Origin of the sequence: Enterobacter sp. JMULE2 (assembly GCF_013337145.1) — a bacterium.
In the GTDB taxonomy this organism is placed as follows: Bacteria; Pseudomonadota; Gammaproteobacteria; order Enterobacterales; family Enterobacteriaceae; genus Enterobacter; species Enterobacter mori.
In genome coordinates this window covers 286952-508461 of the sequence record NZ_SGWD01000017.1, presented here as the reverse complement: position 1 = coordinate 508461, position 221510 = coordinate 286952, and the positions used below count along the sequence as shown (strand labels likewise).

Below are 221510 nucleotides of genomic sequence, written 5' to 3'. Positions count from 1 at the left end.
GGGAGGATGATGGAAAACCACTGCTCAGGGCAACCACGGTAAAACAGTCTTACGAGGATATACGAAAGCATGCCAGGGATTATCTCGTTCCCCTGGTTTTATCCCAGGTGGAAGAACGCCAGCATCTGTACACTGCTTTGCTCCCTGTACTGAATAATCGCATAACTGAAGAATGTGAAAATTTTGTGACTGAACTGAAAAAGATGTTGCCTGAGAAGATCTCCCTGCCGGAGCGTGGCTTTCGCTGGTATCTGGCGACCGGCGAAAAAATACGACAAAAGTTGCTTGCTGATGAAAAAGATGGCGTGGATTTTAGAGATTACCGTTTAGTCAATTTGCTGAATTGCTTCGGACTGGATGAGGCTACCATCCAGAATCTCGTGGAGGAGAGTCGTCAGGATAGTAACGATTGCTTCCTGTTAAAGGAGCACTGGATCAACAAGCGGTTGCCAGGCATTTGGGGGGAGTGTCTTAAAAGCCCCCTGTATCTTAACGAAGCACTCGATCTGCAGTGATGACTGAAACTGAAGGCGTCGGTAAATCCACCAGAGAGCGATACGAAATGTTTATCGCATAACGGTAAATGCAGCCTGGAGCGGATTGAAGCGAGCGAACCAGGCTGCAGAGCAAGAAGATAACGGTCTGTTGCACATCAGACGGGTTTAACATGCGTCAAATCGGGTGCCTTATTCAGTACTCGTGCGGTAATTTCAGAAAAACACTCTTTCATCTTTTATCGCTCCGTTTATACTCCGGCACCATGAAACAGAACAACACATTTACTGCAGAAGAAACCCTGGCCGCGCTGGGGCATCTGGCCTGGTGTGCGCTTGTCGCCCTCAGGCTTGCACAGCGCGACGGTCAGGCGCTGTCCCCGCTGATGGCGCACGCGCTGGCTTGGACGGCTCAGCGGCAGAAACGCTTTTCCCGCGCCATCGCCGATGATATTGAGGACCTGCTGCGGTGCGGCGACAGAAGGGGGCGGGCGCGCAGCTTCAGCAGCGCCTGGAGGGCGTGCTTGCCGCCAGCGATGGGCCGGTGCAGGCGCAGTCTGAACTGCACCGCCTGACGTTTGCCATTGACCGGCTTAAATCGCAGGGCTGGATAAATGCGGTGGTGACGGATAAGGAATGGCGGCGGGAGAGTCTTCGTGATGAGTATGCCGGGAGCGGGCACTGCTGGTCCGCAAATCAGAGCTGGTGCGCCAGTTCTCGGACGCAGGCAGGCTGCTGGGACCGGTCACGTTCATGACCACCGGTGAGCCCGATGCGGTGCGCGATACCCTGTCGGCATTTGCCCTGCTGTCTGAGGTCGCAGAGCCGGACCTCATTACTCTTAAGCCCTCATCAGACGGTGCCTGAAGCGCTTCGTTGACCGTACCCGTGAGCGCCCGGTAAACCGCAGGGCGTGCCTGCCCGCAGCTGAGTGAATGCTGTGAAGAAGCGCGCAACAGTCTGAACTCTGGTAAGCGTCAAGCTACTGCCGCCTGTGATTCTGGTTCCGGGATCGTTAGGTTAGAGCTCCTTCTAAACCAGATGGAGCTCTATTCATGGAAAACACTGCCGACTGGCGAACTGAATCACGCACAGTCTATTCCAACGACTTTAAACTTCGTATCGTTGAACTGGCTTCTCACCCCGGAGCCAATGTCGCAAAAATCGCGAGAGAAAACGGGGTTGCTCACAACCTCATTTTTAAGTGGCTGCGCATGTGGCAAAACGAAGGCCGGATAATGTCGCTTACGGCTCAGTCTGCGTCGTTATCAGCAACGCGGACGGAGCCGACTTTCTGATAAAACTCCCTGCGCTCCTGGCATTCCACGCAGGTACTGACGCCGGGAAGCAGCTGGCGACGGCGTTCAGGTATGCTGACGCCACAAATCCGGCACTCTTCAGTGCCAGAAGATGCAAGCTGCGCGCGAATGGAGGTTAAACCCTGCGCGATGAGCTGTTCTTCCGCGCCCTGTGCCTCATCTGCAATATCAGCCATGACGGTATTCTCCTCAGATTTTTTCTGGTGCTGAGCCACGAACACAGCGCTGTTCGCAGTATGCCTTACGTGCCTGCGCCCACTCCAGATTAACCCTGAACCGCGCTGCCGTTGATGCATCCTGCCAGAACAGCGCGGCATCGTCGTAATTCCCTTCTCGTTCCGCATTGACCGCCTGTTCTGCCAGGCGGCTGAATTCACTGTATGGCTTCATTGCTGGTTCCTTGTCCTGTGCCTGTGATCCTTTGCCGATACTCTGCCGGTATATTCCCGCGACAGCGAAAATGACGTTGAGTTAATCCATCCCTGCATGCAGTACATTGCCTGCTGAAAAACCAATATCAGATTAAATAAAAATAACAATATTTATTTTTGGTTCTTCTTTATATCAAAATAAATATGTTTTCTGTTTTAAATAGTCTGGGTGGTTATTTTTTTGTGTGATTTTACACATCGAAGGGGCGGGTTATTTTTGGCTGGTGTCCATTTACATCGCATTATAAATTATGCAAACTTATACAGATGGCGTTACGGCGAGAGCGAGTGAAAATCCAAATCAAAAGCATCTTTGTGTCGGGCTGTGAAAGCTGTAACGCCATCCCTTTTTCAGCTTATGCAATGCCTCTTTCATTCAGGGGCAATCAGCGCAACTGATTATTGCTGGCAGTAAAGATATGCTTTTATATCTGTTGATATAGTTTAACTGAAAGGGACGTCATGTCTGAGATTTGTATTGTAACCGGTGGCTCCAGCGGTACAGGCAAAGCAACCGCGCTCCTTGCCCTGTCACGTGGCTATCGTGTTTACAATTTTGATTTATTCGCGCCAGAGACTGAACCGCCAGGGTCTTGCGGAATATTTGTCAAATGTGATGTAACAATTCGTAATGACGTGGACGAGGCTGTCAGTTCCGTCTTTGCCCGTGTCTGGTAATCGCTTTAATGCGGCATGCCACGGGACAATATCCCCACCCTCAAAAAAACATGAGTCACAGGTTTGCGCGAATGGCGTATTTCTGGCTGATGTATTTTCAGTTCAGCCCTTTTCCGGTGTCTGGACTGAAACAAGGTAAATAAAAAACAAACAGGAGGACAGACAATGAGCTATCAGTCAGAAATACCGAAGTCCCGGGTCAACATAAAGCTCGATCTGCATACGGGAACAGCTAAAAAGAAGGTTGAACTTCCCCTGAAGCTGCTGGTTGCCGGTGATTTCAGCAACGGTGCCGAACAGCGTCCCTTTCTGAACGCCAGAAGGTCAACATTAATAAAAATAACATGAACAGCGTGCTGGCGGAATTCGCGCCCTCAGTCAGCATGGCGGTGGAAAATACCCTGGCCGGCGACGGCAGCGAAGATGCGATTACGCTCGCCTTTCGCGACATGAAGGATTTTGAACCGGAACAGGTCGCCCGTCAAATTCCACAGCTGAAGGCCATGCTTGCCATGCGCAGCCTGCTCCGCGACCTGAAGGCCAACCTGATGGACAACACGCCTTTCGCCGGGAGCTGGAAAAAATCCTCCTCGACCCGTCACTGAGCGCTGAACTGCGCGGTGAACTCTCCGCCCTTGCCCCGAAACAGCCATAACGCCCGCAGCACGTAACGGATTAACAAAGAGAAGATGCTCATGTCTGTACAGAATGAATTGAACACCGGTGGCGAAACCGTTGTCCTGGACCGTCCTTCCGCCGGCGGGGTGTACGCCTCCCTGTTTGAAAAAATCAGCCTGACCCCGGTTTCTGAGCTCAGCGCGCTGGACATCTGGCAGGACGCGCAGGCGATGTCGGAGGCGACCGCGGATGAACGCTGACCGCCGGCATGCAGGTGTTTCTGGAGTGCCTGACGAAAGCGGGCTCAAAAGTGGAGAAGCTCGACCGCAACCTAATCGACCACCATATCGCGGAGCTGGACTACCAGATTAGCCGCCAGCTGGATGCGGTGATGCACCACCCGGACTTCCAGGCCGTTGAAAGCCTGTGGCGCGGGGTACAGTCCCTGGTGGATAAAACCGATTTTCGCCAGAACGTGAAGGTTGAGCTGTGGATATGTCCAAAGACGACCTGCGCCAGGATTTTGAGGACGCGCCGGAGATTATCCAGAGCGGACTCTACCAGCACACGTACGTTTCAGAATACGATTCTCCGGGCGGTGAGCCGGTTGCGGCCCTGATTTCCGCGTACGAGTTTGATGCCTCCGCGCAGGACGTTGCCCTGCTGCGCAACATCTCGAAGGTCGCTGCTGCCGCGCACATGCCGTTTATCGGCTCGGCCGGCCCGACATTCTTCCTCAAGGATTCGATGGAAGAAGTGGCGGCCATCAAGGATATCGGTAACTACTTTGACCGCGCTGAATATATCAAGTGGAAATCCTTCCGTGAAACCGACGATGCCCGCTATATCGGCCTGGTGATGCCGCGCGTGCTGGGCGTTTACCGTACGGCCCTGATACCGTGCCGGTGCGCAGCTTCAACTACGTTGAGGACGTCAAAGGGCCTGACCACGAGAAGTATCTTTGGACCAACGCCTCGTTTGCCTTTGCCGCCAACATGGTGAAGAGCTTCATTAACAACGGCTGGTGCGTACAAATCCGCGGCCCTCAGGCCGGTGGTGCCGTTCAGGACCTGCCCATCCACCTGTATGACCTCGGCACCGGCAGCCAGGTGAAAATCCCGTCAGAGGTGATGATACCGGAAACCCGCGAGTTTGAGTTTGCGAACCTGGGCTTCATCCCGCTGAGCTACTACAGGAACCGCGATTACGCCTGTTTCTTCAGCGCTAACTCCACCCAGAAGCCGGCCCTGTACGACACGGCTGATGCGACCGCCAACAGCCGCATCAACGCCCGTCTGCCGTATATCTTCCTGCTGTCGCGTATCGCTCACTACCTGAAGCTGATTCAGCGCGAAAATATCGGCACCACCAAGGACCGCCGTCTGCTGGAGCTTGAGCTCAACACCTGGGTGAAAGGCCTGGTGACCGAGATGACTGACCCGGGCGATGACCTGCAGGCCTCGCACCCGCTGCGCGATGCGAAGGTGATGGTGGAAGACATCGAGGACAACCCGGGCTTCTTCCGCGTGAAGCTCTACGCCGTACCGCACTTCCAGGTGGAAGGCATGGACGTCAGCCTGTCGCTGGTATCCCAGATGCCGAAAGCAAAAGCATAGGCAGGAAACCCATGAAAACGGAACAGCCGCTTTGGGGAAGAGGCGTGATGGTCTCTCCCCAGCACTTTCAGCAACAGGTCGCGTATGCGGCCTGGTCTGCCGAATGTATCGCCCGTATGGGGTTATCAAAGCCCTGGGGCGTGATAAGTGTCGCTTTCGAACCGGATGCACTGAAACTGGGCCGCCTGCAGGCCCGTCATCTGCACATCCGTTTTTCCGATGGCACGCTTATCGACACGGATAATGCCGACGAGCTACCACCGGTGCTGGCTCTTGAAAGTGAATTACAGGACGTGGTGGTGGTTCTGGCACTTCCTCTGCTTCGGGCCAATGGCAGTAACTGTCTTAAACCTGATGAAGTGGCCGAGCGGCCTGTTCGTTATCGCCAGCGCTGGCGCGATGTCCGAAATACTTTTGGCGAAGACACTCGTCAGATTGCGGTGATCCAGCCGGAGCTGGCCCTGCGCTTTGCGCATCAGAACAACAGCGATTATCTGACCTGTCCGGTCGCCCGACTGCAGCAGGACTCTCAGGGCGCATGGGGGCTGGATGAAACGTTTCTCCCCCCGCTTCTGACCATCCAGGGCAGTCGCTGGCTGGTGACCCAGCTGGAACAGCTGATGACGCAACTGCGTGCCCGACTGAGTCGCCTGATGGCCATGCGTCGTGAAAGTAACGAGCGAATGGCAGATTTTGCCGTGGCTGACGTGTCCCTGTTCTGGTTGCTCAATGCCCTGAACAGCGCTGAGCCCGTGCTGGGACAGTTTCAGCGTAATCCACAAAGTCCGCCTGAGCGTCTCTATCCGGAACTTGCCCGTATGGCCGGTAGCCTGCTGACTTTTTCACTGGAACATCAGGTGAGCGCCATTCCGGTCTGGCAGCATGAGCAACTGAACAACGTCTTCCCGCCGCTGTTTGACCTGCTGGGCGACCTGCTGGAAGCCAGCCTGCCGTCGCGGGTGGTGGCGATTGAGCTGGAGCATGATGCCCGTCTGCACTTCTGGCAGGCCCGTCTGCACGACCCACGCCTGCGCGAGGGGGCGGACTACTACCTCTCCGTGCGTTCACCGATGCCGGTGGCACAGCTGCAGGAACAGTTCCCGCGTCAGTGCAAGGCGGGCAGTCCCGATCATGTCAGGAGTATCGTCAATTCATCACGGGTGGGCGTACCGCTGACGCCGATGCGTCATGTGCCGGCGGCCATACCGCTTCGTCTGGAAAACCAGTATTTCAGTCTCGATCTGACCCATCCTCTGGCGACTGAGATGCTCCAGAGTGGGACATGTATGTTTTACGTCCCGGGCATGCTCGGCGAGCCTGAACTCGAACTCTTTGCAGTACTGAGAACATGAGTGAGCGCAAACGCGGCCCGGCCGCGTCCATTGATATTGATGCCCTGCTGCAGGACACCTGGCTGCAGGTGATAAGCCTCCGTCACGGTCCGAAGTTTCAGGATGGAGAAGGGCGCACGTTGTGGGAGCGCTGCATAGCTGATGTCGAACGTGTACAGCGTGAGCTGAAAGCGTGCGAACTCGATGAAGCCAGCTGTCAGCATATTCTCACAGCACAGTGTGCGCTGCTTGATGAGGCTGTCAAAGGCCGCGGTGTGGAGGATGATGCCTGTGTGCAGTGGTATGGCATTCCCCTGCAGGGACACTTCCTCGGCACCATGGACGCCGGTGACACCCTGTGTGACAGGATGCGCGATGTGCTGCGTGAACCTGCTCCAGACAATGCCGTGCTGACCTGTTTTCAGCGCGTGATGATGCTGGGGTTCCTCGGGAGCTACCGCTCCCTGAACGATCCGGAACGCCAGAAACTCGTCAGCGCACTCAGTGAACATGTCGCCCCCTTCAGCTATCCACAGACCCATCCGGTGCTGGCAGAAAGCCCTGCCGGACGGGGGGCGGGGGGCTGGCTGGCCTCCTGGTCGGTGCGTATCGGCCTGAGCCTTCTCGTGGTGGCGGGTCTGTGGTGGGGGCTGGATCAGTGGCTTGACCACACCCTGAAAGCCCTGTTGCCGGGGGCGGTGAAATGAGTCCTGCACAACAGCGCGTGCTTGCGCTGTGGGCCGCCCTGCTGAGTGCTGTGGTCTGCCTGGCTTTTCTGCCGTTATCCCGGCTGGCTTCAGTGCTTGTTCTTTTGGCGATGATCGGGTTTATCGTCGCGTTCTGGTATATCGGCAGACCTCGTGCGGAGCATGACGCCACCCTGCGTCTGGATGACCTTCCTGAAACCACTTACCGCCAGCCTGTGGTACTGGTCTGTGGCGATCTGCCGCTGGCCTGGCCACAGCAGTCACCGGTGCTTACGGTCACGCAGGGTTGCTGGATCCGTGTGGAGGATCATCAGGATCTGGAACAGGCCGCCCGCCAGGTACTGTGGTTGCGGCCTGACTGGGGTCGCCAGCTGTCGGTGATGGTCAGCGTCTGCCCGCAGAAACACGCCGACAGCGAAGCGCTTACCAGCCGTCTGCTGGCCCTGCGATGGCAAATCAGCCAGCTGCGTAAAGAAACCGGGCATTCCGTGCCGCTGGTTCTGAATGGCCTGGTTGGCAGCGCGATGACGAATGATCTGCTCTGGCAGGCAGCTATCCCGGGGGAAGGGGTGAGGGTCTGGCGTGAATCTTCAGCGCCGGGTTCAATCGCTGCATGGGTTACCACCGGTGGGTCGCCTGCGATGCAGCAACAGGTGCTGATGAACAGCCTGATGAGCTGGTTCCACCAGCACGTCCAGGCAGTCTTTATGGATGAGAACCCCGACGTTCCTGTCATTGCACCTGTCGCGGTGCTGTGGGGAATGGGGCCGATCCTTGCCGGAAGTCTGGCCACATCAGCCTGGACTGCATGGCTTTCCCGTCACACTGCGATGCAGCAGGTGGCGGGCTGGCAGCCGTCAGGAACGGACAGTACGGTTATCTCCCCCTTCCCGGATTTTATCCTGCCGCTGCTGCCCGAAGGGCGAGGCCTGACGCCGCGTGGGCGAACCTTCCGTTGTGCGCTCGGGATTTTCACGCTGGCGGTCATCGCCGCGCTGCTCAGCAGTGGCTGGAACAATCATCAGTTGCTGCAGCGTGTGAGCTTCGATATTGCCCGCTATGACCGTATCCCGATGCATGATTTCGGACCCAAAGCCGATGCCGTTGCTGTCCTGCGTGACGATGCGGCAGAGCTGGATAAATGGGCGCGCAATGGCGTACCGGCGCGTATGGGCCTTGGTCTGTATCAGGGGGAACGTCTGCGAATGCCTGTGCTGGATGCGATCCGTTCGTATGTGCCTCCACCGCCACCACCTGAACCACAGCCGAAACCTGAACCGGTACCTAAAATTGTCCGCCTCGACAGCATGTCGCTGTTCGATTCCGGCAAATCCGTGCTGAAGGCTGGCTCCACCAGAATGCTGGTCAACTCCCTGGTCGGTATCAAAGCGAAGCCGGGCTGGCTGATTGTGGTCGCCGGGCATACCGACAACACCGGCAATCCAAAACTCAATCAGACGCTTTCACTCAATCGTGCCGAAGCGGTGCGCAACTGGATGCGTGATACCGGTGATGTACCGGAAAGCTGTTTTGCGGTGCAGGGCTATGGAGAGAGTCGCCCGGCCGCAACCAATGACACCCCGCAAGGCCGTGCGCTGAACCGTCGTGTCGAAATCAGTCTGGTACCGCAGGCCGATGCCTGCCAGATACCGGGCAAACCCTCTGCGTCATCGCAGGATGATGACGTTTCTCAACATTAATGGAGTAAATCCAATGGCAATTCCTGTTTATCTCTGGCTGAAAGACGACGGCGGCGCGGACATTAAAGGGTCTGTGGACGTTCAGGACCGTGAAGGCAGCATCGAAGTTGTCGCTCAGGAGCATAACCTGTACATCCCGACCGACAACAACACCGGCAAGCTGACCGGCACCCGTATCCACACGCCGTTCCTTTTCACCAAGGAAATCGACTCGTCCAGCCCGTACCTGTACAAGGCGGTGACCACCGGTCAGACCCTCAAGTCTGCGGAATTCAGGTGGTACAAAATCAACGACGCGGGCCAGGAAGTGGAGTACTTCAACACCAGACTGGAAAACGTCAAGGTGGTGAAAGTGAATCCTGAAATGTATGACATCAAGGATCCTTCTAAAGAGAAGCACAACCACCTTGAGCGCATTGAGCTGCGTTACGAAAAAATCACCTGGACCTACAAGGACGGCAACATCATTCATTCCGACTCCTGGAACGAACGCGCCACCGCGTAAGTCGCAAGCGGGCAGAGTTTGTCTGTCCGCTTTTCTTTTTGCTGAGCGTCTGCCGCTGTGGGTGTTCAGCAAAAACATCATATCCCGGAAACAGACCTTATGGGCCTCGGTAACGGCCAGGGGCGGTAGCGTGCCTGAATGGTCCTCAACAGTGAGCAAGCAAACATGGAAAAAACGGCAATCCTCCTTCGACGTCTTAATCCTTTCTGTGCCCGCGCAATGGAAGGGGCGGCTTCGCTCTGTCAGACCCGGGCGCACGCCGAAATCTTGCCGGAGCACTGGTTGCTGAAGCTGCTGGAGCAGGGTGAGGGTGACCTTAGCGTTCTTGCGCACCGTTACGAGTGGGATATGGATACGTTGTGGCAGGATTTGCTCGGCTGGCTGGATAAACAGCCCCGTTCAGTTCGCGCACGCCCCCGTTTATCCGAAAGGGTCCTGCAACTGATGCAGGAGGCCTGGCTGCGGGCATCCCTGGCCGGGGAGCACAGTATCCGCAGCGTTCACCTGCTGATGGCCCTGACGGACACCCCGAAACTGGCACAGAATGGCGTCCTGTGGCCATTACTCACCCTGGGTCAGAGCCAGCTTGAGCGCCTTCGCACGCTGCTGGATACCCGGTCAGAGGAGCGCCCGGAGGTTCAGCAGGAGGCCGGGCTCGCACAACATCACGGTGGTGAAGTGGAATTTGTCGGTCGTCCGGCTGGCGCGTACGTAAAGGAAGGTGAGCTTAATCCTTCGCTGCAGAACGCGCTGGACAAATTTACCCTCGACGTCACCGCCAGAGCGAAAGAGGGCAAAATCGACCCGGTGTTTGGACGCGATAACGAAATCCGTCAGATGGTCGATATTCTCTCCCGTCGCCGCAAAAACAACCCGATTCTGGTTGGCGAGCCGGGCGTGGGCAAAACCGCACTGGTTGAAGGCCTGGCGCTGCGTATTGCCGAAGGCAACGTGCCGGAATCCCTCAGGCCGGTCAGTCTGCGCACCCTTGACCTTGGTTTGCTGCAGGCGGGCGCTGGCGTAAAAGGTGAATTCGAACAGCGTCTCAAAAACGTCATCGATGCCGTGCAGCAGTCACCGACCCCGATTTTGCTGTTTATTGATGAAGCTCACACCATCATTGGCGCGGGCAACCAGGCAGGTGGCGCAGATGCGGCCAATCTGCTGAAGCCTGCGCTGGCGCGCGGCGAACTGCGCACCATCGCGGCCACCACATGGTCTGAATACAAACAGTATTTTGAGCGCGATGCTGCCCTGGAGCGTCGCTTCCAGATGGTGAAAGTCGACGAGCCGGATGACGACACAGCCTGCCTGATGCTTCGCGGTCTCAAATCCCGCTATGCTGAACACCACGGCGTACATATTACCGACGATGCGGTGCGTGCTGCGGTGACACTGTCCCGTCGCTACCTGACGGGACGCCAGCTGCCGGATAAGGCGGTTGACCTGCTGGATACCGCTTGCGCCCGCGTGCGAATGAGTCTTGATACCGTACCGGACACCATTGTGCGTCTGAAAGCCCGTCTGACAGCGCTCGGTATGGAAACACAGGATCTGCTGGAGGACATTGCCGCAGGCGCATCGTCACACGGAGACCGGCTGGCAGTCATTGAAATATTGCGCACAGAGCTGGAGGCGGAACTTGACGAACAGGAAGCCCGTCTTCACGTCGAGCGCCAGATGGTCGGCGAGCTGATAGCCTGCCGTCAGGACATCAGTCGTTATTCGGACATCGCAGACCTCCGTCAGCAGCTCTCGCTGCAGCAGGAGAACGACGTGCTGATACAGGTGGAGGTTTATAACCGTACGGTCGCAGAGGTCATCGCCGACTGGACAGGCGTGCCGATCGCTTCACTGATGAAAGACGAGCAGACCGAACTGCTGAGTCTGGAAAATGAAATCGGCAAGCGCGTGGTCGGGCAGGACGTGGCGCTGACTGCGATTGCTCAGCGCCTGCGCGCGGCAAAGACCGGCCTGACGCCTGAAAACGGGCCCCAGGGTGTATTTCTGCTGGTCGGCCCGAGCGGCACCGGTAAAACCGAGACCGCGCTGGCGCTGGCAGACGAGCTGTACGGCGGGGAAAAATCGCTGATTACCATCAACCTGTCCGAGTACCAGGAGCCGCACACGGTCTCGCAGCTGAAAGGCTCCCCTCCGGGCTATGTGGGATACGGTCAGGGCGGCATTCTCACCGAAGCCGTGCGCAGGCGTCCGTACAGCGTGGTGCTGCTCGATGAAGTGGAAAAGGCGCACCGCGACGTGATGAACCTGTTCTACCAGGTCTTTGACCGGGGCTTTATGCGCGACGGCGAAGGCCGCGAAATCGACTTCCGTAACACGGTTATCCTGATGACCTCGAATCTTGGCAGCGACCACCTGATGCAGCTGCTCGACGAACAGCCGGAGGTGACCGAAGCAGACCTGCACGAACTGTTGCGCCCGATTTTACGCGACCACTTCCAGCCGGCGCTGCTGGCCCGCTTCCAGACTGTAATTTACCGCCCTCTGAGTGAGCCCGCCATGCGCACTATCGTGGAGATGAAGCTCGCACATGTCAGCAGGTGCCTGCACCGTCACTACGGCCTGGCCACGCAGATTGATGAGAGCCTGTATGACGCGCTGACTTCCGCCTGCCTGCTGCCGGACACCGGCGCGCGCAACGTCGACAGTCTGCTCAATCAGCAAATTCTGCCGGTGCTGAGCCAGCGGCTGCTGACCCACATGGCGGCGAAACAGAAACCACAGTCGCTATGCCTTAGCTGGAGTGAGGAAGAGGGTATCGGGCTGGAGTTTGACCGTACACAAGGAGTGCACGCATGAGCAGTCATCCCCCAATCAGATTCAGCCACAACCATCACCAGCTGTCGGTGAAGGGATGTGAAGCAGAACTCGATGTACTGGCGTTTGAAGGCGATGAAGCACTGAGCCGGCCTTTCAGCTACCGTATCGAATTCACCAGCGCTGACCATGCCATCAGCAAAGAAATGATGCTGATGAAACCCGGCTCGCTGACGCTGCAGGCTCCGGTGGACCAGGGTTACGGCATCAAAATGCAGCAGGCCGTGCGCACTATTCAGGGGATTGTGACCGGCTTTGAACGCCTCAGCACGTCAAAAGATGAAACGCATTATGCCCTGACGCTCCGGCCACGCCTGGCGCTGCTTGACCGTTCGCATCAGAACGCCATTTATCAGGACATGTCGGTCCCGCAAATCGTGGAAAAAATCCTGCGCGAGCGGCACAACATGCGCGGTCAGGATTTTCTGTTCTCGCTGTCAAAAGAGTACCCGCGCCGTGAACAGGTGATGCAGTACGGTGAGGACGACCTGCACTTTATTACCCGCCTGCTGGGTGAAGTGGGCATCTGGTTCCGTTTCACCACCGACACGCGCCTGAACATTGACGTGGTGGAGTTTTATGACGGTCAGCAGGGGTATGAAAAAGGCCTGACCCTGCCCTCGGTGCCGCCGTCCGGGCAGCACTCGCAGGGGGGGGACTCGGTGTGGGGGATGGAGAGCCACCACAATGTGGTGCAGAAGCAGGTCAGCACCCGGGACTACAACTACCGTCAGGCCACGCAGGACATGAACACTCAGGTCGATGCGACCCGCGGGGATGCCACCACCTGTGGGGAGGCTTACCACTGGGGAGATAACTACCTGACGGCGGGGAATCCCCATGACCGTAATCCGGCCCCGGAGTCCGGCGCCTTTTATGCCCGCATTCGTCATGAGCGCTACCTGAATGGCCAGACGCAGACCCATGCCATCACCAGCTGTCCGACCCTCTCTCCGGGCCAGGTACTGAAAGTCACCGGCGGGTACGAAGTGGCAGACGTGTTTGCTCAGGGCGTGGTCGTCACGGCGATACACAGCCATGCGCGCCGTGATGAAGACTTTGGCGTCAACTTCGACGGCATCCCGGACAGCACTGATTTTTGTTTTCGTCCTGAACCTGGCTCACGTCCCGTGATGGCCGGCACATTGCCGGCACGCGTCACCAGTACCACCGAAAATGACATCTACGGCCACATTGATAAAGACGGACGCTATCGCGTCAACATGCTGTTTGACCGGGATAACTGGGAAACCGGGTTTGAGAGCCTGTGGGTGCGCCAGTCACGCCCGTATGCTGGTGACACCTACGGTCTGCACCTGCCGCTGCTGGCGGGCACCGAAGTGGCGATTGGCTTTGAGGACGGTAACCCGGACCGGCCGTACATTGCGGGCGTGCTGCACGATTCAGCCCACGGTGACCATGTCACTATCCGCAACTACAAACGTAACGTCCTGCGGACGCCTGCGAACAACAAAATCCGCCTCGACGACGAGCGCGGGAAGGAGCATATCAAGGTCAGTACCGAGTACGGCGGCAAGAGTCAGCTGAATCTCGGTCATCTGGTGGATGCTGAAAAGCAGCAGCGCGGCGAGGGCTTTGAGCTCAGAACCGACAGCTGGGGTGCGATACGGGCACAGAAAGGGATTTTCATCAGCGCTGATGGCCAGACGAAAGCACAGGGTCAGGTGCTGGAGATGCAGCCAGCGGTCAGCAATCTGGGTGATGCCCGGGAGCAGATGACGTCTATCTCCGATGATGCGCAGAAGGCGACCGCGAACCCGGCCGATCTCCAGGCGCAAATCACACTGCTGGAACAGCAACTGACGGACCTCAAAAAATCAGTACTGCTGCTCAGCGCGCCGGATGGAATGGCACTGACCAGCGGACAACATCTGCAGGTATCGGCCGGGCAGAACCTGATAGCTACGGCTGGTAAAAATGCCGACGTCAGCGTGGTGAAAAATCTGTTCATCGGGGTGGGTAATGCCCTGAGCGTGTTTGTTCGTAAGCTGGGGATCAAGCTCATCGCGAACCAGGGGCCGGTGAGGATCCAGGCACAGAATGACCTGATGGAGCTCATTGCTCGTGGAGAAATCAGCGTCGTCAGTACCGAAGATCGTATCGAGATTCTTGCCAGGAAGCAGGTCACGATCAACGGGGGTGGAAGCTATATCACCCTCGATGCCAATGGCATTGAATCAGCCACACAGGGGGAGTACCGGACTAAAGCCGGGCATTACGGGCGAAAAGAAAAGGCTAACAAGCCGGAAGACTTCCCGAATGTGGCTCCTGAAACCACAGAACCTTCCAGTAAATTCAGCTTTTCCTGACAAGGAGTCAGTTTATGATTATCAGCCCACCGCTTTTGAAAGCGAAAGATGCCCATGAAACTGATGCGGCCTGGATTGAAAGAGTCATGACCGTAGTTGACCGCCGTGGGTATCCGGTTAACGGTTATGGTTCGTGGCATGGCGGAATACATATACGTCAGACTGACGAAGGGAGACCTGCTGAGAGCGTGCGGGCGATAGCGGATGGTACCGTCGTTTCACTCCGCAAAAGCTCAGACAAGCGCGATCAGGCACCATTTAACATCAACGCCGATAAACCCAATACAAAGGGGAGTGATGATGGTTATGTGCTGATAAAGCATGAAACCGAGATCGGTAGCGGTGATGAAGCAAAAGTGGCTTTCTACTCCCTATACATGCACCTGAAGTCGCTGGCTGAAACTGTTAAAGCCGGTGAGAAAGTTTACCGTAAGGATCCGTTAGGCCTTCCGGGCATGGTGGATGGAGTCAATGCTTTCCATTTCCAGATTTTCTGCGATGACGACAACATCAGCAAGCTGACGGGCAGGAAATCAGGAGAGCTGGATATTTCGAAGAATGGCCGCACTGATGCAGTTTACGGTGATATTCACTTTTATCTGCCTCCGCAGACAAAGTTTTATGACAAGGCCCCCGCAGATAACAGCACGTCTATCACCGGACTTTCTGAGCTCTATACCAGCAATGCGCCTCTTTATGCCAGCATGACTCTGGCCCAAGGCAACTGCACGATGGTAACGCGGCAGAAAAATACGCAGGTTGACGGGAAATATGATCTACTGGGCGAGCCACTGGTTAATGCTGATGGTAATGACTACGAATACAATCTCTATAAAACCGCAATGCGGAATTATAAGGAAAGCCCGAGTGCCGGATTCGAATTACTTCGCTTTGGGCGGGTGATCAATACAGACCATGAAACACTGGTACCGGCAGATGCGCCATTATGGATGACGGTCAATTACCCGGGGGGAAAGGGGGTAGTCAATCTTGCCGATCCAAGTATTAAAAAGTTTAGTGACGCTGACTTTCCGCATTGGACAGGCTGGCAGTTGGTTGATGACGATAGTGATAGCGATAGCCAGTGTAATTCAGCCATTATCAAGAAGCTGCAGGAAGATGGTGAGTTCGATAACCAGTGCGGAAAGTTAATCTGTCATTTCCCGTTTGAATGGGAAAAAAGTACGATCGATACCCGCTTCTCGTGGCTGAAAACGGGAAGTGAAGAGCATGATCCGATGACGGAAGAAGATTATGCAAAATTCAAGGCTCATGCCGAAGCATTGTGTTTCGACATTGGGGAACTTAGCAGCGGAAGCTTGTGGCATTTTGAGCCAAAGGCAATAATTAGCCATTTTAGAAATTGTGGGTGGTTAAGCTTCTCTGAAATGAAACAAATAGTACCTAGCCATGCTCTACGCCAATCAGGCAGAAATCGGTTTGCCTGGGAAGCTATTAACACAAACTTAAGAACATCGGGCTCGATTTTGAGCAGCCAGATTTCAAATCTAAACTCCTCCATGAGAAAGTATTGTATTAATACTCCATTTAGAGTTTCTTGTTTTTTAGGTAATGCAGTACAAGAGACCGGGTGGTTGAGTACGCTTCATGAAGGGAACGGCAGTAACCTCTGGTACGCCCCATGGTACGGACGTGGCTTTTTGCAATTAACTAACCCAGAAAACTACCTTAACTATTTTAAATATATTGGTAGAACAGTTCAAGAGCAATTAAAACAGAGTTTGGTTGATGCATATGCATCAATTGCAGCACAACCTCCTGCGAATAGATCCAATGCTACATTGCAAGATCGCCATTTCCCTACGCTTACAACAGAAATTATAGAGCTAAGAAATTCTGTTAGTGATTCACATAGCACACTAGCTGCAGATAGTGCGGGGTTTTATTGGGTGAAAAATAAGATGGCAAAATATGCTGATGAGGAGCATGTTTTAGAGAGAGTTTCAGTTAATACAAATCTTGGAACAAAGTATTACTACCGAAGCCCTAGTTTTTGGGAAGCAAGTGCCGCAGTTAATTTGCCTGGTAGGATTGGTTCGCTTTATCATCACTCACTAAACGGATTCGACTCGAGATGTTGTGCCTACGGAGTTGCCCTTGCAATTTTAACGGAAAATAAATTCCCGAATGCTTCTGGAAGTTTGGTTTTGAACTTCCCGGAAGGATATAAACATAGGAAGTAAAAATTATGAAATTGCTATATATATCAGTTTTTCTTAGCGTTAGCTCCTTCGCTATGGCTTCAGCACCAGTTGCTAAAGTGGAAGGTGCCTCAGTAACTAGAGCGTTGACATCAGATTCTAACGCAGATATTTCTTCGTCATCCAGTTTTGATGCATGCAATATGCATTTTAGTGATTTTAAATACCCCGCACTGTCTGATGATGAGTACTTCAAAAAAAAATCACCAATATCGGAGTGGACTTGCCTGTATTCTGGTGAAGCATTTGAAGCAGGATATGATGTACAGCAAGTTAACAACAAAGGGGTCAGTGTTAGTGCCGCTGATAATAAAATTGTTTATGACTACAAAAATAAAGTGTGGAAATCAATTCCGGATGCCACATATGTGAAAAATGGGAAGGCAAATCATCTGTCTCTATTTCAAGTTAAAAGCAAAGATGCATCTGGTTTTATGGCTGTCAATGCCATGGCGAAACTTAAAGATGGAACGCTAGGCCAGAGTGTTTATTTTTGTTTGATACATAAAAATAATGCCCTATGTGGTTCTGGTGTTAATTCTTCGGATGATAAAGGTGAAGATCTATCTAAAGAAACATTGAAGTTGCTTGAGAGTATTTCATTTGATGGTGACTAAATAGCTGCGCCGAATAGTAGATCACTTAAAGGGAACTCAGCCCGAATTGTGCGATCTGATCAATCGCCAAATCAAAACAAATCACCAACCGGACTGAGCGATGCCGATCATAGCACCAATACCCCGCGACGAACGCCGCCTGATGCAAAAAGCTATCCATAAAACACGCGATAAAAATTATGCCCGCAGACTCACCGCTATGCTGATGCTGCACCGGGGTAACAGTGTTAGTTGCGTTGCCAGAACGCTCTGTTGCGCCCGTTCATCTGTTGGACGCTGGATTAACTGGTTCACGTTATCGGGTGTGGAAGGCCTCAAATCCTTACCGGCAGGACGCTCCCGACGCTGGCCTTTTGAGCATATTTGCACCTTGTTACGTGAACTGATAAAGCACTCTCCCGGCGATTTTGGTTATCAACGTTCACGCTGGAGCACCGAATTACTGACAATAAAAATCAATGAGATAACCGGGTGTCAGTTGCATGCAGGCACTGTGCGTCGCTGGTTGCCCTCTGCCGGACTGGTATGGCGCAGGGCTGCGCCAACGTTGCGTATCCGCGATCCGCATAAGGACGAAAAGATGGCGGCAATCCATAAAGCACTGGACGAATGCAGCGCAGAACACCCGGTCTTTTATGAGGATGAAGTGGATATCCACCTTAATCCCAAAATCGGTGCAGACTGGCAGTTGCGTGGACAACAGAAACGCGTGATAACGCCGGGGCAGAATGAAAAATACTATCTGGCCGGAGCGCTGCACAGCGGCACGGGCAAAGTCAGCTATGTGGGTGGAAACAGCAAGAGTTCGGCACTCTTCATCAGCCTGCTGAAGCACCTGAAAGGCACATATCGACGGGCAAAAACCATCACGCTCATCGTGGATAACTACATTATCCATAAAAGCCATGAAACACAGCGGTGGCTGAAAGGGAACCCGAAGTTCAGAGTGATTTATCAGCCAGTTTACTCACCGTGGGTAAACCATGTTGAGCGGTTATGGCAGGCGCTGCATGACACGATAACGCGTAATCATCAGTGCCGTTCAATGTGGCAGCTACTGAAAAAGGTTCGTCATTTTATGGAAACCGTCAGTCCCTTCCCGGGAGGACAGCATGGACTGGAAAAAGTGTAGCGGTATTAGGCGCAGCTATTTAGCCTTAGTTAAAATTTGGAAATTTTAAAGCATGAGCGTGTGAATGTCGTATTCCCTGAAAGATCTTCCGAAATGTTATCCCCGGCAAGCTCCACCTAAAATATCCCGTTGGCTTGCCGTATTGGTGGCGATGCTGGTCATCAGCGTGATCCTTATGCGGATATTCGGACGATACATCGATAACAGTCACTTTTGGATGTTGGCCATTGGCACACCATTAGTTGTGTGGATTGTGTGTTTAACAATTCGCATGTGGGCCTGGTCATTACAGGACAGTAAAGCGAATGGTTTTGACCGGCGTCGGGAGCAATGGATCTTAAGTGAGACCCGCAGGGCCCGTCGTGCGCTTCAGGTGTTGAATACGACATTTATTACAGCCCATCAGGAAGACGAACAGCGTTCTGTCGCTGATGATATGCTCAATAATCACAGCATTATCATTTCGCAGTCGGACTGGAAAGGCGAAAAAAGCAGGAGGCTGAGCCGTATTACGGCAGAACCAGAAGATACTCCTGGATTGGTTATCTCACGTTTGTTCTCAGAGCTTATTGCCGATCTTCCAGTTCACCAGTTTCCTGAGAACGCTTCGCTTGTTGTCATCCTCGATGTCTCGTCATCTCTGCCACTCCCTGCTGTCAGCAGTATCTGGCAGGAAGCCTGGCAGGAGAGTGGCATAACCTGTGCGCTTGAGTACACAGACAGCAATGGGCCAGGGGTAGTCAACCACTGGCTGGATCACCGCATTAAAGATGATGCGATGTTATTGATTGTTGGCCTCCAGGTTGATCCGGTTGTTTCAAACAATACTGCTGAAGCAGCCGTTGCTCTGCTTCTTGGCAACCGCCTGACTCAAGAGGCACTTCAACCTCTCGCGCTGCTGCACCGGCCAGATGCTGCTCCAACCGGTGAGCTGAGGGAGGGAATGAACATGGCTGCCTATAACGTCCCGCTCAAAGAAAATATCGTCAAAAATTTATGGCTTGCCGGGCTGACAGGTGAGCAGCGTGCAGAAGTTATTGAGTGCCAGAATGTGCACCCTGCGCAGTCTGTAGAGGACGAAGCCGTCATTTCGCTCGATACATCTATGGGACATGCCGGTGCCGCGGCCCCCTGGCTGGCTATCGCTGCCGCCACCGAAATCGTCCGACAAACTCAGTCACCACAGATGATTATCTGCGGTGATACCACACAGAATATGCTGTGGAGCACGCTCATTACCCCGATTGCTTCCCGACAGGAGATGGATCCGTGAAGCTACCTTTAGCACCTAAGACTACGGAAGGCCGCTATCTTGCTGTCGCATTGATTTTCTTTTTGCTGTTAGCCGTTATGACGTTCATGGTCTGGAAGCATCCGGATATAGCCGGGATTGAAGACGGAAGTCAGCAGCAAATTTACTGGCTTATCGCCGGCGGATGTATTTCAGGCTGCGCCCTTATCGTATCCGTAGTGCTTCTGGCGGCGGTACGCACTGCCGGCAAACAGGAGTTTAATGCGCTTGTCGACAACACCAGCGGTGATGATGAGAAAAAGAAACGGGAAAATGATAAAGCGCCTGTTCACCCTGCGGTGGCCATGTGTAACAAGATCCGGGGACATCTTCGCTCCCGTGTTGGTCTGTACTGGCGTCGTAAAACTCGTCTGTTGTTAATCACTGGCGATGAGGCGGTAATCGAACTGCTGGTACCTGGCCTGCAGGAAAACCAGTGGCTTGAAGGTAACCGTACCGTTCTGATTTACGGCGGCAGTCTGACTGCTGAGCCCGATAAGGAAAAATACACCGCGCTGCGTAAACTGCGTCGCGGGCGTCCACTGGACGGTATTGTCCGCGTCATGCCGCAATTGCTTAATCTGACCCCACAAATCAGCGACAACGATTTACGCGGACTGGAAAAAATCAGCGAACTGCTCCGTTATTCCGCCCCGGTCTGGCTTTGGCAGCTGTGCGACAGCACCTGGTCGCAGGCAAAACGTACTGAGCAGCCGGTCGGGGCCAGTTTCCCACTGCGTGCTAAGCCCGACGATATTACCCGCCAGCTTGAGCTGATGCTGCCGGCCCTGCGAACGCAGGGCGTGAGTCAGGTCGCTGAGAACGATGGCCACGACTTCCTGCTACGCCTGGGCCAGCACCTCCAGGACGGCGGTATCATCCGCTGGACTCAACAACTGGTACCATGGCTGGCTGTCTCCCAGCAGCGTGTTCCGCTGCGTGGTCTGATGTTCAGCCAGCCGGACCGTCATTCTCTTCATATGTCTGAGGGAACAGCCGATCCTGAGAAATATATCCCCGAATCACAACGCCATGCGCTGACCCTGCCGGTCACCTGGCAGGGCATTGTGGATGACTGTACCCGCGTGCGTGGCCGCCGTGTTGGTATGGCGTGGGAACAGACGCTGGCCTGGACGCTGATGGCCATTATCGGTATCTGGGGCGCGGGGATGTTGCTGTCGTTTGCGATAAACCGCATGCAGATAGTCTCTGTTGCCGTGCAGGCTAATGCCCTGGTAGAGCATCCTTCCGTATCGGATTATCAGCTGACGGCGCTGCATACGCTGCGAAACGACGCTGGTCGCCTGCTGCATAATGTGCAGGAGGGCACGCCCTGGTATCAGCGCTTCGGACTGGACCATAACCAGCAGCTGCTCAACGCCATGCTGCCCTGGTACGGCGTGGCGAACAACCGCCTGATCCGCGACCCTGCAAATGAGGCGCTTAAGCAGAAGCTCAGCGCCCTGGCAAATTCAGCCCCCAACAGCGATCAGCGTGTTGCGCTTGCTAAACCCGGCTATGAGCAGCTTAAAGCCTGGCTGATGATGGCACGTCCGGATAAAGCTGACGGTGCGTTTTATGCTCAGGCTATGAAAGCCGTGCAGCCTACACGTACGGGAATGTCCACCGCTCTGTGGCAAAGTCTGTCGCCGGATTTGTGGGCCTTCTACATTTCCGAACTGCCAAAGCAGCCGCAGTGGAAAATCACGCCGGATGCGCAGCTGGTCAGCCAGAGTCGACAGGTGCTGTTGCAGCAGATTGGCCGACGCAACGCCGAAAGTACGCTCTATGAAAATATACTCAGGTCAGTGCGTCGTAACTTCGCCGATGTGTCCCTGGTGGATATGACCAGTGGAACCGATGCCCGCCGTCTGTTCTCCACCGACGAAGTGGTGCCGGGCATGTTTACCCGCCAGGCCTGGGAAGGGGGAATCCAGCAGGCTATTGAGAAGGCGGCAACGTCGCGCCGGGATGAAATTGACTGGGTGCTGAGTGACAGCCGGAAAGCCGTCTCCTCAGACCTGTCGGCGGAAGCCCTGAAAGCACGTCTGACGCAACGTTACTTCACCGACTTTGCCGGCAGCTGGCTGAGCTTCCTCAACAGCCTGCGACTTAATCCGGCGAACAACATTGCTGACGTGACCGACCAGCTCACGCTGATGAGTGATGTCCGCCAGTCGCCACTGATTGCCCTGATGAATACCCTCGCCTGGCAGGGACAGACAGGCCAGCAACGAGAAGGTCTTTCGGACTCCATCATCAAATCGGCCAAAGAGCTGGTTGGTGGAAAAGACAAACCCGCAATTGACCAGTCAGCGACAGGTCCCCAGGGACCACTGGATGAAACTTTCGGTCCGCTGCTTCAGCTTCTGGGTAAAAACCAGGGCAGCAACGTCATGTCGGCAGACAACTCCCTGAGTCTGCAGACGTACCTGACCCGTATCACCCGCGTGCGTCTGCGGCTGCAGCAGGTGGCAAGCGCTTCTGACCCACAGGCGATGATGCAGACCCTGGCGCAGACCGTGTTCCAGGGTAAAAGCGTGGACCTCACCGACACCCAGCAGTACGGCAGTCTGATTTCGGCAAGCTTTGGCGAAGAGTGGAGCGGTTTTGGCAGCACGATGTTTGTGCAGCCGTTGACCCAGGCCTGGGAGACCGTGCTTCAGCCGTCGGCAGCGAGCCTGAATGACAAGTGGAGCCGTTCGGTGGTGGCGAACTGGCACACCGCCTTTGACGGACGTTTCCCGTTTGCGGCGAGCAACAGTGATGCCTCCCTGCCAATGCTGGCTGAGTTTTTGCGCAAGGAGAGCGGACGTATCGAACGCTTCCTGACAACAGAGCTTAGCGGGGTACTGCACAAAGAGGGCAGCCAGTGGGTACCGGATAAGGTCAACAGCCAGGGGCTGAGTTTCAACCCGGCTTTCCTGCGGGCGATTAATCAGCTGAGCCAGCTGTCAGACATTATGTTCACCGATGGAAGCCAGGGCATCAGCTTTGATCTGCATGCGCGCCCTGTACCGCAGGTGGTGGAGACGCAGCTTACTGTTGATGGACAAAAGCTGCACTATTTCAATCAGATGGCTGACTGGCAGAGCTTCCGCTGGCCGGGAGACACTTACAAGCCGGGGACGATGCTGACCTGGACTACGGTCAACGCCGGCGCGCGTCTGTTCGGGGATTACAGCGGGACATGGGGCTTTATTCGCTGGCTGGACCGGAGTAAGCGGCAGCAGCTTGATCGCAGCCAGTGGATGATGAGCTTTACCGCTCCGGACGGTCACACCCTGCAGTGGGTGCTGCGCTCACAACTTGGAAAAGGTCCGCTGGCGCTGCTGGATCTGCGCGGATTCACGCTGCCGGATCAAATATTCAGCGTCGACAGCGCAGCCACGGCTCAGGCGCTGATGGCCAGTGCCGTAAACAGTGACATGGATGGAGTCGAATAATGAGCACACTGCAGAATCTGGTCGTGGCCTGTCAGGCTGACGACACGCAGCTGCGGCAACAGGCGCAGACGCGCACGAAAAACTGGCAGCCCTGGCTTGCTCCGGTAAGTGACACCAGTCCAACCGGAGAAGATCCTGGCTATGACGATGATTTTCAGCGTATCCGCGAAGAGGTCAATAAGCTCTCCGGGATTGATACCGGACTGATATGTACGCTTGCCGAAAAACTGCTGACCACCACGGCCAAAGATATCCGGATCGCCACCTGTTACTGCTGGGCGCGTCTGCACCAGGACGGGGAGGCTGGCTTTGCTGAAGGGCTTGAGCTGCTGGCGGGATTGCTACAGCGCTATGGAACGCAGCTTCATCCTCAGCGTGAGCGGAGCCGTAAACCGGCCCTGGAGTGGCTCGCAGGTTCCCGTGTTCTGGACAGCCTGTCACTCTGGCCGGAGGTGGTACGCGACGATGTACTGCGCACTGCCGGTGCGCTGCTGCTTATTTGCGACAGTCTGGAGTCAGAGCCGGAAGCGTCACGGCCAGAACTGAATGCCCTGTACAGTGCGCTGGAATCTCGCCTGATGAAGGCCGGGGGTGTGGATGCTGTGGTGCCACAGAACGCCGGTAACAAGGCACCGTCACAGACCTCCACGCACACGACGGAGCCTGACGCGCCAGTTCTGAGTCGCATCACCTCCGGTCAGGATTTGCTGGCTCAGGCCCGTACACTGACCGGATATTTGCGTGAGCAACCTGATGGCTGGCTTGCCGCCCACCGGCTGATGAAAAGCCTGCGTCATGACACGCTGCACAGTATTCCTGCTCCGGATGCACAAGGGAAAACCCGAATCGAACCGCCGCGTGCAGACCAGCGGGCCATGCTTAAGCGCCTGTATCTGCAGCAGAGCTGGTCCGAAATTATGGAGCAGGCAGACAGCGCCTTTTCACGCGGCGCCAACCACCTCTGGCTGGATTTGCAGTGGTATATCCATCAGGCCCTGGTGAAATCGGGGCAGGATGTGCTGGCTGATATCATCGCCGCCGATCTGAAAGGACTGCTGCGCCGCCTTACCAGTCTTGAAACCCTGGCCTTTAATGACGGTACGCCGTTTGCCGATGAGGTCACGCTGAACTGGATAAACCAGAGCGTGCTGGATGATATGCCCGGCTGGCGGGATGAGCCGGTCAGTGCCGCCGGTGAAACAGATAACGATATCCTGGCTCTCGAGCCGGAAGCGCTGGAGAAAGCGGACACTGACGGTCTGGACGCCACACTTCACTGGCTGCAGACGCGCCCGGGTGCGGATTCCACGAAAGACAAATGGCTGCTGCGTCTGCTGATGGCCCGTGTGGCAGAGCAGAAGGGCAAAAATGAACTTGCGCTGCATCTGCTGGGTGAGCTCGACAGTGCCGCACAGTCAATCACCCTCACGCAGTGGACACCGGCACTGCTGTTTGAAGTGAAATCGCGTCGACTCAGACTGCTTCGCATGAAAGCCACACGCAGTGAAACCGATAAATCACGACTTCAGCCCGAGATGGATTTGCTTCTGTCCGGTCTGATTGCGCTCGATCCGGCAAGCAGTGCAATGCTTTGCGGATAACCCTGACAGAATTCAGCCAGAGGGAAAAATATGGCAGCAGAAGGCTTTTACCTGGTGCAGGGCGACAGGACGACCTGCGGCGGGAAAATCACCACGGGCGCAGAGGATCACACTCTGTTTGATAAACCTGTTGCCCGGGAGCAGGACAGTGTGACCTGCGGGAAGCATGCCGGACTATTCAAGATAGCCGGTGGCATCGACAACGATACCATTCATGACCGGCGAATGGCTGGAACCCTCGACAGCTACAGTACCTGCCCCTGTAAGGCGAAGTTTATTCCGTCGATGATGGATGATACGTACGAGAAAAGTTCAGCAGGAGCAGCTGTTTCTGCTGAGGAGCCTGGAAAGACATCGATAGCGAATGCCCTTTCTCAGGCTTTTCTGGCAGGCGCGCAGGCTGATACGATATTAGCTCCGGGATATCCTACGTTGATTAACACCCACACCGTTCCGGATGATAATGTGCGAGGGATGCTAAGATGTAACAGACATGATTTCCTCTTGCTGACGATGGAGGAATGCCAGAGGATTATTGACGGCTGGGATTTCGTTAAAAAGAAATGGAAAGATGCCACAACAAATCCTCTCGGGAATACTGTTAAAACTTATGCAACGAATATAGATGATGTGGGCAATGCTTCAGCGATGGTATACAAATTGGGGAGTATTGGTATCACAGCAACAGTATTTGTTAACCACAAAGGAACGCGGCTGATAAAAATCAGTGGTTATGCAGCAGTCAGGAAAATACTCAATACCCCAGTTTTTGGTGAAATGAATCCAAAAATCATCGAAGCAGGAGTAGGAAAATTTGGTTTACAGAAATCTATTGTCGACGGTGCGATTCTCGGTTTTGTCTATGTATCGGTAATGGATACAATTGATTTCATATTAAATGATGAAACAACGCTTGCAAAATTCCTTGGAACACTTGCTACTGATCTCGCTAAAGTAGGTATATCATCTGCCGCGCTTTATGGTGTGGGTCTTTATACGATGACTTCGTTCGTTGTGCTGAATCTTGCAGTGGTTGTTATTGCCGGGATTGGTATTGCAGTCGTATTAAACTATCTGGACAGTAAATATCATATTACTGACAGATTAGTTAATTTCATTGCACCTTATATCGAATCGGCACAACAAGAATTTGTTGAAAAATCCAGGGAGGTCTCAGATGGCATCCTGGACTTAGGTGCGATGTATGTCGATGGCATGCTGAGAAAAGGACGGCAAGTTATCGAGGCGGAAGTAAAACAATACGTAAAAAAATACCTTGGTGACCTTACATCTCAGGCGATAGATTTATGAGTGCGAAACGAAGGTTTTTTGGTACAGTCATTATCTGGTGTATCTTTTCATTCGGATCACTGTGGTTTTCGAAGGAAATATTCGTTGAGTATTTTGATTTCAAAATAGTCATAATATTTTCCCCGTACGCGACTGCTTTGTTAATGATTCCAGTTATATTGCTTTTCCCATGTATATACTGGTTTATGTCTGTGAGGTATGGGGAGGAATTGGCAATCCAAAAATGCAAAAATGTTAATAAAGTCTTTATAGGACTTGTAGGCATATTTATCGTAAGTTCTGTGATTTTTGCTTTTGCATACACTTCTACCCTTCAAAGTAAAGGCTATGTAAAATGCTCCGGTCGTCCTGATGGATGGATGCCGGGGATGGCCACTGAGTATGTACTACCACCATCAGTATGTGGGCAGCGTGGTAATTAATAAGATGTTACTGTCCTAAGCAACATCATCGGCACAATTTTATTTAAATAATACTATTCATTCGGCAATTATTGAGCAGAAATAAATATGGATGATTTAACCCTGCGTTATTATGACGCAGAAATGCGCTATCTGCTGGAAGCCGGCGAAGAGTTTGCCCGTGCTCACCCCGAGCAGGCGGCAATGCTCAATCTCGATAAAGCGGGCGCGCGCGACCCGTATGTCGAACGCCTGTTCGAAGGTTTTGCCTTCCTGATAGGGCGGCTTCGCGAGAAGCTCGACGACGACCTGCCTGAACTGACCGAAGGGCTGGTCAGCCTGCTGTGGCCGCATTACATGCGTACCATTCCGTCAATGTCGGTGGTGGAGTTCACCCCCGACTGGCGTGAGATGAAAGAGCAGATGCGTATTGTCAAAGGTTTCGAGATTAACTCGCGGCCGATCGGTGAAAAGAGTACGCGCTGCCGGTACACCACAACCAAAGAAATCACCCTCCAGCCGCTGTCGCTGGATCACGCCCGCCTGTCGACTGACGCTGACGGACGTTCGGTTATCAGCCTGCGCTTTAACTGCAGCCCTCTGGCCGACTGGAGCCGTGTCGATCTCAGTCATCTCCCGTTCTATTTCAACGCCGACGCCCCACTGGCCTGTGCCATGCATGAAGCCTTCACCATGAATGTTGCTCGCCTGTGGCTGCGGATACCTGGCGACAAGGACAGAAGACCGCTCGACGGGTATTTCACCGCGCTGGGATTTGGCGAAGACGATAACCTGTGGCCGAAGGGCAGCAGCAGCTTTAGCGGCTATCAGCTGCTGCTGGAGTACTTTACCTTCCGCGAGAAATTCATGTTCACAGATCTGCGCGGGCTGGAGACTGTTGCCTTTCCGTCTGAGCTTTCCTGGTTTGAAATCGATGTGGTGCTGGCGGAGCGCTGGGAGCATGATTTCAGTTTTACCGAAAAGCATCTGCGCCTGAACTGTGTGCCGGTGATTAATCTGTTCCCGCTGGAGTCTGACCCGCTGACGCTCAACTCGCTGCAAACCGAGTACATGCTGCGCCCGATGCGCGTGCAGGATGGCCACACCGAGATATATGCCGTGGATTCGGTGACGTCATCGAGCCAGCATACCTACGTGCCGTTCTCCAGCTTCCGCCACAAAGGGGGAATGATGCGCCATGAAGCGCCGGAATATTACTACCACACCCGCGTGCGCCGGGGGCCATCCGGGCTGCATAACACCTGGCTTATCGTGGGCGGTGAAGCGTTTGATAACCATACGGTGCCGGAAGATGAAAGCCTGTCTCTGACGCTCACCGGTACCAACGGTCAGCTGCCGCGACGGGCGTTGCAAAGTACCGTGCTCGATACAGTGATGAAAAGCACCTCTGCCAGTATTACGGTGCGTAATCTCTGCGCCCGACACAGCCCTGTTATCCGCCCGCCCGGGATCGCTTTCACTGGCGCGTGCTCAGCCACCTCGGCAGCAGTTTTCTCTCCATGATGGATAACGCCGAAGTCCTGCGCGGCACGCTGGCACTGTATGAATGGACCGACAGCGAGATGAACCGCCGTCGTCTGGAGGCAATTATCGACGTGAAGCACGGCGAAACCGAACGTTTTGAGCAGGGTTACCTGGTGCGCGGCGTGCAGATTGAGGTGACGCTCGACAGCAACGGGTTCGCCGGGCATGGCGATATCTGCCTGTTCGGCGAGATGCTGAGCCGCTTCTTTGCGCTTTACACCGATATCTACCTGTTTAACCGTCTGATTATCATTCTGCAACCGACCGGAGAGCGTCTGGAAGGGAAGAGAAGCACAATCGCCGCATTCCCGGCTGACCCCGAGACTGGAAGCTGACCTTCACCGGATAAACTTTTACCGGTTATGTCAGCTGCTGGAGAAGCTGAATCCGGATAAAACACTGATGGGCTCAACCAGCCATCCGGCTGATGACCCGGTGCGCTTTGCCCCGCATCCGGGAATGGGCTTCCCGACCAGCGAGCTGAAGGCTGTCGAATACGATGAGGATGACGAACGTAACCGCCGGTTATTCGTACCACATTTCTGGGCATGTACGGCGTGGATTCGCCGCTGCCGACAGCGTATCTCGACGATATCACGCTGCGTACGGAAGGGCATGAAGCGCTGCAGAGTTTTCTCGATATCTTCAGCCACCGTATTCTGACTCAGTTTTATCGCATCTGGCGTAAATACTCTTACGAAATCTTCCCCGCGCCACCTTTGAGCCCGGCAGGACCTGGCGTAAATACTCTTACCCGGCCACCTTTGAGCCCGGCGGAACCGACAGCATTTCGCAGTCGCTGCTGGGTCTGGTGGGGCTTGGCATTCCCGGAACGGCCAGAAATATCGCCACGCCCGTCTCGCGATTTCTGGCGCTGCTCGGCGTGCTTCAGCAGCCCGGAAAAACCCGGCAGGGCATGCAGGCACTGGTCAGCCTTCTGGCACCGTATACCCGGGTTCAGGTCAGCCCGTACTGCCTGCGCCCGGTAGAAATCAGCCGGCCGCTGGGTTTTTACGGCGATGAGGATTTTCTGCTGGACGGCAACACGCCGCTCGGCGATGAAGTGATGGATGCCAGCAGTCAGCTGCTCATTGCTCTGGCCACTGACGACGAGATGGAATCGCAGGGCTGGAAGCCGGACGGGCTGCTGTATCAGGATTTTCTGGTGATGCTGCGGGTTTATCTGGGCTGGCGCTTTAAGGCAAAAATCACGCTGACCACCAGTACCCGCCTGCTGGCCGTTCCTCCGCTCGGTGAAGGTCCGTTTTGGTTAGGTATGAATGGCGTGCTGGGCGCGGAAGAAGGAGAGCTGGCGGAAGACATTCCGCAGACCTTTACCACAGAGTTAGGTTATTACACGGGGCCGGAGCCCGCCACGCAACAACAAGGAAACCGACGTGTTACGTACAAGTTTGATTAAATCTGCATGCTGCCTGCTGGCATTAGGTCTGACCGGTTGTGGCGTAACCCAGGATATTTCAGATGGTACAAAATCGACCTGGACCGCCATTTTCCACAAGAAGATAAAGGTGCTGCGCCTGGACTTCACTGCCCGTGAAGCGCTGAATACGGATGCACGTGAGAGCAACTCGCTATCCGAACCGGTTGTGGTCCGCGTCTGGCAGCTCAAAGACCGCAAGACCTTCGATAAAATCGTCTATCAGCAACTGATTAAAGAAGGTGACACCCTGCTGAAAACCGACCTGCTTGCCAGTCGTGACGTGGTATTGAAACCGGGTGGGGATGCTAACCTCGATATGCCTATGGAAGAAGAGACGCAATGTGTTGCCGTGGCAGGACTGTTCCGCGATCCGGATATGGTGAACAACACCTGGAAGCTGGTTATCAGACGGGACGACCTTGACCCGGATAAGCCGCGCGTTCTGGAAGCGGGCAGTAACCACCTGACGCTGCAACCCTTTAAGGATGAATGATGCCCGGGGAACATAATACACCTTCACTGTATGAAATACTCACCGGTCATTTTACCGGCGGCCTGAGCCTTAGCCTGGTTGATGAAAAAAATCAGGTCATTCTCTCGGTGCTCGATAACATGCAGCGCATCCTCAACTGCCGGGCGGGCACGCTGGCGCATCTGCCGGACTATGGCCTGCCTGATATGACGAAAATCCTGCAGGGAATGCCGGGTACCGCCCATGAGCTGATGGGCACATTGTCTGCCGTGCTGCTCAGATATGAGCCGCGTCTGAAAAAAATCGCCGTGGTCCTGCTGGAGCAGAACGTCCCCGGTGAACTGCGCTACGCGATTGATGCTGAACTTAAAGGTGTCGGTCTGGTGCGCTACGGCACTGAATTTATGCCCGAAGGTCGCGTGCTGCTGCGACACCTGAAGAGTCAGCAGTATCTGGAGGCCGGATCTTATCTGTGAATATCCCCCCTGGAGGTTAATAATGAAACGAGACTGGGATTTGCTGCGCAAGTTACTGATTGACGTTGAGGAGGAAAATGATCTGTTTGACGGTTTTCCTGATAAGCCTGAGTGGACGGAGCAGGCTGAAGACGCGTATTTCCGGCAATACAGTGAGTACGAAGAATATAAATCCCGCTTTTTCGGGCACCTGGAATTACTGACTGAGAATGGTTATATCGATGGTATTACGGTTTTACGGGGAGCGGACGGGCATATCTCTCACGGGATAACGACCCCACGGCTGACGATGAAAAGTCATGACCTGCTCGACACCATGCGATCTTCACCTGTCTGGGACTCGATCAAGAGTACGGCAAAAAGCAAAGGCATCGAACTCACCTTTGATGCCATCAAAGCCCTCGGGGCGGCTGCGCTCAGACACATTATCGGCTGAATCTTTCCCGTACATTTAATAACGTCACTATTTTCGCGCCTCTGCAAGAACGGTGCTGAGGCCGTCATGCTTGTTTCCTGGCGTAATATTTACTGGCTGACGAAACGGCCATTAAATCGCCCGGGAAATTTACCCAAAGAGCAAAAATAAACGAGGAATACTGAAATGAAAAAAATAGTCCTCCTTCTGATGTTCACTCTGGCTGGTGTTCAGCAGGCAGAGGCCGCACGTGGAAGGCAGCCCTGCTCCGGCTCAAAAGGCGGGATCGCACACTGTACGTCGGATGGTCGTTTTGCCTGTAATGACGGGACTCTGAGCCGGTCGACGCGATTCTGTTCGGGATACGGTTCCTCGGAAGCCAGCAGCCCGGTTAAACGTTCCACCTCCCCCCGCAAAACGCAGACGAAAAAGGTGACAATGGCGAAAAAGCATCAGCAGCAACGTGTTACAGAAAACGACGCGACGGTTGACAGCAAGCCGCGACAGCCCACCTGTGCGCCTCTCTATATGGCCAGCAAACCCGGGTTTACGCATTTACCCATTTGCTCCGGGAATCAGTACTGAGCCGGACCGGAGAAGTACTGTCGAATGTAAACATCATGAATACACAGGAAAGGAATAAAATAAAACATGGCACGAAGAAAAAAAGATGATAATACGGCGGGTATTATTCTTGTTATTATTGGCGTTATTGCCTGGGGTATATATATTGCTGTGCGGGCACTTATTAATCTCAATGAGCGATTTATCGATTTTGTCTCAAATCCCCCCGGTATTATCGGACTGTTCTTTGGATTGCTTGCGGCTTTTACGCTGATACTCCGGATATTTATCTCTCGTGGATACCGAAAGAAAGCAAAAGCCCTCGACGATGCGCTGGCCGCTCTGGCTTTACAGGAAAAAGCCATAGCAGAAACAATCAGGGCCGGTATTTCCCGCGGCGTAATACTTGAGCAGAAGCAGCTGGCAACTGAACGGGAAACATTCAGCAATAACAAACATAAAAGCCGTCGCGCGCTGCAGCGTATTGTTGACTCTGCCTGGACGTTTAAAGTCAGAACATTACTGGCCGGAACCACCATTAATAACTGGCAGAGCAAATATGACCAGCTCCGGAAGGAGAAAGAAGCCTACGCCGCCATCCGCGACAAAATACGTTTTCTTGAGCTTGAGGATAATGCCGACTGGGAGAGCGTAAACCAGCAGTTTCTTGACAGGGTCGCCCTGCTGGAAAAAGCGCAGGAAGAAAAGGAATACCAGGCTGAACTCAAACGGCAGATGCGGGAAGAAAAAGAACGTCAGGATGAGCTGGACAGGCAGCAGCGCGAGGCCGAAGAGGAAGAGCAGCGCCTTGCTGAGCAGCAGCGGTTACTGGAAAAGGCCCTTCTGGCGGCAGAAGGCGCCCACAGGGAAGCGCTGGAGAGACAGCGCCTGGAGCTGGAACAAAAAATTGAGGCGGTTCATCAGCAATATGAGCGCGCCAAATCGATGGCGCAGCTCACGAAGCAGGGCCATGTCTATGTGATTTCGAATATTGGCTCCTTTGGTGAAAACGTCTTCAAAATTGGCATGACCCGACGCCTTGAGCCTATGGAGCGCGTGAAAGAGCTCAGCGGAGCCTCCGTGCCGTTTGATTTCGATGTTCATGCCATGATTACCTGTGATGACGCCCCGGCGCTTGAAAAAACGCTTCATGACCACCTGGACAACTACCGGATTAACAGGGTCAACCTGCGCAAGGAATTTTTCCGCGTTGAGCTCGGGAGGATTATCGAAGAGGTGGAGCGCCATCACGGGACCGTTGAGTATATTGCCGATCCGGCGGCGCTGCAGTACCTGCAGAGCTGCGAATATGCTGAAAGCGAAGCCGCGTAAACAGGAAATACATCCCCTATTTTCACAGGGATATTCAGCCATGAATGACATGACTCCCCGTAAAATCAAAACCGGCGGCGACCCCAGGGCGCTGCCGGATTATGCCGCCCTGCGCGATGAGCTGGGCAAACTGACGCATCCGGCGCGTCCGGATGTTGACTGGCGCAGGGTGCAGACCCTGTGCCTGCGCCTGTTCGAACACAACGGCGTGGAGCTTCAGAGCGCATGCTGGTACACCCTGGCCCGCATTCACATTGCCGGGCTGCCCGGTATGAATGACGGTCTGTTTATCACCGGCACGCTGGTGCGGTATCAGTGGTCGGTGATGTGGCCTGCCGGTGGATACGCCCGGGCTGAAATCCTTGCCGGCCTCAGCCAGCGGCTGCAGAACGTTCTGCGAACGCTGACGCTTAAGGACAGTGATGACCTGCATGCCCTGTACCAGAGTGAAAAATGCCTCACTGAACTCGGCGACTGCCTTGCGCGCCATGAGCTGAGACAGGCATGTCGTCTGGATGGTCTGCAGCAGCAGGTCCGCTCAGCCATCGCGCGTCTGGAAAATATGCCTGATGGTGGCGGTGATGAACCCGGTCTGGTGCTGCCGCTGCAGGCGGTGGTGTCCGCGGAGTCTGATGACGGGCCGGTGCGGTTTGTCTGGTCTGCGGAGCCGGAGCGGGATTCCGTGCTGAGCGCCGGTATTTTCGGCCCCTGGCACCGCAGAATGCGTCTTCAGGGTTTTGCCCTGGGGGCCGTCAGCGCCCTGATTCTGGGCGGGCTGCTTTCATGGGGAATATATGTGCTGAACAGGCCGATGTCCGAAGAGCTTAAGCTTGAGGCCACCCTGACGCCGCTGCCTCAGCCCCTCTCTCAGAAGCAGCTGAACAGGCTCTGGTACGAATCCTCTCTCACGGAGACTGAGGGCGAAAGGCTTGTTGACGCGACCCGTCAGCAGCTGGCCTGGCTGCAGTCCCTTCCCCCGGACTGGGCCCGGCAGTACGGTCAGGAACTCATTCGTCAGGCCCGCACCCTGTGGCCGGATAATCCTGACGTCCTCAGCCTGCAGGCGAACCGGCAGAAAACGCTGGAGGCTGATGCGCTGCCGCTGAGTGAACTTCATGGCTGGCATCAGGGAATGACCCGCCTGCAGGCGCTCGCCGCCAGGCTCGGGGCGCTGGATGAAAAACGGGGGCGGTATCTGACGGTGAGCGAGCTTAAAACCGAGGTGTATGCCATCACGCGGGCTCTGGAGTCTGCCGTGCCGGCAGGGGAGCATCTCCGCAGGATGGCCGAAAGCAGCGACGGGGAAACCGCTTCCCTGCATGATGCGGAGCGGCATCTGCAGGCGCTTATCAACCGCGAGGCCCTGCTGAAAAATAAAGAGCAGCCCGAACCTCATTTTTAACAGGCATAAACTGCCGGACTCAGGGAGAACATCATGCTGGATGAAAAGGATAAGATGCTGCTGAGATTAATACAGGATGACTGCAGCATCTCCATGCGGGCGCTGGGTGAAAAAATCGGGCTGACCCAGACCCCGTGCCGGGAGCGACTTATCAGCCTGACCGAAAAGGGATATATCCTGGGTCAGGCTGTACTGCTGAACCGGATGAAGCTCGGTCTCGCCATGACGGGGTTTATGATGATAAAGATGTTTGAGCACGCACCAGGCAGGGAAGAGGCAATGACCGCGGCCTTCGCCTCAATGCCTGAGGTGATTCGCCTCTGCCGCACTGCCGGTGAATATGACTATATTCTGCAGGTGGTTGCCGCTGACATGGAGGACTTTTCGGCTGTTCTTACCCGGCTTAAATCGCATGCCGGCACCCTCTGCAGCTTCACCACCACCATGGCGCTTGAGGAAATAAAAAACACCACTCGTCTGCCGCTGAATTTTAAAGAAAGCACACCTGCGTAAACGGTCTGCTGAAAGGCATCATTAATTTACATGCCCGGGGAAGCAACTGCCATATTTCACTGAGCATATTCACTCCATTCTTCAATGCGCGGTGTAGCCCGTAATATCCGAAGTGTGGAAGTGAAAGGTTATATCAAAAAAAGTAAACAACAGAAAACCGCTCCGGATAAATTTATTTTTAAATGTGGAGAACATTATGAATCCATCAATCATCAGGCCATGCCGTCATTGTGGGGCACTTATTTCACATGATGCCACACGGTGTACGCACTGTAATGTCAGAACCCCCTTTTCCGGAAGGCATGCAGGACATTTACTTCCGTGGATACTGAGTGTCTTGTTACTTGCCGGCTTTGTCGTATTTACCTCTATTTACGGGTGATATATATGACCTGCATATACAGAATGACGGTGGCGTTATTGCCTGGGCTTATTTTCAATCAGCACCCGTTTGGGTGAAATTTTAAATGGAGTATTAAATGAAAGAACTGAACATTACAGATGAAGTCAATAAGGCCGGGGAGTGGTTTGCAAAAAATCAGGGATTATTAACCGAATACGCGGTCAATATTATTTCGGCCGCCGTCCTGTTAATTACCGGACTGATATTTGCCCGCCTTGTCGGTACGGCGCTGGAGCGGGTGCTCTCCTGTCGCGGGATTGACGTGACGGTATCGGGCTTCCTTGCGGCCATGGTCCGCTATGCCATCGTTGCCTTCACGGTCATTGCCGTACTCGGCCGCCTGGGTGTCCAGACCGCGTCGGTCATTGCCGTGATAGGGGCTGCTGGCCTGGCTGTGGGGCTTGCCCTGCAGGGTTCGCTGTCAAACTTCGCCGCCGGCGTGCTGCTGGTGACGCTGCGTCCCCTGCGCACCGGTGAGTTTGTGGATGTGGGCGGCGTGGCCGGCACGGTTGACCGGGTGAATATCTTTTCCACCACCCTGCGCACGCCTGACAACAAAATCATTATCGTACCGAACGGCAAAATCATCGCCGGGGACATCATCAACTTCTCGCGCGAGCCGCGTCGCAGGGTGGATATCACCGTGTCCGTGGCCTGGTCTGCCGATATTGAGCAGGTGAAGCGCGTGGTGAGTGATGTCGTTACGGCCGATAGCCGGATTATCCATGAAAACGGCATCACGGTACGACTGAACGAGATGGCGCCGCCGGCGCTGAACTTCGTGGTGCGTTGCTGGACAGATACCGCTCTTTACTGGGATGTCTGGTTTGACCTGACGGAAGCCATCAAGCGCGAGCTCGACGACAACGGTATTCCTGCACCGCGCCCGCAAATGGATGTCAGCATCAGAAATGACGACAGGCTGCATGGAAACTGAACCATGCTCATCCCGTGCAACCAGACGGTTGTCGTGTGATTCACAGTGTCATCAGATTCAATGAACTAAAGGAAATGAAGCAATGAACAAAAAAATAGCGTGCGCGTTTGTGTTACTGGGGGCGCTGCTACCTGCCGTATCCGCCGTGGCAATGGATAAAACAGCGACCGGTGCCGTTGTTGGCGCAACCGTCGGCGCTGCTGCCGGGAAGGATGTGAAATCAGCCGTCGGGGGCGCGGTTGTCGGTGCAGGCACCGGAGCAATGACCAAAAGCGGTGACACAGGCAAGGCAGCCCGACAGGGCGGTGCGGCAGGCGCAGCTACCGGTGCAGTCGTGGCGGCCGCAACGGGTAAAAGCGTGGTGAAAGGTGCTGTCACGGGGGCGGGCGCAAGTGGACTGGCCGGCGAGGCCCTGCACTGATAAATGACACAGGGCAGCGAACATACTGCCCTTTCTGCAGATCGCGTGGACTGGCGGCACGATTTCTGGCTGCTTAGTAAAAGGGCACGTTAAGGTCGTACAGAAAACGCTCCAGGCTTATGCGCCATCACATCAACCCGTACAGGTAAATTTATGCCCCCTTCACTCGCGGAGGTTATCCATCTGATCCGCAGTCGCGGCGACAGTGCCCCGGGTTTTATTACGACAGAAACCCGGCTTGTTTCAGGTCTGGGATTCTGCAGTGATGACATGGAGGAGCTGCTTCACGAAGCGGAATGGCGTTTTGGCGTCAAATTTCCATCTGATGAAAATGCCCTTCGGGAGCTCTTTTCCCTCCTGCCACATGAATACCTTTTGACTCTGCAGGATAGCCTGCCGCTCTCACCCGCATGGGTGTTGTGCCGGTTACGGGTCGCGCCTTTGCCGGTGCAGGCAGATATCAGCGTGGGGGATTTTTTCCGCGGACTCACCTCGCTGTGTCTGAAGGGCGGCGAAATGTAGTCTTGTCTGTGGCAAACCATGGCAACTGACACGGAGCCACAGCAACGAGTTACCGGCGGTGCAAATGTATCCTGAAGAGCGGTACCAAATCGCGAATACCGACGAGGGGAAGATCGTGCCCGACCAGAATGCCATTTTGCAGGTGCACTGATGCGCTGTCGGTTACACCAGTTTCAATCCTGTATTATTGAAACAACGCTATAAATGAAGTCGTGTTTAAGCACAGGCAGTTTGTCTGCGGCGAAAGATTTCCTGGAAAGGTTATATTTACGTTAAATTTTCAGCGACAGTCTTTGGCATATTACCCAGAATGATAAAAATTGGTTTGTGAGGCAATTTTTATTTCGACGGTTGCCTTCCTGTCTCATATTCCGCGACCGTGCTGTACTTTATGGTATTGCAATTTGGCGACTTCATCGGGTGATTTGTGCCTCTGTGTCGACAACCTTTTTCTCTAAACATTTTGTCATCAGAAGAATGTCTCTTAAGGAGAAGTCATGAGTATTAAAGCGCAGGTTAGCATCGCGCATAAACTGGGATTTACGTCTCACCAGAATGCGGTCCCTCTGTTACGTGAACTGACGTTGCATAATGAGTCAGAGCAAACCTTTGAAAATCTGACGTTGCATCTGCAGACAGTTCCAGCAGTGCTGGAAGCTAAGCAATGGAATATTGACTGTTTGCTTCCCGGCTTGTCCGTTGATATTCGTGAGCGGGATGTGAAGCTCAATGCGGGATGGCTGGCTGAGCTTACAGAGAGTGTGGCATGTGAAGTCACCCTCAGTTTACGACAGAGTGATGACGTACTTTTCTCCTTAAATTATCCCCTGGAAGCGCTGGCAAAAAATGAGTGGGGGGGAAACTCGATGGTGGAGCTCCTGCCATCTTTCATTATGCCAAATGATCCCTCAGTTGATCGAATTCTCAAGGCTACGTCGGAAGTGTTGCGTAGTGCAGGGAAAAATGATGCGCTGGATGGCTACGAAAGTAAGTCCAGAACCCGCGTCTGGGAAATGGCTTCAGCGTTATGGACGGCCGTCTGTAATCTGAGCCTCAGTTACGCATTGCCCCCTGCAAGCTTCGAGTGCAACGGTCAGAAAATTCGTACGCCGGGCGCAATTATGGAAGGCAAGATCGCGACTTGTCTGGATACAACCTTATTGTTTTCTTCTGCGCTCGAACAAATGGGACTCAACCCTCTGGTTTATTTGAGCGAAGGGCATGCTTTTGCGGGCCTCTGGCTCCAGCCGCAGGAGTTTGCCCAACTGGTCACTGAAGATGTCTCTTCGGTCCGTAAGCGTGTTGATCTGAAAGAGATGGTGGTGTTTGAAACGACTTTTGTTACAAAAGCGCACCCACCATCATTTACGCAGGCTTGTGAAGAAGCGTTAAAACACCTGACTGAAGAAGAGTTTCATGCTGCGATCGATACTCGCCGCGCTCGTATGCAAAAAATACGCCCGCTGGCTCTGGGCGGTTTACGGCAGGAAAACCAGACTGAATCGGAACCTGAAATTCGACATGGTTTTGAAGATGCCCCTTTACTTCCTTCTTTTGATCTTGATATTGAAGTTGAAAGTAAAAAAGAAGCATCGGGGCGGCTGGTTCAATGGCAGCGGAAATTGCTGGATTTAACGACCCGTAACCGCTTATTACATATGCCGGAGAGTGCAAAAGGGATCCGTTTGATTTGCGATAATCCTGGAAACCTGGAAGATAAACTGGCCGAGGGTAAGCGGATCCGAATTGTTCCGTTGCCTGATCTTGAAAGTGGGGGGCGAGATGCTGAACTCTATCGTCAGCAGACCAATAAAAACCTTCGTGAAGAATATGCCAGCCAGGCGCTGGAGCGCGGCGAAGTTGTGTCGCTACTGGAAAAGGATCGTCTGGAATCATTGCTTATAGATTTATATCGCAAGTCAAAAAGCGATCTTGAAGAAGGTGGGGCGAATACCCTTTTCCTTGCTGTCGGCTTCCTGAAATGGAAAAAGTCAGCCGATGATCCAAGGAGCTATTCGGCACCACTGATCCTACTGCCTATCCAGTTGGATCGGAAAAGTGCGCTGTCAGGCGTGACAATGCGACTTCTGGAGGAGGAGCCCCGTTTCAATCTGACTCTGCTCGAACTTCTTCATAATGATTTTGCTCTGACAATCAACGGACTGGACGGTGAATTACCGACGGATGAGAGTGGGATCGATGTGGATGGTATCTGGAATATGATACGCCATGCAGTGCGGGATATTCCCGGTTTTGAGGTCATGCGGGACGTTGTGATCGGCACTTTCTCTTTTGCTAAGTATCTGATGTGGAAAGATCTGATCGACAGAGCCCCACAACTGATGCAAAGCCCGCTTGTAAAATACCTCATCGAGCGCGGAAAAGAGGATGTGGTTCTTGAGAAAAGTGGCGAAATTATAGATGCAGATAAGCTTGATGATACGCTGAATACTGAAGAACTTTTCCTGCCATTACCAGCCGATTCCTCACAAATAGCCGCCGTGGTGGCCTCTGCAAAAGGTCGTGATTTTGTCCTCGACGGCCCGCCTGGAACCGGGAAGTCCCAGACCATTGCCAATATGATTGCGCATAATCTGGCACTGGGAAGGCGTGTCTTATTTGTTGCCGAGAAAAAAGCAGCGCTGGATGTGGTTTACCGACGGCTGGAAGCTCATGGGCTGGGCGAGTTTTGCCTGGAGTTGCATTCCAGCAAAACGTCAAAAATGGATTTCCTCAAACAACTGGAAAGGGCGTGGGATGCCCGGGATTTGTTGACGGCTCTGGAATGGGAAGAGGAAGCGGGTAAGGTACAACGCCTGCGGGACAGGCTGAATGGTATTGTTCGGTTGCTGCACCAACGCTGGCCAAATGGATTAACACTCCATCAGGCGATGGGGCGGGTAATTAAAGATGCCAGTACTGTAACGCCACACTTCACCTGGGCTGCGGGTATACTGCACACAGATGAGCAAATGACAGTATTCAGAGAGGTCGCAAAACGCCTCGAGCTCAATCGCGATGCTTTTAAAAAGCATGATTGCCACTTTGGTGTGATTAATCAGACAGACTGGACAAATGGCTGGCAAACGTCCCTGGTGGCTGAGGCGCAGGGGATCCCGGTAAAAATTGAGCATCTCGAAAAATCAGCCGAATCGTTATTGACTGCCACCGGGATGACTCTGGATTCAGGTGAACCGGAGAAACTTCTTCAGTTGGTTGAGCTTTGCGAATTATTATCAAAATCAGCTGGTATTGATTTCAATTTTATGTTTACGCCGGATGCCAGTACAAGAATTGATGCTGCGAAAACAGCAATAGCTCTTCTCAATGACATCAGTACCGCGAAGTCACAGCTGTCGGTCAACTATCCTGACAACAACTGGCATAACGTCAACGTTCAACAGATAAGAGTGGCGCTGGAAGAGGCGGATAAAAAATTCTGGTTCTTTGCGACGAATGCCCGTAAAAAAGTCACGGTGGAATTCGTGCGACAACATACACTGAGTGCGCCGCCTGACTTTGCTGTCGACCTTTCAGTTATCGAAAAACTTCAGCCGTTATGTAAACAGCTGTCAGAACTTGTGCCTTTAACCACGGGATTACCAGGGTGGAATGGCCTTGAAACTGATTATTCCGCTCTGCAAAACACGCTGGAAATAGCTGAAACGATTCGTGGGGCATTGCCGGTATTTGCTTCTTCTCCTCAGCGGCTTGCTGATATCAGAATGGCAGTCAAAACGCTGATGATTGATTCTAATGAGCTGCTTGGCCCTCATGGGACAATTGCAGTACTGGTCCGTAATTTGCGCGATTCGATCTCAGTGTTCAGCGACGCAAAAGTGCGATTTAGCAGGTTAATAAAAACATCAGAAGATGGCCTGACGATATCCGTATTGCGTGATTGTGCGCAGGGGATTGTACATCATCAGTCTGCACTGAAAGCATGGAATGACTGGAATCGTGTTCGGGAGGAAGCCGTTGCGCTGGGGTTACTACCGCTGGTGGATGTGTTTGTGCAACTTGAATCGGGCGATATCAGTGCCAGCGAGTTGTTTGAGACTGCATATTGCCGCTGGTTTGCCTCATGGGTGATTGATGCTGAACCGCTGCTGCATAATTTTGTTCCTGCTGAGCATTCGAGCGATATTGAAGCGTACAGGGTACAGACTGATCGTCTGGCTAAACTGACTGTTCGCTATATTCGTGCGAAGCTTTGCGGGGCGATCCCGGCAAAAAATGAGGTCACCAAGCAAGGCGGCTTTGCATTACTTAAGCATGAACTGCAGAAATCCCGACGTCATAAGCCTGTTCGACAGATGGCCGCCGAAATGGGTGATGCGATGTCTAAACTGGCACCCTGCATGTTGATGAGTCCGCTTTCCGTTGCTCAGTTTTTACCATCAGACCTGGCCTTGTTTGACCTCGTTATATTTGATGAGGCCCTCCCAGATTTCACCGTGGGATGCTATCGGGGCGATGGCGCGTGGTAAACAGGTTGTTGTTGCGGGTGACCCCCGTCAGATGCCTCCAACAAGCTTCTTTAACCGCGCGGCAAATGACACCGATGATACAGAAGAGGATATGGAAAGTATTCTTGACGAGTGTCTGGCCGCGGGCCTGTATAACCATAGCCTTAGCTGGCACTATCGTAGCCGTCATGAAAGCCTGATTACTTTCTCGAACAACCGGTACTATGACAGCAATTTGATCACCTTCCCGGCCTCCGAAACAAAGCAAAGTGCCGTCCAGTGGTGCAAAGTTGAAGGTGTATATTCCAAAGGGAAAGGGCGTCATAATCAGGCTGAGGCCGAAGCCATCGTTGCTGAGACAGTAAAACGCCTCACAGATAAGGCGTTTGTCGCGTCCGGAAAATCGATAGGTATTATTACCCTTAACACCGAGCAGCAAAAGCTAATCGACGATTTGCTGGATCGTGCCCGACAGCGGCATCCTGAAATTGAACTGTTTTTCCAGTCTGAGTGGGAGGAACCGGTTGTCGTTAAAAATCTGGAAACTGTCCAGGGGGATGAAAGAGATCTGATAATGCTCGGTATTGGCTATGGTCCGACCGAGCCGGGAGCTAACACGATGTCAATGAACTTCGGGCCGCTAAACCGTGAAGGTGGCTGGCGTCGTCTTAATGTTGCTGTTACTCGCGCACGTCAGGAAATGATGGTGTTTAGTTCGTTTGAGCCCTCTCTTATTGATCTTAATCGTACCAGCGCGCGTGCGGTTGCTGACCTTAAACACTTTATCGAGTTTGCTCAACGTGGCCCAATGGCGCTGGCACAGGCTGTTCGCGGTTCGGTGGGCGGATATGATTCGCCATTTGAAGAAGCCGTTGCAAATGGGCTAAGAAACAAAGGCTGGCAAGTTGTTTCCCAGATTGGTGTGTCACGTTTCCGAATTGATCTGGGAATTGTGCATCCGGATAAAACCGGTGATTATCTGGTTGGGATCGAATGCGATGGTGCTACTTACCACAGTGCAGCAACTGCAAGGGATCGTGATAAAGTTCGCAGTGCTATTTTACAGGGGCTGGGCTGGAAACTTCTTCGTTTGTGGTCAACAGAATGGTGGGTTGATAAAGCTGGCGCGCTGGAAAGGCTAGATAGCGCAATTAACCAGCTTCTGGAAGACTCCAGGGCGGCTGATGTTGTGGTTCCTGCAGAAGAGGTGCCGGAGTTAAATGAGCCGTCCGGCGGTAATGAGAGCGCTGCTGGTGAACAACATGTGATGGTTGTTGCTGCAAACGAAGAGCGCTCAACTTTATCGGAGAAAATAGAACCCGCAGTGATGTCCCCAATGACCGAAGATGAGGATGATAAAATTTTGCCTGATCTGAAGTATGCCTGCTTAACCACTGGCGCAGCACATTTATCAGGGGGCGCTGGTAAATATGTTGTCAATGAACTCAAAGACTGGCGTGGAAAAACAGATCCTGAGCAGTTCTATGTAGGGGGATATGATGAGACACTGAAAGCACTTATTGCTGATGTGCTTAATGTCGAATCTCCGTTACTTGAAGCCACTCTTGTCCAGAGAATCGCACGAGTGCATGGTTTTAGCCGTGCAGGAAGATTGATTCGTGAACGCGTCATGGAAATTGTGGATCAGCAGTATCATGTTGCGACAGATCTGTCCGGTGATGATTTTATCTGGCTATCAGAGGCGCATCGCGCCGACTGGTGTTCATTCCGACTGCCTGCTACAGATTCTGATATTCGTCAGGTGGATGCGATCCCAAGTGAGGAGTTACGCGCTTTGGCTTTGAATATTGGAGGAGACAATATTATCCAAGATATGGCCAGAACATTGGGAATTAAGCGATTAACCAGCCAGGCAAAACAAAGACTGGAATCAATTTTATAATCCTAAACGTTTTCCCTGGGGAGTTCTTTTCCCAGGGAAGACCAATTACAGTTTAATTTTTTTAGTTAAGTAGTAAGACATAATGACTTTCCGTGAGACAGGCGCTGGCCAACGTGGGATATTGAACGCGGGTTAACATCGTTGCCAGTGCCGCATGGCTGAGCTGTTGCTACACCCCGGTATTTCCATCACGGAGGCCTGCATGAACAACAATAGCACGTTGTACGTCGGATTAGATGTTCACAAAGAATCCATTTCTGTTGCCTATGCCATCAATTCAGAACAAGTTGAATTTATGGGTAAAATTAGCTCGACACCCACTGAGATTGAACGTCTTTGCAAGCGCCTGCAGTCAAAGTCATCTCAGGTAAGTATCGTTTATGAGGCCGGCCCCTGCGGCTACGGCCTTTATCGGCGACTGGTGAAGTTCGGCTTTGATTGCATGGTCTGTGCCCCTTCGCTTATGCCAAAAAAACCGGGCGAACGGATCAAAACTGACCGGCGTGATGCCATCAGACTGGTGCGCTCACTGCGTGCCGGAGATCTTTCTGCTGTCTACGTACCCGGTATTGAAGATGAGGCATTCAGAGATTTGGCCCGGGCATGGGCATCTGCCCGCGATGATTTACGGCATGCCCGACAACGACTGAAGCCGTTTCTTTTGGTCCATGGGATCCATTATGTCGGACGGGCTGACTGGGGGCCAGCGCACCGACGCTGGCTCAGCAAATACTCATTCGAGAGTCCCTGGCGGCAATTAGCTTTCGACGAGCACCGCCGCACAATAGAAGACCGGCTGGCACAATGCGAACGGCTGGAGTCAGCCCTGAGGGAGGCGGTTACCGAATGGAGACTTTACCCTGTGGTGGAAGCTCTGCAGGCGATGCGGGGAATTCAGTTTATTACGGCAATTGGATTGATTTCTGAACTGGGCGACCTGACCCGTTTCGAACATCCTCGACAGCTAGGCTGTGTCCCTTAATTGCATAATTTTTTGTAAAACAATCGGATGCAACCCAGTTTCACCATCGCCAGATAACTCCTCGCCGTTTTGTCGTAACGTGTGGCAATGCGGCGGTATTCTTTCAGGCGACCAAAGCACCGCTCAACAACGTTGCGATTGCGGTAGGCATCACGATCGAGTTGTGAACGTCCATCTGTTGCCATTTTTTCATTGGATTTTCTGGGTATTACTATTTTTATACCCTTTCTTTTCAGTTCGTTACGTAGCGCATGCCCGGAGTAGGCTTTATCTGCCAGTACTGCGTGACCACGGCGCTTCATGCTGCCATTCTGGCGTTGAACGCCAATACCATCCAGAAGACGTTGTGCAAACTGGCTTTCGTGAGCCTGGCCGGGGCTTAGCACGATATTTAACGGAAGACCGCTGCCGTCTGTAGCCAGATGGATTTTGGTGCCAAAACCACCGCGAGAGCGACCCAGGCTGTTATCTCCGGTGATATCGGGATGTTTTTTTGCGCGCCTGCGGCGCACCTGAGCGCCCGGATATTGCTGCCATCCAGCGCAGTAGCTGACCAGTCCACGAGACCACAGGCATCAAGAGATGAAAGTAACTTGTTAAAAATAATGTTAATCACTCCTGACTTTGACCACCGGTTAAAGCGGTTGTAAACGGTCTTCCATGGACCGTATCGCTCAGGCAAATCGCGCCATGGCGCACCTGAACACAGCACCCAGAACATGCCATTGATGATCATTCGATGTTCTGCCCATGGACGTCCGGCCCGTGGTGTTGCTGGTTCGCAGGTAATAAGGGCTGGATGATAGCCCATGCTTCATCGGGAAGATCGTAGCGAGCCATATTTCAATATGTAGTGGAAACAGGTAGTTACTATAGCTCAGGTGATTAAGGGACACAGCCTAATGTCATGGTTTGGTATCACTCCATCGGAATATTCGTCAGGTGGAAACAGACATCAGGGCAGCATTACTAAAGCCGGGAACAGCTTTGCAAGGAAACTGCTGGTTGAAGCTGCGTGGAGTTACCGGCATCCGGCACGTATCAGTCCGGCAATACAAAATCGTCAGGAACATTTACCCCGCCCCGTCATTGACAGGGCATGGGATGCTCAGGTCAGGCTTTGCAGAAGGTATCGAAAACTTCAGGCAAAGGGGAAGCATGTCAATATAACGATTGTTGCTGTTGCGCGAGAACTGGCGGGTTTTATCTGGGATAACAGTAGCATGTTGGCGATCGTAAAAGGGTCTCTACAGACAAAGCAGCACAATCGTGGTAAGCCAGTTCCCGGTAGACAAGTGGCACGGCCTGATGGAGAACCCGACAACGGCAGATGCGATCCTGGACAGGCTGGTGCATAACGCGCACAGGCTGGTACTCCAGGGTGAGTCAATGAGGAAAAATAAACCGGCAGTGGAAAGCGACGAAAAAACAGGTTAAAAAGCAGTAGGAAAAGTTAAGTTCCCGGTTGATCGAATGGAGGCGAATCGCTGATCCAACTTCAATGCCAATCCGTGATCGAATAGAGCGGAATACGCACTGGGCACCGCTGAGATTGAATCGGCGCTGGTGTCGCATCCGAAGATTGCCGAAGCGGCGGTTGTGGGGAGCCTGCACAACATCAAAGGCCAGGCAATTTACGCGTATGTCACACTGAACCACGGTGAAGAATCTTCGCCAGAGCTTTACACCGAAGTGCGTAACTGCGTGCGTAAAGAGATTGGCCCGCTGGCGACGCCGGACGTGCTGCACTGGACCGACTAGCTGCCGAAAACCCGCTCCGGCAAAATCCTGCGTCGAATTTTGCGCAAAATCGCGGCAGGAGAAACCAGCAATCTCGGAGACACTTCGGCACTCAGCGATCCGGAGGCGCTGAAGAAACTTCTTCGTACGACGAACAAATCTTTGCATATTTCTACATTATGACCAAAGAAGTGACGCTTTTGCGTGAAATAAAATAAACCCGGTGGTAATTATTTCTCCATTGTTTTTATAATATTTTGTAAGAGGGGTGAGTGATGTCTTAAGTCAATGACTAAGAGCCTATCCCAGAAGGCCAGAAGGGATTGTCAGAATGTCGTAACTTGTAATTTATGAATGCGAAAATATGACAGGCAGAAAATGGCAGCTCAGCGATGAGCTTTGGGAGAAAATGGCACCGCTTATCCCTGAACATAAAACCAATCATCCGCCAGGTACTCACCGTAAACGCGTTGATAACCGTGCTGCCATGGACGCCATATTCTTGGTCCTAAGGACCGGTTGCCAGTGGAACGCCCTGAAGGCCACCGGGATATGCTCATCAAGTTGTGCACACCGACGCTTCCAGGAATGGCGCAATACAGGAGTCTTCGAGCGCTTCTGCAGAACGGTTTGCATCTGGGCGGCATTGACTGGTCTTGATTGTCGATGGACGGCTGTATGACTAAATCGCCGCTGTCAGGAACAAAAAAACGGGCCGCCCCCCTACGGACAGAGGGAAACAAGGCGTAAAGCGCAGCCTGCTGACGGACGCCATCGGGCTTCCTCTGTCGCTGGTCGTTGCAGCTGCAAACACGCACGACACAAGCTGGTTGCGGATACGCCCGATGCCTTTCAGACGGGTCGTCCGGGGCAAAAACTCAGGCTCTGCCTGGACAAAGGTTACGATGCCGGCTGGCTGAAAACATATCTACATAGCCACTGCTACGAGCCGCATATTCAGTCTCGTAAAGAGGAGTCTGACGCGAGTAAAGACACGAACTTTAAAGCCCATCGCAGGGTCGTCAAGAGAACTCATAGCTGGATAATCGCTTTCGCCGTGTCCTGACCCGATGGGAAAAGAAGACAGAAATTACGAGGCCATGTTGTATTTTCCTGTGGTCTTATCGTCTGGAACAAAATAAAATTGAGACAGGCTCTAACTCTGATTTATTCAACAAAGCCCCTGAGAGTCGGTACGGATTGCAATAATTGTCAGGTATCATAAATTCAGGTTTTGACTTAACAATGCAGAAAAACATCTTCGTTATACAATTCTTTAAAAAAAAGGAAATTAATCCAGGAATGAATTCAATTATTGATAAATATGAATAGCATGTGAAAAGACTTAATAACGTTCAGAAAGCATCTGATGAAGATGTTCTTGTGTTACTTGAACTGGTCGAGAGGCTTCGTTCAGAAACTACATATTTAGATAATGCCGATTTCAGAAGCGATGTGAATGAATGGTTTAACATATTGAATCAGTATCATATTCACGAAAGTCATGAGCTTCGGGGAGCATTATTCTGGGGGATTTTACATCTCTTTCGTGAGCTTAAAAGAAAAGAGTATTTTAGTAACCTCATAATTGATTTACATCACAAAACTGAGTAGGCGGGAGAAAATAATATTTATTAAAGTTGTGTGAGGGAGGCTAAATAAAAGCCTCCTGATAATATCTAATGAAATTATCTAAACGGTATTTTTTCTCATGTAATCTTTACAGTGTAATGCATAATTGATAGTGTAAAGTTTAAGCATGGTTTTTTTATTGTTAGATTTAAGTGTAAATCACTATGTGTTTTTTAGCCTTGAACGGGAGTGGCGTATTTGTCTTTCATTTTTATCCAGAAGTTATCCCATGCATCAAGATAAGTCATGGCGAGCGTTTCAATGCGTTTATAATCATCCTCTGTAATTGCTGATGCTAAAATTGCCCAACAATCATCTTCATGATCGTCATCATGTGCATTTGTCTCTCCCAGAGCTTCGGTTCCATGCACCTGATAATATCCTTGCGATACATCTACACCTTTTTTAATCGTATTTACTTTGAGGGCATTTGAAAAAAGAATAACCTGAATCTCACCGACGGCGAGCAGTGTTATGATTTCTTCAAATTTTTCAAATGATGATAAAAGTAATTCTTTGGCTTTCTGAGCTTCCGGGCTGGGAATGAATTTATTGTATTCAGAAGGGTTAACTCCTATTTTTTTCATTACCTCTTCAAATAAAGGGTAATGAGCATACTTAGGATTGCCTGTATAATATTTTAAATCATTGCATGTTGGTGTAAAGCCAAACTCATCCAGACAATTCAGATTTAGCAGAAAACGTGGTACAAGCTTACCCCCAGGAGGACATAAACCTTTATCTTCCAGCTGATAAGACCTGAATTGTGCTGCGCATAGCGCATCCGTGAATGGCTGAACAATTGCATATCGATATTCCAGATGTATTTTTTTAATACCTTCCAGGTCAACCCCCCCTCTTAACATAAAACTTCTCGTGGGGTTTTTGGACAGACTATGAACGCTTATTTTCTTCCTTAGTTTTAAGATGAACTCAGTATTTTTAGAAAATCGCTCATGCCCTGTCATCTCTTGTAGCATTTTTCTTGCGGACTCTCTCGGCATAGCTGTTTGCTCTGTATCCCACATTGTTTACACTCTCCTTACATTTAAGTTAACTGAATATATAGTTATATGTGGCGTCGAAGTATCTTTTGGTTGACAAAACCAGTAATCAGCATGAGGGTTATTTAATCTATATTAGTATAACCCTTTATCCTGTTGATTTCGATACTAAAACAGTCGTGTTTGCTTAATAAGTTTGATAGATGTGATAAACTTCAGCCAGCCGCGTAAATCCCGTTATCAATACATCATTCACAATAGCATTTTTATACACTTGGGCGTAGCCATTAATAACCGCTCTTCCCCAGATTTTCGCATTGTCATAGAGCATTGCATGCCCACTTATCTGCGCATGATCATATATTCTGACATGACCGAAAACCTTAGCATGATCTTTTACCTTAACATTTCCTGATAATTGTGCATTGTCTCCTATGAAAGCATTGCCTGATACATTTACATGATCAGAAACCTGAAGGCATGGTCCGGTATATCTTCCGAAGATCAGCGCATTATCGGATATTATTGCGTTGCCGGATACTTCAGCACAGCCATGAACTCTTGCATTATCACAAACACGTGCATTTCCAAATACTTTCGCGTCATGCCAGATCCAACATGCCCCGTTCTGGCTTAGATTTTCTGACGTTTCAACAAAACCACCGTACGTACCTGCTGTTAATGACCCAATATTTTGTAGAGCCCGGATACGTCTCAGCAGCCTGCCGTCAGGCAGTTCGTGGGTTTGCTCTGACAGCTCAAACTTCTCCACTTCAGATTATGCCTCTAATAAGCCAATATTTAACTGAGTTACTATAAACCAATCAATCCTGTTGCTCATCTGATCCAATCCTGTGTTCTAAGTAGGCTTGCTTCAGTTGTTTCATCATATCGTGTGGAAGATTAATCGACTCAATCGCTTCATCAACAGACAATCCTAAATGATTAGTTAACATATCTATCGCAATATAGTAGTTATGCATAAGAGCCTCTTTATTATCAGGATGAAAAGTTAAATGCTTTTTGTTAAATAAACTATATTTTCAATATTTCGAAAAAATAAAGTTCTGCAAAAACAACTATGGAGAAGAAAAAAATCTTCCAGATTACATGTAGGCGGTGCGTATCTGTGCGGTTACACTTGATGCAGACATTTCTGATATGATGATAATGCGCGTTACAATGATAACAAAACTTTTTTTATTCATGATGTCGGTTTAATCCTGGAAGTTTTATTTTTCAGCGCTGTATTTTTCTGAGTATACTCTGGAAAGATAATTAAGCTCTCAGCATTTAATTTCGATAAATGTTTTATGAACCTTTCTCGCGGTACCCGGAGGAAGGCGTAATCGCTTAATGGCTTCGTCAGGTTTTAATTTCAAATCATTGACAAGGATGTTAATAGCTAGCAGGTAATAATGCATTTTTAAAACCTAAGGTAAATCGGCTGAGAACATTATATTTTATTTTTTGGGCGTATCAATTCTTAAGGGAATGAACTGCCTCTAAAGTGGAATGAAATGCACGCAAGAATAATTATTTTGTTATTTGTGTATTTTATTGTGCGATTAAATGACTTGACTTTTATCTTGGCTTTGAATTGTTGGTGATGGGAGGTGCAGTGGCTTAAGAGCCATGCACAAGGGGGAGTGCTTTCAGCAATCCGGCATTGCATGTAAAAATATTCCGGAAAACATCCCTTTCTACTCTTCCGTCTTGAATGAATCCAGCCAGCATCAGTAATCTTCATTTGTAGTTATGTACGTGCTAGCACATCCCTCTCCGAGGGAATACCGGTGCAGGAGACACTGTTAAATTAAGTTACAAGAACTTTCCGGAAATAGCGGCTCAGATTAATATATCAAAAAGTTACTTATTTTATATCACTGAATTCCTTTTAAATAAGCCTGTATGCATATACAGTTATCGGGCGTGAGAGTATTTGTTTTTTCTCAGCTTAATTTAAAAATAAGGAGATTGTTTTATGAAAAAAGTGACGCCTTTGCACGGATATGCATATGAACCTGCCAGCCGTGCTGTTCATGCAATGAATTTCTGGCCCCAGGATTTTATGGAGTGGGACGCGGCTGAGCTCGAAGGCGGTAAAAACTTTCCTGATACTTTAGCAGGACCTGCACACTACTGCACATCAGATGCACCCAGTAATACTCCTCCTGCGGATGGTTTGATTTTAAGTGGGGGAAAAGGAGATGATCGTATCAGACTCAATTATACTGATGCTCAGCTAATAGAGCAGGGGCTTGCTCCATGGCCAAGACTGGAGGTAACGCCATCACAGACAATTGAAGTTAACTGGAAATATTCTGCAACCCATAAAACGCGCGGATACATCGCGTTCATTACGAAGGATGGCTGGGATCCTTCAAAGCAAGTGACACGTGAACAACTTGAAACAAAACCCTTTTATGAAAATATTTCAGGTGATGAACCATACTGGAATTATCCGCTTGAGCCGGTTGAGGTTCATGCATTACCACTCCCAGCGAATAAAAGAGGGTATCATGTAGTTGTTTTAATGTGGGTTGTGGCTGACACAGGTAACGCATTCTATCAAACTTATGATCTCCTGTTCCCGCAGTAAGGGTCTGGACACTCTTTAATTATACTCCGGGAGTATAAAAAAATGGGCCCTTAGTTAGGGCCCATTTTTATTTAAAAATTTTAACGTCCGTAAAAGCTACAACATCCGTAAAAGAACTTTTCTTTTGTTAATTATATGATGTTTTATAACTGCAAGCACATGAAGTAAAAGCATAGTGCCCAGAGCCATACAACTGTAACGATGCACATTAAAGAAAAACACATTAACTATAGGGTTGTTGATGATTGCTGGAATATGGAAAATCCCAAAGAAATAGAAAGGTCCTTTCATCATCAAAAAACCGCTGATTAATACAACAAAAATCACTTGGTAGAAAATATCGTGGATCATTGTTACTAATCTTTGGTTTTTATGATGATTTATAATTTCGAAAGGCCTGAAAAAACGCCACACATAACGCACAATCATTAAAAAAGTAATACATGTAGCTATAGACGCGTTCAAATTTGAAATAAGTCTATGTGCCTGAACATCCTTTATCCAGTGCAATCCATATCCAGCCACCATGACCCATATTATTCCGGCTGCAACACCCCAGTGTAACGCCCGGCTAAGTCTGTCATAGCGATAACTATCAGAACTGTTTTCAGAGTAAGTCATTGAAACCTTCCTTGTCTAATTTTAGATTGCTGTATGATACCGTAAAAAAGCGATAAATGAATTATGAAGTGATGTTTTATTATTACCTTTTGGGAGTTGGATTGTTTGCATTTTATAATATTCTTCATTCAGAAGAGCCGTACGAGGTTCATACCTTAAAATAAAAGCCAGTTGTCCATCAATCAGACAGGAAAGTCACTCAGAATCTTCCCCGGAGTAATTATGGAATGTAATATGCTGCTATGGCATTCAGTTTAATACTTTTCAAAGTATCCTGAATTTTACTCTCCAAAGCAACGTTTGTCGCAAAATACACGATTTTTACTTGCCCGTAAACTGTGTAGAAAAGCGTATTTTTTATATCACCTCATGGCATTTTGCATAATTAAACCGATTGTTTATTTTCAGGATGGGTAAAGATGCTGCCCCAGGCCGGCCTGAATTCCGCTCGCTCTGTCAAGTCAGTCTGTGATATATTATATTTCATATGGCAGAGTGTCTTTTTTTTGGTTTTTTCACAAGCCCTGCTCTGGTATCACATTGAAAAATCATCCCCCAGAAGTTTGCTTATCAGTGCCGTGACAACGCTGATGCGATAGGGTAAATAAGCTTTTGGCCTGTAAACCATATATACAGAGCCGAAAGCTTCTGTATGTGAAGGCAGGCCTGGTTTGAGGTTCAGAGCGTTCATCTCATTTACGAGTATTTTTGGCGCCATGAAAAAATGATTGCTGGTTCTGGCAAGCTCCAGACCTGTCATATAGTTATCAACCACATAGTTTCCGTTTACGCTGAGTCTTATTTCCTTACTTTCATTTTTATCATACAGGCACCAGCAGTCGGGCTGTTCAGCCTTTTCGGTTAGCCTGATGCAGGGATAGCGTTCATAATCCCTTATATCCGAGACAGGATACCTCATGAGCGTCTCTGCCGTGCTGTAAACATCCAGAGCTGTTGCGGCAATTCGCTTTGCCACGAGAAGCTCATTCGTGGGGGCTGAATAAGTGAACGTGATGTCTGCATCCTCCCGGACGGTTATGCCGGTCGTTGCTGTAGTGTTATGCGTGGTCAAACGAAAACCGATTTCTGGCCTGGCCTCCCTGACCTTTGGTAAAATATGCCTCGCCAGATAGATGAGGATACCGGTGGGGGCGCAAATGTTCACACTGTCATTTAATGACTGCTTGTAGTTTTCTGCGAAAGACGACAGTTCTTCCATTACGTCGAGCGTTTTTTTAATGTGGTCAATAAATTCGCTGCCAAAATGAGTCGTTCTGATTGGCCTCGTGTCTCTTTCGAATATCTTCAGCCCGATTCGTTCCTCAACAGTAGTTATTGTTCTGCTCAGGTTGGCCTGGGCGATATTGAGGTTCTTTGCTGCCAGACCATAGCTTTTGTATTTATTAACTTCGGAGACAGCGACAAGCTCACTTCTTTTGAAGCTATTTTTCATTATGGCTTCCCTTTTTAAACCATATCAACATGCCGGCATTGAAATACGATGCACATCACATTCGTTTGCATACACAGCTCCTGAATACCTGAGAAGGTTTTACAGGTGCGTTGTTAATAAATTGTCTTCTGCACGCCAGTCAAAATACAAAGTATGATAAATTATCGGTACTCACCACCGCCCTGTGGTGCCTGTCCCGGAATAAAAGAATCATTACCGCCTCTCCTTGAGCGACTTTGCTCGCGCTGAAAATGTGCCTAACCGTCGCCCAGATATTCACCAGCGGGTTGTCCATTCACATTTTCATTAATTAAATAGCGGCCTGAAAAAAATAAAAATAGTGCCGGACTTCAGGGCGAAACTGAGCCGGTACTCCTGCCCGGGGTACAGGTCGTATGCATTTCCGGACAGAGAATAATGTTTAAGCGAATAATCCTGTTACCCTGGTGTCATACTGCCTGTTACCATGAATGGCATCAGCGACTTCCGGTATCGACCTGAAGAAATCTCATAAGTCCTTCCTGAGCGCTTTGCCGCGCATATTCATTCAGGGCAATAAGGTAGAAGCTTCTGGATACCCTGCCGGGAGCCATTTCTGCCGCAAGTACCTGGCATTCAAACTGCAGTCCTTTATCTCCGGTGGTGCAACGCATCTCCCATTTCCCTTCAGGTGTGCGGGAGGTCATGCACCGTGCCGGGCCGTAACTGCTCGTCAGGTATGATGCCGTCCGCGCTTCTGCATCTGATACATAAACAGGTTTATCTTCAGCCGTGAAGCCTGCGACGGTGGCTGTAACGACGGCCGTGAATATAAGCGCCAGAGTGGCTGTTGTTTTCTTATGCAAAGGAAAGTCTCTCCCTGTGACTCACATTAATATTTCAGCAAAACAGCGTGAAATCACCCTTCTGCTTTTACAGATTTTTCAAAAAGCATGCACGGCCCTGGTCACAGGCGAGGCTGTTCATGCGCTGACGCTTTCTGTGTTTTATTCAGTCTGGCGCATCAGCAAATCAGAATCATTACCCTGAACGGATAACATCTTGCTTTGTGTGGTTAATGCGCACAGGAAGTTAATATAGGTGAATTCTGATTTTATTTTGTATCAGCAGATGCTGAATGTTAAATTTGTGAAAGGTATCATAAAAATCATGCGCTAAGCGTACATTTGCATTCCTTTCATGCGCCATCTGTCACCCCTGAGGCTAAACACAGGAGTAGTCCGGTTAAAAAAAAGAAAAAATCACGTCCCCGCCGTTTCCGGGCAGGGACATGTGATGATATTGCTGATATGAGGGTTAACGTTCTGGCGCGGTAAGAACCTTACTTTGCTGCTTCAGGTTGTCGATGTAATCCGCGTACCACTGCATCATTTCCCGTCTGCCTTCCAGATACTGCGCATGGTTATAGGTTCCGCGAATACTGTTTTTGTCCACATGGGCAAGCTGCATCTCAATCCAGGCGGTATTAAAGCCCTTCTCATGAAGAATGGTGCTCATGGTGTGGCGAAAACCGTGGCCTGTTGCTCTGCCGTCGTAACCAATGCGTTTGAGCACCATATTGATGCTTGCTTCGCTCATGGGTTTGTTGATGTCGCAACGCCCCGGGAATACCAGACGATACTGGCCTGTAAGTGCGCGAAGTTCCTGCAGAATTTGCGTGACCTGTCTTGACAGAGGCACCAGATGGGGGCGTCCACACTTCATTCTCGATTCCGGTACCGCCCAGATGGCATTGTCTAAATCAAATTCAGACCACTCAGCAGCCCTTAACTCAATGGTTCTTACGCCTGTTAACATCAACAGGCTGGTTGCCATACGGGTAACAGGGCTGCCGTGGTAATCGGCCAGCTTTACGAGCAATTCTGGAAGTTCATGTGCCAGAAGGTGAGGGAAGTGCTTTGTTTTTGGCGCGGTCAGTGTACTGGTTAATTCAGAGGCGGGATTGATGGTGGCGCGGCCTGTTGCAATTGCATAACGGAAGATCTGATTGCAGAACTGTCGGACCTTACGAAGTTTTTCGAGCGAACCGCGTTTTTCAATCAGGCGAAGAACCTGCAGCATTTCCAGAGGAAGAATTTCAGCCACCGGGCGTTTACCCACGTGAGGGAAAATGTCTTTCTCGAGCGCCTCAAGCACGCTCTCTGCATAGCTTTCGGACCATGAAGCCTGCTTGTGTGTATGCCACTCCATAGCAAGCGCCCTGAACGTATTTACGACGGAGATTTTCCGTGAGAGCTTTTCGAGCTGTTTTTTCTCACTGGGATCTCCGCCTTCAGCGATAACCCTGCGTGCGTCGTCACGTTTGAGTCTGGCTTCAGCGAGAGTGATTTCAGGATAGACACCAATCGACAGTTTTTTCTCTTTGCCTGCGATACGGTATTTCATACGCCAGTAGCGTGCACCACTGGTTTTGACCAGCAAGAACAATCCTCGCTCATCACTGAGTTTATAGTCTTTCTCTTTCGGCTTGGCAGTCTCTACCTGCCTGGCTGTGAGTGCCATAAGGGGGCCCCTAAAACTGATTGAACACATTGAGCCCCCAGGTAAGCCCCCGGCTGATCCTTGATTAAGGGAGAGTCAGGTTGACTTTGGTGGAGTTCAAAGCGTTCTTTAAGGTTGTATATGTTTGATTGTACTTGAGTTTCGAGGAGTTTGGGAGAGTACTGCAGAAGTGAAAGTGGTGCCCGGACTCGGAATCGAACCAAGGACACGGGGATTTTCAATCCCCTGCTCTACCGACTGAGCTATCCGGGCAACGGAGCGCATTAAACCGCAAACCCGCCCGATCGTCAACACTATTTCGGGAAAAGCGATTCAACTGCTTAACTTTGCGGCAGTCTGTCGGTTTGTGCGTCGACGCAGAATGCTGGCTTAAGTCAGTGCCCCGCCCATACGGCACTGGGCAAAGCGCAGAATGTCCTCCGCCAGACGGTGAGCAGTATCCACATCCGCCTGACTACGGTTCACCAGCATGCGGCTCAGGCAACCTTCCAGCACCAGCTCCATCTGCTTCGCCACCATCGCCGGGTCATCCACTTCAAGCGTGGTCAGCAGTTCGTGGGTAAAATCATGCGCCGCACGTTTTTGCTGATCCGCCAGCTGATGGATGGGGTGGCCAGGATCGGGGAAGTACGTACAGGCGGCGATGAACAGACAGCCCGGATAGCGGTTGTTGCTGACGCATTCCGTCAGGGCGGTATAACGCGCCAGCAGCTTTTGCTCTGCCGTGAGCTCTTCATTCAGCATCAGCTGCCTGCGCCAGATATCCACCTGCTGGCTGAGGTAGCGCAGGGCGTCATAGAGCAGAGCCTCTTTATCGGGCCAGAAGCGGGTAAGCTCGTCCAGAGGGTAATCGATACGGTCGGCGACCATCTCAAGCGTGGTGCTGGCGATCCCTTGAATCTCAAGTAATTGCAGGGCTTGTCCCAGTACGTCTTCACGTTGCACGGTTTTCTCCTCCGTTATTCCCAACGGTTTGTCCCGTTTAAAGTGTTGTTTACGGTTGGCGATTGCGCAAATGCGCGCTGAACGCCGTCGCATCCATAAACCCGGTTACACGCTGCATCGGCTGCTCTTCGCCCTGCTCATTGAAGAACAGAATCGTTGGCAGCCCAAGAACGTTAAGTTGTTTTAGCAGCGCTTTATCCTGCGCATTATTGGCTGTCACATTCGCCTGGAGCAGAACCGTTTCTTTCAGAGCATGTTGTACCTGCGGATCGCTAAAGGTGTATTTTTCAAACTCTTTACAGGCGACACACCAGTCGGCATAGAGATCGAGCACCACCGGTTTGCCTTTGGCTTGCGTCAGGGCGGCGTTGAGTTCATCCACGCTATTAATTTGCGTGAAATTCAGGTGCGCCTGCGTCTCGCTAACGGATGAGCCGAACGCCCAATCCTGTAGCGGACGCACGCTCACCAGCGCAGCGGCGAGCAGAAGAATTTGCACCAGGCGCATCCACGTTTTTTTTGCGCCCAGGCTGACGATAAATGCCCAGGCGAAGAAGGCCACGCCGAGCATTGCCCACAGGCGAATGCCCCAGACATCACCGATGATGCGCTCCAGCAGGAACACAGGCAGCGCCAGAATCACAAATCCAAACGCGGTTTTTACCGTCTCCATCCACGGACCACTCTTTGGCAACAGACGGTTGCCGAATACCGTCACCAGAATCAGCGGCAGGCCCATGCCGAGTGCATAGAGGTACAACGTCCCGCCGCCGAGCCACATGTTGCCGCTCTGGGCGATGTACAGCAGGATGGCGCTCAGCGGCGCGGTGGTGCAAGGGGAGCAGATCAGCCCTGCTATCGCGCCCATCGCAAATACCCCGCCTGCCGATCCGCCCTGCTGACGGTTACTCATCAGCGTTAAGCGGGTTTGCAGCGAGGAGGGCAGCTGCAGCGTGAACAGGCCAAACATCGACAGCGCCAGCAGGATAAACACCGCTGACAGGCCGATAAGCACGTAAGGGTGCTGAAGCGCCGCCTGGAACTGTAATCCGGCAGCGGCGACGACGAGGCCGAGCGCGGTGTATGTCAGCGCCATACCCTGCACGTAGATGAAGGCCAGTAGCAGTGCACGTGCGGTGGAGAGGCGTTGTTTGCCGCCCAGTACGATGCCCGAAATAAGCGGGTACATTGGCAGGACGCACGGCGTAAAGGCAATGCCGATGCCAATCAGTAAGGCCCACAGCGCAGAGAATGGAAGGTCTGACGCGGCTTCGCCTTCGCCTTCACCCCTCACACTGGCCCTCTCTCCTGAGGGGAGAGGGGGAATAGCGGCGGCAGCATTAACTTCGCTAAGGGGCACGACCTTCGTTTCCGGCGGATAGCAGAATCCCGCATCGGCGCAGCCCTGATACGTCACCGTCAGCGTTGCACCTTTATCGGCCTGATTCACCGTAACGGGCACGCTTAAGCGCTGGCGGTAGATTTCACTCTTACCGTAGAACTCGTCCTCGTGCCACTCACCCGCGGGCATTTGCAAAGCGCCCACCTTAGCCTGGGCAGGCGTAATGCTCACCTGCTTGCGGTAGAGGTAGTAACCTTCTTTCACCTGCCAGGCAAGATTGAGATCGTGCTGGTTTTGCTGAAAGTCGAAAACGAACGCCTGGTCGGCAGGAATAAAGTTCGAACGGCCGGGTGCGTCAAACAACCCGGCAAAAGCTGACGTGCTGCACAGCAGCAGGATCAGCGTAAGGAAGCGTTGAGCCATGAGAGATAGTCGTTATCGCCGTGGACCACTGGCAGCACCAGCAGTTCCGGAGTTTGGTAAGGATGATGAGATTTGAGGCAGTCGAGAAGCGCCTGCTGATTCGCCGGATTGGTTTTGAGCAACATCTGGACTTCGTACTCCTGCTCCAGCTTGCCTTCCCAGTAATAAAGGGAGGTGGCACCGGGGAGGAGCGTCACGCAGGCAGCCAGTTTTTCGGCCAGCACTTTGGCGGCGAGATCCTGGGCAGTGGCTTCATCAGGGGCGGTGCACAGTACGACAACAGCATCAGGCGTGTTCACAAGTCGACCTCCTCATCACGAAAGTCTTCACTATATCACGCAAGGCAGTTGGTCATTAATGAAACGGGCCGCAGAGCGGCCCGATTTTAACTATTTTTACAACGGCAATCCGTTTACAGCACAATGCCGCCGATGATAAACCCGAGGATCACGCAAAGCGTAATGGCGACGACGCCCGGGATCAGGAACGCGTGGTTAAACACGTACTTACCGATACGCGTTGAGCCGGTGTCATCCATTTCAACCGCCGCCAGCAGGGTTGGGTAGGTTGGCAATACGAACAGCGCAGAAACCGCCGCGAAAGAGGCAATTGCCGTCAGCGGCGTCACACCCAGCATCAGTGCCGCAGGCATCAGCGCTTTGGTGGTGGCGGCCTGAGAGTAGAGCAGGGTCGCAGCAAAGAACAGCACGACCGCCAGCAGCCACGGGTAATTGTGCAGCAGGTCACCGGCTACGGTCTGGATGTCGCTGATGTGCGCTTTCACGAAGGTATCACCGAGCCAGGCTACGCCCAGTACGCACACGCAGGCGCTCATACCGGACTTGAAGGTGCTGGCGTTCAGCACTTCGCTGGTGTCAATTTTACAGGTGATGCTAATCAGCGTTGCGATGGTCAGCATGAACACCACAATCGCTTCGTTACGCGGCAGGACCGGGTTCTGGATCAGGCCCACGGTGTCGCTGATGGCGGTCGCATAGAACATCACGGCGACAATACCGATCAGGAACAGCAGCACGGAGCGTTTTGCGTGTGGCTTCAGCTCGAAGACCTGGCTGCCGCGCAGCTTCACTTCACCTTTCGCCAGGCGTTCCTGGTAAACCGGATCGTCTTTCAGCTCGGCACCAAGGAAGTTACACAGCACGGCGGTGATCATGACCGCAATCAGCGTCACCGGAATACAGATCGCCAGCAGCGTCAGGTAGCTCACGCCCATCGGCTCAAGGATACCGGCGAAGAAGACCACCGCAGCGGAAATCGGCGAGGCGGTAATCGCAATCTGGGACGCGACGACGGCAATAGAGAGCGGACGCGACGGGCGAATACCTTGTTCCTTCGCCACTTCAGTAATCACTGGCAGCGTAGAGAAGGCGGTGTGGCCCGTACCGGCGAGAATGGTCATAAACCAGGTCACCAGCGGGGCAAGGAAGGTAATATATTTTGGATGGCGGCGCAGCATACGCTCCGCCAGGCTCACCAGGTAGTCCATACCGCCTGCGACCTGCATGGCCGCGATAGCCGCAATAACTGCCATGATGATTTCGATAACGTCAAAAGGGATTGCGCCGGGTTTGATCTGAAAGATAAGGGTAAGAACGAGCACCCCGAGACCGCCGGCAAAACCGATGCCGATCCCCCCGAGTCGTGCACCCAAATAAATCGCCAACAAGACGATGACGAGTTCTGCTCCAAACATAAGTGCCTTCCTTGTTTATTAACAAGTTGATATTGAAATGTTGTGTAATTGGTAATGCTTAAAAAGAAAAAAGGCACGTCACAAGTGACGTGCCTTTCGGAAGCTTAGCCTGAACTGTTACTGTTCGCTTTCATCGGTATATCGTTTCGCTTTATACGCCGGGTGCATCAGGTTCTGGGCCGAGAAGATATCGTCCAGCTCCGCTTCGGTCAACAGTCCGCGCTCAAGCACGACTTCACGCACGCTCTTACCGGTCTCGGCACAAATCTTACCGACGATATCGCCGTTGTGGTGGCCGATGAACGGGTTGAGGTAGGTGACGATCCCGATGGAGTTATAGACGTAACCTTCACACACTTCTTTATTCGCGGTGATGCCGTTAATGCATTTTTCCAGCAGGTTGTAGCAGGCGTTGGTCAGGATGTGAATAGATTCAAACATCGCCTGGCCAATCACTGGCTCCATCACGTTCAGCTGCAGCTGACCGGCTTCAGAGGCCATGGTCACGGTGGTGTCGTTACCGATGACTTTAAAGCAAACCTGGTTCACCACTTCTGGCACAACCGGGTTAACTTTGGCTGGCATGATGGACGAACCCGCCTGCAGTTCTGGCAGGTTAATCTCGTTCAGACCCGCGCGCGGGCCCGAGGAGAGCAGGCGCAGGTCGTTACAGATTTTGGACAGTTTCACCGCCAGACGTTTCAGGGCGCTGTGAACCATGACGTATGCGCCGCAGTCGGACGTCGCTTCAATCAGATCTTCTGCTGGCACTACCGGCAGATTAGACACTTCCGCCAGCTTCTGTACCGCCAGCTGCTGATAGCCGTCTGGCGTGTTCAGGCGTGTACCGATGGCGGTTGCGCCCAGGTTCACTTCCAGCAGCAGCTCAGAGGTGCGCAGCAGGTTTTTGGTCTCTTCATTCAGCAGCACGTTAAACGCGTGGAATTCCTGACCGAGGGTCATGGGAACTGCGTCCTGCAACTGGGTACGACCCATCTTCAGGATATCCTGGAACTCAACCGCTTTACGCTGGAAGCCATCGCCCAGCTGGTTGATCGCGTCCACCAGTTTCACTACAGAGGCATAGACCGCGATGCGGAAGCCAGTTGGGTAAGCATCGTTGGTGGACTGGCATTTGTTAACGTGGTCGTTCGGGTTGAGGTACTGGTATTCACCTTTCTGGTGGCCCATCAGCTCCAGGCCAATGTTTGCCAGCACTTCGTTAGTATTCATGTTGACGGAGGTGCCCGCGCCGCCCTGGTAGACGTCAACCGGGAACTGATCCATGCATTTGCCGTTGTTCAGCACTTCATCGCACGCAGCGATAATCGCATTTGCAGCGCTCTTAGGAATGGTTTGCAGCTCTTTGTTTGCCAGTGCTGCGGCTTTCTTCACCATCACCATGCCACGGACAAACTCAGGGATGTCGCTGATTTTGCTGTTGCTGATGTAGAAGTTTTCAATCGCTCTCAGAGTGTGAACACCGTAGTAGGCATCCGCTGGAACTTCCCTGGTACCCAACAAGTCTTCTTCGATACGAATGTTGTTTAACATGTGAACCTTCTTTTCAAGCTGCCGATGGATTGTACTAAACACACAGTATATATGTGGTTTTGAATATTTTCTGACCGACGATTATTCCCTCAATCGGCCTGATGTTCGAGATCATATGCTGATGATAGCGAATTGCCGTAAGCTGGATCACTTATTATCGACCCGATTCCATGATAATTATTAATCTGTGAAATGTGTCACCGCTTTAATATTTCCAAAAAAAATATCCGTGCAAACCGATTGAATTTTGGCTAACCGTCGCCATCTCTAAAAAACGCGCTTTGCGAACACATTCAGACAGGGGCCAGATGGCGCCTGCCCTACAGGAGATGCCAGTGCGCTGGATACCGTTTATTGCTTTCTTTCTCTATGTTTACATTGAGATTTCGATTTTCATTCAGGTTGCCCACGTGCTGGGCGTGCTGCTGACGTTGATTCTGGTGATCTTCACCTCCGTCATCGGCATGTCGCTGGTGCGTAATCAGGGTTTCAAAAATTTCCTGTTAATGCAGCAGAAGATGGCCGCGGGCGAAAGTCCGGCAGCCGAGATGATCAAAAGCGTGTCGCTGATTATTGCGGGCCTGCTGCTGATCCTGCCTGGGTTCTTTACCGATTTCCTCGGCCTGTTGCTGCTGTTACCGCCGGTGCAGAAGCACCTGACCATGAAGCTGCTGCCGCATCTGCGTTTCAGCCGCATGCCGGGTGGCGGGTTCAGCACCGGGCCGGGCGATACGTTTGAAGGGGAGTACCAGCGTAAGGACGACCAGCGCGACCGGTTAGATCATAAAGACGATCGGTGAGGTTTTTGCCCGGTGGCGCTTCGCTTACCGGGCCTACGGATTCTGCTGTTTAGGTAAAAACAGCCACAGCCCTGCCAGCATGACAATGGCGTACACGCTCTTCCATCCCACCATCGCCAGCAGCAGGCAAAGCACACCCCCGACGACCGCCAGCGCTTTGTAGCGACCTTTCAGCAGACGGCAACCCGCGAGCATGCACAGCAGGTAGATCATGATGAAAATGCCGTTGGCGTAAACGATCAGCGCGTCCAGATTAATATCCAGCGCGTAAATACACAGCGAACTCAGGACGCAGCAGCCCAGCACGGCATTCAGGGCATTCAGCGGAAGCTGGCGTTTAGACAGGCGCGCGAGGCGATTCTCAGGTTTGTCGAGCGCTTGCGACCACACCAGCCGGGCAAAGCTCTGGATATAAATATTCAGGCTGGCAAAACAGGCCAGATAGCCGATGACGCAGGCGATCCACAGCGCTTTCACACCGAACAGTTCAACCACAATGCCCGGCAGCGATGCAGCGGCAGCGAGATCCGCACCGAACGCGTTGAAGTGTAATACCAGCACGGTACACGCCCAATAGACCGTACCCGCCAGCAGCAGGCCAATCATCAGCGCGCGGGGAAAATCACGTTCAGGCTGCTTAAATTCCGACGCCAGATGGGCAAAGGCTTCCAGGCCCACAAAACACCAGAACATGACGGAGAGGGCGGCGAAAAGCTGTGAATGGTCGACGTCTGTTACCGCGGGAAAGGGAATTTCTTTTATTGTGATATCGCCCGCCCACCAGATAGCGGCAACGAGCGCAACAATCAGCACCGCAACCAGCGTCTGCAGATTGGCGCTGGAGCTGGCGCCGCGCGAGCCCACCCACCAGACGATAGCCAACGTGCCCAGTTCGGCCAGCAACAACTGCGCGTTATGCCAGCCAAACAGCGCCTGACTAAAGCCGGTCGCAATATGCAACGCCGCAGGAAGACCAACCGGAATGACGGAGAGAAACAGCCAGCCGGTGACGCGCTCAAGGCGCGGACCAAAGGCTATGCCGACAAAATGCGCCACGCCGCCCGCGCTGGGAAAATGCCGCCCGAGGATGGCGAAGACAATTGCCACCGGGAAAACCAGCACAATCAACACAGGCCACGCCCACAGGCTGTTATTCCCCGCGACCAGCACGGCCAGGGCGGGTACGGCAAACACGCCCGTGCCTAACAAGGAGGTGGAGAGTAAGCCAACGCCCTGTGCCAGCCCCAACTCCTGCTTGAGTCCACTCATTTCCATCGTCCTGCCACCATCAAAAGAGAGGCGATGGTAACACTTTCGCAAATTTTTTTTCGATTCCCCCTTGAAGGGGGAAAAAGCTATCCCCATCTCTCAGGGCACTAGCCGGAAAACCGCGTGCGGCCCGGCGTCATCCATAACTGATAATGACTTTCTCAAAGGAGAGCTATCAATGAGTATTCGTCCGTTACATGATCGTGTGATCGTCAAACGTAAAGAAGTTGAAACCAAGTCTGCTGGCGGCATCGTTCTGACCGGTTCTGCGGCAGCCAAATCAACGCGTGGCGAAATCATCGCTGTCGGTAAGGGCCGCATCCTGGAAAACGGAACTGTGCAGCCGCTGGACGTTAAAGTTGGTGACATCGTCATTTTCAACGATGGCTACGGCGTGAAATCCGAGAAGATCGACAATGAAGAAGTGTTGATCATGTCCGAGAGCGACATTCTGGCAATTGTTGAAGCGTAATTTACGCACGAAACTGTACGAATTTGAGGAAATAAGAACATGGCAGCTAAAGACGTAAAATTCGGTAACGACGCTCGTGTAAAAATGCTCCGCGGCGTAAACGTACTGGCAGACGCAGTGAAAGTGACCTTGGGTCCGAAAGGTCGTAACGTAGTGCTGGACAAATCCTTCGGCGCGCCAACCATCACCAAAGATGGTGTTTCTGTTGCACGTGAAATCGAGCTGGAAGACAAGTTCGAAAACATGGGCGCGCAGATGGTGAAAGAAGTGGCCTCTAAAGCGAACGACGCTGCAGGTGACGGTACCACCACCGCGACCGTACTGGCGCAGGCTATCATCACTGAAGGTCTGAAAGCCGTTGCTGCGGGCATGAACCCAATGGATCTGAAACGTGGTATCGACAAAGCTGTCGCATCCGCTGTTGAAGAACTGAAAGCGCTGTCCGTACCGTGCTCTGACTCTAAAGCTATTGCTCAGGTTGGTACCATCTCCGCTAACTCCGACGAAACCGTAGGTAAACTGATCGCAGAAGCGATGGATAAAGTCGGTAAAGAAGGCGTGATCACCGTTGAAGACGGTACCGGTCTGGAAGACGAACTGGACGTGGTTGAAGGTATGCAGTTCGACCGCGGTTACCTGTCCCCATACTTCATCAACAAGCCAGAGACTGGCGCTGTTGAGCTGGAAAGCCCGTTCATCCTGCTGGCTGACAAGAAAATCTCCAACATCCGCGAAATGCTGCCAGTGCTGGAAGCCGTTGCGAAAGCAGGCAAGCCGCTGGTTATCATCGCTGAAGACGTTGAAGGCGAAGCGCTGGCGACCCTGGTGGTTAACACCATGCGCGGCATCGTGAAAGTGGCTGCGGTTAAAGCACCTGGCTTCGGCGATCGCCGTAAAGCAATGCTGCAGGATATCGCTACCCTGACTGGCGGTACCGTAATCTCTGAAGAGATCGGTATGGAGCTGGAAAAAGCGACCCTGGAAGACCTCGGCCAGGCGAAACGCGTTGTGATCAACAAAGACACCACCACCATCATCGATGGCGTGGGTGAAGAAGCCGCTATTCAGGGCCGCGTTGGTCAGATCCGTAAGCAGATCGAAGAAGCGACTTCTGACTACGACCGTGAAAAACTGCAGGAGCGCGTAGCGAAACTGGCTGGCGGCGTTGCGGTAATCAAAGTCGGTGCGGCGACCGAAGTTGAAATGAAAGAGAAAAAAGCACGCGTTGACGACGCCCTGCACGCGACCCGTGCTGCGGTAGAAGAAGGCGTGGTTGCTGGTGGTGGTGTTGCGCTGGTGCGTGTTGCCGCTAAACTGGCTGGCCTGACCGCGCAAAACGAAGATCAGAACGTGGGTATCAAAGTTGCGCTGCGCGCGATGGAAGCGCCACTGCGTCAGATCGTGTCCAATGCCGGTGAAGAGCCATCTGTTGTAACCAACAACGTGAAAGCGGGCGAAGGTAACTACGGTTACAACGCGGCAACGGAAGAATACGGCAACATGATCGACTTCGGTATCCTGGACCCAACAAAAGTAACCCGTTCTGCTCTGCAGTACGCGGCTTCTGTTGCTGGCCTGATGATCACCACCGAGTGCATGGTGACCGACCTGCCAAAAGGCGACGCGCCTGACTTAGGTGCTGCTGGCATGGGCGGCATGGGCGGTATGGGCGGCATGATGTAATCGTGCGCTTTACCTCTTAGAATGTGAAAAACCCCCGGGCAGAAATGCTCGGGGGTTTTTCTTTTGGTCATCTTTTAGGTATAAGGTTTACACACGGACAACTACTGTCCAGCTTATTGAAAACGAGGAATAACATGCGCGTAAAAGTCTGTGCAGGGATTGTAGGGGCAGCATTGCTGCTGGCGGGGTGTAGCTCCAGCAATGAGCTGTCGGCAGCGGGCCAGGGCGTTCGCTTTGTGGAAGATAAGCCGGGTAGTGAATGCCAGCTGTTAGGCACGGCAACCGGTGAGCAAAGTAACTGGATGTCAGGTCAGCATGGCGAAGAAGGTGGCTCTATGCGCGGTGCGGCGAATGCCCTGCGTAACCAGGCTGCGGCAATGGGCGGAAACGTGATTTACGGCGTGAGCAGCCCAACGCAGGGGATGCTGTCCAGCTTCGTGCCGACCGCCAGCCAGATGAATGGCCAGGTCTACAAGTGCCCGAACTGAGTTAACTTGCTGATGGCGCTGCGCCCGGAGCCCGTAGGGCAGGTAAGCGTAGCGCCACCTGCCTTTTTACTTCTGCCGCAGCTGCAAATCCAGCGGCGTCTTGCTCGGCTCACCGCCAATCTCACGCGCCAGCTTCGGCACCATATAGCCTGAAACCAGCGTTAACAGTTCGCGCATAATCTGCCGGGCTTCTTCATCCGTCACCATGAAATGTGCCGCGCCCTGAACGCGATCCAGCACATGCAGGTAATAGGGCATCACGCCCGCATCAAACAACGCATTGCTCAAATCTGCCAGCACGTGGGCGCTATCGTTTACGCCGCGCAGCAGCACGCTCTGGTTCAGCAGCGTCACGCCCGCTTTACGCAGACGCGCCATCCCCGCCCGAAATTCATCGTCAATTTCGTTCGCGTGGTTGATATGGTTTACCAGCAGCACCTGTAAACGGGACTGCTCAACGCGTGAGACCAGCCCATCGGTGATCCGCGCCGGAATAACAATCGGCAAACGGCTATGAATGCGCAGACGCTTGATGCGCGGAATGGCTTCCAGCTGCGTCAGCAGCCAGTCCAGCTCGTGATCTTTCGCCATCAGCGGGTCGCCGCCGGAAAAAATAATTTCATCAAGCTCGGGATGGGCGGCGATATAGTCCAGCGCAACCTGCCAGTTGCGTTTATTGCCTTGATTGTCGGCATACGGGAAGTGCCGACGGAAGCAATAACGACAATTTACCGCACAGCCGCCTTTTACCAGCAGCAGGGCGCGGTTGAGGTACTTGTGCAGTAAACCCGGCACCACGCTGTTCTGCTCTTCCAGCGGATCGGTGCTGTAACCCGGCGCGGTGACAAACTCATCCTGCGAAGTAAGTGTTTGTTTTAATAGCGGATCGTCGGGGTTGCCTTTCTCCATCCGTGCCACAAACGCACGGGGAACGCGCAGGGCAAAAAGGCGCTTTGCCTCGCGGCCTGCAAGCAACTCTTCGTGTTGATCGAGGTCTAAAAGACGCAGCAATTCATCAGGACTGGTGATTACATCGGCAAGTTGCGATAACCAATCTTCTCTGGACGGGGTGTTTAGGGTTACAATATGCGCCATTTTGTGGCTTAGCTACCAGTTAACAAATTTAGAGGGCCTTATGGCAACGTACTATAGCAACGATTTTCGTGCTGGTCTTAAAATCATGATGGACGGCGAACCGTACGCGGTTGAAGCCAGCGAATTCGTTAAACCAGGTAAAGGCCAGGCATTCGCACGCGTTAAGCTGCGCCGCCTGCTGACCGGCACCCGTGTTGAGAAAACCTTCAAGTCTACTGACTCCGCTGAAGGCGCTGATGTTGTTGATATGAACCTGACCTATCTGTACAACGACGGTGAGTTCTATCATTTCATGAACAACTCTACTTTCGAACAGCTGTCTGCTGATGAGAAAGCAGTAGGCGACAGCGCGAAATGGCTGCTGGATCAGGCTGAGTGCATCGTGACCCTGTGGAACGGCCAGCCTATCGCTGTGACCCCACCAAACTTCGTTGAACTGGAAATCGTTGAAACCGATCCAGGTCTGAAAGGTGACACCGCAGGTACCGGCGGTAAGCCAGCTAAACTGTCTACCGGCGCAGTGGTTAAAGTGCCACTGTTCGTCCAGACTGGCGAAGTGATCAAAGTGGATACCCGCTCCGGCGAATACGTGTCCCGCGTGAAGTAATTTACGTCATGATTGAAGGCGCAGCGCCCGCTGCGCCTGATTTTTGCAGGCAGGGATGATGAAACGTACCGTTAAAATTCTGCTTCTGTTAGCGCTGACCAGCGCAATCCTTTCTGGATGCAACACCGCGCGCGGCGTGGGTGAAGACATCAAAGATCTTGGCCACGTCATTTCTAATGCAGCCAGCTAATTTCGTCTAATTTTCTTAAAAATGCTTCCTGTGCCGTCAAATGACGGGATCTTGTCTATCCTTAAGTTGCTATACACAAAACAACTTTGGCTATAAAAGGAAGATATTATGGTTAAGAAAACAATTGCAGCGATCTTTTCTGTTCTGGTGCTCTCTTCTGTACTGACTGCATGTAATACCACCCGCGGTGTAGGGGAAGATATCTCCGATGGTGGCAATGCTATTTCTGGTGCAGCCACTAAAGCTCAGAACTAATGACGCACTGACGGTACGGCGCACCACTCTTACCGTACCGTCAATTCTCTGCTTCCTGCAGGGATAAAAACGGGGAATAGCGCGTGTCCATATGCAGCTTCATCCTGATATTACGCTTGTAGGTATAAACCGTTTTTCCGTTAATACTTAAATGGCTGGCAATCTTCTGGTTGCTCGCGCCGTCCATCCACAGCGTTAGCACTTTCTCCTCCTGACGAGTCAGCAGCGGGGCGGCAATCTGCGGCATTTCAACGCTTGCGCATGACGTCAGCGCGTCATTAATCACCATCGCCACTTCTTCTAAATCGGCATTTTTCAACAGCGAAGCCCATACCGGGAATTGTGTCAGGTAGTTTGTCATGTCTTGTTCTTCGCCCGACTGGAGTAAAATAAAGGGCTGCGTTTCGCTGGCAATCATCAGGGAAGAGAGTTGCTGAAAATGATGAAAATCGTGTCGAAAACCGTGTAAGTCAGCGATAACCAGCGTCGGTTTCCACTGCAGGATATGCTCTCTGGCGAGGAAGAGGTTATTCAACCCGGTCACGACGAAGTGACCCGGAAAAAGACCAGAATGATTGAGCCATGCTTCAAAACCCGTACGGGTGAAGTGGCAACGGTCAATCAAAAGAATTTTGAACATAGTGGATTCGCAGTCGGCTAGTGGTTTGGCTTCCTGCCATCAGAAAGCACATCATCATAGAGAAGTCGGATGAGTGATAAATGCCTGAACTGCGCGCCATACTGCGGCTATTTCTTGCCTTAACATATTCAGCACAAAGGGATTGAAAAAAAAGCGCACTCTATCCACAATATTGAGCGTAATCTCTGCCTTTCGGGACGACCCGTAAGCGCTTTTTTCACCGGGGACGGCCCCAACTTGTACTTAAGTTAAGGAGCCTGAAATGTCCTGGATTATTCTTTTCATTGCCGGTTTGCTCGAAGTGGTTTGGGCAATTGGTCTGAAATATACCCACGGTTTTACCCGCCTGACGCCCAGCGTCATTACCGTTACCGCAATGATTGTCAGTATTGTCATGCTGTCATGGGCAATGCGTACCCTGCCTGTTGGGACGGCTTATGCGGTCTGGACTGGAATTGGAGCGGTAGGGGCGGCCATCACCGGCATTCTGTTGCTGGGAGAGTCAGCGAGTCTGGCGCGTATTGCCAGCCTCGCCCTGATTGTTGCCGGGATCGTTGGCCTGAAGCTCAGCACGCATTAATGCGGCTGTTCAACCCAAACTAATTTCGCTACATCAAACCCTTGCCGGGTCGCCACGTCCAGCATCTGCTGTTTCATTTCAGGTGAAATGGTCGGTGTGCGGGAGAGTATCCACAGGTAGTCGCGATCCGGCCCGCACACTAACGCGTGACGATATTCTCTGTCGAGTGCAATCACGTTATATCCACCGTAGTACGGGCCGATGAAAGAGACTTTCAACGCAGCACGACTCGCGTCGCCGGTGAAGTACGCCTTGCCAACCGACTGTTGCCACATCGCCCGGTCCGGGTTGTAACCACGGTTAACGACCTGAATACCGCCGTCATCCATTGAACTGTAATGGGCTGTGACTTTTTCTAAACCGCGCTCGAACCGATGATCCATTCGGGCGATTTCATACCAGGTTCCAAGGAAGCGTTGTGAATCGAAAGGCGTGACGACGGTGACGCCGGGTGGCGGGGTAGGGGAACTGCAGGCAACCACTAAAAACGCGGCTGTCACTGCGGCGATAACAGGCAGAATGCGCATAGGTGTTTCCTTACTGTTTTCTGTTAAGTGTAGATGACAGCAAGGAAAATGTGGCTTTTGTGCGGCGTCATACCGTGGATTTTGTAGGCCGGGTAAGGCGAAGCCGCCACCCGGCAATGTTTTACTGCAGCGCGTCGAGGATACGGTATGCCGCCTCAACGCGTGCCGGGTTCGGATAGCTCTTGTTCGCCAGCATCACGATGCCAAGCTGCTTCTCCGGGATAAAGGCCACATAGCTGCCGAATCCGCCGGTGGAGCCGGTTTTGTGTACCCATGAGGCTTTTACCGGCGGCGCCGGAGGATTCACTTCTCTCGCAGGCAGGGGTGCCAGCGCGACCTTGTTGTCGCTACCTTCAACCACCGTTTTGGCATCGACCGGCCAGTTAAGCATTTCCCAGCCTAATCCCTGATACATGGCCCCCACGCGCCAGTAGCGCGACTGTGCCAGCGTAATGCCTTGCTTAAGCGATGCATCCTGAACGTTATCCGGAGCCATATTGGCCACCACCCAGCTCGCCATATCCTGCACGTTGGTTTTCACGCCGTAGGATTCGGCGTCCAGCATCCCCGATGACACGTGGACCGCTTTACCGTCACGGTATCCCCAGGCGTAATGTGCCTCTTCTGCTTTCGGAACGTTGATCCACGTATGGTCGAGCCCGAGCGGTTTAAAGACCCGCGTCGTCATGGCCTGTTCAAAGCCCATGCCGGAAGGTTTAACCGCCAGTGCGCCAAACAGACCGATGCTGGCGTTCGCATACAATCGCGTGGTGCCAGGTTTCCACCGCGGCTGCCATGTCTGGTAAAAGCGCAGCAGAGAGGCGCTGTCTGTCACCTCATCCGGCACCTGGAGCGGTAACCCTCCCGCGGTATAGGTCGCCAGATCCAGCATACGAATCCCCTGCCACTGCTTGCCCGTCAGTTCAGGCCAGTATTTGGTCACCGGATCGCCCAGCGATATTTCACCGCGGGCAATGGCATTGCCGCCCAATACGCCGGTGAAAGTTTTACTGATAGAACCCAGTTCGAACAGGGTTTGTGGGGTAACAGGTTTGTTCGCTGCAACATCGGCTTTACCAAAAGTAAAATAGTGCGGCTGGCCCTGGTAGATCACGGCAATCGCCATGCCCGGAATGGACTGCGCTTTCATCAGGGGGGTAATGCTTTTTTCCACCACGTCAGCCAGCTGTTTTTCTGTCATCGACGCAGCAATGCTGGAGCATGACACGCCGAGCAGCAGGGCGCAGCAAAGGGATTTTTTGATCATCAGTTATCTTCCATAATCACGGTTCAGGGGAGTGTCCGGGCCCATCAGACGAGCGTAGTCTGTGGGATTTGACTGTGGCTGACAAACGGTTAAATTTAGCATTAGCTGTTAATTTTTCTAACGGAACGACAGATGACGCGAAGCTATCTTCCTCTTAACTCGCTTCGTGCTTTCGAAGCGGCCGCCAGGCATCTTAGTTTTACGCATGCCGCCATTGAGCTCAATGTGACCCATTCTGCCATTAGCCAACACGTGAAGGCGCTGGAGCAGCACCTGCACTGCCAGCTGTTCGTTCGCGTTTCCCGTGGGCTGACGTTGACCACGGAAGGCGAGAATTTACTGCCGGTGCTGAACGATTCGTTCGATCGTATCGCCGGTCTGCTCGATCGCTTTACTCACCATCTTGCCATGGAGAAGCTGAAGATCGGCGTGGTGGGTACCTTTGCGACGGGGTTGCTCTTTCCGCAGCTGGAGGATTTTCGTCGCTGCTATCCGCACATTGATCTGCAGCTTTCCACGCATAACAACCGTGTCGATCCTGCCGCCGAAGGACTGGATTACACCATCCGCTATGGTGGAGGCGCGTGGCATGGTACCGAGGCGCAGTTTCTTTGCCCTGCGCCGCTGGCTCCGCTTTGCACGCCGGATATCGCCTCTGTGCTAAAAAACCCGGCAGATATCCTTAAATTTACCCTGTTGCGCTCTTACCGACGCGACGAATGGGCTGCCTGGATGCAGGCGGCGGGTGAGCATCCTCCTTCACCGACGCACCGGGTGATGGTGTTTGATTCGTCTGTGACCATGCTTGAGGCGGCTCAGGCGGGCGTGGGAATTGCCATCGCACCTGTTGATATGTTTAGCCATTTGCTGAACAGCGAGCGCATCGTGCAGCCGTTTGCGACGCAGATTGACCTGGGCAGTTACTGGCTGACGCGACTCCAGTCGCGGGCAGAAACCCCCGCAATGCGTGAGTTTGCGCAGTGGCTGGTGGGAAAAATGCAGAAATAACAGGCCCGCCGGATGGCGGGCCTGACGCGTCAGATGGTGACTACCGCAATCAGCGTCACCACGGTCAGGATGGTTGCCAGACCGTAGAACACCCATTTACCGCTCGGTACATGGATTTTCAAGTCATGCATCGCATGGTGAATGCGGTGCAGGCCACACCACAGCGGTAGAACGATCATCAGGAAGAGGAACACGCGACCGATAAAGCTGCTCGCAAAGGCCAGTACGCGCTCGTAGCTCAGCGCATCGCCCGGGAACAGCCCCAGCGGCAGCATAATGCCGACCAGCAGGATAATGACCGGCGCGATGATGGCGCTCCACATGCCGCCTGCACCGAACAGGCCCCAGAAGACCGGCTCGTCAGAGCGTTTTGGATTTGGATTGATCACAGGTGTCTCCTTACCAGAACAGTGCGACAAACAGAATGACCACAGTGACCAGAATCGTCACTGCCCAGAGCCCTTTAATCACCGGCTCTGGCCCCATTTTTTCGCCTTTAACGATAATGTTCGCCGCTTTTGGCGCCAGTTCAAACCAGGTTTTGGTATGAAGCAGCGCGGCCGCGAGCACGATCAGGTTCAGCACAACGATGATCGGGTTTTGCAGGAAACCGACAAAGCTGGACCAGGTTTCCGGACCGTGTTTGAGGGCGAAAACCCCGTACATCAGCTCAAGGCTGAACCAGACCGCAGGTACCGCCGTGCCTTCACGCAGCATATAGAAGCGATAAAACGGCAGGTTTTTCCACCAGGTGGACGGCATTGGCCGCACATAGGCTTTGCGTTTAGTCGTCATCATGCACTCCTTAGCGTGGTTTCAGGGTAGCGATAAGAAAGTCTTTCGAGCTTTCCACTTTACCCTGCTGAATAGCGGCGGCCGGGTCGACGTGCTTCGGACAGACTTCGGAGCAGTAGCCCACAAAGGTACAGCTCCAGACGCCGTTCTGGCTGTTTAGCTGCGCCATACGTTCTTTTTTACCGTGGTCACGGCTGTCCTCGTTATAGCGGTGCGCCAGGGTAATGGCGGCCGGGCCAATGAACTCCTTGTTCAGGCCAAACTGTGGACAGGCGGCGTAGCACAGACCGCAGTTGATGCAGCCGGAGAACTGATGGTACTTCGCCATCTGGGCTGGGGTCTGGGTGTTTGGCCCCTGATCGGGCGTGCGCGGGTTGCCAATGATATACGGCTTAATGGCTTCCAGGCTTTCGATAAAGTGGGTCATATCGACCACCAGATCGCGCTCAATCGGGAAGTTGCCCAGCGCTTCAACCTTGATGCCTTTGGTGTACTCGCGCAGGAAGGTTTTACAGGCCAGCTTCGGCACCTTGTTAACCATCATGCCGCAGGAGCCGCAGATCGCCATGCGGCAGGACCAGCGATAGCTCAGGTCTGGTGCCAGGTTGTCTTTGATATAGCCGAGCGCATCCAGCAGGGAGGTTTGCTCGTCATAAGGGACTTCATAGAAAGCGCTGTGCGGTGCGGCGTCCACTTCCGGGTTGTAGCGCACCACTTCAACTTTCAGTTTTTGCATCTCAGCCATTCGCCTTCTCCTTCTTCTCGGCGTTTTCTGCTTCTGCACCGTAAACGCGCTTCGCCGGCGGCAGCGTGGTGATTTTCACGTCGCTGTAGTCCAGACGGGTAGTGCCATCCGCATCGCGCCAGGCGAGGGTATGTTTCAGGAAGTTGACGTCATCACGTTCAGTACAGCCTTCATCAAGGCGCTGGTGCGCGCCGCGCGATTCTTTACGCGCCAGCGCGGAGTGCGCCATACATTCCGCGACGTTCAGACCGTGGCCCAGCTCGATGGTGTAGAGCAGGTCGGTGTTGAATACGTTGGAGGTGTCGGTGATGCGCACGCGCTTGAAGCGCTCCTGCAGCTCCGCCAACTTGTCGACGGTTTTTTGCATCAGCTCAGGGGTACGGTAGATACCGCAGCCTTCTTCCATCGACAGGCCCATCTCGTCGCGGATCTTCGACCAGTTCTCATTGCCCTCCTGGTTCACCAGATCTTTTAGGCGTTTTTCAACGTCTGCGACCTGCGCATCCAGCGCGGCACCGTTGGCTTCACCTGCAGTAGCCGCCCGCTCCATTGCGCGTTCGCCTGCTATGCGGCCAAAGACGACCAGCTCTGCCAGCGAGTTCGATCCCAGACGGTTCGCACCGTGCAGGCCCACGGAGGAACACTCGCCCACGGCGAAGAGTCCTTTGATGCGGGTTTCGCACTGCTGATCGGTTTCGATACCGCCCATGGTGTAGTGCGCGGTTGGACGCACCGGAATCGGTTCTTTCACCGGGTCAACGCCCACGTAGGCTTTTGCCAGCTCGCAGATGAACGGCAGACGCTCCAGCAGTTTCTTCTCGCCGAGGTGGCGCAGGTCGAGATAGACCACATCGCCGCGCGGCGTGGAGATGGTGTTGCCTTTGCGCCACTCGTGCCAGAAGGCCTGAGACACTTTGTCGCGCGGGCCGAGTTCCATGTATTTGTTCTTCGGCTCGCCGAGCGGGGTTTCCGGGCCCATGCCGTAATCCTGCAGATAGCGGTAGCCGTTTTTGTTGACCAGAATACCGCCTTCACCGCGGCAGCCTTCCGTCATCAGAATGCCGGAGCCCGGCAGACCGGTTGGGTGATACTGCACGAACTCCATATCGCGCAGCGGCACGCCGTGGCTGAGCGCCATGCCCATCCCGTCGCCGGTGACGATGCCGCCGTTGGTATTGTAGCGATAAACGCGACCCGCACCGCCTGTTGCCATTACCACGGCTTTCGCGCGGATCTGGACAAGCGTGCCTTCCATCATGTTCATCGCCACCAGGCCGCGCGCCTCGCCGTCATCGACCAGAATGTCGAGAACGAAATGTTCATCAAAGCGTTGAATTTGCGGGAACTGAAGGGAGGTCTGGAACAGGGTGTGCAGCATATGGAAGCCGGTCTTATCGGCGGCGAACCAGGTGCGTTCAATCTTCATTCCGCCGAAGCGGCGAACGTTGACGCTGCCATCAGGACGGCGACTCCACGGACATCCCCACTGCTCAAGCTGGGTCATTTCCGTAGGACAGTGGTGCACGAAGTAGTCAACGACATCCTGTTCGCAAAGCCAGTCGCCCCCTGCAACCGTGTCGTGGAAATGGTATTCGAAGCTGTCATGATCCTGCGCAACAGCGGCGGATCCTCCTTCTGCAGCAACCGTGTGGCTACGCATAGGATAGACTTTTGAAATCAGTGCGATTTTAGCGTTGGGATTAGCTTGTGCTGCAGCAATTGCAGCGCGTAATCCCGCTCCGCCAGCGCCTATTACGGCAAGATCGGCTTGAAAAGTTTGCACGACATTCCTCCAGATTTTTGTTTTTCCGCAACGCGTTGAACTAAAGGTAGCTCACCTGTCCGAACGGGAAATTGCGAAAGCGATTCCACTGCTCCTTTATGGGTAAAACAGTATAACCGTATGGATGTGAGGGAAATTTGACGTGTTCGATTTTTTTGCTGTTCAGTGCGGTGATTTATCATCGTTATTGATGAATTCCGTTACGTTATTTTTCTTCGTTATGAAAAAGGCGCTTTTACCGCGCAAAATTTGTCTCCGCCCCGGCTTACGAGTAGACTTCGTGCCCTTGTCTGAAATCGGAGAATGACTCATGAGCGAAACGGCCACCTGGCAGCCGAGCGCATCCATCCCAAACCTGTTAAAACGCGCAGCAGTAATGGCGGAGATCCGCCGCTTCTTTGCTGACCGCGGCGTCCTGGAGGTGGAAACGCCGTGCATGAGTCAGGCAACGGTAACGGATATTCATCTGGTGCCGTTTGAAACCCGTTTTGTTGGCCCAGGCCATTCTCAGGGTATGAATCTGTATCTGATGACCAGCCCGGAATACCACATGAAGCGCCTGCTGGCGGCGGGATGTGGTCCGGTGTATCAGCTGTGCCGCAGCTTCCGTAATGAAGAGATGGGTCGTCACCACAACCCGGAATTCACCATGCTGGAGTGGTACCGCCCGCATTATGATATGTATCGCCTGATGAATGAGGTGGACGATCTGCTGCAACAGGTTCTGGACTGTTCAGAAGCGGAGACGCTCTCCTATCAGCAGGCGTTCCAGCGTTGTCTGGAAATCGATCCTCTTTCAGCGGATAAAGCCCAACTGCGTGAAGTGGCGGCAAAACTGGATCTGAGCAATGTGGCGGATAACGAGGAAGATCGCGATACGCTGCTGCAACTGCTTTTTACCTTTGGCGTGGAACCGCAGATTGGCAAGGATCGTCCGACGTTTGTTTATCACTTCCCGGCAAGCCAGGCTTCGCTGGCGCAGATCAGCACCGAAGACCACCGCGTGGCGGAGCGTTTTGAGGTTTATTATAAAGGTATTGAGCTGGCGAACGGTTTCCACGAGCTGACTGACGCGCGCGAACAGCAGCAGCGTTTTGAGCAGGATAACCGCAAGCGTGCAGCGCGCGGTCTGCCGCAGCAGCCGATTGATACCAACCTGCTGGAGGCGTTAAAAGCTGGCCTGCCGGATTGTTCTGGTGTGGCGCTGGGCGTTGACCGTCTGGTGATGCTGGCGCTGGGCGCAGAGCAGCTTGGCGATGTGATTGCCTTTACGGTCGATCGCGCCTGATAAAGTGCCGGGTGGCGCTGCGCTTACCCGGCCTACCATTCCTGTCAATTAACCTTTCCATTTCCGCACAACAACATTAAAAACTGCCAATTTCTCTATACACGGGTCTTTTTCTTAGTTTGCCTCGCATAGCCGCAATTTCTGTCTGGTCATCTGCTACCATCCGCGCAGCTTAATTCTCCTTCGGATGGTTATATGTCTCACTCACTCAAAAAGATGACCCTCACCGGGCTCATCCTGATGATATTTACCTCGGTCTTTGGCTTTGCCAACAGCCCGTCGGCCTTCTACCTGATGGGTTACAGCGCGACGCCGTTTTATATCGTCTCTGCGCTATTCTTCTTCATTCCCTTTGCGCTGATGATGGCGGAAATGGGATCGGCCTATCGCAAAGAAGAGGGCGGGATCTATTCGTGGATGAACAACAGCGTTGGCCCGCGCTATGCGTTTATCGGCACGTTTATGTGGTTCTCCTCTTACGTCGTCTGGATGGTCAGTACGGCCGCGAAAGTGTGGGTTCCGTTCTCGACGTTTGTGTTCGGTGCCGATAAAACCCAGGTCTGGTCGCTGGCGGGCCTCAGCTCTACGCAGGTGGTGGGTATTCTGGCGGTCTGCTGGATGGTTGTTGTAACGCTGGTGGCGTCTAAAGGCATCAACAAAATAGCCCGGATTACCGCTGTGGGCGGTATTTCGGTCATGGGGTTGAACCTGGTGCTGCTGGTGGTCAGTATCGCCATTCTGTGTCTGAACGGCGGCCATTTCGCGCAGGAGGTGAATTTTGTTTCATCCCCTAACCCGAGCTATCAGTCCGGCCTCGCCATGCTCTCCTTCGTGGTCTTTGCCATCTTTGCTTACGGCGGTATTGAAGCCGTAGGCGGCCTGGTCGATAAGACCGAGAACCCGGAAAAGAACTTTGCCAAAGGCATTATTTTTGCCGCCATCGTCATCTCGATTGGCTATTCGCTGGCGATTTTCCTCTGGGGCGTCAGCACTAACTGGCAGCAGGTACTGAGCAACAACACCACGAACCTCGGGAACATCACCTATGTTCTGATGAAAAGTCTGGGCATGACGCTGGGGCAGGCGATGAACCTGACGCCGGACGCGGCGGCTACGATGGGCGTTTGGTTTGCGCGCATCACCGGGCTGTCGATGTTCCTTGCTTATACGGGCGCGTTCTTCACGCTGATTTACTCTCCGCTGAAAGCCATTATTCAGGGCACGCCAAAAGCGCTGTGGCCAGCGCGCATGACGCAGTTGAATACCACCGGCATGCCCGCTAACGCCATGTGGATACAGTGTCTGCTGGTATGCGTGTTCATTCTGCTGGTGTCGTTTGGTGGTGACACTGCGTCAGCGTTTTACAACAAGCTGACTCTGATGGCGAACGTTTCAATGACGCTACCGTATCTGTTCCTGACGCTCGCGTTCCCGTTCTTTAAGGCGAAGCAGGGGCTGGAACGTCCGTTCGTGATTTTCAACACCCGCGCAACAACGCTGCTGGCAACCACGGTGGTCGTTTTGGTGGTGGCGTTTGCCAACATATTCACCGTGATCCAGCCCATCATTGAGGCAAATGACTGGAACAGCGCGCTGTGGATGGTTGGCGGTCCGATCTTCTTCTCGCTGCTGGCGATGGGGATTTATGAGAACTATCGTCGTCGCTCGGTGGCGTACGTCGCGGAAGTCGCGTAGGGGTGAAACGCCCCTCCCCACAGGGAGGGGCGGAGTATTACAAACTTCCCGCCGGGCGTTTGCGTCCCGCTGATGACAGCGTTCTTGACGTTTTATTCCCGCCGAGGCTTTCCAGACGCATCTGGAACGGTGGGAACGGCATATCAATTCCGTGCTCGCGGAAGCCAGCCAGAATCAGCTGGTGGATCTCATGGCGCAACGGCATACGGTGCCCCATCTCGGCGGCGTAGATGCGCAGCTCGAAGATCTGAATACCCTGCTGTAAATCCACAAGGAATACCTCCGGTGCCGGGTTATCGATCACCAGCGAGCAGCGCTCTGCTGCGGTGTAGAGGATCTGCGTCACCTCTTCGCTGTTGGCGTCAGACGGTGCCGGTACGGTCAGCACCACTCGGGTGACGGAGTCTGACAGCGACCAGTTGATAAACTGCTCGGTGATAAACGCCTTGTTCGGGACGATGATCTCTTTTCGATCCCAGTCGCTGATCGTGGTGGCGCGCGTATTGATCTTCGTGACGCTACCGGTCAAATCGCGGATGGTCACCGTATCGCCAATACGGATCGGCTTCTCAAACAGAATGATCAGACCGGAAACGAAGTTGGCAAAAATCTCCTGCAGGCCAAAGCCCAGCCCCACGGTCAGGGCGGCGACCAGCCACTGCAGTTTTGACCACTCAATACCAATCATCGAGAAACCTACCAGCCCACCAAACAGCATGATCAGATACTTGGTGATGGTGGTAATGGCGTAGCCCGTGCCGGGGGTTAAATCCAGATGCTGCAGCAGCGCCAGCTCCAGCAGCGCCGGGAAGTTGCGCACCAGTTGCGTGGTGATGATCAGCACCAGAATGGCAATCAGCACCGCGCCTAAGGTGATCGGCTCCAGACTTTCAACACCCTGTACCGTGGACGTCACGTCCCACAGAGAGATGTTCTCCAGGAAGCCAAACGCGGAATGAATTTCCGACCACAGGAAGATCACCGACAGAAGGGCAACCAGCATCAGAAGGGAGCGCACCAGCCGCAATGACTGGGTACTGATGGTATCCAGATCGATTTCGACATCGTCGGCATCCGTTGTCCCTTCTGTACTGTTGACGTGGTTTGGCTCTTCTTCACCGCGTGCGCGCTGGGCCAGAATTTCGGCGCGGCGATGCTTGGCACGGTCAAACGCCAGACGACGACGCTGGATCAGCATTCCGCGACGGATGACATGGTAGACCACCAGCAGCAGGAACCAGATGGCGACGGAGGTTTCAAGACGTGCCAGCAGCGCCTGCGCGGTCGCCAGATACCCCACGGCTGCGGCCAGAATGGCCACCAAAGGTGCGGAGAGCATCAGGTTCCACAGCATGCGGTTGAGCATGTTATCGCCGCTGCCCGTCTTATCGAGATACAGCGGAATGCCGGCGCGTTTAAGGCTGAGTTTCACCATTGCCAGCGCGCCGCAGATGAGGATAAAGCAGAGACGGCCCAGCGAACCGGAGAACTCCCGGTCATTGAGGTTATCGAACATGATCAGCGCCATGATTAGCGGCACGATCAGGCCGATGCTCATCAGGTAGTAACGCATGCCGCGCGCGACGCGGCTGCGCGGCCAGCCAAAGTGGGCGACAAACAGACCGTTTGGACGCGCGAAGGTGGCGCAAATCATTACTACCCACAGCAGCGGCACGGTGGCGGTGACGCCATCGCCAATCGCCACCGCAAGCGGATAGGGCCAGGCCTCGCGCAGGCCGTATCCCAGCGTCATCCACAGCACCGGTAGCGGTGAAGCAACAAGAATCGACCAGAATACGGTACGCAGCGTCAGCCAGAAGTGATCCTGCGTCACTTTCCCGACGCGCGCACTGGAACGTTCGAGGAAGCGCGTAAAGTGCCTGCGGGAGTAGATGCTGAAGCCCACCAGAATCAGCGCGCCCAGCAGCGGGAAGATGGTCTCCTTACTGGTAATCATCATCACGCTGGCCTGGCCCAGCTGGCTGAAGGTATCCAGCGAAATCAGGCGGCGCAGATCCTGCACAATCTCTATTGGCCACGAGAAGGTCATTGGCCGCACGTCCGACGTCCAGAAGAGATAACGGTGCGTCGCCTCGTTGACCTCTTTCAGCGCATCTTCCAGCTGGCTGTTCGACACTTTCAGCTTGGTTAGCTCAAGGATCAGCGTATCGCCGCCCTGCAGCAGAGAGTTCAGCAGCTCACGCTGGGTGCGCAGCTGGGCTTCAAGGATGCGGTTCTGCTCACCGGTAAGCGGTTGTCCATCGGCCTGACGGATCTGGCGGATTTGCGGCTGTTTATTGAGGAGGTCTTCAAAATGCAGGCGCTGGACGCGCAACTGCGCCATCTCGGTATCAAGCTGCTGCGGCTTTGGCATTTCCGGCAGGCGGGCAACCTGGGCGCGTAAGGCTTCACCCAACAGGTTGGAGGACCCCAGCCATTGGGACTGCTCACGCAGGGTGTTAAGCGCCTGACGTACCTGTAGCGTTTGATTGGTCGCCTGTCGCTGCTGCGACGCAACCAAATCCATACGCTGCGCCTGCTGGTTCAGCGCGGCTGAAAGCTCGCGGTTAACCTTGAACTGATCGACGATGCCGACAGGCAGATTTGCGCTGTTTTCCGCGAGGAGTTCTGTACTTTCCAGCGCGCGTTCGGCTTCGCGCTGGCGCTGGCTGTTTAACTGGTTGCGCAGGCTCTGCAGATACGCGTCCAGCTGTTGGCTCTGCTTCTGCGCCAGTTCAGCGCGCATGCGCGACAGTTCCTGGCGGTTGTTGGCAGAAAGCTGCGCCAGCTCCAGCTCATCAACCAGCGCTTTGAGCCTGGCGGATTCCGCCTGTAGCCCAAGATTTTGCGCCTGGCTCTGTGGCGTATTACCGGCTTGCGTGCCGACGCGACGCTCGACCTCGTTCAACTGACGGCGGGCATCGGTCTGCTGCTGCGGCAGCTGGCTGAGCGAGTCGGCGATTTCACGTGCGCGCTCTTGTTCCTGCTGCGCCTGGCGGCTCTTTTCCAGAAGCTGACTGCTAACCTGGAGGATCTCCTGGTTTAGCGCATCCGACGTTAAGCCCACAGGAACCTCGCGCGGTTCATCGCGCAGGTTATTCAGCTGTGAGCGCAGCGTTTGAGAGAGTTTGGGGAAGTTGTCGATAACCTGCTGATATTGCTGAGCGCGCTCAAGGGAGCCTTTTCGCTCCTCAAGCGCGTTCAGGGCAGACTGGAGCGACTCGACGGTCTCTGGCTGAGCGGGTTTCGCCGCTTTTGCCTGCTCCAGTTCCTGGGTTATCTGTTTGGCGTCGGGGGCTGTCGCTGCGTACGCCCCCATGCTGAGGCACCAGGCCATCAGTAGAACGATAATCGGGCGCACGTCAGCGATCCTTCTGTTGTTAGCCTTCGTCTTTTTTGTCGTCAACCAGCGGGCTGGCGTCATGCTCGGCGTTGATCTCTTCTTCAGACAGCGGCGCAGGCTCTGCGTCCGGCGTGATGAAGGTTTCGGTAGACACCGCCAGCGGTTGGCCCAGTTTGGTCACCGACAGGCTTTCCAGCTGTTCAACCAGGTTCACTTTACCCGGTGCAAACAAGTTGATCACGGTAGAGCCCAGCTTAAAGCGACCCATCTCCTGACCTTTCAGCAGGGCCACAGAGCCTTCCGCTTCACCGGCAGGCCAGGTCCAGCGTTTGATCACGCCTTCGCGTGGCGGGGTAATGGTGCCCGCCCAGACGGTTTCGATACTGCCTACAATGGTAGCACCCACCAGAATCTGTGCCATTGGGCCAAATTCAGTATCAAACAGGCAGATGACGCGCTCGTTACGGGCGAACAGGTTCGGAACGTTCTGTGCGGTCAGGTGGTTCACGGAGAACAGATCCCCCGGCACGTAGATCATCTCACGCAGGATACCGTTACACGGCATGTGTACGCGGTGATAGTCGCGCGGCGACAGGTAGGTGGTCGCGAAGGAACCGTTACGGAACAGATCTGCCATCAGGTAGTTACCTGCGAGCAGCGCCTCAAGGGTGTAGTTATGGCCTTTGGCCTGCAGAATTTTGTCGTCTTCAATCTTACCGAGCTGGCTGATCACGCCGTCCGCAGGCATCACCAGCACGTTAGGATCGGTATTTAACGGGCGCACTTCGTCGCGCAGCGGACGCACGAAGAATTCGTTAAAGGTGCGATAGCTGGCTGTGTCCGGTTTCTGCGCCTCTTTCATGTCGACCTTGTAGTATTTCACGAACAGGTCGATGACCAGTTTGGTCAGCCAGCCCGCTCGTTTGCTCGCGCCCCAGCCCGCCAGGCGAGTGAGCCACAGTTTTGGCAGAATGTATTGAAGCGAAAGTTTGAATGAGTTTAACAAGGTAGCCTCCAGGCCATTGTTTTGTCGTTCCTGATCCGGCGGAAAAGCGCCGGAACCTGAAAAAAAGGGGACGATTTTAGCGATGCTTAGCTTAGTTGTCAGTTATCAGAATCAGAAAAGTTTTTACGCGTTTTTACGTCTTCCATGCTCTCAAGAATGCGGTGATAGTTTTCGAAGCGAGTTTCCGCAATCTCACCGTTCTCTACCGCTTCGCGGATAGCGCAGCCAGGGTCGTTGTCGTGCTTACAGTCGCGATATTTGCAAGCGCCTAAATAGTCATGGAATTCGACAAACCCGTTGAAGATTTGTTCCGGCTCAAGGTGCCACAGGCCAAACTCACGTACGCCCGGCGAGTCAATCACGTCGCCACCGTGCGGGAAGTGATAAAGACGCGAGGCGGTGGTGGTGTGCTGCCCCAGACCCGAAACGTTGGACACATCGTTGGTCAGAATCTCTTGCTGGAGGCCGAGAAGGTTGTTCAGCAGGCTCGATTTACCTACGCCAGATTGACCCGCAAAGATACTGATTCGGTCAGTCAGCGCTTCTTCTAACGGCTTCAGGCCATCTTTGGTGTGGCTGGAGACCATCAGCACGCGATAACCGATCTTGCGATAGATATCCATCTGCTCATTCACGAAGGCCATGCCGTCGTCATCCAGCAGATCGATCTTGTTCAGCACGATGATCGGTTCAACCTGCAGCGTTTCGCAGGCGACAAGATAACGGTCGATAATATTGAGCGAAAGCTCAGGCAAAATCGCCGAAACGATGACGATCTGGTTAATATTGGCGGCAATGGGTTTAACACCGTCGTAGAAATCAGGACGGGTCAGCACCGACGTGCGTTCATGCACGGCTTCAACGATGCCCTTAACCGTCACCCCTTCAGCGGCTTCTTTACCCGGACGCCAGACAACGCGATCGCCGGTTACCAGTGAACGGATAGTGCGACGGATATTGCAACGGTGGATATCCCCGTCGGCGGATTCGACATCAGCATGCATACCAAAACGGCTAATCACGACGCCCTCTGTCGCTTCACCAAACAGGTTGTCGTCGTAATCCGGTTTCTCCGAAGTAGTTTTAAGACGGCGCTGGTGGTTGGCGTTTACGCGGCGCTGCTGCCCTTTGGAGAGTTTATTTTTACTCAATCGCGCTGGCTCCTGGTCGCCCGTAAGGGGCAAAACCTCTATGATACACTCTAATTAATACTAGTTAACCTGCTACTGCCGGTTATGCGAGAAGGGTGGAAAATAACATGAGCGCGGATGAAAACAACCTGATTTGGATCGATCTTGAAATGACCGGGCTGGATCCCGAGCGCGATCGCATCATTGAAATTGCAACGCTGGTCACCGATGCCAACCTGAATATTCTGGCGGAAGGGCCAACCATCGCGGTACATCAGTCTGACGATCAACTTGCGCTGATGGATGAATGGAACGTGCGTACCCATACCGGCAGCGGGCTGGTAGAGCGCGTGAAGGCCAGCACCCAGGGCGACCGCGAAGCAGAGCTGGCAACCATTGAATTCCTGAAACAGTGGGTTCCGGCGGGCAAATCGCCTATCTGCGGTAACAGCATTGGTCAGGATCGTCGCTTCCTGTTTAAGTACATGCCGGAGCTGGAATCGTATTTCCACTACCGCTATCTGGATGTCAGCACCCTGAAAGAGCTGGCACGTCGCTGGAAACCGGAAATTCTCGACGGCTTTAAAAAGCAGGGAACACACCAGGCGATGGACGACATTCGCGAGTCGGTTGCGGAGCTGGCGTACTACCGCGAAAACTTTATAAAGCTGTGATTTTGCGACCCGGCGCCTTGCGTGGCCGGGTTTTTGTCGTTAAATTGTTCAGCTTGCCGATTAATTAAGCATTTGAACGGATTTTCAAAAAAATCGCTTTAAGGGGGGTTGCAGCTAAAAGGATTTCTCGTATAATACGCCTCCCGTAACGACAGAGAATTACACGTTACGACAGCAACAAAAGCAGTACAGATTTGCGGGAATAGCTCAGTTGGTAGAGCACGACCTTGCCAAGGTCGGGGTCGCGAGTTCGAGTCTCGTTTCCCGCTCCAAAATTTGAAAGTATCGCAAGATACGCCAGCACCAGAACACCCAAGCGGGAATAGCTCAGTTGGTAGAGCACGACCTTGCCAAGGTCGGGGTCGCGAGTTCGAGTCTCGTTTCCCGCTCCAAAATTTGAAAGTATCGCAAGATACGCACAGCACCAGAACACCCAAGCGGGAATAGCTCAGTTGGTAGAGCACGACCTTGCCAAGGTCGGGGTCGCGAGTTCGAGTCTCGTTTCCCGCTCCAAATTCTTCTTCATATTCAAATTATCCACAGCGGAATGCTCCGTTGGGGACGTTTTCTATTTCATCTGAAATACTCTTGTAAACAGAGTTATCCACAGAAGCTGCCGCTGAACTGTTAGTGCCAAACGCTTCGCAGGGTGAATAGTATCTTTATAACATTCTGATTTATAAAAAGAAAATATCATTTCAAAATGTTAGTGAGATCACTTGACCTCTTTGCCAGCCCTGATGGCGCCTGAGTTTGTAATTTTATACACAGGCTGTGAATAGTTCAGGCATCCCGCGTTAGCCCTTTTTCAATCACCCTCACCAGCCGCTGTTTCTTGGGTAACTGCACTTCGACCACGCAGGCATTTCGCTTCTCAATTTGCTGTGCAAGCGCCCACTCTATGTGTTCATCGAGTAGTGGGTGCTCACCTCTACGGCTTTCGAGTGCCTGAATATTCGCTTCATCCCACGGGGCATTGCCCAGCGCAACGGCAACGTTTCGCAGCCAACGCAAATGACCGATACGGCGAATGGCCGAACCTTCCGTCACTTTCAGGAACCAGGCTTCTGTCCAGGCGAACAGCTCAATAAGCGGTGGTGCATGCAGCGCCTTACGTGGGCTGAAATCCTCTTCGTCCGTGAGCTGCGAATAGCGGTTCCACGGGCAGATCAACTGGCAGTCGTCACAACCGTAGATCCGGTTGCCGATAAGCGGTCGAAATTCCTCAGGAATGACCCCTTCCAGTTCGATAGTGAGATAGGAGATGCAGCGGCGTGCGTCAACGGTATAAGGCTCGACAATAGCGCCTGTCGGGCAGATGGTCATGCAGGCTACACACCGTCCGCAGCCTTCCTCTACCGGGCCGTCTACCGGCAGCGGTAAATCTATCAGCAGTTCACCCAGGAAAAAGAACGAACCGGCGTCGCGGCTAAGGATAAGTGAGTGCTTACCTGTCCAGCCAAGCCCCGCTTTTTCAGCAATCGGACGCTCAAGAATAGGCGCGGAATCCACAAAGGGTCTAAAATTCAGCGAAACACAGTGCTGCTGAATCATTTCCCCAAGTTTTTTTAAACGGTTGCGCAGAAGCTTATGGTAGTCACGCCCCAGAGCATACCGGCTGACGTAACCCAAAGAGGGATTTTTGAGCGTGCGCGCAAAGGCCGCATTGGCGGGCAGGTAGTTCATGCGCACGCTGATGACGCGTAATGTGCCCGGCAACAGCTCGTGTGGACGAGCGCGCATCATGCCATGACGCGCCATCCACTCCATCTCGCCGTGGTACTGTTTGTCCAGCCACGCCTGCAGTTTGGGCTCGCTGGCGGAGAGGTCGGTGTCGGTGATGCCCACCTTCTGGAAGCCAAGCTCAGCACCCCACTGTTTTATATTTTGCGCTAACTGATTGAGATCGAGGGGCTGTGACATGACGGACCATACGGTGAAGAAAAACCCCGCAAGTATACCACATTCCATCTGGCATGCGGATGCGCTCCGACGTGCCGAACAAGAGGCTGCAGATAGTCTCGGCATTACCCTTTACGAACTGATGCTACGCGCGGGTGAGGCGGCGTTTAACGTTGCCCGCCGCACGTACCCGCAGGCCGCTCACTGGCTCATTTTATGTGGACACGGTAATAACGGCGGCGATGGCTATGTCGTCGCCCGTCTGGCCGTGGCGGCAGGTCTTCGCGTCACGTTACTGGCCGTTGAGAGCGAACATCCGCTGCCGGAAGAAGCCAGTGCGGCGCGAGAGGCCTGGCTGAACGCAGGCGGTGTGATTCATGCGTCAGATATCCTCTGGCCGGAAGATGTGGATCTGGTCGTTGATGGTCTGCTGGGCACCGGTCTGATGCGCGCGCCCCGCGACAACATTGCCGCGCTGATTGAGCGTGCTAACGCGCATCCCGCACCGGTGGTGGCGCTGGACATCCCCTCTGGATTGCTCGCGCAAACCGGTGCGACGCCGGGGGCGGTGATTCAGGCGTCACATACTGTCACCTTTATTGCCCTGAAACCGGGTCTGCTAACCGGAAAAGCGCGGGATGTGGTGGGGAAACTGCATCACAACGCGCTGGGGCTTGAACGCTGGCTGGCGGGACAGGATACGCAAGTTTCACGATATGACGCCTCACAGTTGACCGGATGGCTGCCGCCGCGCCGTCCAACGTCCCATAAGGGCGATCACGGCAGGCTGGTGATAGTCGGGGGTGACCACGGCACGGCGGGCGCTATCCGCATGACCGGCGAGGCGGCTCTGCGCTGTGGTGCCGGTTTAGTGCGGGTGTTAACGCGTAGTGACAATATCATCCCGATCGTTACCGCCCGACCAGAGTTAATGGTGCATGAACTCACGCCGCAGACGCTGGAAGAGAGCCTCGAATGGGCCGATGTTGTGGTGATTGGCCCCGGGCTTGGGCAGCAGGCATGGGGTAAACAAGCCCTGCAAAAGGTCGAGAATTTTCGTAAACCGATGCTGTGGGATGCCGACGCGCTTAACCTTCTGGCAATAAACCCGGATAAGCGTCACAATCGCATCCTGACGCCACACCCCGGCGAGGCCGCGCGGCTGCTTAACTGCAGCGTGGCAGAAATTGAAAGCGATCGCTTACTTTCTGCCCAGCGTCTGGTAAAACGTTACGGAGGTGTTGCTGTTTTAAAAGGGGCGGGAACCGTTATCGCCAGCGAGGATGCGCTGGGTATTATTGATGCCGGAAATGCAGGCATGGCGAGCGGGGGCATGGGTGATGTGTTGTCTGGCATCATTGGCGCATTGCTCGGACAGAAACTTCCCCTTTATGATGCAGCCTGTGCGGGCTGTGTGGCCCACGGCGCAGCGGCTGACCAGCTTGCTGCACGCTATGGTACGCGCGGTATGCTGGCCACCGATCTTTTTTGCACGCTACGGCGTGTTGTTAACCCGGATGTGATTGACGTAGAAAATGACTAATCGAGCGATTCCTTTACCTGATGAACAAGCCACTTTAGATCTCGGCAAGCGCGTGGCGCAGGCCTGTCAGGGGGCAACCGTCATTTATCTTTATGGTGATTTAGGTGCGGGGAAAACCACCTTCAGCCGGGGTTTTTTGCAGGCGTTAGGCCATAACGGGAATGTGAAAAGCCCAACCTACACGCTGGTAGAACCGTACACCCTTGAAAATCTCATGGTGTACCACTTCGATTTATACCGCCTTGCGGATCCTGAGGAGCTGGAATTTATGGGGATCCGTGATTATTTTGCCAACGACGCCATTTGCCTGGTGGAGTGGCCGCAACAAGGTGCGGGTGTGCTGCCTGACCCGGATGTCGAAATTCACTTAGATTACCAGGCACAAGGGCGTGAGGCACGCATCAGTGCTGTTTCCTCATCAGGCAGTTCCTTACTGGCGCGACTGGCCGGTTAAGCGTAGGGATGACGGGATGAAAAATCGCGTTAAAGGTTGGTTGTTGGCTGCCACGGTGCTGCTGTGCGCGCAGGCCGGGGCGGCGAGCCTCTCAGATATTCAGGTGTCGAACGGGGAAAATCAGGCCCGGATCACGTTTAGCTTTATGGGCGACCCAGAATATGCGTTTTCTCAGCCAGACAGCCACAGCGTGGCGCTGGATATCAAACAAACGGGCGTAATCCAGGGATTACCGCTGCGGTTCAGCGGTAACAACCTGGTGAAAAGTATTCGTTCGGGAACGCCGCAGGATAGCCAGTCGTTACGCCTGGTTGTCGATCTGACTGAAAAGGGTAAAACCCGAGCGGTGAAGCAGCAAAACGGGGCGAACTATACGGTGGTCTTTACCATCAATGCCGACGCACCGCCGCCACCTCCACCGCCTGCACCGGTGGTGGCGAAGCGCGTGGAAGAACCTGTGTATACCCCGCGTCCGTCTGAACCTGCCCGTAATCCGTTTAAGTCGCAAAACGATCGCATCACAGCGGCAACCAGCAGTAATACGGTGACGCGTCCGGCGGCCAGCGCACGACGCGCGGCGGTCAGCGGTGACAAAGTGATCATCGCCATCGATGCAGGTCACGGCGGGCAGGATCCGGGCGCAATTGGCCCGGGCGGTACGCGGGAGAAAAACGTGACAATCGCGGTAGCCCGCAAGCTCAGGACGCTGTTAAACGACGATCCGATGTTTAAAGGCGTGCTTACTCGCGACGGCGACTATTTTATCTCCGTCATGGGACGCTCGGACGTGGCGCGTAAGCAAAACGCAAACTTCCTGGTCTCCATTCATGCGGATGCCGCGCCGAATCGTAGCGCGACCGGCGCCTCTGTTTGGGTGCTGTCGAACCGTCGCGCCAACAGTGAAATGGCAAACTGGCTTGAAGAGCATGAGAAACAATCTGAACTGTTAGGCGGTGCGGGTGATGTGCTGGCTAATAGCCAGTCTGACCCGTATCTCAGCCAGGCGGTGCTGGATTTACAGTTCGGTCATTCCCAGCGCGTCGGGTATGATGTCGCGACTAACGTACTGAACCAGCTGCAGGGCATCGGGGCATTGCACAAGCGCCGTCCGGAGCATGCGAGCCTGGGTGTTCTGCGTTCGCCGGATATTCCATCGATCCTCGTGGAAACGGGCTTTATTAGCAACAACGGTGAAGAGCGCCTGCTGGGAAGCGACAGTTACCAGCAGCAGATTGCCGAAGCGATTTATAACGGTCTGCGTAAATACTTTGAAGCCCATCCGCTTCAGTCAGCGCCGCAAAGCGGTGCTGGCCAGACGGCCAGTGCCGCGCTGCCGGGTGAGATGACCGCCACAAATTAAGGAGAATTCATGCCGATTCAGGTTCTACCGCCGCAGCTCGCGAACCAAATCGCCGCCGGTGAGGTGGTGGAGCGCCCTGCGTCGGTGGTGAAGGAACTGGTGGAAAACAGCCTCGATGCGGGGGCAACCCGCATTGATATTGATATCGAACGCGGCGGCGCAAAGCTTATTCGTATTCGTGACAACGGCTGTGGCATCAAAAAAGACGAGCTGGCGCTGGCGCTGGCGCGTCACGCCACCAGTAAAATTGCCTCTTTGGACGATCTGGAAGCCATTATCAGCCTTGGTTTTCGCGGCGAAGCGCTGGCGAGCATCAGTTCCGTATCCCGCTTAACCCTGACCTCCCGTACCGCGGAACAGCAGGAGGCCTGGCAGGCCTACGCTGAAGGGCGCGATATGGACGTCACGGTCAAACCTGCGGCGCACCCTGTCGGTACCACGCTCGAAGTGCTGGACCTGTTCTATAACACCCCCGCCCGACGCAAGTTCATGCGTACCGAGAAGACCGAATTCGGACACATCGATGAGATCATTCGCCGCATCGCGCTGGCGCGATTCGATGTCACCATCAACCTCAGCCATAACGGCAAGGTGATGCGTCAGTATCGTGCGGTGGCGGAAGGTGGGCAGAAGGAACGCCGGTTAGGGGCTATCTGCGGCACGCCGTTCCTTGAAAAAGCGCTGGCGATAGAGTGGCAGCATGGCGATCTGGCGCTGCGCGGCTGGGTGGCCGATCCGAACGCGAGCAGCGCCGCCTTTGCTGAGATCCAATACTGCTACGTGAATGGCCGCATGATGCGCGACCGCCTGATCAACCACGCCATTCGTCAGGCCTGTGAAGATAAACTCGGCGCGGATCAACAGCCCGCGTTTGTGCTTTATCTGGAGATCGACCCCCATCAGGTGGATGTGAACGTCCATCCTGCGAAGCATGAGGTGCGCTTCCACCAGTCACGTCTGGTTCATGACTTTATTTATCAGGGTGTTGTCACGGTATTGCAGCAGCAGGCGGAGCCAACGCTGCCGCTGGAAAACGACGCCCCGGCACCGCGTCCGCTGCCGGAAAACCGGGTGGCGGCAGGCCGCAACCACTTTGCTGAACCCGCTGCTGCCCGCGAACCGTCGGCTCCGCGTTTCTCCGCGGCGGGCAGCGCACCTCGCCCTACGGGGGCGAACTACCCCAACGCTCAGCCGGGTTATCAGAAGCAGCAGGGGGCGTTGTACCGCAAACTGCTTGATACGCCCGCCGTGGAACGTAAAGAGCATATCGAGGTGTCGCAACCTTCACTGGACGGGCATAGCCAGAGCTTTGGTCGTGTACTGACGATTGTTGCTCCGGATATGGCATTGCTCGAACGCGAGGGGAAACTGATGCTACTGGCGTTGCCGGTGGCGGAACGCTGGCTTAAACAGGCGCAGCTGACGCCGGGGGAAAACGCCGCCTGCGCACAGCCGTTGCTGATCCCGGTCCGGTTAAAGATAACCCCTAAAGAAACAGGGGTTTTGCAGCGTGCACAGGCGCTTCTTGCCGAAATGGGCATAGAAATCGTGCTGGAAGCGCAGCATGTGACAATTCGCGCAGTGCCTTTACCCTTACGCCAACAAAATTTACAAAACTTGATTCCTGAACTGATAGGCTACCTGGCGCAGCAAACGTCGTTTGATGCCGCCAACACCGCGCAGTGGATCGCTCGCCATCTGGCCAGCGAACACTCTCCGTGGAGTATGGCGCAGGCGATTACCGTGTTGGCAGAGGTTGAACGCCTTTGCCCACATCTGGTGAAAACGCCGCCGGGTGGATTATTACAACCTGTTGATTTAAAAACGGCGATGACCGCCCTGAGACATGATTGACGTAAGAAAGGCGAGCCTGCCTAAGGCGATTTTTTTAATGGGCCCGACGGCCTCCGGTAAAACAGCGTTAGCCATTGAGTTACGTAAAGTTTTGCCTGTAGAGTTGATTAGCGTCGATTCCGCCCTCATTTATCGAGGAATGGACATCGGCACGGCGAAGCCAGACGCAGACGAACTGCGCGCGGCACCGCACCGTTTGCTGGATATTCTCGACCCGGCTCAGGCCTACTCCGCAGCAGACTTTCGCCGCGATGCCTTAGCCGAGATGGCCGACATTACCGCTGCGGGACGAATACCGCTACTGGTTGGCGGAACCATGCTCTACTTCAAGGCGCTGCTGGAGGGGTTATCGCCTCTGCCATCGGCAGATCCGGACGTACGAGCCAGGATTGAACAGCAGGCGGCAGAGCAGGGATGGGACGTTTTGCACCAGCAACTGGCGGAGATTGACCCGGTTGCTGCAGCGCGAATCCATCCGAATGATCCGCAAAGGCTTTCCCGGGCACTGGAAGTTTTTTTCATTTCGGGTAAAACTTTAACGGAACTGACGCAAACGTCAGGAGACGCTCTGCCGTATCAGGTGCATCAGTTCGCCATCGCCCCGGCGAGCCGTGAACTGCTCCATCAACGAATTGAGCAGCGTTTTCATCAGATGTTGGCTTCAGATTTTGAAGCAGAAGTGCGGGCGCTATTTGCCCGTGGAGATTTGCATACGGATATGCCTTCCGTTCGTTGTGTGGGATACCGCCAGATGTGGTCATATCTTGAAGGTGAGATTTCATACGATGAAATGGTTTATCGAGGTGTTTGCGCCACGAGGCAGTTAGCGAAGCGCCAGATCACCTGGTTGCGCGGTTGGGAGGGCGTTCACTGGTTAGACAGTGAAAAGCCGCAACAGGCGTTAAACGAAGTGATTGAGGTTGTTGGTGATATCGCTGACTGAATGTGTACAATTGAGACGTATCGTGCGCAATTTTTCAGAATCGCAAGGTTCTAAGTACAAAACAAGCATATAAGGAAAAGATAGAATGGCTAAGGGGCAATCTTTACAAGATCCGTTCCTGAACGCATTGCGTCGGGAACGTGTTCCAGTTTCTATTTATTTGGTGAATGGTATTAAGCTGCAAGGTCAGATTGAGTCTTTCGATCAGTTCGTGATTCTGTTGAAAAACACGGTCAGTCAGATGGTCTACAAGCACGCTATTTCTACTGTTGTTCCGTCCCGTCCGGTATCTCATCACAGCAATAACGCTGGCGGCGGCACTGGTAGTAACTACCATCATGGCAGCAACGCGCAGGGTTCTTCAACGCCGGCGCAGGACAGCGACGAGACCGAATAAGGTTTCGCACTGTTATCCACACGGGGAGCCAGGGATCCTGCGTTCCCCGCTGATCTTTTTAGAGAGGTTTACGCTTGTTTGACCGTTATGATGCCGGTGAGCAGGCGGTGCTGGTACACATCTATTTTTCGCAAGACAAAGATATGGAAGACCTCCAGGAGTTTGAATCTCTGGTCTCTTCTGCCGGTGTCGAAGCAATGCAGGTGATTACCGGTAGCCGTAAAGCGCCGCACCCAAAGTATTTTGTTGGTGAAGGTAAAGCAGTCGAAATTGCGGATGCCGTAAAAGCAACCGGCGCGTCAGTCGTGTTGTTTGATCATGCGCTGTCTCCAGCCCAGGAGCGCAACCTGGAAGCCCTTTGCGAATGCCGTGTTATCGATCGCACGGGATTGATTTTAGATATTTTTGCTCAGCGTGCGCGTACCCACGAAGGTAAGCTGCAGGTTGAACTGGCGCAGTTGCGCCATCTGGCAACGCGTCTTGTGCGTGGCTGGACACACCTTGAAAGACAAAAAGGCGGGATTGGTTTGCGCGGCCCGGGTGAAACCCAGCTCGAAACCGACCGTCGTTTGCTGCGTGGCCGTATTACCCAGATCCTCTCACGTCTGGAAAGAGTTGAGAAACAGCGTGAGCAGGGACGTCGGGCGCGAACGAAAGCCGATATCCCGACGGTGTCGCTGGTGGGGTATACCAACGCCGGTAAATCCACCCTGTTTAACCAGATCACCGAGGCCCAGGTTTATGCCGCAGACCAGCTGTTTGCGACCCTGGACCCGACGCTGCGCCGTATTGACGTTGCAGACGTCGGTGAGACGGTGCTGGCGGATACCGTAGGGTTTATCCGTCATTTGCCGCATGACCTGGTGGCGGCGTTTAAAGCAACGTTGCAGGAGACGCGTCAGGCGACCCTGCTGCTGCATGTGATTGATGCGGCTGACGTACGCGTGCAGGAGAACATCGACGCGGTGAACGTGGTGCTCGAAGAGATCGACGCCCACGAAATCCCAACGCTGTTGGTGATGAACAAGATCGATATGCTGGACGATTTCGAACCGCGTATCGACAGAGATGAAGAGAACAAACCGATTCGGGTCTGGCTTTCTGCCCAGACCGGTATCGGTGTGCCACTGCTTTTCCAGGCTTTGACAGAACGTCTTTCCGGTGAGGTCGCCCAGCACACGCTGCGATTGCCGCCACAGGAAGGCAGGCTGCGCAGCCGGTTTTATCAGCTTCAGGCGATAGAAAAAGAGTGGATGGAGGATGACGGCAGCGTGGGGATGCAGGTGCGTATGCCGATCGTTGACTGGCGTCGCCTCTGTAAACAAGAACCTGCGCTGGCAGACTATATCGTCTGATCAGAAAGGGGAAGCCTGAATAATTCGCCCTTGCATAACAAATATGGAGCATATACATGGCGTGGAATCAGCCCGGTAATAACGGACAAGACCGCGACCCGTGGGGAAGCAGCAATAATCAAGGCGGCAACTCTGGGGGAAATGGCAACAAAGGTGGTCGCGAGCAGGGGCCGCCGGATCTGGATGATATCTTCCGCAAGCTGAGCAAAAAGCTCGGTGGCCTTGGCGGAGGAAAAGGTTCTGGCTCGGGTGGTAATTCCACTCAGAGTCCGCGCCCGCCAATGGGTGGCCGCGTAGTGGGCATTGTGGCCGCTGCGGTGGTAATCATCTGGGCAGCCAGCGGGTTCTACACCATTAAAGAAGCAGAACGCGGCGTGGTCACTCGTTTCGGTAAGTTCAGCCATCTGGTTGAACCGGGCCTGAACTGGAAACCGACCTTCGTTGACAACGTCACCGCGGTTAACGTGGAGTCCGTCCGTGAACTGGCGGCATCTGGCGTGATGCTGACCTCTGACGAGAACGTCGTTCGCGTTGAGATGAACGTGCAGTACCGCGTAACCGATCCTGAGCGTTATCTGTTTAGCGTGACCAGCGCTGATGACAGCCTGCGTCAGGCGACCGACAGCGCCCTGCGTGGCGTGATCGGCAAGTACACCATGGACCGTATTCTGACCGAAGGTCGTACCGTTATTCGTAGCGATACCCAGCGCGAGCTGGAAGAGACCATTCGTCCATACAACATGGGTATCACCCTGCTGGACGTCAACTTCCAGGCGGCGCGTCCGCCGGAAGAGGTGAAAGCCGCATTTGACGATGCGATTGCTGCACGTGAAAACGAACAGCAGTACATCCGTGAAGCTGAAGCGTACACCAACGAGGTTCAGCCGCGTGCTAACGGTCAGGCGCAGCGTATTCTGGAAGAAGCACGCGCGTATAAGACGCAGACCATCCTGGAAGCACAGGGTGAAGTGGCTCGCTTCGCGAAGATCCTGCCGGAGTATAAAGCGGCACCGGAAATAACCCGCGAGCGTCTGTATATCGAGACCATGGAAAAAGTGCTGAGCCACACCCGCAAAGTGTTGGTTAACGACAGCAAAGGCGGAAACCTGATGGTCCTGCCGCTGGATCAGATGCTGAAAGGCGGTTCTGCACCGGCTGCGAAAGACACCAGCGGTGCGAATAACCTGCTGCGTCTGCCACCAGCCTCTTCAGGCAGCGCCAGCGCGAACACAACGCCTTCTTCGAACGATGGTGACATTATGGACCAACGCCGTGCTAACGCGCAGCGTAACGACTACCAGCGTCAGGGGGAATAAGGATGCGTAAGTCAGTTATTGCGATCATCGTCATCGTACTGGTCGTGCTGTATACCTCGATCTTTGTGGTGAAAGAAGGCGAGCGTGGGATCAAATTCCAGTTCAGCAGCGTCGTGCGTGATGGTGACAAACGCCCGGTGATTTACGAACCGGGTCTGCACTTCAAGGTGCCTTTCGTTCAGTCAGTGAAAACGCTTGATGCGCGTATCCAGACCATGGATAACCAGGCCGACCGTTTCGTGACCAAAGAGAAGAAAGACCTGATCGTTGATTCCTATATCAAATGGCGTATCAGCGACTTCAGCCGTTACTTCCTGGCAACGGGCGGTGGCGATGTTTCTCAGGCAGAAGTGCTGCTGAAACGTAAGTTCTCTGACCGTCTGCGTTCTGAGATCGGTCGTCTGGATGTGAAAGACATCGTGACCGACTCCCGCGGCCGTCTGACGCTGGAAGTACGTGATGCGCTGAACTCCGGTACAGCGGGCACGGAAGACGAAGTGGAAACGCCAGCAGCGGATGACGCGATTGCTAAAGCCGCTGAACGCGTTCAGGCTGAAACCAACGGTAAAGTGCCGGTGATCAACCCGAACAGTATGGCCGCGCTGGGTATCGAAGTCGTTGACGTGCGTATCAAGCAAATCAACCTGCCAGCGGAAGTGTCCGAGGCGATCTACAACCGTATGCGCGCCGAGCGTGAAGCGGTAGCCCGTCGTCACCGTTCACAGGGTCAGGAAGAGGCTGAGAAGCTGCGTGCCGCTGCGGACTACGAAGTGACCAAGACGCTCGCAGAGTCTGAACGTCAGGGTCGTATCCTGCGCGGTGAAGGCGATGCCGAAGCGGCGAAGCTGTTTGCTGATGCCTTCAGTCAGGATCCAGACTTCTATGCCTTTATCCGTAGCCTGCGTGCTTACGAGAATAGCTTCCAGAGCAACCAGGATGTGATGGTGCTCAGCCCGGACAGCGATTTCTTCCGTTATATGAAGACGCCGACTAACGCAACGCGATAAACTCAGGTCCGTTTGAGTATTCAAACCACCGCTCTCAACGGAGCGGTGGTTTTCTTTTATAAGGACTAAAAATGAATTCAACGATCTGGCTCGCGCTGGCCCTGGTTTTGGTGCTTGAAGGTCTTGGACCGATGCTTTATCCGCGCGCCTGGCGTCGAATGATCGCGACGATGAGCCAACTGCCGGATAATATTTTGCGTCGTTTTGGCGGCGGTCTTGTGGTTGCGGGTATCGTTATCTACTACATGTTGAAGAAAACGATTGGCTGATCAAAAAGTAGGCGCAATCGGCGTATTTTGAGGTCAAAAAGTGCTGTATATCTGAAAAAGCGATGGTAGAATCCATTTTTAAGCAAACGGTGATTTTGAAAAAAATGGGTAACAACGTCGTCGTACTGGGCACCCAATGGGGTGACGAAGGTAAAGGGAAGATTGTTGATCTTCTGACTGAACGGGCTAAATATGTTGTACGCTACCAGGGCGGTCACAACGCAGGCCATACTCTCGTAATCAACGGTGAAAAAACCGTCCTCCATCTTATTCCATCAGGCATTCTTCGCGAAAACGTCACCAGCATCATCGGTAACGGCGTTGTGCTGTCTCCTGCTGCGCTGATGAAAGAGATGAAAGGTCTGGAAGACCGTGGTATCCCTGTTCGTGAGCGTCTGCTGCTCTCTGAAGCCTGCCCGCTGATCCTGGATTATCATGTGGCGCTGGACGTTGCGCGTGAAAAAGCGCGTGGCGCGAAAGCGATCGGTACCACCGGTCGTGGTATCGGCCCGGCTTACGAAGATAAAGTTGCACGTCGCGGTCTGCGCGTGGGCGATCTCTTCGACAAAGCGACCTTCGCTGAAAAACTGAAAGAAGTGATGGAATATCACAACTTCCAGCTGGTGAATTTCTACAAAGCTGACGCTGTTGACTACCAGAAAGTGCTGGATGACGTCATGGCGGTGGCTGACATTCTGACCGGTATGGTTGTGGATGTGTCCGATCTGCTGGACCAGGCGCGCAAGCGTGGCGATTTCGTCATGTTCGAAGGTGCGCAGGGTACGCTGCTGGACATCGACCACGGTACCTATCCGTACGTAACCTCCTCTAACACCACCGCGGGTGGCGTGGCAACCGGCTCTGGCCTGGGTCCACGCTATGTGGATTACGTTCTGGGTATCATCAAAGCGTACTCCACTCGCGTGGGTGCCGGTCCATTCCCGACCGAGCTGTTTGATGAAACTGGCGAGTTCCTGTGCAAGCAGGGTAACGAGTTTGGCGCGACCACCGGTCGTCGTCGTCGTACCGGCTGGCTGGATGCGGTCGCAGTGCGTCGTGCAGTGCAGATCAACTCCCTGTCTGGCTTCTGCCTGACCAAGCTGGACGTACTGGACGGCCTGAAAGAAGTGAAAATCTGCGTTGGCTACCGTATGCCAGATGGCCGCGAAGTGACCACCACTCCGCTGGCTGCTGACGACTGGGAAGGCATCGAGCCAATCTACGAAACCATGCCGGGCTGGTCTGAGACCACTTTCGGTGTGAAAGAGCGTAGCGGCCTGCCGCAGGCGGCGCTGGATTACATCAAGCGCATTGAAGAACTGACCGAAGTGCCGATCGATATTATTTCTACCGGCCCGGATCGTACTGAAACGATGATCCTGCGCGACCCGTTCGACGCATAATCTTCGTGACTGCTGGCCTGCGGGGAGACCCGTAGCGCGGATAAGCGTAGCGCCATCCGGCGACCGCTCCTGGATCTCCGCTTTTTCGCCCCGTCTGTCAAATAAATTAGCCCCTAACTATCTGGCTGGTTTATCATCATTAATGAATATCTCTGCGGTTTCACCGCGTTTTCCCTTTTTCCCTGAGGTTGATGTGCAGTTAACGAGTTTCACCGATTACGGCTTACGCGCCCTGATTTACATGGCGTCGTTACCCGATGGAAAGATGACCAGCATCTCTGAGGTAACAGAGGTCTATGGTGTATCCCGTAATCATATGGTCAAAATAATCAATCAACTTAGCCGTGCCGGATACGTTGCTGCCGTCCGCGGGAAGAATGGTGGGATCCGTCTCGGTAAACCGGCACAGAGTATTCGCGTTGGGGATGTGGTACGTGAACTGGAGCCGTTGTCTCTGGTGAACTGCAGCAGCGAGTTCTGCCACATTACCCCCGCTTGCCGCCTGAAACAGGCGCTTTCTAAGGCCGTGCAAAGTTTTCTCATGGAGCTGGATAACTACACGCTGGCCGATTTGGTTGAAGAGAATCAACCGCTTTATAAATTATTGCTGGTGGAATGAAGAAAATTTCCACCGGAGCTGACAACGGAGGAACCGACATGTCACATGATCCTTTCCAGGAACGCGAAGCCGAAAAATACGCGAATCCTATCCCTAGCCGCGAGTTCATCATTGAACACTTAACAAAACGCGAAAAACCCGCCAATCGTGAAGAACTTGCCGTTGAATTAAACATTGAAGGTGAAGAGCAAATTGAAGCCCTTCGCCGCCGCCTGCGCGCGATGGAGCGTGACGGGCAACTGGTCTTTACCCGCCGCCAGTGCTACGCGCTGCCAGAACGCCTCGATCTGCTGAAAGGGACCGTCATTGGTCACCGCGATGGCTTCGGCTTCCTGCGCGTGGAAGGCCGCAAAGACGATCTGTACCTCTCATCTGAGCAGATGAAGATGTGTATCCACGGCGATCAGATCCTGGCGCAACCGCTGGGCGCGGACCGTAAAGGCCGCCGCGAAGCGCGCGTGGTGCGTGTGCTGGTGCCAAAAACCAGCCAGATTGTTGGCCGCTACTTTACCGACGCGGGCGTGGGCTTTGTGGTACCGGACGACAGCCGCCTGAGCTTCGACATTCTGATCCCACCTGAAGAGGTAATGGGCGCACGCATGGGCTTTGTGGTGGTGGTAGAACTCACCCAGCGCCCAACCCGTCGCACCAAAGCCGTAGGTAAAATCGTCGAAGTGTTGGGCGATAACATGGGCACCACGATGGCCGTTGATATGGCGCTGCGTACCCATGAGATCCCTTACGTCTGGCCGAAAGCGGTTGAAGATCAGATCGAAAGCCTGCGCGAAGAAGTGCCGGAAGAGTCTAAGGTGGGCCGCGTGGATCTGCGCTCCCTGCCGCTGGTCACTATTGATGGCGAAGACGCCCGCGACTTTGATGACGCCGTTTACTGTGAGAAAAAACGCGGTGGCGGCTGGCGTCTGTGGGTTGCTATCGCTGACGTAAGCTATTATGTCCGTCCGCATACGCCGCTGGATAACGAAGCGCGCAGCCGCGGTACGTCAGTCTACTTCCCGTCTCAGGTTGTGCCGATGCTGCCGGAAGTGCTCTCTAACGGTCTGTGCTCCCTGAACCCGCAGGTTGACCGTCTTTGCATGGTCTGCGAGATGACCATCTCGACCAAAGGGCGCTTAACCGGCTTCAAATTCTACGAAGCGGTGATGAGCTCGCACGCGCGTCTGACCTATACTAAGGTCTGGCATATGCTGCAGGGCGACCAGGATCTGCGCGAGCAGTACGCGCCGCTGGTCAAACACATCGAAGAGCTGCATAACCTCTACAAAACGCTGGAACAGGCGCGCGAAGAGCGCGGCGGGATCTCGTTTGAGAGCGAAGAAGCGAAATTCATCTTCAACGCCGAACGCCGCATTGAGCGTATTGAGCAGACCCAGCGTAACGACGCCCACAAGCTGATCGAAGAGTGTATGATTCTGGCGAACATCTCGGCGGCACGTTTCGTTGAGAAAGCCAAAGAGCCAGCGCTGTTCCGTATTCACGATAAGCCGACCACGGAAGCCATTACCTCATTCCGTTCTGTGCTGGCTGAACTGGGCCTGGAGCTGCCGGGTGGCAACAAGCCAGAGCCGCGCGATTACGCCGAGCTGCTGGAATCCATCGGCGATCGTCCTGATGCAGAAATGCTGCAGACCATGCTGCTGCGCTCCATGAAGCAGGCGATCTACGATCCGGAAAACCGTGGCCACTTCGGTCTGGCGCTGCAGTCTTACGCCCACTTCACGTCGCCGATCCGTCGTTATCCTGACCTTTCCCTGCACCGTGCGATCAAGTATCTGCTGGCGCAGGAGCAGGGCCACAAAGGGAACACCACCGAAACTGGCGGCTACCACTATTCGATGGAAGAGATGCTGCAGCTGGGCCAGCACTGCTCCATGGCCGAACGTCGTGCCGATGAAGCAACACGTGACGTGGCGGACTGGCTGAAGTGTGACTTTATGCTGGATCAGGTAGGCAACGTTTTCAAAGGCGTGATTGCCAGCGTGACCGGCTTTGGTTTCTTCGTTCGTCTGGACGAGCTGTTTATTGACGGTCTGGTGCACGTCTCCAGCCTGGATAACGACTACTACCGCTTTGATCAGGTCGGACAACGCCTGATTGGCGAGTCTGGCGGCCAGACTTACCGTCTGGGCGACCGTGTGGAAGTGAAGGTCGAAGCCGTGAATATGGACGACCGTAAAATCGACTTCAGCCTGATCTCCAGCGAGCGCGCGCCGCGTAACGTCGGCAAAACCGAGCGTGAGAAAGCGAAAAAAGGCGGTAACGGTAAACCGGGCGGCGGTAAACGTCGTCAGGCGGGCAAGAAGGTAAACTTCGAGCCGGACAGCGCGTTCCGCGGCGAGAAGAAACAGAAGCCGAAGGCGGCGAAGAAAGAAGCTCGCTCAGCGAAAAAACCGTCCGCTAAAACGCAGAAAATAGCTGCCGCGACCAAAGCGAAGCGTGCGGCCAAGAAAAAGCAGGCGGAGTAAATTCTCCCCTCACCCTGACCCTCTCCCCTACGGGGGGAGGGGAAATACTTATTACGAGAACCATCAATGAGTGAAATGATTTACGGCATCCACGCGGTGCAGGCCCTTCTCGAGCGCGCACCGGAGCGTTTTCAGGAAGTCTTTATTCTGAAAGGGCGTGAAGATAAGCGTCTGATGCCGCTGATCCACGCGCTGGAAGCGCAGGGCGTGGTGATCCAGCTGGCAAACCGTCAGTTCCTGGATGAGAAAAGTGAAGGGGCGGTACACCAGGGCATTATTGCCCGCGTGAAGCCGGGCCGTCAGTATCAGGAAAACGATCTGCCGGATCTGATTGCCGAACTGGATAACCCGTTCTTCCTGATCCTCGATGGCGTTACCGATCCGCACAACCTCGGTGCCTGCCTGCGTAGCGCCGATGCGGCGGGCGTACATGCGGTGATTGTGCCGAAAGATCGCTCCGCGCAGCTGAACGCGACGGCGAAGAAAGTGGCCTGCGGCGCGGCGGAAAACGTTCCGCTGATCCGCGTGACTAACCTGGCGCGCACCATGCGTCTGCTGCAGGAAGAGAACATCTGGATCGTCGGTACTGCCGGTGAAGCGGACCATACTCTGTACCAGAGCAAAATGACCGGCCGTCTGGCGCTGGTGATGGGGGCGGAAGGCGAAGGTATGCGTCGTCTGACGCGCGAGCACTGTGACGAGCTTATCAGCATCCCGATGGCGGGCAGCGTGTCGTCCCTGAACGTGTCCGTTGCGACGGGTATCTGCCTGTTTGAAGCGGTGCGTCAGCGTAGCTGATTTTCGCCCGGTGGCGCTTCGCTTACCGGGCCTACGGTTTTGTAGGCCGGGTAAGGCGAAGCCGCCACCCGGCAAAACAACCTCACTCCTCCAGCGACCGCAAATGGTCATCCTTTCTCAGCGTCATCAGGGCAAAGATACTCACCACTGCCGTCGCCATCACGTAATACGCCGGAATATCCAGGTTGCCCGTCTGCTTAATCAGCCCGGTAATGATTAACCCTGCACATCCCGAGAAAATCGCGTTCGACAAAGAGTAGGCCAGCCCCAGCCCCGTATAGCGCACGCGCGTCGGGAACATCTCAGATAGCATTGCCGGGCCTGGTCCTGCCAGCATCCCGACCAGACCGCCCGCAATCAACACCACAACAGCCTTCACCGCCAGCGTACTCGACTCCGCCTGCAGGATTTTCAGCAGCGGCAGGGCGAGGATCAGCAAAAGCGCGGTGGCGATAATCATCACCGTGCGGCGCCCGATCCGGTCGCTCAGGATCCCCGACGGAATAATCGTCAGCGCAAACCCAATATTGGAAATCACCGCTATCAGCAGCGCCTGGTTAAACCCGGTGTGCAGCGCCGACTGCAGATAGGTCGGCATAATCACCAGGTAGGTATACCCCGCAGCAGACCAGACCATCACCCGCCCAATCCCCATCACGATGGCCCGGAGCGTGGCGGCAGTATCCGCCTGAGCGACAGCCGGTTTATCCTGCTGCTGCACAAAGCTGGGCGTTTCTTCCATGCTGACTCGAAGCCACAGCGCAACGACGCCCATAGGCAGCGCCAGGAAGAACGGAATGCGCCAGCCCCAGTCGTGGAGGGCTTCCGGCGTGAGGAGGGCGGAGAGCAGCGCCACGATGCCTGCGCCCGCTAACAGCCCCAGTGCCACGGTAAAGGACTGCCACGCGCCATAGAGTCCACGCTTGCCGCGCGGGGCGAACTCCGTCATCAGCGAGACCGCACCGCCGTACTCGCCCCCCGCGAACAGCCCCTGCAGGATGCGAAGCAGCGTAATAATGAGCGGGGCGGCAATCCCGATGCTGGCGTAGACCGGCACAATGCCGATGGCGGCGGTAGCGAGCGTCATCAGCACCAGCACAATGATTAGCGTCGGTTTACGGCCAATCCGGTCGCCGATGCGGCCAAACACCACCGCACCCAGCGGGCGGAAGAAGAAGGCGATGGCAAACGAGGCGTAGGTGAGGATCAGGCTGGTAAGCCCCGCTTCTCCTTCAAGCTGGAAGAAGTTTTTCGCAATAACGGTCGCCAGAAAACCGTAGACCGCAAACTCATACCACTCGATAAAGTTGCCAATGGAGCCTGCAATTAATGCACGCTTGTGCGCGTCCCGTTGCATAACGATCCTCACTGAAAGGGGTAAGAATAAATTATTCAACAAAAGCGAAGTGATGAAATAGTTTATTCTTATGTTATGTGAGCTATTTCACGAATGATATCAGCGGGATCGTGAACGTGTGATTCCCCTCCCATGCAGCGTGCGCGCGGTCTGTCCATACTTATCGTCATTGCCACTGAAGGAGGGAGACAGCATGCACTGGCAGACCCACACCGTTTTCAATCAACCGGCACCGCTTTCCAACAGCAACCTTTTTCTCTCAGACTGCGCCCTGCGCGATGCGGTTACGCGTGAAGGCGCCGAGTGGGATATTGAGTTGCTCGCCAGTATCGGGCAGCAATTAGGTACCGCGGAGTCGCTGGAGCTTGGCAGGCTGGCAAACGTCAACCCGCCCGAGCTGTTACGCTATGACGCCACGGGCGAGCGGCTGGACGACGTGCGTTTTCATCCGGCATGGCATCTGCTGATGCAGGGGCTTTGCGCCAACCGCGTGCATAACCTGGCGTGGGAAGAGGAGGCGCGTAAAGGGTCGTTTGTCGCTCGCGCCGCGCGCTTTGTGCTTCATGCTCAGGTTGAGGCGGGCACGCTTTGCCCGGTCACCATGACGTTCGCCGCCACGCCGCTGCTGCAGCAGGCGCTCCCCAAAATATTTCATGACTGGCTCACGCCGCTGCTCAGCGATCGCTACGATCCGCATCTGGCCCCCGGCGCGCAAAAGCGCGGTCTGCTGATCGGTATGGGGATGACGGAAAAGCAGGGCGGCTCAGACGTGCTCAGCAATACCACCAAAGCGGAAAAATGCAGCGACGGCAGCTACCGGCTGGTGGGGCATAAATGGTTTTTCTCCGTGCCGCAAAGCGATGCACATCTGGTGCTGGCCCAGGCTAAGGGCGGGCTATCCTGCTTTTTTGTGCCGCGCTTTTTGCCCGACGGACAACGCAACGCCGTCCGCCTGGAACGCCTCAAGGACAAGCTCGGGAACCGCTCCAACGCCAGCAGCGAGGCGGAATTCCTCGATGCCTCCGGCTGGTTGTTGGGGGAAGAAGGTGAAGGGGTACGGCAGATACTCAAAATGGGCGGTCTGACGCGCTTCGACTGCGCGCTGGGCAGCCACGGACTGATGCGTCGGGCGCTGTCGGTGGCGCTTTATCATGCCCATCAGCGGCAAACCTTCGGTAAAAATCTTATCGACCAGCCGATAATGCGTGAGGTGTTAAGCCGGATGGCACTGGTGATGGAGGGGCACACGGCGCTGCTGTTCCGCCTGGCCCGCGCGTGGGACAAGCGTGCCGATCCGCAAGAGGCCGCCTGGGCGCGGCTGTTTACCCCGGCTGCGAAATTTAGCGTGTGTAAAGCGGGCATCCCATTTGTCGCGGAGGCGATGGAGGTGCTGGGGGGGATCGGATATTGCGAAGAGAGCGAACTTCCCCGTCTGTACCGTGAAATGCCGGTCAACAGCATCTGGGAAGGATCGGGCAATATCATGTGCCTGGACGTGCTGCGCGTGCTGGCGAAGCAGCCGGGGATCCACGATCTGCTTGCAGACGAGTTTGCGCAGGTAAAAGGGCAGGACAGACACTTCGACCGCAGCTGGCGCCAGCTGCAGCAAAAACTGCGTAAGCCGCAGGAGGCACAGGGCCGGGAGATTGCTCAACAGCTCTTTTTACTGGGTGCCGGAAGCCAGATGCTGCGACACGCTTCACCGCCCGTGGCGCAGGCGTGGTGCCGCATGATGCTGGATACCCGTGGCGGAACGCTAATGAGCGAGCAGGTGCAAAATGACCTTCTGCTGCGCGCCACGGGCAGAGTCGGTTAGCCTTTTAGCTGGAACAGGCTGACCAGTTGGGTGAGGTGTGAGCCTTTCTCGCGCAGCGTGTGCGCGGTCTGCTCGCTGCGCGAGACGCGGTCGGCGTTGATGTGCGACGCTTCGCCAATGTGCGTCATGGCAAGATTCACCTGCCCAATCCCCGCGGATTGTTCGCGGGAAGCGTGGTTGATCTCGGTAACCAGCTGGCTGATGTTATCGATATGAACAATGATGGCGTCCATAGCCAGACGCGTCTTTTCTGACAGCGCGTGGCCTTCGCTTACCTTGCTCAGCGTATCGCCAATCAGGTGTTCAATCTCCTTCACCGCGTTGGCACTGCGTGCAGCCAGGGCGCGAACCTCCTGCGCCACCACGGCGAAGCCTTTGCCATGTTCGCCCGCGCGAGCCGCTTCGACCGCCGCATTCAGCGCCAGAATGTTAGTCTGGAACGCGATGGACTCAATCACGCGGGTAATGTCCTCAATGCGTTTAGAGGCATCGCGGATATCATCCATAGTCGACACCGCGTGGGTGACTGTCTCACCGCCCTGATGAACCGCGAGCGAGGTTTCACCCACCAGCTGCTGCGTTTGCTCCATGTTGGCGGCATTTTGCTGCACGGTGGCGGCCAGCTGCTCCATGCTGGCGGAAGTCTCTTCCACGCTGCTGGCCTGCTTGTTGATCTGCTCCGAGATTTCTCCGGTGTCGGAAGCCAGCGCATTGGTGCCCAAATGGATCTCGCCCGCGGCCTCACGCACCTGCAGGACAATTTTTTGCAGCCCATCGCCAATACCGTTGATGGCATCAACCAGCTGGCCGACCTCATCCTGACGCGTTACGGGCAGGCTGGCGCGCAGATCGCCTGCGGCATACTGGCGGGCCAGCTCGATCACGTTACGCAGCGGGCGGGTCAGCATCCGGCGAATGAGCATCACAAACAGGCCCGCGAAGAGCACGGAAATCACCACGCCCGCCAGCAAGAACCGGTCACGCATGGCGTTGACGCTTGCGAGAAGGACCGATTTATCCACTTCACCCACGATGGTCCAGTTCCAGCCCGGCAGCGGCGTATAGGCCATTTTCAGCGTGCGGCCGTCGTCGCTTACGCGCTCCAGCGTGCCGGAGGCATCGCTCAGCAGCTGCTGTTGGGTGGCGCTGTCCCACTTCGGCAGTTGCCCCTCTTCACTGCCGTGGAACAGGAACTGCCCGCGCGTTTTGCCGTGGCTGCGATCCAGCACATAGAAGTGCCCGCTCTCACCCAGCCGACGGTTGAGGATTTTCTCTCGCATAACGTTCCAGGAGTGTGTGATATCTACCCCAACAAAGATGATCGCAATGACCTGTCCTTCGGCATTTTTAACGGGCTGGTACTGGGTGATGTAGCGTTTGCCAAACAGCAGCGCCAGGCCACGGTAAACTTCGCCCCTGGTGACGGCCGCAAATGCCGGGCTGGTGGTATCCAGAAGGGTTCCCATCGCCCGGTCGCCATTCTCCTTGCGCAGAGAGGTGGCAACGCGAATAAAGTCGTTACCGCTGCGAACGAACAGCGTGGAGATTGCGCCCATACGATTCAGAAAGTCGTCAGAAAAAGCATTGTTTTCATGCAGTTCAGATTCACCGCCTTTCAGCAAAGGCACATTGATCCCGCTAATGGTGCGGGTCTGACTCGTATCGACCGTAAATGGCTGAGGCAGGAAAGTGGTGAACAGTCGGGTATAGCTTTCGACCTCTTCGCTCAGACTGGTATTAAACATTTGCACCATATCGACCATGCCGGTGGACTGGTTATGCAAATCTTCGACGGCAAGATCTTCAAGCTGCTGGTTGGCTTTATGGCTGAGCAGAAAAGTGAAAAGCAGAAACAGAATGGCGACACTCATACCGGTCAGTAGCGATAGCTTAGTGCCCAGACCCGCACGGCGGAAAGAATTGATCATAAATTGCTCATCATTGAAAAGGTATGCCTGTTCAACGGCAGAGCAGCGATAACATTTATGCTATTAATGTAACAAAATGTTATTTGTTTGTTTTTGGATGGTTTTGAAAAAGATAAAAGATTTGCAAAAACGAAAAGCCACTAAAATTAAGTGGCTTTTATCGGGAGGGGCTAAACATAGAGGATGGCTTGTACCCGCCAATGATCAACATGGTTATCTTCCTGCATCTGGATGATGCGATACCAGGAAGCACCTTGTTCATCGGCTTTTAATGCAACGACACGTTCAACGTCTTGCGGGCTCCCCGAGATGTTATTCACGGAGATTTGGCCTATTTCATTCAGGCCAGTCACGCAATCAGCACTGGCGAATTCAGCTGATTGTGCGGTTGTGCTCACAAGGCCTGCTGAGAGCAACAGTGTGGTCAAGGCAAGAGTTCGTTTCATCGTCAGCTCCATTTCACATGTCTCCGGTATCCGCCGGGCAATCCTTCGCAAATAAACTCACTTCCATTGGTGCAGGCATGGAGTTTATTGTGGACAGGAAAATGTCTATGGACGCAAAGCAGTGTAAATGTCGTTCAAACGATCGCCATTACTTACGGTACAAAATCGCCTGCGAGTACCACTGTCCCGTAATGATGGTTTCGTCGATCATAATGATGACGTAATAATCTGCTTTGGCGGCTGCGGCTTGTGCTTCAATAGAGGCTTCCGCGTCATCCGGGGAACCGCGAACCAACGCGGAGACAGTGCCCATTCGCTGTAATCCTTCAGTCTGATTACGACGAATTTCCTGTGGGTGATCGGCGACCGGCGGAGCGGGTTGCGGTGTCCCCTGCAGCGCGCTACAGCCACTGAGCAGAAACACAAACAATAAAGCAGCCAACCTGCGCATAACCATATCTCGTTTCCTGATAGCCATAGTGTAGTTGCCTGTAAATTTAGTTTTGGGGGAATGTTCCCGAAGTGTTATCTGAGGCGAAGATTTCGAATGAAAATATCCAGAAACCGTAATCCAGCTCTCAAACATTATGAATCATTCATCAGTACAGGAGCGACAATGATTGAACTCGAAACGCGACGCCTTGGTGACCGCGAAATATTACATGCTTTCCCCACCGGAAAAAGTGAGCAGCCGCTGCCAGTTGTGGTTTTTTATCATGGGTTTACCTCGTCAAAACTGGTTTATAGCTATTTTGCTGTGGCGCTGGCGCAGGCTGGATTCCGCGTTGTTATGCCGGATGCTCCGGATCATGGCGCGCGATTTTCGGGCAACGAGCAGGCGCGGCTCGGCCAGTTCTGGCAAATCTTGCACGGTAGCCTGACGGAATTCGCAGGGCTGCGCGATGCGCTTTTTGAGGCCGGGCTGGTGGAGAACGATCGCCTGGCGGTTGCTGGGGCGTCAATGGGGGGGATGACGGCGCTGGGGATCATGACGCATCATTCGGAGGTGAAATGCGTCGCTTGTCTGATGGGGTCGGGCTACTTCACTTCGCTCTCGAAGACGCTGTTTCCCTCGCAGAACCCAGAAGATATCGACGCGGCACTGGCGGAGTGGGACGTCACCCATGCGTTACCGCACCTGGCCAATCGCCCGCTGCTGCTGTGGCACGGCGATGCGGATGATGTGGTTCCGCCTGACGGAACTTTCCGTTTACAGCAGGCGTTAAAGAATGAAGGGCTGGACGGCAATTTAACCTGCCTTTGGGAGGCGGGCGTTCGTCACCGTATTACGCCGACGGCGCTGGATGCCACGGTGAGCTTTTTCCGCCAGCACCTTTAAACCCGAAGAATTTTGACCCCTTGATCTTCCAGCTTCTGGAGGATCTCCGGGTTGGCATTTTTACCGGTGATCACCATATCGATTTGCTCGGCACGGCTGAACAGCATGCCTGCGCGCTCGCCCACTTTGCTGCTGTCGACCAGCACAACGAGCTTGCCGACCACGTTAAGCATGTTTTGCTCCGCCATGGCGGTCAGCATATCGGTTTTATACAGCCCATCCGTGGTCAGGCCTTTACCGCTGGTGAACATCCAGTGTCCGGCGTAGAGGCTATTTTCACTGTCCTGTGGGCTGAGCGTAATGGACTGGCTCTTATTGTACTGACCGCCCATGATCACTACGCTTTCATGCTCCTGGTCAATGAGATAGTTGGCCAGCGGCAAATAGTTAGTGATGATTTGCACCGGTTTGCCACACATCTCCCGCCCCAGTAAAAACGCCGTGGAGCCGCAGTTGATCACGACGCTTTCGCCAGGGTTGACCAACTGTGATGCTGCTCTTGCAATCCGTACTTTTTCATCGTGGTTCTGCGCCTGATGAATGTTCATCGGCGTCCAGCGCGGACGCTGCTGGCTAATGGCTTCCGCACCGTTACGGACTTTTTTCAGTTTGCCACTTTCATCCAGCTTGTTGATGTCCCGTCGGGCGGTTGCCGGAGAAATGCCTAATCGTTCGATCACTTTCTCAACGGTGATAAACCCTGTTTGCGCCAGGAGTTCCAGTAAAATTTGATGTCGTTGCGCTTCCGTCATGAGCTATTCCGATAAGAATTGATTTGAAAAGATGATATTTGAAATAGCGTGAAATTACTAAAAGAAATATGACATCGCCAGACACAAGGTCTGGCGATTTGACTTCACAATCAGAGGAAGGACTTGAACGGCAGGTCAGGCTCAATGGTGAAGCAATCATCGAAACCACGTGGGTAGTGATATTCCAGATTATCTTTGTCCAGTGGCCAGGTGAACTTGCCACCGACCTGCCAGATGAACGGCTTGAAGCCATACTTCAGGCGGTCTTTTTTCATTTCCCACAGCACGCGGATTTCCTGCGGGTCTGCCTGGAAGTTTGACCAGATATCATGGTGGAACGGAATAACCACTTTAGTGTTCAGCGATTCCGCCATGCGCAGCATATCGGCGCTGGTCATTTTGTCGGTGATGCCGCGCGGGTTCTCACCGTAGGAGCCCAGCGCCACGTCGATCTGATGCTCGTTACCGTGCTTCGCATAGTAGTTGGAGTAGTGGGAGTCACCGCTGTGGTACAGAGAACCGCCAGGGGTTTTAAACAGGTAGTTCACCGCACGTTCGTCCATACCATCTGGCAGCACGCCTGCTGCTTTCTGATCGGCAGGCAGGGTGATCAATGCTGTACGGTCAAAGGCATCCAGCGCGTGGATTTCAATGTCTTTAATTTTTACTACATCGCCCGGTTTCATCACGATGCAGCGCTCTTTCGGCACGCCCCAACCGATCCACAGATCCACGCAGGTCTGCGGCCCAATGAACGGCACATCGTCCGCGCAGTTTTGCATCACCGCTGCAGCCACGTTCACGTCGATATGATCGTTATGATCGTGGGTAGAGAGGACGGCGTCGATCTGACGAATCGCAAATGGATCAAGCACAAACGGTGTGGTACGCAGGTTCGGCTGCAGTTTTTCTACGCCCGCCATGCGCTGCATCTGATGGCCTTTTTTCATCAGCGGGTTGCCGTGGCTCTGCTTGCCGGTGCCGCACCAGAAATCGACGCAGATATTGGCGCCACCTTCTGATTTCAGCCAGATACCGGTACAGCCCAGCCACCACATTGCAAACGTGCCAGGAGCAACCTGTTCCTGCTCGATCTCTTCATTCAGCCAGCTACCCCACTCCGGGAAGGTGCTCAGAATCCATGATTCACGGGTGATGGTGTTCACTTTACTCATCGTTTTGACTCCTGGTTTAATCAAAAGTAATCACAATGTGATTTGTTGTGATTGATGCTGGCATCATTTGACGCGTTTTGCAATGGTAAATATGGTGAATTTTATCTGTTCGACTTCACGGATTATCCGTTTTTTACTTGTTAGACTATCCACTATTAATCATTAATTGCATGAATTATAAAGATTAATTTATTTTTCATGTACGGTAGTGAAAATCATTACTAACACCATGGAAATAATTTGCGTGATACGTCACAAATAATCAAATTCAATCTTGTGGTGATTATTTGTGATTACTAGAGTGATGGCACCAACCACACAGGGATTGCCCCTCGTGTTCTCATTTCTGGAGAGAGTTATGGAGATCCTCTACAACGTCTTTACCGTGTTCTTTAATCAGGTAATGACCAACGCCCCGCTGCTGCTGGGTATCGTGACGTGCCTGGGCTATATCCTGCTGCGAAAAAGCGTCAGCGTGATTATCAAAGGCACCATCAAAACCATTATTGGTTTTATGTTGCTGCAGGCGGGTTCAGGCATTCTGACCAGCACCTTTAAGCCGGTCGTCGCCAAAATGTCGGAAGTGTATGGCATCAACGGTGCCATCTCTGACACCTACGCCTCAATGATGGCGACCATCGACCGCATGGGTGATGCCTATAGCTGGGTGGGGTATGCGGTTCTGCTCGCCCTGGCCCTGAACATCATTTACGTTCTGCTGCGCCGCATTACCGGCATTCGCACCATCATGCTGACCGGCCATATCATGTTCCAGCAGGCGGGGCTGATTGCGGTTTCTTTCTATATCTTCGGCTACCCAATGTGGACCACGATTATCTGCACCGCGGTGCTGGTTTCGCTCTACTGGGGTATCACCTCCAACATGATGTACAAGCCAACCCAGGAAGTGACTGACGGCTGCGGCTTTTCCATCGGTCACCAGCAGCAGTTCGCCTCATGGATTGCCTATAAAGTTGCGCCGTACCTGGGCAAAAAAGAAGAGAGCGTTGAAGACCTCAAACTGCCGGGCTGGCTGAATATCTTCCACGACAACATCGTTTCAACGGCGATTGTGATGACCATCTTCTTCGGCGCCATTTTGCTCTCCTTCGGCATTGACGTTGTTCAGGCGATGGCGGGTAAAACCCACTGGACGGTCTATATCCTGCAGACCGGCTTCTCCTTCGCGGTGGCCATTTTCATCATCACTCAGGGCGTACGTATGTTCGTCGCCGAGCTGTCGGAAGCCTTCAACGGTATTTCCCAACGCCTGATCCCCGGTGCGGTGCTGGCGATTGACTGTGCTGCTATCTATAGCTTTGCGCCAAATGCGGTGGTCTGGGGCTTTATGTGGGGCACCATCGGCCAGCTGATTGCAGTAGGCATCCTGGTCGGCTGTGGCTCGTCAATCCTGATTATTCCTGGCTTTATCCCGATGTTCTTCTCCAACGCCACCATCGGCGTCTTCGCTAACCACTTCGGCGGCTGGCGCGCAGCGCTCAAGATCTGCCTGGTCATGGGCATGGTTGAAATCTTCGGTTGCGTGTGGGCGGTCAAGCTCACCGGTATGAGCGCCTGGATGGGCATGGCGGACTGGTCAATTCTGGCCCCGCCGATGATGCAGGGCTTTGCCTCCATCGGACTGGTCTTTATGGCCGTCATCATTCTGATTGCACTGGTTTATATGTTCTTCGCTGGCCGTTCGCTGCGAGCTGAAGAAGATGCGGAAAAACAAACAGCAGAAGTGTCTGCTCATTAAGGAGTTTCGATTATGACCGTACGTATCCTGGCTGTATGTGGCAATGGGCAAGGCAGCTCCATGATCATGAAGATGAAAGTGGACCAGTTTTTAACCCAGTCAAACATCGACCACACGGTGAACAGCTGCGCAGTGGGCGAATACAAAAGTGAGCTGAACGGCGCAGACATCATCATCGCCTCTACCCATATCGCCGGTGAAATCACCGTGACGGGCAACAAATATGTGGTGGGCGTGCGCAACATGCTGTCGCCTGCGGATTTCGGCCCAAAACTGCTGGAAGTGATCAAAGAGCACTTCCCTCAAGACGTGAAGTAAGGACGAAACATGAAATTACGTGATTCGCTGGCAGAAAATAACTCCATCCTTTTGCAGGCGGAGGCCAGCACCTGGCAGGAGGCGGTGAAGCTGAGCGTGGATCTGCTGGTTAAGGCTGACGTTGTCGAGCCGCGTTACTACCAGGCCATTCTTGATGGCGTGGCGCTGCACGGCCCTTACTTTGTGATTGCGCCTGGCCTGGCAATGCCGCACGGCCGCCCTGAAGAGGGCGTGAAAAAAACCGGCTTTGCCCTTGTGACGCTGAAAACGCCGCTGGTGTTTAACCATGAAGATAACGACCCGGTCGACATCCTGATCACCATGGCCGCCGTGGATGCCAACACCCACCAGGAGGTGGGCATCATGCAGATCGTCAATCTGTTTGATGATGAGGCCAATTTTGACCGTTTACGCGCCTGCCGTACCGAGCAGGACGTGCTGGATTTAATTGATAACGCCACTACGGCGGCAGTCTAAGAGGAATTGAACATGTCATTACCAATGTTGCAGGTTGCGCTGGATAACCAAACGTTGTCCCACGCTTACGAAACTACCCGTCTGATCGCGGAAGAAGTGGACATCATCGAAGTGGGTACCATTCTGTGCGTGGGTGAGGGCGTTCGCGCCGTTCGCGACCTGAAGGCGCTATATCCGCATAAAATCGTGCTGGCGGATGCCAAGATCGCCGATGCAGGCAAAATCCTTTCCCGCATGTGCTTTGAAGCGAATGCTGACTGGGTCACCGTGATCTGCTGTGCGGATATCAACACCGCGAAAGGCGCGCTGGACGTGGCAAAAGAGTTTAACGGCGACGTGCAGATTGAGCTGACCGGCTTCTGGACCTGGGAGCAGGCGCAAGAGTGGCGCGACGCGGGCATTCAGCAGGTGGTTTACCACCGTAGCCGTGATGCGCAGGCTGCAGGCGTGGCGTGGGGGGAAGCGGATATCAGCGCCATCAAACGTCTGGCGGATATGGGCTTCAAGGTCACCGTTACCGGCGGCCTGGCGTTGGAAGATCTGCCGCTGTTCCAGGGCATTCCAATTCACGTCTTTATTGCCGGTCGTAGCATTCGTGATGCGGCGTCTCCGGTGGAAGCGGCGCGTCAGTTTAAACGCTCAATCGCTCAGCTTTGGGGCTAAGGAGCGGGTATGTTGTCAAAACAGGTCCCGCTTGGCATCTATGAAAAGGCACTCCCCGCGGGGGAGTGCTGGCTGGAGCGGCTGCAGCTGGTAAAACAGCTGGGCTTCGATTTTGTCGAAATGTCCGTGGATGAGACAGACGAGCGCCTCTCTCGCCTCGACTGGAGCCGTGAACAGCGGCTCGCACTGGTGAGCGCCATTGCTGAAACGGGCGTGCGCGTGCCGTCCATGTGTCTGAGTGCCCACCGTCGTTTTCCGCTCGGCAGCGAAGATGATGCCGTACGCGCGCAGGGGCTGGAGATCATGCGTAAAGCCATTCGCTTTGCGCAGGATGTCGGTATCCGCGTGATCCAACTGGCGGGTTATGACGTTTACTATCAGGAAGCCAACGATGAAACGCGCCGTCGTTTCCGCGATGGTCTGAAAGAGAGCGTTGAGATGGCAAGTCGCGCGCAGGTCACGCTGGCGATGGAGATCATGGACTACCCGTTGATGAACTCCATCAGCAAGGCGCTGGGCTACGCGCACTATCTCAATAATCCATGGTTCCAGCTTTATCCCGACATTGGCAACCTGTCGGCATGGGATAACGACGTACAGATGGAGCTGCAGGCGGGCGTCGGTCATATCGTGGCGGTGCACGTCAAAGATACCCGTCCAGGCGTATTCAAAAATGTTCCGTTCGGCACCGGGGTGGTGGATTTCGAGCGGTGCTTCGAAACGCTCAAACAGACGGGTTATTGCGGGCCTTACCTGATTGAGATGTGGAGTGAAACGTCGGACGACCCGGCCGCTGAAGTGGCAAACGCGCGGGACTGGGTGCGCGAACGTATGGCGCGGGCGGGATTGCTGGAGGCTGAACATGCTTAAGCTTAAACAGCAGGTCTTTGAAGCCAACATGGATCTGCCGCGCTATGGCCTGGTCACGTTCACCTGGGGCAACGTGAGCGCTATCGACCGCGAGCAGGGTCTGGTAGTGATCAAGCCGAGCGGTGTGGCGTATGACACCATGAAAGCTGAAGATATGGTGGTGGTGGATCTCGAAGGGCGTGTCATTGACGGCAAATGGCGGCCTTCATCAGATACCGCAACCCATCTGGCGCTGTATCGGTGTTATCCGTCCCTTGGCGGCGTGGTACATACCCACTCCACGCACGCGACTGCCTGGGCACAGGCGGGGCTGCCCATACCGGCACTTGGAACGACGCATGCGGACTACTTCTTTGGCGACATTCCCTGCACGCGCGCATTAACGCAGGCTGAAGTGGAAGGCGAGTACGAGCTCAACACCGGGAAGGTCATCATCGAAACGTTGGGCGAAAGTGAACCGCTGCATACGCCGGGGATTGTGGTGTACCAGCACGGTCCGTTCGCCTGGGGTAAAGATGCTCACGACGCGGTACATAATGCTGTGGTGATGGAAGAGGTGGCCAAAATGGCGTGGATTGCCCGCGACATCAATCCACAGCTTCAGGGCATTGATGATTACCTGATGAACAAGCATTTTATGCGTAAGCATGGCCCGAATGCCTATTACGGGCAGAAGTGAATAAGTGCTCTGGAATACCAAAAACAGTTGTAACCGGTGGTATTCCGGAGCCATTCACAAAAAAAAGCCCCCGGGCAGGGGGCAAGTCAAACTATGGCTATGTTCTCTTTGTTGGCTTTCCTGGTGCTAGCGTTAAAGCGTTATCGGTAAATATCTGCACTGGCGTGCATGTTGCCGTTGCTGCCGGGCTCACGGGTTAACATCACGTGGTAATAGGTTGCGCCCTGGGCATCGGTTTCTTCGTTTAATGCCTGATCTGCTTCACTTTCCGTGGCGAAATTATGATTGATGTAAATTACGCCCAAGCTTTGCACATCATCCATGTTTCTGGCCTGTCGGCTGTCTATCTTGATGGCTGCCATCGCGTTTGCACTGAGCAAAAGCGCCGCCATTATAGCTAATGCGATTTTTTTCATGATATGCGCTCCACGACTGCGTGCTGTGTGACGGTTTGTCCTGCTCCTTCTCGGTTTAGATGGGCTCTGATAAAAGTGTAATCCCTTATCGCTGCGCGATGAGTGACCATTTCTGATGGTGTTGTTCAAAAAAACAACGCTTCTCGGTGTGATTAATTTTAAATCACCGACTTAGACCCGCTTCGCGCTTTGTGCGAATTATTTGTGCAATCAGCTTGAGTTTCCAGGGGCGCGCAAGTATTATGACGCGTCAATTTTTCAGCCGACCTTTAACACGTTCCTTGCCTCCCCGGGCCTCGGCTGACCCAGACAGGAGGCTGAATAATCCGTAAGGAGCAATTCGATGCGTCATTACGAAATCGTTTTTATGGTCCATCCTGACCAGAGCGAACAGGTTCCGGGTATGATCGAGCGTTACTCTGCTGCCATCACTGGTGCAGAAGGTACGATCCACCGTCTGGAAGACTGGGGCCGCCGTCAGCTGGCTTACCCGATCAACAAACTGCACAAAGCACACTACGTTCTGATGAACGTTGAAGCGCCGCAGGAAGTGATCGATGAGCTGGAAACTACCTTCCGCTTCAACGATGCCGTTATCCGCAGCATGGTTATGCGTACCAAAAACGCAGTTACCGAAGCATCTCCGATGGTTAAAGCGAAAGACGAGCGCCGTGAGCGTCGCGATGATTTCGCAAACGAAACCGCAGATGATTCTGATGCTGGGGATTCTGAAGAGTAATTTCTGATGACCAACCGTCTGGCGTTGTCCGGCATCGTATGCAGGGCTCCCCTTCGAAAGGTCAGTCCATCAGGAATTCCGCATTGCCAGTTCGTGCTTGAGCATCGTTCTGTGCAAGAGGAAGCCGGGTTTCACCGGCAGGCGTGGTGCCAAATGCCCGTTATTATTAGCGGACACGAAAACCAGGCCATTACTCACAGTTTAACGGTCGGTAGCGCAGTAATCGTTCAGGGGTTCATCTCTTGCCACAAGGCAAAGAACGGCCTGAGCAAAATGGTTCTGCATGCCGAGCAGATTGATTTGATAGATTCTGGAGACTAGCCATATGGCACGTTATTTCCGTCGTCGCAAGTTCTGCCGTTTCACCGCGGAAGGCGTTCAAGAGATCGACTATAAAGATATCGCAACGCTGAAAAACTACATCACCGAAAGCGGTAAGATTGTCCCAAGCCGTATCACCGGTACTCGTGCAAAATACCAGCGTCAGCTGGCTCGCGCTATCAAACGCGCTCGCTACCTGTCCCTGCTGCCGTACACTGATCGTCATCAGTAATCGGGCACGGTCCATTAATACGACTTTAAGAGGATAAGGTAATGCAAGTTATTCTGCTTGATAAAGTAGCAAACCTGGGCAGCCTGGGTGATCAGGTTAACGTTAAAGCGGGTTACGCACGTAACTTCCTGGTTCCACAGGGTAAAGCTGTTCCAGCTACTAAGAAAAACGTTGAGTTTTTCGAAGCACGTCGCGCTGAACTGGAAGCCAAACTGGCTGACGTTCTGGCGGCTGCTAACGCTCGCGCTGAAGCAATCAACGCACTGGGCACTGTTACCATCGCGTCTAAAGCTGGCGACGAAGGTAAACTGTTCGGTTCCATCGGTACCCGCGATATCGCTGATGCAGTTTCTGCAGCAGGCGTTAAAGTGGCTAAGAGCGAAGTTCGTCTGCCGAACGGCGTTCTGCGTACCACTGGTGAGCACGAAGTTGACTTCCAGGTTCACAGCGAAGTGTTCGCTAAACTGGTTGTTAACGTAGTAGCTGAGTAATTTTTTACTCTGCTCACGTCGAAGCGCCGGCCTTGTGCCGGCGTTTTGCTTTTGTGGGGGACCAGAATTCATCATTTCTTCTTGTATGGTAGCTATTCCTGTCGCATTCTCTGATAATAAATTGAAACGCAATTTTATTTATGAGATTTGTCATGGATACCGCTCTGCCTACGCCTGTCTTTGCTCGCCGAAATGTGGCCTATGCCTGTGCCACGCTCTGCTGTCTGCTCTGGGGTAGCTCCTACCCGGCCATTAAAAGTGGTTATGAGCTTTTCCAGATCGCAACCGATGATATTCCATCGAAAGTGGTGTTTGCCGGATACCGTTTCCTGTTTGCCGGCGTGTTGCTGCTGCTGTTTGCATTGGCCCAGCGAAAACCGATTGGCAGGCTTACGCCCACGCAGTTTGGCCAGCTCACCATCCTCGGCCTGACCCAGACGACTATTCAGTACACTTTCTTCTATATAGGCCTGGCCTACACGACGGGGGTGAATGGTTCAATCATGAACGCCACTGGAACCTTCTTCAGCGTGCTGTTGGCGCACTTTATCTACCACAACGACAAACTCAGCTATAACAAAACGCTGGGCTGTATTCTCGGGTTTGCCGGAGTGATGTTGGTGAACTTCCACAGCGGGTTAAGCGATTTCCAGTTTGTCTGGAATGGTGACGGGTTTGTGGTGCTGGCTGCTTTTATTCTCTCCGCTGCCACGCTTTACGGAAAACGTATCTCCCAGACCGTCGATCCCACGGTGATGACCGGCTGGCAGCTGGCTATCGGTGGACTGGTGTTGGTGGGTGGAGGATATGCAACAGGCGGAACGCTGGAAGTGCACAGTATGAAGGCCATCGCCGTGCTGGGGTATCTGACGCTGCTCTCATCCGTCGCCTTTGCGCTGTGGAGCGTGCTGCTGAAAGTCAACCGCGTCAGTATGATTGCGCCGTTTAACTTCGTTGTGCCGGTGGCAGGCACAGTCTTATCCGCTATTTTCCTCGGGGAAAATATTCTGGATATCAAATATGCGATTGCGCTGGTATTGGTCTGTTCGGGGATCTGGTGGGTGAATAAGCGGAGTGCCTGAGAACAGTGTGCCGGGTGGCGGCTACGCCTTACCCGGCCTGCAGAACTAGCGTACGCGAATAAAACTGCCGTCGGTCTGACGGGTAAACAGCACCTGCTGGCCATTACCGGTATCGATCGTCAGGCCGGTCACCACGCCGCTGGCGTTCTGGCGGATCTGCACCATCTGTCCATTTTGCAGGTTGCTCAGCGGCTTGCCTGCGCCTTCCACCTGCGCCATAGCATAGACATCCGTAGCAGGCAGGTTGTGGTCGCGGAACAGCTGCGCGAGCGTTTTACCCGGCTCAACGCGATAGGAACGCCACTGCTGTTCAATGCCTGTCGGTTGCTGAACCTGTGGCGCAGCGGCCTGCTCCTGCGGTTGTTCTTCCTGAACCGGTTCAGGCTCTACAGGTGCGACCTGGCCTGGATCGTTGGATGGCGTCACCAACTGCGTCTGCATGGGCTGCGCGTCCGGCTGCGGTCGCGTTTGCGACTGGATATCCAGTTGCGCATTGCGGGTCACCGGCGCGGTATCAACGTCGTCCCCGCCAGAAGGAAGCAGGAAGCCCACGATCACTAGCAGCGCGCCAATGATAATGCCTCTGCGGTGCATAGGGGGCAGCGGGTCCATAATGCGAAAATTGTCTGGCGCCTGCCAGATTTTCGCCAGGGTAGGTTTCAGTTCAAATCGCCCGGGCATGGCTCTCCTCCTGCTCCGCGTCTTTTTTATCCTGTCCTGAGAAGTGTAGTTTGCTAACTGCCTGATGGGCGTAACAAAGCCAGCTTTCGTGACACATATTTGGGAAAATCCTGACTGGCTCTATTGTTTCTGTTTCGCCGCAGTTTGTCACCTTTACTTAAGACAAAGTTTTACCCATAAGGGCATGGCTGATATGCTGCCCGCTACTTTAAATGTGATGGAAGGAAAACCCATGACCACCCCGACTTTTGACACTATCGAAGCGCAGGCAAGCTACGGCATCGGCTTGCAGGTAGGACAGCAGCTGAGCGAATCCGGCCTGGAAGGTCTGTTACCGGAAGCGCTGGTGGCGGGTATCGCTGACGCGCTGGAAGGCAATCATCCGGCTGTTCCGGTTGACGTGGTGCACCGCGCGCTGCGTGAAATTCACGAACGTGCTGACGCCGTGCGTCGCGCGCGCTTCGAAGAGATGGCAGCAGAAGGCGTAAAATACCTGGAAGAGAACCGCGAGCGCGAAGGCGTGAACAGCACCGAATCGGGCCTGCAGTTCCGCGTGATCAACCAGGGTGACGGCGCGATCCCGGCACGCACCGACCACGTTCGCGTTCACTACACCGGCAAACTGATTGACGGTACCGTGTTCGACAGCTCTGTTGCACGCGGCGAACCGGCTGAATTCCCGGTTAACGGCGTTATCGCGGGCTGGATCGAAGCGCTGACCCTGATGCCTGTTGGCTCCAAATGGGAACTGACCATTCCTCAGAACCTGGCCTATGGCGAGCGTGGCGCGGGTGCGTCCATTCCGCCATTCAGCACCCTGGTCTTTGAAGTCGAGCTGCTGGAAATTCTGTAATCGGCTTTTCTTATTTCCTCTCTCCGTCCGGGGAGAGGAAAATAGTGATAAAACCTATAGTTACGACGCAATCAACATTTTATCTTGCAAACTAAACTGTTGCGTGTATTTTTGTGAGCTGTTTCGCGCTGTATGAGTGATATGACACTCACTTTCAACATATTATTAACATAATATTCAAATCATAGTATTCATCCCGCCGATTCTTACCTAATATCGATTAGCCCTTACAAGGGACCGTCATTCTTTGACGTATTTAAAGGCCAGAAGAGCCTTAACAACACAGACAGGCATAAACAGGAAAATATCACATGGTAGATCAGGTCAAAGTCGTCGCCGACGAAGAGGCGTCGTCTGAACAGTCGCTACGGCGCAATCTCACAAACCGTCATATTCAGCTTATCGCTATCGGGGGTGCCATCGGTACCGGGCTGTTTATGGGGTCAGGCAAAACCATCAGTCTTGCCGGACCGTCGATTATCTTCGTTTATATGATCATCGGTTTTATGCTTTTCTTCGTGATGCGCGCAATGGGTGAATTGCTGCTCTCGAATCTCGAATACAAATCTTTCAGCGACTTTGCTTCCGACCTTCTGGGGCCATGGGCGGGCTATTTTACCGGCTGGACCTACTGGTTCTGCTGGGTTGTCACCGGTATGGCTGACGTTGTGGCCATCACGGCGTACGCGCAATTCTGGTTCCCCGGCCTCTCGGACTGGGTGGCTTCGCTGGCGGTGATTGTCCTGCTGCTGAGCCTGAACCTCGCCACCGTGAAAATGTTCGGCGAGATGGAGTTCTGGTTCGCGATGATCAAAATCGTCGCTATCGTGGGGCTGATTGTTGTGGGCCTGGTGATGGTGCTGACGCACTTCCAGTCGCCAACCGGCGTTCAGGCATCATTTACCCATCTGTGGAATGACGGCGGTTGGTTCCCGAAAGGCCTTAGCGGCTTCTTCGCGGGCTTCCAGATAGCGGTGTTTGCGTTTGTCGGGATTGAGCTGGTGGGCACCACGGCTGCGGAAACCAAAGATCCGGAGAAATCCCTGCCGCGCGCCATTAACTCCATTCCGGTGCGTATCATCATGTTCTACGTCTTCGCGCTGATCGTGATTATGTCCGTGACGCCGTGGAGTTCGGTGGTGCCAACCAAGAGCCCGTTCGTTGAGCTGTTCGTGCTGGTGGGTCTGCCTGCTGCCGCGAGCCTGATTAACTTCGTGGTGCTGACCTCAGCGGCTTCATCTGCAAACAGCGGCGTGTTCTCCACCAGCCGTATGCTGTTTGGTCTGGCGCAGGAGGGCGTTGCCCCGAGCGCGTTTGCCAAGCTGTCTAAACGTGCAGTACCGGCGAAAGGGCTGACCTTCTCGTGCATCTGCCTGCTGGGCGGCGTGGTGATGCTCTACGTCAACCCGAGCGTGATTGGCGCGTTCACCATGATTACCACGGTCTCTGCGATCCTGTTTATGTTCGTCTGGACCATCATCCTGTGCTCGTACCTGGTGTACCGCAAACAGCGTCCACACCTGCATGAGAAATCGATCTACAAGATGCCGCTGGGCAAGCTGATGTGCTGGGTATGCATGGCGTTCTTCGTCTTCGTGCTGGTGTTGCTGACGCTGGAAGATGATACCCGTCAGGCGCTGATCGTCACGCCGCTGTGGTTTATCGCGCTGGGGCTGGGCTGGATGTTTATCGGTAAGAAACGTATGGCTCGCATGCGTTAAGCATGTTGCCGGGTGGCGCTGACGCTGACCCGGCCTACGTTCGTGGACGTTGTAGGCCCGGTAAGCGCTAGCGCCACCGGGCTTTTTTATTCCCCGGCCAATGCCCGCGGGAACAGCACGTTATTCTCAAGACTGATGTGTTCCATCAGGTCGTCGATCATCTCGTTAATGCCGTTGTACATCGCTTTCCAGGTCGTGCACGCTTCTGGCGGCGGCGTGACGTTGTGGGTGGTGTGCTTGATCACGTCCAGCAGTTCGCCCGCGTCATCGTGCTCGCTTTCCATCACGCTGATAGGCCCCATCGCCTGGCTGCCCATGCCCTGTTTAATCATCGGGAAGAGGATCTGCTCTTCTTTCATCATGTGGCTGGACAGCTCTTCGTGCAGCATGGTCAGGTATTTTGCCAGACCGCGCGGTACGGAGGGTTTGTCGGCGTGAACGCGCTCAACTTTCGTTGCCTGCAGGATCAGCTCCGGCAGCTGTTCACGGTGACGGTCATGGTAACGCACGATGATGTGGTCGATGATTTCCGCGAGCGGTGCGGTGCGCCAGTCTTTATCGATGGGCTGCTCGGCCAGCTGTGCCAGCTCGGCTTCAATCACTTCGACATCCAGCTCTTTACGCGACGCGGCGCGCGCCAGCGTTTGCTTACCGCCGCAGCAGTAATCCATATCGTATTTACGAAACAGCGCAGAAGCGCGAGGGATGGAGAGCGCCAGCTCGCCCAGGGGTTGGTCGCGGAAGGCCATAGCAGTTACCTCGTCATGAATAATATAAGATGCATATTAAATGCATCTTTAAGGCGAGGCTATAACCCTTTAGAGGGAAGGGAGAGAATGAGAGGTGGATCACAAAAAAATGTCTCATTTAACTCCCTGAATGGACATAAGAAAGTGCTTTAGAAAGTTTTTAAAGGTGTAGAAACAGTAAACAACGCGCCGAGCCTGCCGATAGATACACGTCAGACAATACCTGCATATAAAAAAGGCAACGCATGTTTAAACGTATAAAAGTCATTACCCTTCTGATTTCGGTGCTGCTTGTGCTCGGGATCATGCAGCTGATCTCTGCCGGCATTTTCATCAATGCGCTGAATAACGACAAAGAGAACTTCACCGTTTCTCAGCTTTCCAGCCAGAACGTCGCGGAATTTACCGACGCCTGGATCAGCCTGAACCAGGCGCGCGTGACCCTGAACCGCGGCATGCTGCGCCTGCAAAGCAGCATGGCGTCGCAGATCAACGGCGGTCAGCTGAACGAGCTGGTGAACACCGCGAAAAACCTGCTGGCCGATGCCCAGGCGCATTACGATAAATACTACGCGCTGCCGGAAACCCCGGGTCTGGATGAAAAACTGGCCGATCGGCTGGAGGAGCAGTACCGCATATATTCCGCCACGCTGACTCAAATGAACGTGCTGCTGGGCCAGGGCAATCTGGAAGATATGTTTAAACAGAACGCCGAGCAGAAGCAGACGGCGATGCAAAAGGTCTACCGCGAGTGGCGCGAGGCGCAGGCCGCGCTCACGGATAAAGGCATTCAGGATAACGAAAGCGACTATAAGCGCATCCTGTGGATCCTTTCTGCCGTCATGATTCTCGTCATTGCGGTGATTATCTCCAGCTGGATTGCGATGCGTCGCGTGCTGCTGCTGCCTCTGGAGGACGTCATCAACCATATCCGCGCCATCGCTGCAGGGGATTTGACCCAGCCGATTCAGGCACAGGGTAAAAACGAAATGGCGATCCTGGCCCGCAACGTTCAGGAGATGCAAACCTCGCTGGCGAACACGGTGGGCGTGGTGCGTGAAGGCGCAGATACCATTTACACCGGCGCGGGCGAAATCTCTGCGGGCAGTAACGATCTCTCTTCCCGTACCGAGCAGCAGGCCGCGTCTCTGGAAGAGACCGCTGCCAGCATGGAACAGCTGACCGCTACCGTGAAGCAGAACGCCGATAACGCGCGTCAGGCTTCCCGGCTGGCGCTGGATGCCTCCTCAACCGCGAAGAAGGGCGGCAACGTGGTGGAAGGCGTGGTGCGTACGATGGACGAAATCGCCACCAGCTCCAGCAAAATTGCGCAAATTACCAACGTGATCGACGGCATTGCCTTCCAGACCAACATTCTGGCGCTGAACGCGGCGGTGGAAGCGGCGCGCGCGGGCGAACAGGGGCGCGGCTTTGCGGTCGTCGCGGGCGAAGTGCGTACCCTTGCCCAGCGCAGCGCCCAGGCGGCGAAAGAGATTAAGGCGCTGATTGATGATTCCGGCGAGCGCGTGAATGCGGGTTCTCAGCTGGTGAACGAAGCGGGCGCGACGATGGCCGAGATCGTCAATGCGGTCACCCGCGTCACCGACATCATGGGTGAAATTGCCTCGGCCTCTGACGAGCAGAGCCGCGGTATCGATCAGGTCGGTCAGGCGGTGGCGGAGATGGACCGCGTCACCCAGCAGAACGCCTCGCTGGTGGAGGAGTCTGCGGCGGCCGCGGCGGCGCTGGAAGATCAGGCTGCACGCCTGAACGAAGCGGTGGCGGTGTTTAAAATCACCCGCAACCAGGCGGTCAAAGCGGCACCGGTGAAAACCTACGTGCCAAAAGCGCAGCCCGTAGCGGCGGCGTCTGAAGGGAACTGGGAAACGTTTTAACGGCTTGCCCGGAGGCGGCTACGCCTTACCGGGCCTACGGTTTTGTAGGCCCTGCAAGCGCAGCGCCGCTGGGCAAAAATCACATCTCCGACGCCGGAACGACCCTCGGTTTTTCCGGCTTCGCTCTTACCGCCATCACCACCCCCACCACCAGAAGCGCGATCCCGCAGGCCGTGAATAACGGCGGCACACTCTGTCGCATCAGGAAGGTATAAAGCAGTCCGGCCAGAGTTTCGAAAACAATCAGCGGCCCTAAAATCACCGTCGGCAGCTTCTGGCTGGCAATGTTCCAGCACAGCGCGCCCACCCATGAGCACAGCACCGCAATCGCCACCATCAGGCCAATAAACACCCACGGCCTTGGCCCGAAGGGCTGGGCGAAGTCAGGCTGTTGATGACCTAACCAGATACACGCGCCGACATACCCCACGAGCGAGACGGGCAACGTCACCAGCGCCTGCGCCGTCGCCCACATCATCGGGTGCTTGTCCGGGTTCTCCCGCAGCCAGCGCGCATTGCGCAGGGCATACCACGCCCAGCACGCCACGGAAATGAACGCCAGCACAATGCCAGAACCGTAACGCCACAGGTCAACTTCCGCCTGCCCATGACGCAGCTCGGCAATATTGACGCATACCAGACCCACGGCGGTGCAGATCAGTGCCGGCGCCATTTTTGACCACGCCAGTTTGCCATCGCGGTGGCTGTAGAGCAGGTTCGCAAAGACGGGGATAACGACCGGCAGCGTGCCGATGATCATGGTCGACACCGGTGCACCGGTGCGCTGTATCGCGCTTGCCAGGCAAACGTAATAGATGAGATTACCCATCATGGTCAGCGCCAGCGCGGTCAGCCAGTCCTGGCGGCTAAGCTGGCGCAAGCGCGCCCGCCCCAGCCAGGCCAGAGGAAGGGCAATTAGCCCCAGCGCCAGATAACGCCCCGTGGACTGCAGTATCGCCGGGTATTCCGGCACTATCAGCGGGCCGACAAAAATCAGCCCCCACATCAAACCTGCAAGCAGGGCATACAACACGCCGCTAATCATTTTTCCATCCACATTGATTTACTTTGCACTCAGTGTAGGAGGGCGAAATACGTGCGTATTGTATGAGATTGCGCATTAGCGCTGCGCAACCTGCTTTTGATAACGCACTGGCGTAATGCCGTAGCGGCGGGTAAAGGCGCGGGTCAGATGCGACTGGTCGGTCAGCCCGGTTGCGGCAGCCACTTCGGCGGCGGGCATGCCGTGGGTGAGAAACGCTTTGGCGCGCCACAGGCGGATCGCCATCAGCATTTGATGCGGCGTGATGTGAAAATGGGCCTTGAACTGGCGCTGGAAATGGTACGGGCTGAGCGAGACAACGTTTGCCAGCTCGTCCAGCGTCAGAGGGTGCATATAGTTATCGTGCAGATACTCGCGAACACGTTCGAACCGGTGTGCGCCTTCCTGAATCACCGGCGCGTGATGGGCTAACGGTCGGAACGTCTCAATCAGATCCAGCAGCATTCCTTTTTGTGCCAGCGGGTCGTTCGTATGCCACAGGCCGTAAATCAGCTGGCCGATTTGCAGCGAGCGCTGCGGGTCGTAGCGGGTGACGTCGCTAAACCACCAGTGACGCAGGCCGGTCACCTCTTCCAGCAGGTCGGGTTCGATATAGACCATCCGGTAGCGCCAGCCGTCTTCAGTGGCGGATTCCCCGGTGTGGATCTCGTCCGGGTTCATGGTGACAACGGATTTCTCGGAGGCGAGGTGCTGGGTACCGCGATAGCGGAAGCGTTCGGCGCCGGTTTCAATGGTGCCAATGCCGAAGGCTTCGTGCGTGTGAGGCTCAAAGGCGTAATCAGAGATATGTGCGTGATAGAGTTCCAGGCCAGGCAGCTGCGCCAGATGGCGAAAGCGCGCGCTGTCTCTCTCATCAATGAACTGTTCCGGTACGCCTTGCACGGTGAGCCTCCTCGTGGGTCATCGCTTCATTATCAGAGATGACCCGAGGGGATGCCACAAAAAATAACCAATCCGTAACATTTACAGTATGGATTTGACGCTCTCCGCCAGCGTCGTCGTTGGGCGACCGATAAGCTTGCTCAGGGTACGGCTGTCGTCGAACAGGCCGCCTTTGGATGCGCCGGTGTCTGAATCCGCCAGCATATCCGCCAGCCCGGCAGGCAGGCCAACGCCTTTCAGCGCGGCGGCAAAATCGGCTTCGCTCAGGTTCTGATACGCCACTGGCTTACCGCTCTGCTTGCTCAGTTCAGCCGCCAGTTCGCTCAGCGTCCACGCGCTGTCGCCCGCCAGTTCATACACGTTACCTGCGTGACCGTCCTCAGAAACGACTTTGGCTGCAGCCGCCGCGTAATCTGCACGGGTCGCAGAGGCGATTTTGCCTTCGCCTGCAGCACCAATAAACACGCCATGCTCCAGCGCCGGCGGTGCGCTCGCCAGATAGTTTTCGGTGTACCAGCCGTTGCGCAGCAGGGCATATGGTACGCCAGACTCTGCCAGCGCTTTTTCGGTTTCGACGTGTTCAACGTGAAGGCCGAGCGGCGATGTGTCCGCATGCAGCAGGCTGGTGTAGGCGATAAACTTCACGCCTGCCGCTTTGGCGGCGTTAATGACGTTCTGGTGCTGCGTGGCGCGCTGGCCCACTTCGCTGGAGGAGATCAGCAGCAGTTTATCCACGCCGTTCAGCGCAGTCGTGAACGCCGCCTGGTCGGTGTAATCCCCCTGACGAACCACAATACCCTGGTTGCTCAACGCTTCAGCTTTCGCGGGGTTACGCACAATAGCCACGATCTGGCTGGCTGGAACGGTTTTCAGCAGTTCTTCAATAACGAGCTGGCCAAGCTGGCCGGTAGCGCCGGTAATCGCGATCATGATGAATCTCCTTCGTGTTTGTCTGGTGTTGTGGCACACTAACATTGAAGCTAACTTTTAGTAAGTACGTACAAAAAGGTAAGTATGAAAAAGACCATTCCGACACTCAGCGAGCAAATGCGCGATGGCAATCTCTTCGCGGAACAGTGCCCTTCAAGAGACGTGCTTAAGCACGTCACCAGCCGCTGGGGCGTGCTGATCCTGGTGGCGTTAAGCGAGGGTACGCATCGCTTTAGCGACCTGCGCCGCAAGATGGGCGGCGTGAGCGAGAAGATGCTGGCCCAGTCGCTTCAGGCGCTGGAGCAGGACGGATTTGTCGATCGCGTGTCATATCCGGTTGTGCCGCCGCACGTAGAGTATAGCCTGACGCCGCTGGGCGTTGAGGTGAGCGAGAAAGTAGCCGCGCTGGCGGACTGGATTGAACTGAATACGCCGCAGGTGTTGGCGAACCGGGACGAGCGTGCGGCGTAAACGCCGGGTGGCGGCTTCGCTTACCCAGCCTACCCGTAGTTCGTAGGCCGGGTAAGCGAAGTGTATGACCGGATACATAGGTGACAGATCAGACCGGGAACATAGGTAACACTTTTCAGTCTATCCGGAGCACACTCTCGGTTTTTCGGTCGTAGTACGCAAGCGTTATTCCGTTAAAGATGATGGCCTCAAGGCCATCATCCTGTTCTTCCAGCATGATGTACTCATCAGTCAGCGCTTCACTCAGGAACACCGTCCCCTTTTTCCCCATATAGAGTGTCCCCCGCGATTTTACCCTGTAGACCGTACCGCCTTCCGGATACGCGTATTCAGGAACACGGCCATCCCAGTGTCGGTTCGAGGGGTGCCATACCGTTCCGGGCGTTGCACCCGCCAGGGCTTCATGCGGCCTTTCGTGGTTAAATTCTTCCCGGTAGCCACTGAACCACCGCTGTTGTTCTTCCATCGTCATGAAGGTGTTGCCCTGTTTCACCGCACTTTTCAGGGAGCGGTGCATTCGCTCATGACGGCCATTTTCTTCCGGATGCCCCTTCCTGATACGCTCAGGCCTGATGCCCAGCTTGATTAGCCAGACGGCAAGACGACTTAGTCCGGCTATCCCTGTTCCCGCGAAGGGCTGACCGTTATCGGTTCTGAGCACTTCCGGCAGACCGTATTCCAGGAACGCATCCGTCAGGCACTGTCTGACGAAGGGCTCGCTCTCCCTGTCCGTTCCCCGGCAGCTCAGAAGATACCGGCTGTGATTGTCGGTCAGGGTGAAGGGATGGCAGTACTCTCTGCTCAGCAACCTGAACTTGCCTTTAAAATCAGCGCTCCAGACCTGGTTGTTCTCACTGATGGTGGTCAGGGGCCGGCGATTGCCCGGGGCCCTGCGTTTTCGCTTTTTATCCGGAACCAGGCCTTCACGCTTGAGGATATCGCCGATAGTGCTGGCAGCAGGTACGGTAAAATCGACATGATGATTGAGCAACCACATCCGCAGTTTTTTGGGGCCCCAGTCAGGGTGTTTTTGCCTCAGGGCCGTAAGCTGTCCGGCGATATCATCAGGAACCGTCCGGGAGTGGGAGTGTGGCGCGCGCGACCGGTCAGAGAGAGATGACAGGTCAGCGGGGTCAAAACGCTGAAGCCATTTATAGCCGGTTTTACGGCTGATGCCAAAAAGACGGCAAAGCGCGGAGAAGGAGTCCGTACCTGCATGGCAGGCACGGATAAAATCAAGGCGTTGCATAGGTCGGGTCTCAGTCCAGGGCATAGCGAGTCTCCTCTTCTATGCCAGTTATAACTGTTACCCATGTATCCGGTCTAAAGTGTTACCCATGTTTCCGGTTCATACCGAAGCGCCACCCGGCACAATCACCGCTACCTGCTCAAATCCACCTGATAAATCGCGAACCCGATATCATCCGTTGCGACCTTCTTCATCGGATACTGCGCCTTGTCCTTAATGAACGCGGCAGCTTTATCGGACGGCGAGGTTTCAAAGCGGATATCCAGTTTCGTATCGCTGTGGATCGGCGCCAGACGCCAGTTGTTATCCACTGCCGGATGAATTTCGCCCGCCTTCTTCGATTCCGCACTGATCCACGCCGCCAGCACCGAGCGGTTCTCGTCCGGTGAAGCAAAAGCAATGTGGCTGTCACCCGTTCCGGCAAACTTACCGCCGTAGGCGCGGTAGTTATTGGTCACCACCAGGAAGGTGGCATTCGGGTCGATTGCCTTGCCGTTGAAGGTCAGGTTTTTGATACGTTCAGCCTGCGGATTAATCGTCTGGCACTCGCCGTCGTATCTGGCTGGCTGAGTAACATCAATCTGATACTCCACGCCGTCGATCACGTCGAAGTTGTAGGTGCGGAACCCGTCCCAGTTAATCAGCGACTGCGGCTTGCTGCTGTTCGGGTCGATCTGGTTGAACTGCCCGGCGGAGCATTCCAGCCACTCTTTCACCTCTTTCCCCGTCGCTTTGACGACGACCAGCGTATTCGGATAAAGATAGAGATCGGCGGCGTTACGGAACGTCAGTTGGCCTTTTTCGACTTCCACGTAGCTTGCCGGATCGTTCTTGCGTCCGCCCACCTTGAACGGTGCAGCGGCTGAAAGCACCGGCAGTTTTGCCAGATCCGGATCGCCCTGAACAAAGTGTTCGGCATAGGCTTTTTGCGCCATATTGACCACCTGAACGGTTGGGTCATCCTGCACCAGCGCCAGGAAGCTGTACATGTTGTCGGCGGATTTCCCAATCGGCTTGCCAACGAATTCACGGGTCGCATCGTGGTCATGCTTCAGCACGTCGACCAGCTTTTTATCTTCACCTGCCAGCGATTTTTTGGCCGCAGCGTCGTAAATAGGACGCGCTTCGGCTTTTGACTGCGTCACCTTCCAGCTGCCGCCGTCGTTATTTAGCACCAGATCCACCACGCCGAGATGATCGCCCCACATCCCCGGCATCACCGACGGCACGCCGTTGAGCGTCCCTTTCTCGATATCCGCGCCTTTGATGCTGGCGAAATCTTTGCCCGGGAAGACCGCGTGAGCGTGGCCGAACAGGATCGCGTCAACGCCCGGTACTTCACTCAGGTAGTAAACGGAGTTCTCCGCCATTGCCTGATACGGGTCAGCGGAGAGACCCGAGTGGGCGACAACCACCACCAGGTCAGCGCCTTTCTCGCGCATTTCCGGCACATACTTGCGCGCGGTTTCGGTAATGTCGTTAACGGTCACTTTCCCGTCGAGGTTGGCTTTATCCCACGTCATGATCTGCGGTGGCACAAAGCCGATGTAGCCAATCTTCAGCGTCTGCTTATGACCTTCGCTGTCGACAACCTCGGTCTCTTTAATCAGGTAAGGAGTGAACAGCGGCTTTTGGGTCTTAACGTCGATGATATTGGCGTTAACGTACGGGAATTTCGCACCGGCCAGCGCATCGTGCAGGTATGTCAGACCGTAGTTAAATTCGTGGTTACCGAGGTTGCCGACGGTATAGTCGAGGGTATTCATCGCTTTATAAACCGGATGAATTTCGCCCTTTTTCAGCCCTTTCGCGGCCATGTAATCGCCCAATGGGCTACCCTGAATTAAATCCCCGTTATCGACCAGCACGCTGTTTTGCACTTCACCGCGGGCGGCGTTAATCAAACTTGCTGTGCGTACCAGTCCGAATTTTTCGGTAGGCGTATCTTTGTAGTAATCGAAGTCCATCATGTTACTGTGAAGATCGGTCGTTTCCAGAATACGAAGATCCACCGTTGCCGCCTGAACGCTGGCGGCCACCAACGTCGCCAGGAGCGTTGCGCTAAACTTAATCATCAGAAGAGTCCTTTTTTCGATCCAAGCCACAAAAGATTATGTATGTATATCGCGTTGCTTACAGAAGTGTGAATCCTGCCAGAAATAAGGGTAGTGAAACCGGAATTGCTTCACAGATAGCAGAATTGTTCACATTACGATATAAATAAAACAACGAGTTATGACCACTGCGTTAACGAAGAGGTGGAGAATGTTAGATAAAATTTGTCAGCTCGCACGGGATGCGGGTGATGCCATTATGCAAGTGTACGACGGCGAGAAGCCGATGGACGTTGTCAGCAAAGCGGATGACTCCCCGGTCACGGCGGCGGATATCGCGGCGCATGGCGTGATCCTGAAAGGTTTGCAGGCGTTAACGCCGGATATTCCCGTCCTGTCAGAAGAAGCGCCGCAGGGCTGGGACGAGCGCCAGCACTGGCAGCGTTACTGGCTGGTGGATCCGCTGGACGGAACGAAAGAGTTCATCAAGCGCAACGGTGAGTTTACCGTCAACATCGCCCTGATTGAGAAGGGAAAAGCGGTGCTCGGCGTGGTCTACGCGCCGGTGATGAAAGTCATGTACAGCGCTGCGGAAGGTAAAGCCTGGAAGGAAGAGTGCGGCGTGCGTAAGCAGATTCAGGTGCGTGATGCGCGTCCACCGCTGGTGGTGATCAGCCGTTCCCACAGCGACAGCGAACTGCAGGAGTATTTGCAGCAGCTGGGTGAACACCAGACGACGTCGATTGGTTCATCGCTCAAGTTCTGCCTGGTGGCGGAAGGACACGCGCAGCTTTACCCGAGATTTGGGCCAACCAACGTCTGGGACACGGCGGCAGGGCACGCGGTAGCGGCGGCGGCCGGTGCGCATGTTCATGACTGGCAGGGTAAGCCGCTGGACTATACCCCGCGCGAATCATTCCTCAACCCTGGCTTCCGGGTTTCAATTTACTGAGCCAGCAGCTTGTGCAGCAGAGCAACCACCTGCTGCACTTCCTCTTGTGTTAATCCGCCGTCCTTCACCCACTGCACGCGTCCCTCTTTATCGAGCACCACAATCGCAGAGCTCTCTTCGTCAAGCTGCCACGCCTTACGCGTCACGCCATTGCTGTCGACGATAAATTGCGACCACGGGTAGAGCTTTTTGTTGCTCTCCAGGCTCGAGCGCACAAACATGCCGGAGCCGGGGATGGCATCGTCGGTGTTCACAATGGTGGTGGTTTGGTAGCGATCGTGCGGGAATTTTGCGGCCTTGATCGCTTCCACCAGGGTAGCGTTTTTCTCTTTCGCGGATGTACGACCGGCAATATGTTGTACAACTCTCACTTTGCCCGCAAGCTGCGCGCTATTCCAGGCTTTGTAGCTAAACTTATCATTGTCGAGAATCAATTCTCCCCGGTCAGCAATGCCGACTGGCGGTACGCGTTGTCCTTTTTCAATCGTGTGAGCGCAAGCCCACAGGGGCAGCAGCAGGCAGGCTGCTGCAAGGATATTACGTAGGGTCATGGTGTTTCCTTTTTTGTTAGCAGGTGATCCGACCACTTGGTCTTACGCTTTTAATCATAAGTGCGATCAATGGGGTTTTCCCGCAATCCCGATGCCAGTTTGCGGGTGAACGCACATATCCATGAAAAAACGACGGCTTATACTGCCCTGAGTCACGGTTTGCAAAGATTATTCTGAATAATTGTAATCAAACGGTAAATAAACTTATGCACACTGGGTAACAACGTAGTTCTGGTCTATAGTCATTGGGCAATAAAATTTGCGCTCAGGACAGTCGGGCCGATTGTGGCACCGCAAGAGCGTATGATTCGCAGGAGATACAAGAATGAAAATTTTCCAACGCTACAACCCGCTTCAGGTGGCGAAGTACGTGAAGATCCTGTTCCGTGGACGGTTGTATATCAAGGATGTAGGCGCTTTTGAATTTGATAAGGGCAAAATCCTTATCCCAAAAGTGAAGGACAAACAGCACCTGTCTGTGATGTCCGAAGTCAACCGTCAGGTTATGCGTCTGCAGACTGAGATGGCTTAACCAACGTGCTATGCAGTAGTTAAAAAGACGGCTCCCGATGGGAGCCGTTGATGTATGTGGGGCAGGGACTTTACGCCGACACCTTCTCTTCCGCGTCCGGCAGCTTCGGCACCAGCACGGTCGGTTTGTTATCGATGCGCGTCACCAGCAGCTGGTCGATGCGGTAGTTATCAATATCCACCACTTCAAACTTGTAGCCGGAGAACTTCACCGAGTCGGTACGTTTCGGGATTTTACGCAGCATAAACATCATAAAGCCGCCGATGGTTTCGTAGTTGCCCGACTGCGGGAACTCGTCGATGTCCAGCACGCGCATCACGTCTTCAATCGGCGTACCGCCGTCGATCAGCCATGAGTTTTCGTCACGCTGAACAATCTGCTCTTCCAGCCCCTGGCCCACCAGATCGCCCATCAGCGTGGTCATCACGTCGTTCAGGGTGATGATACCCACCACCAGCGCGTATTCGTTCATGATCACCGCGAAGTCTTCCCCGGCGGTTTTGAAACTTTCAAGCGCTTCTGAGAGCGTCAGAGTGTCCGGCACAATCAGGGTATTGCGGATCTGCACACCGCTGTTCAGCGCCAGACTCTGGTTGGCCAGCACGCGGTTCAGCAGGTCTTTGGAGTCGACATAGCCGATGATGTGGTCGATATCTTCATTACAGACCAGGAACTTAGAGTGCGGATGCTGCGCCACTTTGTTCTTCAGGCTCTGCTCATCTTCGTGTAAATCGAACCAGATAATGTTCTCACGGCCCGTCATGGAAGACGGCACGGTACGGGATTCCAGTTCGAATACGTTCTCAATCAGCTCGTGCTCCTGCTTGCGCAGCACCCCGGCCAGCGCCCCGGCTTCTACAACCGCATAAATGTCGTCAGAGGTGATGTCATCTTTACGCACCATCGGCAGCTTAAAGATGCGGAAAATCACGTTTGCCAGGCCGTTAAAGAACCACACCAGCGGGCGGAACACGTACAGGCAGAAGCGCATCGGGTTGATGATACGCAAAGCCACGGCTTCTGGCGCAATCATACCGATGCGTTTCGGGGTCAGGTCTGCGAAGAGGATGAACAGGCCAGTCACCAGCGAGAAGGAGAGGATAAAGCTCAGCTGTTCGGCCAGTTCAACGGACATGTACTGCACAAACAGGCTATAAAACGCCGGGGAAAACGCCGCATCACCCACGATACCGCCGAGAATGGCGACCGCGTTTAGGCCAATCTGCACCACGGTGAAGAACATGCCGGGGTTTTCCTGCATTTTCAGGATGCGCGTGGCGTTGATGTTGCCTTCATCGGCAAGCAGCTTAAGTTTGATTTTACGGGACGCGGCCAGCGAGATCTCGGATATCGAGAAAAATGCACTGACGGCAATAAGGCAAAGTATTACTAAAATACTGTTTAACATAGTTTATCCGGCTTCTCGCCAGATCCTCAGAAGGGGAGTTGATACCATTTGTGTGAAGACACATTGAACGTCAGCTCGTAGCGTTGAGCCGATTATTTCAGCGGGTAGTATAGCGTAAAGAGATGTAAATCTGCCAGAGGTCACATTTTGGGCAAAAAAAGGCCGGGCAGGTGGGTAACCTGCCCGGCATATGTCGCTATTTGACGGTCGACAGCGGGACGTTACCCACTGCACGGCGCGTTGCATCGCCTCCCCACACCTGGTCATACTCGTAGCCCGTCAGCTGCTTGATCACCACGCGGGTTTTCTCGTCGCAGTCGCGATAATCGCCGCCCAGCTTGCGGCGGGCAATTTCTTTGAGCAGTACCTTGTGTGTCTCACGGGTCAGCTTGAATTTGTATGTCGTGAAGAAGCTAACGGTCAGCAGGGCTGCCGTGGCGAAAATCATCAGCCCGATAATGGCACCCAGCGCGCTTTCAGGCTGCGCACCGCTGCCCTTCACGAAACCGGACTCCTGCAGCACCAGGCCGATAATCATGATGGCAATCGCCACGGTGCTTTTGCGGGTCAGAACCATCACCCCGGCAAAAATCCCTTCGCGGCGCTGCTGCGTGACCATCTCGTCAATGTCCGGAATAAAGCTGTAAATATTCCAGGGGATGTAATACAGGCCGGAACGTGCCGCACCGAGCAGGATAAAGACCGCTGAGAAGAGCAGCGTCGGCACCTGCGTTTTGGTGAGGTAGACCGTAAACAGAAACGCCAGCACCAGGAAGATACAGCCGTACGAGAGCCGTAGGGCGGCAGAAGGCGTCATGTTCAGCCGGTTCAACAGCAGCATAAACCCATACGTGCCCGGTACCGAGGCAAAGGCCGCAATGCTTAGCCAGCCGGAAACCGCAGAGGCATCCTGGCTCAGGCAATAAACCACGTAATAGGTAAAGACTGAACCGAATACATCCATCGCGGTAAAAGAAAAATATAGATGAGTATATGCAGGCGGAACGCACGGATGCGGAATGACGAAAAGAGATCGAGCACCAGATATTTTAAGTGATTCCCCAGGCCGCCTTTACGCTGATTATCCACCTTGAAGTTCGATTCCTGATGGACATCTTTTGCTTCCCAGGTGGTGTACCAGGTAATAAATACCGCCAGGCAGAACACGCAGGAAAATATCAGTCCGGTGAGGGTATAGGTAAACGGATTATCTTTGCCGGTGAATTGCATAATCACACCGGGGACCGATACCGCAAGAAAACCGCCCAGCTGTGAGCAGATCATCCGCACGCCCGAAAGGCGGCTGCGCTCTTCGTAGCGGTTGGTCATTTCTGCCGCCAGCGTTTCCCAGGGGACTAACACCATCGCCGACAGCAGTTCGATAGACAGATAGGTGCCCAGGTAGTACCAGTATCCCATGTCCGTCATCCACAGCAGGGCGTACAGAAACATTAACGGGGAGCTGAGTAATAAAAAGAAGCGGCGACGACCAAATTTTCGTCCAAGCCAGGTATCCCCGAAATTATCGGTGATATAACCCATAATCGGACTTAATAACGCATCAATGACGCGGGCAATGGCAAATATTGAGCCCGCTTCAATCACAGAGAGTCCGCAATAGGTGGTGTAAAAAAATAACAGCCAGGTGCCGATAATGGCGAAAGCGCCTCCGCCAAACAGATCGGTTATGCCGTAGCCAAGCGCTACGCCATAACCAACTCTACGTTCAGTTGGTTTGACCATAATAATATCCAGTGTAGGGTAATGTTTAACCTGTATGTCAGGTCGTGTTTTTATTAACGTCTGGATTGCACATTACGTTCTAGTTATTGATCTCTATCCATTGTCGTAATTGAGATGAGCGATAAATGGCCTCCACAAGGGTGAGTGATTTGCCGGCTTCATGGATATCGGTGTAATCCCTGTTTTCCGGATGAATAAGGGCGTGATAAAAGCGACGGATCGCCTGTTGATGACCCAGACCCCAGTAGCTTTTGACCGAGCCGTCGGGTGAATCGTCGGTTGTCAGTTTGAGGCGTTCACCGGGCGTGATACGCCAGAGAACGTTGTGTTCCAGCAGCAGTGAACCGTGTTCACAGTGGATCTCCATCAGAAGAGGGGAATCGGTGGTGTGGCAGTTAGTGGCATAAAACAGGCCGCGCGCGCCGTTGGCGAAATGCAGCGTCGCCATCGCGCTGTCTTCCCCTTCGGTCACGTCTGCCAGTTCTCCGCTATCGACTACGCCTTTCAGCCGCGTCACGCCGCCGCCAAACCACTGCATCAGGTCGAGGGTGTGGATTGCCTGGTTGATCAGCAGGCTGCCGCCTTCGGTCGCCAGTCGCCCACGCCACGGGCTGTCGGTGTAGTAGGTGCCGAAGCGTGACCAGGTTAGCACCGCCTTGATGCTGAGCATCTTACCCAGCCCGCCATGGGCTAACTCCTGACGCACGCGCAGGCTGGTGGGGTTGAGTCGGTTCTGGTAGCAGACGCCAAACTGTCCCTTCGCCTGCTCAACGGCGCGGGCGATATCGACAAGCTCGCTGCCGTTCATGCCCACCGGCTTTTCACAGAAAACGTGCTTCCCGGCGGCCAGCGCCGCCAGGATCATACTTTTATGTTCAAAGTGAGGCGTGCAAATATGCACCACGTCGATGCTGTCATCCAGCAGCATTTCCCGGTAATCCTGATAAAAGCGGCACTGATAGCCCATCGCCAGCTTCAACCCTTTTACGCTGTCGATATCCACCAGCGCGCGTAGCGCCACGTTAGGAATTTGGCGGAGAGCATTCACATGGCAACGGTGGATCGCGCCGCCGCCAATAATTGCCGTGTTCAGGATCGTCATCGTCGTTCCCCTTATCCGGCTGCGTTGGCCAGCATTTGAGCCTTCACGCACAGTTCGGCAGCCTTGAAAGCGTGTGCCTGCGTCATGGCGTTTTCGGTGCGGTGCAGGCAGTCGAGGATTAGCTCGCCAAAGAACGGGAACCCGACCTGCCCGGCCACCGGATAGCGGAACTCCCCCTCTTTATTGACGAGATACACCACGTCCTGCTCGCCGCGGGTGAGGTCGACATACTTGCGGATTTCGATATACCCGTCGGTCCCAAGTAGCGTCAGGCGGCCATCGCCCCAGGTGGAGAGTCCGTCCGGCGTGAACCAGTCGCAGCGGAAATAGCCGCTGGCCCCGTTTTCGCCTTTGATCATCGCATCGCCGAAATCTTCAAACGCCGGATACTGCGGGTGGTTAACGTTGCGCACCTGGCTGGCGACGACGGTGGCATCGCTGTTGCCCGTATAAAACAGGAACTGTTCTATCTGGTGGCTGCCGATATCGCACAGGATCCCACCGAAGTAGCGACGATCGTAGAACCAGTCCGGACGGCCCGTGCCTTCCCGGTGTGGCCCGGTACCCAGGGTTTGCACGACGCGGCCAATGGCGCCTTGCTGCACCAGCTGCCCGGCAAAAACCGCGCTCTCTACGTGAAGACGCTCGCTGTAGTACACCGCATATTTCTTGCCGGTCTTTTCGACCATCGCTTTGGCGTCCGCCAGCTGTTCAAGGGTGGTGAGCGGCGCTTTGTCGGTGAAGTAATCTTTTCCCGCCGCCATCGCTTTCAGCCCCAGCGCGCAGCGCTCGGAAGGAATTGCTGCTCCCGCAACCAGGCGCACCTCGTCGTCGTTAAGGATCACCTCCAGCGACTCTGCCACTTTTGCCTGCGGGTACTGCTGGATAAATTTATCCACTTTGGCCGGATCGGGGTCGTACACCCATTTCAGCGTGGCTCCGGCTTCTATCAGGCCGTTACTCATCCCGTAGATATGGCCGTGGTCGAGCGCGGCGGCGGCGAAGACGAATTCACCCTCGCGGACAACCGGCTGCGGTTTGCCCACCGGGGCGTAGTTCATACCGTCATTCTTGTTCATGGTGTCACTCCTTAATCCAGATCTTTGCCGAGGGGAATCGCACCCACTTCGCTGAAGTTGGCGATGCTTGCGGATTTTTCATAAAAACGGGGGGCGAGGGCGTCGGTCCCGCCGGTACGGTAAAACGGATCGTCGCGGCCAATGGGCAATGAGACGACAGCGCGAGTGATGGCTGATTTATAAATGGCGGTAATCAGCTCCAGCGAGCGTTTGCCCTGCACGCCGTCTACCAGCGGCGCCGTGCCGTGCTCAATGGCATAAAGCAGGTCATTGATCTGCCCGGTGTGCAGCGTCCACTCGAGCTTTGGCGTCTCCTGAAAAACGGCGTTGAGCTGTGCTTCTCGCTGCTGGTCGTGGGTTTCCTGCGGGAAGCCGTTATCGGCGCTGACGCTGGCAAAGGCCTGCCACGGCGCAGAGATGCGCGCTTTATCGCCCTGAATGATCATTTTCTGATCTTCGCCGTGGTGTACCACCGAGGCGGTCAACTGCGTGAGCGCGCCGCTGGGGTATTTGAAGATCGCGGCGCTGAGGTCTTCGACTTCAGCGTTGTCGTGCGCCACGTTGGTCATCATCGCCACCACCTCGGACGGGAAGCCGAGCATCCACTGAATGGCGTCGATGTGGTGCACCGCGTGGTTAAGGGTGCAGCCGCCACCCTCTTTTTCCCAGGTGCCGCGCCACCACAGGTCGTAGTAGCAGTGACCGCGCCACCAGAAGGAGTCCACCTGCGCATGACAGACTTTCCCGGCAAGGCCGGAGTCCAGCGCCGCTTTTAAGCGCCAGAAGGCATCGGTAAAGCGGTTCTGGGCAATGATGGAGAGCGTTTTACCGCTGGCCCGCTGCGCGGCGATCATCGCGTCGCACTCCTCCAGCGAGGCGGCCATCGGTTTTTCACACAGCACGTGGCAACCGGCGTTGAGCGCGTCGATACCGATCTCTGCGTGGACGTAGGGCGGCGTGCAGACGTCGACGATGTCGACATTCGGCTCAGATTCCAGCATCTGCCGGTGGCTTTCATACACGCGGGCATCTGTCAGGCCGTAGCGCGCTTTTTTCTCTTCCGCTTTTTCCGGGTAGATATCCACCAGCGCAACGATCCGGCAGCGCTGACCAAACTGCAAATAGCCCTGAATATGGTTATGCGAGATATTCCCCGTTCCCACAATGGCGACATTTAACATCGTTTCTTCTCCGGAGTTACCAGGTGCCAGAGGCGTCCAGCGTGACGCTGGCTGTCTCTTTAGCCACTGAGGTGCTGATGCGTTGCTGAAGCAGACGCAGATACTGTTTTTCGTTGAGCGGCAGCTCGACCCAGTCGTCCGTCCAGGTGGAAAGGTGCATGGCGTTAGAGAGCGTGAGCCCATGGATCCCTTCCAGACCCGGCGCAATCAGCGGTTCGCCGCGCAGGATGGCCGCACAGAAGTTGGCGGTAATAACGTGATGTTCGCTGTATTCAGGGGCGACGGGGATCGAGACTTCCCAGCACTCAGGCTCCCCAAAGCCGTTCTCCCAGCGGGCATTAAAGGCGGTTTCGGATTCGCGCAGTCGCCAATAGCGCAGTTTCCCCTCCTCGACGACAACTTTGCCGCGATCGCCCGCTATTTCCAGACGGTTGGTGCCCGGCGTTTCGGCGACGGTGGTGATAAACACGCCGGTGGCACCGTTGGCATACTCGGCGTAGGCGGTGACCTCGTCTTCCACTTCGATATCGCGATGCTTACCGAACTGGCAGAACGCGCGCAGGCGGACCGGCATGCCGACCAGCCACTGCCAGAGATCGAGCTGATGCGGGTCCTGGTTGAGCAGCACGCCGCCGCCTTCACCTTTCCAGGTGGCGCGCCAGCCGCCGGAGTTGTAGTAGCTCTGCGAGCGATACCAGTTGGTGATGATCCAGTTTGAACGGCGGATTTCACCCAGCTCGCCGCTGTCGATCAGGTCTTTCACTTTCTGGTAGAGCGGATTCGGGCGCTGGTTGTACATGATGCCGAACACCACGTCGCACGCCTGGGCACAGGCGTTCATCTCCTGAACCTGCGCTGTGTACACGCCCGCCGGTTTTTCACACAGGGTATGGATGCCGTTGCGCATCGCCAGCATCGACAGGCGCGGGTGCTCATAGTGCGGCGTGGCGACAATGACCGCATCGATAAGCCCGCTCTGGAGCATCTCCTGCGCATCGCTAAACAGTGGGAGGGTGCCGACCATCTGACGAATGGCAGGATGCTTTTCCAGCGCGTTATCACAAACTGCCGCCAGGCAGGCGTCGCTGACGGTACCTGCCAGTAAATAGCGCGCGTGGACCGTGCCAATATTACCTATACCAATAATGCCAAAACGTACCTTCTCCATGTCTCACCTTAATTTCAGTCGAAAAGAGTGATGACCGGAAAATAGGAAAGCTCAGGCGCAGCGACAATGTGTTTTTGTGAGAATACTCGCAAGGTCAATAAGTAAACTCTAACCATTTTGAAATTTAGTTTTAAAATCAATGCGCTGTTTCTGCAAATATTTGCAAAAACTGATTGGGAGCGAGGTCACACTATGGCGGGTAAGTTAAAAATGGAGGAAATTTCCTCCCTGACGGGCTATTCCGTTAGCACTGTCTCAAGGGTGCTAAGCGGGAAGTCGTATACCAGCGATAAGGCCCGGGAAGCGATTGTTCGCACCGCGCGGGAATTAGGTGTCCTTGAATCCATGGCAAGCGGGCGGCTATTAATTAACGGTATCGCTGTTTTTGCGCCGGAAAGAACCTTTCAGGGCCGCGGCGATATTTTTTATCTCGAAGTGACCAAAGGAATCGCCGAAGCCAGCGCGCCGCATAATGTCTGGGTCAGCTATTGCGGATTAGAAGAACAGCACGCCGATGTAAAACTGTTTCTGGAAAAGGCCAGTCATAAAAATATCAACGCGATAATTATCATTGGCACGGATGATTCCACCATATTTAAACTGGCCAGCACGCTCAATAAACCCTGCGTTTTAATTAATTCCGTCGACAGGGATCGGGTGCTGGACTCCGTTTCGCCCGACCATCGGGCCATTGGTTTTACCGCCATGCAGCACCTTTTTGAGCAGGGACACCGCCGGGTGCTGACCTTAACGTGTCTGCGGCGGGATACGCTCTATGCTCGCCTGGATGGTATCAAAGAGGCGTACCGCCATTTTCACATTGCCTTTGAGCCACGACGTGATTTGTTAGTGACGGAGTGGTTTACCGCGGAGGAGGCCGAACAGGCGCTGGACGAGTGGCTGTCGAGTCATGATAAAGCGCAGTGGCCGGAGGTGATTTTCCCCAACAGTACCAGCATGGTGGAGGGGGTGATCAGCGCGTTGACGCGTCACGGGCTTCGTATCCCGGAAGACATTTCACTCATCACCACCGATTTTGCCTGGAATTTAGCGCACCGCCTGGAAAAACCGGTCACCGGCGTCACGGTGCCCTGTCGTGAACTCGGGATAGAAGCGGTGCATTTGCTGCAAACACGGCTCAACCGACCTCAGGCGCCGGTTTATAATTTGCTGTTGCAGGGGAAGGTGATGGATTTTGGTTCGGTGAGTAATGCGACGCGCCACGCGGCTCGCGTGGCGCTAGACCAGTGATCAGGCCAGCTGTGGCGGCAGGCAGACGCCGATGCCTCCGATTCCGCAGTAGCCATACGGGTTTTTATGCAGATATTGCTGGTGATCGTCCTCGGCATAATAGAACGGCTTCGCGGTGGTGATTTCCGTGGTCACCTCGCGCGTATCGCCCGCGTCATGCATGGCTTTCTGAAAACGCTCAAGGCTGGCGCGCGCGGCAGCGTCCTGCTCGGGTGTGAGCGGATAAATGGCCGAACGGTACTGGGTGCCGTGATCGTTACCCTGACGCATGCCCTGCGCCGGGTCGTGATTTTCCCAGAACACCTGCAGCAGTTGTTCGTAGCTGATGATGGCCGGGTCATACACCACGCGAACCGCTTCCGCGTGACCGGTATCGCCAGAGCACACTTCGCGGTAGGTTGGGTTTGGCGTGTAACCGCCAGTATAGCCTGCTGCGGTACTGTAAACGCCGGGCAGTTGCCAGAACAAACGTTCAACTCCCCAGAAGCAGCCCATGGCGAACAGGGCGATCTCCATTCCATCAGGAACGTTTGTCATTGAATGGTTGTTTACGGCGTGTAAGGTCGCCACAGGCATAGGGGTGTTGCGTCCCGGTAATGCATCTGCTTGTGAAACCAGATGCTTTTTGTCGAATAAACTCACGATGGTGCCTCCCGGGTAGCGATGTTTCGGTTAAGGTTGTCACGAAGCGTTTAATTGAACACAATAAATGCGCTGAATGAGTCTAAATAGCTGCGCCTAATACCGCTACACTTTTTCCAGTCCATGCTGTCCTCCCGGGAAGGGACTGACGGTTTCCATAAAATGACGAACCTTTTTCAGTAGCTGCCACATTGAACGGCACTGATGATTACGCGTTATCGTGTCATGCAGCGCCTGCCATAACCGCTCAACATGGTTTACCCACGGTGAGTAAACTGGCTGATAAATCACTCTGAACTTCGGGTTCCCTTTCAGCCACCGCTGTGTTTCATGGCTTTTATGGATAATGTAGTTATCCACGATGAGCGTGATGGTTTTTGCCCGTCGATATGTGCCTTTCAGGTGCTTCAGCAGGCTGATGAAGAGTGCCGAACTCTTGCTGTTTCCACCCACATAGCTGACTTTGCCCGTGCCGCTGTGCAGCGCTCCGGCCAGATAGTATTTTTCATTCTGCCCCGGCGTTATCACGCGTTTCTGTTGTCCACGCAACTGCCAGTCTGCACCGATTTTGGGATTAAGGTGGATATCCACTTCATCCTCATAAAAGACCGGGTGTTCTGCGCTGCATTCGTCCAGTGCTTTATGGATTGCCGCCATCTTTTCGTCCTTATGCGGATCGCGGATACGCAACGTTGGCGCAGCCCTGCGCCATACCAGTCCGGCAGAGGGCAACCAGCGACGCACAGTGCCTGCATGCAACTGACACCCGGTTATCTCATTGATTTTTATTGTCAGTAATTCGGTGCTCCAGCGTGAACGTTGATAACCAAAATCGCCGGGAGAGTGCTTTATCAGTTCACGTAACAAGGTGCAAATATGCTCAAAAGGCCAGCGTCGGGAGCGTCCTGCCGGTAAGGATTTGAGGCCTTCCACACCCGATAACGTGAACCAGTTAATCCAGCGCCCAACAGATGAACGGGCGCAACAGAGCGTTCTGGCAACGCAACTAACACTGTTACCCCGGTGCAGCATCAGCATAGCGGTGAGTCTGCGGGCATAATTTTTATCGCGTGTTTTATGGATAGCTTTTTGCATCAGGCGGCGTTCGTCGCGGGGTATTGGTGCTATGATCGGCATCGCTCAGTCCGGTTGGTGATTTGTTTTGATTTGGCGATTGATCAGATCGCACAATTCGGGCTGAGTTCCCTTTAAGTGATCTACTATTCGGCGCAGCTATTTAGATTTAATCATAAGAAATATTTGGGTGTTACACCCATTTTCAACCCACGATTTGGGTTTTTGGCTAACAGGCCGTTTTTTTGCCGCAGAGCGGCATTTCATTTGCTTCCAGGGTGGAAACAGGGATATTCAGGAGAAAACGTGACAAAAATCCGCCAGTTATGTTTGGTCAGTGTATTGCTGACAAGCGGGGTTGCCAGCGCGGCGAATGTCCGTTTGCAGGTTGAGGGGTTATCCGGGGCGCTGGAAAAAAACGTGCGCGCGCAGTTATCGACGATCCAGAGTGACGAAGTGACGCCGGACCGGCGTTTTCGCGCGCGCGTGGATGACGCGATCCGCGAAGGACTGAAAGCGCTGGGGTATTACGAACCCACCATTGATTTCGACCTCCGCCCGCCACCAAAGAAGGGGCGTCAGGTGCTGATTGCCCGCGTCTCAGCGGGTGAGCCGGTATTGATTGGCGGTACCAACGTGGTGCTGCGCGGCGGCGCGCGTACGGATCGGGATTACCTGGATCTGCTGAGTACCCGTCCTAAAGTTGGCACCGTTTTGAATCACGGCGACTACGATCATTTTAAAAAATCCTTAACCAACGTCGCGCTACGTAAAGGCTATTTCGACAGCCAGTTTAATAAAAGCCAGCTTGGCGTAGCGCTGGAGAGGCGTCAGGCCTTCTGGGACATCGACTACGACAGCGGTGAACGCTATCGTTTTGGCGATGTGACGTTTGAAGGATCGCAGATCCGCGAGGAGTACCTGCAAAACCTGGTACCGTTTAAAAAAGGCGACTATTACCAGTCGAGCGACCTGGGCGAACTCAACCGCCGTTTGTCGGCAACCGGTTGGTTTAACTCGGTGATTGTCGCGCCGGAATTTGAAAAGTCCCGTAAAACGAAAGTCTTGCCGCTGCACGGCGTGGTCTCCCCGCGCACCGAGAACACCATTGAAACCGGTGTGGGCTATTCGACGGACGTTGGCCCACGCGTGAAAACCTCGTGGAAAAAACCGTGGATGAACTCCTACGGCCACAGCCTGACCACCAGTCTGAGCCTCTCTGCGCCTGAGCAGCAGCTGGATTTCAGCTACAAAATGCCGCTGCTGAAAAATCCGCTTGAGCAGTATTACCTTCTGCAGGGCGGCTTTAAGCGCACCGACCTGAACGACACCGAGCAGGACTCAACGACGCTTGCCGTATCGCGTTTCTGGGATCTTTCAAGCGGCTGGCAGCGCGCCATTAACCTGCGCTGGAGCCTCGACCACTTTACCCAGGCCAACGTCACCAACACCACCATGCTGCTTTATCCGGGCGTGATGATCAGCCGCACCCGCTCGCGCGGGGGCCTGATGCCGACCTGGGGCGACTCACAGCGCTACTCCATCGATTATTCCAACACCGCCTGGGGCTCCGACGTGGACTTCTCCGTCTTTCAGGCGCAAAACGTCTGGATCCGCACGCTGTACGACAAACACCGCTTTGTGATGCGCGGCAACCTGGGTTGGATTGAAACGGGCGATTTCGAACGCGTGCCGCCCGATCTGCGCTTCTTCGCCGGGGGCGACCGCAGCATTCGCGGGTATAAGTACAAATCGATCTCACCTGAAAACGAAAAAGGCCAGCTGACCGGGGCATCAAAACTGGCGACCGGCTCGCTGGAGTATCAGTACAACGTCAGCGGCAAGTGGTGGGGAGCCATGTTCGTGGACGGCGGTGAAGCGGTGAACGATATCCGCCGCAGCGATTTCAAAACCGGCGCGGGCGTAGGCGTGCGCTGGCAGTCTCCCGTCGGGCCCATCAAGCTCGATTTCGCCGTTCCGGTGGGCGACAAAGACGAACACGGTTTACAGTTTTACATCGGTCTGGGGCCTGAATTATGAGTTTATGGAAGAAGATAAGCCTCGGCGTACTGATTTTTATCGTGCTGCTGCTCGGTACGGTGGCGTTTCTGGTGGGCACCACCACCGGCCTGCATCTGCTGTTTAACGCGGCTAACCGCTGGGTGCCGGGGCTGGAAATTGGCCAGGTGACGGGCGGCTGGCGCGACCTGCGTTTGAAGAACATTCGTTATGAGCAGCCGGGCGTGGCCGTTAATGCAGGCGAATTCCATCTGGCCGTGAAGCTGGGCTGCCTGCGGGATAGCAAGCTCTGCGTGAACGATCTGTCGCTAAAAGATGTGAACGTGGCGATAGATTCAAAAAAAATGCCGAAGTCTGCGCCGGTCGAGGAAGAGAATAGCGGCCCGCTGAAACTGTCCACACCGTACCCGATTGCGCTCTATCGGGTGGCGCTGGATAACGTCAATATCAAAATCGACGACACCACCGTGTCCGTGATGGATTTCACCTCCGGCCTGCGCTGGCAGGAGAAAAACCTTACCCTGACGCCAACGTCCCTGCAGGGGCTGCTGATTGCGCTACCGAAAGTGGCCGACGTGGCGCAGGAAGAGATTGTTGAGCCGAAGATCCAAAACCCGCAGCCGGAAGAAAAGCCGCTGGGTGAAACGCTGAAAGATCTCTTCTCGAAACCGGTTCTGCCGGAGATGACCGACGTGCATCTGCCGCTGAACCTCAACATTGAGGAATTCAAAGGCGAACAGCTGCGTCTGACGGGCGATACCGACCTGACGGTCTATAACATGCTGCTGAAAGTCAGCAGCATTGACGGCAACATGAAGCTCGACGCGCTGGATATCGACACCAATCAGGGCTCTGTCAATGCGTCAGGGAATGCCCTGCTGCGCGACAACTGGCCGGTGGATATCACCCTCAACAGCGCCCTGAACATCGACCCGCTGAAGGGCGAAAAGGTGAAGGTCAAAGTAGGCGGGGCGCTGCGCGAGAAGCTGGAATTTGGCGTTAACCTCTCCGGCCCGGTGGATATGGTGCTGCGTGGGCAAACCCAGCTGGCAGAAGTCGGTTTACCGCTCAACCTGGAGATTGTCAGCAAACAGCTTTACTGGCCTTTCACCGGCGAAAAACAGTTCCAGGCCGATGACCTGAAACTGAAGCTGAGCGGCAAGATGACCGATTACACGTTGTCGTTCCGCACCGCGGTGAAGGGGCAGGGCGTGCCGCCCGCGAACATTACGCTGGATGCAAAAGGCAACGAACAGCAGGTTAACCTCGACAAGCTGACCGTCGCGGCGCTGGAAGGCAAAACCGAGCTGACCGCGCTGCTTGACTGGCAGCAGGCAATCAGCTGGCGCGGCGAGCTGAAGCTGACGGGCATTAACACCGCCAAAGAAGTGCCGGACTGGCCGTCGAAACTGGACGGTCTGATTAAAACCCGCGGCAGCCTGTACGGCGGCACCTGGCAGATGGACGTACCGGAAATTAAGCTCACCGGGAACGTGAAGCAGAACAAGGTTAACGTTGAAGGCTCGTTGAAAGGCAACAGCTATCTGCAGTGGATCATCCCGGGGCTGCACGTGGCGCTGGGCCGCAACACGGCGGATATCAAAGGCGAGCTGGGTGTGAAGGATCTCAACCTGGATGCCACCATCGACGCGCCGAATCTGGATAACGCCCTGCCGGGTCTTGGCGGCACGGCGAAAGGGTTGGTGAAGGTGCGCGGTACGGTGGAGGCGCCGCAGCTGCTGGCGGATATCACCGCCAATAACCTGCGCTGGCAGGAGCTGTCCGTCGCCCGCGTTCGCGTTGAAGGGGATGTAAAATCCACCGATCAGATCGGCGGCAATCTGAACCTGCGCGTGGAGCGAATCTCCCAGCCGGATGTGAACATCAATCTGGTGACGCTGGAAGCCAAAGGCAACGAGAAGCAGCATGACCTCCAGCTGCGCGTGCAGGGCGAACCGGTGTCCGGCCAGCTCCATCTGACGGGAAGCTTCGACCGCAAAGCGGAACGCTGGAAGGGGCAACTGGATAACACCCGCTTCAGCACGCCGGTTGGGCCGCTGGCGCTGTCGCGCTCCATTGCGCTGGACTACCGCAACGCCGAGCAGAAGATCAGCATCGGACCGCACTGCTGGACCAACCCTAACGCAGAACTTTGCGTACCGCAGACTATTGATGCGGGGGCAGAAGGGCGCGCGCAGATTAATCTCAACCGCTTCGATCTGGCGATGCTAAAGCCGTTTATGCCGGACACGACCCAGGCCAGCGGCGTCTTTAGCGGTAAAGCGGATGTCGCATGGGACACCACCAAAGAGGGGCTGCCGCAGGGCAGCGTGACGCTCTCCGGGCGTAACGTGAAGGTGACGCAAGAAGTCAACGACGCGCCGCTGCCGGTGGCGTTCGACACCCTGAACCTGAGTGCCGATCTGCATAACAACCGTGCTGAGCTGGGATGGACGATCCGCCTGACCAACAACGGTCAGCTGGACGGGCAGGTGCAGATTACCGATCCGCAAGGGCGGCGTAATCTCGGCGGTAACGTGAATATCCGCAATTTCAACCTGGCGATGGTGAACCCCATTTTCGCGCGCGGGGAAAAAGCCGAGGGACTGCTCAATGCCAATCTGCGTCTGGCTGGCAACGCGGAAAGCCCGCAGCTGTTTGGTCAGATGCGGCTCAGCGGGCTCGATATTGACGGTAACTTTATGCCGTTCGACATGCAGCCGAGCCAGATAGCACTGAACTTCAACGGCATGAGTTCGACGCTGAATGGCTCGGTGCTGACCCAGCAGGGGCAAATTAATCTGAGCGGTGATGCTGACTGGAGCCAGCTTGATAACTGGCGCGCACGCATCGCGGCGAAGGGGAGCCGGGTACGCATCACCGTACCGCCGATGGTGCGTCTGGATGTCTCACCTGACGTCGTCTTTGAGGCGACACCGAGCCTGTTCACTCTGGACGGTCGTGTCGACGTGCCGTGGGCGCGTATCGTGGTTCACGAGGTACCGGAAAGTGCAGTCGGCGTCTCCAGCGATGAAGTTATGCTCAGTGAAAATCTGAAACCTGTTGAACAACAGAGCGCAGGCATACCAATCAATAGTAATCTTATCGTGCACGTGGGGAATAACGTGCGGTTGGATGCGTTTGGGCTGAAGGCGAGACTCACGGGCGATCTGAAAGTGGCGCAGGACAGTCAAGGGCTGGGCCTCAACGGGCAAATCAATATTCCTGATGGGCGTTTCCACGCCTACGGTCAGGATCTGATTGTGCGTAAAGGCGAGCTGTTGTTCTCCGGTCCACCGGATCAGCCGGTGCTCAATATCGAAGCCATTCGTAACCCTGAAGCGACTGAAAACGATGTGATTGCTGGCGTGCGTGTCACCGGCTCTGCCGACGAACCCAAAGCGGAGATCTTCTCCGACCCGGCCATGTCGCAGCAAGAAGCACTTTCTTATCTCCTGCGTGGACAGGGACTGGATAGCGCACAAGGCGATGGTGCTGCGATGACATCAATGTTAGTGGGTCTGGGGGTTGCACAAAGTGGTCAGGTTGTGGGTAAAATCGGCGAGACGTTCGGCGTAAGCAATCTGGCGCTGGACACCCAGGGCGTGGGCGACTCCTCGCAGGTGGTGGTCAGCGGCTATGTACTGCCGGGTCTGCAGGTAAAATATGGTGTGGGGATCTTTGACTCACTGGCAACACTCACGCTACGCTATCGCCTGATGCCTAAGCTATATCTGGAAGCAGTGTCCGGCGTAGACCAGGCACTTGATCTGCTCTATCAGTTTGAGTTTTAGCAATGCGAATATTTGTGTACGGCAGTTTACGAACCAAGCAAGGCAACAGTCACTGGATGACCAATGCCCTGCTGCTGGGGAATTACAATATCGAGAACTACCAGTTGTACAGTCTGGGCCACTATCCAGGCGCGGTTCCGGGGGAAGGAACAGTACAGGGTGAAGTTTATCGTATTGACAATGCTACGCTTGCCGAACTTGATGCCTTGCGCACCAGGGGCGGTGAATACGCTCGCCAGTTGATCCAGACGCCATACGGAAGTGCGTGGATGTACGTTTATCAGCGTCCTGTTGATGGGCTAACGCGGATTGAAAGCGGTAACTGGTTAGACAGAGACCAGTACTGAAAAAAAAGCAACGCCACCGAAAGGTGGCGTTGCTTTTTTTGCGACTCTTGCCGGGTGGCGCTGCGCTTACCTGGCCTGCAATGAACATGTAGGCCCGTGCAAGCGTAGCGCCGCCGGGCAAAACTCTCCAGCCACAAAAAAGCCCCGACATGCGGGGCTTTATCGACAGGCAGTAAGAATTACTTCTTAGCCGCGCGCTCGAAAGAGGCGATGATTTCTGCTTTCGCCGCTTCAGCGTTGTCCCAGCCGTCAACCTTAACCCACTTGCCTTTTTCGAGGTCTTTGTAGTGCTCGAAGAAGTGAGTGATCTGCGCTTTCAGCAGCTCTGGCAGGTCGTTCACATCTTTGATGTGATCGTACTCTTTGCTCAGCTTGGTGTGCGGTACCGCAACCAGCTTCGCATCTTCACCGGATTCGTCGGTCATTTTCAGCACGCCAACTGGACGGCAGCGAATGACGGAGCCTGGCTCCAGTGGGTATGGCGTTGGGACCAGCACGTCAACCGGGTCACCGTCCAGAGACAGGGTGTGGTTGATGTAACCGTAGTTGCACGGATAGAACATCGCGGTAGACATGAAACGGTCTACGAACAGGGCGCCGCTCTCTTTGTCCACTTCGTATTTGATCGGATCTGCGTTAGCCGGGATTTCGATAACTACGTAGATGTCTTCTGGCAGTTCTTTACCCGCTGGGACGTTGAGTAAGCTCATGTCGGTGTCCTTTAAAATGGATGGTAAACAAGTGGCAGGTATTATAGCCAACTCGCGCTGAATGTCTCCGCCTGTTTTCGCCATCTTCCCTCGTTGACCCCACTTTTCAGACCGTTTCCATGACAGGAAAATCCATAAACTCAGCCGCATTTTTAATGGTGAAATGAAAGCGATTACAAACTTGTGATTAACGTTTTATTCACTTTTCTGAAGTGTGATGTAACGCAATTCGTTACATATTTCATTGGCTATAGTCATTTCGCAGAACATCTTTTAACCAACAATAACTCACCCTACGAGGACGTTCATATGTGGAAGCGCTTACTTCTTGTCACAGCAGTTTCGGCAGCCATGTCGTCTATGGCGATGGCCGCACCTTTAACCGTAGGTTTTTCGCAAGTCGGCTCTGAATCCGGCTGGCGCGCGGCAGAAACCAACGTCGCGAAAAGCGAGGCTCAGAAACGCGGGATCACGCTGAAAATCGCCGATGGTCAGCAAAAACAAGAGAACCAGATCAAAGCCGTACGCTCCTTTATCGCCCAGGGCGTAGATGCCATCTTTATTGCGCCCGTCGTGGCGACCGGCTGGGAGCCCGTGCTGAAGGAAGCGAAAGACGCGGAGATCCCGGTCTTCCTGCTCGATCGTTCCATTGATGTAAAAGACAAATCTCTCTATATGACCACCGTGACGGCCAATAACGTTCTTGAAGGACAGTTAATTGGTGACTGGCTGGTGAAACAGGTCGACGGCAAGCCGTGTAACGTCGTTGAACTGCAGGGCACCGTCGGTGCGAGCGTGGCCATCGACCGTAAGAAAGGCTTTGCTGAAGCCATCGCTAAAGCGCCAAACATTAAAATTATCCGCTCTCAGTCCGGTGACTTTACCCGCAGTAAGGGCAAAGAGGTCATGGAAAGCTTTATCAAGGCTGAAAACAACGGCAAAAACATCTGCATGGTTTACGCCCACAACGATGACATGGTGATCGGTGCGATTCAGGCAATTAAAGAAGCGGGTCTGAAGCCGGGCAAAGATATCCTCACCGGCTCTATCGACGGCGTGCCGGACATCTACAAAGCGATGATCGACGGCGAAGCCAACGCCAGCGTGGAGCTGACGCCGAACATGGCGGGCCCCGGCATTCGACGCGCTGGAGAAATTTAAGAAAGACGGCACGATGCCTGAGAAGGTGACGGTCACCAAGTCCACGCTCTACCTGCCGGATACGGCGAAAGAAGAGTTAGAGAAGAAGAAAATATGGGCTATTAAGACCCGCGCCCCTCACCCCAGCCCTCTCCCCGGAGGGGAGAGGGAGAAAGGCAGGGCAGAGCTGGATATTAACAATTGGCACGATCAATCCCCTCTCCCCTATGGGGAGAGGGTTAGGGTGAGGGGAGGACATATGACCACTGAACAACACCAGGAAATCCTCCGCACAGAGGGCTTGAGTAAATTCTTCCCCGGCGTAAAGGCGCTGGATAACGTCGATTTCAGCCTGCGTCGCGGTGAGATCATGGCGCTGCTAGGCGAGAACGGGGCGGGTAAATCGACGCTGATTAAAGCGCTGACCGGCGTGTATCACGCCGATCGCGGCACCATCTGGCTGGAAGGTAATGCCATTTCGCCAAAAAATACCGCCCATGCCCAACAGTTGGGGATCGGGACGGTGTATCAGGAAGTCAACCTGCTGCCGAACATGTCGGTGGCGGATAACCTGTTTATTGGCCGTGAGCCACGCCGTTTTGGCCTGCTGCGCCGCAAAGAGATGGAAGCGCGGGCGACAAAACTGATGGAATCATACGGCTTCTCCCTCGACGTCCGCGAGCCGCTGAACCGCTTTTCCGTAGCGATGCAGCAGATCGTCGCCATCTGCCGGGCTATCGATCTCTCGGCAAAGGTGCTGATCCTCGATGAACCCACCGCCAGCCTGGATACCCAGGAAGTCGAAATGCTCTTCACCCTGATGCGCCAGCTGCGCGATCAGGGCGTGAGCCTGATCTTCGTTACGCACTTCCTCGATCAGGTGTATGAAGTGAGCGATCGCATCACGGTGCTGCGCAACGGCAGCTTTGTCGGCTGCCGCGAGACCCGCGAGCTACCGCAGATTGAGCTGGTGAAAATGATGCTGGGCCGAGAGCTGGAAACCAACGCCCTTCAGCGTGCAGGGCGCACGCTGCTGAGCGAAAAACCGGTCGCCGCGTTCAGCGATTACGGCAAAAAAGGGGTGATCTCGCCGTTTAACCTTGAGGTTCGCCCCGGTGAGATTGTTGGCCTGGCGGGCCTGCTAGGCTCAGGCCGAACCGAAACCGCCGAGGTGATCTTCGGGATCAAACCTGCCGACAGCGGCAGGGCGCTGATCAAGGGCAAACCGCAAACCCTACGATCGCCGCATCAGGCGTCCTGTCTGGGCGTAGGCTTCTGCCCGGAAGACCGGAAAACGGACGGCATTATTGCCGCGGCCTCGGTGCGGGAAAATATCATTCTGGCGCTACAGGCGCAGCGCGGGTGGCTGCGTCCCATTCCGCGTAAAGAACAAAACGCCATTGCCGAGCGCTTTATCCGTCAGCTTGGTATTCGCACCCCGAGCGCGGAACAGCCCATTGAATTTCTCTCCGGCGGTAACCAGCAGAAGGTTCTCCTCTCGCGCTGGCTGCTGACCAAACCGCAGTTCCTGATCCTCGACGAGCCGACGCGCGGCATTGATGTAGGCGCGCACGCCGAAATTATCCGGCTTATCGAAACGCTGTGCGCGGACGGTCTCGCGCTGCTGGTCATTTCGTCCGAGCTTGAGGAGCTGGTGGGTTATGCCGATCGCGTCATTATCATGCGCGATCGCAAGCAGGTGGCAGAGATCCCGCTGGATAAGCTGTCCGTTCCGGCAATCATGAATGCCATCGCGGCGTAAGGAGCTAATCGTGATGCCCCGTTCACTTTCGCAAACCGGTGAGTCAAAGCGCCGCTTCAGCTGGCCGACCGGTACGCCGCAAATCGCGGCGCTGCTGGTGGTACTGCTGGTGGATAGCCTGGTCGCACCGCATTTCTTCCAGATCATCGTGCAGGATGGCCGCCTGTTTGGCAGCCCGATTGACATCCTGAACCGTGCCGCGCCCGTGGCGCTGCTGGCGATTGGTATGACGCTGGTGATCGCCACCGGCGGGATTGACCTCTCCGTCGGCGCGGTCATGGCTATCGCCGGGGCCACCGCCGCCTCGATGACCGTGGCCGGGCACAGTCTGCCGGTGGTGCTGCTGGCCGCACTGGGCTCCGGGGTATTAGCCGGGCTCTGGAACGGCATTCTGGTGGCGGTGCTGAAAATTCAGCCCTTTGTTGCCACCCTGATCCTGATGGTGGCCGGGCGCGGCGTGGCGCAGCTGATTACGTCCGGGCAGATCGTCACCTTTAACTCCCCGAGCCTGGCGTGGCTCGGTAGCGGCAACCTTCTGTTCTTCCCGACGCCGGTGATTATTGCCCTCGTGACGCTGCTTATCTTTTGGCTCTTTACCCGCAAAACGGCGCTCGGGATGTTTATTGAAGCGGTGGGGATCAACATCCGCGCCGCGCGCAACGCTGGGGTCAACACCCGCTTGATGGTGATGCTGACCTACGTGCTGAGCGGCGTCTGTGCCGCCATTGCCGGGGTCATCGTCGCGGCGGATATTCGCGGGGCTGATGCCAACAACGCCGGGTTATGGCTGGAGCTGGACGCGATCCTCGCGGTGGTGATCGGCGGCGGGTCGCTGATGGGCGGACGCTTTAACCTGCTGCTCTCGGTGGTGGGGGCGCTGATCATTCAGGGCATGAACACTGGCATCCTGCTCTCGGGATTCCAGCCGGAACTCAACCAGGTGGTGAAAGCGGTGGTCGTGCTCTGCGTGCTGATCGTCCAGTCGCCGCGCTTTGTCAGCATCATTAAGGGGATCCGTGGCCATGATAAAACGTAATTTGCCGTTGATGATCACGCTGGGCGTGTTTGTGCTGGGGTATCTCTACTGCCTCACCCAGTTTCCCGGTTTCGCCTCCACGCGTGTGATCTGCAATATCCTGACCGATAACGCCTTTTTAGGCATCATCGCCGTCGGGATGACCTTTGTGATCCTCTCCGGCGGGATCGATCTCTCCGTCGGCTCGGTGATCGCGTTTACGGGCGTGTTCCTCGCGAAAGCCATTGGGTTCTGGGGCATCTCTCCGCTGGTGGCATTCCCGCTGGTGCTGGCGATGGGTTGTGCGTTTGGTGCCTTTATGGGGTTGCTGATCGACGCGCTGAAAATTCCTGCCTTTATCATCACCCTCGCCGGGATGTTCTTCCTGCGTGGCGTGAGCTATCTGGTGTCGGAGGAGTCGATCCCGATTAACCACCCCATCTACGACACGCTCTCCAGCCTGGCGTGGAAAATCCCCGGCGGCGGCCGCCTGAGCGCGATGGGGCTGCTGATGCTGGGCGTGGTGGTGATTGGCATCTTCCTCGCCCACCGCACCCGGTTTGGTAATCAGGTCTACGCCATTGGCGGTAACGCCACGTCGGCCAACCTGATGGGGATCTCCACCCGCAGCACCACCATCCGCATCTATATGCTGTCGACCGGGCTGGCGACGCTGGCGGGGATCGTCTTCTCTGTGTATACCCAGGCCGGTTACGCGCTGGCGGGCGTCGGCGTTGAGCTGGATGCGATTGCTTCTGTGGTAATCGGCGGCACGCTGCTCAGCGGCGGGGTAGGCACGGTGCTGGGCACGCTGTTCGGCGTGGCAATCCAGGGGCTGATACAGACCTACATTAACTTCGACGGCACGCTCAGCTCGTGGTGGACGAAGATCGCCATCGGCATTTTGCTGTTTATTTTTATTGCCCTGCAGCGCGGTCTGACGGTGCTCTGGGAGAACCGTCAAAGCTCGCCTGTTACCCGCGTAAACACATCGGTAACAGAGCCATAACACGCTGAAATTGCTTAAACTCTAAACATTTTCCGGTAGCGGCCGATACTCTTCTTTTACGCCAAGAAATATCTCGCTACCGGAAATAACATCATGCTGAAAACGCTATCGATTCGTACCGGCTTGCTCTCTCTACTGGCCGTTATGACCCTGCTGCTGCTGATTGTCAGCGGCATTGGTATTTATGCCCTCACACAGAGTTCTTCTTCACTCCAGCGCATCAACCACCTTCAGGGTGAGCAAATGGTGCAGCTTAATTCTGGCTATACGCTGATCCTCCGCGCGCGCAATGAGGCGGGCCAGGCCGTCCGAATGATGGAAATTGGTCTGCTGGACGATGCATCCAAATCGGTAAAAAACATCAATCAGGAAATTGCCCAGGCGCAGAAAACGCTGAAAGCCGTGATCGACGGCGGGGTGGCTGACGAGCAGGGGCAAAAGCTGCTGGATAACGTGGCGGCGAGTCTGGCGGCGTATACCCGGCAGGGTATCAACCCGATGCTGAAAGCCCTGAACGACCAGAGTGCGGACGGTTATTACGACCTGATTGAGAACGCGCTGATTCCGGTGGCAAACAAGTTTGATAACGATATGCAGGCTTTCCAGGCGTGGAGCGAAGCGCGTGGCAAAGCGGAAGTCAGTGCCGTGCAGTCGAGCAAAACCCGCGTACTGATCCTGATCGTTGTCGCCGCGCTGCTGACGGCAGGTATTATCGTCCTCGCCTGGCTGGTGCTGCGCCATATGTTGCTGAAGCCGCTCTCGGCATCGATCGCTCAGCTTGAACATGTCGCGGCAGGCGATTTAACCCATACCCTGGATCCGACGGCCAGCCAGGAATTTAACCGGCTCAACGCGGCCATTGAAGCGATGCGTCAGTCGCTGATGGGGTCGGTTCTGCGGGTGCGCGATGCCAGTTCGCAAATTGATACCGGCAGCCGGGAGCTGACGGCGGGTAACATGAACCTTGCCCAACGCACGGAATCTACCGCCACCTCACTTGAGCAAACGGCGGCCAGCATGGAAGAGATCACCGCCACGGTGAAACTCAACGCCGACAACGCCGAGCAGGCGCACCAGCTGGCGAAGTCCGTTTCCGACACGGCCGATCACGGCAGCGAAATGGTCTGCTACGTGATTGAGAAAATGCGCGATATCTCCGGCAGCTCGGCGCGGATCGCCGACATCCTGAGCGTGATCGACGGCATTGCCTTCCAGACCAATATTCTGGCGCTGAACGCCTCCGTTGAAGCCGCGCGCGCGGGCGAACAGGGACGGGGTTTTGCCGTTGTCGCGGGCGAAGTGCGAAACCTGGCCAGCCGCAGTGCCGACGCGGCGAAAGAGATCCGATCGCTTATCAGCGATTCACAAACTCATGTGAATGAGGGGAGCGAACTGGCACAGCAGGCCGGCGAAACGATGGATGAGATCGCAACAGAAGTGCTGCGAATGACCAAACTGATGCGTGAAATTGCGACCGCGTCTCAGGAACAGAGTCGCGGCATTGAGCAGGTGAACATTGCGGTGAACCAGATGGACGAAACGGCGCAGCAAAATGCGGCGCTGGTACAGCAGTCATCCGCCGCGACACGCTCGCTGGAAGAGCAGTCGCGCGAACTGATGGAAGCCATGTCCTCGTTTAAGCTGACGACCCAGACTGCTGCATAATCATATTCATCCCTGGTACGTGCTGTGCCAGGGTTTTATTTGTCGATGAATTTAACGCATTAATATTATCGTGAATATTCCCCATTAATATTTCCAGCGCGCTGGTTAACGCTAACGCTTTTTCTGTGGGTTCAAGATATAAACCTTTACGGTAAAACAGTGGCTCATCAAAAAGTTGATTAAAACGCTTTAGCGCCAGGCTTACCGCCGGGCGGGACATGTCCAGGCGCACAGAGGCTTTCGCCATACTGCCGCAGCGAACAATTTCAATAAAGACAGGAATAAGATTTAAATCAATGCCGGTATTGGCACGAGAATAGTTTTTCATCACGAATAGGCTCCAGGAAATAATTGTCAAACTGTTATGGAAATAATGCAGGAGCAGGGATGAAGATTAAAGCGTCTTTTTTATAAACACTTATACGGTAAAATATATAAATGACTGGGAAGCCGGGCGGCTTCCCAGGAGAAAGGGGTTACGCGTCCGGATACTCACGGATGAAACGTTCAACGTCTTCAACCATGTGGTTGTTGCCGACGAAGAACGAACGGCGCTGGTGCAGGCTTTCCGGCACGATATCCAGAATACGCTCTTTACCGTCGCTCGCCTTGCCGCCCGCCTGTTCGGCGAGGAATGCCATCGGGTTGCATTCGTACAGCAGACGCAGCTTCCCGTCCGGGTGGCTTGCGGTGCTTGGGTAGAGGTAGATGCCGCCTTTCAGCAGGTTACGGTGGAAGTCAGCGACCAGAGAACCGATATAGCGGGAGGTGTACGGGCGCTGGGTGGCTTTATCTTCTTCCTGGCAGAATTTGATGTACTTCTTCACGCCGCTCGGGAATCGGATGTAGTTGCCTTCGTTGATGGAGTAAGTGTTGCCCTTCTCCGGGAAGCGCATACGTTCCTGGCTCAGGCAGAACACGCCCAGCGACGGATCGTAAGTAAAGGCGTGAACGCCGCAGCCGGTGGTGTACACCAGCATGGTGGACGAACCATACACCACATAGCCCGCAGCAACCTGATTGCTGCCCGGCTGGAGGAAATCTTCTTCGGTGACCGGCGTGCCAACAGGCGTGACGCGGCGGTAGATGGAGAAAATGGTACCGACAGAAACGTTAACGTCGATGTTGGAGGAGCCGTCGAGCGGATCCATCAGGACAACGTATTTCGCGTGTTCGCATCCTTCGAAAACAACAATTTCATCTTCTTCTTCGGAGGCGATACCCGCAACGATGTCGCGCGCGCGCAGTGCAGCTTTCAGTTTTTCATTTGCGAACAGATCGAGTTTCTGTTGAACCTCGCCCTGAACGTTCTCGGCACCGCTGGCACCCAGGATATCGACCAGACCGGCCTTGTTGATATCGCGGTGGATGATCTTAGCGCCCAGCTTTATTGCCGACAGCAAAGCAGTGAGTTCACCGGTAGCATGAGAGAACTCGTGCTGCTTTTCGACAATAAATTCACCTAACGTTTTCATAACACTTTCCCTGCATCTTATGTGAGTAGAGCGATTGTATGTTCACCAAAACGACTAAAGCCCAACAATCTTAACAAATATTCAAATAGTAGCGCACTGGTGAATCGCGCCAGCAAATACGGATTTACCTGAAATGCGTTTCACAGCCGCTAACATGTGAGTAAAATGTGCGCCACATTGAAGAAGGATAGTGACGTATGCGCATTCATATATTGGGGATTTGTGGCACTTTCATGGGTGGACTGGCAATGCTGGCGCGCTCACTGGGCCATGAAGTAACAGGTTCGGACGCCAATGTGTATCCGCCGATGAGCACGCTTCTGGAGAAGCAGGGCATCTCGCTGATTCAGGGCTACGAGGCCAGCCAGCTGGATCCTGAACCGGATCTGGTGATCATTGGCAACGCCATGACCCGTGGTAACCCATGTGTTGAAGCGGTGCTGGAACGCAATATTCCGTTTATGTCTGGCCCACAGTGGCTGCATGATTTTGTGCTGCGCGACCGCTGGGTTGTTGCCGTTGCCGGTACCCACGGCAAAACCACCACCGCCGGAATGGCGACCTGGATCCTCGAAGCCTGCGGCTATAAGCCTGGCTTTGTCATTGGCGGCGTTCCGGGCAACTTCGACGTTTCTGCACGTCTGGGTGACAGCCCGTTCTTTGTGATCGAAGCCGACGAATACGACTGTGCATTCTTCGACAAGCGTTCCAAGTTTGTGCATTACTGCCCGCGCACGCTGATCCTCAACAACCTTGAGTTCGATCACGCGGATATCTTTGACGATCTGAAAGCGATCCAGAAACAGTTCCACCACCTGGTGCGCATTGTTCCGGGTCAGGGCCGCATTATCCTGCCGGAGAACGACATCAACCTGAAGCAAACCCTGGCAATGGGCTGCTGGAGCGAGCAGGAGCTGGTGGGCGAACAGGGTCACTGGCAGGCGAAGAAACTCAACGCCGATGCCTCCGAGTGGGAAGTGCTGATCGACGGTGAAAAAGTGGGTGAGGTGAAGTGGGGCCTGGTGGGCGAGCACAACATGCACAACGGCCTGATGGCCATTGCTGCGGCGCGTCACGTGGGCGTGCTGCCTGCGGATGCAGCCAATGCGCTGGGCTCGTTCATTAACGCCCGTCGCCGTCTGGAACTGCGCGGCGAAGCGAATGGCGTGACGGTGTATGACGATTTCGCGCATCACCCAACCGCCATTCTGGCGACGCTTGCAGCGTTACGCGGTAAGGTTGGCGGCACCGCGCGCATTCTGGCCGTGCTGGAACCGCGCTCGAACACCATGAAAATGGGCATCTGCAAAGATGACCTCGCGCCGTCGTTAGGACGTGCCGATGAAGTCTTCCTCTTACAGCCGCAGCATATTCCGTGGCAGGTAGCCGAAGTGGCCGACGCCTGCATTCAGCCTGCGCACTGGAGTGCGGATGTGGATGTCTTAGCGGATATGGTCGTGAAAGCCGCACAGCCTGGCGATCACATTCTGGTGATGAGCAACGGCGGTTTTGGTGGGATCCATCAGAAGCTGCTGGACGGTCTGGCGAAGAAAGCGGAAGCGGCCGCAGAGTAAAAAAAAGCCCGGTGGCGCTTGCGCTTACCGGGCCTACATTTTGCACGACCTTGTAGGCCGGATAAGGCGTTTACGCCGCCATCCGGCGCAAAACCGCACGGATTACTCGTCGTTCTCAGACAGCTCGCGCAGATACTGGAAAATCAGGCGCGCAGACTTCGGCGGTTTATTCCCTTCTTTCTCTTTCTTCGCGTTGCGGATCAAAGAACGCAGCTGCTGGCGGTCGGCATCCGGCCACAGGTTCAGCACTTCCGGTACGGCGTCATCACCCTGTTCAATCAGGCGATCGCGGATCTGCTCAAGCTTATGGAAAAACGCAACCTGCTGGTTGTGGCGGTTTTTCAGCTTGTCCAGTGCCTGGCGGATCGGATCGACGTCGCGCTGACGCAGCATTTTCCCGATAAGCTGAAGCTGGCGACGACGGCCTTCTTTTTTGATTTTCTGTGCCAGTTCAATGGCATCACGCAGATCCTGGTCGAGCGGGATCTTATCCAGCGCGTTTTTACCCAGTTCTACCAATTCTGCGCCAAGCTGTTTTAACTCTTCGGCGTCACGTTTAATTTCACTTTTACTGACCCAGATGATCTCATCATCTTCGTCTTCGATGTCATCACCGGGAACGTCGTCGAGCCAGTCTTCGGGCTGCTTAGTCATGTCAGGCTCCTTAAAAAAAGAGGCTAATGTTACCAGTTAAGACGCGCACTGAAAAACGGTTCTCTGTTAGACTTCAGATAACTCTCTCTTACAGTATGGCATTTGCGATGAAAGTAACCTCACAAGTTGAAGCGCAGCGTAAGATTCTGGAAGAAGCCGTCTCCACCGCGCTGATGCTTGCTTCAGAAAAATCAGATGGCGCCGAAGTGGCGGTCAGCAAAACCACCGGCATCAGCGTGAGCACCCGCTATGGCGAAGTGGAGAATGTCGAATTTAACAGCGATGGCGCGCTTGGGATCACGGTGTATCACCAGAATCGCAAAGGCAGCGCGTCATCCACCGATCTCAGTCCGGATGCCATTGCCCGAACGGTGCAGGCGGCGCTGGATATCGCCCGTTATACCTCTCCTGATCCTTACGCAGGCGTGGCGGATAAAGAGCTGCTGGCGTTTGATGCGCCGGATCTCGATCTTTTCCACCCGGCGGAAGTGACCCCGGACGAAGCCATCGAACTGGCCGCGCGCGCCGAGCAGGCTTCCCTGCAGGCCGATAAGCGCATCACCAATACCGAAGGCGGCAGCTTCAATAGCCATTACGGCATCAAAGTCTTTGGCAACAGCCACGGCATGCTGCAGGGCTACTGCTCTACCCGCCACTCGCTCTCCAGCTGTGTCATCGCCGAAGAGAACGGCGACATGGAGCGTGACTACGCCTACACCATTGGCCGCGCGCTGGGGGATTTGCAGTCTCCTGAGTGGGTGGGTAAAGAGTGTGCCGAACGCACGCTGTCTCGCCTGTCGCCGCGCAAACTCTCCACCATGAAAGCCCCGGTCATTTTTGCTAATGAAGTGGCAACCGGCCTATTTGGCCATCTGGTGGGCGCTATCGCGGGCGGCTCGGTGTACCGTAAATCGACCTTCCTGCTCGATTCGCTGGGCAAGCAGATCCTGCCGGAATGGCTGACCATTGAAGAGCATCCGCACCTGCTGAAGGGGCTGGCCTCCACGCCGTTCGACAGCGAAGGCGTGCGCACCGAACGTCGCGATATTATCAAAGACGGTATTCTGACCCAGTGGCTGCTGACCAATTACTCCGCGCGCAAGCTGGGGCTGAAAAGCACCGGTCACGCGGGCGGGATCCACAACTGGCGCATTGCCGGCCAGGGCCTCAACTTTGAGCAGATGCTGAAAGAGATGGGCACCGGCCTGGTCGTCACGGAACTGATGGGCCAGGGCGTAAGCGGCATCACCGGCGACTACTCGCGCGGCGCGGCGGGCTTCTGGGTCGAAAACGGCGAAATTCAGTATCCGGTGAGCGAAATCACCATCGCGGGTAACCTGAAGGATATGTGGCGCAACATCGTTACGGTCGGTAACGATATTGAAACACGTAGCAATATACAGTGTGGTTCAGTTCTTCTGCCCGAAATGAAAATTGCGGGTCAATAAAGATAGCGTTTTGTTAATAATAAAAAAGGAAGTGAGCAATGCGTAAACATCTGTTAGCGATCGTCGCGGCTTCAACGCTGGTTCTTGGTTCGTCTGCGTTTGCCGCCGATCTCGAAGACAACATGGACATCCTCAGTGAAAACCTGAAGGTAGTGCAGAAAACGGACAATGCGGCGGACATGAAAGACGCCTTGACCAAAATGCGTGAAGCGGCGCTGGATGCGCAAAAAGCAACCCCGCCGAAGCTGGAAAGCAAAGCCGCAGACAGTGCAGAGATGAAAGACTATCGCCACGGCTTTGACGTGCTGGTCGGCCAGATCGACGGTGCGCTGAAGCTGGCTAACGAAGGCAAGGTGAAGGAAGCCCAGGCGGCGGCCGACCAGTTTGTGGCGACGCGCAACACCTATCATAAAAAGTATCGTTAATTGGGTGCCTGAGCTGTACGTCCTTCCTCCGTATGCGGAGGCGCGCATTACGCGCCCCCGCATCTTTGCTCCCTACTTGCCGGAGCGACACTCCATCCGCGCGGTCACTTCAAGCGAGCCGTTTCGAAAACGGATCTCGCACAGTGTTTTCCTCGTCACCAGCGTTAAGATGATTATCGTCAAAGAAATAATCATCAAAACCCCGATACTTGGGTTTCTGCGTTTCATGGATGCCTCCTTGCTGTAAAGCGGGCGAGGTAGCAAACATCACGTGGCTAGACGTGTCGTTTACAGCCCCGTCCTGATTTAAATTCAGGTAGGGGCTTTCCACTTTCCGTCCCATGCCTGAGACGGTCAGTCTCAAGCACCCGTCGCCACTCTAGCGAATCCCCATAAGAAAACCTTATCCACGTCACATTTCTACGAGCCCGCTCGTAATCTTTTCCACTTCGCTGACCTGTTCATTGCCGCTGAATAGCGTGATATTCATCACGTAAATACAGCGGTTTATCCAGATTCACCGCATTTATGTGGCACAGATCACTGCTGCTGCTCGCCTTTCCACTTCGAAGTGGAAAACAACTCGCTACAAACCATTCCCCTGCAACGTTAGTTTTATTCCAGAGCCATTAACGGGGTAAGACCAGTGATTAACGGAGCGGTAATGAACGACGTTGGGGAACAGGCGGAGCAAACAGAACAGCTCGCGAACACCATGCTGCAGCAGGTTTATGCCCTGCTGGCCCGGCACGACATCATCCCTAACGCAGTGCAGGAGCAGATGCTGACCTCCCACGTTCGCGCGATGGCGCACCGGTCCGTGACCGGCGAGCCGCTGCCGGAGGTTGAAGCGGAGCTGTTCGACGAAATTTCACCAGATTCAATGCAACTTGCCCGTGAAGTGGTAGCGCAGTTTGGCAACCTTCCTGATGAAGAAGCCTGGCTGCTCTCCGTTCACTTCGAAGTCGCGAAAGACAACCTTTAAGGAGCAACACATGGAACAGATTACAGTCGTGATTGGCGATCGCCTGGGCAAAGGTCAGAAAGTGGCAGCCGGTGTGGAAAAAGCAGGTGGACGCGCGGTTGTCGTACCGGGCATGGCCGCGGACATGAAGCTTGGCGACATGATGAAAGCGGAAAACGCCACCTTCGGTATCTCCTTCTGCGGCAGCGGCGGCGCGGGTGCCATCACGGCGCAAACCAAATATGGCTACAAAGCAAAATACGGCATGCGTTCCGTGGAAGAGGGCGTGACCGCCATCAACGAAGGCTGCAATGTGCTGGGCTTTGGCTTTATGGATAAAGAAGAGCTGGGCGAGCGTCTGGTACAGGCGTGGCAGAAGAAATACGGCGCATAAGCATGAAAGAACAGTTCTCAACCACGGTGAGAGTGAAGGGAAAAGGCGACGCCAAAGCGCGCGCCTTTGCCGACGCGCTCAACCACGTACAGGCCGCGGTGATGAAAGCCTCACCGCATATCTTACTGCGTATTGAGCCACAGGATGTGCAGGTTGTTCAGGCGCAAGAAGAGGTGCGTAAAGAAGCGTTTCTGTTCTTCTTTTTGCGCCGGGAAAGACGCACCTACAGCGTGGAGCTGGATGTGACCGTCAACGTGACCGCTATCAATCTTGACCAGGTGGATTTCGTCACGCAACGTTGATTATTCATAAAAGGGCAGACTGATGTTCTTAATTATATTAATAAAATCGCTCATCATTGGCGGCCTGGTTGGCGTCGGTGTGGGGGCCGGGGCTGCACGCATGTTTCATGCGCCTACCACACAGGGTATGGGCGCGTTTCGTACGTTGGGGGAACTGAACTCCTGTGAAGGGGATCCGGCGTCCCACTTCTCCTTTGGGTTAGGTTTCTTCTTTAACGCCTGGGCCTCTTCCGTGGCCGCAGGTGCCTTCACACAGGACGTTGACCACCGCATCATCCCGAACTGGGGTGCTGCTGCACTGATGATTAAAAACCGTAACGTCGGTGAAACGCTGCACGATCCCCGCAAAATGGCGATTGCCTGCGGTGTGATCGGCATGATCGTCGTGACCTTCCTTAACCTTACCGCCTCCTCCGTGCCAGCAGCGCTTCAGGTCACCGCCGTGAAGGTGCTGGTGCCTGCGGCTAACCTGCTGGTGAACACCGTCATGCCGGTGATCTTCTGGCTGGCGGCCATCGACGCGGGTAAAAAATCGGGCTTCTGGGCGACCATTTTCGGCGGCGCAGCGCAGCTGATCATGGGCAACGCCGTACCGGGCCTGGTGCTGGGGATCCTGATCGGTAAAGGCGTGGAAGAGAGCGGCTGGAACCACGTCACCAAAGTGATGATGGCGGCCATCGTCCTGCTCTTCGTGCTGAGCGGCTTCTTCCGCGGCTTCGACATGAAGATGATCGAATCCTTCCATCTGACCGTGCCGAACTGGCTCGACATGATCCACAACTCGCTCAGCGGTAAATAACAGGAGCCTCTACATGGAACAGAATAAAGGTTTTTGGTATGCCGACTGGTCGTTCCCGATCTTCGTTGGCCTGCTCTCCTCCGGCGTCTTCGCCGGAACGCACATGTACTACCTCTACGGCATCGGCGCGTTTAACGAAGTGGCCTTCGTGGCGATGCTGAAAGCGGGGATGGATACCGGCGTCTACGGCGCGGTGGCGGCGTTCGGCGCGAGCTTCCTGTTCGCCCGTATTATCGAAGGCTCGCTGGTCGGTATTCTTGATATCGGCGGGGCGATCCAGACCGGCGTGGGTCTCGGCGTGCCGGCGCTGCTGCTGGGCGCGGGGATCATGTTCCCGGTGACCAACTTCATTGCCGCGCTGATTACCGGCCTGGTGATTGGTCTGGCGATTGGCTACGTCATCATCCTGGCGCGTAAGTTCACCATCAACCAGAGCAACTCCACCTACGGTGCAGACGTGATGATGGGCGCGGGTAACGCCTCCGGCCGCTTCCTCGGGCCGTTGATTATCCTCAGCGCCATGACCGCCTCCATTCCTATCGGCGTCGGTTCCCTGCTGGGTGCGCTGGTGTTCTACATCTGGCAGAAGCCGATCACCGGTGGCGCGATCCTCGGCGCGATGCTGTTGGGCTGGCTGTTCCCGGTCGCCCTTTAATACCCGCGGGCGCTCAGGCGCCCGCCTTATCAGGAGATCCTCATGTTTGATTTACTCCTGCGCCGTGCGCGCCTTGCCGACGATACCCTGACCGATATCGCCATTCAGGACGGGAAGATCGCGGCGCTGGGCGACATTGACGCCCCCGCGCATAAAACGGTTGAGCTGAACGGCGACGTATTCGTCAGCGCAGGCTGGATTGACTCCCACGTTCACTGCTACCCGAACTCCCCGATTTACCACGACGAACCGGACAGCGTCGGCATTGCCACCGGCGTCACCACCGTGGTGGACGCGGGCAGTACCGGTGCCGACGACGTGGACGATTTCTACGACATCACCCGCAAAGCCTCTACCGAGGTGTTTGCCCTGCTGAACATCTCCCGCGTGGGGCTGATTGCCCAAAACGAACTGGCCAACATGGCAAATATCGACGCCGACGCGGTGAAGCAGGCGGTGAAGCGCCACCCTGATTTTATCGTCGGCCTGAAGGCGCGTATGAGCAGCAGCGTGGTCGGTGAAAACGGCATTACGCCGCTGGAGCGCGCCAAAGCCATTCAGAAAGAGAACGGCGACCTGCCGCTGATGGTGCACATCGGCAACAACCCGCCGAACCTCGACGAAATTGCCGAGCTGCTGAGCTCCGGCGATATCATCACCCACTGCTATAACGGCAAACCCAACCGCATTCTGACGCCCTCCGGCGAGCTGCGCGCCTCCATCACCTCCGCCCTGAAGCGCGGCGTGCGTCTGGACGTCGGCCACGGTACGGCGAGCTTCAGCTTTGAGGTGGCGAAACGCGCCATCGCGATGGGCATTCTGCCGCACACCATCAGCTCGGATATCTACTGCCGCAACCGCATCAACGGTCCGGTCGGCTCGCTGGCAAGCGTGATGTCGAAATTCCTCGCCATCGGCATGTCGCTGCCGCAGGTGATTGACTGCGTGACCGCCAATGCCGCCGACGGCCTGCGCCTGGCGCATAAGGGCCGCATTCAGCCGGGTCTCGATGCCGACCTGACGCTGTTCACCTTTAAACGTCAGCCAACGGTGCTGACGGATGCCGAAAACGACAGCCTGCAGGCTGAACACATTCTGGTGCCGCTTGCCGCGATCCGCGCGGGCAAGGGCTACATGACCGAACAAGGGAGCACGGAACATGCCTTCGATTTATGAGAAGTACAACTTAAAGCAGGTGATCAACACCTCTGGCCGCATGACGGCGCTGGGCGTCTCCACGCCGCGCCCGGAAGTGGTGCAGGCGGCAATGGACGGTATGAATGAGTACTTCGAGATGAAGGATCTGGTTAATAAAACCGGTGAATACATCGCGAAGCTGCTGGATGTGGAAGGCGCGACGGTGGTTTCCTGCGCGTCGGCGGGCATTGCCCAGTCCGTGGCGGCGGTGCTGGTGAAAGACAGCGACTGGCTGCTGGAAAACCTGCACGTGACCCCGATTGAGAACAACGAAATCGTCCTGCCGAAAGGCCACAACGTCAACTTTGGCGCGCCGGTGGGCACCATGGTGGCGCTGGGCGGCGGCAAGCTGGTGGAAGCGGGCTACGCCAACGAATGTTCTGCCGATCAGCTGGCGGCGGCGATCACCTCACGCACGGCGGCGATCCTTTACATCAAATCGCACCACTGCGTGCAGAAAAGCATGCTCAGCGTCGAGCAGGCGGCGGTCGTGGCGCGCAAGCACGATCTGCCGCTGATCGTCGATGCGGCAGCGGAAGAAGATCTTCACGCCTACTACCGCTCCGGCGCCGATCTGGTGATCTACAGCGGCGCGAAGGCGATCGAAGGCCCAACCAGCGGGCTGGTGATCGGTAAAACCCAGTATGTTGAGTGGGTAAAACGCCAGACGGCGGGCATTGGCCGCGCGATGAAGGTGGGCAAAGAGGGCATTCTCGGCCTGACCTGCGCCATCGAACACTACCTGACGGCGACCAAAGAGAGCGGCGCTGAGATGGTGGCGAAGATGACGCCGTTTATTGACGCGCTCAACACCCTGAGTGGCGTCACCGCACGCGTGGTCTGGGACAGCGCCGGTCGCGATATCGCCCGCACCGAGATTAAGTTCGACGAAGCCGCAACCGGCGTCGGCACCGGCGATCTGGTGGCGAAGCTGAAGCAGGGCGAATACGCCATTTACTTCCGTGGCTACAAGGCCAACGAAGGGATTATCGAGGCGGACGTGCGCAGCGTGAATGCTGACCAGCTGAACATCGTCTACCGCCGCATTAGCGAAGTATTAGGACAGGAGAAAAAAGCATGAAACTGACCCCCAACTTTTACCGTGACCGCGTCTGCCTGAACGTGCTGGCAGGATCGAAAGCCAACGCCAGCGCCATTTACGAGGCGGCGGAAGGTCACGTGCTGGTGGGCGTGCTCTCCAAAAATTATCCGGACGTGGCGAGCGCCGTTGCCGATATGCGCGAATACGCCGCGCTGATTGATAACGCGCTCTCCGTCGGCCTGGGCGCAGGGGATCCGAACCAGTCGGCGATGGTGAGTGAAATCTCCCGCCAGGTGCAGCCGCAGCACGTCAATCAGGTCTTCACCGGCGTGGCCACCAGCCGCGCGCTGCTGGGGCAGAACGAGTCCGTGGTCAACGGTCTGGTCTCGCCGACCGGCACCGTTGGCATGGTGAAAATCTCCACCGGGCCGCTGAGTAGTGCGGCCCCGGACGGCATCGTGCCGGTTGAAACCGCGATTGCCCTGCTGAAGGATTTCGGCGGCAGCTCCATCAAATACTTCCCGATGGGCGGCCTGAAGTGCCGTGACGAGTACACAGCGGTGGCGGAAGCCTGCGCCCGTCACGACTTCTGGCTGGAGCCTACCGGGGGAATCGATCTGGAAAACTATGAGGAGATCCTGCAGATCGCCCTCGACGCGGGCGTGAGCAAAATCATCCCGCATATCTACAGCTCGATTATCGACAAAGCCAGCGGCGATACGCGTCCGGAGGATGTGCGTACGCTGCTGGAGATGACGAAGAAGCTGGTGAAGTAAAACCTGCCCCTCACCCCGGCCCTCTCCCCAAAGGGGAGAGTGTTAGGGTGAGGGGAAACACACCGCACAAACCCAAAGGAGCCACCATGCACACCCGTACCCTGCTTGTCGCTTCACTCTCAATGTTCGCCACCACCGCTATCGCCCAGACGCAATACGCCTGGGTGGGCACCTACAACCCCAACGGCGAAGGGCTGTACCGCTTTACCGTTGACCCGCAAAACGGCGCGCTGGCGAATAAAACGCTGGTCAGCAAGCTGCCGAACGCCGCGCAGCTGGCCGTCTCACGCGACGGCAAAACGCTGTACCTGGCAAGCGAAGTGGAGCAGGGCGTGGTGCAGGCGCTGCGGGTGGGGGATAACGGCGCGCTGAGCGAGCTGAATCAGGTAGCCTCCGGCGGCGCGGGGCCGGTTTACCTGTCGCTGACGCCGAACGGTCGCCATCTTCTGGTGGCGAACTACGTCAGCGGATCTATCGCAGTGCTGCCCGTTAACGCAGACGGCAGCCTGGGTGAGGCCACGGATACTCATCAGGATCAAGGCGACCCGGGGGCGGCGAAGCCGGAAGCGGCTGCGGAGGGCAGCTTTGCCATCAGCGATCATAACGGCCCCCACGCGCACATGATCGCCGCCGATCCGAGCGGGAAATACGTATTTTCCACCGATCTTGGGCTGGATCGCCTCTACCAGTACCGTTTTGACGATCGAACCGGGAAGCTGACGCCGAACGATCCGCCGTTTATCAGCGCCTCCTCAAAAGGCGCCGGGCNNCCGCGCCACTTTGTCTTTACGCCAAAAGGCGATGCCCTGTGGCTGATTAACGAAGAGGCGTCTACGCTCACCCATTATACCGTGAACGCCAACGGCACCCTAAAAGAGGGCAAAACGCTTTCAGCCCTGCCGGAAGGTTACAAAGGCACCAGCTTTGCTGCCGGGCTGGCATTAAGCGCCGACGGCAAACAGCTGTATGTGGCTAACCGTTTGCATAACAGCATCGGGCACTTTACCGTAACAGCGGAGGGTACGCTGACCCATCAGGACGACGTGTGGACGCGCGGCGACTACCCGCGCACCCTGACGCTCGATAAACAGGGACGCTGGCTGTACGTTATGAACCAGCGCAGCGACAACATCACCCGTTTCCGCGTGGCGCAGGACGGCAAATTGAGCTTCGAGCCAGACTACACCCCGGTCGGCAGTCCATCCCAGATGGTCATTTCACCTTAAGCCGTAAGAGGACAACGACGTGCGATTTCCGAACCAACGTTTAGCGCAACTTTTCGATCTGTTGCAAAACGAGACGCTGCCGCAGGACGAGCTGGCGCAGCGGCTGTCGGTTTCCACGCGAACCGTCCGTGCCGATATCACCGCCCTGAACGCGCTGCTGGCAAGCCACGGCGCGCAGTTTGTTCTGAGCCGTGGCAATGGCTATCAGCTCAAAATTGACGACGCTGAACGTTATCAGCAATTGCAGGCATCCCACCCGCGCGCGCTGCGTATTCCGCGGACCGGACCCGAGCGCGTGCACTATCTGGTGGTGCGTTTTCTCACCTCAGCGTTTTCCCTCAAGCTGGAAGATCTGGCCGATGAGTGGTTTGTCAGCCGCGCCACGCTGCAAAGCGACATGGTGGAAGTGCGCGAGTGGTTCCACCGTTACAACCTGACCCTGGAAACGCGTCCGCGCCACGGCATGAAGCTGTTTGGCAGCGAGATGTCGACCCGCGCGTGCCTGACCGACCTGCTCTGGGAGCTGGCGCAGCAGGACAGTCTCAACCCGCTGGTGACCGAAGTTGCTCTCAACGCGGGTGTGCCGGAGCAGATGGTGGCCGTACTGCATGATGCGCTAACGCGACATCACATCCGCCTGACCGACGAAGGCGAGCTGTTCCTGCGTCTGTACTGTGCGGTGTCGGTACGTCGCATCAGCGAGGGCTTTCCGCTGCCGGAATTCCACGCTGAAGACGTAGAAGAGAACGTGCGCGAGGCGGCGAAAGATATCGCGGTCTCTATCCAGCAGCTGGCGGGCAAAGCGCTTTCGCCTTCGGAGGAGAGCTGGCTGTGCGTGCACATTGCGGCGCGGCAGATCCAGGAGATTGCCCCGAGCGCGATTAACGCAGACGACGATGAAGCGCTGGTCAACTACATCCTGCGCTACATCAACACTCACTATAACTACAACCTGCTCAGCGACGAACAGCTTCACGCTGACCTGCTCACGCACATCAAAACCATGATCACCCGCGTGCGGTATCAAATTATGATCCCCAACCCGCTGCTGGATAACATCAAGCAGCACTACCCGATGGCGTGGGATATGACCCTCGCAGCGGTATCGAATTGGGGCAAATACACGCCGTATGTGATCAGCGAAAACGAGATTGGCTTCCTGGTGCTGCATATCGGCGTCGGGCTGGAGCGTCACTACAACATTGGCTACCAGCGCCAGCCGCGCGTGCTGCTGGTGTGCGACGCCGGTAACGCCATGGTCCGCATGATTGAAGCGGTGCTGCAGCGTAAATACCCGCAAATTGAGGTTACGCGCACGCTCACCCTGCGCGAGTACGAGCTGGCGGAAACGATTGGCGAAGACTTTGTGATCGCCACCGCCCGCGTCAGCGAAAAGTCGAAACCGGTGGTGACGATCGCCCCGTTCCCGACCGACTATCAGTTAGAGCAGATCGGCAAGCTGGTGCTGGTGGACCGTACCCGCCCGTGGATGCTGGATAAATACTTCGATGCGGCCCATTTCCGCATTATCGACACGCCCGTTGATCAGCAAACGCTGTTCCGGGAACTGTGCGCGCAGCTTGAAGGCGAGGGATTTGTCGGCGCGGAGTTCCTGGATTCCGTCGTCGAGCGTGAAGCCATCGTCAGCACCATGCTCGGCGACGGCATTGCGCTGCCGCACTCACTCGGCCTGCTGGCGCAGAAAACGGTAGTCTATACCGTCCTCGCCCCGCACGGCGTCCCGTGGGGCGACGAAACTGCGCACGTCATCTTCCTGCTCGCCATCAGCAAAAGCGAGTACGAAGAGGCGATGGCGATTTACGATATCTTTGTCACTTTCCTGCGTGAACGGGCGATGGCACGGCTCTGTAGCTGCGGAGATTTTGCCGAGTTTAAGGCGGTGGCAATGGAGAGTTTGAGCCGGTTTTGAGAGGCGTTATCCAGAATTCGATGTAATGCGAATGTAATGCTAAACTGCATTACACATTCGATTTTACCGGAGGCATAATGGCCACGCTGAACGTCCGTCTGGATGACAAACTCAAAAACGAGGCTTATGCCGTGCTGGAAAAACTCAATATCACCCCAACGGAAGCTGTGCGATTACTGTTTCAGTACGTCGCGGAGACGGGACGCATGCCCGTGAAAACGGTCACCATTAGCGACAGTGAAGATGAACTGATACAGGCAGTCCGGGATCGGCTGGCTAATCCGCAAAAGGGAATTAAGGTTAGTCTGGATGACTTATGAACTGGCATTTGATCCGAGGGCGTTAAAGGAGTGGAGCAAGCTGGGGGAGACTGTAAAAGACCAGTTTAAGAAGAAACTTGCGGACGTGTTGGTGAACCCCAGGGTCGAATCGGCCCGCCTGCATGGTCTACCGGATTGCTACAAAATAAAACTCAGATCGCAGGGTTATCGTTTGGTCTATCAGGTTCAGGACAACGTTGTAACAGTATTTGTTATCGCTATTGGTAAGAGAGAGAAAGCAGCCGTTTATCATGATGCAAACAAACGGCTCTAACGCTCACCGCAGATGATGCACAACCTGGTTACTGCTGCCGCGCCAGATCAGCGCCGGGTCTTTTAAATCCTGCACGAACTTGCCGTCGACCAGGACGTTAATCAGATCCACCACTTCCATTTGCTGCCCGTTCAGCTCATCCAGCTTATAGCCTGTCCAGACCCAGATATCTTTTCCCGTACACTCTGCCCGAATGCGCTTCACCAGCTTCAGGATATCCGGCACGTTTTGCGGGTGCAGTGGGTCGCCGCCGGAGAGCGAAATCCCCTGGCGTTTGATGCGGGTGTCGTTGAGATCGTTGATAATGCGGTCTTCCATTTCAGCGGTAAACGGCATGCCGGAGTTCAGACGCCAGGTGCTTTTGTTGTAGCAGCCGGGGCATTCGTGGACGCAGCCTGAGACGAACAGGGTGCAGCGGGTGCCGGGGCCGTTGACGATGTCGACGGGGTAGTATTGATGATAATTCATAGCGTTAACCTGATGCCCTCACCCCGGCCCTCTCCCACAGGGAGAGGGAGAAAACCGGTGGCCGGAATAACAATGTGCTCGATCGGTTCCCTCTCCCTTGAGGGAGAGGGGTAGGGTGAGGGGGAGAACCCTGCGCAGAACTTACCCGATCTGCCCATTCCCCAGATGTTTCACCCTGCGCTTCACCTCTTCCTGTTTCCCGGCGTTAAACGGACGCGCGTCCGGGCTGCCGAGATAGCCGCACACGCGACGGGTCACGGAGACGCGCGCTGCGTCGTGGTTGCCGCATTTCGGGCAGGTGAAGCCTTTGCTCGTACACTCGAACTCACCGGTAAAGCCGCACTCGTAGCACTCGTCGATGGGCGTGTTGGTGCCGTAATACGGCACGTGCTGGTAGCTGTAATCCCACACGTCTTCCAGCGCCTTCAGGTTGTGCTGAATGTTCGGGTACTCGCCATAGCAGATGAAGCCGCCGCTGGCGATCGGTGGATAGGCCGCTTCGAAGTCGATCTTGTCGTACGGGTTCACCTTTTTCTCCACGTCGAGGTGGAAGCTGTTGGTGTAATACCCTTTGTCGGTCACGCCTTCCACAATGCCGAACTCGGCAGTGTCCAGACGGCAGAAGCGGTCGCACAGGTTCTCGCTCGGCGTGCTGTAGAGGCTAAACCCGTAACCGGTTTCCTCTTTCCACTGGTCTACCGCGTCGCGCAGGCGCTGAACGATGGCGATGCCTTTTTCGCGCAGGGCCTCGCTGTCGTACATATGCGTATCGCCCGCCAATGCATTGATGGTCTCGTGTATACCGATATAGCCCAGCGAAATGGACGCGCGACCGTTTTTGAAGATCTCGGACACGTCATCGTCCGCCTTCAGGCGCACGCCGCAGGCTCCTTCCATATAGAGGATGGGCGCGACGCGGGCTTTCACCCCTTCGAGACGCGCGATGCGGGTCATCAGCGCTTTACGCGCCAGCTGCAGGCGCTCGTCCAGCAGCGTCCAGAAGGCGTCTTCGTTACCTTTCGCTTCCAGCGCGATGCGCGGCAGGTTCAGGCTGATGACGCCCAGGTTGTTGCGCCCGTCGTGGATCTGCTCGCCGTTTTCATCTTCGTACACGCCGAGGAAGCTGCGGCAGCCCATAGGCGTTTTAAACGAACCGGTCACTTTGACGACCTGATCGTAGTTCAGGATGTCCGGGTACATGCGCTTGCTCGCGCACTCCAGCGCCAGCTGTTTGATGTCGTAGTTCGGATCGCCAAACTTGTGGTTCAGGCCGTCGCGAATGGCGAACACCAGTTTCGGGAACACCGCCGTTTTGCGGTTCTTGCCGAGGCCGGAGATGCGGTTACGCAGGATAGACTGCTGGATCAGGCGCGATTCCCAGCTGGTGCCCAGACCGAAGCCGAAGGTCACAAACGGCGTCTGGCCGTTGGCGGTGTGCAGCGTGTTCACTTCATACTCCAGCGACTGGAAGGCGTCGTAGCACTCTTTCTCGGTGCGGGAGTGCGCGTAGCCGTCAGCGTCCGGGATCTGCCACTCTTCGGCCGTTTTACGATGCTTGTTGAAGCTTGCCGTCACGAACGGGGCCAGCACTTCATCAATGCGGTTAATGGTGGTGCCGCCATAAATGTGGCTGGCAACCTGAGCGATAATCTGCGCGGTGACGGCGGTGGCGGTGGAGATCGACTTAGGCGGTTCAATCTCGGCGTTACCCATTTTAAAACCGTGGGTCAGCATGCCTTTCAGGTCGATCAGCATGCAGTTGAACATCGGGAAGAACGGCGAATAGTCGAGGTCGTGGTAGTGGATCTCACCGCGCTCGTGCGCCGACACCACGTCGCGCGGCAGCAGATGCTGACGGGCATAGTGTTTGGCGACGATACCGGCCAGCAGGTCGCGCTGGGTCGGGATCACTTTACTGTCTTTATTGGCGTTTTCGTTGAGCAGGGCGGAGTTGGTCTGCTCGACCAGGCCACGGATCTCCTGGTTCAGACGGCCGCGCTTCTCGCGCTGCACGTCACGATCGTGTCGGTACTCAATGTAGGCGCGCGCCAGCTGCTTGTAAGGCCCCGCCATCAGCTGGTTTTCAACCGCGGTCTGGATCTCATTGATATCGACCTGGCGGCGTTCGTTCATCTGGCTGCTAACGATTTCTGCGACGGTGGCGCAGTAATCTGCGTCATCGACTCCCGCTGCTTTAGCTGCACGCAGAATGGCTTCCTGGATGCGCTCTGATTTAAACGGCACTTTACAGCCATCACGTTTCATCACATGCGGTGTCATGATCACTCCATTTTTTGAAAACAGGTTATCCACAGAGGTGGAGAAGTATTCACCGGGCGTATTTCCCGCCGGGCCAATGACTTCCCGCGTTCCCAGCTCGTGTTATCCACAATTCCGGCCAGCGTAAGCGCCGTCTTGTTGTTGGAATAGTAGACGATAAATACAAGATGTTGGGTCGGCGTGCATTTTAAGTGCTACATATAGTGATTTGCATCAAACATGTTTGCGTTTTATTTGATGCAGAACAAAGTAAAAAGACGAGAGTACAAACGGCGGGCGCTTCAGCGATTGTAAAGGCGTGCGAGAAAAATCTGATTAATTATTCAACAAAAACAGTAAAATAAGCCGGGTGCTGGGCGGCACCCGACAAGGAACGTTACTGCTGCAGCCACCAGACCGCTTCAAACGGACGGAGCGACGTCGTTTGCGGTGTAGGGTAGTTACTCATCAGCACCTGCGGCTGACCGCTGAGAACGCCCGTTTCCCATTCCTGAGGCGTATGACTCAGGTTTGCCACTACCACCAGCGTCTGTCCCTGCCACTGACGGCGGTAACACCACAGGGAAGGATGTTCCGGCAGGAGATCCTCATAATCCCCCCACGTCAGCACCGGCAGGGTTTTACGCAGGCTAATCAGCGACTGGTAGGTGTAAAACACCGAATCCGGGTCATCGAGCGCCGCGCGGGCGTTCACGGTTTCGTAGTTGTCGCAGACGCCAATCCACGGCTCGCCCTCGCTAAAACCCGCATTGTGCGAAGCGTCCCACTGCATCGGCGTGCGTCCGTTATCGCGGGACTTACTCGCCAGAATCGCCAGGAGCTCGTCCGGTTCGCGGCCGTTGGCCCGCAGTTCGGCGAACATATTCAGGCTTTCCACGTCGCGGTAATCGGTGATGCGGCTGAAGTGCGGGTTGGTCATCCCCAGCTCTTCGCCCTGATAGATATACGGCGTACCCTGCATGCCGTGCAGTACCATGCCGAGCATCTTCGCGGCAGCCACGCGGTGTTCCCCTTCATCACCAAAGCGCGACACGATGCGCGGCTGGTCGTGGTTACACCAGAACAGCGCGTTCCAGGCTTTGTTGTGCATCCCCTGCTGCCAGTGGGTAAACAGGGTTTTCAGCGCCACGAAGTCCGGCTTCGCCTTCGTCCACTTTTCGCCGCCAGGGTAGTCCACCTTCAGATGATGGAAGTTAAAGGTCATCGACAGCTCGCTGCCGTCGAGCGACGCGTACTGCTGGCAGTTCTCCAGCGAGGTCGAGGACATCTCGCCCACCGTCATCAGGTTGCGCGGGGTGAAGACGTCGCGGCTCATCTCCTGCAGATATTCGTGGATGCGCGGCCCGTCGGTATAGAAGCGGCGGCCGTCTCCGATGTTGTCGTCCGGGAAATCCTGATCTTTTGAAATCAGGTTAATCACGTCCAGACGCAAGCCGTCCACGCCGCGATCGGCCCAGAACTCGCAGACTTTTTTCAGCTCGGCGCGCACCTCCGGGTTCTCCCAGTTGAGGTCCGCCTGCTCCGGCGCGAAGAGATGCAGATAGTACTGCTCGCTCTCGGCGTGCCAGCGCCAGGCGTTGCCGCCAAACTTGGAGCGCCAGTTGTTGGGAAGCTGCTCCGGCGTGCCGTCGCGCCAGATGTAGAACTGGCGGTACGGGCTCGCTTTGTTCAGCGATTCCCGGAACCAGGCGTGCTGCGTGGAGGTGTGGTTAAACACCATATCCAGCACGATGCGAATGCCGCGCGCGTGCGCCTCGGCAACCAGCTCGTCGAAGTCATCCAGGGTGCCGTAGGCCGGGTCAATGGCGATGTAATTCGCCACGTCGTAGCCGTTATCCACCTGCGGGGAGATATAAAACGGCGTCAGCCAGATGGCGTCAATGCCGAGGGTTTTCAGGTAGTCCAGACGCTGCGTTACGCCGCGTAAATCACCAGTGCCGCTGCCGGTGGTGTCCTGGAAGCTCTTGGGATAGATCTGATAGATGACGCCGTTCTGCCACCAGTGAGGAAGAGTATTCATAGTGCGTTCCTGCAAATGCGAAGGGGCGCAACTGCGCCCCGAAAGAAGACGTTAAACAATCTGCAGCGTGCCCTGACGGAACTTACGCTGGTAAACCACGGTGGTGAGCGCCATTGGGACGATAATTGCAACTGCCATCGCCAGCGCAAATACCTGCCAGAACGCGGGCTGGATGGAAAGGATGCCCGGCAGGCCGCCGACGCCAATCCCGTTTGCCATCACCCCATTCAGGCCGCACAGCAAACCTGCCAGACCGGAACCGATCATCGCGCAGAGCATCGGGAAGCGGTATTTCAGGTTGATGCCGTACATCGCCGGTTCGGTGACGCCGAGGTAGGCGGAGATAGCTGCCGGAACGGAGATTTCACGTTCGTTATGCTTGCGGCTGACGATGATGATGCCGGTCACCGCAGAGGCCTGCGCAATGTTAGACAGCGCGATGATAGGCCAGACCGGCGTGCCGCCAAGGCTTTGGATCATCTGCATATCAATGGCCAGCGTGGTCTGGTGCACGCCGGTGATCACCAGCGGGGCGTACAGGAAGCCAAACAGCGCGGCACCAATCGGCGCGAAGCTGCCGGTCATCAGGTGACGCACCGCGAAGGCCACGCCGTCGCCGATCATGCGGCCAAACGGACCGATAAAGGCGTGCGCCAGGAACACCGCCAGGATCAGCGAGCAAACCGGCACCACCACCAGATAGAGGTAATCCGGCACGATGCGTTTCAGGCGCGTTTCAATAAAGCCCAGCGCCAGACCGGCCAGCAGTGCCGGGATCACCTGCGCCTGGTAGCCCACCTTAGCGATGGTAAACAGGCCGAAGTTCCACACCTCAGGCACCTGCTGACCAAGTAAGTAAGCGTTCATTAACTGCGGAGAGACCAGCGTGACGCCCAGCACGATACCGAGAATCGGCGTGCCGCCCATTTTGCGCACCGCGGACCAGCAGATCCCGACCGGGAGATAGAAGAAGATCGCTTCGCCAATCAGCCACAGGAAGTCATAGATGCTTTGCAGCGCCGGGTACATCTGCGCCAGGGTTTTGCCGTCGCTCATCGGCACATCGCCGATGACGTTACGGAAGCCTAAGATTAAGCCCCCGCTGATCAGCGCCGGCAGCAGCGGGAAGAAGATCTCCGCGAAGTGGGAGATCAGCTGCTCGTGCCACTTCATATTCTGGCGCGCGGCCTTCTTCGCCTGCTCTTTATCAGCAGAAGAATGCCCGGTTGTCGCCAGCAAAGCCTGATAGTAATCGCCCACTTCGGTACCAATAACGACCTGGAACTGACCGGCGTTGGTGAAGCAGCCTTTGACCATGGAAAGCTCTTCAATGGCCTTCGGGTTGGCTTTGGCCGGATCGTTCAGCACGAAGCGCAGGCGGGTAATGCAATGACTGACGGTAGCGATGTTTTCGCGGCCGCCGACCAGGACGATCAGCCGATCGATATCTGCTTGTTTGACTTTACTCATCATGAAACCTCATGACAGATGGTGAGGGGGGTAATGACCTGAGCGCAAGCCTACTCCTTCAGCGTGACGGCGAAAATGGGAACGTTCCCGAAATCAGGCGAAGATCACAATAATCTATTAAGCGGGGTTATCTGGATGTTTTTTAATGTCTGACCATGAACGTTTTATGTCGCGATTGTTGTATGATGCCGGTGCGCATAACCACACATATATTAATGGATTAATATAGATGATGAGTCAGACCACGCCAGCCGACAATAAAACGTCCACCCGCCTGAAGCTTCGTTCTACGGGCGTCACGGCGTACTGCACCTTTGGACCTGCACTCTATTTTCATCCTGACAGTGAAACTCTGATTTCCGTTGATGCTTGTGATAACGATGCTATTGAACGAGAGCATGGACGACTGGAAAAGCTGCTGGCTACCCGTATAGATGCTCAGTTACGTATTGATGACCTGACAAAGCAGATAACCGCCCTGGACTGGTATCATGTTGCCGAGCGGAACCGCCTCGAATCACAGCTAAAACAGGAATATCAACAGCTCGACAGTGCTATCGGAGCATTGCGAAACGAGCTTCAGGATTTGACGCCGGCCAGTCAGCTCCCAAAGGCCACACTGCTGGACGATAACGCCAAAAAAAGCGCTATCGGCATTATGGAGATGATTGAAATTCGGGGAGGTGGATACCGTGGTGGCCGTTACACCTATGTCCGCTCCGATAAAATCCGCAGTCACTGGCGCCGCTATCGCCTGAATGATGGCGAAAAACAGCCGACGACAAAGAGTTTTATTAAAACCGTCAGTCATACCGGTGAAGATAGCGTCACTCGCACGCGGCAGGAAATCGATACACAGAGGCTGAAATCACAGCTGGCAAAAGTAAAACCTTCCATGACCCTCTGGGAGCAGAAGCTGATTGATGACCATGTGGACGTTCTCACAGACTGGGCCAGAGAACTGAATGACAGCCTAAAAAAACACAGCGAATCGGAAAGCGGCAACATCGTTTTTGGCGGTCAGGCTCAGCTGATGCGCTGGACTTACGGCGCAGGCCTCAAAGGCACCCTGAACCCTTTTGAATACGACATCCGCACCGGTAAGGTAAAACCAACCGCCACGGCCAGCGGGAAACTGAGCGCCTACGCCAGTCTGGCACTGGCCGAAGCCAAAAGCACCGCAAAAGTGTACTGGCCTGACCATGCAGGAACCCGTATCTGCTACCCCCTGGATCCGACACGCATCCCCGGCGGCGGCATGGGGCTGCTCGGCGTTCTGCGCTTTGATTTCGAGCTCGCCCTGTCCGGCAGTATAGGAGCCAGTCTGGGTATTGAAGCTGGCATCAGCTTTTCCGGGGACGTGGTGAAAGGCCTTCCCGTCAAAGCCACACCAACAGGCACGCCCGGACAGTGGCGCAATGTTGACATTTCAAAAACCGCCGAAGAAGTAAAGCCTGGCGCAGAACTAAGCCTGTTTGCCGGTGCGGAAGCCGGGGCCAAACTTGCCGGGAAAATGGTCTGGTTCAATCCGGACCAGGCTGGTAAGGGCAGCGAAAAATTTACCTGCCTGGCAAAAGTGGCTGTAGGTGTAACAGGGCAAGCAGGCTGGGGGGTCAGCGGTTGCATGGAACTCAGTTGGAAAGATGGAAAAGTCCGTATTCGCGTCAAGGGTGGTGTCTGTTCCGGCCTCGGCGCAAAAGGCTCTGTCACTCTAGAGGTGGACGGCAAAGCCATCATGTCTGATTTTATGCCCTGCCTCGCCTATATGCTACGCAATGCCGACTACATCCGCCTGATGGACGTTATGAAAGAAGATGATTATGGTGCTTTTTGTGCCATCCCTCTGCTGGCTGGCATGTACAACCTGAACCGGGCCATTGATGCAGCGAGCGCTATCGGAACTACCCTGAAAGTCGGCTGGAACGACAAGGAAGCTCGCGTAAGACTGATGGAAAAAATACTCGATAATGATGAGTATCTGAAATACGCCCCGCCGGAAAGTAAAGGTGCTGCCATCGCCGCCCTGATAGAGAAAAATTTCTGGGATGAGGTCGCCAGCCCTGCCAGTCATCAGGGGGAGGCTTGCGAGGGTGGCACCACCTTTGCCAGCCGTAAACGCGCCATTCTCGCTGTCCTGCGCTGGGTACAGTCAAAGCGTGAGTATCAGAATATCATGCAGCACCTGTCCACCATCATCGGTGAAAAAGGCGACTGGAAAGCCAATGAGGCCCGCGTCATCGCGTTTCTGGCTGAAGGTGAGCAGCCGCGCGAATACGGATACGATGCCAGCTTCATTCCGGGCGCACAGAAGGTCATCATCACCCCCAGCCACTATGCGGAAAATCTGCATGCCATTTACGCCCATTTGCCTGATGCACCCGCCGTGTCACCGGGTCACCCAAACGAATTCATGCTTCCACTCACACCTGTGTCGCCGTCATTACTGCACAGCTGCACCACCTACATCACCACCCAGCACGGACGATAAACCATGACCGGACAGATTCTTTCACACTTAACCCTGATAACACTGGTACTGGTGGCCATCACCGGCTGTCGTGATGAGCAAAATATAAAAGCCGACTCGGATGCGCTGGTTCGTACCTCGCTGGAAAATCTGGTGACGGTAAAAGGCGGCAGTTTTCAGATGGGAGATTTTGGCCGACTGGTTGATGAACATCTTCCTTTCAATCCAGACCAAGATACGCCCCTTCATTCCGTCACACTGTCCGACTTTCGGATCGGAAAATATCGCGTCACCTGGGGAGAGTTTAATCGCTGGCTCGTTATTCAGGGACGGGATAAAAACACTATCTACCAGACGATTTCTCAGGGTAAATATTTCAGTAAGCAGGACAAAGAGGCGCTGGGCGAAACATATCCTGCAACGGCAAGCTGGCAAGACGTCCGCGACTATTGCCAGTGGCTGGGTAAAAATAGCCATCGCAATATGGATCTCCCCACTGAAGCTCAGTGGGAGTATGCTGCCCGCAGTAAAGGGCAGTTATTTATTTTCGCGAATGCTGATAACAAAAATTACGTCTGGAACGACAAAAACCGTAACTATGCGTCATCCAGCAAAAAAAAACCTGTCGGTAGTTTTCCTGCTAATCCGCTTGGTCTCTACGACATGATGGGGAACGGTGCTGATTGGGTAAAAGACTGGTATGCGGCAGATTACTACCTTCATTCGCCAGAAAAAGATCCACAAGGTCCAGAGTCAGGAAAGAAAAAGTCAGTGCGAGGCAGCACAGGATCAGGACATACTCTAAGTATTGAACGCAGCAGCCTCAAGCCTGATAGCGAATGGGGTTCAGAGTTCCGCTGTGTAGAGAATAGTCCGCTCAAGTGATTAAACTGTTTTCTGCATATGATGTTAAGAGATCCCACGTAAGTCTAATGGAAAAAATCCTTGTTGATGCTTACTACCTGAAATACGCCCCGCCAGAAAGTAAAGGTGCCGCTAACGAGGCCCGTGTTATCACGTTTCTGGCTGAAGGTGAGCAACCGCGCGAGTACGGGTACGATGCCAGCTTCATTCCGGGCGCACAGAAAGTCATCATCACTCCCAGCCACTATGCGGAAAACCTGCACGCCATTTACACCCTTTTGCCTGATGCCCCCGCCGTTTCACCGGGTCACCCGAACGAATTCATGCTTCCCCTCACGCCTGTGTCGCCGTCATTACTGCACAGCTGCACCACCTACATCACCACCCAGCACGGACGATAATCCATGACCGGACAGACTCTTTCACGCTTAACCCTGATAGCACTGGAACTGGTCGCCATCACCGGCTGCCGTGATGAGCAAAAAATAAAAGCCGACTCGGACGTGCTGGTTCGTACCCCGCTGGAAAATCTGGTGACGGTGAAAGGCGGCAGTTTTCAGATGGGCAACTTTAGTCCATTAATGACGGAAAATGCAGAGAACCGCCCTTACGATTTCGATAAAGATGCCCCCCTACACCCAGTGACGCTTTCCGATTTTCGTATCGGAAAATATCGCGTCACTTGGGGAGAGTTTAATCGCTGGCTCGTTATTCAGGGACGGGATAAAAACACCATCTACCAGACGATTTCTCAGGGTAAATATTTCAGTAAGCAGGACAAAGAGGCGCTGGGCGAAACATATCCTGCAATGGCAAGCTGGCAAGAGGTCCGCGACTATTGCCAGTGGCTGGGTAAAAATAGCCATCGCAATATGGATCTCCCTACCGAAGCCCAATGGGAATATGCAGCACGCAATCGGGGACAATTTATTATTTACGCGAACAGTGACAATAAATGGCATGATCACTCTGATAAATTACGAAATTTTGCCGACGACTTTCGTACTGATAACTTGTTTAAAAAACCCGTTGGCAGCTATTCTCCAACCCCCCTTGGTTTGTACGACATGATGGGTAATGGCGCTGACTGGATAAAAGACTGGTATGCGGCAGATTACTTTCTCCATAGTTCCAAAATAGACCCGCAAGGCCCTGAAAATGGGACGAAAAAAGTAATAAGAGGAGAGAATCGCAACGAAGACAGTTCTTACACTATAACCCGTGGAGGTTGGGATCCTGATAATGAGTGGCTTTCAGGCATCCGCTGCGTGGAGAATAGCCCGCTCAAGTAATTGAGTTATTCCCTGTTCGCGATGTGTGGCACGACGAATAATATCATCGAAAATGTGATGATCTGAGATGATACGGTAAGACCTGAATCTAGCCACATTATGCTTCAGAGAGGATTGCGGGAATAACGATCTGACGCGGCTCAGCGCGCCCGTTGATCTGCTCTATCAGCTGCGCGGCGGCCTGCCTGCCGGACTCGGCGTAGCCCGGATCGACGGTGATAATTTCCGGGTGCAGGAACTTCATCAGCGGCGTGCTGCCCACGCTCGCCACCTGGAGGTTATCGATGCGCTGCTCCTGCAGATATTTGCTGGCACCCAGCGCCAGGGTATCCGTGGCGCACACCAGCGCGGTGGTCTGCGGCGTCAGTACGCTGGCGACCTGCTCGTAACCCTGCTTCATGCCCAGCCCCGGCAGGGAGGCCACGGCGGAGAGGTTGTGCTTTTTGCAAAAGGCCAGATACGCTTCGTGGCGGCGCTTGCCGGTGGTAACGTCCGCGTGCGGCACGCCCAGGTAGCTGATGTGGCGATGGCCTTGCTCGTACAGGCGCTGCATCAGGGTAATAATGGCGCCTTCATCGTCATAGCAGACGGACGCGAAACCGTGGGCATCGCGCGCCAGCAGCACCAGTGAGGGCTGCCAGGGTTTGAGCATCTCTTCTTTGATGCCGGTAAAGCCAAACAGCACCACGCCATCAATATTGCGCCGCTGAAGCATACCCAGGTGCTCTTCAACCAGTTGTACAGAGAACTGGCTCTCCATCATGATCGGGTCATAGCCCTGCTCGTAGAAGGCGGGCAGCATGGTCTGCACGGCGAGGTTTTCTGACAGGGAATCCAGACGCGAGACAATGATGGCGACGACTTTGTCACTCTGCCCGCGCATGGCGCGCGCGGAGCGGGAAGGGGAAAACCCGTGCTGATTCATGACCGCCTCAACGCGCTCGCGCGTGCGTTCGCTGACGCCGCTTTCGTTGTTCAGCACGCGTGAGACGGTTGATTTCCCCACGCCGCTTAAACGCGCGATGTCTTTAATCGTAAGGCGGTTCTGCATGCTGTATTCCCTGTAACAACGACAAAATGGTCAATTGAGCCTAATGCTATAGCGCGATTTCGCTATGGGCAAAGTCTGGTTTACGTTCGGTTTATTTGCGTGGGGTTATAATACCGCCCGATTAGCCACAAACGGTATGGTTAAATCCTTATACTGCGCGGCGACACCCTGATTTTTACTTACCGGAGGCCACATGGATCCCGATCCCACACCTCTCCTGAACGGGAGAAAACGTTCTTTCCGGTAAGCCAGCCTTGTTGCTGTCTCACCGGCGTGAGGCAGTAGCGTCTTAAACGTTCCTGCTTGAAAAATTAAGTGCCTCTCAGGTAAGGCTTTGCCACGCCTGAAGGAAATGCTGCGTCCGCGCTTGCGGATGCGGAGGAATGCCTATGTTTAAAAATATCACCCGGCAGCTGCAGGCCCTGCTGAGCCGCCACCTGCCACACCGTCTTGTTCAGCGCGACCCGCTGCCAGACGCCAAAAATATGGCGGGGGCGGCGATCCCCGCGTCCCTGACCGAACGCTGCCTGCACGCGGCGGCAATGGATGAAAACGAAGTCTGGCGCGCCTTTGGCGGTCACCCGGAAGGGCTGAATGCCGCAGAAGTGGAAAAAATCCGCGCCGTGCACGGCGATAACCAGATCCCGGCGCAAAAGCCCTCCCCATGGTGGGTACACCTGTGGCTCTGCTACCGCAACCCGTTCAACCTGCTGCTGACCGTGCTGGGCATCATCTCCTACGCCACTGAAGACCTGTTTGCCGCAGGCGTCATTGCCCTGATGGTGGGCATCTCCACGCTGCTGAACTTCATTCAGGAAGCCCGCTCCACCAAAGCGGCGGATGCCCTCAAGGCGATGGTCAGCAACACCGCGACCGTCTCGCGCGTGATTAACGATCTCGGCGAAAATGCCTGGGTGGAGCTGCCTATTGACCAGCTGGTGCCGGGCGATCTGGTGAAGCTGGCGGCGGGGGATATGATCCCGGCGGATTTACGCATCATCCAGGCGCGCGATCTGTTTGTGGCGCAGGCCTCGCTGACCGGGGAATCCCTGCCCGTTGAAAAGGTGGCGCGCAGCCGCGACCCGCAGCAGATGAACCCGCTCGAGTGCGACACCCTGTGCTTTATGGGCACCACGGTGGTCAGCGGCACCGCGCAGGCGATTGTCACCGCTACCGGGGGCAACACCTGGTTCGGACAGCTTGCCGGACGCGTCAGCGAGCAGGAGAGCGAGCCAAACGCCTTCCAGAAAGGCATTGGCCGCGTCAGCATGCTGCTGATCCGCTTTATGATGGTGATGACGCCGATCGTCCTGCTGATCAACGGCTACACCAAGGGCGACTGGTGGGAAGCGGCGCTGTTCGCGCTCTCCGTGGCCGTCGGCCTGACGCCGGAAATGCTGCCGATGATTGTCACCTCCACGCTGGCGCGCGGGGCGGTGAAGCTCTCTAAACAGAAGGTGATCGTCAAACACCTCGACGCCATCCAGAACTTTGGCGCGATGGACATCCTCTGTACCGATAAAACCGGCACCCTGACGCAGGACAAAATCGTGCTGGAGAACCATACGGATGTCGCCGGTAAAACCAGCGAGCGCGTGCTGCACAGCGCGTGGCTGAACAGCCACTACCAGACCGGGCTGAAAAACCTGCTCGACGTCGCGGTGCTGGAAGGGGTAGACGAAGAATCCGCCCGCACGCTCTCCCGCCGCTGGCAGAAGGTGGATGAGATCCCGTTCGACTTCGAGCGCCGTCGCATGTCGGTGGTGGTGAGCGAGCAGCAGGACGTCCACCAGCTGATCTGTAAAGGCGCGCTGCAGGAGATCCTCAACGTGTCGACGCAGGTTCGCCATAACGGCGACATCGTGCCGCTGGACGACACCATGCTGCGCCGCATCAAACGCGTCACCGATAACCTGAACCGTCAGGGGCTGCGCGTGGTAGCCGTCGCCAGCAAGTTCCTGCCCGCGCGTGAAGGGGACTATCAGCGTATCGACGAATCCGATCTGATCCTCGAAGGTTACATCGCCTTCCTCGATCCGCCGAAAGAGACCACCGCACCGGCGCTGAAGGCGCTGAAGGCGAGCGGTATTACCGTCAAAATTCTCACCGGAGACAGCGAGCTGGTGGCGGCCAAAGTGTGCCATGAGGTGGGGCTGGACGCGGGCGACGTGGTGGTGGGGAGCGATATTGAACATCTCTCCGACGATGAGCTGGCGAAGCTTGCCCAGCGCACCACGCTGTTTGCCCGCCTGACCCCGATGCACAAAGAGCGCATCGTCACGCTGCTGCGTCGCGAAGGACACGTGGTGGGCTTTATGGGCGACGGCATCAACGACGCGCCCGCGCTGCGTGCGGCGGATATTGGTATCTCCGTCGACGGCGCGGTGGACATCGCCCGCGAGGCGGCGGATATCATCCTGCTGGAAAAGAGCCTGATGGTGCTGGAGGAGGGCGTAATCGAAGGCCGCCGCACCTTCGCCAACATGCTCAAGTACATCAAAATGACCGCCAGCTCCAACTTCGGTAACGTCTTCAGCGTGCTGGTGGCGAGCGCGTTTCTGCCGTTCCTGCCGATGCTGCCGCTGCACCTGCTGATCCAGAACCTGATGTACGATGTCTCTCAGGTGGCGATCCCGTTTGATAACGTGGACGACGAGCAGATCCAGAAGCCGCAGCGCTGGAACCCCGCCGATCTGGGCCGCTTTATGCTGTTCTTTGGGCCGATCAGCTCCATCTTCGACATTCTGACCTTCTGCCTGATGTGGTTTGTGTTCCACGCCAACACGCCGGAACACCAGACGCTGTTCCAGTCCGGCTGGTTCGTGGTGGGACTGCTGTCGCAGACGCTGATTGTGCACATGATCCGCACGCGTCGTATCCCGTTCATTCAGAGCCGCGCGGCGTGGCCGCTGATTGTGATGACGGGCATTGTGATGGCGCTCGGCATCGCGCTGCCGTTCTCACCGCTGGCGAGCTACCTTCAGCTGCAGGCGCTGCCGCTGAGCTACTTCCCGTGGCTGGTGGCGATCCTCGCCGGTTATATGGTGCTGACCCAGATGGTGAAAGGGTTCTATGCGCGTCGGTATGGGTGGCAGTAACGGCAAGCCCGGTGGCGCTGCGCTTACCGGGCCTACGATCCGAACGTAGGCCGGGTAAGGCGAAGCCGCCACCCGGCAACTGGCTTTTCTCTCAAATTCAACAACCTGTGATCTCCGTCAGCGCATTCGCTTGACGACAAATTGAGCGCATGTTAACAGAATGTTTTGCCTTTCTACCCTAAATAATTCGAGTTGCATGAAGGCGGCAAAGGAGTGAATCCCCGGGAGCTTACATAAGTAAGTGACCGGGGTGAACGAGTGCAGCCAACGCACAGGCAACTTGAAGTATGACGGGTATATTTGGCCCGTCAGATAAGGAACATTCATGTTACGGTACAGTCTCTTAACCGCCGGGCTGATGCTCGGCACCTCTGCCTTCGCCGCTCCGGCAGGCGATCTCCCTTTGATGCCCTGGCCTGCTAAGGTCGAACGCCCGACGACACAGGGCGCGCTGGTGCTTAACGATAAAATTTCCGTTAGCGTCAGCGGCGACGATCTCGGTGACGCGGTCAACCGCCTGCGCCAGCGCATTGCCCTGCAAACCGGCTGGACGCTCCAGCCGCAGTCCGACAAACCTGATAAGCCGACCATCCGCATTGCCATCGCTAAAAAGGTGAAGCCGCAGCCGCTGCCGGACAGCGATGAAAGCTATAAGCTCACGGTGGACGCCAACGGCGTCGATATCTCCGCCAACACCCGCTTCGGCGCGCAGCGCGCCATGGAAACGCTGCTCCAGTTGATGCAGAACGGAGCGGAAAACACCTCGCTACCGTGGGTCACCATTGAAGATTCACCGCGCTTCCCGTGGCGCGGGCTGCTGCTGGACTCGGCGCGTCACTTTATTCCGCTGCCGGATATCAAGCGCCAGATCGACGGCATGGCCGCGGCGAAGCTCAACGTTCTGCACTGGCACTTAACCGACGATCAGGGCTGGCGCTTCAGCTCGAAGCGTTACCCTAGGCTGACGCAGCTTGCCAGCGACGGGCTGTTCTACACGCCAGAGCAGATGCGCGAGGTGGTGCGTTACGCTACCGAGCGCGGCATTCGCGTAGTGCCGGAGATCGACATGCCGGGCCACGCCTCGGCGATTGCCGTGGCCTATCCGGAGCTGATGAGCGCCCCCGGGCCTTATGAAATGGAGCGCCACTGGGGCGTCCTGAAGCCGGTGCTGGATCCGACAAAAGACGCAACCTACACCTTCGCCGACGCGATGGTCAGCGAACTGGCGGCGATCTTCCCCGATCCGTATCTGCACATCGGCGGCGATGAGGTGGACGACAGCCAGTGGAAAGCGAACGCCGCGATCCAGAATTTCATGCGCGACAACAGGCTGGCGGACAGCCACGCGCTGCAGGCGTATTTCAACCGCAAGCTGGAGACGATCCTCGAGAAGCATCACCGCCAGATGGTCGGCTGGGACGAGATCTACCATCCCGACCTGCCGAAAAGCATTCTGATCCAGTCCTGGCAGGGGCAGGATGCGCTGGGGCAGGTGGCGCAGAATGGCTACAAGGGCATTCTGTCGACGGGCTTCTATCTCGACCAACCGCAATCTACCGCTTACCACTACCGGAATGAAATTGTGCCGCAGGGCTTAAACGGCGTGGATGTGATTGCAGACACCGACAGCGTCCAGAGCTGGGCCTTCACCATGCCGCGCCTGAAGGGCAAGCCGGTTGAGGGGAGCTTCACGCTGGTGAAAGGGGATGCCGGCTGGCGTGGATTTATTGATTTTGCCGGGAAATCTCGCCGCGCGGTGCAGGATATTGAATGGCGTGACGACAATCAGGTCACGTTTACCGTCGACACCTGGATGGGCGAAACGCGCCCGGTGGTCTCCGTTGATAACGATAAGCTGAGCGGCTATTTCCTGGTGGGGAACACCCGCTACCCGATTAGCGGCAAGCGTCTGGACGAGGTGCCGAAAGGCATTCCGCCGGTCGTGCCGGACGTGGCGAATCAGGCCAACCTGCTTGGCGGCGAAGCGGCGCTGTGGGCGGAAAACGTGGTGGCACCGGTGCTGGATATCCGCCTGTGGCCGCGCGCCTTTGCGGTGGCGGAGCGTCTGTGGTCAGCGAAGGACGTCAACGATGTCGACAACATGTACACCCGCCTGCAGGCGATGGACAGCTGGTCGACGGTGTCGGTCGGGCTGCAGCAGCATACCCAGCAGCAGGTGCAGTTCACGCGGTTGGCGAACAATGCCGATACCCTGCCGCTGCAGATCCTCGCGCAGGCGGTAGAGCCCGCGCAGTATTACACCCGTCAGCACCTGAAGTTCCAGGCGGGAAATTATCATCAGTTCGAACCGCTCAACCGCTTCGCGGATGCGCTGAACGCCGAAAGCGCCACGGTGCGGCAGATGAACAAATGGGCCGACCGTCTGGTGAGCGATGCGGAAGACACGGAAAGCGCCGACGCGCTGCGCCACGCCTTTAACCGCTGGCAGAGCAACACCAGCGATGCGCTGGCGCTAAGCGAAAACAGCTATCAGCTGAAGGCGATGAAGCCGGTGATTCAGGAAGTGGATAAGCTGGCCTCGATTGGCCTGAGGCTGACGGATCTTGTGGCGCGCCAGGGCACGCTGGATGATAAAGAGATCGCGTCGATTCAGAGCGAGCTGGATAACGCGGCGAAGGTGCAGGACGAAGTGGTCATTGCGGCGGTGTATCCGCTGGAGACGCTGCTGCGCGCCACGCGGAATCAGTAGTAAAAACGCCCGGTGGCGCTACGCTTACCGGGCCTACGTGACGTGTAGGCCCGGCAAACGCAGTGCCGCCGGGCATGAAGGCAACTCAGTTCTTAAGAACCCACGCCTCTTTCCAGGCTGAACCCACGCCCGGCTCAAACTGGGTCGCGTATTTGCTCCACTGCACGCAGTAGCCGCTGTACGGGAAAGGCTTACATTCGTAGGTCTTACCGTCTTTCGGCTGCAACACCACGGTGCCGGCTTTGTACGACGCAATATTGTCCGGGAAGATATAGTCATGCTGACCGGAGTTATCCGCCGCCGCGTCGCCTTCCAGCATCAGGTTCAGGACATCCTGCGCAAACAGCGTGCCGTCTTTGTTGGTGGCGTAGTACTTGAGCATATGATGACCCGCTTCAACGCCGGTCAGCGTCATGGTGACGTCCTGATTCGCGTTGTTCATCTCCTGCTTGAGATACCCTTTTTCCGCGCCGTGATGGTTCATGACGTGGGCTTCGAAATCGACGTTACCGTGGGTATTCACGTGGAAGGTCACGGTGGCGTTGCCCTGTTCGATTTTGCTGTACTGCAGGCCAGAGACGGTAATCGTCTCGTTAACCTCCGCTTTCTGCTCCTCATAGGAGATTGCAACGGATTTCAGCGTGCTGCCGTCTTTCACGTAGACGCTGTTCGCGCCGTGAACCGGGCTAATCTCGCCGCCTTCATCCTTCACGCCGACGCGGACGCCCTGGTGCGCGGCGTTAATTTTCTGCGCCAGATCGTAAGACCACTGGTTGGCATCACCCTGGGCAGCGGTGGCGATCGTCATGTCGGTGCGCATGGCCGTGACTTCACCGTGAGCGTCGAAGAAGCGGGCAATGACCTTATCGCCCGCGTTCAGGTTATTACCGGCAATCTGCCCGCTCAGGGTTTTGCTCCATTCGGAAACAACGCCCGGGTTTTCATCCGGCGTAACGTTGCCGCCGTTCCCAAAATCAACGTCAATGGCCTGGTAGAAACTGTTTGAGGTATCCGCAATTTCCCAGATGCCATAAATCACCTGGTAACCCGTACGTGCAGGTACATTACAGGTCATGGCTTTACGCATCTCAGGCGCCTGGCCATTTCCATTCACGGTACAGAACGGGGTTAATTCAAACTGATCGCGGGTCAGGGGCTTATTCGGATCCCAGTTTTGCTTGGTGATGTAGTAACGCCAGTTGGTGGTTTTGTGCGGCGCGGTGTGATACCAGACGAATTCATGCGCGCCGGCGGTCATCGGCGTTTTCGTCCAGGCATTCATACTCTGTTTATCCAGCTGGGAGTAGTTAGCGATCCCCGCGCTGGCGAGCTGGCCGTCCGGCGGTAGCGCCCCCGTCGGGAAGCCGGAGGTTTTCTCCACGCTCTGCGGTTCATACTGTACGGAACCGCAATCAATATTTTGACCGAGCTTACACATATAAGCGCGGCTGGCAGGTGATTCAATATAACCGTGCGCCAAAGCGGAGGACGCAACGGCCATCGTCGCCACCGCCAGCGCTATTTTCGAAAGTTTCATTGTTAGTCCATTAATAATAAATATGCAGCGCAATGTTATTAATGGCAGGCGGGGGACGTCATGCTGCGGTGAGAGGAAAAATAGCCAAAAAAAAGGACGGCCGAAGCCGCCCATGAATTATTGAGATCAATTAGCGACGTACGGCAATCGCTTCGATTTCAATTTTCACGTCTTTTGGCAGACGGGCCACTTCCACACAGGAGCGCGCCGGGAAGGTGGCGTTGTGCTCGGTGAAGAAAGCTTCATACGTGGCGTTAACGGTGGCGAAGTCGTTCAGATCTTTCACGAAAACGGTAGTTTTCACGATATCGCCCACTTTCAGGCCCGCGGATTCCACGATCGCCTGCACGTTTTCCAGCGACTGACGCGCCTGGGCCGCGACGTCGGCCGGAACTTCACCGGTTTTTGGGTTCACCGGGATCTGGCCCGAAGTGATGATCATGCTGCCCAGATCAACGCCCTGAACGTATGGGCCGATAGCCGCTGGTGCATTTTCCGTCGCGAGTACTTTGGTCATGATTTCTCCAGAATAACAGCTGATTTAAGAGTCCCGGCCATTATAGGGAGGCCGGGATCCTTTACCAACCTCAATTAGTTGGCCAGCACCACATAATGAGAAAACTCTTTTTCGCAGTATTTGCATTTGAGCGCGATGTCATTGGCGCGCTTTTTCACTGCAAAACTGGAGGAAACCGGCTCAGCGTGGCTGATGCAGTTGCTGTTCGGGCAGACCAGCACGCTCTCAATACGATCCGGCAGGCTCGGGCGGGATTTACCCACCACGTCGTAATCGTCGATGCGGTTAACGGTGGCGTCCGGCGCGTACAGCGACAGCTGGTTGACCTGCTCGTCGGTCAGGAAGGTGTTCTCGATTTTGATCAGATCTTTGCGGCCCATCTCGCCTGACGGCAGGTTCAGGCCGATGGTGATGCGCTGGTCGGTTTCGGTCAGTTTGAACAGCGTCAGCAGCTTAAAGCCCACCTGCGCAGGGATGTGGTCAATCACGGTGCCACGCTTGATGGCTTCAACCTGGAGTTTGTTATCGTGTGTCATTGTCGTTTCCCCTTACAGAGCCAATTCGCGATTCAGAACCAGTGCCAGTAACGCCTGGCGGGCGAAGATGCCGTTTCCGGCCTGCTGGAAATACCAGGCGTGCGGCGTTTTGTCCACGTCTGTGGTGATCTCATCGATGCGCGGCAGCGGATGCAGCACCTTCATATTGTCGCGTGCGCCCTCAAGGTCGCTGGCGCGCAGCACGAACTGCGCCTTCACGTTGGCGTATTCGGACGGATCCAGACGCTCTTTCTGCACGCGGGTCATGTAGAGAATATCCACGTTGCCCATCACCTCTTCGATGCTGGCGTGCAGGCTCCACTGAATGCCTTTCTCGTCCAGCATGTCGAGAATGTACTGCGGCATCGCCAGCGCGTCAGGCGCGATGAAGAAGAAGCGGTTGCCGTTAAATTTCGCCAGCGCCTGGGTCAGGGAGTGGACGGTGCGGCCATATTTCAGGTCACCGACCATGGCGATGTTCAGGTTCTCGAGCGTGCCCTGGGTCTCCTGAATGGTGAACAGATCCAGCAGGGTCTGCGTCGGGTGCTGGTTGGCACCGTCACCGGCGTTCAGTACCGGAATGCCGCCGGAAAACTCGGTTGCCAGACGCGCCGCGCCCTCCTGCGGGTGACGCATCACAATCGCGTCGACGTAGGTGCTGATGACTGAAATGGTATCCGCCAGGGTCTCGCCTTTTTTACCCAGCGACGTGTTGCTGCTGTCCGAGAAGCCCACCACGCTCGCGCCCAGGCGGTGCATGGAGGTCTCAAAGGAGAGGCGCGTGCGGGTCGAGGCTTCGAAGAAGCAGCTCGCAATCACCTTATGCTTCAGCAGCTCCGGTTGCGGATTGGCCTTCAGTTTTGCCGCGGTTTCCAGAACCAGTTCCAGCTCTTCGCGGCTGAGGTCGTTTATGGAAATGATGTGTTTTTGATAAAGCGGATTCATGTTTATCTCCTGACGCCGGGCAAAAAAAAGCCCCTCAAATGAGGGGCTCTGGGAATAGGTTTAGCAACGGGAAGAAAAACGGCAGGCCAGCGTCTGATTTCAGACGCGGTAAGACGATATGTCGTACACGCTTGACCATGCTTCCTCCCGGCAAATTGTCGGGCATTATACGCAGCTCGTTTTGCGGATCAAGCGATTTAATGCACGCTTTACTCAATGCAAACGGTTCTTTATGAATATTAATGCGTTCTGAGTAAATAATTAATTTGCTTATGCACCAGCGCGGTGCGCTTCACGATGCGAGGGGCGACCCAGACGATACTGCTTCCGGCCACCACGCCTAAAATTTCCGGTAACTGGTGATAATCCAGAATACGCGCCACCGCGCGGCCATATCCGGCAACGGTATGGATAAGGATAAATTCGCTATTGTGCTCCACGCTCACCACCATTTCGGAGACGGTGCGCGCGGCATCAGGGGCAGGGCGCAGCTGGGGATTCAGCGAATAAATTTTTAGACCTTTGGCATTTCGAATTTTTATGACACCAAGCAACTTGAGCAGACGTGAAACGGTGGACTGGCTGATGGTCTCAAAACCACGCTCCTGCAAATCCCGGCGGATCTCCTCCTGGGAGAGGTAGCTCTTTTCCGCGATCAGACGCTGGCAGACCGTTAGCTGTAGTTGCTCTTTGGGAGAGTACTCTTCGTAATCCATCATAGTTCCCATATCAGTTCCCGAAATAACCGGTGGCACTGCACCGATCCGTAGGCCGGATAAGCGCAGCGCCATGTGGGGAGGTGATCAATTCTGGACTGAGATTGGGTTCGTGAGAATCGGCGCGAGGCCTTGAGGCGTAATGTTTTGCAGCAAAATCACGATTTTGGACTATCGTGATACATGTACGGAAAAATACTTTTTTTTGCAGGAAATTATGGACTATTTCAACACTGCTATGATCGCTTTTAAACGTCTTTTAACCACGGTGCGTGGCTGTCTCTTTTTGTGTTCATCTTCTCTAAACTCTACAAATCACACTTCAATGTTTTGCGAACCACGTCTGTCTTACAAGCAAACCATAAAATCGCCGTATGCGCTTTTGCCGCCTGAGGTGAAAGCCTTCCTCTAGTCATGCGTACCTCCAATCATACAATTCGCTGCCCTGCGATGGCGTAGCTGCATACGGCCTTTTACCCGGCTTGTTTGTGCGTGGGGTGAGTCAGCTCATTTTCGAGATCACCCTCAGAAGCCCCCTCTCTAATCTGCTGGACTAGACGAATAGCCCTCTCAAGTTCTGACGGTGACAGCAAGGCAAGTTGGTCAATCAACTCGAGCATAGTGTCGACGCCTTTTCTCACCATGGCCAGATAAAGTGTTTGCCGTTCTTCTTCAGTTAGTAAGCTGAGCAATCCATAAAGCCCGTCAGAGCCAGCACCTGATACGGGTGGTGTATTTGGGCTTAATGGTGTTTTTTTGGTGTGTGCTACATGAGGCAACTGAGGTCCATCTCCTTCACCTGTTTTAAGCCATTCAAGAGAAACACCTTCGTGCTCTGCAATCTTCTTTAAAAGAGCTGGTCTCGGTATCGGCTGAATATCTTGTCTCCGGTAGTAGTTTTTAATGGTATTGATGTTTACCCCCCAAGCTCTGGCGGCAGCGCTTCTTGATGGATATCGATCAATAAGCTTGAAGATTCGCTCAATGACAGGTTCTTTTTCCTGCTCGTCAAAAACACCTTTTAGTTCTTTTTTCATGCTGGGTTTTATTCCTAATAATTCATTGATTTATTTAATAAAATAAATAAAAACACCCAAAAGCCAAAAAACACCTTGCAAAGGTTCTTTTGTGCGTCTTAAACTTATCCGTACAGATACCCGCGCGGATATTCCGCACGGATAACTTTTAAGGGTAATTCAATGACGGTTAGAAATGAAGTGCGCAGCACAGACTGGCACCCGGAAATCATCAAAGCGGAATTGCACCGCCGTGGAATCACGTTGCGCTCTTTATCAGTTGAGGCTGGTTACAAGGCTGATTCTTTGAAAAGTGTTTTGCGTGTCCCTTGCGTACGTTACGAGCAGATCGTCGCTGACGCTCTGGGAACAACACCGGAATCTATCTGGCCGAGTCGCTACGAAGCCAGAAATAACAGTTATATGCGTAAGGCGTCATAACTATGTTTTTCGTCGTTAAAGAGCTTGTCGGTCTTCCGGGTATGCCGAAGACCGAAAAAGGGATCCGCGAGTCGCTTGCAAAACGTACCGGTAGCGTTTCAGAGCTGGTGCGCAAGCGTGAAGGCACCAAAGCGTTCGAATATCACATCGATGCACTGCCAGCTGAAACGCAGGAGGTTCTGCGCAAGCGTCATTATGAGTCACTCATGGAAACGCCTGCCGGGGTGGGTGTCGCCGAAGCTTCTGTCGATGCCCCCCGTAAGACGACGATTAAACCCCGCGAAGCCTTACAGGTTCTTCAGCAGTGCCCTGCGCTGCTGGAGCGTGAGATTGACCAGTTGACCGGGAAGCAAAAACAAATCGCCGATGCACGTGCAGCGCTCGCCCAGGAGGTCATGAAGCTGATTATCCAGGGCGGGCTGAGTCGAAACTTAGCCGTAAATTACATTGTTGAAGGCTCCCGCAACGGCACCCTGCCGGGGCCGGTGATGCAGATGGCTGAGCTGGCAAACGCCCGCAAGGGTAAACGTCTGGGTGTCGGACGCGCCAGTCTTCAGGAGTGGTATTCGGTTTATCAGCTGACGGTAAACGATACCAGCAAACGGCTGGCGATGCTGGCACCTGGTCATCATAAAGCGACGAAGCCGGAGGATGTCAGCTGGCTGCCACGTTTCCTGTCTTACTGGCGCAATACCAACGGCCCAACCATGAGCTTTTGTTATCGCGATTTCTCTGCTGACTGGAAGCGCGAGTTTCATGACCAGCCCGCCATGCTGGCGGTCATGCCCTCGTATGACGCCGTTTGCCGCGTGATGAAGAAACTACCAAAACGCGAGCGCCTGCGCGGTCGTGTTACCGGCTCAGCGGCGCGGGCGCTGGAAGTCTACAGCCGCCGCGACTGGTCCACCATGCCGGTGAATGGCTGCTGGGTTTGTGACGGTAAGTCTCTGGATATGAAGGTAAAACACCCAATCAGCAAAACGGCATTTACGCCAGAGCTGACGCTGGTTATCGATGGCCGTTCACGCTTTGTTGTGGGCTGGAGCCTCTCTTATTCGGAGAACGTGCGCGGCGTGTCGGAGGCTTACCGCTACGCAATACAGCACTACGGAAAGCCGCTGTTTGTTTATACCGACAACGGTTCCGGGCAGAAGAACAAAACGCTGGATGCAGAAACAACGGGTATTTTCCCGCGTCTGGGTATTGAGCACATGACGGGCATACCCGGCAACCCGCAGGCGCGCGGCATTATTGAGCGACTGAACGGCGTCATTCCCTACGCTATCGCCCAGCGAGCGCCGACCTATAACGGGCGCGGTGCTGACCGTGACAACCATCGCCGCCTGATGGTGGCAGTTGAGTCTGCGGAAAACGCACTCAGTCAGGGTAAGCCGCTGAATGCACGCCAGCGTCACGCCGTGCAGGCTGTGCCGGAATGGGACGTTGTAATGCAGATTATTCAGGAGGAGATCGACAGCTACAACAACAGCCATGAGCACAGCGAGCTGCCGAGGTTCAACGGGAAACACCTCACCCCCGCCCGCTACCGGGAGGCGGTACTCGCAACGGAAGGCGATGAAATTGAATACCTTACCGAGGTGGAGCTGCGGGAAATGTTTATGCCGGAGGAGCTGCGCACCGTCGAGCGCGGCTGGGTGCGACTCAACAACAACCGTTACTTCTCTCATGACCTGGCTGATTTTGATGGCGTTGAGGTGCGAGTGGCTTACGACACGCGCAGCGCGGAAGAAGTCATCGTCCGAAAAACGGATGGCGCGTTTATCTGTAAGGCGCTGTGGAATGGCAACACCCGCGCTGCGATCCCCGTCACAGAGATGGAACGTCAGGAGCGGGCGCGAACTGAACGCCGTCTGGGTCTGCTTGAGAAGAAAGCGGAGAAAGTGCGCGATGAAAGTCGCCCGGCGCTGGATGCCCCGGTACTGCCCGATTTCAGTTTCGGACAGATATTGCAGGGCGAGATTCGACAGGCAGAAGAACACGATTACCACTTTTTAGAAGTTGACCGGGATCAGCATTTAAAGAAGACCGGCACTAGCCATGAATAACGAGGTGAATATGAATACGCAATTATCTGAATTAATGGCACGCCGCAGCTGGTCTCAGACGCAGGTTGCCAGGGCGCTCGGGAAAAGTAACGCCACTATCAGCCAGTATTTACAGGGTAAATATGCCGGGGATGTTAAGGCGCTGGAACACGACATTGATGCGCTGATTGCACGAGAAGCTGAGAAAGAAAAAGGCCAGAAACTCTCTGTCTCATTTATCCGCACCTACACCGCCAGCAAGTGCCTTGAGGTCATACGCATGGCTCACCTCGATGGCGACATTAACGTCATTTATGGCGATGCCGGTATGGGGAAAACCATGGTGATGCGCCAGTACGCCAGCGAAAACCGAACGGCGCTCCTGCTGGAAGCAGATCCGGGTTATACCGCCCGCGTGGTGCTGGAGGAGCTGTGTTCCCGTCTTGGGCTGAACAAGCGCGGCAACATGCACGAACTGTGTGAGGCCATCATTGCTGCGCTCAAAGACTCTGGTCGCATCCTGCTGATTGATGAAGCGGAGAATCTGCCTCACCGTGCGCTGGAAACTATCCGCCGTATTCATGACAAGGCCGGTATTGGGGTTGTGCTGGCGGGGATGCCCCGTCTGATTATCAACCTGAAAGGTAAGCGCGGCGAGTATAAACAGCTTTACAGCCGCGTCGGTTTTGCTCTGCCGCTCGGCGACGTTCTGCCGCGTGAAGACATTGACGCGATTGCTACCAGCGTGCTGAGCGATGCGAAAGATTCTGCCGTCAGCGATGCTCTTTTCTCTGCCTGCAAGGGCAACGCGCGGCGTCTCTTTAAGCTGCTGCGCGGTGTCAATCGCTACAGCCTGCTTAATGGCGTTGCAGTTGATGCCGGTGCGGTCCGTAAGTTCTCAGAAATGTTGATTAACTAGGGTGAAAAAAATGGAAAGCAATATGATTCATGAGGTTAAGTCTCTTTCAAATATCCAGCGCAGCGCCGCTCATGCGCGTACTGATATTTCTGTTGGAGCAGGTAGCTCTTTTATTTACTGCTTTAATCGCCGGTCTTTATGCGTCGATTTGTACTCATGGCAGCGTGAAGTATCAGGCGTCGGCAATAACAACTTCGACTGGGATGTGGACCAGTATGCTGAAGAAATGCTTGTGCTGAATTTCCGTCCGACCAAAACGTCGTTTCGTCAGGCATATCGCCTCGCCCGCATGTGCGCTCGCATGCCTTCGGCAAGGTCATAAGTAGAGGTATTAATGATGACCGGTTCAAAAATTGATTTCGTCAGAGAAATGCAAAAGGCCAGCGTGGTTATTAACGCGCTCAGCGCTGAGCGCATAGAAGTGCGGGGTGTATCGCTGATTGGCCGGCAGCCCGTTATTCGCGTTAAGCCCTGCGCTTTCTGTGAGCGCATGGTTCATGAGGGTAAAGCCTTCTATCTGGAGTTCGGCGCTAACGCCCACGGGCGCTACCGTCAGGGGCAGTACATGGTCAACGGCTGCAAGGTCGTGTGGTCTGAATCGTTACATTAGAAAGGAGTACGTATGTCAGTGAAGTTAATGGTTGGCGTCACGCTTAACAGCGAAAAGAATATTGATTTTCGCTTTGAAATTGACGACAGCGAGAAAGTCGATCCGGTTGAGCGTGAGGTTGTGGAAGCCCTTGCTGCCGCCTGCCTGCTCGAAGTGCAGCGCATTTGTGAAGATACTGATAGCACGGTGGTTGAACATGGGAATTAAAGTTGAAGTCATCATCGTTTGCACTGAGGAGGTGGCAAAAGCCACAACGACGATCTTCGGACACGAAGATGGTTTTACCATTCAGGAAATGGCTATTGCACAGCACATTAAACGCAGCGCAGAAAAATTATTCGATACCGAACAAACAGTTATCAACAACGAGGGAAATAACAATGTCCACTGAAAACATCATCAAGCAGTTTACTACCACCCCAACCCCGGAAGGGTACTGGACGGACGCGCGCGGCGTTCTGACCCCTGTCAGTCTGGTTAAACCGGTAGACCTGGATCGCGACGCGCTGGTCGGTGAACTGGTTGAGCTTGCCATCACCGTATCCAACGCCCTGCGTGAGCTTAAGTCGCGCGCGATTGCTGACATCCAGGCGTTCGTTGACCTGTCCGCTGAGAAGTACGGCGCAAAAGCTGGCGGCGCTAAGGGTAACGTTACGCTGTTCAGCTTTGACGGGCGCTTCAAAATTCAGCGGGCTATGGCCGAAAACATCAAATTCGACGAGCGTCTCCAGGCGGCTAAAGCGCTGATTGACGAATGTCTGGCTGACTGGACAAAAGACGCAGGTCCGGAAATTCACGCCCTGATTAGTGAAGCGTTCGCCAGCGACACCGAAGGCAATATCAAGACCGGTCGCGTGCTGGCCCTTCGTCGCCTTGGAATCACAGACGAACGCTGGCAGAACGCGATGCTGGCTATCAGTGAGTCAGTCCAGGTTGTCGGGACAAAATCCTATATTCGCATATACGAGCGCGTGGGTGATTCCGACGAATATCGCGCTATTCCTCTGGATATGGCAGGGGTCTGAAGTGAACGCCGCCGAGTTTAATGCGCTTTACCCACCTGAGACTGTATTCACTCTGGTAGCGCACCCCGCCCAGCGCGGTGGTCGGGTGGTTTCAACGGTAAGCGTTGCACGTGATTTTAAATGCGGCTCTATTGTTGAAATTAATGTCGAACCTTATTTCGTTCATATCGACAAATTGAAAAACGGCGTCACTGTAAAAGAAGCTTAAACCGTTTTATTAATCGAAATTAAATCAGGCGTAAACCCGCAGGGCGGCGCTACGCCTGAAAACAGCTAAGGAATTAAATCATGAAAGCAATTCGCTCTGATAAAAGCATGATGAAAGAGGTTGAAATTACGTTAAGTCGTCCTCTTTTTTCCATGACTCAATCAGCCCCAGATGCCAGTCAAGTGCCTCAGCAATGTCAGCCTTTTTTGCCTCCCGTAACTTCTGCTGCATCTGCCGCAAGTCAAAATCAAGGACATCGAGATCCAGAACTCCCTGAGCAGCCAGAACACCGACCAGAGAACTCCAGGCCGTCGTATTAGCAGCGATGGCTGCTGCCGTTACTTTTTTTGAGTCGGTCATATTTGCCTCTTTATTTATGCCGAATTTGGCCAACGGATTATCCATTTAATAAGTAATTGAATTTGATCAAAAAATGTCAGGATTTAATTGTGAATAAAGAAAAATATCTCGCCAAAATTAAAAAACTGCTGAATCTGGCGCGTAAGGCAACTAACCAGAACGAGGCCGCCGCAGCCCTGCGTCAGGCGCAGAACCTGATGCGCGAGCACAGCCTCACTGAGCTGGAGGCGGAATTCACGAATATCAGCGAGGCCAGCAGTAAGGGCGCACCTAACCACGCCCAGACCCCGCCTAAATACCTGGTCTATCTGGTTGAGGTGATCAAACGCGCTTTTGGTGTGCAGGCTTATTTTGCCTGGCGTGAGACCAAGTGCTTCTACAGCGCCCCGCGTCGCGTCATTACGTTTTACGGGCCGGACTCCCGTCCGCAGATTGCAGCCTACGCATTCGACGTGCTGGCCCGCCAGATGGTGGCCGCCCGTAAAGAGTTTATTGCAGGACTACACCGTAACACCAGACCAGCAAACCGCACCGCGAAAGCCGACCAGTTTTGTGAAGGCTGGGCCAGCGGCGTATGGAACATCGTCGCAGAACTGGTCCCTACCGAGTCCGAAACCACTCTCATGGAGTTGTATCGCGAGCGGCAGCTTGCCAGCGGGCTGGAGTCTGGTTCGTGCCGCGATGCCCGTAAAGCGAACGGTGGCGACGCTGCCAGAACAGCCGGTTATCTGTCCGGGAAGCAGGCACAGCTGAGCCACGGCGTTAACGGGGCATCATCCCCACTCGCTCTTGCGGGAGGTGGCAAATGATGGAGCTGCTCGGGTGGTGCAGTATCGGGTTGATCGTCTCTTTACCCGTTGGTTTCGGTCTGACTCTCGGCGCTTTAATCGCCTTAAAAGTCGTGTTTAAGGAGCTTAAACGATGATTGTGTACATTGCTGGCCCAATGAGTGGCCTTGAAAACTTCAATCGTCCCGCCTTTCACCTTGCGGCTGAAAAGCTCTCCCGTCAGGGATACACCGTATTAAACCCGGCGGTGCTCCCTGATGGTCTGACACAGCCTCAATATATGAATGTCTGTATATCGATGCTTCAGTGCGCGGACGAGATTTATTTGCTTGAAGGCTGGAAGGAGTCAGAAGGTGCCAGGGCCGAACACGCACTGGCCGTGAAACTGGGGCTGACCGTTCGGGAGGCGTTTACTGTCGTTATTGAGGAATTAGGGCTTACCGTCAGGACGCTGAATGCACTCAGACGCCATCGTATAACAACGCTGGATGAACTGTCAGGAAGGCTTTCAAGCCTTAGTGGAATGCTAGGCAAAAAACGTTATCACGAGATCAGAAACGCAATTGAGACTCAGCAGGAGCGCAGGTCATGACGGATTTTTTCTTGGTTGTCCTTTTTGCAATTGTCTTCTGCCCGCTATTGATTGCCGTTGCTTCTTTCATCTCCTGGCAGAACGGGTTCCGGGTGCTGGGTGTGGGGTATATCGTGAGAATGATTATCTTCGCTGTGGGTATTGGTTTGGCGGTAATTCTGGTGTCAGGGGGTGGACTATGAGCACTGCTGAGACATTGAATATCGGACTGGCCGTGATGGGATATTTTTTCATCTTGTTCAAAACAGGTGAGTTTTTCGTTAGCACTTTACTGAAGCAATGGGATAAGCGCCGCAAGCAATCTCGTCGACAAAAAGCTGTAAACGAATTTTACGATGCTTTTGACCTGTCCGGCATCGAACCAGGAACAACGGTTCGTCTGGCTACTAAAGACGATCTGACAATCATGATGTATCGCCAGGAGTCCACCAAATGAGCAGCATATCGGGGAGGTTGTGATGACGCCAACCGCTAAAAAGCTGATCGGGGCTATCAAAGCCGGTCAGGCGTATCTGGGCTGGGACGATGCCCTGTATCGCCAGACGCTGATGCGCCTGACCGGGAAGACCAGCTCGACCCGTTGCAGCCTGGACGAACTCCAGACCGTGAAAGATTACTTGCACAATGCCGGGTTCCCCCGGCATTCCACGCGCCACGGTCGCCGCCCTTCAGTGGCAAAGACCCGCGAGGATATCCTTAAAAAGGTTGAGGCGCTGCTTGCCGATGCCGGCCGTCCGTGGGACTACGCCACCGGCATGGCTAAGCGTATGTTTCAGCGCGAACGTCTTGACTGGCTCACGACTGAGGAGCTTAAAAAGCTGATGCAGGCGCTGGCCGTCGATGCGAAGCGGAGGGCAAAACGTGAAAATCACCGTTAACGAACAGGAGCTGGCAGAGATTGAATCACTTTTGCCAGCATCGGTTAAAGAGCTGATCCTGATCATAGGCTATGCTGCTACAGCCAGGCTCATTAGCCGTTTCGGCGGGGTAACGTTCACTTCCCGCAACGGCATGGCGAAAGAGAGAACGGGCGGCGTTCACGCGATGCTGCGTGAAGTGCTGACAGAGGAGGAGGCAGGCGCGCTAACCCGCTATGTGGGCGCTGACCAGTTTTATATTCCTCGTTGTGATTCGGCGTTTCGCACCCTGCGCAACGCACGCTTTATTGCTTCTGTTGCTGCCCGTCAGGCGGAGGGGATGTCCCTCCGTCAGGCGATGGCTGCTCTTTGTCCTGAGTTTGGTATTAGCGACCGTCAGGGCTGGAAACTGTTACGCGGCCATTGTGGTAATTCTGGCTTCGTGCAGTCTGCCCTGTTTTAAAAATAAAGGAATATTGTATGAAAAAAACGTTTTTAACCCTCCTTGTTTCCCTGCTGCTGGTGCAGCCTGCGTTAGCGGGTAAGGAGTATAACTACAGTGAAGTGCTCAAACAGTACGAGGAGTTGAAACCATTAGCCAATCGGATGATTGTGGTATCCAGAAACAGTGTAATAGATGCGGAAAAGGCCGTTCAGAGCGGCGATTATGAAACTGTTCTTCAGACCCGTAATTTCTTAATTGAAGATTTTAAAGAGCTTAAAAAGCTCGCTGAACCATTGGGCGGCCCATTTGATGAACCTTTTGGGCGCTGTGGCATTCTGCCAGCGGCGGCAGATAATTATGCGTTATCACTGATCGTTACTGCCCTTTCGTCTGGCAATACAGATCAACACATTGATTTTTTTCATCAGCAATATCAGGATATTTACGAACAGTGCAAACTACAGTATCAAAAACCGCCGAAAGATAAATCGGACCTTGCCATTATAGATGTCGGGTAAAAACCCCTGTACACTAGCCCGGTTCCCCCTTTAACGGGGGAACCGCTGAACCCCTTCAACTGCTTCCCCTTTCTGTTTCATCGCATCATCTCCTCAGTTTTTTAACACAGCATCAACGCCTCTTTACTACGCTGCTGTCCGGCTCAGACTGCGCCGCTCATCGTACCGTCGTTGGTTCTAAAACCCAGGAGTCTGTACGCATGGAACAGTTACCCCAGACTGGCGGCCTGTTTGATAAATCCATCACCGTTCTGCGGTGGGTGGATAACTGGAAGAAACTTGTCATTTTCATGGTGCTGGTCACGTTCTGCGCCTCGGGCTATGCCCTCTGGGAGTACCGGCGCGAGCTGGCATTCTGGGGCATGGCAAGCTTCGGCACCCCGCAGATAGATCAACCGCGCGTTGAGCCAGAGATGACGGCCATGATGGCCGATACCGGCGCGCTGAGCGTCGCGGTCTGGTCAATCAATTTAGAAAGCAACCAGCGCCGCGCCATCTTCGTGCGTGTCAGAAACGAACACCTGACCAACCTTGAGGGCACCGGCGATCTGGCTCTGCGCCCTTATTCGAAGCTAACCGCCGATACCATTGATTTGATTAACAGCAAAACGAAGTGCTGGCCGCATGTTGCCAATACCGCCGTCGGTAAGTCAGCGAGGGATGCGGGCGTGACGTGGGTCTGTGCGGCGGCCATTCCGCCGCGTTTCGGGACGATGATCGGAATGCTGGCGGTCGGGTTTGCCGGGCGACCGGAAAATGAGGATTACGTGAAGATGCGCATACACCAGGCGGCTGACCGGATCATCAGATAAAAAAAAGCCGCTCGGGTGGCGGCGTCAAAGAGTTATTTCCAGGCAATTTATTATTATGGACCAGACAAACGCCTGAATAATTGCATATGTAACGGAAATTAAAAGTCTTTTTGTGTGAATTTAACTATATCAAAGTGAGCATGAAGCATGGGTAATTTGAGCGAACATTTCAGCGACAGCGAGTTTGCCTGTCATTGCGGTTGTGGATTCAACAGCATTTCCACTGAATTGGTTGTTGTGCTGGAAGATGTGCGTTCGCACTTTAATTCGCCAGTCACGATTAACAGTGGCTGCCGCTGCGAAAAGCACAATGCGAAGGTGGGCGGCGTACCGAACTCACAGCACGTGCAGGGTATTGCCGCCGACATTGTCGTACGCGGACGCACGCCTGCGCTGGTCGCTGATTATCTGGAGCGAAAATATCCGGGCACGTATGGCATCGGTCGGTACAGCGGTTTTACGCACATTGATGTGCGCCCTGTTGCAGCACGCTGGCGCGGCTGACGTGGCGGTACATTCAGGCAACAGGTGTGTCCAGGGTGGCATGGAATAAATCCGCTCCATTGTGGATTGATAAAACCGGAACGGAGGATGAACACGATGGCGGTAATTAGTTTTCAGTCATATGGCTATACGGCAGAACCTACTTACGTAATGAGTGAGCGAATCACCCATTTTTACGGAGTCGATTATAACGGGCGAAGCGGTACGACAATTGTCCTGGACACGGACAAGGAAGTCACCGTCGGCGAATACGCCAGCGTGGTCCAGCGCAAAATCGAAGACGCTCAAAAGGATGGATGATGGCATGGCCCAAAGCGGCGCGGGATAAAGTCCGCTCCGGTTACATTTTTGACCAGCTTTCCCTTGAGATGGTGGCGCTGCGCGAATCGGTTCCCTACGACACCGCACGCCGCTGGAAAGCCGAGGCCGCCCGTAAAGGGGATGACTGGGACAAGCTCAGGGTGGCACATACGCTGGCGGGCGATGGTCTGGAAAGCGTCGCCAGAACGGTGCTTGTCAGCCTGGTGGTTCGCTGTCAGGCCACGATGGAGCAGCTGAACCAGAATCCGGATATCCCCCCGAGGGAGGCCGTTGAGCTACTGGCAAGCCTTGCCGACAGCCTGTCAAAGGCGGTTTCAAGCAGCAAAAAAATGCTGCCGGAAACCGACCGTCTGGCGACGGCGCTTGAGGTGGTGCAGAAGCTGGGCGTCTTTATCAGCAGGACGAGGCCTGCCCTGCATATCGAGTTCGTGGACGTGCTGGAGAGTTTCGCCAGCGAGCTGGAAAACGAGTTCCGTTAATCATGCCCGGTCAGCGGGCAATTTTCAGAGGTGAACTATGCAAAAGCAAACCATTGGAAATGCAACCCTTTACTGCGGCGATGCACTTGACGTGCTTCCCGTGCTGACCGGCGAGTTTGATGCACTGATTACGGACCCGCCCTACAGCAGCGGCGGTCTGCACAAGGGCGACCGTTCCGCGCCGCCTTCGGAAAAATATGCAAACAGCGCATATTACGCCGAGTTCGCTGGTGAGAGTCGCGACCAGCGAAGCTGGGCGTTCTGGTGTACGCGCTGGGTGTCAATGGCCGCAAGGCTACTGCGCCCTGGCGCATATTGCATGATTTTCAGCGACTGGCGACAGCTCCCGACGCTGACCGACGTGCTCCAGGCGGGCGGGATTTTATGGCGCGGCGTGGTGGTCTGGGACAAAACGCAATCTTCCCGCGCGCCTCATACCGGCTATTTCCGCCACCAGGCTGAATACGTCGCGTGGGGCAGTAACGGCAAGCTGGCGAAGTGTCCTCACGATGGACCGTTTCCGGGCGTGATCACCGAGCGCGTTAACCCGTCTGAAAAGCTGCACATGACCGGCAAGCCCGTCAGGCTCATGGAAGAACTCGTCAGGCCGCTGGCTCCGTCTGCGCATGTTCTCGATCCGTTTATGGGTAGCGGCACAACGGCACTCCCGGTTCTGGCGCGCGGCGGCAGCTTCACCGGCATTGAACTGACAAACCAGTATTTTGATATCGCCTGCGCCCGTATTGAGAAAGCGCAGTCCAGGTCCGCACAGGGGTAAACGTGTCAAAACGGAAAATATCACTCAAGGAGTTTCAGCAGAGCCTTCAGGAATATATTGCCAACCTCCGCCAGACAATTGAGGCGGAGTGTGAAGGCTTTTCCACCGATAAGGCCGAAGCAGACAGGCGACGCGCCGCCGTGGCCGACCCGGTCACGGGGTATGATTATTTTGTGGAGACGTATTTCCCGCACTACGTCCGCAACCCCGCGAAAAGCGAGCTGCATAAATACCTTTTCCGGCGTCTGCCGCAAATCATCGCCAGCGAGGACGGCGAGAACGACGCCATCGCCGCGCCGCGCGGTGAGGCGAAATCGACGCTCGTCAGCCAGCTGTTCAATCTCTGGGTAATTGTTCGCAGGCTGAAGCATTACCCGGTCATCATTATGGACAGTATCGACCAGGCTTACCCGATGCTGGAAGCCATCAAGGCGGAGCTTGAATTTAATCCCCGTTTAAAAAACGATTTCCCGGACGCCTGCGGTCAGGGGCGCGTCTGGAGGATGGGGACCATCGTCACGGCGAACAATATCAAGGTCACGGTCGCGGGCAGCGGTAAGAAGCTGCGCGGCCTGCGTCACGGTCCGTATCGTCCCGATCTCATTATCCTGGACGATATCGAGAACGACGAGATGGTCCGTAACCCGGAGCAGCGCGACAAGCTGGCGCAGTGGCTGACGAAGACCGTCATGCCGCTGGGCGAAGCGGGCGGCAAAACCGATATCGTCTATATCGGCACCATCCTCCATTACGATTCCGTTCTTTCCCGCACGCTCGACAATCCTATGTGGACGACGGCCAGGTTTAAGGCCGTCATCCAGTGGCCCGCGCAGATGAAGCTGTGGGACGAGTGGGAAGAACTTATCCGCAACAAGCAGCTGGAGGCCGCCGAAGCGTTCTATCAGCAGAACGAGGCCGACATGCTGGCCGGGGCCGTCGTGTCGTGGGCTGCGCGTCCGCTGCTGGCGCTGATGAAAATCCGCGTTCGTGACGGCCACGACACCTTCGACAGCGAATACCAGAACGACCCGGTCAGCGGCGAGGATGCGCTTTTTGCGGAGGGCTGCATCAATTTCTGGGTTAATCGCCTTAACGAGTGGGTTTTTTATGGCGCACTGGACCCGAGCCTCGGCAAGAAAAACAAGGGCCGCGACCCGTCGGCGATCCTTGTCGGGGGCTTTAACCGGTATACCGGCATTCTGGACGTCGTCGAAGCCGACATCCGCCGCCGTCTGCCGAACAAAATCATCGAAGACGTGATCCAGTATCAGCGGGAATATCATTGCCTCGCCTGGTCCGTGGAGTCCGTCCAGTTTCAGGAGTTTTTACGTACCGTGCTAATCGAACGTTCCGCCGCGCTCGGCGTCCCCGTCCCGGCGATGCCGGTCATCCCGCTGGAGGATAAGGCCCTGCGCATAGAATCCATCCAGCCCCATATGGCTAACGGATTGATCCGCCTGAGTCCGGCACACCAGACGCTGATTGACCAGCTCCGCCATTACCCCAAGGCAGACCACGACGACGGCCCGGACTGTCTCCAGATGCTCTGGGTGCTGGCGGTATCGCGCAGCGCAAAATTTCAGGTTCACACCCCGAGAAATCAGGGGCGTGATGGTCACAGCCGCTTCGGCTCAGGGGGCTGGTAATGGCGCAGATTGTTGACATCAACGGGCGGCCGCTTCAGCGCGAGACCCTCAAAACGGAGCAGACGGTGAAGGTCGCGGAGCGTATGCGCATTTATCCCGATCACCCGTCGCGGGGGCTGAATATTCGCCGTCTGCCGCGTATTCTGGAAGCCGCCGAACAGGGAAGCCTTCAGGCGCAGGCCATGCTGTTTGCCGATATGGAGGAGCGCGACGGCCATCTTTTCGCGGAGATGGAGAAACGCAAAAATGTTCTGCTTACGCTGGACAGGTCAGTCGAGCCGCCCCGCAACGCGACGAAAGAGGAGCTGGAGCTGACCGCCGCCGTGGACGACTGGCTTCAGGGGATTACGAACATGGAGGACGTGATCCTGAACGGGATGTCCGCCGTCGGCTACGGCTTCAGCTGTCAGGAAATTACCTGGGAGCTGGCGGATAAAATCTGGCTTCCGCAGTCCATCAACCTGCGGCCACACCACTGGTTTTTAACGCTGCCTAACCACGGCGACGAAATTCGCCTCGACGATGGCAGCTATCAGGACGGGAAGAACGGCGCTGAGCTGTGGCCGTTCGGCTGGCTGGTTCATCGCCATAATGCCCGCTCCGGCTTCAGCGCCTCCTCGGGGCTGTTCCGCGTGCTGGTCTGGCCGTATCTGTTTAAAAACTTCGCCCTGCGTGACCTTGCTGAATTTCTGGAAATTTACGGCCTGCCTGCCCGTATCGCCTACTATGCGCAGGGAACCAGCGACGAGGACCGCGACCGTATCCTGGAGGCGCTTGTCCACCTCGGCCACGAGGCCGTGGCCGCCATCCCGCAGGGGAATGAAATTAAGTTCGAAGAAGCGGCCAGCGGCGGCGCGGATACGTTTATGGCGATGATTGACTGGGCGGAGCGTACCGTCTCCAAAGCCATTTTAGGCAGTACGCTGACCAGTCAGGCGGACGGTAAGTCCTCCACCAACGCGCTGGGGAACGTCCACAACGAGGTCCGCCACGACATCATGACCGCCGACGCGCGACAGATGGAGGGCATGTTCGCGAATCTTATCAGCCAGCTCGCGGCACTGAACGGCTACGGCCATATCCTCCCGCGTCGCTTACCCCGCCTGTCGTTCGATACCCAGGCAGAAATCCCGATCAAAGACTGGGCGGACGCGGTGGCGACGCTGGTGAATGACGTCGGCATGACGGATATCCCGACGTCGTGGGTGCGTAAAAAAACGGGCATCCCGACGCCGAAGGACGGCGAGCCTGTTCTGCTCCCCGCTGCAAACCGCAGCACCGCCCCGGCCAGCCTGAGCGCTATCCGGGAGGGGCTGAGGCTGGCCGCGCTCAGCACCCGGATCACCGTCGATGATGACCCGGCGCAGCGCGCTATTGACCGGGCAGAGCTGCCCGCTGACGCGATCAATGAGGGGATGAACGCGCTACTGGCTCCGCTCCTCGCGGCGCTGAGCAGCGGCCAGAGCGCGGACGAGGCGATGAATATTCTCGCTGAAGCATGGCCGACCCTGCCGGATGACACGCTGCGCCAGCTGCTGGAGCAGGCCATATTTACCGTCGACGTCTGGGGGCGCTTAAATGCCGACAGCTGATGATGTGGATCTGGGGTACGCCTACTCGCTCGCCCCTGAGGAAGCGATCAAGTATTTCGAAAGCAAAGGCTACGCCATCGGGTTTAACTGGCATGACGTCCAGACTCAGGCCCACGCCAGGGCGTTCACGGTCGCGGGCGTCCTGAAGCTGGATGTGCTCCAGGATATCCGGGGCGGACTGCAGTCCGCACTGGATAACGGGGATACGTATCAGACGTTTGTCAAAAACCTGCAGCCCTTACTGGAGGCCAAAGGCTGGATGGGTAAGGGGCTGGTCGCCGACCCCGAAACCGGAGAGCTACAGGGCAAACAGCTGACGCCCCGCCGCTTACAGACCATCTTCGACACCAATATCCAGTCCAGCTACAACGCCGGGCGCTACCAGCAGCAGATGGCGAACGTGGCGGACAGGCCATACTTCGAGCGCGTGGCCGTCATGGACTTACATACCCGGCCAAAACATGCCGCCCTGAACGGCTTCACCGCCCCGGCAGACGACCCGGTCTGGGAATACCTCTACACGCCTGACGGCCACGGATGCCGCTGCCGCATTCGCGCCCGCTCCCGGTCTGATGTGGAGAAGTACGGCCTCACCGTGCAGAGCAGCGAGGGGCGACTGGTGGAGGTCGAGCAGGAATACGGCGTACCTGGCAAGACCATCACGACGATGGGCCTGAAAATGCCGGACGGGTCAGTCTATACCGCCGACCCCGGCTTCGGTTTCAATCCGGGCAAGGTCGCGTTCCAGCCTGCGCTGGAAAAATACCATTACGAGTCCGCGCGCCAGTACGTCACCGGCTCGCTCACCGGCCCCGATTTTGCGCGTGGCGTGACGAACGTCGCTAAGCTTGATGACCGGCAGCGCTATCCGCTGGCCGTTCTCTCGCCGTCGCAGGTTGATAAAACCGGCGCAGCGCTTCAGACCGTCAGCGTCAGTGCACCGGTCATGCGGCAGCTGGCAGGCGCTGCGACGCCGCCCGCCCTGTCGGATTATGTGCTTATGCAGCAGACCATCGAGCAGGCTGCAAAGATGGCGCAAAACGGGACCGCCTGGCGCTATTCTCTGCAAACAGGCGAACGCTGGTCCGTCGCGACCGTTGAGGGTGACGAGCTGACCGGCTGGACAATCCAGGATTCTCCGGGGGAATAATGGCTAAAGACTCACACCTTAAAGTCGACCTGAGCACCTATAATGCGTCCCTTCTGAAGCTTATCCGCTCAACCAGGCAGCGCCATGACCTGATGACCGCGCTGGCCGGAACGATGCTGGACGCGGTGGAGGAAAACTTCCAGCAGCAGGGTCGCCCGAAATGGATGGGCTGGAGTCCGGCCTATGCGAAGACGCGCGGCTCCGGCCAGATACTCCAGAAGACCGGGAGACTGGCCGCCAGCATACGCGCGGCGATCACCAACGATGAAGCAACCGTCGGGACGAATGTCCGGTACGCGAGGATACACAACGAGGGCGGCGAGATTAAGCACGAGGCGCGCACGACGAACCTGTATTTTAAACAGTACAAGAACGGCAGCGTCAGCCGCGAGTTCGTCAAAAAGCGCAACAGTAATTTTGTACAGAGCGCGACTGTCGGTGCGTATACGGTGAAGATGCCCGCGCGTCCGTTCCTCCAGCTCACGGGCGAGGATATCAAAGAGCTGGAAAGCACCGCGATCAGGTATTTTATAAACGTTATTGACTAGCTGCCGTCAAACGCGCTGTAATTCGCTCAGCGCGTTTTTATTGCTTTATCCCCGTCACTGTTGCTGTTGCGCTTGAAAATGGCTTACAGGCGTTTTTAAAAAGGGTTTAAAAGGGGTTGCGACCTCTCCCGACTCCGGCACTCTCTTTTTTTCTTCTGAAATGAACCGCTGAACCTCCTCAGCTGCACGCGATTCCCGTTTGCCGCGATGATGCGGCCTATGAAAACACGTATCGCGGCATTAGCCCTTGCCATCAACAGCGCCACCGGCGCAACAAACGAAATCCAGCTTCTCCCGGCAGGCGAGTTTGCTGGCGTCGACGGTCGCCCGAACGACACTGATAACTGCGTATGGATACTGACTGCGGAGCTGGCCGCCGCGCTGGTTGCTCAGGTCAGCGCCGCCTCCACGCCTTTTGTCATTGACTATGAACACCAGACCCTTAACGCCCCACGCAACGGTAAACCTGCTCCGGCTGCGGGCTGGTTCAGTCAGGTGGAATGGCGCGAAGGTGAAGGCCTGTTTGCGGTCAACGTCGAGTGGACCGAAAGCGCGGCGACGATGATCGGGAAAAAAGAATACCGGTTTATTTCGCCGGTGTTTCTCTACAACAAACGCGGTGAGGTCACGCAGCTGCTGCACGCTGCGCTCACCAACACCCCTGCACTCGACGGAATGGATGAGGTCATGCTGGCCGCAGCCAGCCGCCTTGTCAGCCTTTCAACCCAAACGGAGACCACCACTGTGGATGAAGAACAATTAGTCGAACTGCTGGCGCGACTGCGCTGGCTGCTGAACCTGCCGGAGACATCAACCGCCGCAGACGTCAGCGCAGAGCTGCAAAAAATTATCGATGCGGTCTCAGCAGGCCAGGGCATGGCAGCGGCATCGGTCGGTCTGCTCACTCTGCTTAACCAGCGTGACGAGCAAATCGCCAGCCTGTCGGCGAATGCCTACGACCCGGCAAAGCATATCGACCTGGCGTCGTTCAACGAGCTGCAAAGCCGCTACGTGGCGCTGTCACAGACCTCCTCGACTCAGGAGCTGGACGGGCTTGTCATGGCCGCGCTGTCGGATGGACGTCTGCTGCCGACCCAGGAGCAATGGGCGAAGGACTACGGCAAAAAAGACATGGCCGGATTTAAAGGCTGGCTGGAGAACGCGCCAAAAATTGCAGCCCTCAGCAAGACCCAGACCCAGACCGGAACCTTCATCCCGCCAAAACCGGAAGACAAGGTTAACGTGTCTCAGATGTCGCCTGAGCAACTGGCGGTCTGCAGCGCATTCGGTAACGACCCGGCAGAAATTGCCCGGCAATTAGGGGACTAACTATGGATCGCAACACCTGGCGAAAAGATGGCCTGCTCATTCCGTTTCTGGTTTCGGGCGGCGTCACAATTTACGGCGGCAATATGGTTGCCATCAATGCGGCGGGCTTCGCGGTTCCGGCTGACTCCGGCACCGATACCGACTCGCTTGCCGTCATCGGCGTGGCCGACGAGTTCGTGGACAACTCCGGCGGCGCAGACGGTGGCGCGACGGTTCTGGTTCAGCGCGGCGCGGGTTTCTGCCTGGCGAACAGCTCAGCCAGTCCCGTCACTCAGGCTCTGGTGGGCCGACGCTGTCAGGTTGAGAACAGCGTGACCGTGAGCGCCGACGCTACCGCGCCGCGCACCGCCGGAACAGTAATGGAAGTTTCACCAGACGGCGTCTGGGTCTTTATCTCGTAAGGAGTCAATAAATGATTGTTAACAAGGCGAATATCTCGGCGTTTTTCGTCAATCTTAAAACCACGTTTAACGGGGCGTTAAACGGCGCACCAACCCAGTGGCAAAAGATCGCGATGAAAATCCCGTCCACGGGGAAATCCAACGATTACGGCTGGCTGTCCTCCTTCCCGCAGATGCGCAAGTGGGTCGGCGACAAGGTCGTTAAATCGCTGGCCGCGTTTAAATACTCCGTCGAGAACGACGACTGGGAAGCGACCATCGAGGTGGATCGTAACGACCTCGAAGACGACATGATCGGCATTTATGCCATCCAGGCAAAATCTGCCGGTGAGTCTGCCGCGCAGCTGCCGGACGAGATTGTCTCCGGCCTGGTCAATGATGCCTTTACGTCTCTCTGCTATGACGGCCAGTATTTTTTTGACACCGACCATCCGGTAGGCGCTGGCGTTTTCTCCAACAAGGGGACCAAAAAGCTGTCGATTAGCACGCTGGCAGCGGCGCAGGCGTCCTTTGGTGCAGCGCGAACGCAGATGGGCAAAGTGAAGGACGACGACGGTCGCGCCCTGAACGTGACGCCGAACATCCTCCTGGTGCCTGTCGCATTGCAGGACACGGCCAACGCGCTGATGACGGTGGACCGTCTGGAAGATGGCAAAGCCAACATCTACAAAGGGACGGCGGAGGTCGTGGTTGATCCTCGCCTGACCAGCGATACCGCGTGGTTCCTGCTGGACACCAAAAAGGCGATCACGCCGTTCTTCTACCAGGAGCGTAAAGCCCCGCACCTGGTTGAACAGACCGACATGGCCGCGGACGACGTCTTCAGCCGCAAGAAATTTAAATACGGTGCAGAAGCGCGCGCCGCTGGCGGCTACGGTCTCTGGCAGCTGGCCTTCGGCTCCACCGGTACGGAGGCGTAAGACATGGAAAAGGTTATCGATATCACCGCGAAGCGTCCTGGTTTCCGCCGCGCGGGCATGGTCCACAGCGAACAGACCATGACCTATCCGCTGAGCCAGTTCACGAAAGAGCAAATCAAACAGCTACAGGACGAGCCGATGCTGGTTGTGGCTATCCGTAACGCGAACGAGCAGCAGCCTGTCGCGCCGGATGAATTAACCCAGCAAGTGCAAACCCTTACCGCAGAGCTGGACGGCGCAAAGGTGCAGATCCAGATGCTGACCACTGAGCTGACGGAAGCGCAGGAGCAGCTGCAAACCGAAAGGCAGAACGTCAGCAACCTGACCACCGAGCTGGAAGGCGAGCGCCAGAAAGTTGCAGACCTGACGGCACAGCTCGACGCCGCGTCCAAAAAAGGGAAATAAGCCATGCCCTACGCCACACCAGACCAGTTTATTAAGACGTTCAGCGAGCGCGAGGCTATCTCGCTGACCGATGAAGAACGGACCGGCGAAGTCGACAGCGAAAAGCTGGAGCTTGCCCTGGTTCGCGCCAGTAACGTGATTGATGGCTATCTGGTGGGGCGGTACAAAACGCCGTGGTCAGACAGTCCGGGGATCCTCGTCGGCTATTGCTGCGACATTGCCCGCTATCAGCTGACCAGTGATTACCGGCAACTGTCCGAGGAAATACGCCTGCGCTATGACGATGCGATCAAGTTTCTGACGAAAGTCTCCGAGGGGAAAATTAACCTCGGGCGCGACACGTCAGGCGGCGTGATCCAGTCGACCTCGCAGATGCGGGTCATCTCCGGCATTCGCCAGTTTGGGCGGGAGTCTACCGGCGGGGGCGCGTTTTGATTGCCGGGATTGAACTGGCGCTTATCGAGCGCCTTCGCCTCGGCCTCGGGCGGATGGTCAGGGATGTGACCAGCTACGCCGGGGAGCTGGACGAGGACATCGGGACCATCGTCCGCTGCCTGCCCGGCGCGTGGGTGACGTTCGGGGGCATTGTGAAAACCCAGCGTTACAGCACCTCCCGCACAAAGCGGATCGTGACCGGGCGGTTCGTCGTGGTCGTCGGTGACTACAACACGCGCAGCGAAGAAAGCACCCGTCACGGCGGCGTCAACCTGAACGAGGTCGGGACGAACCTGCTGGTCGAGTCGGTTCGCCGCCTGATTACCGGTCAGGATTTGGGGCTGGAGATTGATTATTTCGAACCGGGTCGCGTGCGGACCCTGTTCAATTCCAGCACGCAGAGCAAGGCGGCCTCCGTTTTTGCCTGCGAATTCGACACCCGCTGGGTGGAGGTGGCACTGGAGAACGGAGCGTGGCCTGAACGCACGACGGACCCGGTAGCGCCTGACGCACCGTTTAACCGGTACGCAGGCCGGTTGTCAGACCCGGCCCCTGACCTGCTGCGGGTCGGTGCTGACTATCACCAGCCCGGCACGCCAGAAGACGCAGACCTGCACGATGTGATTGAACTGAGGAATACAGAAGATGGCAACAATCCGGGTTAAAGCCGCTGCGGGGATGCGATTCCCGCGCGAAGGTGACACCAAAAACCACATCACCAGCGAGCCGGTGGCGGTGCAAAGCTCCGCCTATTACCGCCGCGCGCTTGCCGACGGCGATCTCGTTCTGGTGAATGACGCCACCGACACGGCGGTTGCAGCACCTGCCACCATGGCGCAGACGGACGCTGACGCGACCGGCGACGCTGTCGTGAAAACAACGAAGAAGGTGAGTTGAGATGAGTAATATCAGCTTCGATACCATCCCGGCCAGCATCCGCAAGCCGGGCGTGTACATGGAGTTTAACACCCGTCTGGCGGTCAATACGCTGCCGGGCAACCCTCAGCGCATGCTGGTCATTGGTCCGATGCTGGCCGAAGGTAGCGCCACGCCGCTGACGCCGGTGCAGGTGTTCTCTGATGATGAGGGCAATGCGCTCTTTGGTGCTGGCTCACTGGCGGCAGCGATGATCCGCGCGGCTATCCGTGCCAATAAATATCTTCAGCTGGAGGCTATCGGCCTGCCGGAGGCTGAAGGTGTGGCGGGTGTGGCGGCGTCCGGCGGCCTGCTTGTCGCCGGGACGGCGGGGAAAACGGGAACGCTCTCGCTCTGGATTGCCGGGGAAGCGGTCGCCGTCAACGTGGAAACCGGCGATACGGGGGCTGTGCTGATGGCCCGTCTGGCTGCAGCCATGTCGACCCTGTTCACGCTGCCGGTGACGGGCGGCATCGATGGTGAAAGCGCATCGCTGAAAATCACCGCCCGCTCAAAGGGTGAATGGGGTAATGCCATCGCGCTGTCTGCCAGCACCACGACCACGGGACTGACGCTGACCGTCACGCCGATGGCCGACGGGCAGATGGACCCGGACATTCAGCCCGCCCTCGATGCGGTATTTGCCGCCGGTCATAACGTGATTATCAGCCCGTTCAGCTCCCCCGGTGCCCTCGCGGCGCTCAGCGAGCACCTGACCGCAACCGGTAGCGCAATGGAGCAGCGCGGCGCGGTTGGCTGCGCGGGCTGGACCGGCAGTCTGGGCTCGGGGATCGGGCTTGCGGCTGCGGTCAATGATGCCCGTATCTCAATGCCATGGTATCGCGGCTCCGTGCGCCTGCCGGGCGTACTGGCGGCGGCATACGGTGCCGTACTGGCGGCGGAAGAAGACCCGGCCCGCCCGCTCAACGACCAGCCGCTGAACGGTATGGATATCGTGGCGATGCCGCAGCGTTCGGGGCGTAACGAGCAGGAAAGTGCCCTGCATAACGGGCTGACGCCGGTTGAGGTCGGGCCGGGCAATACGGTTCAGATTGTGCGCGCCGTCTCCACATACACGGTTTCCCCGCAGGGGGCCGAGGATGTTTCGCTGCTGGATATCACCTCCATCCGCACGCTGGACTACACGCGCAAGGCCTGCCGGGATCGTATTCGCCTGCGTTTTCCGAACGAGAAAAACACCGCCCGCATCCGCGACAAGGTGCGCAGCGAGCTGTACGACGTTCTGATGAAGCTCGAAGCCGCTGAGATTCTGGAAAACGTTGAACGCTGGCGGGACCGTCTCATTGTAGATCCGAGTGCGGAAGATCCGAACCGCGTGGATGCAATCATCCCGGCGGACGTGGTCAACGGGCTGCACGTCTTTGCAGGCCGCATCGATATGATTCTGTAAGGAACAACCATTATGGCTATTGAAGAATATGTGGGCTCCATTGTGATGGAGGTCGACAGTCGCGAGATTGAAATCACCGACTTTGATGTCCAGCACAACGCCGGGCGCAAGCTGGTGAAAACCATGAACAAGACTGGCCGCGCAAAAGGTATTTCCCGCAACATCGCCACGTGGGAACTGTCAATTTCGGCAGTCATCCCCGAAACCGATATCCCGGACTGGGCGAACCTTGAGGGGGTGAAAATCACCATCTACCCGCTCAACAAGAGCGAGAAGCGAACCTCCTATCTCGACTGCTTCACGACTGAAGTGGGCGAAAAATACACGGTCGATAACGAAGCCAAAATCGACATCAAAATGGGCGCACTGAATAAGGTTAATGCGTAATGGTCACTACGGAAAAAGGCACCCTGCCGGAAGGTGTTCTGTTTGACGGGAAGCTGCACCGTGATTTTGAGATGGGCGTAACCCTGATGAAGCACACCGCCGAGGCGCTTGATGCGACGGACGACGCGCTGGGCACAACGGATGGCTATGTCGGGGATACCTTCTATCGGATTGCGGTACTGGCCGCGTCGCTGGTCAGCCTGGGCGATATCCCGCGCGAGTCGCTGACGGCGCAGATGCTTTATGACAATCTCAGCGAGGCGGATTTTGACGTTCTCCGTGCCGCGCGGGACACGCTGACGGTAAAGCGGAAAGGCGGGAGTCCCGGCTCGCCGGGTTCAGATTCGCCGTCCTCGCCCTCGGGCGCTGCGGAGTAACCGAGGAGCGCATCATGGCGATGAGCCGTCCCGAGCTGGACTGCCACCTCGACGCGCTCATTCGTCTGAATGGCGGACGGGCGACGAAAAAAGATACCGGCCCTGTCAGGCAGACCTTTAAGTCATTGCGTAAGAACAAAAAAAAGGGAAAGACAAAACATGGCCGGTAACTTCAAAGTCGGGATGACCCTCACCGCTACTGACGAGGCGACGGCGGTACTGGTTAAGGGGATCAAGCTCACCACTAAGACCGCCGCCGATGCTGAAAAGGCAGCGGAGCGCGCCAGCAAAGAGCAAAAAAAATCCGCCGAGCAGTCTGTCCGCAGCACGCGGGCCGCTGCCGATGCTGAAAAGGCAGCGGAGCGCGCCAGCAAAGAGCAAAAAAAATCCGCCGAGCAGTCTGTCCGCAGCACGCGGGCCGCTGCCGATGAATCGCGTCGTTTAGCCAGCGCGCGCGAAACGCTCGGGATCAGAAGTGAAAAAACTATCCAGCGTGAAATCGACCGCACCCTTGCCAGCTATGGCCGCCTGACCCGTTCCGGCGTGCTGTCAGGCCGCGAACAGGAGCGGGCGTATGATGCAGCGATTGCGAAAGTCAGGACGCTACAGCGCGAAATGGGCAGTCTGGCGCAGGCGAGCAAGGCGGCAGGTGAAGCCGGTTCGGCTGCCGCACGTCAGCAGGCCAGCATCAGTCCGGGCGGTCTGTTGCGGGAGGGGGCGTCAGTTGCCGGTGGCGTGGCCGCTGCGGGGGCGGTGATGTCCCGCCCGGTGATGAAAAGCGTGGACTATGACAGCGAGCTGAGATCGATGGCGAACACCGCCTTCAGCGAAGGTGGTTTGAAGGGGCGTGAGAAAGGCTTAAAAACGCTCGACGCCGCTATCCGCAAGGCGGTGACCTACGGCGGAGGCTCAAAGGAAGATGCTATTCAGGCGCTCGGAGCCATGCTCTCCAGCGGTTCAATCGCGCAAAAGACGGCTATCGACCTCCTTCCTGATATCATGAAATATTCGACAGCAACGCAAACTAACCCATCTGACCTGGTCAGTATTGCCGTTGCGGGAAAAGATAGCTTTGGTCTGACTGATAAAGACATCCCGGTGGCCTTCAATATGGCGATTGCCGCAGGTAAGGCGGGCGGGTTTGAGCTTAAAGACATGGCGGTCTATTTGTCGTCGCAAATGGCTACTGCCAAAAATGCCGGCATGGGCGGGATTGATGACTTCGGCAAATTACTGTCACTCAACGAAGCCGCCCGTAAAACAGCCGGTAACAGCGCAGAGGCGGGCAACAACGTGATTAACCTTCTCGGCAAGCTGAACAGCTCTGATACCATCGCC

The 221510-nt window shown here is 55.0% G+C and carries 209 protein-coding genes, 4 tRNA genes and 15 pseudogenes (1 of these 228 cut by a window edge); 158 read left to right on the top strand and 70 right to left on the bottom strand.

The features are described from left to right. The 3 genes and pseudogenes from EXW94_RS24690 to EXW94_RS24680 all read left to right on the top strand — a co-directional run. Positions 1-515, top strand: a 515-nt coding sequence (locus EXW94_RS24690; RefSeq protein WP_174341245.1) for a hypothetical protein, incomplete at its 5' end; no start/stop codon positions are given. 448 nt (positions 516-963) lie between these two features. After that, entirely contained in the window at positions 964-1251 is a 288-nt protein-coding gene (locus EXW94_RS28380; RefSeq protein WP_254797882.1) for a hypothetical protein, read from the top strand. Between the two features lie 298 nt (positions 1252-1549). Then, positions 1550-1732: pseudogene (locus EXW94_RS24680) on the top strand (transposase); the annotation flags it as partial. A gap of 14 nt (positions 1733-1746) precedes the next feature. On the opposite strand, the gene EXW94_RS24675 reads toward EXW94_RS24680, so the two are convergent. Then, the gene (locus EXW94_RS24675) at positions 1747-1989 is read right to left on the bottom strand and encodes a TraR/DksA C4-type zinc finger protein (protein ID WP_174341243.1); all 243 of its coding nucleotides are present in this window, start codon (positions 1987-1989) and stop codon (positions 1747-1749) included. Between the two features lie 13 nt (positions 1990-2002). Further along, a complete protein-coding gene (locus EXW94_RS24670) occupies positions 2003-2203 on the bottom strand; it encodes an ANR family transcriptional regulator (RefSeq protein ID WP_174341242.1) in 201 nt (66 codons plus the stop codon). Positions 2204-3087: 884 nt separating this feature from the next. On the opposite strand from EXW94_RS24670, the pseudogene tssB reads away from it, so the two are divergent. The 31 genes and pseudogenes from tssB to EXW94_RS24525 all read left to right on the top strand — a co-directional run. Next, a pseudogene (tssB, locus tag EXW94_RS24665) lies at positions 3088-3527 on the top strand (type VI secretion system contractile sheath small subunit). A gap of 90 nt (positions 3528-3617) precedes the next feature. After that, positions 3618-3800: a hypothetical protein gene (locus tag EXW94_RS28610; RefSeq protein ID WP_375336652.1), complete on the top strand. Its 183-nt coding sequence runs from the start codon at positions 3618-3620 to the stop codon at positions 3798-3800. 8 nt (positions 3801-3808) lie between these two features. Then, positions 3809-5156, top strand: a pseudogene (gene tssC, locus EXW94_RS24660) (type VI secretion system contractile sheath large subunit). 11 nt (positions 5157-5167) lie between these two features. Then, positions 5168-6508: a type VI secretion system baseplate subunit TssK gene (tssK, locus tag EXW94_RS24655; protein ID WP_174341241.1), complete on the top strand. Its 1341-nt coding sequence runs from the start codon at positions 5168-5170 to the stop codon at positions 6506-6508. Next, positions 6505-7194, top strand: a complete 690-nt coding sequence (gene tssL, locus EXW94_RS24650; RefSeq protein WP_174341240.1) for a type VI secretion system protein TssL, short form — start codon at positions 6505-6507, stop codon at positions 7192-7194. The genes tssK and tssL overlap by 4 nt, the downstream gene beginning before the upstream one ends. Beyond that, on the top strand, positions 7191-8894 hold the full coding sequence (locus tag EXW94_RS24645) for an OmpA family protein (RefSeq protein WP_174341239.1): 1704 nt from the start codon (positions 7191-7193) through the stop codon (positions 8892-8894). Before tssL ends, EXW94_RS24645 begins: the two co-directional genes overlap by 4 nt. A gap of 13 nt (positions 8895-8907) precedes the next feature. Further along, positions 8908-9399 carry a type VI secretion system effector Hcp gene (gene hcp / locus EXW94_RS24640; protein ID WP_050862713.1) on the top strand — a complete coding sequence of 164 codons (492 nt, stop codon included), beginning with the start codon at positions 8908-8910 and terminating at the stop codon, positions 9397-9399. A 165-nt stretch (positions 9400-9564) separates the two neighbouring features. After that, entirely contained in the window at positions 9565-12219 is a 2655-nt protein-coding gene (gene tssH / locus EXW94_RS24635; protein WP_174341238.1) for a type VI secretion system ATPase TssH, read from the top strand. Further along, complete coding sequence (locus tag EXW94_RS24630) at positions 12216-14567, top strand: type VI secretion system Vgr family protein (protein WP_174341237.1); 2352 nt, start codon at positions 12216-12218, stop codon at positions 14565-14567. Before tssH ends, EXW94_RS24630 begins: the two co-directional genes overlap by 4 nt. A 14-nt stretch (positions 14568-14581) precedes the next feature. Further along, entirely contained in the window at positions 14582-16771 is a 2190-nt protein-coding gene (locus EXW94_RS24625; protein WP_174341236.1) for a M23 family metallopeptidase, read from the top strand. A gap of 5 nt (positions 16772-16776) precedes the next feature. Beyond that, complete coding sequence (locus EXW94_RS24620; protein ID WP_241211064.1) at positions 16777-17406, top strand: hypothetical protein; 630 nt, start codon at positions 16777-16779, stop codon at positions 17404-17406. A 100-nt stretch (positions 17407-17506) separates the two neighbouring features. After that, the gene (locus tag EXW94_RS24615) at positions 17507-18538 is read left to right on the top strand and encodes an IS630 family transposase (protein WP_174339222.1); all 1032 of its coding nucleotides are present in this window, start codon (positions 17507-17509) and stop codon (positions 18536-18538) included. Positions 18539-18602: 64 nt separating this feature from the next. Beyond that, positions 18603-19811: a hypothetical protein gene (locus EXW94_RS24610; protein WP_174341235.1), complete on the top strand. Its 1209-nt coding sequence runs from the start codon at positions 18603-18605 to the stop codon at positions 19809-19811. Continuing rightward, the gene (locus EXW94_RS24605; protein ID WP_174341234.1) at positions 19808-23275 is read left to right on the top strand and encodes an ImcF-related family protein; all 3468 of its coding nucleotides are present in this window, start codon (positions 19808-19810) and stop codon (positions 23273-23275) included. Before EXW94_RS24610 ends, EXW94_RS24605 begins: the two co-directional genes overlap by 4 nt. Then, positions 23275-24876, top strand: a complete 1602-nt coding sequence (gene tssA / locus EXW94_RS24600; RefSeq protein ID WP_174341233.1) for a type VI secretion system protein TssA — start codon at positions 23275-23277, stop codon at positions 24874-24876. The genes EXW94_RS24605 and tssA overlap by 1 nt, the downstream gene beginning before the upstream one ends. A 30-nt stretch (positions 24877-24906) precedes the next feature. Further along, on the top strand, positions 24907-26187 hold the full coding sequence (locus EXW94_RS24595; protein ID WP_174341232.1) for a PAAR domain-containing protein: 1281 nt from the start codon (positions 24907-24909) through the stop codon (positions 26185-26187). 509 nt (positions 26188-26696) lie between these two features. After that, a pseudogene (tssF, locus tag EXW94_RS24590) lies at positions 26697-28449 on the top strand (type VI secretion system baseplate subunit TssF). Beyond that, positions 28446-29553 (top strand): annotated as a pseudogene (locus tag EXW94_RS24585) (type VI secretion system baseplate subunit TssG). Before tssF ends, EXW94_RS24585 begins: the two co-directional pseudogenes overlap by 4 nt. Next, positions 29531-30067 carry a type VI secretion system lipoprotein TssJ gene (gene tssJ / locus EXW94_RS24580; RefSeq protein WP_174339258.1) on the top strand — a complete coding sequence of 179 codons (537 nt, stop codon included), beginning with the start codon at positions 29531-29533 and terminating at the stop codon, positions 30065-30067. The pseudogene EXW94_RS24585 and the gene tssJ overlap by 23 nt, the downstream one beginning before the upstream one ends. Continuing rightward, a complete protein-coding gene (gene tssE, locus EXW94_RS24575) occupies positions 30067-30522 on the top strand; it encodes a type VI secretion system baseplate subunit TssE (RefSeq protein ID WP_174339259.1) in 456 nt (151 codons plus the stop codon). Before tssJ ends, tssE begins: the two co-directional genes overlap by 1 nt. Positions 30523-30544: 22 nt before the next feature. Further along, a complete protein-coding gene (locus EXW94_RS24570) occupies positions 30545-30958 on the top strand; it encodes a DUF2513 domain-containing protein (RefSeq protein WP_174339260.1) in 414 nt (137 codons plus the stop codon). 165 nt (positions 30959-31123) lie between these two features. Next, positions 31124-31522: a hypothetical protein gene (locus tag EXW94_RS24565; protein ID WP_174339261.1), complete on the top strand. Its 399-nt coding sequence runs from the start codon at positions 31124-31126 to the stop codon at positions 31520-31522. A gap of 66 nt (positions 31523-31588) precedes the next feature. Beyond that, a complete protein-coding gene (locus EXW94_RS24560; protein ID WP_174339262.1) occupies positions 31589-32833 on the top strand; it encodes a GIY-YIG nuclease family protein in 1245 nt (414 codons plus the stop codon). A 40-nt stretch (positions 32834-32873) separates the two neighbouring features. Then, positions 32874-34235, top strand: coding sequence for a VasL domain-containing protein (locus tag EXW94_RS24555; RefSeq protein ID WP_174339263.1), 1362 nt, complete (start codon positions 32874-32876; stop codon positions 34233-34235). Between the two features lie 33 nt (positions 34236-34268). Continuing rightward, a complete protein-coding gene (locus tag EXW94_RS24550; RefSeq protein ID WP_174339264.1) occupies positions 34269-34748 on the top strand; it encodes an Lrp/AsnC family transcriptional regulator in 480 nt (159 codons plus the stop codon). Between the two features lie 479 nt (positions 34749-35227). Further along, entirely contained in the window at positions 35228-36088 is an 861-nt protein-coding gene (gene mscS, locus EXW94_RS24545) for a small-conductance mechanosensitive channel MscS (protein WP_174339265.1), read from the top strand. Between the two features lie 82 nt (positions 36089-36170). After that, entirely contained in the window at positions 36171-36509 is a 339-nt protein-coding gene (locus tag EXW94_RS24540) for a glycine zipper family protein (protein ID WP_174339266.1), read from the top strand. A 153-nt stretch (positions 36510-36662) separates the two neighbouring features. Continuing rightward, the gene (locus EXW94_RS24535) at positions 36663-37031 is read left to right on the top strand and encodes a hypothetical protein (protein ID WP_174339267.1); all 369 of its coding nucleotides are present in this window, start codon (positions 36663-36665) and stop codon (positions 37029-37031) included. A gap of 497 nt (positions 37032-37528) precedes the next feature. Continuing rightward, positions 37529-41521 carry a DUF4011 domain-containing protein gene (locus tag EXW94_RS24530; RefSeq protein WP_254797794.1) on the top strand — a complete coding sequence of 1331 codons (3993 nt, stop codon included), beginning with the start codon at positions 37529-37531 and terminating at the stop codon, positions 41519-41521. Continuing rightward, positions 41508-43403, top strand: coding sequence for a DUF3320 domain-containing protein (locus tag EXW94_RS28375; protein ID WP_254797795.1), 1896 nt, complete (start codon positions 41508-41510; stop codon positions 43401-43403). The genes EXW94_RS24530 and EXW94_RS28375 overlap by 14 nt, the downstream gene beginning before the upstream one ends. 202 nt (positions 43404-43605) lie before the next feature. Beyond that, positions 43606-44370, top strand: a pseudogene (locus EXW94_RS24525) (IS110 family transposase); the annotation flags it as partial. 11 nt (positions 44371-44381) lie between these two features. Here EXW94_RS24525 and EXW94_RS24520 read toward each other — a convergent pair. Further along, positions 44382-45225, bottom strand: a pseudogene (locus EXW94_RS24520) (IS5 family transposase). Positions 45226-45284: 59 nt separating this feature from the next. On the opposite strand from EXW94_RS24520, the pseudogene EXW94_RS24515 reads away from it, so the two are divergent. The 5 genes and pseudogenes from EXW94_RS24515 to EXW94_RS24495 all read left to right on the top strand — a co-directional run. Then, positions 45285-45599: pseudogene (locus tag EXW94_RS24515) on the top strand (transposase); the annotation flags it as partial. Between the two features lie 34 nt (positions 45600-45633). Continuing rightward, positions 45634-45842: pseudogene (locus tag EXW94_RS24510) on the top strand (ATP-binding protein); the annotation flags it as partial. Positions 45843-45903: 61 nt separating this feature from the next. After that, positions 45904-46308: pseudogene (locus EXW94_RS24505) on the top strand (acetyl-coenzyme A synthetase); the annotation flags it as partial. Between the two features lie 181 nt (positions 46309-46489). Beyond that, positions 46490-47272, top strand: a pseudogene (locus tag EXW94_RS24500) (IS5 family transposase); the annotation flags it as partial. A gap of 188 nt (positions 47273-47460) precedes the next feature. Then, entirely contained in the window at positions 47461-47739 is a 279-nt protein-coding gene (locus EXW94_RS24495) for a hypothetical protein (RefSeq protein ID WP_174339268.1), read from the top strand. A gap of 191 nt (positions 47740-47930) precedes the next feature. On the opposite strand, the gene EXW94_RS24490 is transcribed toward EXW94_RS24495, so the two are convergent. From EXW94_RS24490 to EXW94_RS24480, 3 genes are all read right to left on the bottom strand, one after another. After that, a complete protein-coding gene (locus tag EXW94_RS24490; protein ID WP_202665830.1) occupies positions 47931-48785 on the bottom strand; it encodes a hypothetical protein in 855 nt (284 codons plus the stop codon). Between the two features lie 163 nt (positions 48786-48948). Further along, positions 48949-49533: a hypothetical protein gene (locus EXW94_RS24485; RefSeq protein WP_174341231.1), complete on the bottom strand. Its 585-nt coding sequence runs from the start codon at positions 49531-49533 to the stop codon at positions 48949-48951. 52 nt (positions 49534-49585) lie between these two features. After that, complete coding sequence (locus EXW94_RS24480; protein ID WP_174340744.1) at positions 49586-49744, bottom strand: hypothetical protein; 159 nt, start codon at positions 49742-49744, stop codon at positions 49586-49588. A gap of 1001 nt (positions 49745-50745) precedes the next feature. Here EXW94_RS24480 and EXW94_RS24475 point away from each other — a divergent pair. Then, positions 50746-51363 (top strand): lytic polysaccharide monooxygenase auxiliary activity family 9 protein, encoded by a 618-nt coding sequence (locus EXW94_RS24475; protein WP_174340743.1) that lies wholly within the window; start codon positions 50746-50748, stop codon positions 51361-51363. Between the two features lie 96 nt (positions 51364-51459). Here EXW94_RS24475 and EXW94_RS24470 read toward each other — a convergent pair whose 3' ends face one another. From EXW94_RS24470 to EXW94_RS24460, 3 genes are all read right to left on the bottom strand, one after another. Continuing rightward, positions 51460-51984, bottom strand: a complete 525-nt coding sequence (locus EXW94_RS24470) for a cytochrome b (protein ID WP_174341230.1) — start codon at positions 51982-51984, stop codon at positions 51460-51462. Between the two features lie 535 nt (positions 51985-52519). Then, positions 52520-53437, bottom strand: a complete 918-nt coding sequence (locus EXW94_RS24465) for a LysR family transcriptional regulator (RefSeq protein WP_174341229.1) — start codon at positions 53435-53437, stop codon at positions 52520-52522. Positions 53438-53913: 476 nt separating this feature from the next. Next, positions 53914-54282, bottom strand: coding sequence for a hypothetical protein (locus tag EXW94_RS24460; protein ID WP_174341228.1), 369 nt, complete (start codon positions 54280-54282; stop codon positions 53914-53916). A gap of 16 nt (positions 54283-54298) precedes the next feature. Between EXW94_RS24460 and EXW94_RS24455 the strand changes: the two genes are divergently transcribed. Next, positions 54299-54466 carry a hypothetical protein gene (locus EXW94_RS24455; RefSeq protein ID WP_174341227.1) on the top strand — a complete coding sequence of 56 codons (168 nt, stop codon included), beginning with the start codon at positions 54299-54301 and terminating at the stop codon, positions 54464-54466. A gap of 267 nt (positions 54467-54733) precedes the next feature. On the opposite strand, the gene EXW94_RS24450 is transcribed toward EXW94_RS24455, so the two are convergent. From EXW94_RS24450 to aspA, 7 genes are all read right to left on the bottom strand, one after another. Then, entirely contained in the window at positions 54734-55939 is a 1206-nt protein-coding gene (locus EXW94_RS24450; protein WP_174341226.1) for an integrase arm-type DNA-binding domain-containing protein, read from the bottom strand. 176 nt (positions 55940-56115) lie between these two features. Next, positions 56116-56191: transfer RNA gene (locus tag EXW94_RS24445), tRNA-Phe, on the bottom strand. A gap of 117 nt (positions 56192-56308) precedes the next feature. Next, a complete protein-coding gene (locus EXW94_RS24440; RefSeq protein ID WP_089601520.1) occupies positions 56309-56884 on the bottom strand; it encodes a transcriptional regulator in 576 nt (191 codons plus the stop codon). A gap of 49 nt (positions 56885-56933) precedes the next feature. Then, complete coding sequence (locus EXW94_RS24435) at positions 56934-58649, bottom strand: protein-disulfide reductase DsbD (RefSeq protein ID WP_174341225.1); 1716 nt, start codon at positions 58647-58649, stop codon at positions 56934-56936. Next, positions 58625-58948, bottom strand: a complete 324-nt coding sequence (gene cutA / locus EXW94_RS24430) for a divalent cation tolerance protein CutA (protein WP_010427778.1) — start codon at positions 58946-58948, stop codon at positions 58625-58627. Before cutA ends, EXW94_RS24435 begins: the two co-directional genes overlap by 25 nt. Before the next feature lie 113 nt (positions 58949-59061). Further along, positions 59062-60363 (bottom strand): anaerobic C4-dicarboxylate transporter, encoded by a 1302-nt coding sequence (locus tag EXW94_RS24425; RefSeq protein ID WP_028016415.1) that lies wholly within the window; start codon positions 60361-60363, stop codon positions 59062-59064. Between the two features lie 117 nt (positions 60364-60480). Then, positions 60481-61917, bottom strand: a complete 1437-nt coding sequence (gene aspA / locus EXW94_RS24420) for an aspartate ammonia-lyase (RefSeq protein ID WP_003855923.1) — start codon at positions 61915-61917, stop codon at positions 60481-60483. A 335-nt stretch (positions 61918-62252) separates the two neighbouring features. Between aspA and EXW94_RS24415 the strand changes: the two genes are divergently transcribed. Beyond that, on the top strand, positions 62253-62717 hold the full coding sequence (locus EXW94_RS24415) for an FxsA family protein (RefSeq protein WP_010427775.1): 465 nt from the start codon (positions 62253-62255) through the stop codon (positions 62715-62717). A gap of 33 nt (positions 62718-62750) precedes the next feature. Here EXW94_RS24415 and yjeH read toward each other — a convergent pair whose 3' ends face one another. Further along, positions 62751-63986: an L-methionine/branched-chain amino acid transporter gene (yjeH, locus tag EXW94_RS24410; RefSeq protein WP_174341224.1), complete on the bottom strand. Its 1236-nt coding sequence runs from the start codon at positions 63984-63986 to the stop codon at positions 62751-62753. Positions 63987-64164: 178 nt separating this feature from the next. Here yjeH and EXW94_RS24405 point away from each other — a divergent pair, with 178 nt between their 5' ends. The 3 genes from EXW94_RS24405 (at position 64165) to EXW94_RS24395 (ending at position 66629) form a co-directional block, all read left to right on the top strand. Continuing rightward, entirely contained in the window at positions 64165-64458 is a 294-nt protein-coding gene (locus tag EXW94_RS24405) for a co-chaperone GroES (protein WP_003855929.1), read from the top strand. Positions 64459-64497: 39 nt separating this feature from the next. Then, a complete protein-coding gene (gene groL / locus EXW94_RS24400; protein ID WP_010427772.1) occupies positions 64498-66141 on the top strand; it encodes a chaperonin GroEL in 1644 nt (547 codons plus the stop codon). 134 nt (positions 66142-66275) lie between these two features. After that, positions 66276-66629 carry a DUF4156 domain-containing protein gene (locus EXW94_RS24395; RefSeq protein ID WP_010427771.1) on the top strand — a complete coding sequence of 118 codons (354 nt, stop codon included), beginning with the start codon at positions 66276-66278 and terminating at the stop codon, positions 66627-66629. Between the two features lie 66 nt (positions 66630-66695). On the opposite strand, the gene epmB is transcribed toward EXW94_RS24395, so the two are convergent. Beyond that, positions 66696-67724, bottom strand: a complete 1029-nt coding sequence (epmB, locus tag EXW94_RS24390; RefSeq protein WP_174341223.1) for an EF-P beta-lysylation protein EpmB — start codon at positions 67722-67724, stop codon at positions 66696-66698. Positions 67725-67764: 40 nt separating this feature from the next. On the opposite strand from epmB, the gene efp reads away from it, so the two are divergent. From efp to ecnB, 3 genes are all read left to right on the top strand, one after another. After that, positions 67765-68331: an elongation factor P gene (gene efp / locus EXW94_RS24385; RefSeq protein ID WP_010427766.1), complete on the top strand. Its 567-nt coding sequence runs from the start codon at positions 67765-67767 to the stop codon at positions 68329-68331. Positions 68332-68389: 58 nt separating this feature from the next. Continuing rightward, entirely contained in the window at positions 68390-68521 is a 132-nt protein-coding gene (locus tag EXW94_RS24380; RefSeq protein WP_010427765.1) for an entericidin A/B family lipoprotein, read from the top strand. Positions 68522-68629: 108 nt separating this feature from the next. Beyond that, on the top strand, positions 68630-68776 hold the full coding sequence (ecnB, locus tag EXW94_RS24375; RefSeq protein ID WP_003855942.1) for a lipoprotein toxin entericidin B: 147 nt from the start codon (positions 68630-68632) through the stop codon (positions 68774-68776). A 40-nt stretch (positions 68777-68816) separates the two neighbouring features. Here the strand turns inward: ecnB and EXW94_RS24370 are convergent, their stop codons facing one another. Beyond that, positions 68817-69416: a LuxR C-terminal-related transcriptional regulator gene (locus EXW94_RS24370; protein ID WP_010427762.1), complete on the bottom strand. Its 600-nt coding sequence runs from the start codon at positions 69414-69416 to the stop codon at positions 68817-68819. A gap of 262 nt (positions 69417-69678) precedes the next feature. Here EXW94_RS24370 and sugE point away from each other — a divergent pair, with 262 nt between their 5' ends. Then, positions 69679-69996, top strand: a complete 318-nt coding sequence (sugE, locus tag EXW94_RS24365) for a quaternary ammonium compound efflux SMR transporter SugE (RefSeq protein ID WP_100165646.1) — start codon at positions 69679-69681, stop codon at positions 69994-69996. Here the strand turns inward: sugE and EXW94_RS24360 are convergent. Both EXW94_RS24360 and blaACT read right to left on the bottom strand, forming a co-directional pair. Beyond that, positions 69993-70523: a lipocalin family protein gene (locus EXW94_RS24360; RefSeq protein WP_174341222.1), complete on the bottom strand. Its 531-nt coding sequence runs from the start codon at positions 70521-70523 to the stop codon at positions 69993-69995. The genes sugE and EXW94_RS24360 overlap by 4 nt on opposite strands. Before the next feature lie 121 nt (positions 70524-70644). After that, on the bottom strand, positions 70645-71790 hold the full coding sequence (gene blaACT, locus EXW94_RS24355; RefSeq protein ID WP_174341221.1) for an ACT family cephalosporin-hydrolyzing class C beta-lactamase: 1146 nt from the start codon (positions 71788-71790) through the stop codon (positions 70645-70647). Between the two features lie 132 nt (positions 71791-71922). Between blaACT and ampR the strand changes: the two genes are divergently transcribed. Continuing rightward, positions 71923-72798, top strand: a complete 876-nt coding sequence (ampR, locus tag EXW94_RS24350) for a LysR family transcriptional regulator AmpR (protein ID WP_010427754.1) — start codon at positions 71923-71925, stop codon at positions 72796-72798. Positions 72799-72827: 29 nt separating this feature from the next. Here the strand turns inward: ampR and frdD are convergent, their stop codons facing one another. From frdD to frdA, 4 genes are read right to left on the bottom strand one after another with little or no spacing between them, the layout of a single operon-like run. After that, positions 72828-73187, bottom strand: coding sequence for a fumarate reductase subunit FrdD (gene frdD, locus EXW94_RS24345; protein ID WP_042715376.1), 360 nt, complete (start codon positions 73185-73187; stop codon positions 72828-72830). Between the two features lie 10 nt (positions 73188-73197). Then, positions 73198-73593, bottom strand: coding sequence for a fumarate reductase subunit FrdC (gene frdC / locus EXW94_RS24340; RefSeq protein WP_174341252.1), 396 nt, complete (start codon positions 73591-73593; stop codon positions 73198-73200). 10 nt (positions 73594-73603) lie between these two features. Then, the gene (locus EXW94_RS24335) at positions 73604-74338 is read right to left on the bottom strand and encodes a succinate dehydrogenase/fumarate reductase iron-sulfur subunit (RefSeq protein WP_014068601.1); all 735 of its coding nucleotides are present in this window, start codon (positions 74336-74338) and stop codon (positions 73604-73606) included. Then, positions 74331-76121 (bottom strand): fumarate reductase (quinol) flavoprotein subunit, encoded by a 1791-nt coding sequence (gene frdA / locus EXW94_RS24330; RefSeq protein WP_174341220.1) that lies wholly within the window; start codon positions 76119-76121, stop codon positions 74331-74333. Before frdA ends, EXW94_RS24335 begins: the two co-directional genes overlap by 8 nt. Before the next feature lie 310 nt (positions 76122-76431). Here frdA and epmA point away from each other — a divergent pair, with 310 nt between their 5' ends. Together epmA and yjeM are read left to right on the top strand one after the other, a co-directional pair. Next, positions 76432-77409: an elongation factor P--(R)-beta-lysine ligase gene (gene epmA / locus EXW94_RS24325; protein WP_174341219.1), complete on the top strand. Its 978-nt coding sequence runs from the start codon at positions 76432-76434 to the stop codon at positions 77407-77409. 195 nt (positions 77410-77604) lie between these two features. Continuing rightward, complete coding sequence (gene yjeM / locus EXW94_RS24320) at positions 77605-79104, top strand: glutamate/gamma-aminobutyrate family transporter YjeM (RefSeq protein WP_174341218.1); 1500 nt, start codon at positions 77605-77607, stop codon at positions 79102-79104. A 37-nt stretch (positions 79105-79141) separates the two neighbouring features. Here yjeM and mscM read toward each other — a convergent pair whose 3' ends face one another. From mscM to rsgA, 3 genes are all read right to left on the bottom strand, one after another. Beyond that, the gene (gene mscM, locus EXW94_RS24315; RefSeq protein WP_148400396.1) at positions 79142-82465 is read right to left on the bottom strand and encodes a miniconductance mechanosensitive channel MscM; all 3324 of its coding nucleotides are present in this window, start codon (positions 82463-82465) and stop codon (positions 79142-79144) included. A 19-nt stretch (positions 82466-82484) separates the two neighbouring features. Further along, positions 82485-83453 (bottom strand): archaetidylserine decarboxylase, encoded by a 969-nt coding sequence (gene asd, locus EXW94_RS24310; protein WP_148400397.1) that lies wholly within the window; start codon positions 83451-83453, stop codon positions 82485-82487. Positions 83454-83551: 98 nt separating this feature from the next. Next, a complete protein-coding gene (gene rsgA / locus EXW94_RS24305) occupies positions 83552-84604 on the bottom strand; it encodes a small ribosomal subunit biogenesis GTPase RsgA (protein WP_010427739.1) in 1053 nt (350 codons plus the stop codon). Between the two features lie 107 nt (positions 84605-84711). Here rsgA and orn point away from each other — a divergent pair, with 107 nt between their 5' ends. The 4 genes from orn (at position 84712) to EXW94_RS24285 (ending at position 85770) form a co-directional block, all read left to right on the top strand. Then, on the top strand, positions 84712-85257 hold the full coding sequence (orn, locus tag EXW94_RS24300) for an oligoribonuclease (RefSeq protein WP_089600925.1): 546 nt from the start codon (positions 84712-84714) through the stop codon (positions 85255-85257). A gap of 196 nt (positions 85258-85453) precedes the next feature. Next, positions 85454-85529 (top strand) — tRNA-Gly (locus tag EXW94_RS24295). Between the two features lie 44 nt (positions 85530-85573). Beyond that, positions 85574-85649, top strand: a tRNA-Gly gene (locus EXW94_RS24290). Positions 85650-85694: 45 nt separating this feature from the next. Beyond that, positions 85695-85770 (top strand) — tRNA-Gly (locus EXW94_RS24285). 270 nt (positions 85771-86040) lie between these two features. Here EXW94_RS24285 and queG read toward each other — a convergent pair. Beyond that, positions 86041-87180 (bottom strand): tRNA epoxyqueuosine(34) reductase QueG, encoded by a 1140-nt coding sequence (gene queG, locus EXW94_RS24280; RefSeq protein ID WP_120159568.1) that lies wholly within the window; start codon positions 87178-87180, stop codon positions 86041-86043. On the opposite strand from queG, the gene nnr reads away from it, so the two are divergent. From nnr to rlmB, 14 genes are all read left to right on the top strand, one after another. Next, positions 87179-88702 carry a bifunctional ADP-dependent NAD(P)H-hydrate dehydratase/NAD(P)H-hydrate epimerase gene (nnr, locus tag EXW94_RS24275; protein WP_174341217.1) on the top strand — a complete coding sequence of 508 codons (1524 nt, stop codon included), beginning with the start codon at positions 87179-87181 and terminating at the stop codon, positions 88700-88702. The genes queG and nnr overlap by 2 nt on opposite strands. Further along, positions 88695-89156 (top strand): tRNA (adenosine(37)-N6)-threonylcarbamoyltransferase complex ATPase subunit type 1 TsaE, encoded by a 462-nt coding sequence (gene tsaE, locus EXW94_RS24270; protein WP_008502923.1) that lies wholly within the window; start codon positions 88695-88697, stop codon positions 89154-89156. Before nnr ends, tsaE begins: the two co-directional genes overlap by 8 nt. 16 nt (positions 89157-89172) lie before the next feature. After that, positions 89173-90516 (top strand): N-acetylmuramoyl-L-alanine amidase AmiB, encoded by a 1344-nt coding sequence (amiB, locus tag EXW94_RS24265; protein ID WP_108417897.1) that lies wholly within the window; start codon positions 89173-89175, stop codon positions 90514-90516. Positions 90517-90525: 9 nt separating this feature from the next. Then, on the top strand, positions 90526-92370 hold the full coding sequence (gene mutL, locus EXW94_RS24260) for a DNA mismatch repair endonuclease MutL (RefSeq protein WP_148400939.1): 1845 nt from the start codon (positions 90526-90528) through the stop codon (positions 92368-92370). Further along, positions 92363-93313, top strand: a complete 951-nt coding sequence (miaA, locus tag EXW94_RS24255; RefSeq protein WP_148400938.1) for a tRNA (adenosine(37)-N6)-dimethylallyltransferase MiaA — start codon at positions 92363-92365, stop codon at positions 93311-93313. The genes mutL and miaA overlap by 8 nt, the downstream gene beginning before the upstream one ends. Positions 93314-93398: 85 nt before the next feature. Beyond that, positions 93399-93710: an RNA chaperone Hfq gene (gene hfq / locus EXW94_RS24250; protein ID WP_008502919.1), complete on the top strand. Its 312-nt coding sequence runs from the start codon at positions 93399-93401 to the stop codon at positions 93708-93710. Positions 93711-93784: 74 nt separating this feature from the next. Next, complete coding sequence (gene hflX, locus EXW94_RS24245) at positions 93785-95065, top strand: ribosome rescue GTPase HflX (protein ID WP_010427502.1); 1281 nt, start codon at positions 93785-93787, stop codon at positions 95063-95065. A gap of 56 nt (positions 95066-95121) precedes the next feature. Further along, the gene (hflK, locus tag EXW94_RS24240; RefSeq protein ID WP_042713437.1) at positions 95122-96381 is read left to right on the top strand and encodes an FtsH protease activity modulator HflK; all 1260 of its coding nucleotides are present in this window, start codon (positions 95122-95124) and stop codon (positions 96379-96381) included. A 2-nt stretch (positions 96382-96383) separates the two neighbouring features. Then, positions 96384-97388 (top strand): protease modulator HflC, encoded by a 1005-nt coding sequence (gene hflC / locus EXW94_RS24235; RefSeq protein ID WP_174341216.1) that lies wholly within the window; start codon positions 96384-96386, stop codon positions 97386-97388. Between the two features lie 71 nt (positions 97389-97459). Beyond that, positions 97460-97657: a DUF2065 domain-containing protein gene (locus tag EXW94_RS24230; protein ID WP_010427497.1), complete on the top strand. Its 198-nt coding sequence runs from the start codon at positions 97460-97462 to the stop codon at positions 97655-97657. 104 nt (positions 97658-97761) lie between these two features. Continuing rightward, a complete protein-coding gene (locus tag EXW94_RS24225) occupies positions 97762-99060 on the top strand; it encodes an adenylosuccinate synthase (RefSeq protein WP_042713442.1) in 1299 nt (432 codons plus the stop codon). 193 nt (positions 99061-99253) lie between these two features. Beyond that, positions 99254-99679 carry a nitric oxide-sensing transcriptional repressor NsrR gene (nsrR, locus tag EXW94_RS24220; protein ID WP_010427492.1) on the top strand — a complete coding sequence of 142 codons (426 nt, stop codon included), beginning with the start codon at positions 99254-99256 and terminating at the stop codon, positions 99677-99679. Positions 99680-99717: 38 nt separating this feature from the next. Continuing rightward, positions 99718-102162, top strand: a complete 2445-nt coding sequence (gene rnr, locus EXW94_RS24215; RefSeq protein WP_042713434.1) for a ribonuclease R — start codon at positions 99718-99720, stop codon at positions 102160-102162. Positions 102163-102228: 66 nt separating this feature from the next. Then, positions 102229-102960, top strand: a complete 732-nt coding sequence (gene rlmB, locus EXW94_RS24210) for a 23S rRNA (guanosine(2251)-2'-O)-methyltransferase RlmB (protein ID WP_058840431.1) — start codon at positions 102229-102231, stop codon at positions 102958-102960. A gap of 82 nt (positions 102961-103042) precedes the next feature. On the opposite strand, the gene EXW94_RS24205 is transcribed toward rlmB, so the two are convergent. Then, positions 103043-104317: an MFS transporter gene (locus EXW94_RS24205; RefSeq protein WP_120159574.1), complete on the bottom strand. Its 1275-nt coding sequence runs from the start codon at positions 104315-104317 to the stop codon at positions 103043-103045. Between the two features lie 193 nt (positions 104318-104510). Between EXW94_RS24205 and EXW94_RS24200 the strand changes: the two genes are divergently transcribed. Further along, positions 104511-106133 (top strand): isovaleryl-CoA dehydrogenase, encoded by a 1623-nt coding sequence (locus EXW94_RS24200; protein ID WP_126816397.1) that lies wholly within the window; start codon positions 104511-104513, stop codon positions 106131-106133. Here the strand turns inward: EXW94_RS24200 and EXW94_RS24195 are convergent. The 3 genes from EXW94_RS24195 to bsmA all read right to left on the bottom strand — a co-directional run bounded on the left by EXW94_RS24195 (position 106130) and on the right by bsmA (position 108985). Next, entirely contained in the window at positions 106130-108061 is a 1932-nt protein-coding gene (locus tag EXW94_RS24195) for a methyl-accepting chemotaxis protein (protein WP_174341215.1), read from the bottom strand. The two genes, EXW94_RS24200 and EXW94_RS24195, sit on opposite strands and share 4 nt — an antisense overlap. Before the next feature lie 170 nt (positions 108062-108231). Next, positions 108232-108507, bottom strand: a complete 276-nt coding sequence (gene yjfN / locus EXW94_RS24190) for a DUF1471 family protease activator YjfN (RefSeq protein WP_139157912.1) — start codon at positions 108505-108507, stop codon at positions 108232-108234. 148 nt (positions 108508-108655) lie between these two features. Continuing rightward, entirely contained in the window at positions 108656-108985 is a 330-nt protein-coding gene (gene bsmA, locus EXW94_RS24185) for a biofilm peroxide resistance protein BsmA (protein WP_108417891.1), read from the bottom strand. A gap of 138 nt (positions 108986-109123) precedes the next feature. Here bsmA and yjfP point away from each other — a divergent pair, with 138 nt between their 5' ends. Next, positions 109124-109846: an esterase gene (gene yjfP / locus EXW94_RS24180; RefSeq protein WP_126816395.1), complete on the top strand. Its 723-nt coding sequence runs from the start codon at positions 109124-109126 to the stop codon at positions 109844-109846. Here the strand turns inward: yjfP and ulaR are convergent. Beyond that, positions 109843-110598: an HTH-type transcriptional regulator UlaR gene (ulaR, locus tag EXW94_RS24175; RefSeq protein ID WP_042713424.1), complete on the bottom strand. Its 756-nt coding sequence runs from the start codon at positions 110596-110598 to the stop codon at positions 109843-109845. The two genes, yjfP and ulaR, sit on opposite strands and share 4 nt — an antisense overlap. Positions 110599-110708: 110 nt before the next feature. Then, positions 110709-111773 (bottom strand): L-ascorbate 6-phosphate lactonase, encoded by a 1065-nt coding sequence (ulaG, locus tag EXW94_RS24170; RefSeq protein WP_126816394.1) that lies wholly within the window; start codon positions 111771-111773, stop codon positions 110709-110711. A 358-nt stretch (positions 111774-112131) separates the two neighbouring features. Between ulaG and ulaA the strand changes: the two genes are divergently transcribed. From ulaA to EXW94_RS24140, 6 genes are read left to right on the top strand one after another with little or no spacing between them, the layout of a single operon-like run. Further along, positions 112132-113532, top strand: coding sequence for a PTS ascorbate transporter subunit IIC (gene ulaA / locus EXW94_RS24165; protein WP_174341214.1), 1401 nt, complete (start codon positions 112132-112134; stop codon positions 113530-113532). Positions 113533-113544: 12 nt separating this feature from the next. Next, positions 113545-113850, top strand: coding sequence for a PTS ascorbate transporter subunit IIB (gene ulaB / locus EXW94_RS24160; RefSeq protein ID WP_000218355.1), 306 nt, complete (start codon positions 113545-113547; stop codon positions 113848-113850). 9 nt (positions 113851-113859) lie between these two features. Beyond that, a complete protein-coding gene (ulaC, locus tag EXW94_RS24155; RefSeq protein WP_174341213.1) occupies positions 113860-114327 on the top strand; it encodes a PTS ascorbate transporter subunit IIA in 468 nt (155 codons plus the stop codon). 12 nt (positions 114328-114339) lie between these two features. Continuing rightward, the gene (gene ulaD / locus EXW94_RS24150) at positions 114340-114990 is read left to right on the top strand and encodes a 3-keto-L-gulonate-6-phosphate decarboxylase UlaD (protein ID WP_023334265.1); all 651 of its coding nucleotides are present in this window, start codon (positions 114340-114342) and stop codon (positions 114988-114990) included. A 9-nt stretch (positions 114991-114999) separates the two neighbouring features. After that, entirely contained in the window at positions 115000-115860 is an 861-nt protein-coding gene (locus tag EXW94_RS24145; RefSeq protein ID WP_174341212.1) for an L-ribulose-5-phosphate 3-epimerase, read from the top strand. After that, on the top strand, positions 115853-116539 hold the full coding sequence (locus EXW94_RS24140) for an L-ribulose-5-phosphate 4-epimerase (RefSeq protein ID WP_174341211.1): 687 nt from the start codon (positions 115853-115855) through the stop codon (positions 116537-116539). Before EXW94_RS24145 ends, EXW94_RS24140 begins: the two co-directional genes overlap by 8 nt. A gap of 140 nt (positions 116540-116679) precedes the next feature. On the opposite strand, the gene yjfY is transcribed toward EXW94_RS24140, so the two are convergent. After that, the gene (gene yjfY, locus EXW94_RS24135) at positions 116680-116955 is read right to left on the bottom strand and encodes a DUF1471 family protein YjfY (protein ID WP_010427445.1); all 276 of its coding nucleotides are present in this window, start codon (positions 116953-116955) and stop codon (positions 116680-116682) included. Between the two features lie 343 nt (positions 116956-117298). Here yjfY and rpsF point away from each other — a divergent pair, with 343 nt between their 5' ends. The 5 genes from rpsF to EXW94_RS24110 all read left to right on the top strand — a co-directional run bounded on the left by rpsF (position 117299) and on the right by EXW94_RS24110 (position 119820). Next, entirely contained in the window at positions 117299-117694 is a 396-nt protein-coding gene (gene rpsF, locus EXW94_RS24130; RefSeq protein WP_014068637.1) for a 30S ribosomal protein S6, read from the top strand. Positions 117695-117700: 6 nt separating this feature from the next. Next, complete coding sequence (priB, locus tag EXW94_RS24125) at positions 117701-118015, top strand: primosomal replication protein N (RefSeq protein ID WP_008502895.1); 315 nt, start codon at positions 117701-117703, stop codon at positions 118013-118015. A 4-nt stretch (positions 118016-118019) separates the two neighbouring features. Further along, positions 118020-118247, top strand: coding sequence for a 30S ribosomal protein S18 (rpsR, locus tag EXW94_RS24120; RefSeq protein WP_000135199.1), 228 nt, complete (start codon positions 118020-118022; stop codon positions 118245-118247). A 41-nt stretch (positions 118248-118288) separates the two neighbouring features. Continuing rightward, the gene (rplI, locus tag EXW94_RS24115; protein ID WP_008502894.1) at positions 118289-118738 is read left to right on the top strand and encodes a 50S ribosomal protein L9; all 450 of its coding nucleotides are present in this window, start codon (positions 118289-118291) and stop codon (positions 118736-118738) included. Between the two features lie 152 nt (positions 118739-118890). Continuing rightward, complete coding sequence (locus EXW94_RS24110; RefSeq protein ID WP_089599118.1) at positions 118891-119820, top strand: DMT family transporter; 930 nt, start codon at positions 118891-118893, stop codon at positions 119818-119820. Between the two features lie 45 nt (positions 119821-119865). Here the strand turns inward: EXW94_RS24110 and EXW94_RS24105 are convergent, their stop codons facing one another. Beyond that, positions 119866-120501, bottom strand: a complete 636-nt coding sequence (locus tag EXW94_RS24105; protein WP_108417885.1) for an OapA family protein — start codon at positions 120499-120501, stop codon at positions 119866-119868. Positions 120502-120733: 232 nt separating this feature from the next. Here EXW94_RS24105 and fklB point away from each other — a divergent pair, with 232 nt between their 5' ends. Both fklB and cycA read left to right on the top strand, forming a co-directional pair. Then, complete coding sequence (gene fklB / locus EXW94_RS24100; RefSeq protein WP_172411118.1) at positions 120734-121354, top strand: FKBP-type peptidyl-prolyl cis-trans isomerase; 621 nt, start codon at positions 120734-120736, stop codon at positions 121352-121354. Positions 121355-121665: 311 nt separating this feature from the next. Then, positions 121666-123075 carry a D-serine/D-alanine/glycine transporter gene (cycA, locus tag EXW94_RS24095; protein ID WP_126816388.1) on the top strand — a complete coding sequence of 470 codons (1410 nt, stop codon included), beginning with the start codon at positions 121666-121668 and terminating at the stop codon, positions 123073-123075. An 86-nt stretch (positions 123076-123161) separates the two neighbouring features. Here the strand turns inward: cycA and ytfE are convergent, their stop codons facing one another. After that, the gene (ytfE, locus tag EXW94_RS24090; protein ID WP_089599115.1) at positions 123162-123824 is read right to left on the bottom strand and encodes an iron-sulfur cluster repair protein YtfE; all 663 of its coding nucleotides are present in this window, start codon (positions 123822-123824) and stop codon (positions 123162-123164) included. 245 nt (positions 123825-124069) lie between these two features. Here ytfE and EXW94_RS24085 point away from each other — a divergent pair, with 245 nt between their 5' ends. Next, positions 124070-125719 (top strand): methyl-accepting chemotaxis protein, encoded by a 1650-nt coding sequence (locus EXW94_RS24085; protein WP_174341210.1) that lies wholly within the window; start codon positions 124070-124072, stop codon positions 125717-125719. A 79-nt stretch (positions 125720-125798) separates the two neighbouring features. Here EXW94_RS24085 and EXW94_RS24080 read toward each other — a convergent pair whose 3' ends face one another. From EXW94_RS24080 to EXW94_RS24070, 3 genes are all read right to left on the bottom strand, one after another. After that, positions 125799-126764, bottom strand: a complete 966-nt coding sequence (locus EXW94_RS24080) for a DMT family transporter (RefSeq protein WP_174341251.1) — start codon at positions 126762-126764, stop codon at positions 125799-125801. Positions 126765-126839: 75 nt separating this feature from the next. Continuing rightward, positions 126840-127664 (bottom strand): AraC family transcriptional regulator, encoded by an 825-nt coding sequence (locus tag EXW94_RS24075; protein WP_108417880.1) that lies wholly within the window; start codon positions 127662-127664, stop codon positions 126840-126842. Positions 127665-127745: 81 nt separating this feature from the next. Then, on the bottom strand, positions 127746-128594 hold the full coding sequence (locus EXW94_RS24070; protein WP_120159581.1) for an SDR family oxidoreductase: 849 nt from the start codon (positions 128592-128594) through the stop codon (positions 127746-127748). Between the two features lie 84 nt (positions 128595-128678). Here EXW94_RS24070 and EXW94_RS24065 point away from each other — a divergent pair, with 84 nt between their 5' ends. Then, positions 128679-129065, top strand: a complete 387-nt coding sequence (locus EXW94_RS24065; RefSeq protein WP_174341209.1) for a helix-turn-helix domain-containing protein — start codon at positions 128679-128681, stop codon at positions 129063-129065. 115 nt (positions 129066-129180) lie between these two features. On the opposite strand, the gene EXW94_RS24060 is transcribed toward EXW94_RS24065, so the two are convergent. Beyond that, positions 129181-130338 (bottom strand): DDE-type integrase/transposase/recombinase, encoded by a 1158-nt coding sequence (locus EXW94_RS24060; protein ID WP_174339812.1) that lies wholly within the window; start codon positions 130336-130338, stop codon positions 129181-129183. 107 nt (positions 130339-130445) lie between these two features. Then, positions 130446-132389 carry a bifunctional 2',3'-cyclic-nucleotide 2'-phosphodiesterase/3'-nucleotidase gene (locus EXW94_RS24055; protein ID WP_174341208.1) on the bottom strand — a complete coding sequence of 648 codons (1944 nt, stop codon included), beginning with the start codon at positions 132387-132389 and terminating at the stop codon, positions 130446-130448. A gap of 190 nt (positions 132390-132579) precedes the next feature. Between EXW94_RS24055 and cysQ the strand changes: the two genes are divergently transcribed. Then, positions 132580-133320 (top strand): 3'(2'),5'-bisphosphate nucleotidase CysQ, encoded by a 741-nt coding sequence (cysQ, locus tag EXW94_RS24050; RefSeq protein ID WP_010427426.1) that lies wholly within the window; start codon positions 132580-132582, stop codon positions 133318-133320. On the opposite strand, the gene EXW94_RS24045 is transcribed toward cysQ, so the two are convergent. Then, entirely contained in the window at positions 133314-133871 is a 558-nt protein-coding gene (locus EXW94_RS24045; protein ID WP_042714214.1) for a YtfJ family protein, read from the bottom strand. The two genes, cysQ and EXW94_RS24045, sit on opposite strands and share 7 nt — an antisense overlap. Before the next feature lie 325 nt (positions 133872-134196). On the opposite strand from EXW94_RS24045, the gene EXW94_RS24040 reads away from it, so the two are divergent. Further along, on the top strand, positions 134197-134403 hold the full coding sequence (locus EXW94_RS24040) for a DUF1107 domain-containing protein (protein ID WP_003856054.1): 207 nt from the start codon (positions 134197-134199) through the stop codon (positions 134401-134403). A gap of 70 nt (positions 134404-134473) precedes the next feature. Here EXW94_RS24040 and EXW94_RS24035 read toward each other — a convergent pair whose 3' ends face one another. The 6 genes and pseudogenes from EXW94_RS24035 to EXW94_RS24010 form a co-directional block, all read right to left on the bottom strand. Further along, positions 134474-135811, bottom strand: coding sequence for a hemolysin family protein (locus EXW94_RS24035; RefSeq protein ID WP_042715770.1), 1338 nt, complete (start codon positions 135809-135811; stop codon positions 134474-134476). A gap of 196 nt (positions 135812-136007) precedes the next feature. After that, positions 136008-137554 (bottom strand): annotated as a pseudogene (locus tag EXW94_RS24030) (MFS transporter). Between the two features lie 79 nt (positions 137555-137633). Next, complete coding sequence (locus tag EXW94_RS24025; RefSeq protein ID WP_108417876.1) at positions 137634-138656, bottom strand: Gfo/Idh/MocA family protein; 1023 nt, start codon at positions 138654-138656, stop codon at positions 137634-137636. Between the two features lie 11 nt (positions 138657-138667). Then, entirely contained in the window at positions 138668-139735 is a 1068-nt protein-coding gene (locus tag EXW94_RS24020) for a Gfo/Idh/MocA family protein (RefSeq protein ID WP_174341207.1), read from the bottom strand. Positions 139736-139746: 11 nt separating this feature from the next. Beyond that, a complete protein-coding gene (locus tag EXW94_RS24015) occupies positions 139747-140916 on the bottom strand; it encodes a Gfo/Idh/MocA family protein (protein ID WP_174341206.1) in 1170 nt (389 codons plus the stop codon). Between the two features lie 16 nt (positions 140917-140932). Further along, positions 140933-142084, bottom strand: a complete 1152-nt coding sequence (locus EXW94_RS24010; protein WP_010427410.1) for a Gfo/Idh/MocA family protein — start codon at positions 142082-142084, stop codon at positions 140933-140935. A 192-nt stretch (positions 142085-142276) separates the two neighbouring features. Here EXW94_RS24010 and EXW94_RS24005 point away from each other — a divergent pair, with 192 nt between their 5' ends. Beyond that, a complete protein-coding gene (locus EXW94_RS24005) occupies positions 142277-143335 on the top strand; it encodes a LacI family DNA-binding transcriptional regulator (protein WP_108417873.1) in 1059 nt (352 codons plus the stop codon). Here EXW94_RS24005 and msrA read toward each other — a convergent pair whose 3' ends face one another. After that, the gene (gene msrA / locus EXW94_RS24000) at positions 143336-143977 is read right to left on the bottom strand and encodes a peptide-methionine (S)-S-oxide reductase MsrA (RefSeq protein ID WP_010427407.1); all 642 of its coding nucleotides are present in this window, start codon (positions 143975-143977) and stop codon (positions 143336-143338) included. It lies immediately after the preceding gene. Between the two features lie 105 nt (positions 143978-144082). Continuing rightward, positions 144083-145114 (bottom strand): IS630 family transposase, encoded by a 1032-nt coding sequence (locus EXW94_RS23995; RefSeq protein WP_174339222.1) that lies wholly within the window; start codon positions 145112-145114, stop codon positions 144083-144085. A 243-nt stretch (positions 145115-145357) separates the two neighbouring features. Between EXW94_RS23995 and tamA the strand changes: the two genes are divergently transcribed. From tamA to EXW94_RS23980, 3 genes are read left to right on the top strand one after another with little or no spacing between them, the layout of a single operon-like run. Further along, positions 145358-147091, top strand: a complete 1734-nt coding sequence (gene tamA, locus EXW94_RS23990) for an autotransporter assembly complex protein TamA (protein WP_120159586.1) — start codon at positions 145358-145360, stop codon at positions 147089-147091. Continuing rightward, entirely contained in the window at positions 147088-150864 is a 3777-nt protein-coding gene (gene tamB / locus EXW94_RS23985; RefSeq protein WP_174341205.1) for an autotransporter assembly complex protein TamB, read from the top strand. The genes tamA and tamB overlap by 4 nt, the downstream gene beginning before the upstream one ends. A 2-nt stretch (positions 150865-150866) precedes the next feature. Then, on the top strand, positions 150867-151211 hold the full coding sequence (locus EXW94_RS23980) for a gamma-glutamylcyclotransferase (protein WP_010427401.1): 345 nt from the start codon (positions 150867-150869) through the stop codon (positions 151209-151211). A gap of 179 nt (positions 151212-151390) precedes the next feature. Here EXW94_RS23980 and ppa read toward each other — a convergent pair whose 3' ends face one another. Continuing rightward, entirely contained in the window at positions 151391-151921 is a 531-nt protein-coding gene (gene ppa / locus EXW94_RS23975; protein WP_010427397.1) for an inorganic diphosphatase, read from the bottom strand. Positions 151922-152230: 309 nt separating this feature from the next. Here ppa and ytfQ point away from each other — a divergent pair. The 5 genes and pseudogenes from ytfQ to EXW94_RS23950 all read left to right on the top strand — a co-directional run bounded on the left by ytfQ (position 152231) and on the right by EXW94_RS23950 (position 158512). After that, positions 152231-153187 (top strand): annotated as a pseudogene (gene ytfQ, locus EXW94_RS23970) (galactofuranose ABC transporter substrate-binding protein YtfQ). A gap of 133 nt (positions 153188-153320) precedes the next feature. Beyond that, a complete protein-coding gene (ytfR, locus tag EXW94_RS23965; protein WP_042714280.1) occupies positions 153321-154823 on the top strand; it encodes a galactofuranose ABC transporter, ATP-binding protein YtfR in 1503 nt (500 codons plus the stop codon). A 10-nt stretch (positions 154824-154833) separates the two neighbouring features. Then, positions 154834-155859, top strand: a complete 1026-nt coding sequence (ytfT, locus tag EXW94_RS23960; protein WP_174341204.1) for a galactofuranose ABC transporter, ATP-binding protein YtfT — start codon at positions 154834-154836, stop codon at positions 155857-155859. Then, a complete protein-coding gene (gene yjfF / locus EXW94_RS23955) occupies positions 155846-156847 on the top strand; it encodes a galactofuranose ABC transporter, permease protein YjfF (RefSeq protein WP_042714276.1) in 1002 nt (333 codons plus the stop codon). Before ytfT ends, yjfF begins: the two co-directional genes overlap by 14 nt. Positions 156848-156940: 93 nt before the next feature. Beyond that, on the top strand, positions 156941-158512 hold the full coding sequence (locus tag EXW94_RS23950; protein ID WP_108417870.1) for a methyl-accepting chemotaxis protein: 1572 nt from the start codon (positions 156941-156943) through the stop codon (positions 158510-158512). On the opposite strand, the gene EXW94_RS23945 is transcribed toward EXW94_RS23950, so the two are convergent. Both EXW94_RS23945 and fbp read right to left on the bottom strand, forming a co-directional pair. Then, entirely contained in the window at positions 158484-158840 is a 357-nt protein-coding gene (locus EXW94_RS23945; protein ID WP_108417869.1) for a LysR family transcriptional regulator, read from the bottom strand. The genes EXW94_RS23950 and EXW94_RS23945 overlap by 29 nt on opposite strands. 148 nt (positions 158841-158988) lie before the next feature. Next, a complete protein-coding gene (gene fbp / locus EXW94_RS23940; protein WP_010427386.1) occupies positions 158989-159987 on the bottom strand; it encodes a class 1 fructose-bisphosphatase in 999 nt (332 codons plus the stop codon). A gap of 197 nt (positions 159988-160184) precedes the next feature. Here fbp and mpl point away from each other — a divergent pair, with 197 nt between their 5' ends. After that, complete coding sequence (gene mpl, locus EXW94_RS23935; protein ID WP_174341203.1) at positions 160185-161561, top strand: UDP-N-acetylmuramate:L-alanyl-gamma-D-glutamyl-meso-diaminopimelate ligase; 1377 nt, start codon at positions 160185-160187, stop codon at positions 161559-161561. A 102-nt stretch (positions 161562-161663) separates the two neighbouring features. On the opposite strand, the gene yjgA is transcribed toward mpl, so the two are convergent. Further along, on the bottom strand, positions 161664-162215 hold the full coding sequence (gene yjgA, locus EXW94_RS23930; protein ID WP_010427381.1) for a ribosome biogenesis factor YjgA: 552 nt from the start codon (positions 162213-162215) through the stop codon (positions 161664-161666). A 95-nt stretch (positions 162216-162310) separates the two neighbouring features. Between yjgA and pmbA the strand changes: the two genes are divergently transcribed. After that, complete coding sequence (pmbA, locus tag EXW94_RS23925) at positions 162311-163663, top strand: metalloprotease PmbA (protein WP_063430236.1); 1353 nt, start codon at positions 162311-162313, stop codon at positions 163661-163663. Between the two features lie 38 nt (positions 163664-163701). Then, entirely contained in the window at positions 163702-164088 is a 387-nt protein-coding gene (gene cybC, locus EXW94_RS23920; RefSeq protein ID WP_010427378.1) for a cytochrome b562, read from the top strand. 72 nt (positions 164089-164160) lie between these two features. Here cybC and EXW94_RS23915 read toward each other — a convergent pair whose 3' ends face one another. After that, positions 164161-164316 (bottom strand): Hok/Gef family protein, encoded by a 156-nt coding sequence (locus EXW94_RS23915; protein WP_010427375.1) that lies wholly within the window; start codon positions 164314-164316, stop codon positions 164161-164163. 418 nt (positions 164317-164734) lie between these two features. Here EXW94_RS23915 and EXW94_RS23910 point away from each other — a divergent pair, with 418 nt between their 5' ends. From EXW94_RS23910 to EXW94_RS23855, 13 genes and pseudogenes are all read left to right on the top strand, one after another. Further along, complete coding sequence (locus EXW94_RS23910; RefSeq protein ID WP_108417867.1) at positions 164735-165073, top strand: glycine dehydrogenase; 339 nt, start codon at positions 164735-164737, stop codon at positions 165071-165073. 10 nt (positions 165074-165083) lie between these two features. Beyond that, entirely contained in the window at positions 165084-165446 is a 363-nt protein-coding gene (locus EXW94_RS23905) for an SFCGS family glycine-rich protein (protein ID WP_010427372.1), read from the top strand. 2 nt (positions 165447-165448) lie between these two features. Continuing rightward, positions 165449-165748 (top strand): DUF4312 family protein, encoded by a 300-nt coding sequence (locus EXW94_RS23900; RefSeq protein ID WP_174341202.1) that lies wholly within the window; start codon positions 165449-165451, stop codon positions 165746-165748. A gap of 22 nt (positions 165749-165770) precedes the next feature. Then, the gene (locus EXW94_RS23895; protein ID WP_008501408.1) at positions 165771-166547 is read left to right on the top strand and encodes a DUF4311 domain-containing protein; all 777 of its coding nucleotides are present in this window, start codon (positions 165771-165773) and stop codon (positions 166545-166547) included. Between the two features lie 13 nt (positions 166548-166560). After that, positions 166561-167202, top strand: coding sequence for a DUF4310 family protein (locus EXW94_RS23890; protein WP_010427370.1), 642 nt, complete (start codon positions 166561-166563; stop codon positions 167200-167202). A 42-nt stretch (positions 167203-167244) separates the two neighbouring features. Next, entirely contained in the window at positions 167245-168378 is a 1134-nt protein-coding gene (locus EXW94_RS23885; RefSeq protein WP_174341201.1) for an amidohydrolase/deacetylase family metallohydrolase, read from the top strand. Further along, positions 168362-169480 (top strand): DgaE family pyridoxal phosphate-dependent ammonia lyase, encoded by a 1119-nt coding sequence (locus EXW94_RS23880; protein ID WP_174341200.1) that lies wholly within the window; start codon positions 168362-168364, stop codon positions 169478-169480. The genes EXW94_RS23885 and EXW94_RS23880 overlap by 17 nt, the downstream gene beginning before the upstream one ends. Then, positions 169477-170217: a KDGP aldolase family protein gene (locus tag EXW94_RS23875; protein ID WP_174341199.1), complete on the top strand. Its 741-nt coding sequence runs from the start codon at positions 169477-169479 to the stop codon at positions 170215-170217. The genes EXW94_RS23880 and EXW94_RS23875 overlap by 4 nt, the downstream gene beginning before the upstream one ends. An 86-nt stretch (positions 170218-170303) precedes the next feature. Continuing rightward, positions 170304-170985 (top strand): annotated as a pseudogene (locus EXW94_RS28370) (lactonase family protein); the annotation flags it as partial. Positions 170986-170987: 2 nt separating this feature from the next. After that, a partial coding sequence (locus EXW94_RS28365) for a beta-propeller fold lactonase family protein (RefSeq protein WP_254797881.1) occupies positions 170988-171443 on the top strand: 456 nt, incomplete at its 5' end. A 19-nt stretch (positions 171444-171462) separates the two neighbouring features. Then, on the top strand, positions 171463-173373 hold the full coding sequence (locus tag EXW94_RS23865; protein WP_174341197.1) for a transcription antiterminator: 1911 nt from the start codon (positions 171463-171465) through the stop codon (positions 173371-173373). 77 nt (positions 173374-173450) lie between these two features. Continuing rightward, positions 173451-173693: a type II toxin-antitoxin system RelB/DinJ family antitoxin gene (locus tag EXW94_RS23860; RefSeq protein ID WP_063144050.1), complete on the top strand. Its 243-nt coding sequence runs from the start codon at positions 173451-173453 to the stop codon at positions 173691-173693. Then, positions 173683-173967 (top strand): type II toxin-antitoxin system RelE/ParE family toxin, encoded by a 285-nt coding sequence (locus tag EXW94_RS23855; RefSeq protein ID WP_120159597.1) that lies wholly within the window; start codon positions 173683-173685, stop codon positions 173965-173967. The genes EXW94_RS23860 and EXW94_RS23855 overlap by 11 nt, the downstream gene beginning before the upstream one ends. Positions 173968-173970: 3 nt before the next feature. Here EXW94_RS23855 and nrdG read toward each other — a convergent pair whose 3' ends face one another. From nrdG to treB, 4 genes are all read right to left on the bottom strand, one after another. Then, positions 173971-174435 carry an anaerobic ribonucleoside-triphosphate reductase-activating protein gene (nrdG, locus tag EXW94_RS23850; protein ID WP_174341196.1) on the bottom strand — a complete coding sequence of 155 codons (465 nt, stop codon included), beginning with the start codon at positions 174433-174435 and terminating at the stop codon, positions 173971-173973. A 141-nt stretch (positions 174436-174576) separates the two neighbouring features. Next, positions 174577-176715 carry an anaerobic ribonucleoside-triphosphate reductase gene (nrdD, locus tag EXW94_RS23845; RefSeq protein ID WP_174341195.1) on the bottom strand — a complete coding sequence of 713 codons (2139 nt, stop codon included), beginning with the start codon at positions 176713-176715 and terminating at the stop codon, positions 174577-174579. Between the two features lie 376 nt (positions 176716-177091). Continuing rightward, a complete protein-coding gene (gene treC, locus EXW94_RS23840; RefSeq protein WP_174341194.1) occupies positions 177092-178735 on the bottom strand; it encodes an alpha,alpha-phosphotrehalase in 1644 nt (547 codons plus the stop codon). Positions 178736-178786: 51 nt separating this feature from the next. Next, a complete protein-coding gene (treB, locus tag EXW94_RS23835; RefSeq protein WP_047346434.1) occupies positions 178787-180205 on the bottom strand; it encodes a PTS trehalose transporter subunit IIBC in 1419 nt (472 codons plus the stop codon). A gap of 229 nt (positions 180206-180434) precedes the next feature. On the opposite strand from treB, the gene EXW94_RS23830 reads away from it, so the two are divergent. The 4 genes from EXW94_RS23830 to EXW94_RS23815 are packed head-to-tail and all read left to right on the top strand — an operon-like array spanning position 180435 to position 184828. Beyond that, positions 180435-182693 (top strand): hypothetical protein, encoded by a 2259-nt coding sequence (locus EXW94_RS23830; RefSeq protein WP_174341193.1) that lies wholly within the window; start codon positions 180435-180437, stop codon positions 182691-182693. A 3-nt stretch (positions 182694-182696) separates the two neighbouring features. Further along, positions 182697-183557 (top strand): SUMF1/EgtB/PvdO family nonheme iron enzyme, encoded by an 861-nt coding sequence (locus tag EXW94_RS23825; RefSeq protein ID WP_174341192.1) that lies wholly within the window; start codon positions 182697-182699, stop codon positions 183555-183557. Positions 183558-183604: 47 nt separating this feature from the next. Further along, positions 183605-183937 carry a hypothetical protein gene (locus tag EXW94_RS23820; protein ID WP_174341191.1) on the top strand — a complete coding sequence of 111 codons (333 nt, stop codon included), beginning with the start codon at positions 183605-183607 and terminating at the stop codon, positions 183935-183937. Between the two features lie 3 nt (positions 183938-183940). After that, entirely contained in the window at positions 183941-184828 is an 888-nt protein-coding gene (locus tag EXW94_RS23815; protein WP_174341190.1) for an SUMF1/EgtB/PvdO family nonheme iron enzyme, read from the top strand. A 97-nt stretch (positions 184829-184925) separates the two neighbouring features. Here the strand turns inward: EXW94_RS23815 and treR are convergent, their stop codons facing one another. Beyond that, the gene (gene treR / locus EXW94_RS23810) at positions 184926-185879 is read right to left on the bottom strand and encodes a trehalose operon repressor TreR (protein WP_174341189.1); all 954 of its coding nucleotides are present in this window, start codon (positions 185877-185879) and stop codon (positions 184926-184928) included. A gap of 389 nt (positions 185880-186268) precedes the next feature. On the opposite strand from treR, the gene mgtA reads away from it, so the two are divergent. Together mgtA and EXW94_RS23800 are read left to right on the top strand one after the other, a co-directional pair. Further along, positions 186269-188977 (top strand): magnesium-translocating P-type ATPase, encoded by a 2709-nt coding sequence (mgtA, locus tag EXW94_RS23805; protein ID WP_174341188.1) that lies wholly within the window; start codon positions 186269-186271, stop codon positions 188975-188977. A 325-nt stretch (positions 188978-189302) separates the two neighbouring features. Then, positions 189303-191687 (top strand): beta-N-acetylhexosaminidase, encoded by a 2385-nt coding sequence (locus EXW94_RS23800; RefSeq protein WP_174341187.1) that lies wholly within the window; start codon positions 189303-189305, stop codon positions 191685-191687. A gap of 85 nt (positions 191688-191772) precedes the next feature. On the opposite strand, the gene gbpA is transcribed toward EXW94_RS23800, so the two are convergent. The 5 genes from gbpA to EXW94_RS23775 form a co-directional block, all read right to left on the bottom strand. Beyond that, positions 191773-193224 (bottom strand): N-acetylglucosamine-binding protein GbpA, encoded by a 1452-nt coding sequence (gbpA, locus tag EXW94_RS23795; RefSeq protein ID WP_174341186.1) that lies wholly within the window; start codon positions 193222-193224, stop codon positions 191773-191775. A 130-nt stretch (positions 193225-193354) separates the two neighbouring features. Then, positions 193355-193741 carry a 2-iminobutanoate/2-iminopropanoate deaminase gene (gene ridA, locus EXW94_RS23790; RefSeq protein ID WP_014882305.1) on the bottom strand — a complete coding sequence of 129 codons (387 nt, stop codon included), beginning with the start codon at positions 193739-193741 and terminating at the stop codon, positions 193355-193357. Between the two features lie 74 nt (positions 193742-193815). After that, positions 193816-194277 carry an aspartate carbamoyltransferase regulatory subunit gene (gene pyrI / locus EXW94_RS23785; RefSeq protein ID WP_003863370.1) on the bottom strand — a complete coding sequence of 154 codons (462 nt, stop codon included), beginning with the start codon at positions 194275-194277 and terminating at the stop codon, positions 193816-193818. A gap of 12 nt (positions 194278-194289) precedes the next feature. Continuing rightward, a complete protein-coding gene (pyrB, locus tag EXW94_RS23780; RefSeq protein ID WP_089599762.1) occupies positions 194290-195222 on the bottom strand; it encodes an aspartate carbamoyltransferase in 933 nt (310 codons plus the stop codon). Positions 195223-195256: 34 nt separating this feature from the next. Beyond that, positions 195257-195361 (bottom strand): pyrBI operon leader peptide, encoded by a 105-nt coding sequence (locus EXW94_RS23775; protein WP_071524139.1) that lies wholly within the window; start codon positions 195359-195361, stop codon positions 195257-195259. Between EXW94_RS23775 and EXW94_RS23770 the strand changes: the two are divergent. Then, positions 195341-195458 (top strand): annotated as a pseudogene (locus EXW94_RS23770) (hypothetical protein). The gene EXW94_RS23775 and the pseudogene EXW94_RS23770 sit on opposite strands and share 21 nt — an antisense overlap. A 3-nt stretch (positions 195459-195461) precedes the next feature. Here EXW94_RS23770 and EXW94_RS23765 read toward each other — a convergent pair. Both EXW94_RS23765 and EXW94_RS23760 read right to left on the bottom strand, forming a co-directional pair. Continuing rightward, on the bottom strand, positions 195462-195941 hold the full coding sequence (locus EXW94_RS23765) for an arginine repressor (protein WP_032608385.1): 480 nt from the start codon (positions 195939-195941) through the stop codon (positions 195462-195464). 470 nt (positions 195942-196411) lie between these two features. Then, positions 196412-196975 (bottom strand): hypothetical protein, encoded by a 564-nt coding sequence (locus EXW94_RS23760; RefSeq protein WP_174341185.1) that lies wholly within the window; start codon positions 196973-196975, stop codon positions 196412-196414. A gap of 162 nt (positions 196976-197137) precedes the next feature. On the opposite strand from EXW94_RS23760, the gene EXW94_RS23755 reads away from it, so the two are divergent. Genes EXW94_RS23755 through EXW94_RS23715 form a run of 9 tightly spaced genes read left to right on the top strand, consistent with a single transcriptional unit; the run spans position 197138 to position 202202 of the window. Continuing rightward, positions 197138-197395, top strand: a complete 258-nt coding sequence (locus EXW94_RS23755) for a helix-turn-helix domain-containing protein (RefSeq protein WP_174341184.1) — start codon at positions 197138-197140, stop codon at positions 197393-197395. A 2-nt stretch (positions 197396-197397) separates the two neighbouring features. Beyond that, complete coding sequence (locus EXW94_RS23750; protein WP_174341183.1) at positions 197398-199461, top strand: Mu transposase C-terminal domain-containing protein; 2064 nt, start codon at positions 197398-197400, stop codon at positions 199459-199461. Between the two features lie 4 nt (positions 199462-199465). Continuing rightward, a complete protein-coding gene (locus EXW94_RS23745) occupies positions 199466-200359 on the top strand; it encodes an AAA family ATPase (protein WP_174341250.1) in 894 nt (297 codons plus the stop codon). Positions 200360-200369: 10 nt separating this feature from the next. Beyond that, a complete protein-coding gene (locus EXW94_RS23740; protein ID WP_174341182.1) occupies positions 200370-200681 on the top strand; it encodes a hypothetical protein in 312 nt (103 codons plus the stop codon). Positions 200682-200696: 15 nt separating this feature from the next. After that, positions 200697-200969 (top strand): hypothetical protein, encoded by a 273-nt coding sequence (locus tag EXW94_RS23735; RefSeq protein ID WP_174341181.1) that lies wholly within the window; start codon positions 200697-200699, stop codon positions 200967-200969. 12 nt (positions 200970-200981) lie between these two features. After that, positions 200982-201176 (top strand): hypothetical protein, encoded by a 195-nt coding sequence (locus EXW94_RS23730; protein ID WP_174341180.1) that lies wholly within the window; start codon positions 200982-200984, stop codon positions 201174-201176. Continuing rightward, complete coding sequence (locus EXW94_RS23725) at positions 201166-201360, top strand: hypothetical protein (RefSeq protein ID WP_174341179.1); 195 nt, start codon at positions 201166-201168, stop codon at positions 201358-201360. The genes EXW94_RS23730 and EXW94_RS23725 overlap by 11 nt, the downstream gene beginning before the upstream one ends. Then, complete coding sequence (locus EXW94_RS23720) at positions 201350-201994, top strand: DUF3164 family protein (RefSeq protein WP_174341178.1); 645 nt, start codon at positions 201350-201352, stop codon at positions 201992-201994. The genes EXW94_RS23725 and EXW94_RS23720 overlap by 11 nt, the downstream gene beginning before the upstream one ends. Position 201995: 1 nt before the next feature. Then, positions 201996-202202: a hypothetical protein gene (locus tag EXW94_RS23715; protein ID WP_174341177.1), complete on the top strand. Its 207-nt coding sequence runs from the start codon at positions 201996-201998 to the stop codon at positions 202200-202202. A gap of 126 nt (positions 202203-202328) precedes the next feature. On the opposite strand, the gene EXW94_RS23710 is transcribed toward EXW94_RS23715, so the two are convergent. Beyond that, the gene (locus EXW94_RS23710; protein ID WP_174341176.1) at positions 202329-202562 is read right to left on the bottom strand and encodes a hypothetical protein; all 234 of its coding nucleotides are present in this window, start codon (positions 202560-202562) and stop codon (positions 202329-202331) included. 89 nt (positions 202563-202651) lie between these two features. Between EXW94_RS23710 and EXW94_RS23705 the strand changes: the two genes are divergently transcribed. From EXW94_RS23705 to EXW94_RS23570, 28 genes are all read left to right on the top strand, one after another. Then, complete coding sequence (locus EXW94_RS23705; protein ID WP_174341175.1) at positions 202652-203371, top strand: DUF2786 domain-containing protein; 720 nt, start codon at positions 202652-202654, stop codon at positions 203369-203371. A gap of 112 nt (positions 203372-203483) precedes the next feature. Continuing rightward, a complete protein-coding gene (locus EXW94_RS28605; protein ID WP_174341174.1) occupies positions 203484-203942 on the top strand; it encodes a DUF4406 domain-containing protein in 459 nt (152 codons plus the stop codon). Beyond that, the gene (locus tag EXW94_RS23695; RefSeq protein ID WP_174341173.1) at positions 203939-204124 is read left to right on the top strand and encodes a hypothetical protein; all 186 of its coding nucleotides are present in this window, start codon (positions 203939-203941) and stop codon (positions 204122-204124) included. Before EXW94_RS28605 ends, EXW94_RS23695 begins: the two co-directional genes overlap by 4 nt. Next, a complete protein-coding gene (locus EXW94_RS23690) occupies positions 204121-204378 on the top strand; it encodes a DUF4752 family protein (protein WP_174341172.1) in 258 nt (85 codons plus the stop codon). The genes EXW94_RS23695 and EXW94_RS23690 overlap by 4 nt, the downstream gene beginning before the upstream one ends. Before the next feature lie 22 nt (positions 204379-204400). Then, positions 204401-204820 carry a gp16 family protein gene (locus EXW94_RS23685; protein ID WP_174341171.1) on the top strand — a complete coding sequence of 140 codons (420 nt, stop codon included), beginning with the start codon at positions 204401-204403 and terminating at the stop codon, positions 204818-204820. Then, positions 204804-205262, top strand: coding sequence for a mor transcription activator family protein (locus EXW94_RS23680; RefSeq protein WP_309232519.1), 459 nt, complete (start codon positions 204804-204806; stop codon positions 205260-205262). Before EXW94_RS23685 ends, EXW94_RS23680 begins: the two co-directional genes overlap by 17 nt. 17 nt (positions 205263-205279) lie before the next feature. After that, positions 205280-205762 carry a hypothetical protein gene (locus EXW94_RS23675; RefSeq protein ID WP_174341169.1) on the top strand — a complete coding sequence of 161 codons (483 nt, stop codon included), beginning with the start codon at positions 205280-205282 and terminating at the stop codon, positions 205760-205762. A 200-nt stretch (positions 205763-205962) separates the two neighbouring features. Continuing rightward, complete coding sequence (locus EXW94_RS23670; protein ID WP_174341168.1) at positions 205963-206574, top strand: hypothetical protein; 612 nt, start codon at positions 205963-205965, stop codon at positions 206572-206574. A 147-nt stretch (positions 206575-206721) separates the two neighbouring features. Continuing rightward, the gene (locus tag EXW94_RS23665; RefSeq protein ID WP_174341167.1) at positions 206722-207078 is read left to right on the top strand and encodes a D-Ala-D-Ala carboxypeptidase family metallohydrolase; all 357 of its coding nucleotides are present in this window, start codon (positions 206722-206724) and stop codon (positions 207076-207078) included. Positions 207079-207165: 87 nt separating this feature from the next. Beyond that, the gene (locus tag EXW94_RS23660; protein ID WP_174341166.1) at positions 207166-207378 is read left to right on the top strand and encodes a hypothetical protein; all 213 of its coding nucleotides are present in this window, start codon (positions 207166-207168) and stop codon (positions 207376-207378) included. Continuing rightward, positions 207378-207878, top strand: coding sequence for a DUF1804 family protein (locus EXW94_RS23655; RefSeq protein WP_174341165.1), 501 nt, complete (start codon positions 207378-207380; stop codon positions 207876-207878). Before EXW94_RS23660 ends, EXW94_RS23655 begins: the two co-directional genes overlap by 1 nt. A gap of 37 nt (positions 207879-207915) precedes the next feature. Next, a complete protein-coding gene (locus EXW94_RS23650) occupies positions 207916-208656 on the top strand; it encodes a DNA methyltransferase (protein WP_174341164.1) in 741 nt (246 codons plus the stop codon). Between the two features lie 2 nt (positions 208657-208658). Then, entirely contained in the window at positions 208659-210302 is a 1644-nt protein-coding gene (terL, locus tag EXW94_RS23645; RefSeq protein WP_174341163.1) for a phage terminase large subunit, read from the top strand. Next, entirely contained in the window at positions 210302-211894 is a 1593-nt protein-coding gene (locus EXW94_RS23640; protein ID WP_174341162.1) for a DUF935 domain-containing protein, read from the top strand. Before terL ends, EXW94_RS23640 begins: the two co-directional genes overlap by 1 nt. Further along, positions 211881-213044 carry a phage minor head protein gene (locus EXW94_RS23635; RefSeq protein ID WP_174341161.1) on the top strand — a complete coding sequence of 388 codons (1164 nt, stop codon included), beginning with the start codon at positions 211881-211883 and terminating at the stop codon, positions 213042-213044. Before EXW94_RS23640 ends, EXW94_RS23635 begins: the two co-directional genes overlap by 14 nt. Beyond that, positions 213044-213592: a phage virion morphogenesis protein gene (locus EXW94_RS23630; RefSeq protein WP_174341160.1), complete on the top strand. Its 549-nt coding sequence runs from the start codon at positions 213044-213046 to the stop codon at positions 213590-213592. The genes EXW94_RS23635 and EXW94_RS23630 overlap by 1 nt, the downstream gene beginning before the upstream one ends. 219 nt (positions 213593-213811) lie before the next feature. Beyond that, the gene (locus EXW94_RS23625; protein WP_174341159.1) at positions 213812-214921 is read left to right on the top strand and encodes a phage protease; all 1110 of its coding nucleotides are present in this window, start codon (positions 213812-213814) and stop codon (positions 214919-214921) included. A 2-nt stretch (positions 214922-214923) separates the two neighbouring features. Continuing rightward, positions 214924-215322: a hypothetical protein gene (locus tag EXW94_RS23620; RefSeq protein ID WP_174341158.1), complete on the top strand. Its 399-nt coding sequence runs from the start codon at positions 214924-214926 to the stop codon at positions 215320-215322. Between the two features lie 11 nt (positions 215323-215333). Then, positions 215334-216242 carry a Mu-like prophage major head subunit gpT family protein gene (locus EXW94_RS23615; RefSeq protein ID WP_174341157.1) on the top strand — a complete coding sequence of 303 codons (909 nt, stop codon included), beginning with the start codon at positions 215334-215336 and terminating at the stop codon, positions 216240-216242. 3 nt (positions 216243-216245) lie between these two features. Then, a complete protein-coding gene (locus EXW94_RS23610; protein ID WP_174341156.1) occupies positions 216246-216647 on the top strand; it encodes an HI1506-related protein in 402 nt (133 codons plus the stop codon). 3 nt (positions 216648-216650) lie between these two features. Continuing rightward, on the top strand, positions 216651-217082 hold the full coding sequence (locus EXW94_RS23605; protein WP_174341155.1) for a gp436 family protein: 432 nt from the start codon (positions 216651-216653) through the stop codon (positions 217080-217082). Next, positions 217079-217747, top strand: a complete 669-nt coding sequence (locus tag EXW94_RS23600; RefSeq protein ID WP_174341154.1) for a DUF1834 family protein — start codon at positions 217079-217081, stop codon at positions 217745-217747. The genes EXW94_RS23605 and EXW94_RS23600 overlap by 4 nt, the downstream gene beginning before the upstream one ends. Continuing rightward, positions 217728-217979: a DUF2635 domain-containing protein gene (locus EXW94_RS23595; RefSeq protein WP_174341153.1), complete on the top strand. Its 252-nt coding sequence runs from the start codon at positions 217728-217730 to the stop codon at positions 217977-217979. The genes EXW94_RS23600 and EXW94_RS23595 overlap by 20 nt, the downstream gene beginning before the upstream one ends. Before the next feature lies 1 nt (position 217980). Then, positions 217981-219408: a phage tail sheath C-terminal domain-containing protein gene (locus EXW94_RS23590; RefSeq protein ID WP_174341152.1), complete on the top strand. Its 1428-nt coding sequence runs from the start codon at positions 217981-217983 to the stop codon at positions 219406-219408. A 12-nt stretch (positions 219409-219420) separates the two neighbouring features. After that, positions 219421-219795 (top strand): phage tail protein, encoded by a 375-nt coding sequence (locus EXW94_RS23585; protein ID WP_174341151.1) that lies wholly within the window; start codon positions 219421-219423, stop codon positions 219793-219795. Next, positions 219795-220172, top strand: a complete 378-nt coding sequence (locus EXW94_RS23580; protein ID WP_174341150.1) for a hypothetical protein — start codon at positions 219795-219797, stop codon at positions 220170-220172. Before EXW94_RS23585 ends, EXW94_RS23580 begins: the two co-directional genes overlap by 1 nt. 14 nt (positions 220173-220186) lie before the next feature. Next, a complete protein-coding gene (locus tag EXW94_RS23575) occupies positions 220187-220342 on the top strand; it encodes a hypothetical protein (protein ID WP_174341149.1) in 156 nt (51 codons plus the stop codon). Beyond that, positions 220332-221510, top strand: the start of a protein-coding gene (locus EXW94_RS23570) for a phage tail tape measure protein (protein WP_174341148.1). The gene runs 1188 nt beyond the window's last position; 1179 of the gene's 2367 nt are visible here — the first part of the coding sequence; the start codon lies at positions 220332-220334; its stop codon lies beyond the right edge, outside the window. Before EXW94_RS23575 ends, EXW94_RS23570 begins: the two co-directional genes overlap by 11 nt.

Excerpts from the sequence above, each read along its gene's own strand:
- blaACT (WP_174341221.1), bottom strand. The coding sequence starts at position 71,790 with ATGATCAAAAAATCCCTTTGCTGCGCCCTGCTGCTCGGCGTGTCATGC.
- EXW94_RS23855 (WP_120159597.1), top strand. The coding sequence starts at position 173,683 with ATGACTTATGAACTGGCATTTGATCCGAGGGCGTTAAAGGAGTGGAGC.
- pyrI (WP_003863370.1), bottom strand. The coding sequence starts at position 194,277 with ATGACACACGATAACAAACTCCAGGTTGAAGCCATCAAGCGTGGCACC.
- rpsF (WP_014068637.1), top strand. The coding sequence starts at position 117,299 with ATGCGTCATTACGAAATCGTTTTTATGGTCCATCCTGACCAGAGCGAA.
- ulaR (WP_042713424.1), bottom strand. The coding sequence starts at position 110,598 with ATGACGGAAGCGCAACGACATCAAATTTTACTGGAACTCCTGGCGCAA.
- treC (WP_174341194.1), bottom strand. The coding sequence starts at position 178,735 with ATGAATACTCTTCCTCACTGGTGGCAGAACGGCGTCATCTATCAGATC.
- EXW94_RS24540 (WP_174339266.1), top strand. The coding sequence starts at position 36,171 with ATGAACAAAAAAATAGCGTGCGCGTTTGTGTTACTGGGGGCGCTGCTA.
- queG (WP_120159568.1), bottom strand. The coding sequence starts at position 87,180 with ATGTCACAGCCCCTCGATCTCAATCAGTTAGCGCAAAATATAAAACAG.
- nrdD (WP_174341195.1), bottom strand. The coding sequence starts at position 176,715 with ATGACACCGCATGTGATGAAACGTGATGGCTGTAAAGTGCCGTTTAAA.
- EXW94_RS28605 (WP_174341174.1), top strand. The coding sequence starts at position 203,484 with ATGATTGTGTACATTGCTGGCCCAATGAGTGGCCTTGAAAACTTCAAT.
- EXW94_RS24110 (WP_089599118.1), top strand. The coding sequence starts at position 118,891 with ATGGATACCGCTCTGCCTACGCCTGTCTTTGCTCGCCGAAATGTGGCC.
- hcp (WP_050862713.1), top strand. The coding sequence starts at position 8,908 with ATGGCAATTCCTGTTTATCTCTGGCTGAAAGACGACGGCGGCGCGGAC.
- fbp (WP_010427386.1), bottom strand. The coding sequence starts at position 159,987 with ATGAAAACGTTAGGTGAATTTATTGTCGAAAAGCAGCACGAGTTCTCT.
- EXW94_RS24145 (WP_174341212.1), top strand. The coding sequence starts at position 115,000 with ATGTTGTCAAAACAGGTCCCGCTTGGCATCTATGAAAAGGCACTCCCC.
- nnr (WP_174341217.1), top strand. The coding sequence starts at position 87,179 with ATGACGGACCATACGGTGAAGAAAAACCCCGCAAGTATACCACATTCC.
- EXW94_RS24625 (WP_174341236.1), top strand. The coding sequence starts at position 14,582 with ATGATTATCAGCCCACCGCTTTTGAAAGCGAAAGATGCCCATGAAACT.
- cycA (WP_126816388.1), top strand. The coding sequence starts at position 121,666 with ATGGTAGATCAGGTCAAAGTCGTCGCCGACGAAGAGGCGTCGTCTGAA.
- groL (WP_010427772.1), top strand. The coding sequence starts at position 64,498 with ATGGCAGCTAAAGACGTAAAATTCGGTAACGACGCTCGTGTAAAAATG.
- EXW94_RS24480 (WP_174340744.1), bottom strand. The coding sequence starts at position 49,744 with ATGCATAACTACTATATTGCGATAGATATGTTAACTAATCATTTAGGA.
- EXW94_RS24565 (WP_174339261.1), top strand. The coding sequence starts at position 31,124 with ATGAAAAAAATAGTCCTCCTTCTGATGTTCACTCTGGCTGGTGTTCAG.
- EXW94_RS23710 (WP_174341176.1), bottom strand. The coding sequence starts at position 202,562 with ATGACCGACTCAAAAAAAGTAACGGCAGCAGCCATCGCTGCTAATACG.
- EXW94_RS23750 (WP_174341183.1), top strand. The coding sequence starts at position 197,398 with ATGTTTTTCGTCGTTAAAGAGCTTGTCGGTCTTCCGGGTATGCCGAAG.
- EXW94_RS24595 (WP_174341232.1), top strand. The coding sequence starts at position 24,907 with ATGGCAGCAGAAGGCTTTTACCTGGTGCAGGGCGACAGGACGACCTGC.
- tsaE (WP_008502923.1), top strand. The coding sequence starts at position 88,695 with ATGACTAATCGAGCGATTCCTTTACCTGATGAACAAGCCACTTTAGAT.
- EXW94_RS24620 (WP_241211064.1), top strand. The coding sequence starts at position 16,777 with ATGAAATTGCTATATATATCAGTTTTTCTTAGCGTTAGCTCCTTCGCT.
- EXW94_RS24610 (WP_174341235.1), top strand. The coding sequence starts at position 18,603 with ATGTCGTATTCCCTGAAAGATCTTCCGAAATGTTATCCCCGGCAAGCT.
- EXW94_RS23775 (WP_071524139.1), bottom strand. The coding sequence starts at position 195,361 with ATGGTCAAGCGTGTACGACATATCGTCTTACCGCGTCTGAAATCAGAC.
- EXW94_RS24645 (WP_174341239.1), top strand. The coding sequence starts at position 7,191 with ATGAGTCCTGCACAACAGCGCGTGCTTGCGCTGTGGGCCGCCCTGCTG.
- EXW94_RS24080 (WP_174341251.1), bottom strand. The coding sequence starts at position 126,764 with ATGATTAGCGGCGTGTTGTATGCCCTGCTTGCAGGTTTGATGTGGGGG.
- EXW94_RS23605 (WP_174341155.1), top strand. The coding sequence starts at position 216,651 with ATGCCCTACGCCACACCAGACCAGTTTATTAAGACGTTCAGCGAGCGC.
- EXW94_RS24465 (WP_174341229.1), bottom strand. The coding sequence starts at position 53,437 with ATGAAAAATAGCTTCAAAAGAAGTGAGCTTGTCGCTGTCTCCGAAGTT.
- EXW94_RS28375 (WP_254797795.1), top strand. The coding sequence starts at position 41,508 with ATGGCGCGTGGTAAACAGGTTGTTGTTGCGGGTGACCCCCGTCAGATG.
- tssH (WP_174341238.1), top strand. The coding sequence starts at position 9,565 with ATGGAAAAAACGGCAATCCTCCTTCGACGTCTTAATCCTTTCTGTGCC.
- EXW94_RS24065 (WP_174341209.1), top strand. The coding sequence starts at position 128,679 with ATGAAAAAGACCATTCCGACACTCAGCGAGCAAATGCGCGATGGCAAT.
- EXW94_RS24005 (WP_108417873.1), top strand. The coding sequence starts at position 142,277 with ATGGCGGGTAAGTTAAAAATGGAGGAAATTTCCTCCCTGACGGGCTAT.
- EXW94_RS24035 (WP_042715770.1), bottom strand. The coding sequence starts at position 135,811 with ATGTTAAACAGTATTTTAGTAATACTTTGCCTTATTGCCGTCAGTGCA.
- EXW94_RS23625 (WP_174341159.1), top strand. The coding sequence starts at position 213,812 with ATGAAAACACGTATCGCGGCATTAGCCCTTGCCATCAACAGCGCCACC.
- EXW94_RS23575 (WP_174341149.1), top strand. The coding sequence starts at position 220,187 with ATGGCGATGAGCCGTCCCGAGCTGGACTGCCACCTCGACGCGCTCATT.
- EXW94_RS24195 (WP_174341215.1), bottom strand. The coding sequence starts at position 108,061 with ATGATCAATTCTTTCCGCCGTGCGGGTCTGGGCACTAAGCTATCGCTA.
- EXW94_RS24425 (WP_028016415.1), bottom strand. The coding sequence starts at position 60,363 with ATGTTTGGAGCAGAACTCGTCATCGTCTTGTTGGCGATTTATTTGGGT.
- EXW94_RS23890 (WP_010427370.1), top strand. The coding sequence starts at position 166,561 with ATGGAACAGAATAAAGGTTTTTGGTATGCCGACTGGTCGTTCCCGATC.
- EXW94_RS24555 (WP_174339263.1), top strand. The coding sequence starts at position 32,874 with ATGAATGACATGACTCCCCGTAAAATCAAAACCGGCGGCGACCCCAGG.
- tssK (WP_174341241.1), top strand. The coding sequence starts at position 5,168 with ATGAAAACGGAACAGCCGCTTTGGGGAAGAGGCGTGATGGTCTCTCCC.
- cybC (WP_010427378.1), top strand. The coding sequence starts at position 163,702 with ATGCGTAAACATCTGTTAGCGATCGTCGCGGCTTCAACGCTGGTTCTT.
- pyrB (WP_089599762.1), bottom strand. The coding sequence starts at position 195,222 with ATGAATCCGCTTTATCAAAAACACATCATTTCCATAAACGACCTCAGC.
- yjeH (WP_174341224.1), bottom strand. The coding sequence starts at position 63,986 with ATGAGTGGACTCAAGCAGGAGTTGGGGCTGGCACAGGGCGTTGGCTTA.
- EXW94_RS23665 (WP_174341167.1), top strand. The coding sequence starts at position 206,722 with ATGGGTAATTTGAGCGAACATTTCAGCGACAGCGAGTTTGCCTGTCAT.
- EXW94_RS23615 (WP_174341157.1), top strand. The coding sequence starts at position 215,334 with ATGATTGTTAACAAGGCGAATATCTCGGCGTTTTTCGTCAATCTTAAA.
- EXW94_RS23735 (WP_174341181.1), top strand. The coding sequence starts at position 200,697 with ATGACCGGTTCAAAAATTGATTTCGTCAGAGAAATGCAAAAGGCCAGC.
- EXW94_RS23660 (WP_174341166.1), top strand. The coding sequence starts at position 207,166 with ATGAACACGATGGCGGTAATTAGTTTTCAGTCATATGGCTATACGGCA.
- EXW94_RS23895 (WP_008501408.1), top strand. The coding sequence starts at position 165,771 with ATGTTCTTAATTATATTAATAAAATCGCTCATCATTGGCGGCCTGGTT.
- orn (WP_089600925.1), top strand. The coding sequence starts at position 84,712 with ATGAGCGCGGATGAAAACAACCTGATTTGGATCGATCTTGAAATGACC.
- hflC (WP_174341216.1), top strand. The coding sequence starts at position 96,384 with ATGCGTAAGTCAGTTATTGCGATCATCGTCATCGTACTGGTCGTGCTG.
- EXW94_RS23945 (WP_108417869.1), bottom strand. The coding sequence starts at position 158,840 with ATGAAAAACTATTCTCGTGCCAATACCGGCATTGATTTAAATCTTATT.
- rplI (WP_008502894.1), top strand. The coding sequence starts at position 118,289 with ATGCAAGTTATTCTGCTTGATAAAGTAGCAAACCTGGGCAGCCTGGGT.
- EXW94_RS23860 (WP_063144050.1), top strand. The coding sequence starts at position 173,451 with ATGGCCACGCTGAACGTCCGTCTGGATGACAAACTCAAAAACGAGGCT.
- treB (WP_047346434.1), bottom strand. The coding sequence starts at position 180,205 with ATGAGTAAAGTCAAACAAGCAGATATCGATCGGCTGATCGTCCTGGTC.
- EXW94_RS23900 (WP_174341202.1), top strand. The coding sequence starts at position 165,449 with ATGAAAGAACAGTTCTCAACCACGGTGAGAGTGAAGGGAAAAGGCGAC.
- EXW94_RS24225 (WP_042713442.1), top strand. The coding sequence starts at position 97,762 with ATGGGTAACAACGTCGTCGTACTGGGCACCCAATGGGGTGACGAAGGT.
- EXW94_RS24570 (WP_174339260.1), top strand. The coding sequence starts at position 30,545 with ATGAAACGAGACTGGGATTTGCTGCGCAAGTTACTGATTGACGTTGAG.
- priB (WP_008502895.1), top strand. The coding sequence starts at position 117,701 with ATGACCAACCGTCTGGCGTTGTCCGGCATCGTATGCAGGGCTCCCCTT.
- EXW94_RS24140 (WP_174341211.1), top strand. The coding sequence starts at position 115,853 with ATGCTTAAGCTTAAACAGCAGGTCTTTGAAGCCAACATGGATCTGCCG.
- efp (WP_010427766.1), top strand. The coding sequence starts at position 67,765 with ATGGCAACGTACTATAGCAACGATTTTCGTGCTGGTCTTAAAATCATG.
- EXW94_RS24085 (WP_174341210.1), top strand. The coding sequence starts at position 124,070 with ATGTTTAAACGTATAAAAGTCATTACCCTTCTGATTTCGGTGCTGCTT.
- EXW94_RS23765 (WP_032608385.1), bottom strand. The coding sequence starts at position 195,941 with ATGATGGATTACGAAGAGTACTCTCCCAAAGAGCAACTACAGCTAACG.
- EXW94_RS24670 (WP_174341242.1), bottom strand. The coding sequence starts at position 2,203 with ATGAAGCCATACAGTGAATTCAGCCGCCTGGCAGAACAGGCGGTCAAT.
- EXW94_RS24630 (WP_174341237.1), top strand. The coding sequence starts at position 12,216 with ATGAGCAGTCATCCCCCAATCAGATTCAGCCACAACCATCACCAGCTG.
- yjfY (WP_010427445.1), bottom strand. The coding sequence starts at position 116,955 with ATGAAAAAAATCGCATTAGCTATAATGGCGGCGCTTTTGCTCAGTGCA.
- EXW94_RS24615 (WP_174339222.1), top strand. The coding sequence starts at position 17,507 with ATGCCGATCATAGCACCAATACCCCGCGACGAACGCCGCCTGATGCAA.
- epmA (WP_174341219.1), top strand. The coding sequence starts at position 76,432 with ATGAGCGAAACGGCCACCTGGCAGCCGAGCGCATCCATCCCAAACCTG.
- EXW94_RS24560 (WP_174339262.1), top strand. The coding sequence starts at position 31,589 with ATGGCACGAAGAAAAAAAGATGATAATACGGCGGGTATTATTCTTGTT.
- EXW94_RS24015 (WP_174341206.1), bottom strand. The coding sequence starts at position 140,916 with ATGTTAAATGTCGCCATTGTGGGAACGGGGAATATCTCGCATAACCAT.
- EXW94_RS23905 (WP_010427372.1), top strand. The coding sequence starts at position 165,084 with ATGGAACAGATTACAGTCGTGATTGGCGATCGCCTGGGCAAAGGTCAG.
- rlmB (WP_058840431.1), top strand. The coding sequence starts at position 102,229 with ATGAGTGAAATGATTTACGGCATCCACGCGGTGCAGGCCCTTCTCGAG.
- mutL (WP_148400939.1), top strand. The coding sequence starts at position 90,526 with ATGCCGATTCAGGTTCTACCGCCGCAGCTCGCGAACCAAATCGCCGCC.
- amiB (WP_108417897.1), top strand. The coding sequence starts at position 89,173 with ATGAAAAATCGCGTTAAAGGTTGGTTGTTGGCTGCCACGGTGCTGCTG.
- EXW94_RS23640 (WP_174341162.1), top strand. The coding sequence starts at position 210,302 with ATGGCGCAGATTGTTGACATCAACGGGCGGCCGCTTCAGCGCGAGACC.
- EXW94_RS23760 (WP_174341185.1), bottom strand. The coding sequence starts at position 196,975 with ATGAAAAAAGAACTAAAAGGTGTTTTTGACGAGCAGGAAAAAGAACCT.
- EXW94_RS23820 (WP_174341191.1), top strand. The coding sequence starts at position 183,605 with ATGGAAAAAATCCTTGTTGATGCTTACTACCTGAAATACGCCCCGCCA.
- EXW94_RS24040 (WP_003856054.1), top strand. The coding sequence starts at position 134,197 with ATGAAAATTTTCCAACGCTACAACCCGCTTCAGGTGGCGAAGTACGTG.
- ampR (WP_010427754.1), top strand. The coding sequence starts at position 71,923 with ATGACGCGAAGCTATCTTCCTCTTAACTCGCTTCGTGCTTTCGAAGCG.
- sugE (WP_100165646.1), top strand. The coding sequence starts at position 69,679 with ATGTCCTGGATTATTCTTTTCATTGCCGGTTTGCTCGAAGTGGTTTGG.
- EXW94_RS23610 (WP_174341156.1), top strand. The coding sequence starts at position 216,246 with ATGGAAAAGGTTATCGATATCACCGCGAAGCGTCCTGGTTTCCGCCGC.
- rpsR (WP_000135199.1), top strand. The coding sequence starts at position 118,020 with ATGGCACGTTATTTCCGTCGTCGCAAGTTCTGCCGTTTCACCGCGGAA.
- EXW94_RS23590 (WP_174341152.1), top strand. The coding sequence starts at position 217,981 with ATGAGTAATATCAGCTTCGATACCATCCCGGCCAGCATCCGCAAGCCG.
- EXW94_RS24335 (WP_014068601.1), bottom strand. The coding sequence starts at position 74,338 with ATGGCTGAGATGCAAAAACTGAAAGTTGAAGTGGTGCGCTACAACCCG.
- hfq (WP_008502919.1), top strand. The coding sequence starts at position 93,399 with ATGGCTAAGGGGCAATCTTTACAAGATCCGTTCCTGAACGCATTGCGT.
- EXW94_RS24070 (WP_120159581.1), bottom strand. The coding sequence starts at position 128,594 with ATGATCGCGATTACCGGCGCTACCGGCCAGCTTGGCCAGCTCGTTATT.
- EXW94_RS23635 (WP_174341161.1), top strand. The coding sequence starts at position 211,881 with ATGCCGACAGCTGATGATGTGGATCTGGGGTACGCCTACTCGCTCGCC.
- yjeM (WP_174341218.1), top strand. The coding sequence starts at position 77,605 with ATGTCTCACTCACTCAAAAAGATGACCCTCACCGGGCTCATCCTGATG.
- EXW94_RS24205 (WP_120159574.1), bottom strand. The coding sequence starts at position 104,317 with ATGCAACGGGACGCGCACAAGCGTGCATTAATTGCAGGCTCCATTGGC.
- EXW94_RS23725 (WP_174341179.1), top strand. The coding sequence starts at position 201,166 with ATGGGAATTAAAGTTGAAGTCATCATCGTTTGCACTGAGGAGGTGGCA.
- tssE (WP_174339259.1), top strand. The coding sequence starts at position 30,067 with ATGCCCGGGGAACATAATACACCTTCACTGTATGAAATACTCACCGGT.
- EXW94_RS24360 (WP_174341222.1), bottom strand. The coding sequence starts at position 70,523 with ATGCGCATTCTGCCTGTTATCGCCGCAGTGACAGCCGCGTTTTTAGTG.
- EXW94_RS24020 (WP_174341207.1), bottom strand. The coding sequence starts at position 139,735 with ATGAACAAGAATGACGGTATGAACTACGCCCCGGTGGGCAAACCGCAG.
- EXW94_RS23915 (WP_010427375.1), bottom strand. The coding sequence starts at position 164,316 with ATGAAACGCAGAAACCCAAGTATCGGGGTTTTGATGATTATTTCTTTG.
- EXW94_RS24010 (WP_010427410.1), bottom strand. The coding sequence starts at position 142,084 with ATGGAGAAGGTACGTTTTGGCATTATTGGTATAGGTAATATTGGCACG.
- EXW94_RS24535 (WP_174339267.1), top strand. The coding sequence starts at position 36,663 with ATGCCCCCTTCACTCGCGGAGGTTATCCATCTGATCCGCAGTCGCGGC.
- EXW94_RS23630 (WP_174341160.1), top strand. The coding sequence starts at position 213,044 with ATGGCTAAAGACTCACACCTTAAAGTCGACCTGAGCACCTATAATGCG.
- pmbA (WP_063430236.1), top strand. The coding sequence starts at position 162,311 with ATGGCATTTGCGATGAAAGTAACCTCACAAGTTGAAGCGCAGCGTAAG.
- EXW94_RS24405 (WP_003855929.1), top strand. The coding sequence starts at position 64,165 with ATGAGTATTCGTCCGTTACATGATCGTGTGATCGTCAAACGTAAAGAA.
- EXW94_RS23995 (WP_174339222.1), bottom strand. The coding sequence starts at position 145,114 with ATGCCGATCATAGCACCAATACCCCGCGACGAACGCCGCCTGATGCAA.
- aspA (WP_003855923.1), bottom strand. The coding sequence starts at position 61,917 with ATGTTAAACAACATTCGTATCGAAGAAGACTTGTTGGGTACCAGGGAA.
- EXW94_RS23720 (WP_174341178.1), top strand. The coding sequence starts at position 201,350 with ATGTCCACTGAAAACATCATCAAGCAGTTTACTACCACCCCAACCCCG.
- epmB (WP_174341223.1), bottom strand. The coding sequence starts at position 67,724 with ATGGCGCATATTGTAACCCTAAACACCCCGTCCAGAGAAGATTGGTTA.
- yjfF (WP_042714276.1), top strand. The coding sequence starts at position 155,846 with ATGATAAAACGTAATTTGCCGTTGATGATCACGCTGGGCGTGTTTGTG.
- mpl (WP_174341203.1), top strand. The coding sequence starts at position 160,185 with ATGCGCATTCATATATTGGGGATTTGTGGCACTTTCATGGGTGGACTG.
- EXW94_RS23830 (WP_174341193.1), top strand. The coding sequence starts at position 180,435 with ATGATGAGTCAGACCACGCCAGCCGACAATAAAACGTCCACCCGCCTG.
- EXW94_RS24055 (WP_174341208.1), bottom strand. The coding sequence starts at position 132,389 with ATGATTAAGTTTAGCGCAACGCTCCTGGCGACGTTGGTGGCCGCCAGC.
- EXW94_RS23690 (WP_174341172.1), top strand. The coding sequence starts at position 204,121 with ATGAGCACTGCTGAGACATTGAATATCGGACTGGCCGTGATGGGATAT.
- ulaD (WP_023334265.1), top strand. The coding sequence starts at position 114,340 with ATGTCATTACCAATGTTGCAGGTTGCGCTGGATAACCAAACGTTGTCC.
- ulaA (WP_174341214.1), top strand. The coding sequence starts at position 112,132 with ATGGAGATCCTCTACAACGTCTTTACCGTGTTCTTTAATCAGGTAATG.
- EXW94_RS23650 (WP_174341164.1), top strand. The coding sequence starts at position 207,916 with ATGCAAAAGCAAACCATTGGAAATGCAACCCTTTACTGCGGCGATGCA.
- ytfE (WP_089599115.1), bottom strand. The coding sequence starts at position 123,824 with ATGGCCTTCCGCGACCAACCCCTGGGCGAGCTGGCGCTCTCCATCCCT.
- mgtA (WP_174341188.1), top strand. The coding sequence starts at position 186,269 with ATGTTTAAAAATATCACCCGGCAGCTGCAGGCCCTGCTGAGCCGCCAC.
- gbpA (WP_174341186.1), bottom strand. The coding sequence starts at position 193,224 with ATGAAACTTTCGAAAATAGCGCTGGCGGTGGCGACGATGGCCGTTGCG.
- EXW94_RS24435 (WP_174341225.1), bottom strand. The coding sequence starts at position 58,649 with ATGGCTCAACGCTTCCTTACGCTGATCCTGCTGCTGTGCAGCACGTCA.
- EXW94_RS23675 (WP_174341169.1), top strand. The coding sequence starts at position 205,280 with ATGAAAAAAACGTTTTTAACCCTCCTTGTTTCCCTGCTGCTGGTGCAG.
- miaA (WP_148400938.1), top strand. The coding sequence starts at position 92,363 with ATGATTGACGTAAGAAAGGCGAGCCTGCCTAAGGCGATTTTTTTAATG.
- EXW94_RS24060 (WP_174339812.1), bottom strand. The coding sequence starts at position 130,338 with ATGCCCTGGACTGAGACCCGACCTATGCAACGCCTTGATTTTATCCGT.
- EXW94_RS23815 (WP_174341190.1), top strand. The coding sequence starts at position 183,941 with ATGACCGGACAGACTCTTTCACGCTTAACCCTGATAGCACTGGAACTG.
- EXW94_RS23620 (WP_174341158.1), top strand. The coding sequence starts at position 214,924 with ATGGATCGCAACACCTGGCGAAAAGATGGCCTGCTCATTCCGTTTCTG.
- cysQ (WP_010427426.1), top strand. The coding sequence starts at position 132,580 with ATGTTAGATAAAATTTGTCAGCTCGCACGGGATGCGGGTGATGCCATT.
- EXW94_RS23730 (WP_174341180.1), top strand. The coding sequence starts at position 200,982 with ATGTCAGTGAAGTTAATGGTTGGCGTCACGCTTAACAGCGAAAAGAAT.
- EXW94_RS24475 (WP_174340743.1), top strand. The coding sequence starts at position 50,746 with ATGAAAAAAGTGACGCCTTTGCACGGATATGCATATGAACCTGCCAGC.
- EXW94_RS24550 (WP_174339264.1), top strand. The coding sequence starts at position 34,269 with ATGCTGGATGAAAAGGATAAGATGCTGCTGAGATTAATACAGGATGAC.
- ulaC (WP_174341213.1), top strand. The coding sequence starts at position 113,860 with ATGAAATTACGTGATTCGCTGGCAGAAAATAACTCCATCCTTTTGCAG.
- EXW94_RS24450 (WP_174341226.1), bottom strand. The coding sequence starts at position 55,939 with ATGGCACTCACAGCCAGGCAGGTAGAGACTGCCAAGCCGAAAGAGAAA.
- yjfP (WP_126816395.1), top strand. The coding sequence starts at position 109,124 with ATGATTGAACTCGAAACGCGACGCCTTGGTGACCGCGAAATATTACAT.
- EXW94_RS23880 (WP_174341200.1), top strand. The coding sequence starts at position 168,362 with ATGCCTTCGATTTATGAGAAGTACAACTTAAAGCAGGTGATCAACACC.
- tssL (WP_174341240.1), top strand. The coding sequence starts at position 6,505 with ATGAGTGAGCGCAAACGCGGCCCGGCCGCGTCCATTGATATTGATGCC.
- ppa (WP_010427397.1), bottom strand. The coding sequence starts at position 151,921 with ATGAGCTTACTCAACGTCCCAGCGGGTAAAGAACTGCCAGAAGACATC.
- EXW94_RS23800 (WP_174341187.1), top strand. The coding sequence starts at position 189,303 with ATGTTACGGTACAGTCTCTTAACCGCCGGGCTGATGCTCGGCACCTCT.
- EXW94_RS23695 (WP_174341173.1), top strand. The coding sequence starts at position 203,939 with ATGACGGATTTTTTCTTGGTTGTCCTTTTTGCAATTGTCTTCTGCCCG.
- EXW94_RS24230 (WP_010427497.1), top strand. The coding sequence starts at position 97,460 with ATGAATTCAACGATCTGGCTCGCGCTGGCCCTGGTTTTGGTGCTTGAA.
- EXW94_RS24025 (WP_108417876.1), bottom strand. The coding sequence starts at position 138,656 with ATGACGATCCTGAACACGGCAATTATTGGCGGCGGCGCGATCCACCGT.
- EXW94_RS23585 (WP_174341151.1), top strand. The coding sequence starts at position 219,421 with ATGGCTATTGAAGAATATGTGGGCTCCATTGTGATGGAGGTCGACAGT.
- mscS (WP_174339265.1), top strand. The coding sequence starts at position 35,228 with ATGAAAGAACTGAACATTACAGATGAAGTCAATAAGGCCGGGGAGTGG.
- EXW94_RS24370 (WP_010427762.1), bottom strand. The coding sequence starts at position 69,416 with ATGTTCAAAATTCTTTTGATTGACCGTTGCCACTTCACCCGTACGGGT.
- EXW94_RS23825 (WP_174341192.1), top strand. The coding sequence starts at position 182,697 with ATGACCGGACAGATTCTTTCACACTTAACCCTGATAACACTGGTACTG.
- ulaB (WP_000218355.1), top strand. The coding sequence starts at position 113,545 with ATGACCGTACGTATCCTGGCTGTATGTGGCAATGGGCAAGGCAGCTCC.
- EXW94_RS23875 (WP_174341199.1), top strand. The coding sequence starts at position 169,477 with ATGAAACTGACCCCCAACTTTTACCGTGACCGCGTCTGCCTGAACGTG.
- EXW94_RS24490 (WP_202665830.1), bottom strand. The coding sequence starts at position 48,785 with ATGTGGGATACAGAGCAAACAGCTATGCCGAGAGAGTCCGCAAGAAAA.
- EXW94_RS24045 (WP_042714214.1), bottom strand. The coding sequence starts at position 133,871 with ATGACCCTACGTAATATCCTTGCAGCAGCCTGCCTGCTGCTGCCCCTG.
- EXW94_RS23580 (WP_174341150.1), top strand. The coding sequence starts at position 219,795 with ATGGTCACTACGGAAAAAGGCACCCTGCCGGAAGGTGTTCTGTTTGAC.
- rnr (WP_042713434.1), top strand. The coding sequence starts at position 99,718 with ATGTCACATGATCCTTTCCAGGAACGCGAAGCCGAAAAATACGCGAAT.
- EXW94_RS23655 (WP_174341165.1), top strand. The coding sequence starts at position 207,378 with ATGGCATGGCCCAAAGCGGCGCGGGATAAAGTCCGCTCCGGTTACATT.
- frdC (WP_174341252.1), bottom strand. The coding sequence starts at position 73,593 with ATGACGACTAAACGCAAAGCCTATGTGCGGCCAATGCCGTCCACCTGG.
- ulaG (WP_126816394.1), bottom strand. The coding sequence starts at position 111,773 with ATGAGTAAAGTGAACACCATCACCCGTGAATCATGGATTCTGAGCACC.
- EXW94_RS23755 (WP_174341184.1), top strand. The coding sequence starts at position 197,138 with ATGACGGTTAGAAATGAAGTGCGCAGCACAGACTGGCACCCGGAAATC.
- ytfR (WP_042714280.1), top strand. The coding sequence starts at position 153,321 with ATGACCACTGAACAACACCAGGAAATCCTCCGCACAGAGGGCTTGAGT.
- EXW94_RS24105 (WP_108417885.1), bottom strand. The coding sequence starts at position 120,501 with ATGCCCGGGCGATTTGAACTGAAACCTACCCTGGCGAAAATCTGGCAG.
- nrdG (WP_174341196.1), bottom strand. The coding sequence starts at position 174,435 with ATGAATTATCATCAATACTACCCCGTCGACATCGTCAACGGCCCCGGC.
- EXW94_RS23950 (WP_108417870.1), top strand. The coding sequence starts at position 156,941 with ATGCTGAAAACGCTATCGATTCGTACCGGCTTGCTCTCTCTACTGGCC.
- yjfN (WP_139157912.1), bottom strand. The coding sequence starts at position 108,507 with ATGAAACGAACTCTTGCCTTGACCACACTGTTGCTCTCAGCAGGCCTT.
- ridA (WP_014882305.1), bottom strand. The coding sequence starts at position 193,741 with ATGACCAAAGTACTCGCGACGGAAAATGCACCAGCGGCTATCGGCCCA.
- EXW94_RS28610 (WP_375336652.1), top strand. The coding sequence starts at position 3,618 with ATGTCTGTACAGAATGAATTGAACACCGGTGGCGAAACCGTTGTCCTG.
- ecnB (WP_003855942.1), top strand. The coding sequence starts at position 68,630 with ATGGTTAAGAAAACAATTGCAGCGATCTTTTCTGTTCTGGTGCTCTCT.
- EXW94_RS23740 (WP_174341182.1), top strand. The coding sequence starts at position 200,370 with ATGGAAAGCAATATGATTCATGAGGTTAAGTCTCTTTCAAATATCCAG.
- hflK (WP_042713437.1), top strand. The coding sequence starts at position 95,122 with ATGGCGTGGAATCAGCCCGGTAATAACGGACAAGACCGCGACCCGTGG.
- yjgA (WP_010427381.1), bottom strand. The coding sequence starts at position 162,215 with ATGACTAAGCAGCCCGAAGACTGGCTCGACGACGTTCCCGGTGATGAC.
- tssA (WP_174341233.1), top strand. The coding sequence starts at position 23,275 with ATGAGCACACTGCAGAATCTGGTCGTGGCCTGTCAGGCTGACGACACG.
- tamB (WP_174341205.1), top strand. The coding sequence starts at position 147,088 with ATGAGTTTATGGAAGAAGATAAGCCTCGGCGTACTGATTTTTATCGTG.
- bsmA (WP_108417891.1), bottom strand. The coding sequence starts at position 108,985 with ATGGCTATCAGGAAACGAGATATGGTTATGCGCAGGTTGGCTGCTTTA.
- EXW94_RS24380 (WP_010427765.1), top strand. The coding sequence starts at position 68,390 with ATGAAACGTACCGTTAAAATTCTGCTTCTGTTAGCGCTGACCAGCGCA.
- EXW94_RS23980 (WP_010427401.1), top strand. The coding sequence starts at position 150,867 with ATGCGAATATTTGTGTACGGCAGTTTACGAACCAAGCAAGGCAACAGT.
- EXW94_RS23885 (WP_174341201.1), top strand. The coding sequence starts at position 167,245 with ATGTTTGATTTACTCCTGCGCCGTGCGCGCCTTGCCGACGATACCCTG.
- EXW94_RS24530 (WP_254797794.1), top strand. The coding sequence starts at position 37,529 with ATGAGTATTAAAGCGCAGGTTAGCATCGCGCATAAACTGGGATTTACG.
- EXW94_RS24675 (WP_174341243.1), bottom strand. The coding sequence starts at position 1,989 with ATGGCTGATATTGCAGATGAGGCACAGGGCGCGGAAGAACAGCTCATC.
- EXW94_RS23670 (WP_174341168.1), top strand. The coding sequence starts at position 205,963 with ATGGAACAGTTACCCCAGACTGGCGGCCTGTTTGATAAATCCATCACC.
- fklB (WP_172411118.1), top strand. The coding sequence starts at position 120,734 with ATGACCACCCCGACTTTTGACACTATCGAAGCGCAGGCAAGCTACGGC.
- treR (WP_174341189.1), bottom strand. The coding sequence starts at position 185,879 with ATGCAGAACCGCCTTACGATTAAAGACATCGCGCGTTTAAGCGGCGTG.
- EXW94_RS24200 (WP_126816397.1), top strand. The coding sequence starts at position 104,511 with ATGCACTGGCAGACCCACACCGTTTTCAATCAACCGGCACCGCTTTCC.
- EXW94_RS23685 (WP_174341171.1), top strand. The coding sequence starts at position 204,401 with ATGACGCCAACCGCTAAAAAGCTGATCGGGGCTATCAAAGCCGGTCAG.
- EXW94_RS23595 (WP_174341153.1), top strand. The coding sequence starts at position 217,728 with ATGGCAACAATCCGGGTTAAAGCCGCTGCGGGGATGCGATTCCCGCGC.
- EXW94_RS24470 (WP_174341230.1), bottom strand. The coding sequence starts at position 51,984 with ATGACTTACTCTGAAAACAGTTCTGATAGTTATCGCTATGACAGACTT.
- EXW94_RS24395 (WP_010427771.1), top strand. The coding sequence starts at position 66,276 with ATGCGCGTAAAAGTCTGTGCAGGGATTGTAGGGGCAGCATTGCTGCTG.